The sequence below is a fragment of the Brevundimonas sp. FV1ye28 genome (assembly GCF_058681135.1).
Window position 1 is genome coordinate 2,537,722 of the sequence record NZ_CM178731.1, and the last position, 192,279, is coordinate 2,730,000.

203 protein-coding genes, 2 tRNA genes, 1 other RNA gene, 1 pseudogene and 1 riboswitch (1 of these 208 only partly in view) are annotated in these 192,279 nt (G+C 67.9%); of the genes and pseudogenes, 104 read left to right on the plus strand and 103 right to left on the minus strand.

The genetic code is table 11. The features are described from left to right. On the minus strand, nt 1-310 hold the 5' portion of the coding sequence (locus tag ACW171_RS12405) for an NtrZ family periplasmic regulatory protein (protein ID WP_492093649.1). Its footprint begins 83 nt before the window's first position; the window shows 310 of its 393 coding nt (coding positions 1-310); it begins with the start codon at nt 308-310; its stop codon lies off the left edge, out of view. Between the two features lie 409 nt (nt 311-719). Here ACW171_RS12405 and ACW171_RS12410 point away from each other — a divergent pair, with 409 nt between their 5' ends. The 4 genes from ACW171_RS12410 (at nt 720) to holA (ending at nt 5,448) form a co-directional block, all read left to right on the plus strand. Continuing rightward, nucleotides 720-1,172, plus strand: a complete 453-nt coding sequence (locus ACW171_RS12410) for a DUF3576 domain-containing protein (RefSeq protein ID WP_492093651.1) — start codon at nt 720-722, stop codon at nt 1,170-1,172. Between the two features lie 125 nt (nt 1,173-1,297). Next, nucleotides 1,298-3,898 (plus strand): leucine--tRNA ligase, encoded by a 2,601-nt coding sequence (gene leuS, locus ACW171_RS12415; RefSeq protein WP_492093652.1) that lies wholly within the window; start codon nt 1,298-1,300, stop codon nt 3,896-3,898. A gap of 1 nt (nt 3,899) precedes the next feature. Further along, nucleotides 3,900-4,385 (plus strand): LPS assembly lipoprotein LptE, encoded by a 486-nt coding sequence (lptE, locus tag ACW171_RS12420; protein ID WP_492093653.1) that lies wholly within the window; start codon nt 3,900-3,902, stop codon nt 4,383-4,385. Between the two features lie 10 nt (nt 4,386-4,395). Next, entirely contained in the window at nt 4,396-5,448 is a 1,053-nt protein-coding gene (gene holA, locus ACW171_RS12425; RefSeq protein WP_492093655.1) for a DNA polymerase III subunit delta, read from the plus strand. A gap of 16 nt (nt 5,449-5,464) precedes the next feature. Here holA and ispG read toward each other — a convergent pair whose 3' ends face one another. The 4 genes from ispG to ACW171_RS12445 form a co-directional block, all read right to left on the minus strand. Continuing rightward, complete coding sequence (gene ispG, locus ACW171_RS12430) at nt 5,465-6,592, minus strand: flavodoxin-dependent (E)-4-hydroxy-3-methylbut-2-enyl-diphosphate synthase (protein WP_492093656.1); 1,128 nt, start codon at nt 6,590-6,592, stop codon at nt 5,465-5,467. 195 nt (nt 6,593-6,787) lie between these two features. Beyond that, nucleotides 6,788-7,933 carry a helix-turn-helix domain-containing protein gene (locus ACW171_RS12435; protein ID WP_492093657.1) on the minus strand — a complete coding sequence of 382 codons (1,146 nt, stop codon included), beginning with the start codon at nt 7,931-7,933 and terminating at the stop codon, nt 6,788-6,790. 157 nt (nt 7,934-8,090) lie between these two features. After that, nucleotides 8,091-10,343, minus strand: coding sequence for a phosphoenolpyruvate--protein phosphotransferase (ptsP, locus tag ACW171_RS12440; protein ID WP_492093658.1), 2,253 nt, complete (start codon nt 10,341-10,343; stop codon nt 8,091-8,093). Between the two features lie 67 nt (nt 10,344-10,410). Beyond that, on the minus strand, nt 10,411-11,685 hold the full coding sequence (locus tag ACW171_RS12445; protein ID WP_492093659.1) for an aspartate kinase: 1,275 nt from the start codon (nt 11,683-11,685) through the stop codon (nt 10,411-10,413). A 57-nt stretch (nt 11,686-11,742) separates the two neighbouring features. Here ACW171_RS12445 and ubiG point away from each other — a divergent pair, with 57 nt between their 5' ends. Both ubiG and ACW171_RS12455 read left to right on the plus strand, forming a co-directional pair. Then, nucleotides 11,743-12,558 carry a bifunctional 2-polyprenyl-6-hydroxyphenol methylase/3-demethylubiquinol 3-O-methyltransferase UbiG gene (gene ubiG, locus ACW171_RS12450; RefSeq protein ID WP_492093661.1) on the plus strand — a complete coding sequence of 272 codons (816 nt, stop codon included), beginning with the start codon at nt 11,743-11,745 and terminating at the stop codon, nt 12,556-12,558. A gap of 98 nt (nt 12,559-12,656) precedes the next feature. Further along, on the plus strand, nt 12,657-12,872 hold the full coding sequence (locus ACW171_RS12455) for a hypothetical protein (protein ID WP_492093662.1): 216 nt from the start codon (nt 12,657-12,659) through the stop codon (nt 12,870-12,872). On the opposite strand, the gene ACW171_RS12460 is transcribed toward ACW171_RS12455, so the two are convergent. The 8 genes from ACW171_RS12460 to ACW171_RS12495 form a co-directional block, all read right to left on the minus strand. Next, nucleotides 12,869-13,375: a GNAT family N-acetyltransferase gene (locus ACW171_RS12460; protein WP_492093663.1), complete on the minus strand. Its 507-nt coding sequence runs from the start codon at nt 13,373-13,375 to the stop codon at nt 12,869-12,871. The genes ACW171_RS12455 and ACW171_RS12460 overlap by 4 nt on opposite strands. Continuing rightward, nucleotides 13,360-13,815 (minus strand): DUF6265 family protein, encoded by a 456-nt coding sequence (locus ACW171_RS12465; RefSeq protein WP_492093664.1) that lies wholly within the window; start codon nt 13,813-13,815, stop codon nt 13,360-13,362. Before ACW171_RS12465 ends, ACW171_RS12460 begins: the two co-directional genes overlap by 16 nt. Nucleotides 13,816-13,858: 43 nt before the next feature. Further along, nucleotides 13,859-14,680 carry an AraC family transcriptional regulator gene (locus tag ACW171_RS12470; protein WP_492093665.1) on the minus strand — a complete coding sequence of 274 codons (822 nt, stop codon included), beginning with the start codon at nt 14,678-14,680 and terminating at the stop codon, nt 13,859-13,861. Continuing rightward, nucleotides 14,677-15,045 carry a surface-adhesin E family protein gene (locus tag ACW171_RS12475; protein WP_492093666.1) on the minus strand — a complete coding sequence of 123 codons (369 nt, stop codon included), beginning with the start codon at nt 15,043-15,045 and terminating at the stop codon, nt 14,677-14,679. Before ACW171_RS12475 ends, ACW171_RS12470 begins: the two co-directional genes overlap by 4 nt. A 95-nt stretch (nt 15,046-15,140) precedes the next feature. Continuing rightward, nucleotides 15,141-15,572, minus strand: coding sequence for a DUF1178 family protein (locus tag ACW171_RS12480; protein ID WP_492093667.1), 432 nt, complete (start codon nt 15,570-15,572; stop codon nt 15,141-15,143). Further along, the gene (locus ACW171_RS12485; RefSeq protein WP_492093668.1) at nt 15,569-16,405 is read right to left on the minus strand and encodes a carbon-nitrogen hydrolase family protein; all 837 of its coding nucleotides are present in this window, start codon (nt 16,403-16,405) and stop codon (nt 15,569-15,571) included. Before ACW171_RS12485 ends, ACW171_RS12480 begins: the two co-directional genes overlap by 4 nt. Further along, a complete protein-coding gene (gene grxC / locus ACW171_RS12490; RefSeq protein ID WP_492093670.1) occupies nt 16,405-16,662 on the minus strand; it encodes a glutaredoxin 3 in 258 nt (85 codons plus the stop codon). The genes ACW171_RS12485 and grxC overlap by 1 nt, the downstream gene beginning before the upstream one ends. A 68-nt stretch (nt 16,663-16,730) precedes the next feature. Then, nucleotides 16,731-17,552, minus strand: coding sequence for a ComF family protein (locus ACW171_RS12495; protein ID WP_492093671.1), 822 nt, complete (start codon nt 17,550-17,552; stop codon nt 16,731-16,733). On the opposite strand from ACW171_RS12495, the gene ACW171_RS12500 reads away from it, so the two are divergent. Beyond that, the gene (locus ACW171_RS12500; RefSeq protein WP_492093672.1) at nt 17,551-18,435 is read left to right on the plus strand and encodes a methyltransferase domain-containing protein; all 885 of its coding nucleotides are present in this window, start codon (nt 17,551-17,553) and stop codon (nt 18,433-18,435) included. The two genes, ACW171_RS12495 and ACW171_RS12500, sit on opposite strands and share 2 nt — an antisense overlap. On the opposite strand, the gene ACW171_RS12505 is transcribed toward ACW171_RS12500, so the two are convergent. Together ACW171_RS12505 and ACW171_RS12510 are read right to left on the minus strand one after the other, a co-directional pair. Continuing rightward, on the minus strand, nt 18,432-18,878 hold the full coding sequence (locus ACW171_RS12505) for an OmpA family protein (protein ID WP_492093674.1): 447 nt from the start codon (nt 18,876-18,878) through the stop codon (nt 18,432-18,434). The two genes, ACW171_RS12500 and ACW171_RS12505, sit on opposite strands and share 4 nt — an antisense overlap. An 87-nt stretch (nt 18,879-18,965) precedes the next feature. Next, nucleotides 18,966-19,319, minus strand: coding sequence for a YMGG-like glycine zipper-containing protein (locus ACW171_RS12510; protein WP_492093676.1), 354 nt, complete (start codon nt 19,317-19,319; stop codon nt 18,966-18,968). A gap of 158 nt (nt 19,320-19,477) precedes the next feature. On the opposite strand from ACW171_RS12510, the gene ACW171_RS12515 reads away from it, so the two are divergent. Genes ACW171_RS12515 through ligD form a run of 4 tightly spaced genes read left to right on the plus strand, consistent with a single transcriptional unit; the run spans nt 19,478 to nt 24,289 of the window. After that, complete coding sequence (locus ACW171_RS12515) at nt 19,478-19,834, plus strand: hypothetical protein (RefSeq protein ID WP_492093677.1); 357 nt, start codon at nt 19,478-19,480, stop codon at nt 19,832-19,834. A 45-nt stretch (nt 19,835-19,879) separates the two neighbouring features. Next, entirely contained in the window at nt 19,880-20,836 is a 957-nt protein-coding gene (locus ACW171_RS12520; RefSeq protein ID WP_492093678.1) for a diacylglycerol/lipid kinase family protein, read from the plus strand. 2 nt (nt 20,837-20,838) lie between these two features. Then, a complete protein-coding gene (locus tag ACW171_RS12525) occupies nt 20,839-21,690 on the plus strand; it encodes a metallophosphoesterase family protein (RefSeq protein ID WP_492093680.1) in 852 nt (283 codons plus the stop codon). 52 nt (nt 21,691-21,742) lie between these two features. Next, entirely contained in the window at nt 21,743-24,289 is a 2,547-nt protein-coding gene (ligD, locus tag ACW171_RS12530) for a DNA ligase D (RefSeq protein ID WP_492093682.1), read from the plus strand. Here ligD and ku read toward each other — a convergent pair. The 4 genes from ku to ACW171_RS12550 form a co-directional block, all read right to left on the minus strand. Beyond that, entirely contained in the window at nt 24,286-25,131 is an 846-nt protein-coding gene (ku, locus tag ACW171_RS12535; RefSeq protein ID WP_492093684.1) for a non-homologous end joining protein Ku, read from the minus strand. The genes ligD and ku overlap by 4 nt on opposite strands. Before the next feature lie 140 nt (nt 25,132-25,271). Next, nucleotides 25,272-25,448 (minus strand): DUF1328 domain-containing protein, encoded by a 177-nt coding sequence (locus tag ACW171_RS12540; protein WP_492093686.1) that lies wholly within the window; start codon nt 25,446-25,448, stop codon nt 25,272-25,274. Nucleotides 25,449-25,540: 92 nt separating this feature from the next. Continuing rightward, nucleotides 25,541-25,924: a hypothetical protein gene (locus ACW171_RS12545; RefSeq protein WP_492093688.1), complete on the minus strand. Its 384-nt coding sequence runs from the start codon at nt 25,922-25,924 to the stop codon at nt 25,541-25,543. A gap of 17 nt (nt 25,925-25,941) precedes the next feature. Next, nucleotides 25,942-26,319 carry a glycine zipper domain-containing protein gene (locus ACW171_RS12550; protein ID WP_492093689.1) on the minus strand — a complete coding sequence of 126 codons (378 nt, stop codon included), beginning with the start codon at nt 26,317-26,319 and terminating at the stop codon, nt 25,942-25,944. 208 nt (nt 26,320-26,527) lie between these two features. On the opposite strand from ACW171_RS12550, the gene ACW171_RS12555 reads away from it, so the two are divergent. The 9 genes from ACW171_RS12555 (at nt 26,528) to ACW171_RS12595 (ending at nt 38,111) form a co-directional block, all read left to right on the plus strand. Then, on the plus strand, nt 26,528-27,181 hold the full coding sequence (locus ACW171_RS12555) for a fumarylacetoacetate hydrolase family protein (protein WP_492093690.1): 654 nt from the start codon (nt 26,528-26,530) through the stop codon (nt 27,179-27,181). Then, nucleotides 27,178-27,810 carry a maleylacetoacetate isomerase gene (gene maiA, locus ACW171_RS12560; protein WP_492093691.1) on the plus strand — a complete coding sequence of 211 codons (633 nt, stop codon included), beginning with the start codon at nt 27,178-27,180 and terminating at the stop codon, nt 27,808-27,810. Before ACW171_RS12555 ends, maiA begins: the two co-directional genes overlap by 4 nt. Before the next feature lie 79 nt (nt 27,811-27,889). Beyond that, nucleotides 27,890-28,780, plus strand: coding sequence for an aldo/keto reductase (locus tag ACW171_RS12565; protein ID WP_492093692.1), 891 nt, complete (start codon nt 27,890-27,892; stop codon nt 28,778-28,780). A 50-nt stretch (nt 28,781-28,830) separates the two neighbouring features. Next, complete coding sequence (mutS, locus tag ACW171_RS12570) at nt 28,831-31,542, plus strand: DNA mismatch repair protein MutS (protein WP_492093694.1); 2,712 nt, start codon at nt 28,831-28,833, stop codon at nt 31,540-31,542. Beyond that, entirely contained in the window at nt 31,539-34,208 is a 2,670-nt protein-coding gene (glnD, locus tag ACW171_RS12575; RefSeq protein ID WP_492093695.1) for a [protein-PII] uridylyltransferase, read from the plus strand. Before mutS ends, glnD begins: the two co-directional genes overlap by 4 nt. 38 nt (nt 34,209-34,246) lie before the next feature. Further along, on the plus strand, nt 34,247-35,842 hold the full coding sequence (murJ, locus tag ACW171_RS12580) for a murein biosynthesis integral membrane protein MurJ (protein WP_492093696.1): 1,596 nt from the start codon (nt 34,247-34,249) through the stop codon (nt 35,840-35,842). Further along, on the plus strand, nt 35,842-36,882 hold the full coding sequence (gene trpS, locus ACW171_RS12585; protein ID WP_492093697.1) for a tryptophan--tRNA ligase: 1,041 nt from the start codon (nt 35,842-35,844) through the stop codon (nt 36,880-36,882). The genes murJ and trpS overlap by 1 nt, the downstream gene beginning before the upstream one ends. Nucleotides 36,883-36,948: 66 nt before the next feature. After that, entirely contained in the window at nt 36,949-37,638 is a 690-nt protein-coding gene (locus ACW171_RS12590) for a GNAT family N-acetyltransferase (RefSeq protein ID WP_492093698.1), read from the plus strand. Between the two features lie 11 nt (nt 37,639-37,649). Continuing rightward, nucleotides 37,650-38,111 carry an OsmC family protein gene (locus tag ACW171_RS12595; protein WP_492093699.1) on the plus strand — a complete coding sequence of 154 codons (462 nt, stop codon included), beginning with the start codon at nt 37,650-37,652 and terminating at the stop codon, nt 38,109-38,111. Between the two features lie 146 nt (nt 38,112-38,257). Here the strand turns inward: ACW171_RS12595 and ACW171_RS12600 are convergent, their stop codons facing one another. The 10 genes from ACW171_RS12600 to ACW171_RS12645 all read right to left on the minus strand — a co-directional run bounded on the left by ACW171_RS12600 (nt 38,258) and on the right by ACW171_RS12645 (nt 45,540). Then, the gene (locus ACW171_RS12600) at nt 38,258-38,956 is read right to left on the minus strand and encodes a dienelactone hydrolase family protein (RefSeq protein WP_492093700.1); all 699 of its coding nucleotides are present in this window, start codon (nt 38,954-38,956) and stop codon (nt 38,258-38,260) included. A 47-nt stretch (nt 38,957-39,003) separates the two neighbouring features. Continuing rightward, nucleotides 39,004-39,777, minus strand: coding sequence for a dienelactone hydrolase family protein (locus ACW171_RS12605; RefSeq protein WP_492093701.1), 774 nt, complete (start codon nt 39,775-39,777; stop codon nt 39,004-39,006). A gap of 207 nt (nt 39,778-39,984) precedes the next feature. Beyond that, nucleotides 39,985-41,589: a bifunctional phosphoribosylaminoimidazolecarboxamide formyltransferase/IMP cyclohydrolase gene (gene purH / locus ACW171_RS12610; protein ID WP_492093702.1), complete on the minus strand. Its 1,605-nt coding sequence runs from the start codon at nt 41,587-41,589 to the stop codon at nt 39,985-39,987. An 89-nt stretch (nt 41,590-41,678) separates the two neighbouring features. Next, nucleotides 41,679-41,906 carry a hypothetical protein gene (locus tag ACW171_RS12615; protein WP_492093703.1) on the minus strand — a complete coding sequence of 76 codons (228 nt, stop codon included), beginning with the start codon at nt 41,904-41,906 and terminating at the stop codon, nt 41,679-41,681. 97 nt (nt 41,907-42,003) lie between these two features. After that, nucleotides 42,004-42,603, minus strand: coding sequence for a DsbE family thiol:disulfide interchange protein (locus tag ACW171_RS12620; protein ID WP_492093704.1), 600 nt, complete (start codon nt 42,601-42,603; stop codon nt 42,004-42,006). Further along, nucleotides 42,600-42,752 carry a heme exporter protein CcmD gene (gene ccmD / locus ACW171_RS12625; RefSeq protein ID WP_492093706.1) on the minus strand — a complete coding sequence of 51 codons (153 nt, stop codon included), beginning with the start codon at nt 42,750-42,752 and terminating at the stop codon, nt 42,600-42,602. The genes ACW171_RS12620 and ccmD overlap by 4 nt, the downstream gene beginning before the upstream one ends. Beyond that, nucleotides 42,752-43,471 (minus strand): heme ABC transporter permease, encoded by a 720-nt coding sequence (locus ACW171_RS12630; RefSeq protein WP_492093707.1) that lies wholly within the window; start codon nt 43,469-43,471, stop codon nt 42,752-42,754. The genes ccmD and ACW171_RS12630 overlap by 1 nt, the downstream gene beginning before the upstream one ends. Before the next feature lie 119 nt (nt 43,472-43,590). After that, nucleotides 43,591-43,803, minus strand: a complete 213-nt coding sequence (locus ACW171_RS12635; RefSeq protein ID WP_298158945.1) for a cold-shock protein — start codon at nt 43,801-43,803, stop codon at nt 43,591-43,593. Between the two features lie 182 nt (nt 43,804-43,985). Then, nucleotides 43,986-44,255 (minus strand): hypothetical protein, encoded by a 270-nt coding sequence (locus ACW171_RS12640; protein ID WP_492093709.1) that lies wholly within the window; start codon nt 44,253-44,255, stop codon nt 43,986-43,988. Nucleotides 44,256-44,298: 43 nt separating this feature from the next. Continuing rightward, complete coding sequence (locus tag ACW171_RS12645) at nt 44,299-45,540, minus strand: YihY/virulence factor BrkB family protein (RefSeq protein ID WP_492093710.1); 1,242 nt, start codon at nt 45,538-45,540, stop codon at nt 44,299-44,301. Nucleotides 45,541-45,724: 184 nt separating this feature from the next. On the opposite strand from ACW171_RS12645, the gene prmC reads away from it, so the two are divergent. The 3 genes from prmC (at nt 45,725) to ACW171_RS12660 (ending at nt 49,383) form a co-directional block, all read left to right on the plus strand. Next, nucleotides 45,725-46,609, plus strand: coding sequence for a peptide chain release factor N(5)-glutamine methyltransferase (gene prmC / locus ACW171_RS12650; protein ID WP_492093711.1), 885 nt, complete (start codon nt 45,725-45,727; stop codon nt 46,607-46,609). A 284-nt stretch (nt 46,610-46,893) separates the two neighbouring features. Then, nucleotides 46,894-47,970, plus strand: a complete 1,077-nt coding sequence (locus ACW171_RS12655) for a DUF4167 domain-containing protein (protein ID WP_492093712.1) — start codon at nt 46,894-46,896, stop codon at nt 47,968-47,970. 78 nt (nt 47,971-48,048) lie between these two features. Beyond that, on the plus strand, nt 48,049-49,383 hold the full coding sequence (locus ACW171_RS12660; protein WP_492093713.1) for an ATP-binding response regulator: 1,335 nt from the start codon (nt 48,049-48,051) through the stop codon (nt 49,381-49,383). On the opposite strand, the gene ACW171_RS12665 is transcribed toward ACW171_RS12660, so the two are convergent. Together ACW171_RS12665 and ACW171_RS12670 are read right to left on the minus strand one after the other, a co-directional pair. After that, nucleotides 49,380-50,720, minus strand: coding sequence for an RsmB/NOP family class I SAM-dependent RNA methyltransferase (locus ACW171_RS12665; RefSeq protein WP_492093714.1), 1,341 nt, complete (start codon nt 50,718-50,720; stop codon nt 49,380-49,382). The genes ACW171_RS12660 and ACW171_RS12665 overlap by 4 nt on opposite strands. Before the next feature lie 47 nt (nt 50,721-50,767). Beyond that, nucleotides 50,768-52,726, minus strand: a complete 1,959-nt coding sequence (locus tag ACW171_RS12670) for a potassium transporter Kup (RefSeq protein ID WP_492093716.1) — start codon at nt 52,724-52,726, stop codon at nt 50,768-50,770. 190 nt (nt 52,727-52,916) lie between these two features. Here ACW171_RS12670 and ACW171_RS12675 point away from each other — a divergent pair, with 190 nt between their 5' ends. Beyond that, nucleotides 52,917-53,411 (plus strand): Rrf2 family transcriptional regulator, encoded by a 495-nt coding sequence (locus ACW171_RS12675; RefSeq protein WP_492093718.1) that lies wholly within the window; start codon nt 52,917-52,919, stop codon nt 53,409-53,411. Beyond that, nucleotides 53,412-54,212 carry an SDR family NAD(P)-dependent oxidoreductase gene (locus tag ACW171_RS12680; protein WP_492093719.1) on the plus strand — a complete coding sequence of 267 codons (801 nt, stop codon included), beginning with the start codon at nt 53,412-53,414 and terminating at the stop codon, nt 54,210-54,212. A 69-nt stretch (nt 54,213-54,281) separates the two neighbouring features. Here ACW171_RS12680 and ACW171_RS12685 read toward each other — a convergent pair whose 3' ends face one another. Beyond that, complete coding sequence (locus tag ACW171_RS12685) at nt 54,282-54,980, minus strand: MarC family protein (protein WP_492093720.1); 699 nt, start codon at nt 54,978-54,980, stop codon at nt 54,282-54,284. 86 nt (nt 54,981-55,066) lie between these two features. Between ACW171_RS12685 and pyrF the strand changes: the two genes are divergently transcribed. Next, a complete protein-coding gene (gene pyrF, locus ACW171_RS12690) occupies nt 55,067-55,786 on the plus strand; it encodes an orotidine-5'-phosphate decarboxylase (protein ID WP_492093721.1) in 720 nt (239 codons plus the stop codon). Nucleotides 55,787-55,850: 64 nt separating this feature from the next. On the opposite strand, the gene ACW171_RS12695 is transcribed toward pyrF, so the two are convergent. From ACW171_RS12695 to ACW171_RS12705, 3 genes are all read right to left on the minus strand, one after another. Further along, on the minus strand, nt 55,851-56,969 hold the full coding sequence (locus ACW171_RS12695) for a hypothetical protein (RefSeq protein WP_492093722.1): 1,119 nt from the start codon (nt 56,967-56,969) through the stop codon (nt 55,851-55,853). A 128-nt stretch (nt 56,970-57,097) separates the two neighbouring features. Beyond that, the gene (locus ACW171_RS12700; RefSeq protein ID WP_492093723.1) at nt 57,098-57,538 is read right to left on the minus strand and encodes a hypothetical protein; all 441 of its coding nucleotides are present in this window, start codon (nt 57,536-57,538) and stop codon (nt 57,098-57,100) included. Between the two features lie 82 nt (nt 57,539-57,620). Beyond that, nucleotides 57,621-57,824 (minus strand): DUF1674 domain-containing protein, encoded by a 204-nt coding sequence (locus tag ACW171_RS12705; RefSeq protein ID WP_492093724.1) that lies wholly within the window; start codon nt 57,822-57,824, stop codon nt 57,621-57,623. 134 nt (nt 57,825-57,958) lie between these two features. Here ACW171_RS12705 and ACW171_RS12710 point away from each other — a divergent pair, with 134 nt between their 5' ends. From ACW171_RS12710 to ACW171_RS12720, 3 genes are all read left to right on the plus strand, one after another. Beyond that, entirely contained in the window at nt 57,959-59,194 is a 1,236-nt protein-coding gene (locus tag ACW171_RS12710; protein ID WP_492093725.1) for an argininosuccinate synthase, read from the plus strand. 82 nt (nt 59,195-59,276) lie between these two features. Further along, nucleotides 59,277-59,732, plus strand: coding sequence for a hypothetical protein (locus ACW171_RS12715; RefSeq protein WP_492093726.1), 456 nt, complete (start codon nt 59,277-59,279; stop codon nt 59,730-59,732). Nucleotides 59,733-59,809: 77 nt separating this feature from the next. Beyond that, the gene (locus ACW171_RS12720; RefSeq protein ID WP_492093727.1) at nt 59,810-60,352 is read left to right on the plus strand and encodes a hypothetical protein; all 543 of its coding nucleotides are present in this window, start codon (nt 59,810-59,812) and stop codon (nt 60,350-60,352) included. A gap of 173 nt (nt 60,353-60,525) precedes the next feature. On the opposite strand, the gene ACW171_RS12725 is transcribed toward ACW171_RS12720, so the two are convergent. Together ACW171_RS12725 and ACW171_RS12730 are read right to left on the minus strand one after the other, a co-directional pair. Then, entirely contained in the window at nt 60,526-63,351 is a 2,826-nt protein-coding gene (locus ACW171_RS12725) for a M16 family metallopeptidase (protein ID WP_492093728.1), read from the minus strand. A gap of 244 nt (nt 63,352-63,595) precedes the next feature. Continuing rightward, nucleotides 63,596-64,480, minus strand: a complete 885-nt coding sequence (locus ACW171_RS12730) for an isoaspartyl peptidase/L-asparaginase family protein (protein WP_492093729.1) — start codon at nt 64,478-64,480, stop codon at nt 63,596-63,598. 134 nt (nt 64,481-64,614) lie between these two features. Between ACW171_RS12730 and ACW171_RS12735 the strand changes: the two genes are divergently transcribed. Then, nucleotides 64,615-65,343 (plus strand): 2OG-Fe(II) oxygenase, encoded by a 729-nt coding sequence (locus ACW171_RS12735; RefSeq protein WP_492093730.1) that lies wholly within the window; start codon nt 64,615-64,617, stop codon nt 65,341-65,343. A 28-nt stretch (nt 65,344-65,371) separates the two neighbouring features. Beyond that, nucleotides 65,372-66,373: an NADPH:quinone oxidoreductase family protein gene (locus ACW171_RS12740; protein ID WP_492093731.1), complete on the plus strand. Its 1,002-nt coding sequence runs from the start codon at nt 65,372-65,374 to the stop codon at nt 66,371-66,373. A 267-nt stretch (nt 66,374-66,640) separates the two neighbouring features. On the opposite strand, the gene ACW171_RS12745 is transcribed toward ACW171_RS12740, so the two are convergent. Next, entirely contained in the window at nt 66,641-67,045 is a 405-nt protein-coding gene (locus ACW171_RS12745) for a YkvA family protein (protein WP_492093732.1), read from the minus strand. 56 nt (nt 67,046-67,101) lie between these two features. On the opposite strand from ACW171_RS12745, the gene ACW171_RS12750 reads away from it, so the two are divergent. Next, on the plus strand, nt 67,102-67,884 hold the full coding sequence (locus ACW171_RS12750; protein WP_492093733.1) for an SDR family NAD(P)-dependent oxidoreductase: 783 nt from the start codon (nt 67,102-67,104) through the stop codon (nt 67,882-67,884). A 171-nt stretch (nt 67,885-68,055) separates the two neighbouring features. Continuing rightward, nucleotides 68,056-68,130 (plus strand) — tRNA-Gly (locus ACW171_RS12755). A 110-nt stretch (nt 68,131-68,240) separates the two neighbouring features. Here ACW171_RS12755 and ACW171_RS12760 read toward each other — a convergent pair. The 11 genes from ACW171_RS12760 to ACW171_RS12810 are packed head-to-tail and all read right to left on the minus strand — an operon-like array spanning nt 68,241 to nt 79,105. Beyond that, nucleotides 68,241-68,741, minus strand: coding sequence for a tyrosine phosphatase family protein (locus ACW171_RS12760; RefSeq protein ID WP_492093734.1), 501 nt, complete (start codon nt 68,739-68,741; stop codon nt 68,241-68,243). Then, complete coding sequence (gene cobS, locus ACW171_RS12765) at nt 68,738-69,508, minus strand: adenosylcobinamide-GDP ribazoletransferase (protein ID WP_492093735.1); 771 nt, start codon at nt 69,506-69,508, stop codon at nt 68,738-68,740. The genes ACW171_RS12760 and cobS overlap by 4 nt, the downstream gene beginning before the upstream one ends. Nucleotide 69,509: 1 nt before the next feature. Further along, the gene (cobT, locus tag ACW171_RS12770) at nt 69,510-70,508 is read right to left on the minus strand and encodes a nicotinate-nucleotide--dimethylbenzimidazole phosphoribosyltransferase (protein WP_492093736.1); all 999 of its coding nucleotides are present in this window, start codon (nt 70,506-70,508) and stop codon (nt 69,510-69,512) included. Nucleotides 70,509-70,516: 8 nt separating this feature from the next. After that, complete coding sequence (locus ACW171_RS12775; RefSeq protein WP_492093737.1) at nt 70,517-72,004, minus strand: cobyric acid synthase; 1,488 nt, start codon at nt 72,002-72,004, stop codon at nt 70,517-70,519. After that, entirely contained in the window at nt 71,992-72,906 is a 915-nt protein-coding gene (cbiB, locus tag ACW171_RS12780) for an adenosylcobinamide-phosphate synthase CbiB (protein WP_492093738.1), read from the minus strand. Before cbiB ends, ACW171_RS12775 begins: the two co-directional genes overlap by 13 nt. A 4-nt stretch (nt 72,907-72,910) precedes the next feature. Continuing rightward, nucleotides 72,911-73,681 carry an ABC transporter ATP-binding protein gene (locus ACW171_RS12785; protein WP_492093739.1) on the minus strand — a complete coding sequence of 257 codons (771 nt, stop codon included), beginning with the start codon at nt 73,679-73,681 and terminating at the stop codon, nt 72,911-72,913. Next, nucleotides 73,678-74,664, minus strand: a complete 987-nt coding sequence (locus ACW171_RS12790; RefSeq protein ID WP_492093740.1) for a FecCD family ABC transporter permease — start codon at nt 74,662-74,664, stop codon at nt 73,678-73,680. Before ACW171_RS12790 ends, ACW171_RS12785 begins: the two co-directional genes overlap by 4 nt. Beyond that, a complete protein-coding gene (locus ACW171_RS12795; RefSeq protein WP_492093741.1) occupies nt 74,661-75,542 on the minus strand; it encodes an ABC transporter substrate-binding protein in 882 nt (293 codons plus the stop codon). The genes ACW171_RS12790 and ACW171_RS12795 overlap by 4 nt, the downstream gene beginning before the upstream one ends. Beyond that, complete coding sequence (gene cobO / locus ACW171_RS12800) at nt 75,539-76,144, minus strand: cob(I)yrinic acid a,c-diamide adenosyltransferase (RefSeq protein ID WP_492093742.1); 606 nt, start codon at nt 76,142-76,144, stop codon at nt 75,539-75,541. The genes ACW171_RS12795 and cobO overlap by 4 nt, the downstream gene beginning before the upstream one ends. Continuing rightward, nucleotides 76,141-77,121 carry a threonine-phosphate decarboxylase CobD gene (cobD, locus tag ACW171_RS12805; protein ID WP_492093743.1) on the minus strand — a complete coding sequence of 327 codons (981 nt, stop codon included), beginning with the start codon at nt 77,119-77,121 and terminating at the stop codon, nt 76,141-76,143. The genes cobO and cobD overlap by 4 nt, the downstream gene beginning before the upstream one ends. 4 nt (nt 77,122-77,125) lie before the next feature. Further along, nucleotides 77,126-79,105, minus strand: coding sequence for a TonB-dependent receptor plug domain-containing protein (locus ACW171_RS12810; RefSeq protein WP_492093744.1), 1,980 nt, complete (start codon nt 79,103-79,105; stop codon nt 77,126-77,128). Nucleotides 79,106-79,256: 151 nt separating this feature from the next. Continuing rightward, a riboswitch (cobalamin riboswitch) is annotated at nt 79,257-79,462 on the minus strand. A 35-nt stretch (nt 79,463-79,497) separates the two neighbouring features. On the opposite strand from ACW171_RS12810, the gene cobU reads away from it, so the two are divergent. Further along, nucleotides 79,498-80,016 (plus strand): bifunctional adenosylcobinamide kinase/adenosylcobinamide-phosphate guanylyltransferase, encoded by a 519-nt coding sequence (gene cobU / locus ACW171_RS12815; protein WP_492093745.1) that lies wholly within the window; start codon nt 79,498-79,500, stop codon nt 80,014-80,016. 180 nt (nt 80,017-80,196) lie between these two features. Here cobU and ACW171_RS12820 read toward each other — a convergent pair whose 3' ends face one another. Then, nucleotides 80,197-80,622 (minus strand): hypothetical protein, encoded by a 426-nt coding sequence (locus tag ACW171_RS12820; RefSeq protein ID WP_492093746.1) that lies wholly within the window; start codon nt 80,620-80,622, stop codon nt 80,197-80,199. 32 nt (nt 80,623-80,654) lie between these two features. Continuing rightward, nucleotides 80,655-81,755: a phytase gene (locus tag ACW171_RS12825; protein WP_492093747.1), complete on the minus strand. Its 1,101-nt coding sequence runs from the start codon at nt 81,753-81,755 to the stop codon at nt 80,655-80,657. A 254-nt stretch (nt 81,756-82,009) separates the two neighbouring features. Here ACW171_RS12825 and ACW171_RS12830 point away from each other — a divergent pair, with 254 nt between their 5' ends. The 5 genes from ACW171_RS12830 (at nt 82,010) to ACW171_RS12850 (ending at nt 89,283) form a co-directional block, all read left to right on the plus strand. Next, entirely contained in the window at nt 82,010-84,268 is a 2,259-nt protein-coding gene (locus ACW171_RS12830; RefSeq protein WP_492093748.1) for a TonB-dependent receptor plug domain-containing protein, read from the plus strand. A gap of 205 nt (nt 84,269-84,473) precedes the next feature. Next, nucleotides 84,474-86,366: a PAS domain-containing sensor histidine kinase gene (locus ACW171_RS12835; RefSeq protein WP_492093749.1), complete on the plus strand. Its 1,893-nt coding sequence runs from the start codon at nt 84,474-84,476 to the stop codon at nt 86,364-86,366. 67 nt (nt 86,367-86,433) lie between these two features. Continuing rightward, nucleotides 86,434-86,943, plus strand: a complete 510-nt coding sequence (locus tag ACW171_RS12840; RefSeq protein WP_492093750.1) for a hypothetical protein — start codon at nt 86,434-86,436, stop codon at nt 86,941-86,943. Nucleotides 86,944-87,055: 112 nt separating this feature from the next. After that, nucleotides 87,056-88,489, plus strand: a complete 1,434-nt coding sequence (gene lpdA, locus ACW171_RS12845; protein WP_492093751.1) for a dihydrolipoyl dehydrogenase — start codon at nt 87,056-87,058, stop codon at nt 88,487-88,489. A gap of 2 nt (nt 88,490-88,491) precedes the next feature. Then, nucleotides 88,492-89,283, plus strand: a complete 792-nt coding sequence (locus ACW171_RS12850; RefSeq protein WP_492093752.1) for an SDR family oxidoreductase — start codon at nt 88,492-88,494, stop codon at nt 89,281-89,283. 252 nt (nt 89,284-89,535) lie between these two features. On the opposite strand, the gene ACW171_RS12855 is transcribed toward ACW171_RS12850, so the two are convergent. Continuing rightward, complete coding sequence (locus ACW171_RS12855; RefSeq protein WP_492093753.1) at nt 89,536-90,510, minus strand: aspartyl protease family protein; 975 nt, start codon at nt 90,508-90,510, stop codon at nt 89,536-89,538. Nucleotides 90,511-90,643: 133 nt separating this feature from the next. Here ACW171_RS12855 and ACW171_RS12860 point away from each other — a divergent pair, with 133 nt between their 5' ends. Further along, a complete protein-coding gene (locus ACW171_RS12860; RefSeq protein WP_492093754.1) occupies nt 90,644-91,048 on the plus strand; it encodes a hypothetical protein in 405 nt (134 codons plus the stop codon). Here the strand turns inward: ACW171_RS12860 and ACW171_RS12865 are convergent. From ACW171_RS12865 to fsa, 3 genes are all read right to left on the minus strand, one after another. Further along, a complete protein-coding gene (locus ACW171_RS12865; RefSeq protein WP_492093755.1) occupies nt 91,045-91,974 on the minus strand; it encodes a tyrosine recombinase XerC in 930 nt (309 codons plus the stop codon). The two genes, ACW171_RS12860 and ACW171_RS12865, sit on opposite strands and share 4 nt — an antisense overlap. Further along, a complete protein-coding gene (locus ACW171_RS12870; protein WP_492093756.1) occupies nt 91,956-92,666 on the minus strand; it encodes a DUF484 family protein in 711 nt (236 codons plus the stop codon). The genes ACW171_RS12865 and ACW171_RS12870 overlap by 19 nt, the downstream gene beginning before the upstream one ends. A gap of 66 nt (nt 92,667-92,732) precedes the next feature. Further along, the gene (gene fsa, locus ACW171_RS12875; RefSeq protein ID WP_492093757.1) at nt 92,733-93,386 is read right to left on the minus strand and encodes a fructose-6-phosphate aldolase; all 654 of its coding nucleotides are present in this window, start codon (nt 93,384-93,386) and stop codon (nt 92,733-92,735) included. A gap of 30 nt (nt 93,387-93,416) precedes the next feature. Between fsa and ACW171_RS12880 the strand changes: the two genes are divergently transcribed. Further along, on the plus strand, nt 93,417-95,579 hold the full coding sequence (locus tag ACW171_RS12880) for a primosomal protein N' (protein ID WP_492093758.1): 2,163 nt from the start codon (nt 93,417-93,419) through the stop codon (nt 95,577-95,579). Nucleotides 95,580-95,856: 277 nt separating this feature from the next. Here ACW171_RS12880 and ACW171_RS12885 read toward each other — a convergent pair whose 3' ends face one another. Then, entirely contained in the window at nt 95,857-96,690 is an 834-nt protein-coding gene (locus ACW171_RS12885) for a glutaminyl-peptide cyclotransferase (RefSeq protein WP_492093759.1), read from the minus strand. After that, a complete protein-coding gene (locus ACW171_RS12890) occupies nt 96,690-97,520 on the minus strand; it encodes a TerC family protein (RefSeq protein WP_492093760.1) in 831 nt (276 codons plus the stop codon). The genes ACW171_RS12885 and ACW171_RS12890 overlap by 1 nt, the downstream gene beginning before the upstream one ends. A gap of 321 nt (nt 97,521-97,841) precedes the next feature. On the opposite strand from ACW171_RS12890, the gene ACW171_RS12895 reads away from it, so the two are divergent. From ACW171_RS12895 to ACW171_RS12925, 7 genes and pseudogenes are all read left to right on the plus strand, one after another. After that, nucleotides 97,842-98,396: a F0F1 ATP synthase subunit delta gene (locus tag ACW171_RS12895; protein ID WP_492093761.1), complete on the plus strand. Its 555-nt coding sequence runs from the start codon at nt 97,842-97,844 to the stop codon at nt 98,394-98,396. A 93-nt stretch (nt 98,397-98,489) separates the two neighbouring features. After that, on the plus strand, nt 98,490-100,025 hold the full coding sequence (gene atpA, locus ACW171_RS12900) for a F0F1 ATP synthase subunit alpha (RefSeq protein WP_492093762.1): 1,536 nt from the start codon (nt 98,490-98,492) through the stop codon (nt 100,023-100,025). Between the two features lie 34 nt (nt 100,026-100,059). Then, nucleotides 100,060-100,938, plus strand: coding sequence for a F0F1 ATP synthase subunit gamma (locus ACW171_RS12905; protein WP_492093763.1), 879 nt, complete (start codon nt 100,060-100,062; stop codon nt 100,936-100,938). Nucleotides 100,939-100,979: 41 nt separating this feature from the next. After that, complete coding sequence (atpD, locus tag ACW171_RS12910; RefSeq protein WP_492093764.1) at nt 100,980-102,539, plus strand: F0F1 ATP synthase subunit beta; 1,560 nt, start codon at nt 100,980-100,982, stop codon at nt 102,537-102,539. 2 nt (nt 102,540-102,541) lie between these two features. Further along, nucleotides 102,542-102,811 (plus strand): ATP synthase F1 subunit epsilon, encoded by a 270-nt coding sequence (locus tag ACW171_RS12915; protein ID WP_492093765.1) that lies wholly within the window; start codon nt 102,542-102,544, stop codon nt 102,809-102,811. A 20-nt stretch (nt 102,812-102,831) separates the two neighbouring features. Continuing rightward, nucleotides 102,832-103,155, plus strand: a complete 324-nt coding sequence (locus tag ACW171_RS12920) for a YnfA family protein (RefSeq protein ID WP_492093766.1) — start codon at nt 102,832-102,834, stop codon at nt 103,153-103,155. A gap of 258 nt (nt 103,156-103,413) precedes the next feature. Continuing rightward, nucleotides 103,414-103,755, plus strand: a pseudogene (locus tag ACW171_RS12925) (DMT family transporter); the annotation flags it as partial. A 170-nt stretch (nt 103,756-103,925) separates the two neighbouring features. Here the strand turns inward: ACW171_RS12925 and ACW171_RS12930 are convergent. The 9 genes from ACW171_RS12930 to obgE all read right to left on the minus strand — a co-directional run bounded on the left by ACW171_RS12930 (nt 103,926) and on the right by obgE (nt 111,986). Continuing rightward, nucleotides 103,926-104,411, minus strand: coding sequence for an RNA pyrophosphohydrolase (locus ACW171_RS12930; RefSeq protein ID WP_492093767.1), 486 nt, complete (start codon nt 104,409-104,411; stop codon nt 103,926-103,928). Between the two features lie 129 nt (nt 104,412-104,540). Further along, nucleotides 104,541-105,740 (minus strand): divergent polysaccharide deacetylase family protein, encoded by a 1,200-nt coding sequence (locus ACW171_RS12935; RefSeq protein WP_492093768.1) that lies wholly within the window; start codon nt 105,738-105,740, stop codon nt 104,541-104,543. A 286-nt stretch (nt 105,741-106,026) separates the two neighbouring features. Further along, entirely contained in the window at nt 106,027-107,391 is a 1,365-nt protein-coding gene (locus tag ACW171_RS12940; RefSeq protein ID WP_492093769.1) for a S41 family peptidase, read from the minus strand. A gap of 237 nt (nt 107,392-107,628) precedes the next feature. Then, the gene (locus ACW171_RS12945; RefSeq protein WP_492093770.1) at nt 107,629-108,678 is read right to left on the minus strand and encodes a murein hydrolase activator EnvC family protein; all 1,050 of its coding nucleotides are present in this window, start codon (nt 108,676-108,678) and stop codon (nt 107,629-107,631) included. Next, the gene (gene rlmH, locus ACW171_RS12950; protein WP_492093771.1) at nt 108,678-109,142 is read right to left on the minus strand and encodes a 23S rRNA (pseudouridine(1915)-N(3))-methyltransferase RlmH; all 465 of its coding nucleotides are present in this window, start codon (nt 109,140-109,142) and stop codon (nt 108,678-108,680) included. The genes ACW171_RS12945 and rlmH overlap by 1 nt, the downstream gene beginning before the upstream one ends. Nucleotides 109,143-109,300: 158 nt before the next feature. Further along, complete coding sequence (rsfS, locus tag ACW171_RS12955; protein WP_492093772.1) at nt 109,301-109,789, minus strand: ribosome silencing factor; 489 nt, start codon at nt 109,787-109,789, stop codon at nt 109,301-109,303. A gap of 145 nt (nt 109,790-109,934) precedes the next feature. After that, on the minus strand, nt 109,935-110,588 hold the full coding sequence (locus ACW171_RS12960) for a nicotinate-nucleotide adenylyltransferase (RefSeq protein WP_492093773.1): 654 nt from the start codon (nt 110,586-110,588) through the stop codon (nt 109,935-109,937). Nucleotides 110,589-110,668: 80 nt separating this feature from the next. Continuing rightward, entirely contained in the window at nt 110,669-110,851 is a 183-nt protein-coding gene (locus ACW171_RS12965; protein ID WP_492093774.1) for a hypothetical protein, read from the minus strand. Nucleotides 110,852-110,933: 82 nt separating this feature from the next. Continuing rightward, entirely contained in the window at nt 110,934-111,986 is a 1,053-nt protein-coding gene (obgE, locus tag ACW171_RS12970) for a GTPase ObgE (protein ID WP_492093775.1), read from the minus strand. Between the two features lie 158 nt (nt 111,987-112,144). Here obgE and ACW171_RS12975 point away from each other — a divergent pair, with 158 nt between their 5' ends. Beyond that, nucleotides 112,145-112,918, plus strand: coding sequence for a hypothetical protein (locus ACW171_RS12975; RefSeq protein WP_492093776.1), 774 nt, complete (start codon nt 112,145-112,147; stop codon nt 112,916-112,918). A 187-nt stretch (nt 112,919-113,105) separates the two neighbouring features. Here ACW171_RS12975 and ald read toward each other — a convergent pair whose 3' ends face one another. Further along, nucleotides 113,106-114,224 carry an alanine dehydrogenase gene (gene ald, locus ACW171_RS12980; RefSeq protein ID WP_492093777.1) on the minus strand — a complete coding sequence of 373 codons (1,119 nt, stop codon included), beginning with the start codon at nt 114,222-114,224 and terminating at the stop codon, nt 113,106-113,108. A 148-nt stretch (nt 114,225-114,372) separates the two neighbouring features. Between ald and ACW171_RS12985 the strand changes: the two genes are divergently transcribed. Together ACW171_RS12985 and ACW171_RS12990 are read left to right on the plus strand one after the other, a co-directional pair. After that, nucleotides 114,373-114,849: an Lrp/AsnC family transcriptional regulator gene (locus ACW171_RS12985; protein ID WP_492093778.1), complete on the plus strand. Its 477-nt coding sequence runs from the start codon at nt 114,373-114,375 to the stop codon at nt 114,847-114,849. Nucleotides 114,850-114,945: 96 nt separating this feature from the next. Further along, nucleotides 114,946-115,407 (plus strand): hypothetical protein, encoded by a 462-nt coding sequence (locus tag ACW171_RS12990; RefSeq protein ID WP_492093779.1) that lies wholly within the window; start codon nt 114,946-114,948, stop codon nt 115,405-115,407. Here ACW171_RS12990 and ACW171_RS12995 read toward each other — a convergent pair. The 7 genes from ACW171_RS12995 to nepR form a co-directional block, all read right to left on the minus strand. After that, the gene (locus ACW171_RS12995; protein ID WP_492093780.1) at nt 115,382-115,615 is read right to left on the minus strand and encodes a hypothetical protein; all 234 of its coding nucleotides are present in this window, start codon (nt 115,613-115,615) and stop codon (nt 115,382-115,384) included. The two genes, ACW171_RS12990 and ACW171_RS12995, sit on opposite strands and share 26 nt — an antisense overlap. Nucleotides 115,616-115,625: 10 nt before the next feature. Then, nucleotides 115,626-117,080 carry an NAD-dependent succinate-semialdehyde dehydrogenase gene (locus tag ACW171_RS13000; protein ID WP_492093781.1) on the minus strand — a complete coding sequence of 485 codons (1,455 nt, stop codon included), beginning with the start codon at nt 117,078-117,080 and terminating at the stop codon, nt 115,626-115,628. Nucleotides 117,081-117,258: 178 nt separating this feature from the next. Beyond that, nucleotides 117,259-118,938, minus strand: coding sequence for an MFS transporter (locus tag ACW171_RS13005; RefSeq protein WP_492093782.1), 1,680 nt, complete (start codon nt 118,936-118,938; stop codon nt 117,259-117,261). A 138-nt stretch (nt 118,939-119,076) separates the two neighbouring features. Continuing rightward, complete coding sequence (locus ACW171_RS13010) at nt 119,077-119,214, minus strand: entericidin A/B family lipoprotein (RefSeq protein WP_492093783.1); 138 nt, start codon at nt 119,212-119,214, stop codon at nt 119,077-119,079. A gap of 52 nt (nt 119,215-119,266) precedes the next feature. Then, complete coding sequence (gene phyK / locus ACW171_RS13015) at nt 119,267-121,105, minus strand: sensor histidine kinase PhyK (protein WP_492093784.1); 1,839 nt, start codon at nt 121,103-121,105, stop codon at nt 119,267-119,269. A gap of 2 nt (nt 121,106-121,107) precedes the next feature. Further along, on the minus strand, nt 121,108-121,722 hold the full coding sequence (locus ACW171_RS13020) for a sigma-70 family RNA polymerase sigma factor (protein ID WP_492093785.1): 615 nt from the start codon (nt 121,720-121,722) through the stop codon (nt 121,108-121,110). Next, on the minus strand, nt 121,719-121,922 hold the full coding sequence (nepR, locus tag ACW171_RS13025) for an anti-sigma T factor NepR (RefSeq protein ID WP_492093786.1): 204 nt from the start codon (nt 121,920-121,922) through the stop codon (nt 121,719-121,721). Before nepR ends, ACW171_RS13020 begins: the two co-directional genes overlap by 4 nt. A 233-nt stretch (nt 121,923-122,155) precedes the next feature. On the opposite strand from nepR, the gene phyR reads away from it, so the two are divergent. After that, a complete protein-coding gene (gene phyR / locus ACW171_RS13030; protein ID WP_492093787.1) occupies nt 122,156-122,950 on the plus strand; it encodes an anti-anti sigma factor/receiver protein PhyR in 795 nt (264 codons plus the stop codon). A 79-nt stretch (nt 122,951-123,029) separates the two neighbouring features. Here the strand turns inward: phyR and ACW171_RS13035 are convergent, their stop codons facing one another. Then, nucleotides 123,030-123,362 (minus strand): hypothetical protein, encoded by a 333-nt coding sequence (locus ACW171_RS13035; RefSeq protein WP_492093788.1) that lies wholly within the window; start codon nt 123,360-123,362, stop codon nt 123,030-123,032. 323 nt (nt 123,363-123,685) lie between these two features. On the opposite strand from ACW171_RS13035, the gene ACW171_RS13040 reads away from it, so the two are divergent. After that, nucleotides 123,686-124,705, plus strand: a complete 1,020-nt coding sequence (locus ACW171_RS13040) for an NADP-dependent oxidoreductase (protein ID WP_492093789.1) — start codon at nt 123,686-123,688, stop codon at nt 124,703-124,705. 17 nt (nt 124,706-124,722) lie between these two features. Next, entirely contained in the window at nt 124,723-125,130 is a 408-nt protein-coding gene (locus tag ACW171_RS13045; protein ID WP_492093790.1) for a MaoC family dehydratase, read from the plus strand. A 91-nt stretch (nt 125,131-125,221) separates the two neighbouring features. On the opposite strand, the gene ACW171_RS13050 is transcribed toward ACW171_RS13045, so the two are convergent. Further along, nucleotides 125,222-126,022 (minus strand): SapC family protein, encoded by an 801-nt coding sequence (locus ACW171_RS13050; RefSeq protein WP_492093791.1) that lies wholly within the window; start codon nt 126,020-126,022, stop codon nt 125,222-125,224. 166 nt (nt 126,023-126,188) lie between these two features. Here ACW171_RS13050 and ACW171_RS13055 point away from each other — a divergent pair, with 166 nt between their 5' ends. Both ACW171_RS13055 and ACW171_RS13060 read left to right on the plus strand, forming a co-directional pair. Then, a complete protein-coding gene (locus ACW171_RS13055; protein WP_492093792.1) occupies nt 126,189-126,674 on the plus strand; it encodes a Fur family transcriptional regulator in 486 nt (161 codons plus the stop codon). A gap of 71 nt (nt 126,675-126,745) precedes the next feature. Continuing rightward, nucleotides 126,746-127,636, plus strand: coding sequence for an alpha/beta fold hydrolase (locus ACW171_RS13060; protein WP_492093793.1), 891 nt, complete (start codon nt 126,746-126,748; stop codon nt 127,634-127,636). A gap of 1 nt (nt 127,637) precedes the next feature. On the opposite strand, the gene ACW171_RS13065 is transcribed toward ACW171_RS13060, so the two are convergent. Further along, the gene (locus tag ACW171_RS13065) at nt 127,638-127,979 is read right to left on the minus strand and encodes a hypothetical protein (protein WP_492093794.1); all 342 of its coding nucleotides are present in this window, start codon (nt 127,977-127,979) and stop codon (nt 127,638-127,640) included. A 127-nt stretch (nt 127,980-128,106) separates the two neighbouring features. Here ACW171_RS13065 and ACW171_RS13070 point away from each other — a divergent pair, with 127 nt between their 5' ends. Both ACW171_RS13070 and ACW171_RS13075 read left to right on the plus strand, forming a co-directional pair. Then, a complete protein-coding gene (locus ACW171_RS13070; protein ID WP_492093795.1) occupies nt 128,107-128,871 on the plus strand; it encodes an electron transfer flavoprotein subunit beta/FixA family protein in 765 nt (254 codons plus the stop codon). Further along, complete coding sequence (locus tag ACW171_RS13075) at nt 128,872-129,801, plus strand: electron transfer flavoprotein subunit alpha/FixB family protein (RefSeq protein WP_492093796.1); 930 nt, start codon at nt 128,872-128,874, stop codon at nt 129,799-129,801. Between the two features lie 79 nt (nt 129,802-129,880). Here the strand turns inward: ACW171_RS13075 and ACW171_RS13080 are convergent, their stop codons facing one another. After that, nucleotides 129,881-130,513, minus strand: coding sequence for a hypothetical protein (locus ACW171_RS13080; RefSeq protein ID WP_492093797.1), 633 nt, complete (start codon nt 130,511-130,513; stop codon nt 129,881-129,883). A gap of 1 nt (nt 130,514) precedes the next feature. After that, nucleotides 130,515-130,721: a helix-turn-helix transcriptional regulator gene (locus ACW171_RS13085; RefSeq protein ID WP_492093798.1), complete on the minus strand. Its 207-nt coding sequence runs from the start codon at nt 130,719-130,721 to the stop codon at nt 130,515-130,517. A 211-nt stretch (nt 130,722-130,932) separates the two neighbouring features. Between ACW171_RS13085 and ACW171_RS13090 the strand changes: the two genes are divergently transcribed. From ACW171_RS13090 to arfB, 4 genes are all read left to right on the plus strand, one after another. Further along, nucleotides 130,933-132,423 carry an amidohydrolase gene (locus tag ACW171_RS13090; RefSeq protein ID WP_492093799.1) on the plus strand — a complete coding sequence of 497 codons (1,491 nt, stop codon included), beginning with the start codon at nt 130,933-130,935 and terminating at the stop codon, nt 132,421-132,423. 1 nt (nt 132,424) lies between these two features. Then, nucleotides 132,425-133,777, plus strand: a complete 1,353-nt coding sequence (locus tag ACW171_RS13095) for an amidohydrolase family protein (protein ID WP_492093800.1) — start codon at nt 132,425-132,427, stop codon at nt 133,775-133,777. A gap of 170 nt (nt 133,778-133,947) precedes the next feature. Then, on the plus strand, nt 133,948-134,427 hold the full coding sequence (locus tag ACW171_RS13100; RefSeq protein WP_492093801.1) for a YaiI/YqxD family protein: 480 nt from the start codon (nt 133,948-133,950) through the stop codon (nt 134,425-134,427). Then, the gene (gene arfB, locus ACW171_RS13105; RefSeq protein ID WP_492093802.1) at nt 134,424-134,825 is read left to right on the plus strand and encodes an alternative ribosome rescue aminoacyl-tRNA hydrolase ArfB; all 402 of its coding nucleotides are present in this window, start codon (nt 134,424-134,426) and stop codon (nt 134,823-134,825) included. Before ACW171_RS13100 ends, arfB begins: the two co-directional genes overlap by 4 nt. A 48-nt stretch (nt 134,826-134,873) precedes the next feature. Here the strand turns inward: arfB and ACW171_RS13110 are convergent, their stop codons facing one another. The 5 genes from ACW171_RS13110 to ACW171_RS13130 all read right to left on the minus strand — a co-directional run bounded on the left by ACW171_RS13110 (nt 134,874) and on the right by ACW171_RS13130 (nt 139,315). Further along, nucleotides 134,874-135,581, minus strand: coding sequence for a hypothetical protein (locus ACW171_RS13110; RefSeq protein ID WP_492093803.1), 708 nt, complete (start codon nt 135,579-135,581; stop codon nt 134,874-134,876). A gap of 31 nt (nt 135,582-135,612) precedes the next feature. Continuing rightward, nucleotides 135,613-136,143 (minus strand): hypothetical protein, encoded by a 531-nt coding sequence (locus ACW171_RS13115; RefSeq protein WP_492093804.1) that lies wholly within the window; start codon nt 136,141-136,143, stop codon nt 135,613-135,615. A gap of 16 nt (nt 136,144-136,159) precedes the next feature. Beyond that, on the minus strand, nt 136,160-137,701 hold the full coding sequence (ubiB, locus tag ACW171_RS13120; protein ID WP_492093805.1) for a 2-polyprenylphenol 6-hydroxylase: 1,542 nt from the start codon (nt 137,699-137,701) through the stop codon (nt 136,160-136,162). Between the two features lie 44 nt (nt 137,702-137,745). Continuing rightward, on the minus strand, nt 137,746-138,546 hold the full coding sequence (locus tag ACW171_RS13125; RefSeq protein ID WP_492093806.1) for a class I SAM-dependent methyltransferase: 801 nt from the start codon (nt 138,544-138,546) through the stop codon (nt 137,746-137,748). Between the two features lie 61 nt (nt 138,547-138,607). Next, nucleotides 138,608-139,315 carry a Crp/Fnr family transcriptional regulator gene (locus ACW171_RS13130; protein ID WP_492093807.1) on the minus strand — a complete coding sequence of 236 codons (708 nt, stop codon included), beginning with the start codon at nt 139,313-139,315 and terminating at the stop codon, nt 138,608-138,610. A gap of 146 nt (nt 139,316-139,461) precedes the next feature. On the opposite strand from ACW171_RS13130, the gene ACW171_RS13135 reads away from it, so the two are divergent. Beyond that, a complete protein-coding gene (locus ACW171_RS13135; protein WP_492093808.1) occupies nt 139,462-139,764 on the plus strand; it encodes a 4a-hydroxytetrahydrobiopterin dehydratase in 303 nt (100 codons plus the stop codon). Nucleotides 139,765-139,766: 2 nt separating this feature from the next. Continuing rightward, entirely contained in the window at nt 139,767-140,555 is a 789-nt protein-coding gene (locus tag ACW171_RS13140) for an SDR family oxidoreductase (RefSeq protein WP_492093809.1), read from the plus strand. Between the two features lie 538 nt (nt 140,556-141,093). Here ACW171_RS13140 and ACW171_RS13145 read toward each other — a convergent pair. Next, a complete protein-coding gene (locus ACW171_RS13145; RefSeq protein ID WP_492093810.1) occupies nt 141,094-142,386 on the minus strand; it encodes a hypothetical protein in 1,293 nt (430 codons plus the stop codon). Nucleotides 142,387-142,521: 135 nt separating this feature from the next. On the opposite strand from ACW171_RS13145, the gene ACW171_RS13150 reads away from it, so the two are divergent. Next, nucleotides 142,522-142,598: transfer RNA gene (locus tag ACW171_RS13150), tRNA-Arg, on the plus strand. Nucleotides 142,599-142,756: 158 nt separating this feature from the next. Here the strand turns inward: ACW171_RS13150 and ACW171_RS13155 are convergent. After that, complete coding sequence (locus ACW171_RS13155; RefSeq protein ID WP_492093811.1) at nt 142,757-144,616, minus strand: response regulator; 1,860 nt, start codon at nt 144,614-144,616, stop codon at nt 142,757-142,759. A 208-nt stretch (nt 144,617-144,824) separates the two neighbouring features. Here ACW171_RS13155 and ACW171_RS13160 point away from each other — a divergent pair, with 208 nt between their 5' ends. From ACW171_RS13160 to ACW171_RS13195, 8 genes are read left to right on the plus strand one after another with little or no spacing between them, the layout of a single operon-like run. Continuing rightward, nucleotides 144,825-145,121, plus strand: coding sequence for an STAS domain-containing protein (locus ACW171_RS13160; protein WP_492093812.1), 297 nt, complete (start codon nt 144,825-144,827; stop codon nt 145,119-145,121). Beyond that, nucleotides 145,118-145,486, plus strand: coding sequence for a response regulator (locus tag ACW171_RS13165; RefSeq protein WP_492093813.1), 369 nt, complete (start codon nt 145,118-145,120; stop codon nt 145,484-145,486). Before ACW171_RS13160 ends, ACW171_RS13165 begins: the two co-directional genes overlap by 4 nt. Beyond that, nucleotides 145,483-147,483: a chemotaxis protein CheA gene (locus ACW171_RS13170; RefSeq protein WP_492093814.1), complete on the plus strand. Its 2,001-nt coding sequence runs from the start codon at nt 145,483-145,485 to the stop codon at nt 147,481-147,483. Before ACW171_RS13165 ends, ACW171_RS13170 begins: the two co-directional genes overlap by 4 nt. Next, a complete protein-coding gene (locus ACW171_RS13175; protein ID WP_492093815.1) occupies nt 147,480-148,007 on the plus strand; it encodes a chemotaxis protein CheW in 528 nt (175 codons plus the stop codon). The genes ACW171_RS13170 and ACW171_RS13175 overlap by 4 nt, the downstream gene beginning before the upstream one ends. 23 nt (nt 148,008-148,030) lie before the next feature. Next, entirely contained in the window at nt 148,031-149,839 is a 1,809-nt protein-coding gene (locus ACW171_RS13180; RefSeq protein WP_492093816.1) for a methyl-accepting chemotaxis protein, read from the plus strand. Next, entirely contained in the window at nt 149,839-150,330 is a 492-nt protein-coding gene (locus ACW171_RS13185; RefSeq protein ID WP_492093817.1) for a chemotaxis protein CheW, read from the plus strand. The genes ACW171_RS13180 and ACW171_RS13185 overlap by 1 nt, the downstream gene beginning before the upstream one ends. 32 nt (nt 150,331-150,362) lie before the next feature. Beyond that, entirely contained in the window at nt 150,363-151,217 is an 855-nt protein-coding gene (locus tag ACW171_RS13190; RefSeq protein WP_492093818.1) for a CheR family methyltransferase, read from the plus strand. 4 nt (nt 151,218-151,221) lie between these two features. Then, nucleotides 151,222-152,298 (plus strand): protein-glutamate methylesterase/protein-glutamine glutaminase, encoded by a 1,077-nt coding sequence (locus ACW171_RS13195; protein WP_492093819.1) that lies wholly within the window; start codon nt 151,222-151,224, stop codon nt 152,296-152,298. Between the two features lie 95 nt (nt 152,299-152,393). On the opposite strand, the gene ACW171_RS13200 is transcribed toward ACW171_RS13195, so the two are convergent. Both ACW171_RS13200 and ACW171_RS13205 read right to left on the minus strand, forming a co-directional pair. Beyond that, nucleotides 152,394-154,139: a hypothetical protein gene (locus tag ACW171_RS13200; RefSeq protein ID WP_492093820.1), complete on the minus strand. Its 1,746-nt coding sequence runs from the start codon at nt 154,137-154,139 to the stop codon at nt 152,394-152,396. 310 nt (nt 154,140-154,449) lie between these two features. Beyond that, on the minus strand, nt 154,450-154,749 hold the full coding sequence (locus ACW171_RS13205) for a hypothetical protein (RefSeq protein WP_492093821.1): 300 nt from the start codon (nt 154,747-154,749) through the stop codon (nt 154,450-154,452). 117 nt (nt 154,750-154,866) lie between these two features. On the opposite strand from ACW171_RS13205, the gene ACW171_RS13210 reads away from it, so the two are divergent. After that, nucleotides 154,867-155,352, plus strand: a complete 486-nt coding sequence (locus ACW171_RS13210; protein WP_492093822.1) for a hypothetical protein — start codon at nt 154,867-154,869, stop codon at nt 155,350-155,352. On the opposite strand, the gene ACW171_RS13215 is transcribed toward ACW171_RS13210, so the two are convergent. Beyond that, nucleotides 155,349-156,392 carry an oxidoreductase gene (locus ACW171_RS13215; protein ID WP_492093823.1) on the minus strand — a complete coding sequence of 348 codons (1,044 nt, stop codon included), beginning with the start codon at nt 156,390-156,392 and terminating at the stop codon, nt 155,349-155,351. The genes ACW171_RS13210 and ACW171_RS13215 overlap by 4 nt on opposite strands. Nucleotides 156,393-156,467: 75 nt before the next feature. Between ACW171_RS13215 and ACW171_RS13220 the strand changes: the two genes are divergently transcribed. Beyond that, nucleotides 156,468-157,250, plus strand: coding sequence for a cytochrome b/b6 domain-containing protein (locus ACW171_RS13220; protein ID WP_492093824.1), 783 nt, complete (start codon nt 156,468-156,470; stop codon nt 157,248-157,250). Beyond that, nucleotides 157,247-158,002, plus strand: a complete 756-nt coding sequence (locus tag ACW171_RS13225) for a molybdopterin-binding protein (RefSeq protein WP_492093825.1) — start codon at nt 157,247-157,249, stop codon at nt 158,000-158,002. Before ACW171_RS13220 ends, ACW171_RS13225 begins: the two co-directional genes overlap by 4 nt. A gap of 95 nt (nt 158,003-158,097) precedes the next feature. Here the strand turns inward: ACW171_RS13225 and ACW171_RS13230 are convergent, their stop codons facing one another. Together ACW171_RS13230 and ACW171_RS13235 are read right to left on the minus strand one after the other, a co-directional pair. Beyond that, on the minus strand, nt 158,098-159,144 hold the full coding sequence (locus tag ACW171_RS13230; protein WP_492093826.1) for a ribonucleotide-diphosphate reductase subunit beta: 1,047 nt from the start codon (nt 159,142-159,144) through the stop codon (nt 158,098-158,100). Between the two features lie 184 nt (nt 159,145-159,328). Beyond that, nucleotides 159,329-159,937, minus strand: a complete 609-nt coding sequence (locus ACW171_RS13235; protein WP_492093827.1) for a hypothetical protein — start codon at nt 159,935-159,937, stop codon at nt 159,329-159,331. A gap of 227 nt (nt 159,938-160,164) precedes the next feature. Here ACW171_RS13235 and ACW171_RS13240 point away from each other — a divergent pair, with 227 nt between their 5' ends. The 3 genes from ACW171_RS13240 (at nt 160,165) to ACW171_RS13250 (ending at nt 163,056) form a co-directional block, all read left to right on the plus strand. Further along, nucleotides 160,165-160,737, plus strand: coding sequence for a potassium channel family protein (locus tag ACW171_RS13240; protein ID WP_492096631.1), 573 nt, complete (start codon nt 160,165-160,167; stop codon nt 160,735-160,737). Between the two features lie 220 nt (nt 160,738-160,957). Further along, complete coding sequence (locus tag ACW171_RS13245; RefSeq protein ID WP_492093828.1) at nt 160,958-162,577, plus strand: methyl-accepting chemotaxis protein; 1,620 nt, start codon at nt 160,958-160,960, stop codon at nt 162,575-162,577. A gap of 2 nt (nt 162,578-162,579) precedes the next feature. Next, complete coding sequence (locus ACW171_RS13250; protein ID WP_492093829.1) at nt 162,580-163,056, plus strand: chemotaxis protein CheW; 477 nt, start codon at nt 162,580-162,582, stop codon at nt 163,054-163,056. 95 nt (nt 163,057-163,151) lie between these two features. On the opposite strand, the gene map is transcribed toward ACW171_RS13250, so the two are convergent. Then, the gene (gene map, locus ACW171_RS13255) at nt 163,152-163,919 is read right to left on the minus strand and encodes a type I methionyl aminopeptidase (protein ID WP_492093830.1); all 768 of its coding nucleotides are present in this window, start codon (nt 163,917-163,919) and stop codon (nt 163,152-163,154) included. Continuing rightward, entirely contained in the window at nt 163,916-164,119 is a 204-nt protein-coding gene (locus ACW171_RS13260; protein WP_492093831.1) for a ParD-like family protein, read from the minus strand. Before ACW171_RS13260 ends, map begins: the two co-directional genes overlap by 4 nt. A gap of 168 nt (nt 164,120-164,287) precedes the next feature. Here ACW171_RS13260 and ACW171_RS13265 point away from each other — a divergent pair, with 168 nt between their 5' ends. Both ACW171_RS13265 and ACW171_RS13270 read left to right on the plus strand, forming a co-directional pair. Next, nucleotides 164,288-165,067, plus strand: coding sequence for a nucleotidyltransferase family protein (locus ACW171_RS13265; protein ID WP_492093832.1), 780 nt, complete (start codon nt 164,288-164,290; stop codon nt 165,065-165,067). Then, the gene (locus ACW171_RS13270; RefSeq protein WP_492093833.1) at nt 165,051-165,824 is read left to right on the plus strand and encodes a metallophosphoesterase family protein; all 774 of its coding nucleotides are present in this window, start codon (nt 165,051-165,053) and stop codon (nt 165,822-165,824) included. The genes ACW171_RS13265 and ACW171_RS13270 overlap by 17 nt, the downstream gene beginning before the upstream one ends. Before the next feature lie 3 nt (nt 165,825-165,827). Here the strand turns inward: ACW171_RS13270 and ACW171_RS13275 are convergent, their stop codons facing one another. Beyond that, a complete protein-coding gene (locus ACW171_RS13275; protein ID WP_492093834.1) occupies nt 165,828-166,805 on the minus strand; it encodes an alpha/beta fold hydrolase in 978 nt (325 codons plus the stop codon). Between the two features lie 60 nt (nt 166,806-166,865). Here ACW171_RS13275 and ACW171_RS13280 point away from each other — a divergent pair, with 60 nt between their 5' ends. Further along, nucleotides 166,866-167,702 carry an aldo/keto reductase gene (locus tag ACW171_RS13280; protein WP_492093835.1) on the plus strand — a complete coding sequence of 279 codons (837 nt, stop codon included), beginning with the start codon at nt 166,866-166,868 and terminating at the stop codon, nt 167,700-167,702. 110 nt (nt 167,703-167,812) lie between these two features. After that, nucleotides 167,813-168,142, plus strand: a complete 330-nt coding sequence (locus tag ACW171_RS13285) for a hypothetical protein (protein ID WP_492093836.1) — start codon at nt 167,813-167,815, stop codon at nt 168,140-168,142. 76 nt (nt 168,143-168,218) lie between these two features. On the opposite strand, the gene ACW171_RS13290 is transcribed toward ACW171_RS13285, so the two are convergent. Together ACW171_RS13290 and ACW171_RS13295 are read right to left on the minus strand one after the other, a co-directional pair. After that, nucleotides 168,219-170,396, minus strand: a complete 2,178-nt coding sequence (locus ACW171_RS13290) for a 3-hydroxyacyl-CoA dehydrogenase NAD-binding domain-containing protein (RefSeq protein ID WP_492093837.1) — start codon at nt 170,394-170,396, stop codon at nt 168,219-168,221. 11 nt (nt 170,397-170,407) lie between these two features. Beyond that, nucleotides 170,408-171,613 carry an acetyl-CoA C-acetyltransferase gene (locus tag ACW171_RS13295; protein WP_492093838.1) on the minus strand — a complete coding sequence of 402 codons (1,206 nt, stop codon included), beginning with the start codon at nt 171,611-171,613 and terminating at the stop codon, nt 170,408-170,410. 186 nt (nt 171,614-171,799) lie between these two features. Between ACW171_RS13295 and ACW171_RS13300 the strand changes: the two genes are divergently transcribed. Next, nucleotides 171,800-172,408: a CAP family protein gene (locus tag ACW171_RS13300; RefSeq protein WP_492093839.1), complete on the plus strand. Its 609-nt coding sequence runs from the start codon at nt 171,800-171,802 to the stop codon at nt 172,406-172,408. Nucleotides 172,409-172,426: 18 nt separating this feature from the next. Here the strand turns inward: ACW171_RS13300 and ACW171_RS13305 are convergent, their stop codons facing one another. The 3 genes from ACW171_RS13305 to ffs all read right to left on the minus strand — a co-directional run bounded on the left by ACW171_RS13305 (nt 172,427) and on the right by ffs (nt 175,092). Next, nucleotides 172,427-174,259, minus strand: a complete 1,833-nt coding sequence (locus ACW171_RS13305) for a DNA polymerase III subunit gamma/tau (protein ID WP_492093840.1) — start codon at nt 174,257-174,259, stop codon at nt 172,427-172,429. Between the two features lie 49 nt (nt 174,260-174,308). After that, nucleotides 174,309-174,713: a DUF3597 domain-containing protein gene (locus ACW171_RS13310; RefSeq protein WP_492093841.1), complete on the minus strand. Its 405-nt coding sequence runs from the start codon at nt 174,711-174,713 to the stop codon at nt 174,309-174,311. Between the two features lie 283 nt (nt 174,714-174,996). Further along, nucleotides 174,997-175,092, minus strand: an RNA gene (gene ffs / locus ACW171_RS13315) — signal recognition particle sRNA small type. A 73-nt stretch (nt 175,093-175,165) separates the two neighbouring features. On the opposite strand from ffs, the gene nudC reads away from it, so the two are divergent. Continuing rightward, entirely contained in the window at nt 175,166-176,089 is a 924-nt protein-coding gene (gene nudC / locus ACW171_RS13320; protein ID WP_492093842.1) for an NAD(+) diphosphatase, read from the plus strand. A 59-nt stretch (nt 176,090-176,148) separates the two neighbouring features. Here nudC and ACW171_RS13325 read toward each other — a convergent pair whose 3' ends face one another. Then, on the minus strand, nt 176,149-176,886 hold the full coding sequence (locus tag ACW171_RS13325) for a 3-deoxy-manno-octulosonate cytidylyltransferase (RefSeq protein ID WP_492093843.1): 738 nt from the start codon (nt 176,884-176,886) through the stop codon (nt 176,149-176,151). Nucleotides 176,887-177,038: 152 nt separating this feature from the next. Between ACW171_RS13325 and ACW171_RS13330 the strand changes: the two genes are divergently transcribed. Next, entirely contained in the window at nt 177,039-177,779 is a 741-nt protein-coding gene (locus ACW171_RS13330) for a c-type cytochrome (RefSeq protein WP_492093844.1), read from the plus strand. A gap of 67 nt (nt 177,780-177,846) precedes the next feature. Here the strand turns inward: ACW171_RS13330 and ACW171_RS13335 are convergent, their stop codons facing one another. Both ACW171_RS13335 and ACW171_RS13340 read right to left on the minus strand, forming a co-directional pair. Then, nucleotides 177,847-178,623 (minus strand): C40 family peptidase, encoded by a 777-nt coding sequence (locus ACW171_RS13335; protein ID WP_492093845.1) that lies wholly within the window; start codon nt 178,621-178,623, stop codon nt 177,847-177,849. A gap of 72 nt (nt 178,624-178,695) precedes the next feature. Beyond that, nucleotides 178,696-180,090: a leucyl aminopeptidase family protein gene (locus ACW171_RS13340; RefSeq protein ID WP_492093846.1), complete on the minus strand. Its 1,395-nt coding sequence runs from the start codon at nt 180,088-180,090 to the stop codon at nt 178,696-178,698. Nucleotides 180,091-180,179: 89 nt separating this feature from the next. Between ACW171_RS13340 and ACW171_RS13345 the strand changes: the two genes are divergently transcribed. After that, nucleotides 180,180-181,001, plus strand: coding sequence for a tetratricopeptide repeat protein (locus ACW171_RS13345; RefSeq protein ID WP_492093847.1), 822 nt, complete (start codon nt 180,180-180,182; stop codon nt 180,999-181,001). A 4-nt stretch (nt 181,002-181,005) separates the two neighbouring features. On the opposite strand, the gene ACW171_RS13350 is transcribed toward ACW171_RS13345, so the two are convergent. Beyond that, the gene (locus tag ACW171_RS13350; protein ID WP_492093848.1) at nt 181,006-181,581 is read right to left on the minus strand and encodes a DUF4168 domain-containing protein; all 576 of its coding nucleotides are present in this window, start codon (nt 181,579-181,581) and stop codon (nt 181,006-181,008) included. Between the two features lie 146 nt (nt 181,582-181,727). Here ACW171_RS13350 and ACW171_RS13355 point away from each other — a divergent pair, with 146 nt between their 5' ends. From ACW171_RS13355 to ACW171_RS13435, 17 genes are all read left to right on the plus strand, one after another. Further along, nucleotides 181,728-182,183, plus strand: a complete 456-nt coding sequence (locus tag ACW171_RS13355) for an iron-sulfur cluster assembly scaffold protein (RefSeq protein WP_492096632.1) — start codon at nt 181,728-181,730, stop codon at nt 182,181-182,183. Nucleotides 182,184-182,220: 37 nt separating this feature from the next. Then, complete coding sequence (gene yidD / locus ACW171_RS13360) at nt 182,221-182,466, plus strand: membrane protein insertion efficiency factor YidD (protein WP_492093849.1); 246 nt, start codon at nt 182,221-182,223, stop codon at nt 182,464-182,466. A gap of 83 nt (nt 182,467-182,549) precedes the next feature. Further along, nucleotides 182,550-184,481, plus strand: a complete 1,932-nt coding sequence (gene thrS / locus ACW171_RS13365; RefSeq protein ID WP_492093850.1) for a threonine--tRNA ligase — start codon at nt 182,550-182,552, stop codon at nt 184,479-184,481. Continuing rightward, nucleotides 184,481-184,789 (plus strand): type II toxin-antitoxin system RelE/ParE family toxin, encoded by a 309-nt coding sequence (locus ACW171_RS13370; protein WP_492093851.1) that lies wholly within the window; start codon nt 184,481-184,483, stop codon nt 184,787-184,789. The genes thrS and ACW171_RS13370 overlap by 1 nt, the downstream gene beginning before the upstream one ends. Continuing rightward, nucleotides 184,789-185,037 (plus strand): hypothetical protein, encoded by a 249-nt coding sequence (locus tag ACW171_RS13375; RefSeq protein ID WP_492093852.1) that lies wholly within the window; start codon nt 184,789-184,791, stop codon nt 185,035-185,037. The genes ACW171_RS13370 and ACW171_RS13375 overlap by 1 nt, the downstream gene beginning before the upstream one ends. Nucleotides 185,038-185,121: 84 nt before the next feature. Then, the gene (locus ACW171_RS13380) at nt 185,122-185,625 is read left to right on the plus strand and encodes a YciE/YciF ferroxidase family protein (RefSeq protein WP_492093853.1); all 504 of its coding nucleotides are present in this window, start codon (nt 185,122-185,124) and stop codon (nt 185,623-185,625) included. Nucleotides 185,626-185,716: 91 nt separating this feature from the next. After that, nucleotides 185,717-186,097, plus strand: a complete 381-nt coding sequence (locus ACW171_RS13385) for a VOC family protein (protein ID WP_492093854.1) — start codon at nt 185,717-185,719, stop codon at nt 186,095-186,097. Nucleotides 186,098-186,140: 43 nt separating this feature from the next. Beyond that, on the plus strand, nt 186,141-186,470 hold the full coding sequence (locus ACW171_RS13390) for a YbaB/EbfC family nucleoid-associated protein (protein WP_492093855.1): 330 nt from the start codon (nt 186,141-186,143) through the stop codon (nt 186,468-186,470). A gap of 1 nt (nt 186,471) precedes the next feature. Next, the gene (gene recR, locus ACW171_RS13395; RefSeq protein ID WP_492093856.1) at nt 186,472-187,089 is read left to right on the plus strand and encodes a recombination mediator RecR; all 618 of its coding nucleotides are present in this window, start codon (nt 186,472-186,474) and stop codon (nt 187,087-187,089) included. A 175-nt stretch (nt 187,090-187,264) separates the two neighbouring features. Further along, nucleotides 187,265-188,488 (plus strand): DNA recombination protein RmuC, encoded by a 1,224-nt coding sequence (locus ACW171_RS13400; protein ID WP_492093857.1) that lies wholly within the window; start codon nt 187,265-187,267, stop codon nt 188,486-188,488. A gap of 88 nt (nt 188,489-188,576) precedes the next feature. After that, the gene (locus ACW171_RS13405) at nt 188,577-189,023 is read left to right on the plus strand and encodes a hypothetical protein (RefSeq protein ID WP_492093858.1); all 447 of its coding nucleotides are present in this window, start codon (nt 188,577-188,579) and stop codon (nt 189,021-189,023) included. Nucleotides 189,024-189,027: 4 nt separating this feature from the next. Then, the gene (locus ACW171_RS13410) at nt 189,028-189,225 is read left to right on the plus strand and encodes a helix-turn-helix transcriptional regulator (RefSeq protein WP_492093859.1); all 198 of its coding nucleotides are present in this window, start codon (nt 189,028-189,030) and stop codon (nt 189,223-189,225) included. Between the two features lie 2 nt (nt 189,226-189,227). Further along, nucleotides 189,228-190,253, plus strand: a complete 1,026-nt coding sequence (locus tag ACW171_RS13415) for a TraB/GumN family protein (protein WP_492093860.1) — start codon at nt 189,228-189,230, stop codon at nt 190,251-190,253. Between the two features lie 255 nt (nt 190,254-190,508). Then, a complete protein-coding gene (locus ACW171_RS13420) occupies nt 190,509-190,955 on the plus strand; it encodes a helix-turn-helix domain-containing protein (RefSeq protein ID WP_492093861.1) in 447 nt (148 codons plus the stop codon). Then, nucleotides 190,952-191,368 carry a hypothetical protein gene (locus tag ACW171_RS13425; RefSeq protein WP_492093862.1) on the plus strand — a complete coding sequence of 139 codons (417 nt, stop codon included), beginning with the start codon at nt 190,952-190,954 and terminating at the stop codon, nt 191,366-191,368. Before ACW171_RS13420 ends, ACW171_RS13425 begins: the two co-directional genes overlap by 4 nt. Before the next feature lie 26 nt (nt 191,369-191,394). Continuing rightward, entirely contained in the window at nt 191,395-191,823 is a 429-nt protein-coding gene (locus ACW171_RS13430; protein ID WP_492093863.1) for a hypothetical protein, read from the plus strand. After that, complete coding sequence (locus tag ACW171_RS13435; RefSeq protein ID WP_492093864.1) at nt 191,820-192,197, plus strand: hypothetical protein; 378 nt, start codon at nt 191,820-191,822, stop codon at nt 192,195-192,197. The genes ACW171_RS13430 and ACW171_RS13435 overlap by 4 nt, the downstream gene beginning before the upstream one ends. Nucleotides 192,198-192,279: the final 82 nt, after the last annotated feature.

The window sequence follows — 192,279 nt, forward strand, 5'->3', positions numbered from 1 at the left end:
GCGTGGCCAGACCGGCGGCCGCGCCGACGCGCAGGCGCGGCGACAGGCGGTAGTATGCGCCGGCTTCGACATCGCCCCATTCGGCCTCGCGGCCGACGGGCTGGTTCAGGTTGAAATCGAGACCCCAACGGCCGCTTTCATTCCAGCGCAGGCCGCGACGCGGCTGAGCCGGGGCGGCGCGCTGGGCGGTGGAGGCTTCGGCCAGGGTCACGGCCGGAACGCGCGAGCGGGATTGCGCAGACGCTTCGCCCGCGACGCCAACCAGGGCGACGAGACCGAGAGAAACAGCGAGGATCGCCGACAGACGCATTTCCAACCCTTCGACCCGCCGTTTCTCGCCGGACCTTTGTTCCTGAACCCGATCTTGCGACCGTGGACCCGCCGATTAGACACCGGTGGTCCGCCCGGTCAACGCAACGAGGCCCATCCATGCCGGTTCCGCCGACTCTAGCATTCGCCTGTGGCGCTAGCGTCACGGCAGGCCGGACGGAAGGCGTTCTCCGCCCTGGGGAATTGGTGGCGACGGGCGGGCGCCGCAACCGCCACGCCTCATACGGGAAGGTTCGGCCGTGGATTGCCTTGTCATCGCCCCTTTTGGGCGTGTTATAGAGCCGCGCTTGGCGAACGGTCGTGAACCGTCGCGCCGGCGCGACCGCCCCCGGTACGGGATCAGGCGGATCAGCACCCGAGGGAGACGACGTTCGATGGGTTTGGGTTCGATGGGTTTTGTTCGCGGCAAGACGGTCCTGGCGACCACGATGTTGGTCACGAGCGGTCTGCTCCTCTCCGCCTGCGGCGGCCTGCCGTTCTCCGGGAACTCGACGCCCCGCGCATCGACGGTGCAGCAGGGCATCGGCGTCAACGCCTATCTGTGGCGCGCCACCCTCGACACCCTCAGCTTCATGCCGCTGCTGACCGCCGATCCGTGGGGCGGCGTCGTGAACTATGACTGGTACGTCAATCCGCAGACGCCGAACGAGCGTTTCAAGGCGACCGTCTTCATCCTCGATACCCGCCTGCGCGCGGACGCCCTGAACGTCACCGTGACCAAGGAAGTCCGCACCGCCGGTGGCGAATGGACCGCCTCGCCGGTCGCCGCCCAGACCGAGGCCGATCTGGAAAACGCGATCCTGACCAAGGCGCGCCAGCTCAACCTGTCGAACGCAGGCTAACCGGCGAGCCGCCGGCGGCTTAACTTCGCAAGAGGTCGCCGCCAGTCGTTGCCTTTCAGCGCCGGTCCCGCATAAACGGCCCCTCGCCCGGCGTGACCGAGCGAACCCTCATGCCAGGACTGTCCGTGTCTTCGACCCCCACCCGCTACGATCCCAAGACCGCCGAACCGCGCCAGCAGGCGCGCTGGGCCGATGCCGACGCCTTCGTCACCCGGGATACGGGCCGCAAGAAATACTATGTCCTTGAAATGTTTCCCTATCCGTCGGGGAACATCCACATGGGGCACGCCCGCAACTATGTGATGGGCGACGTGGTGGCGCGTCACAAGCGGGCGCAAGGGTACGACGTCCTGCACCCGATGGGTTGGGACGCCTTCGGCATGCCGGCCGAGAACGCGGCCATGGAGCGGGGCATCCACCCCAAGGGCTGGACCTACGACAACATCGCCACCATGCGCGCCCAGCTGAAGCTTCTGGGCCTGTCGCTGGACTGGTCGCGCGAATTCGCCACCTGCGACCCCGAATATTACGGCAAGCAGCAGGCCTGGTTCCTGGAGCTGTATCGGCGCGGACTGGTGTTCCGTCGTGACGGCGTGGTCAACTGGGACCCGGTCGACAACACGGTCCTGGCCAACGAACAGGTCATCGACGGCAAGGGCTGGCGCTCGGGCGCGGTGGTCGAGAAGCGCAAGCTGAACCAGTGGTTCCTGCGCATCACCGACTATGCCGACGACCTGATCGACGGCCTGAAGACGCTGGAAGGTCGCTGGCCCGACAAGGTCCGGCTGATGCAGGAGAACTGGATCGGCAAGTCCAAGGGCGCGACCCTGTGGTGGGACATCGTCGAGGCTCCGGCCTTCCTGCCTGAATCCCCGGCCGGCGAACCGAACCACCCCCGCGACCCGATCGAGGTCTATACGACCCGTCCCGACACCCTGTTCGGCGCCAGCTTCATCGCTTTGGCTCCCGACCATCCCCTGACCAAGGCGATCGCGGAGCATCGGCCGGACGTCGCCGACTTCGTGAAGGCCTGCGCCCAGACGGGCACCAGCGAGGCCGATATCGAAAAGGCGGAGAAGCTGGGCGTCGATCTGGGCGTGCGGGTTCGTCACCCGTTCGACCCGGAAAAGACCCTGCCGGTCTGGGCGGCGAATTTCGTCCTGTCGACCTATGGCTCGGGCGCCATCTTCGGCTGCCCGGCCCACGACCAGCGCGACCTGGATTTCGCCCGCAAATACGATCTGCCGGTGATCCCGGTGGTGAAGCCGGACGATGTCGAGACCATCGAGGTCGGGACCGAGGCCTATACGGGGCCGGGCCGCGCCTTCAACTCGGGCTTCCTGGACGGGCTGGATGTCGAGGAGGCCAAGGCCGCCGCCATCGCGAGGGTCGAGGCCGCCGGACAGGGCAAGGGCGCGACCATCTATCGCCTGCGCGACTGGGGCGTCTCGCGCCAGCGCTACTGGGGCTGCCCGATCCCCATCGTCCACTGCCCGTCATGCGGCGTAGTCGAGGTGCCGGCCGATCAGCTGCCGGTCGTCCTGCCCGACGACGTCACCTTCGACGTGCCCGGCAATCCGCTCGACCGCCATCCGACCTGGAAGCACGTCGAATGCCCGTCCTGCGGCACGGACGCCGTGCGCGAGACCGACACCCTGGATACCTTCGTCGATTCCAGCTGGTATTTCGCCCGCTTCACCGATCCGACGGCGGACGAGCCGATCAACAAGGACGCCGCCGACCGCTGGCTGGCCGTGGATCAATATATCGGCGGGGTCGAACACGCGGTTCTGCACCTGCTCTATGCCCGGTTCATCACCCGCGCCCTGTCGGACGCCGGGATGCTGTCGGTGAAGGAGCCGTTCGCGGGCCTGTTTACGCAGGGGATGGTGGTCCACGAGACCTATCGCCGGGCGGACGGTGCCTGGGTCGAGCCGACCGACGTCGAACTGACCAACGATGCGGGCGTGCGATCGGCCAAGCAGCGGTCGACCGGCGAGACCCTGGTCATCGGCGACATCGAGAAGATGTCCAAGTCCAAGAAGAACGTCGTCGCCCCGGCCGAAATCCTGGAAAGCCACGGCGTGGACGCCGGCCGCCTGTTCGTTCTGTCGGACTCTCCGCCAGAACGGGACGTGCAGTGGACGCCGGGCGGGGTCGAGGGCGCCAGCCGCTTCGTCCAGCGCGTCTGGACCCTGTTCGACAGCCATGATGCCGACGCTGTGGGTGACCCGATCAGGGACGCGGCCCTGCTGAAGGAAACGCACAAGGCCATCAAGGCCGTGTCCGAGGGCGTCGAAGGCTTCCGCTTCAACTCCGCCATCGCCAAGCTCTACGCCCTGGTCGCGACATTGCGTGATTTCGAGGGGGCCTCGGGCGCGGCGAGGAAAGAGGCGCTGTCGGCCCTGGCCCGTCTGGTCGCGCCGTTCACGCCCCACGTCGCCGAGGAGGGCTGGTCGCGTCTGGGGGAGGCCGGAATGGTGCTGGACGCGCCCTGGCCGGTGTTCGATCCGGCCCTGGCCGCCGACGACGAGGTGGTCCTGCCGATCCAGATCAACGGCAAGCGCCGGGGCGAGATCACGATGCCGCGCGGGGCCGATGCCAAGGCCGTGGAGGCCGAGGCGCTCGCCAACGCCGCCGTTCAGGCCTATCTGGAAGCCAACGCCCAATCGATCCGCAAGGTGATCGTCGTGCCCGATCGTATCGTCAACCTGGTGGCCGGCTGAGATGTCGGTCCGCGCTCTGACCGCGCTGTCGGTGGCCGCCCTGCTTCTGGCGGGATGCGGGTTCACGCCGCTGTACGGCGAGGCGGGCGGGTCGCCGGCCCTGACCCGGATCGCGGTGACGACCCAGGACGACCGGCTCGGATACCGGTTGCGCGAACAGCTGGAGGATGCCCTGGGCTGGGATCGGGGCGCGGCGCCCCTGTATCGGCTCGAGACGGTGGCGCAGCAGAACCGGCGTCCCCTGGGTCGCCGGATCGACGATACGGCCACTCGCTATGAGCTGACGGTGCGCGGGACCTGGACCCTGACGCCGGTCTCGGGCGGGGCGCCGCTGACGGGGACGGAGACGGTCACGACCACCTATGCCGCCGCAGACCAGCCCTATGCCGCCATCGCGGCCCAGCAGGACGGCGAGGACCGCGCCGCCGCCGAACTGGCCCGGCTGATCCGCGTCGATCTGATGCGGGCGCTCGCGACCCTCCCATGATCCCCCTCCCATGATCTTGGCCAAGCGGCCCGAGGTGGACCGCTTCCTGGCGAAGCCGGACGCCGGGATCCGCGCGGCCGTCATCCACGGCAAGGACCGCTCCGGCGTCGCCGAACGCGCCGAGATCCTGTGCAAGGCCATCACGCCGGACCTGAACGACCCGTTCAACGTCACCCTGCTGACCGACAGCGACATCGACGGCGACGAGGCACGGCTGGAAGAGGCTCTGACGGCGCTGTCGATGATCGGCGGGCGGCGGCTGGTTCGCGTGCGGTTGGGCGGCGACAAGAGCTCGGTCGACAAGATGCTGGCCGGGGCGCTCAAGACCCATGCCGAGGGGCTGTTCAATCCCGACTGCATGCTGGTGGTCGAGGCCGGGGCGTTGGGCCGCGACTCGGCGCTCCGCAAGGCGGCTGAGGCGGGCAAGGGCTCGGTCGGCATCGCCTGCTACGAGGACGAGGCCGGCGACATCGCCCGCATGACCCGCGAGGCCCTGGCCGTCGATAAGGTGGGCCTGACCACGGACGCCCTGGCCGCCTTCGTCGCCCGTTTGCCCCGCGAACGCGGCCTGATGCGTCAGGAGATCGAGCGGCTGGCCCTCTATGTCGGGCCGGGTTCAGGCCGCACCATCGATGTCGAGGAGCTGGAGGCCCATCTGGGCGTCGAGGCGGACGCGTCGCTGTCGGACGCGGCGCTGCAGGCTTTCGGCGGACGTCCCGCGCCGGCGCAAGGCGGACTGCGCCGCGCTCTGGCCGAGGGAGAGAGCGCGGTCATGGCCGTGCGATCCGCCTCGATCCACCTGGGCAAACTGCGGCGGATCAATGTGCTTCAGGGCAATGGCGCGGGGGCCAAGGAGGCCGCCAAGGCCGCCGGGGTGTTCTGGAAGCAGGAGAACGAGATGCTGCGTCAGGCCCGCGCCTGGCGTCTGGAGGATCTCGATGTCGTGCAGGACAGCGTCAACACCGCCGATGTGGCCACCAAGACGACCGGCATGCCCGAGCATCTGATCGCCGAGCGGCTGCTGCTGGAGATCGCAGCGAGGGCGCGGCGGCTGGGGCTCTGACCGTTCAGGCCGTCGATTATTCGGCGGCTTCGCGGGCGGCGTTCAGTTCCGCCGCCTTGGCCTCGACCAGTTCGACGATCTCGTCGACCATCTTCGCATTGTCGAGTTTGTGGGCGATCTTGCCGTTCAGATAGACCATGCCCGCCCCCTTGCCGCCGCCGGTGAAGCCGACGTCGGTGTAGAGGGCCTCGCCCGGGCCGTTGACGACGCAGCCGATGATGGACAGCGACATCGGAGTGGCGATGTGGGCCAGCTTTTCCTCGAGGATGCCGACCGTCTCGATGACGTTGAACCCCTGACGGGCGCAGGACGGGCAGGCGATGATGTTGACGCCCCGGTGGCGCAGGCCGAGCGATTTCAGGATGTCGAACCCGACCTTGATCTCCTCCACGGGGTCCGCGGCAAGACTGACCCGGATGGTGTCGCCGATCCCGGCCCACAGCATGTTGCCCATGCCGATGGCGGACTTGATCGTGCCGGTGCGAAGCGGGCCGGCCTCGGTGACGCCGAGGTGGAGGGGGCAGTCGATGACCTCGGCCAGTTGCTGATAGGCGGCCACGGTCAGGAAGGGGTCGGACGCCTTCACCGATATCTTGAACTCGTGGAAGTCGTGGTCCTGAAGGATGCGGGCGTGGTTCAGGGCGCTCTCGACCATGGCGTCGGGGCAGGGCTCGCCGTATTTTTCCAGCAGCTCTTTTTCCAGGGAGCCGGCGTTGACGCCGATCCGCATGGAGCAGCCGTGATCCTTGGCGGCCTGGATGACGTCGCGGACGCGTGAGGCGTTGCCGATGTTGCCGGGATTGATGCGCAGACAGGCGGCGCCGGCCTCGGCGGCCTCGATGCCACGCTTGTAGTGGAAGTGGATGTCGGCGACGAGCGGGACCTTGGCGGCGTTCGCGATGGTCCTGAAGGCGGCGGTGGACTCCTCGTCGGGGCAGGAGACGCGGACGATGTCGGCCCCGGCCTCTTCGAGTTCGCGGATCTGTCCGATGGTGGCGTTGGCGTCGGAGGTCAGGGTGTTGGTCATCGACTGGACGGTGATCGGAGCGTCGCCGCCGACCGGCACATTGCCGACCATGATCTGTCGAGACTTGCGGCGCTCGATATGGCGCCAGGGTCGGATGTGGGAGTGGTCGGAGCTCATGACGGGCTCAATATAGGGCCGGTGCGAAGACAAGGCCATGACGCTTCCTGTCTTCCCCTGCGCCGCAGGTGCGGTGGAGTGGCTTGAAGCGGAGCGGAGAGACGGAGGGGTTCTGTGGCGGCAAGAACCGCTCTGTCAGCTCGCGAAGAGCTCGCTGCCACCTCCCCATCGCTGCGCGACAGGCAGGAGACGAGATCAGCGCGGCGTGATCGTCGTGGCGAGCGTCTGCTGCCCCGTCGACACCGTCTGCACCACGGCCGCCTGGGTGGCGGCGGCGGCGCGGGCGGCGGCGGCCTGGGCGGCCTGGGTTTCGGCCTCGATCCGGGCGGCGGTCTCGCGCGCCATCGCTGTCGCACGGGTGTTTAGCTGGTTGAGCGGGGTCAGGACGCCGGCCAGCCCCCCGCCGTGCTCGCCATTGAGATAGACGTCGAAAGCGGTCGGGTCGGACACGTCGATGGTCGCCGAGACGCCGATAGGGGCGCGCCAGGCCTCACCGGCGGCCATCTGGCGAGCGAACAAGACCTGGCCGTCGCCCAGACGCACCACCAGGGCTCCGGCCTTCCTGGCCTGCAACACGACCTGGGAGGCCGTCGCAGCGGCGCCATAGACCGGTCCGCGCGGGTTGAAGGCGGCCTGAACCGGTGCGGTCGGGGCGGCCGCGCCGAGGGCCGCGGCATCCGCCGGGTCGATGCCGGTCAGCTGGGCTTCGAGGCCCGGCGTGATGTAGAGGGCGGGCACCGTCTGATCGGCCGGGGCCGGCTGAGGCGCGCCGACGCGCAGGCCGGTCTGGCCGGGGACATCCCCCAGGCTCCAGCTTTCGGGCACTTCGGCGATGTCGGAGGGTTGGGGTGCGCGGATCAGGCTGACCCGCTGGAACACGTTCCAGCCGATCAGGGCCACCGCGATCAGCGCGATGCCGCCGATGATGCGCGGCGAATAGCGACGGACTTCCTCGAAAGCCACGCCCGTCGGCGCCTGAAGCGGGACCGAACCGTCAGGCGTCTCGCGCTTGTAGCGTTCGACCGCCAGCTGCTCGTCGAGACCCAGGGCGTGGGCGTAGGCCCGGACATAGCCGATGGCGAAGACGCGGGACGGCAGGGCCGATTGGTTGTTCTCTTCGAGGGCCAGAAGATAGCGTGCGTGGACGCGGGTGACGGCGGCCAGCTCGGCCATCGACTTTCCCGAAAGTTCGCGGGCCTTGCGCAGGCCGTCGCCAAGAGTCGCCGCATCGGTGATGGAGGGCACAGGGTCCTTCCAGTCAGGGTGAGCCCGAAACTCGTCGGGGACATTCCCCGTATCCAGCGCCATGACGCCATGCCCCACAATCGGATCGCCCGGCATATCCGCCTGATCCGTACTCAACCAGGGACCGTCTACCACGTTGGTGTGACGGCCCCCGCCTCCCCCCGGAGGAACACGAATATCGTCTTGTGGATAACCCATTATAGCCGCCGGTTCAACGTCTTGTTAACGATGAAACGGTCCCATTCGGGACCCCTCACAGACCGACGTTCAACTTCCGGGCCAGACTTTCGATCTCGCTGCGGATCGATCCGGCGGACGATCCGAGCAGGTTGTTCATGCCGCGCCTCGCCGCCGTCAGGTCGGTCGACAGGATCATGCGTTTGACCGGCCCCACCCCGCCGGCGGGAGCCGACAACCGGGTGAAGCCGAGGCTGAGCAGGGCGAAGGCCTCCAGTGGACGACCCGCCAGCTCGCCGCAGACGGACACCGGGGTGCCGGTCTCGGTGCAGGCCTTCTGGATCGACTGAAGTGCGCGCAATGCCGGTGGCGACAGGGCGTCGTAGCGGTCAGAGACCAGCGGATTGGTCCGGTCGGCGGCGTACATGTACTGAAACAGGTCGTTGGAGCCGATCGAGACGAAGTCGGTCAGCGGCAGCAGGGCGTCGAGGTGCCACAGCAGGCTGGGGCATTCGATCATCGCCCCGACACGCAGGGTGGCGGGCAGAGGCCGCCCGCGCCGCCGCGCCCATTCGCATTCCACGTCGACCAGTTCGCGCGCCGCGCGGAACTCATCCACCGTGGCGATCATGGGGAACATGACCCGCAGCTCGCGCCCGGCGCCCGCGGCCAGCAGGGCGCGCAACTGGAGGCGAAGCAGGGAGGGGCGGTCGAGGCCGAGGCGGATGGCGCGCCGTCCCAGGGCGGGATTCTCCTCCCGCTCGGTGGTCTCCATGTAGGGCAGGACCTTGTCGCCGCCGATGTCGAGGGTGCGGAAGGTCACCGGCCGGTCGCCCGCCGCGTCCAGCACCAGCTTGTAGAGGGCCGTCTGAGAGTTCAGGCGCGGCAGCTCCTCCGACACCATGAACTGGAACTCGGTGCGGAACAGGCCGATGCCCTCGGCGCCGGTCTCGTTCAGATTTTCCAGATCCACCGCCAGGCCGGCGTTCGTCAGCAGGGTGATGCGCGTCCCGTCGGCGGTGACGGCCGGGACGTCGCGCAGCTTGGCGAACTCGGCCTGACGCTGTTCGCGCACGGCCATACGCGACTGGACCGATTCCAGCATGTCGGCGCGGGGCCGCAGGTGAGCCTCGCCGGTCTCGCCGTCGACGATGACGAGGTCGCCCTCGCTCAGCCGGTCGCGAATCCCCTGGAGGCGGCCGACGCAGGGGATCTGCAGCGCGCGAGCGACGATGGCGGCGTGGCTGGCGGCCGAGCCCTCCTCGATCAGCAGGCCCTTCAGCTTGTGACGCGGATACTCCAGCAGGTCGGCGGGGCCCAGATTCCTGGCGACCAGGATGGCGTCGTCGGGCAGTTCGCGCTGGCCCGGATTGTCCCCGGCCAGAACCCGCAGCAAGCGGTTGGCCAGGTCCTCGAAGTCGTGCAGCCGTTCCTTGATATAGGGGTCGCGGGCCTGGGCGAAGCGGGCGCGGTGTTCATTGCGCACGCGGTCGACGGCGGCCTCGGCGGTCAGGCCGCCGCGGACGGCCTCCTCCAGCGACCGGTTCCAGCCCCGATCGTCGGCGAACATCCGATAGGTTTCCAGCACCTCGTAGGACTGGCCCGACAGCTTGCCCTGACCTCCGTCCAGGAGGGCGTCGATCGAGGATTTGAGGACCGTCAGGCCCTCGCGCAGGCGGATTTCCTCGACCTGCTGGTTTTCAGCCAACAGCCGTTCGGGCGCGAGCGGCGCCTCGTGCAGGATGACGTGGCCGAACGCCAATCCTTCCGCGAACCTCTGGCCCTTGATCCGTTCGGGGCGGTGCGGCGCGACCTCGACGTCGCGAAGCTCCTCCAGCGCCATGAGCTCGCCGGAGGCGACGGTCTCGGCCAGGACCATGGCGATGGTCTGGATGTCCTCGACCTCGTCGGGATCGTAGCGGCGCTCGGCCCGGTTCTGGACGACCAGGACGCCGATGGCTCGCCCGCCGCGCAGGAGGGGGGCGCCGAGGAAGGCGTGATAGGGATCTTCGCCTGTCTCAGGCCGGTAGGCGAAGCTGGGGTGGCTGGGCGCGTCCGACAGGCTGATCGGCTGGGCCAGTCGCGCGACTTCGCCGACAAGGCCTTCGCCGGGCTTCAGCCGGGTGTTGTGGACGGCGTCGGGGTTCAGGCCCTGGGTGGCGAACAGCTCAAGCTCGCCGGACGCCCGCCGCAGATAGATGGAGCAGACCTCGGCCACCATCGACTGGGCGATGGTGCGGACCACGACGTCCAGACGACCCTGGGCCGGGCCGCCGTCGGCCATCGCCTCACGGATCTGGCGCAGGAGGACGCGGGGTCCCCTGGTCATCGATCCGCCCGCTATGGCCATCCGGTCTCCCTGTCCGTTCCCCAGATAGGGGCGGGTTCAGTCAATACTATACCGCTTCCAGCCCATAGGCCGAATGAAGCGCCCGCACGGCCAGTTCGGCATAGGCGGCGTCGATCAGGACGCTGATCTTGATTTCCGAGGTCGAGATGGCCTGGAACTTGATTCCCTTGTCCGCCAGGGCCTTGAACATGGTCTGGGCGACACCGGCGTGACTGCGCATGCCGACGCCGACGACCGAGACCTTGGCCACGTCCTCGTCGACGCGCAGCTCATCGAAGCCGATCTCGGCCTTGGCGGCGCTCATCAGATCGGCGGCGCGGGCGGCGTCCCGGCGGCCCGTGGTGAAGGTCAGGTTGACCGCGCCCTCGGTGCGGGCTTGGGACTGGACGATCATGTCGACGTTGACGCTGGCCTCGGCCAGCCGGGTGAAGACGTCGGCGGGGGCGTCGACCCGGTCGGCCAGGCCCAGCAAGGTGATGCGGGCTTCGTCACGGCTCATGGTCACGCCGGACACGATGCGTTTTTCCACGATTTCCTCCTCGTCGCAGATAAGGGTGCCGGACTTGGCGGGCAGCGCGCCGTTTTCGTCAGGTTCGATGAAGCTGGACAGGACCCGGACCGGGACCTGCATTCCCATGGCCAGCTCGACCGAGCGGGTCTGGAGCACCTTGGCGCCCAGGGACGCCATTTCCAGCATCTCCTCGTAGGAGACCTTTTCCAGCCGTCGGGCTTTGGCCACGATGCGGGGGTCGGTCGTGTAGACGCCGTCCACGTCCGTATAGATGTCGCAGGCGCAGCCGAGCGCGGCGGCCACGGCGACGGCCGAGGTGTCCGATCCGCCCCGGCCCAGCGTCGTGATACGGCCCGAGGGCGAGACGCCCTGGAAGCCGGGAATGATGGCGATCTCGCCGGCGTCCAGCGCCGCGCCCAGCTTCTCGCCGGGCACATCGACGATACGGGCGCGGGCGTGATCTTCGTCCGTCAGGATCGGCACCTGCCAGCCCATCCAGCTGCGAGCGTTGAAGCCCATGTTCCTAAGGGTGATGGCCAGGAGGCCCGAGGTCACCTGTTCGCCCGAGGCGACGACGACGTCGTATTCGTCGTCCGACAGGGGCAGGCCGGGCGCGGCGGCGCCGGCGCCGTCGGTCCAGGCCACCAGTTCGTTCGTCTTGCCCGCCATGGCCGAGACGACCACGGCCACCGAATGGCCGGCCTTGACCTCGGCCGCGACGATCCGGGCGGCGCGACGGATGCGCTCGAGGTCGCCCATCGACGTGCCGCCGAACTTCATCACCAGTCGTGTGTGGGTCGGCCGCGTCATCGTGATCGGGGATCCTGTCTTGCCAGAGGGCCGCAAAAGGGGTTCACCCTTGCGATCATGGCCGCTTCTACCGACCCGTCGCCGCTGCGCAAACCCCAAACGGAGCAGGGGTTTTCGGATAGCGTCCCCGAGCGCGCGCAAGGGGCCTCGATCGACCCCGCCGATGTCGCTCGCTTCTCGGCCCAGGCCGCGGAATGGTGGGACGCCAAGGGGCCTTTCGCGCCCCTGCACAGGTTCAATCCGGCACGACTGGCCTTCATCCGCGCCAAGCTGGCCGAACGCTTCGGCCGCGATCCCAAGGCGCGCGACGCCTTCGCGGGCCTCAGCCTGATCGACATCGGCTGCGGCGGGGGGCTGATCGCCGAGCCGATGCGACGGATGGGGTTCGAGGTCACCGCCGTCGACGCCTCGTCCGAGAATATCGGCACCGCCCGGGCCCACGCCGATGAACAGGGCCTCGACATCGCCTACCGGGCCGCGACCGTGGAACAGGTGGAGGCCGAAGGCGCGGGGCCGTTCGACGTTGTCCTGGTGCTGGAGATCATCGAGCATGTCGCCGATCCGGAGGCCTTCCTGCGCGCCTGTTCGCGTCTGGTCGCGCCGGGCGGGATCATGGTCGTCGCCACCCTGAACCGGACCCTCAAGTCCCTGGCCCTGGGCAAGATCGCGGCCGAATACGTCCTGCGCTGGGTGCCGGCCGGGACCCACGACTGGCGTCAGTTCCTGAAGCCCGAGGAGATCCGCGCCATGCTGGCGGGCGAACCCTTCGCGGTCACCGGCCCGTTCGGCCTGAACTACAATCCCCTGTCGGACCGCTGGAGCGAGGGCGCAGAGGCGGACATCAACTTCATGATGCTGGCCACGCGGGACTGAAGCCTCGTCTTACGGCGATTTCATCTAGCTGTCGGACTTGTAACGGGATTGTGGCCGCAAGGGGTGGCACCAAGGCGCATCGCAATGGAGCCTTACCGATGAAACGCCTTCTGATCCTCGCCGCCGCCGCGTCCGCCGCCGTCCTGACCTCGGGCTGCATCATGGTGAATGGCGCAGACATGGATGACGACACCGCCTGGCACGGCAACAACGCCCAGCCGTTCGAAACCGCCCGCGAAGAGTGCGACGAACGCACCGAGAGCCGCGACGCCTTCCGCGTTTGCATGGCCGAAAAGGGCTGGACCCGCAGCTAAGCGGCTCTGGTCATGTAGCGGGCGTCGGAGCCGTAGCTGGCCAGCTTGGCCGCCATCTCAGGCGTCTGCTTCACCTCGAAGCCGTGGCCGCGCCAGAAGTCGACGGCGTCGTTGACGGCGACCAGGGCGATCATCGCCCAGTCGCCGGCCCTAGCCAGATCGACCACCGCCTGCACGGCCGGTTTCGACCAGCCCTGGCCCCGGACTGCCGGGGTCAGGACCAGGTCGTGAAGATAGACGACTTCGGCCTCCGCCGGGATCGCCTCGATCAGGGTATTGAGAGCCGGGGCTGCGTCCGCCCGCCACGGATAGGCGATCAGGTAGCCCTCGAGCCCGCCGGGCGTCTGGAGCACGAAACACCCCGCCGGGTTCAGCTCCAGCCGGTTGGCGAACATCTCCCGAGCCTCGAAATGGTTGGGGAAGCCGATCGTCGCGATCTCGGCCACGCGGTCCAGATCGCCTTCGATCATCGACCGCCAGCCGGTGTTCAGGGGATCGGGCATCTCGTGTTCAGCTCGGCCTTGTCGAAGCGCCAGTCCATCGACTGTTCGCGGTCGCCCATATGGCCCTCGATCCGGGCCGTCAGGACATCTCCGGTCCGCTGATAGATGACCCGCTGGGGAAAGTCGTTGTCCAGATTCTGGAAGACCGCGCGACCATCCGTCGTCTCGATCAGGCCGAAGGCCGTCGGCGGTGCCCCGCCCGGCTGGGCGACATAGGAGATCACCCCGTTGAGCGGCGCGATCCGGGCAAACTCGAAAGATGCGCGTCCGTTGGACACCGTCGTCGCGGCCCCGACCAGAACGCCGCCGCGCGGATCGGTCCAGGTCTCCGATGCCTCCCGCCCGTCCGAACAGTCCAGCCAGTACCCGGCCATCCACGACAGGTCAGCGGTCGTCGGCACGGTCTGCAACAGGCCGGCGGCGATCATGGCGGTCAGCATGGTCTCATCCTCTGAAGCCGCGTCTGGCGGCGATGGGATCAGGCTAGGCCGGATGCGGCGCGTCAGGCTTGTAGGTTTGCGACGCGATGGCCCGTGCCAGTTCGACCTGTTCGCGCGCCCACTCGGTCGCCGTGCAGCCGAGGAAGCGCCGGAAGTCGCGCGCCATCTGGGGCTGGTCGAAATAGCCGGCACCGAGGCCGGCCTGGAGCCAGCCGGAGGATGCCTCGCCCGGCTCCAGCGCTTGATCGAATACCCGGCGGAACCGCATGACCGACCGCAGCATCCGGGGCGAAACCCCGGCCCGGTCGAGGAACCGCCTCTGCAGGGCCCGTTGTTCGGAGGGCGACCGGTCGGGCACGGGTTTGTCCGCCATCATCGCTTCGACCTCGGCGCGGACGGTCGGATCGAGGCTCCAGCCCTGTTCGACCCGCAAGGCCTCCAGCCGGTCGGTCATGGCCTTGGCCTGCGCCTCCGGATCGCCAGCGGGGGCGACGACCCCCTTCAGTCGATCGACCATATCGAGACGCCCATCGGTCGCCATGCCGAGCGCCGCGCCCAGCCAGTCGCGCGCGCCATCGGGATGGAAGCGAACGGCGACCAGTTCGACCGGTCCGACCGGGCGGATGGCGATGGGGCGGGTCATCTGGCCGGCGAACAGGGCCGGGGGCTGTAGCCGCCAGACACCGTCCGGCCCCTGCTCTTCATAAGGGGAGCCGATGTCGAGGATCAGTTCGGGACAGCCGTCGGGGGCGATGCGCTGGATCGTCCGGCTCGGCTCGGGGCAGGCATAGGTCCAGACCACCTTGACCCAGGGGGCCAGAGACGGTGGCGGCGGAAACTCGGCGTAGCGTTCTTCGGTGTTCACTCGCCGGAACAAACGAGTTGGAAGGTCGCGTCAGCAACCGACCCCGGATTGGGATACCTCCACGCCCCACCTTCGGTAGCGATTGATCGGCCTGTCAGATTGGAGCCGGTGAAATCCGTTCCTTGAACGGATCTCGACCGTCCACCGACACAGTCCATCTCGATAAGTGAGACACTGGACAACGTTTGGATCTCATTTGGCTCTCGTAGTTCGTGCCTCGTCCACAAAAGGTTGGGGCGGGGGCCCGGTCGAGTGAACAGGATCATATCCCTATTCGTGGTCAGCCCCCGCCAGGTCCAGCCGTTATCCAACCGATCGTCGGGCCAAACGGCCTGGAGGCTCGCAAGAAGCAAAAGTGCCAGCATTGATCCCCCCTTGGTTGCTCGAGCCTACGACTGAAAACAATCAAAAGAAATCAAACAAGGTACAGCGCGATCTGCGCTCAACCCTACGACCGACCTCAGTTCGCCTTTGCCGGATCGACGGGGGCGGGGGGCAGGGCGGCGCAGGGGACGCCGTCTTCCTTCAGGGCCTTGACCTCGGCGGGGGTGGCCTCGCCGTAGATTTCGCGCTTCTCGGACCTGCCTTCGTGGATGTCGCGAGCCTCGCGGGCGAAGGTGTCGCCGACGTAGTCGAAATTCTGTTCGACGTGGCTGCGGACCTCGCGGGCGGCCTGCATCATCATGGCCTGCACCTTGCCCAGGTCGGGCGTGACGTCGCGCCTCTTGGTGCCAGCGACGGCCGGGGCCATGATCTGTTTCGACACGGCGCGCGAGCCGCAGAAGGGGCATTCGACCAGGCCGCGCTGCGCCTGATCGTCATAGTCGGACGACGAGCTGAACCAGGCCTCGAACGGGTGGGCGTGGTCACAGGCGAGGGCGTAGCGGATCATGGCGCCGTGAACGCCCGGTCGTGACGCAGGGCCGGGACCGAGGCGCGGGCGGTCTCCACGGCCGCGAAATCCAGGCTCGCGTGCAGGACGCCCGGCTCGTCGTGATCGAGCTTGGCGACGATTTCGCCCCAGGGTCCGACCACGGTCGACCGCCCCCAGGTCTTGCGACCATCCTCATGGGTCCCGCCCTGTGCGGGGGCGAGGACATAGGCGCCGGTCTCGATGGCGCGAGCGCGGAGCAGCGTCTCCCAGTGGGCCTCGCCGGTCGGGACCGTGAAGGCGGCGGGGACCGAGATCATCGAGGCCCCCGCCTTGGCCAGTTGGCGGAACAGGTGGGGGAAGCGGATGTCGTAGCAGACCGCAAGCCCCAGCCGGCCCCAGGGCGTATCGGCCACGGCCGCCCCGTCGCCGGGACGGATGGTCGAGCTTTCGCGATAGGTCTCGCCGTTAGGCAGGTCGACGTCGAAGACGTGCAGCTTGTCGTATCGGGCGACGATGCCGCCGCCAGCGTCGATGAGCAGGCTGCGGTTGGCGGCCCGGTCGTCGCCCTGGCGGCCCGACTTGACGATGGCCGAGCCGATCAGCAGCCAGACCCCCAGCTCCGCCGCCAGATGACGCAGGCCGATGACGACCGCGTCCTGTTCCTCGGTGGTGACGGCCAGGCCACGCCGATCCTTCCTCTGTTCCAGCAGGTTCGAAGCCTCCGGGGTGAGGATGAATTTCGCCCCGTCGGCCGCCGCCTGACGGATCAGGGGCTCGACCTGGGCCAGCGCCTGGCCTTGCGTGGCAGGCGTGCGCGTCTGGATCAGGGCGATGGCCAGGCCGGACGACATCAGGCCGCCAGAAGCTCGTCCAGACCGCCGCGTCGGTCCAAGGCGCTCATGTCGTCGGAGCCGCCGATGTGTTTTCCGTCGATGAAGATCTGGGGGAAGGTGGCCTTGCCGCCCGACTTCTGGATCATCTCGGCCTTCTTCTCGGGGTCGTTGGAGGCGACGATCTCGGTGAATTCCACGCCCTTGCGCTTCAGCAGGCCCATGGCCGCGATGCAGTAGGGGCAACCGGGTTTGGTGTAGAGGACGACGTCGGCCAAGGCGGATTCTCCGAAGGTTCGATCTATGGGCCGTGCACGGTGCAAAACCTGCAGGACCAACCAATCCCCTATCTAGGCAGTTCCCGCGCGGTTCGCACCCTCGCGATGACGGCCAGATCGACCGCACGCGCTCCGGCGTCGAGAAGCGCACGCGCGCAGGCCTCGGCCGTGGCTCCCGTGGTCAGGACATCGTCGACCAGAAGGACGCGCCGACCACGCAGGCTGCGGGCGCCCGCCTCGGTGACGGCGAAGGCGGATTTCACATTGAGTTTGCGGCCCCGAAGGCTGCGTCCGCCCTGGGTTTGGGTGGCGCGCGCGCGGATCAGGGCGTCGGGCAGATAGTCGCGGTCGGCATGCCGGGCCAGCGGCCGAGCGATCTCGGCGGCCTGGTTGAACCGCCGCGCCAGGAGGCGGGAGGGATGCAGCGGCACGGGCACGACGGCGTCGCAATCCTCGACCAGGCGCGCGGCGGCGCGACCGAGCCAACGGGCGAATAGACCGGCGAACTGCTGCTGGTCGCCGTGCTTGAACTTCAGGATCAGGCCGCGCGAGGCGTCGTCATAGACGCAGGCCGCGCGGGCGCGGGCGAAGGCGTAAGGCAGGGCGAGACAGGCGGCGCAGCGGTCCGAGGCGAAGTCGCCACCGTCGTATTCGAACGCGGCGCCGCAGCCGTCGCAGACCGGGTCCTCCAGAAAGACCACCCGGCTCCAGGCGTCGGCCGTCAGACCGGCGGCGGCCGTGGCCTCGCGGCTGTCATGGGCCATGGGCGGCAGGATCAGGTCGGCCAGACCCCGGCCGAAAGACCTCAGGCCGCGGCCGATCCGCGACCGGCCGTCTTCCCAACGCGCGTTCCAGCCCCCATCCTGCAGGCCCCCTCTCTGGATTGCCATGACCGAAACCGGCCCTCCCCTGATTTTCGACGCCGCGCGACGGACTGCCCGGTTGGCGCGGTCCGAGCGGCGCATCGCCGACGCCGACTTCCTGCATCGCCGCGCCGCCGAGAACGCCGTTCTCAGTCTGGAAGCGACCTTGCGGGAGTTTCCCGTCGCCGTCGACCTGTCCGCGCATCCCGGGCCGTTCGCCCAGGCCCTCGCGGAAAGCGACGCAGCGGGCCGGGTCGGGACGCCGCGCGCGGTGGGAGGCCGGACGGACCGGTCCGCTCCGGGGGCGCGGCCGTTGGAGGTCGAGGCTGGATCGGTCGACCTGATGGTGTCGCTGATGACGCTTCACTGGGCCAACGACCTGCCGGGTGCGTTGAGCCAGATCCGCAGGGCGCTGAAGCCCGACGGGCTGTTTCTGGGGACGCTTCTGGGCGCGGGGACGCTGAAGGAGCTTCGCGGGGTGCTGACCGAGGCCGAGCTGGCGGAGCGCGGCGGGGCTCAGGCACGCGTGTCGCCCTTTGCCGACGGGTTCGATGGCGCGGGGCTGTTGCAGCGGGCGGGGTTCGCCTTGCCGGTCGCGGACGTCGATCGGCTGACCGTGCGCTACCCGGACCTGTTCGCCCTGATCCGGGACCTGCGCGCCATGGGAGAGACGAATGTGCTGGCGGGCACGATCCGGCCGCTGACCCGGCCGATCATCGCGCTCGCGGCGGCCCTCTATTCAGAACGATACGGCGAGGCGGACGGGCGTATCCCGGCGACGTTCGAGATCGTCAACCTGGCCGGCTGGGCCCCGCACGAAAGCCAGCCCAAGGCCTTGCCGCGCGGCTCGGCCAAGACCCGCCTGTCCGACGCCCTGGGCGTCGTGGAGCATGGCCGCATCCCGAACTAGCGGGGTGCGGCCTCGACCAGAACCTCGGTGCGGCGTCGCAACGGTTCGGCCACGCCGGACGCGGTCGTCGCCCCTTGCGAGCCCGCCGCCTCCAGCTCGAACGCCGGCGTGGGCCATCCGGCGGCCACCAGGGCCTCGGCCACCGCCACGGCGCGCTGTTCGGACAGGGCCATATTGGCGTCGGCGCTGCCTGTGTTGGAGGCCAGTCCCAGAACCCGCACGGTGTCGATCCGGCAGCCCTGAAGCTGGGTCGCCGTCAGGCCGATGGCGGTGCGCGCCGCATCCGTCAGCTGGGCCTGATCCTCGGCGAAATAGATATCGAACCGCTTGGCGGCGCAGGCCGACGGCTCCGTCACCAGCTCGTCCCGGCGCGGTCCGCCCATGGTCGAACAGCCCGCCAGCGCGACGGCGGCCGCACCGGCCGCCAGAATCGTCGATTTCATCGTCATTCGCCGCCTCCCTGAATTCTGTCATGGAAAGGGCGGCCCGCCTTCGACGAGCCGCCCTTGAAAACCTTTCGGTTCAGCGTCTTAGTAGCGACGCTGACCGTTTTCCCAGTAGCACTCTTCCTGGCGGTTGTCGTAGCAGTAGTAGTAATTTCCGCGGTTGTCGCGGTAGCGCTGCTGGTTGTTGCGGTCGGCTTGCGAGCCGCGCACCGCGCCGACGGCGCCGCCGGCGAGGCCGCCGATGAGGGCGCCGGTCGCAGCGTTACCCGAGCCGACGTTGTTGCCGATGATGGCTCCGGCGACAGCGCCGAGGCCGGCGCCGATGGCGCCCTGGCGGACCGTCTGATTGGAGGAGCCGTTGTTGTAGCCGTACGGATCGCTGGCGCAGGCCGAAGCCAGCAGGCCAGCGGCCCCGATCGCGATAATCGCCTTGTTCATGGGATGGTCCTTCGTTCCTGATGTTCGCCCCTTAAGCGACAACGCTGGATTATGGCAGAGGTTCCGCGCCTATGCTCTCGGTTAACGATGACATATGACTCCGGGGCGGACGCGCGAGGGGCGCGGCCCGCATCACGGCAGTCGAGGGGAGTTTCGATATGCGTTTTCCTGAACCCGTCCGGAACGCGGACGACAACGGCACGCCCGTCTGGGCCCGCACCAAGCGCCGGTCGGGCGGCGGAGGCGGCGGGTTCGTCGGCCTGATCGTGACCCTTCTGGCCCTGTTCGGGGTCCTGACCGCCGTGCTGGGCATAAAGGAAAGGTCGCTGGCCGAGGGCGGGGCGATGATGGACGGCTGGATCAGCGTGGGCATCGCCAAAGGGAAGGCCCTGATCGGTCAGGCGCCCGAAGCCGCCGAGGCCGCCGCCGACACGACCGGGGACGCCGCCGAGAAGACCGGCGACGCTCTGGAAGCAGGCGCGGCCACGACGGCCGAAAAGCTTCAGCAGCCATAGTGAAGCTTTGCCGGAACGCCCCGCGAAACGGCGCGTTCGGCCGGGATGACCGAGATATTGCCGCCTGACGTCGCCACACCGACGACCGACACCGCTGCGCCGGAACCGCGTGCGCTAACGACCCGTGTCGAGATCAAGCGGGTGGTGATCCTGGTCAATCCGTTGTCCGGCTCGGTCGGACCGCGCGCGGCCGCCGAGGTCGAGGCGATCATGTCTGAATATCCTTGCGAGGCGGAGGTGGTCGAACTGGTCGGCGAGACGATGGACGCCCAGATCGACCAGGCCCTGGCCTCCAAGCCCGACGTGCTGTTCGTCCTGGCCGGCGACGGCACGGCGCGGGCTGCGGCATCCAAGGCCGGTCCCAAGGGGCCGCTGGTCTCGCCCTTGCCTGGCGGGACGATGAACATGCTGCCCAAGGCGCTGTACGGCACGACCGACTGGAAAGCCGCCCTGCGGGATTCGCTCGAGCACGGATCGGCCCAATGCGTGTCCGGGGGCATGGTCGAGGGCCAGGCCTTCTATTGCGCGGCCATCTTCGGATCGCCCGCCCTGTGGGCGCCGGCGCGCGAGGCGATGCGGACCGGCAAACTGGGTCTGGCCTGGACCTATGGACGCCGCGCCCTGCGACGGGCCTTCTCCGGCAAGATCCGGGTGGAACTGGATCTCGGCAAGCCGCGCCGCAGCGAAGCCCTGGTCCTGATCAGCCCCATGATCTCGCGCGCCCTGGACGAGCCTGTGGGGCTGGAGGCGGCGGCGATGAACCCCGCCGATGCGGCCGAGGCCTTCCGCCTGGCCGCCAACGCCGTGTTCAGCGACTGGCGTCAGGATCCGTCGGTCCAGACCCAGCCCGCACGGCTGATCCGGGTCCGGGGGCGGTCGCGCATCCCTGCGGTCCTGGACGGAGAGCCGGTGCTCCTGCCCAACGACATCACCGTGGCCTTCGTCGCCAAGGCGTTTCAGGCGCTTGTCCCGGATCCGCCGGCGGCAGAGGATTCCGTCTGAGCATGGGTCGCGTTCTTCAGTTCTCCGACGTCCATTTCGGGGTCGAGCACAAGCGCGCCTGCGCCGCCGCCCTTGAGTGGGCGCATGAAAAGCCCTCCGACCTGATCCTGATCACCGGGGACATCACCCAGAAGGGCTATCCCGACGAGTTCGCGGCGGCGGGCGAGTGGATCAAGGCCATGCCGACGCCGCGCTTCGTCATCGTCGGCAATCACGACGTGCCCTACTGGGACGTGGCGGCGCGCCTGTTCTATCCGTGGCGGGCGTTCGAGGAGGCGACCGGCCACCCGGCTCATGATGGGGAGTTCATTTCCGACACGGTGATGGTCCGGGGCGTCGTTACCGCGCGAGGCTGGCAGGCCCGGCCCAACTGGTCGAAGGGCGTCATCGACCTGGATCAGACCCGGCGCGCAGCCGAGGCCTTGCGCGCGGCGCCGGTCGGCGCTCTCAGAATCCTGGCCTGCCATCATCCATTGATCGAGATGATCGGCACGCCGATGACGGGGGATGTGAAGCGTGGCGATGCCGCAGCCGCGATCTTCGCCGAGGCGGGCGTCGATCTGATCACCACCGGCCATGTCCATGTGCCGTTCGCCCTGCCGATCGACCTGTCGGACCGGTGTTCCTACGCCATCGGCTGCGGGACCCTGTCGCACCGGGAGCGGGGCGAGCCGCCGAGCTTCAACGAGATCGTCTGGGACAAGGACCAGATCACGGTCAATGCGATCGCCTGGACCGGGTCACGCCTGGAATGCAGCCGGTCTTGGAAGCTGCCGCGCCGCCAGGACACCCGACACGCGGACACCGCGCCGGACCCCGCCATTCCCGGCGCGAAGGAAGCGGCGGCGGTCTGAAGGATCGTCCGGCTCGTGCGCGACGTTGTCACGATGACGCAAGGACGGAATGATGCGCGGCGAGCTTGAGACCTATCGCAAGAAGCGCCGGTTCGGTGACACGCCGGAACCCAAGGGGCGCAAGACCGCATCGAAAAGCGCCGGTGGTCGCTATCTGATTCAGCGGCATGCGGCGACGCGGCTTCACTACGACTTCCGCATCGAGGCGGACGGGGTGCTGAAATCCTGGGCCGTGACCAAGGCCCCGTCGCGCGACCCGCATGTCAAACGACTGGCGGTCGAGGTCGAGGACCATCCGCTCGACTACGGCGACTTCGAAGGGACCATCCCCGACGGCAACTACGGCGCCGGCACGGTCCAGATGTGGGACGTCGGGACTTGGACTCCGCAGGAACCGGACCTCGCCGCCGCCTTCGCGCGCGGTCAGATCAAGATGGTGCTGGACGGCGAGCGGCTGAAGGGCAAATGGGCCCTGATCCGGCTGAAGTCGGATCGCGGCAAGCCGTCTAAACGCAACAACTGGCTGCTGATCAAGGAGAAGGACGAGTTCGCGGTCGAGGGCGAGGGCGACGCCAACATGGAGATCGACGCCTCGGTCGCGTCCGGCCGGACCCTGGCCGAGATCGCCGAAGGGCGGACGCAGTGGACGTCGTCCAAGCCGACCGGGCGCAAGGCACCGCCCAAGCCAAGGGCAACGAGGGCGCAGGCTTCGCACGCCGCACGCCCTCATGCCTTCGTCCCGATCCAGCTCTGCAAGGCGGTCGATCATCCGCCGAGCAGCGACGGCTGGGCGCATGAGATCAAGTTCGACGGCTATCGGATCCAGATCGCGAGCGGAGGAGGGCGGGCGACGCTGCGGACTCGCAAGGGGCTGGACTGGACGGAGCGGTTTCCGGAACTGGCCGCCGACGCCGCCGGCTGGCCCGATGCGGTGCTGGACGGGGAGGTCTGCGCCCTGGCCGAGGATTCAAGCCCCGACTTCTCGGCCCTGCAAGCGGCCCTGTCCGAGGCCGACACCGGCGAGCTGATCTATTTCGCCTTCGACCTGATGTTCGAAGGGGCCGAAGATCTGCGCGACCTGCCCTTGTCGCATCGCAAGGCGCGGCTTCAAGCCCTGCTCGACCGGCTGCCCAAGGCGGCGTCGAAACGGATCCGCTTCGTCGATCACTTCGCCTCCAGCGGCAAGGCGGTGCTGGAAAGCGCCTGTCGCATGGACCTGGAGGGGGTCATCTCGAAACGGCTGGACGCGCCCTATCGCGAGGGGCGCTCGACCACCTGGGTCAAGTCCAAATGCCGGGGGCGGGACGAGGTCGTCATCGGCGGCTGGACATCCGAGGGGTCGCGGTTCCGGTCGCTGATCGTGGGGGTGCAGGACAAGGGCGGCCTGCGTCATCTCGGGCGGGTCGGGACGGGGTTCGGCGCAGCCCTGGTGAAAACGCTGATGCCCGCTTTGAAGGCGGTCGAGACCGATCGCAGCCCCTTCGTCGGGAAGGATGCACCCCGAAAGACCGCCAGCGGCCAGACGATCCACTGGACCCGACCGGTGCTGGTCGCCGAGATCGAGCACGGCGGCTACACCGACGGCGGGTCGCTGCGTCAGTCCGCCTTCAAGGGATTGCGCGAAGACAAGGCGGCCAAGGAGGTCGACGCCGCGCCCCAGGCGCCGAGCGCGCGGGTCTCGAGCGCCGTGGCCCGCGGCGGCAAGCTGGTCGTCGCCGGGGTCACCATCTCCAACCCGGACAAGGTGCTGTGGCCCGCGCACGAGGGGGCCGATCCGATCACCAAGGCCGACCTGATCCACTACTATGAGGCGGTGGCCGAGCGCATCCTGCCCCACGTCGCCGATCGGCCGCTGTCGATCATCCGGGCACCGGAGGGGATCGGCGGCGAGCAGTTCTTCCAGCGACACGCCATGCCGGGCTCCAATCCTCGGCTGAAGCTGATCGATGTGCATGAGCGCAAACCCTATGTCGCCATCGTCGATGTCGGCGGCCTGGTCGCCGTCGGACAGTCGGGCGGGCTGGAGCTGCATCCCTGGGGCTGCAAGCCGGATGATCCGGAGACGCCCGACCAGATCACCTTCGACCTCGATCCGGACGAGGGCCTGGATTTCGGCGACGTCATCGCGGCCTCGAAGGTGGTGAAGGCCAAATTGGAGACCCTCGGCCTGCATCCCTTCGTCAAGACGACCGGCGGCAAGGGCCTGCATGTGGTCGCTCCGATCAAGGCGGACGCGCGCTCTGCCGTGACCTGGGACCAGAACAAGGCCTTCGCCAAGGCGGTGTCGGAGGCGATCCGGGCCGACGATCCCGACCGGTTCACGACCACCCTGGCCAAGAAGGCGAGGGGCGGAAAAATCTTCCTCGACTATCTGCGCAACGGCCGGATGGCGACTGCGGTCGCGCCGTGGTCCCCGCGCGCCCGGCCGGGAGCGGGAATCGCATTCCCGCTGTCATGGGGCCAGGTGAAGTCGGGGCTGGACCCGAAGGCCTTCACCCTCCGCACCGCCCCGGCCCTGCTGAAGAAGGCCGACCCCTGGGCGGGGTTCCGGGATGCGGCCGTCAGCCTCAAACCGGCGTTGAAGACGCTGGCTCTCTAGGCCGCCTTGTTCTTGGCGGCGGGCTTCTTGGCCGGGGTCTTCTTCGCGGCCGGCTTCCGACCAGAGGCGGAGCCTTTCAGGCTGTTGCGCAGGGCCTCCATCAGATCGACCACATTGGTGTCGTCCGGCTGCTCGACCTCGACCACACCCTTGCCGCCCTTCTGCTTGGACTTGATCATGGCGCGCAGGGCGTCGTCGTAGCGGTCCTTGAAGGTGGTCGGATCGAAGGCCGCCTCCTTTTGGCCGATGATGCGGGTCGCGATCTCGACCATGTCCTTGTCGGGTTTGGCGGTGGGTATGTCGTCGAAATAGTCGTCGGCGTCGCGAACCTCGTCGTGCGCACGCAGCGTATAGGCGATCAGCCCCTTGCCCCGGACCTCCAGCGCCAGCTGACGTTCGCGGCCGCGCAGAACCAGACTGCCGATCGCGACCTTGCCCGCCGCCTTCATGGCGTCGCGGATCACGGCGAAGGCCTCTGCGCCGACGCCCTTTTCCGGCACCACGAAGAAGGGATCGGCCCAGTAGAGGCGGTCGATGTCCGCCTCGTCCACGAAGCTGTCGATCGAGATGGTGTGGGTCGTCTCCAGCTTGACCTTGTCGAAGTCGGCGTCGTCAAACAGGACGTACTCGTCTTTCGAGACCTCATAGCCCTTGACCAGGTCGGACCGTTCGACCGGCCCGGTATCCGGGTCTGTCGGGATCATCCGGATCCGGTTGTTCGTCTTGGGATTGATCAGGTTGAAACTGACGTGGGCGTTCGACGCGGTCGCCGAATGGAGGCCTACAGGGCAGGTCACCAGCGACAGTTTCAGATGTCCGTGCCAGGTGGGACGAGCGACCATGGGGTTTCTCCGCATTTTCGTGAGACAGAACGGCGGCACCCGTTCAACGTTTCCTCGGCGGCCAAGGAATCATCGCACCCACGAAAAAAGCCGCGACCCGAGGGCTGCGGCTTCTGTTCTCAGTCAGCCTGAACGGCTGGCTATATTCTCGTTCCGCGTCCCCGAAGTCCGCCCGCGATCAGCGAGATGACGAACAGGATGATGGCGATGACGGCGACGAATTTCGCGATTTCGAACGAGAAGTTGGCGATCCCGCCAAAGCCGAGAACGGCGGCGACGAGCGCGACAACGAGGAAGATGATGGCCCAGCGAATCATGGAGATCCTCCGTGCTAGAGGGTTGATGACAAGCGCCGCCCAGCTTCGACGCCGCCTGTCAGATCAACGCCCCCGAGGCGTGGCCGTTCCGCCTATCGCCGGTACCGGGTGTGCGATTTCTCGGTGAAGGCGGCGGCGACCATGGTCGCCAGCGCCGGGTTCCTGAGGAAGATCCAGCCGCCGGCGAGGGCCGCGACCGTGCCCAGGATCGGACGCGAGCGGAACAAAGCGTAGGCCCGGCCGCCCAGACCATGCGGTTCGTCTTCGTCGTCGTCCTCATCATCCATCACGCCCGCAGCGTTCAGGTAGATCACGGCCACGATGATGGCGATGACCGCGAACACAGCCGCCGTGATGGCGGCCGCGCCGAGCGCCGGCAGAACCAAAGCAAGCGCATAATAGAGCGTCGCGCCGAGCGCCACGACCGCCACGAAGGCGCTGGCGGCGACCACGAAGGCCGCCGTCAGCTTTTTCACAAGCCCCTTGCCGATCATCAGCGGCGACGACCTGCGAGCAGCAGGCCCAGAACGACGCCGACGCCCAGGGCGATGGCGGTCGACTGGACCGGGCGTTCCTGGACGCGTTCGGTGATGTAGCGCTGGGCTTCATCGAAACGCTCGGACGCGTCGTCGTAATATTCCCGGCCGCGCACGCGAGCCTGGTCGTAGTAGCCGCGAGCCTGTTCGCGGACCTCGTCGGCGCGCTCGCGGATGCGGGCGTCGGCCTCGGCGGCCTTTTCGCGCAGGCGGGCCTCGGTCTCGGCCGCCTTGGCCTTGAGGCGCGCGGTCTCTTCGCGTGCGCCGACCTTGAGGTCCTCCTTGAGGGTGTTCAGGTCGTTCTTGATGTCTTCACGAGCCTTCGAGGTCGCCATGATGCCGCGCTCCAGTTTTTTCAGCTTGGCCGTTGATACAGGCCTCGTGGCGACAACGCCATATTGCGGCGGTTGTTCCTCTGCGGTGCAGCAAGTAGGAGGAGGCAACAGGGAATAGGCAATAGGCAACAGCGCTCTGCGAAGGCTCCGCTGTTGATGTGCCGAACCCTATTGCCTGTTGCCTGTTCCCTGTTGCCTATAGCGGCCCATGACCTCCTACCTCTTCGCGCCCGCCCCGATCCCCTCCCTGCCGATCGTCGGCGATGAGCGCCGCTTCCCGGTGCGGCGCATCCTGTGCGTGGGTCAGAACTATGCGGCCCACGCGCGCGAAATGGGCAATGACCCGACGCGTCAGGAGCCGTTCTTCTTCTCCAAGCCCGCCGATGCGATAGTCACAGACGGCGCGGACCCCGCCTATCCGTCGGCGACGGAGAACCTGCATTTCGAGGTCGAGCTGGTGGCCGCCATCGGCGAGGGCGGCACGATCGCGGGCTGGGCCGTGGGCGTCGATCTGACGCGGCGGGATCTGCAAGCCAAGGCCAAGGAGAAGGGCCGTCCGTGGGATGCGGCCAAGGGGTTCGACCAGTCGGCCCCCATCGGGCCGCTGACGCTGGACGCCCTACCGGATGCTGCGGGGGTCATCAGCCTGAGCGTCAACGGCGAGACGAAACAGTCGTCCACCCTGGCGGAAATGATCTGGAACCCGGCCGAGATCGTCGAGAAGGCCAAGACGCTCTGGGCGCTCCAGCCCGGCGACCTGATCTTCACCGGCACGCCCGAGGGCGTCGGTCCGCTCGTCGCAGGCGACGCGGTCGAAGCCGCCATCGCGGGCCTCGAGACCCTGAGGTTCACTGTAAAATGATCCTGCACGGCTATTTCCGCTCCAGCGCGGCCTATCGCACCCGGATCGCCCTCAATCTGAAGGGCGTCGCCTACGAGCAGCATGCGGTGGACCTTCGTACAGGCGCCCAGCGCTCCGAGGCCTTCCTGAAGCTGAATCCGCAGGGTCTGGTCCCCGCACTGGAAGTGGAGGGCGCGGTCATCACCCAGTCGGCGGCCATCCTCGAATGGCTGGACGAGACCTACCCGGAGCCGGCCTTGATGCCGGACGACGCGCTCGGCCGGGCGCAGGTGCGGGGGATGATCGGGCTGATCGCTTCGGACATTCACCCTCTGAACAATCTGCGGGTGCTCACGGCGCTTCGGGAGACCTTCGGTGCGGATCAGGCGCGAATCGACGCCTGGGCCGGCGGCTGGATGATCCCGGGGTTCGAGGCCCTGACGGCGTTGACGACGAAACAAGGCCGGGGCTGGCTGCACGGCGCCACGCCGACGCTGGCCGACTGTTATCTAATCCCGCAGCTCTATTCGGCGCGCCGCTTCAACGTGGACCTGACGCCCTTCCCGGCGTTGACGGCGATCGAGGATCGGGCGCTGGCCCACCCCGCCTTCGCCGCTGCCCATCCGGACCGCCAGCCGGACGCCGACTGAGCGATTCACGTTCCGCCGGTAAGGAACCGGTAGGGTCTCCCTCAGCATCGCTTAAGCATTGCCGGTGCAGAGTGTCGGGGTGAAATCACGCATTTCCCCTTCCCCGGCCGCAAAGCTGGCCCTCGCGGTCGTGACCGAGCCTGAGCGCGCGCTGCCCGTGCCGGTCGGCGCCCGGGAAGAAGCGATGCGCACCCTGCTTCAGACGGCCGGAGACGCGGGCGTCAGCATCATCGCCACCCGCCCGACCGGCGATGGCGAACGACTTCTGGGTCAGTCCTGGCCCTTCCCCTCGCCCTTCTCCGTGACCGTGCGCACCGTGGCCCTGTCCGAAGGTCTGGACCGGGTCGAAGCCCGCGCCCGGCGTTCGCTGGAACGGATGGGCCTGCCGCGCGGCGATGTCCTGCTGGCGTCCGGCGTCGCCGACCTGGCCGGCGCCGAGGGTCGCGCCCTGTGGGACCGGATGCAGGCGCTGAAAGACAAGGGCCTGTACAAGCGCATCGGCTTCATGGCGACGATGGAGGACGGGCCGGTGCTGCTGGCCCGCCGTTTCCAGCCCGACGTGGTGCAGATGCCCTGCAATATTCTGGACCAGCGTCCGGTGACCGAGGGCGTGCTTTCGGAGGTCGCGGGCCTGGGCGTCGACGTCCATGTCTCTTCGGTGTTCGCGCGCGGCCTGTTGTTCACCAACCAGGAAAATCTGCCGCCGCATCTGGCCGAGCACGGGATCGCCCTGTCGCGGACGCGCCGCCGTCTGGCCGAGGCCCGGATCGATCCGATGCAGGCGGCGCTGGCCTTCTGCCTCGGCCTGCCGCCGGCCGCCGCAGTGGTCGCCAGCGTGGCCTCGGCCGCCGAACTGCGCGCGGTCCTGGCCGCCGCCCACGCCCCGCGGCCCGATCTGGACTGGGATGCCCTGGCCTTCCGAGAACCGGCCGTGCTGACCGCCGGATATCGACAGCAGGTCGCGGCCTAGACTTCTTCGCTTGAGCCGGGGCGGCCGATCCGTCACCCTGACGCGCTCCCATGAACGCCCCCCTCTCCCATCCGCCGAAGACCGACGCGACCGCCCCTGACCCCGGCGTCGTCACGCCCTTCATGGCTCAGTATCTGGCCGCCAAGGCGTCGCAGCCGGATGCGATCCTGTTCTTCCGCATGGGGGATTTCTACGAGCTGTTCTTCAAGGACGCCGAGGTGGTTTCGGCCGCCATCGGCCTGACCCTGACCAAGCGGGGCAAGCATCTGGGCGAGGACATCGCCATGTGCGGCATGCCCCACCACGCGGCCGAGGGCTATATCGCCCGCCTGATCCGCCAGGGGTTCCGCGTCGCCATCTGCGAACAGATGGAGGATCCGGCCGAGGCGAAGAAGCGCGGCTCCAAGTCCATCGTCCGGCGCGACATCGTGCGAGTGGTGACGCCGGGCACCCTGACCGAGGATTCGCTGCTGGATGCGCGGGGCGCCAACCGACTGGCGGCGGTGGCGATCAGGAAGGGCCGCGCGGCCGTGGCCGTGGTCGAGCTGTCGGCGGGGGCCGTGGACTGCGTCGCCTGTGACATCGGCGACCTGGGCGCGACGCTGGCGGCGTTCCGGCCCAGCGAGGTGCTGGTCACCGACAAGCTCTATTCCGATACCGATCTGAAGGGCGCGCTCGACGGGTCGGGCGGGGTGGTTCAGGCGCTGGCGTCCGCGGTCGCGGAGCCGGCGGCGGCGGGGGGGCGGGTGGCGCGCCTGTACGGCGTCGCCTCGCTGGACGGATTCGGGGCGTTCGAAGAGGCGGAGGTCTCCGCTCTGGGCCTCATCGCCGCCTATCTGGAGACGACCCAGGCGGGCAAGGTCCCGGCCCTGGCCCCGCCGCGTCGGTCGGGAGATGCGGGCTTCCTCGCCATCGACCCGGCGACGCGGTTGAGCCTCGAGATCGACCGGACGCAGAGGGGCGAGCGCGAGGGATCCTTGCTCGCCTGCATCGATCGCACGGTGACCTCGGGCGGGGCGCGGGCCCTGGCCGAGCGGATCGCCCGGCCGCTGCGCAATCCGGTCGAGATCAATCATGGACTCGATGCCGTCGAATGGCTTCTGGAGCGGCGCTCGCTGCGGCGGGACCTGCGCGACGGACTGAAGGCCTCAGCCGATGTGGCGCGGGCGGTCTCACGACTGGCGTTGGGACGCGGCGGACCCCGCGATCTGGCCGCCATCCGCGCCGGACTGACCATCGCCGAGGCGATCGCCGGGCTGTTCACCGTCTCGCCCGATCCCCTGACCGGTCCGCCTCAACGCATCATCGGCTGTCTCGACCGTCTGACCCTGTCGCCCGATGTGGCGCGGTTGATGATGGATCTGGCCGAAGGGTTGATCGAGGAGCCGCCGCATCTGGCGCGCGACGGCGGCTTCGTGCGGCCCGGCTTCCGGCCGGAGCTGGATGCGTCCCGCGCCCTGCGCGACGACAGCCGCCGGGTGGTCGCCGATCTGGAGGCCCGCGCGGTGGCCGAGAGCGGCGTGCCGTTCAAGATCAAGCACAATGCCGTCCTGGGCTATTTCCTCGAGACCACGGCCAAGCACGCCGAACCCCTGTTCCGCCCAGGCTCTGGAGGAGTGGCGCCCGAGAGCCCCTTCATCCACCGCCAGACCCTGGCGGCGCAGGTGCGGTTCACGACGGTCGAGCTGTCGGAGCTGGATGCCAAGATCAGCCAGGCCGGGCATCGGTCGCTGGCCATGGAGGGCGAGACCTTCGAACTGTGGCGCCAGACGGTGCAGGCGCTGGCCATGCCGTTGCAGGCCGTGGCCGATGCGCTGGCCGAACTCGACGCCGCCGCCGCTCTGGCAGAATGGGCGGAAGAGGTCGGGGCGGTTCGCCCTGTGGTGGACAGCTCGAAGGTCTTCGCCGTCGAGGCCGGTCGGCATCCGGTGGTCGAGGCGGCGGTCAAGCGTGCGGGCGATCCCTTCACGCCGAACGACTGCCGGCTGGACGGCGACGGGATCGGCTGCGCGCGCCTCAGCATCGTCACCGGGCCGAACATGGCCGGCAAGTCGACCTTCCTTCGCCAGAACGCGCTTCTGGTCGTGCTGGCCCAGGGCGGCTGTTTCGTGCCGGCGAAATCCATGGCGCTGGGCGTGGTCGACCGATTGTTCAGCCGGGTCGGAGCCGGGGACGATCTGGCGCGCGGTCGCTCCACCTTCATGATGGAGATGGTCGAGACGGCCGCCATCCTGACCCAGGCGACGCCGAACAGCTTCATCGTGCTGGACGAGATCGGGCGCGGCACGGCGACGTATGACGGCCTGGCCATCGCCTGGGCCTGCGCCGAGGCCCTGCATGACGTGAACAAGGCCCGGACCCTGTTCGCGACCCACTATCATGAGCTGGCGCGGCTTGAGGAGCGGCTGGACCATGTCTGCAACCTGTCCATGAGGGCCAGGGAGTGGAACGGCGAACTGGTCTTCCTGCACGAAGCGGCGCCCGGGGCGGCGGACCGGTCCTACGGCGTCCAGGTGGCCAAGCTGGCGGGGGTGCCCCCGGCGGTGGTTGCGCGGGCGCGGGCCGTGCTCGACCGACTGGAGACGGAGAAGGCGGCCCAGGGGCGCTTGGACGACCTGCCGCTGTTCGCCATGGCCGAACCGCCCCCGCCGCCGATGAGGTCGGCGATCGACGACGCAGTCGCGGCGCTGGATCCCGACGCCCTGACGCCGCGCGAGGCGCTGGAGGCGCTTTACCGGTTGAAGGGGTTGGCGAAGTCGTGACCCTCGAGGCCCAGCTCGATGCTACCGTTTCGGGCGCGGGCGTCAGGCCGGCCGTCGCCGCCATCCTGAAGGCCCATCACGACGCCGCCCGTGAGAAGATCGCGACGAAACTGGCCAACGGCCTGCCCGGCGTCGAGGTGGCGCGGCTGTACTCCGCGGCGGCCGATGAACTGTTGATCGCGCTCTGGCGGTTCACGACCGAGACCCTCTATCCGTCCCACAATCCGACTGAAGGCGAGAAGCTCAGCCTGATCGCCGTCGGGGGTTACGGCCGGGGCGTGCTGGCACCGTTTTCGGACCTGGATCTCGTCTTCCTGCGCCCGTGGAAGACGACGGCGCGAACCGAGACGGTGGCCGAGTTCATGCTCTACGTCTTGTGGGACCTGGGCTTGAAGGTCGGGTCCTCGGCCCGATCCGTGGACGAGGCGCTGTCGCTGGCCCGATCGGACATGACGATCCGCACGGCGCTTCTCGAGGCGCGACCGCTCGCAGGCGACGAGCAACTGACCGGCGACTTCCTGTGGCGGTTCCGGGGCATGGTGACCAATGCGGACCCGCGCCTCTTCATCGCCGCCAAGATGGAGGAACGCGACAGCCGCCACGCCAGGACCGGCGCGGTCCGCTATCGCGTCGAGCCGAACATCAAGGACGGCAAGGGCGGGCTGCGCGATCTCAACACCCTGTTCTGGATCGCCCGGTCGCTGGCACCCGACAGCCCGCTGGGCGCCCGGGTGCTGGACGAACTGCTCACCGCCCGCGAGCGCCGGACCTTCGAGGAGGCGTTCGACTTCCTGTGGCGGGTCAGGGCGCATCTGCATCTGGCGGCGGGACGGGCCGAAGAGAAGCTGACCTTCGATCTCCAGCCCGAGGTGGCGCGGCGGATGGGCTGGCGTGGACGCGGCGACGAGCCGGCGGTCGAGCGATTCATGCGCCGCTATTTCCTGGTCGCCCGCGACGTCGGCGCCCTGACCCGGGCCATGAGCGCGACGCTGGAAGCCCGCCAGCAGAAGAAGACCATGAGCCTGTCGCGCCTGATCCCTGGCCGGAAGAAGAATCTCGGTGTTGAGGGCTTCATCGAGGACGGCGGCCGGCTGTCGGTCACGGGGCCCGAGGTCTTCGCCGAGGACCCGGTCAAGCTGCTGACCCTTTTCGTCACGGCGGACCAGCATGATCTGGACCTCCATCCCCACGCCTTCTCGGCCGTGACCCGGTCGCTGGCCCTGGTGACACCGAAGCTCAGGCGGGATCCGAGGGCGACGGCGGCGCTGCTGCATGTGCTGGCCCACGGTCAGCGGCCTTACCGCGTCCTGACCATCATGAACGAGGCGGGTCTGCTGGGCCGGTTCCTGCCCGAGTGGGGTCGGATCGTGGGCCAGACCCAGTTCAACATGTACCACGCCTATACGGTCGACGAGCACACGCTCCAGGCCATCGGCATCATCAACGACATCGCCCGCGGCAAGCTGAAGGCCGACCATCCCTTGGCCAGCGAGGTGATCCACCTGATCGCCGACCCGGAAGCCCTCATGCTGGCCATGCTGCTGCACGACGTCGGCAAGGGCGGAGAGCGAGGACAGCTGGAGGACGGCGCCATCGCCGCGCGCCGCGCCTGCGAACGGCTGGGCGTCGATCCCCGGCGGATCGAGATCGTGGTCTGGCTGGTGCGCAACCACCTGGCCTTGTCGGACTATGCCCAGAAGCGTGATGTGTCGGACCCGGCGACCGTGCGCGCCTTCGCCGAGATCGTCGGCGATCCCGAGCGGCTGCGCATGCTGCTGGTCCTGACCGTGGCCGATATCCGCGCCGTGGGGCCGGGGGTGTGGAACAGCTGGAAGGGCCAACTGATGCGCAGCCTCTACGCCGCCGTCGAGGCCCTGTTCCGGGGCGAAGCGCTGGAGGCGACCGACCCTCTGGCCGAGCATGCCGATCTGATCGCTCGCGCCCATACGGGAGGCGCGGCGGTGGAGGCCCGAACCTGCGTCGCCGGTCAGATCGAGGAGACGACGGAGATCGCCCTGGCGACCCGCGACCGGCCCGGCCTGTTCGCCGATCTCGCCGCCGTCCTGGCTGCTGCCGGAGCCGACGTGACCGGCGCTCGGGTCGCCACGGCCGCCGACGGCACGGTCCTGGACGTCTTTCAGGTCCAGGACGGCGCCGACCAGCCCTATGGCCAGGCCGAACCCCGACGGCTCAAATCCCTGCTCTCGGCTCTGAAGGCGGCGGCCAAGGGCAAGACGCCGGTCTCGCCGCCCGCCATGCCCAGGCCCTCGCCCAGAAGGGCCGCCTTCGATGTGCGTCCGGTGGTGATGATCGACAACGCCGCCTCGGCCGACGCCACCGTGATCGAGGTTTCGGGCGCCGACCGTCCGGGCCTGCTGGCCGAACTGTCGCGCACGCTCTCGGACCACGACCTGTCGATCCGCTCCGCCCACGTCGCGGGCTTTGGCGAGCGGGCAGTCGACAGCTTCTACGTCACCGATCGGAAGGGCCGGAAGCTGAAGTCCGACGGGCTGCTGGACGAGGTCCATGCGGCGCTGGAGGCCGTGCTCGACCGCGCGCCCGCCGCGCCCGAGGGTCGCCGGATCACCGCCGCCCGGGCCAGCGCGCGAGACGTCTCCGAGCTGAGGGTCAGGAAGCCCGTTTCGCCTGGCCCGGAAGCAGGCTAAGGCCGATGCCTTCCCGACCCCAGTCATGAGCCCCGATCGTGAGCCTCGCCCGTAACGCCCTCGTGCAGGCGACCCTGACCCTGGGCAGCCGCATCCTGGGGTTCGCTCGCGACCTGTTCCTGTCGGCCCGCTTCGGTCAGGGGCCGATGATGGACGCCTTCACCACGGCGTTGATGCTGCCCAACATGTTCCGGCGCCTGTTCGCCGAGGGCGCCTTCGCCCAGGCCTTCGTGCCCATCTACGGCGGGGTCCGCGCGAGGGAAGGCGAGGAAGCCGCCGCCGTCACGGCGTCGGAGGCCCTGAGCTTCATCTTCGCGGTGGTCGCGGGTTTCTGCATCCTGGCCCAGGTCGCCATGCCCTGGCTGATGCCCTTCCTGCTGTCGGCGTGGAAGGAGGACGCGGGCGTGATGTTCGCGGCGACGACGGCCGCGCAACTGACCATGCCGTATCTGGCCTGCATGACCATCGCGTCGCTCTTGTCCGGCGTGCTGAACACCTCGGGCCGGTTCGCCCTGTCGGCGGGCGTGCCCGTGTTCCTGAACCTGTGCACCCTGGCCCCGCTCGTGGCGCCCAGCGTCATCGACATCGATCAGGCGACACTGCTCTATGCGGTGTCGGCGGCGGTGACGATCTCGGGCGTCATCCAGGCGGGTCTGCTGTGGTGGGGCGTCCGGCGTCTGGGCATCCGCGTAAGCCTCAATCTGCCCCGGATGACGGCGGGCGTGGCGCGGACGCTGAAACTGGCCATCCCGGGCGTGGTGGCCGGCGGGGCGCTTCAGCTGAACTCGGTGGTTTCGCAGCTGCTGACCGGCTCGAACGAGGGCGCCCGGTCGGTGCTCTACAACGCCGATCGGCTGTACCAGCTGCCGCTCGGCCTCGTCGGCGTCGCCATCGGCCTGGCCCTCGTGCCGCGCCTGACCAAGGCCTTCGTGTCGGGCGATCACGAGGGCGGGCGCAAGACGCTGGACGACGGGATCACCCTGTCCATGGCCTTCACCCTGCCGGCGGCGGTGGCCTTGTTCGTCATTCCCTTCTTCATCATCGACGCCACAGTGACGCGCGGCGCCTTCACCAGTATCGACGCGGCCCGGACCGCCGACGTCCTGCGCCAGTTCGCCTGGGGCGTGCCGGCCTTCGTCCTGGCCAAGGTCCTGACCCCGCCCTTCTTCGCGCGCCAGGACACGCGCCGGCCGATGATCTTCTCGATCGCCTCGGTGGCGGTGACCGTGGCGCTCGGTTCGGCCCTGTTCTTCGGGCTTCAGGCCGCCGGCAGGGACGGGGTTCTGGGTCTGGCGGTCGCGACCAGCGTCTCGGCCTGGGTCAATGTCGGGCTTCTGGGGGGAACCCTGCTGCGCGAGAAGGCCTGGATCGTCTCGGGCCGGTTCCTTTCGAAGTTTTCGCGCGTCCTGCTCGCCAGCGCCGTGATGGCCGCCGTTCTCGTTCCGGCCAGTGTCTTCTACCCCGAGCTCAGTCGGCTTTTGTTCGCCAAGGAAATCGCCGTCCTGGTGGTCTGCGGCGTCGGCGCCCTTGTGTATGCCGTCTGCCTCGTGCTTTTCCGCGCGGTGAGCGTCTCCGAACTTAAGGCGACGCTGCGACGTGAACCGGGCGCCTCAAGCCCCGCCGGACTGGATTGATGACTGACGCCTCCCCGACCGAGCCCGCGTACCAGGGCCCCCGCCGTATCCTCAGCGGCATCCAGGCCTCCGGCGCCCTGCATCTGGGCAACTATCTGGGCGCGCTGAAGCGGTTCACGGCTTTGCAGGACGCCGCTCCGACCTTCGTCTTCGTCGCCGACATGCACGCCATCACCGTCTGGCAGGACCCGGCCCTGCTGACCGCCCAGACGCGCGAGATCGCCGCCGCCTACCTGGCCTCGGGCCTGGATCCGAAGAAGACGGTCATCTTCCCCCAGTCGGCCGTGCGCGCCCACGCCGAGCTCGCCTGGATCTTCAACTGCGTCGCCCGCCTCGGCTGGCTCGACCGGATGACCCAGTTCAAGGAGAAGTCGGGCAAGCACAAGGAACGGGCGTCCGTAGGCCTGTACACCTACCCCGTGCTCCAGGCCGCCGACATCCTGCTCTACAAGGCGACCGAGGTGCCCGTCGGCGAGGACCAGAAACAACATCTGGAGCTGACCCGCGACATCGCCGGCAAGTTCAACAACGACTTCGGCGTGCCCGGCTACTTCCCCCTGCCCGAGCCGGTGATCCAGGGTCCGGCGACGCGGATCATGAGCCTGCGTGACGGGGCGGCCAAGATGTCGAAGTCCGACCCGTCGGACCAGTCGCGCATCAACCTGACCGACGACGCCGACACCATCGCCGCCAAGATCAGGAAGTCCAAGACCGACATGGGCGTCATGCCGGAGCCCGGCGAAAGCCTGGACGGTCGGCCCGAGGTCAAGAACCTGATCGCCATCTACGCCGCCCTGTCGAACCAGACGCGCGACGAGGTCACGGCCCAGTTCGCGGGTCAGGGCTTCGGCGCCTTCAAGCCCGCCCTGGCCGATCTAGCCGTCGAGGCCCTGGCTCCCGTCACCGCCGAGATGCGCCGCCTGATGGCCGATCCGACCGAGATCGACCGGGTCCTCCGGGAGGGAGCCGAACGCGCGGCCGAGGTCGCCGACCCGGTGGTGGCAGAGGTCAAGAAGATCGTCGGCTTCTGGCAGGCGTAAGCGCATTTCGGACGCGACGTCGGTGCCGGGGCTGACGTGGATTCCGGCGCGCGCTAAGGCGTGGCCATGAGCCATCCTCTCGACCGCGCCGTGTGGAACGCCCTGACGGGTCGACTGTCTGGGTTCGTCACTGATGAGAGCGACGCCCGCGCGGTGCGGATCGACCCGGAGGTCGGCATCTTCGTCTCCGGCACCGATGCGGAGCCGGAGACGCTTCAGGCCATGGCCGATCTGGCGCTGCGTCATCGGGGCGCGGGGATGGTCGAGCGGACCGGCAGTGCCATGGGAGCGCTCGACCTGCCGGGTGTCGAGGTCGTCAACCGCGTCCCGCTCGTGCAGATGACCTGCGCGGCCCTCACGCCGGGCGGGCCGGACCTCGCCTTCGAAACCCTGACAGAGGCCGATGCGCCGGAGATGCTGGCCCTGGCCATCCTGACCAAGCCCGGGCCGTTCCGGTCGCGCACGCGGGAACTGGGGCCTTTCATCGGGGTCAGGTCGCAGGGCCGGCTGGTGGCCATGGCGGGGCGTCGCATGCGCGTGGATGGCTTCACCGAGCTCAGCGGCGTCTGCACCCATCCCGATCATCGCGGCAAGGGCTATGCGGCAGATCTGTCGCGGGCCGTGGTCGGAGAGATCCTGGCGACCGGCGAGGGGGCCTTCCTGCACGCCTTCGCCGAGCATGACGCGACCATCGCCTTCTACCGCTCGCTGGGCTTCGAGGTCCGCGCACCGATGACCTATACGATCCTCAAATAGCGGAGAGCGGGATGAGCCACGTCGCGACGGTCGAATGGACGCGGGGCGACCAGCCCTTCGTCGACAACCGATACGCCCGCGCCCACGTCTGGCGCTTCGACGGCGGGGCGGTCGTGCCGGGGTCTTCGGCGCCGTCGAACGTGCCGCTGCCCTATTCCGACGCCGCGGCCGTGGACCCGGAGGAGGCGATGGTCGCCTCCCTGTCGAGCTGTCACATGCTGTGGTTCCTGGCGCTCGCGGCCAAGGCGGGCTGGGTCGTCGATCGCTATCTCGACGAGGCGTCCGGCGAGCTGGACCGGATCGACGGCGGCCCCCGTTTTCTGGCCCGGGTGATGCTGCGGCCGGTCACGACCTTCTCAGGGCCCCAGCCGAACCAGGCCGAACTCGACGCCCTGCATCACGCCGCGCATGAACACTGCGAGATGGCGCACACGGTGCGCTCGACGATCACGATCCAGGCCTCGGTCGGCTGACGCTTCCCTTTCAATCCGTGCATCCCGGCGAAGGCCGGGATCCAGATCACAGACACAGGCGGCGGGGATGTCGCACCGTGCTCTCTGATCCAGGCGCTGCGTCGCCATCTGGACCCCGGCCTTCGCCGGGGTGCACGGAGAGAGGGTTAGGTCCGCGCCTTCAGGAAACCCACGAACCGCCTGATCGCCTCCTTGGTCGCCTCGGGATCGTGGCGAATTTTGGGATGGGTCAGGCCCGGCTCGTCGAAGGCGTGGGTGGCGTCGACGACCCATTCCTCGATCTCGGACCCGGCCTCGCGGGCGCGGTTCAGGACGCGTTCGTAGTCGGCGCGCTTGGCCAGATGGTCCCGCGTCGGGATGATGACCAGGGCGTCCAGCGCCCGGCGCCAGCGAAACCAGCGGCTCCGCGCCGGGAAGGCGACGTAGGGATAGGGCATGAAGGCGCCGACGACGCCGGACAGGTCGGCCTTCATCGGGTCGGCGATCATGGCCTCGCCGCGTTTTTCCAGCTTCTCGGTCATCAAATCCATGATGGCCCAGGCGCCGTGGCTCCAGCCGGCCAGGACGATGCGGGTCGGGTCGGCGTCGGGCAGGTCCTCTGCGAAGGTCGCGGCCGCCATCACGTCACCCGCCCGCGTGCCTCCACGCAACAGAAGTCCGGTGCAGACGAAGGTGCGGACGAAGGCGTCGGACCAGCCGCGGGCGATGAAGCTCTCGACCGTCACGCACATCCAGCCGGCCTCGGCGGCCGCCTCGGCATAGCGATGCAGATGCGAGCGCACCCCGCCGCAGCCGGGGAAGATCAGGACGACGGGAAAGGGGCCGGGACCCTCAGGACGGCGCACGACGAGCGATGGCTTCAGCTTCGCCCATCGCCTCGCCAGAGTGTCCATCAGGCGGCGACGTGAGCGGGCCGTGGGGCGACGGCGACGTCGTCCAGCAGGGCCTTGAACCTCCGGATCGCCTCGCCGGTCAGGTCGGGATCGTATTTCATCGGCAGGGCGGTCATCGGCTCGTCGAAACTGTGGGTGCCGGGCGCGATCCAGGTCTCGACCTCGGCGCCGCAGTTCCTGACCATGTCGTGGACCCGCTCGGCGTTGCGGACCGTGGTCAGGTGGTCGCGCTGCGAGATGACGGCCAGGGTCTTCGGGCAATGCCGCCACGGCCGCATCCGGTTCATGGCGGCGACGCCGACATAGGGATAGGCCAGATAGGTCGCCTTGACGCCGGACAGGTCGGCGGTCTCCGCGTCCTTGACGCCGAGCGCCGTCGCCGGGTTGGGGTCGCAACTCATGGCTTCCATGATGCCCCAGCCGCCGTGGCTCCATCCGGCCAGGGCGATGCGGGTCTCATCGACATCAGGGCGGGCCGAGACGCCCTGGATGGAGGCCACGACATCGCCGCCCCTCTGCCAGCCGCGCAGCATCAGGCCGGTGCAGACCGTGGCCATGGCGAACTCGCGCGACCAGCCGCGTGGGGCGTAGCTGTCGACGATCACCGCCCGCCAGCCCGCCTCCCTGGCCGCCTGGGCGTACATCGGCAGATGGCCGCGGAGACCGCCGCAACCATGGAACAGGATCGCCGTGGGCCGCGGCCGGTCGTCGTCGGGCCCGACGACGGTGGCATAGGGCTCGAGCTTCGCCCAGCGGTCGGAGAGGGTGTCCATGGGCGGCATCCTATTCGCTTCACTGGCGGCGGGGGAAGACGTCACACTCGTCTCCTCCCCGTTCGCTGCTTGCGAATGGGGAGGTGGCGGCGAGCTCTTGCGAGCTGACGGAGGGGTTCTGGACGGCGGTAAGAACCCCTCCGTCTCCTCCGCTTCGCTACGGATCCACCTCCCCATCGCTTCGCGACAGGGAGGAGACGATTGGTCCTAGTGCCGGAAGACGCGCACGCCCGTGAAGGCCATGGCGATGCCCTGTTCGTCGGCGGCGGCGATGACTTCGGCGTCGCGCATGGAGCCGCCCGGCTGGATCACCGAGGTTGCGCCAGCGGCGACGGCCTCCAGCAGGCCGTCGGCGAACGGAAAGAAGGCTTCTGACGCACAGGCCGAACCCTCGGCGAGGGAGTGGGCCAGGCCCTTGGCCTCACCGGCCTCGCGGGCGCGGATGGCGGCGATGCGTGCGCTGTCGCGACGGTTCATCTGGCCGGCACCGATGCCGGCCGTCTGGCCGTCCTTGGCGTAGACGATGGCGTTGGACTTGACGTGCTTGGCCACGGTGAAGGCGAACAGCATGTCCTGGATCTCGGTCGGCGTCGGCTGGCGGCGCGTGACGATCTTGAGGTCTGCGGGCTTGATCAGGCTGCGATCGCGCGACTGGACGAGGAAGCCGCCGGCGACGCTGCGGAAGACCTCGCCCGGACCGTGCGGGTCGGGCAGACCGTCGGTGATCAGCAGGCGCAGGTTCTTCTTGGCGGCGAAGACGGCCTTGGCCTCTTCATCCGCGCCGGGGGCGATGACGACCTCGGTGAAGATTTCCGTGATGGCCCGGGCGTCGGCAGCCGTAAGCGGGCGGTTGACGGCGATGACGCCGCCGAAGGCCGAGACGGCGTCGCACTCCAGGGCGCGGGCGTAGGCTTCGGAAAGGGTCGCGCCGACAGCGACGCCGCAGGGATTGGCGTGTTTGACGATGACGCAGGCGGGCACCTCGAACTCGGCGACCAGCTCATAGGCGGCGTCGGCGTCGGCGATGTTGTTGTAGCCCAGCTCCTTGCCCTGGATCTGTTGGGCGTGGGCGACGCCGGGGCGGGCCTCTCCGGTGCGATAGAAGGCACCCGACTGGTGCGGGTTCTCGCCGTAGCGCAGGGTCTGGGCCAGCGAACCGGCGATGGATTTGCGGGCCGGGGCGGCGTCTTCGAGTCGACCGGCGAACCAGCCGGAGACGGCGGCGTCATAGGCGGCGGTGCGGGCGAAGGCGCGGGCGGCGAGCGACTTGCGCAGCGCTAGGGAGGTCGAACCGGAGGCCTTCAGCGCCTCGACGATCATGCCGATGCTCTCGCCGTCCACGGCCACGGCGACATAGCCGTGGTTCTTGGAGCCCGAGCGGATCATGGCCGGGCCGCCGATGTCGATGTTCTCGATCACGGCGTCGAAGCCGGCGCCCGAGGCAACCGTTGATTCGAACGGATAGAGGTCGATCCAGACGATATCGATCGGGTCGATGCCGTGCGCGTCCATGGCCGCCTTGTGCTCGGCGGCGTCCCGCACGCCCAGCAGGCCGCCGTGAACCACGGGGTGCAGGGTCTTGACCCGGCCGTCCATCATCTCGGGGAAGCCGGTCAGATCCGCGACGTCCTTCACAGGCAGGCCGAAGCCGGCGATGGCGGCGCGGGTGCCGCCGGTGGAGACCAGCTCGACGCCCGCCTCGTGCATGGCGCGCGCGGCGTCCTCCAGACCCGTCTTGTCGGACAGGGAGATCAGGGCGCGGACGGGCTTCACCGCGTCGGGGGCGGGCGGAAAGTCGGGAGCGGCGGGCATGAGGCGAATCCTGGGGGAGGGCGGATGCGCGCGCGTCTAGCACCGGAGGGACGCGGGGTCACCTCAAGCCGTCAGGGTTCGGCGGAAATCTAGATCCGGATGTCGAGAAGCTGGCCGAGGCGGGACAGGCGAGGGGAGTCAGCCTGGCTTGTCTGGGCGGTCTGGTTTGGCGCAGCCTGGGGTCTGGCCTGCGTCGCCTGAACCTCGTTGAGCGCCGCGCGGAAAAAGGCCGCCTGGGCCGCCTTGACCTGGGCTGACGGACCCACCGGGCTGGCAGCGGGCAGGTTGGACGGAAGATCGGGCCGGATCACGCTCATGCCGACAAGGTTAACGAAACCTGTCGAGAAAGGGTTAACGGGAAGCCTCCAGATTGACCGTGCACCCCGGCCTTCGCCGGGGTGCACGGATAGAGGATCAGTTAGCCGCGTCCCGTCGCGCCTTGGCCTCTTCCAGCGTGGTGGCCGTCGGCAGGGGCCGCACAGGCGCGTTCAGGGCCGAGGTCATGCGCTCGACATCCGCATCGGTCAGGATTGGCCCCGACGACTTGGCGACGATCCGGCCCATGGCGTCGACGGCGAAGCTCTCGGGCACGCCGGAGACGCCGAGGTCGAGGCCGGCGCGGCCTTCACGGTCGACCAGCACCATGGCGAAGGGGTCGCCCAGTTCGTCGAGGAAGGCCTGGGTCGCCTCGGGCTCGTCCTTGTAGGCGACGCCGACGACCGCGATTCCCCGGGCCTGCAACTCCAGAAGCCTGGGATGCTCGAGGCGGCACGGCGCGCACCAGCTGGCGAAGACGTTCACGATCATCGGCTTGCCGACCCCGGCCGTGCGGATGTCCACGTTCTGGGGGCCTGCGACACCGTTCTGGAGGATGGGCAGGACGGTTTCCGGGACGGTCTGGCCGATCAGGGCGTCCGGCTTGAACTCCGGATCGCGCTTCAGCGACCAGCCGATGAAAAGGGCGGCCAGCGCGACCAGAACCACCAACGGGATGACGGTAAGCCATCTACTCACGAGGCGTCGCCCTCCAGACGCTTGAGCTCGGCCGTCCATTTGCGCGAGGCGGAGACCGCGCGGGTGACGACGGCGCCGAGCACCACTGCGCTGATGCCCCAGGCGGGCCAGACGAAGGCGGCGTAGGGGCTCATGTCGAGGTCGAGCATCACGCCTCCAGCGCCTGTCGGGCGCGTAGGGTCTGGACCCGCCGGCGCGTGATCTCGGTGCGGATCGCGGTCAGCCAGACGGCCAGGAACAGGGCACCGTAGGCCGCCATCATGGTCAGAAGGGGGGCGAGGAAAACGGGATCGAGGCTCGATCCGCCCGCCCGCAGCAGGGAGGCCGGCTGGTGCAGGGTGTTCCACCAGTCGACCGAGAACTTGACGATCGGCAGGTTGATCAGCCCGACGAGACCCAGGACTGCGGCGGCGCGCGCGGCCTTCTGTTCGTCATCGATCGAGGCGCGCAGGGCCATATAGCCGAGGTAGAAGAGAAACAGCACCAGCACGCTGGTCAGCCGCGCGTCCCAGACCCACCAGGTCCCCCACATGGGCTGGCCCCAGAGCGAACCCGTGATCAGGGCCAGGGCCGTGAAGGCCGCGCCGGGCAGGGCGGCGGCGCGCGCGGCGGCGTCGGCCAGGGGGTGGCGGAAGACCAGGGCGAAGAAGCTGGAGACGCCGAGCGCCGCATAGGCGCCGAGGCCCAGGGTCGAGGCGGGCACATGGACGAACATGATCCGCACCGTGTCGCCCTGCTGATAGTCGCCGGGTGCGACGAAGCTCAGCCAGGTCCCGATGGCCAACAACACGGCCGCGATCGCCCACAGCACCGGCGTCAGCGGCCGGGTGAAGCTCATGAAACGGGCGGGATTGGCGAGGCCGAACATCGTCCGCGCGATTACGCGCCGCGCGGGGCGGGAGCAAGCGCACGCCGGGTCGCGGATACGAAAACGGGGCCGAGGCTTTCGCCCCGACCCCGTCAGTCACTTGAAAAATCCGCTAGGGACTATTCAGCGGCCTTCAGCTGACCAGCGGACTCTTTGCCGGTGCGACGGTCGCGTTCGACTTCGTACGAGACCTTCTGGCCTTCGTTCAGGCCGTTCATGCCTGCGCCTTCAACGGCCGAAACGTGCACGAACACGTCCTTGCCGCCGTCCGAGGGCTCGATGAAGCCGTAGCCTTTAGTGGAGTTGTACCATTTGACAGTGCCGGTAGCCATTTTAAGGACCTCCGTTAGCAGTTTGCATCGGGCAAGAGCGCCTGAAGCCTGTCGGGTCTGAATGGGATCGGCCAGAAACTCGGTGCGTTCGCAAAGAGAGAGGGCGTTACGCAGAGAGATCGACGGGCCTCATATGGGCGCAAAACGCCCGGTGCACAACCCGAGTCTCGATTCGTCTTGAATCAGGCTGGGACCGGACCGTCCTCATCTTCCTCTACCAGGTCGGAATCGGCGGACTTCGGCGTGTCTTCTTCGCCTTCCGGCGCGACGTAGTGCTCGACGCAAAGCTTGCGAAGCGCCGAGGTCAGCGAGCCGCCGTAGAGGCGATCCTGGACGCGCTCGTGCCCTTCCTGCTGCAGGCGGCTCTTGATGTCGCCGACGGTGCGGCACTGGCCGCTACGAGCGAGTTCATAGGCGCGTTCGAGGGTCGTGGGTCGAAAGTTATTGCTCATAGACAGAGAGATAGGCGCTCCGCCCCGATTTTGCGACCCCAGCTTAGCCGGTCGGGCGATTGCGGCGCCGCGACAAACGGTCCGCCAAGGCCTCTGCGTGCCTGAGGGTGAAGGTCAGGGCGGCGGGGCTGCCGCGTCTCGGACCGATGCTGTCGGCCATGACCGCGCCGCGATCGCCTATGGCCTCGGGCGCGCCGGTGGTGGTGTCGACTGCGGTCTGGTGTTCGATCTCGGCGTTCAGCTCGGCCCCCATCAGGATGACCTGCACGGAGATCCAGGTCCACAGCAGGAAACCCATCGCCGTGGCGAGCGGACCATAGGAGTCCAGCCGCACGAAGTTCGTGAGATACCAACTGAAGACGAAGGAGACGAGGACGCTGAGGCTGGCCGCGAAGACCGCGCCCGGCGTCAGCCAGCGCCACCGCGCTCTCTGGCGGCACGGACCGAAGCGATAGATCACCGTCAGGGCTCCGATATAGCCCGCGAACAGCAGCGGCCAGCGCAGCGGCGCCAGACGCGCCCACTCGTCCGCGAGGCCGAATACGCCCAGCACGACCGGAACGCCCACGACCAGCACGGCGCTCATCAGCACTGCGGTCAGACCGGTCAGGGTAAAGGCGAAGCACAGCAGGTTGTAGTTGACGATATTGCGCTTCTCGACCTCGTGGTAGGCGACGTTCAGGCCGTAGAACAAGGTCTTGATGCCGTTGTTGGCGGTCCACAGAGACAGGGCGAGGGTCCAGACAAGGGTGAAGGTCAGCTGCCCGGTCGAGTTGGTGGCCAGCCGCGTCAGCTCGGCGTTGATGAACTGGGCCACGTTCGAGGGCAGCACAGAATACAGGAAGGCGATCCGGCTGGCCGCATCGGTCGGGTCTGCGAACAGGCCGTAGACGGTGATGAAGGCCGCCAGCGCCGGGAACAGGGACAAGAGGACGAAAAAGGTCACTCCGCCGGCGACGAACCCCACACGGTCGCCGAAATAGGAGCCTCCCACCCGCCATAGGATGTCCAACCAACCCTTATGCGGAATGTGGTGCGGGCGCTGAGCCATCCGGCCGCGACCGGGTTCTTTGGCCTCATAGTCTTCGGGCGTCGGGGGCTTGGGCGGCGTTGGCCCAGGTCGCTCGGGGCGCAGCTCGACCCCGTACCTGTAACCTTGGGTGTAGAGCAGGTGCGCCGCCCCCGCCCCGGCCGCCAGACCCCCGACGATCGCGCCGAGAAAGGCCCAGGGCGCGGATATCGGGCCAAGGCGGCGGGGTGGTCGTTGCGGGAAGGGGGATTTCATCGCTGGCTGAACGGTCCTCGCGCCGATGACGTTCCGGCCAAGCTCCACCTTGCCTGAACTGTGCGGCTGGGGCACTGACCGACGACGGGAACGCGGGAAGGCGATGCGCTTTCCGCCCTCCATGACCCGGCCGCCTCGCGCGCGCCCCCGACGTGACGCGGCCCGAGCCGCGCGGAGCTGATCGATGACTGAACCCGCCACCCTGGTGTCCGCCTGGAAATCCGCGCAGGGCGAGCTGAAAGCCGCCCGGATCGACAGCCCGGCCATCGACGCCCGCCTGCTGCTGGAGGCGGCGACAGGCGCGACCCGGCTGGAAATCCTGACCGATCCGCACCGGCCGCTGACCGCGGACCAGTCGCAGACCCTGGACGGATATCTGGAGCGCCGCCTGCGGCGCGAGCCGGTGTCGCGCATCCTGGGGCGCAAAGGCTTCTGGAAGATCATGCTGAACGTCACGCCCGACGTGCTCAGCCCCCGCCCGGACACGGAGACCATTCTCGACATCGCCATGCTGGCCTTCGAGCCGGCCCAGACCTTCAACGTCATCGATCTGGGGACGGGCTCGGGCGCCATCCTGCTGGCCGTGCTGGCGGACCGGCCGGGCGCTCACGGAGTCGGGACGGACATCTCGTCGGAAGCCCTCGCTGTGGCCAAGGAGAATGCGGCCAACCTGGGTCTCGACAACCGCGCGACCTTCCTGCGCACCGAATGGGCGGCGGGCTTCGGCGACCACAGCTTCGATCTGGTGGTGTCCAATCCGCCCTATATCCCGTCCGATGACATCGCCGGCCTCGACCCGGAGGTGCGCGAGCATGATCCGCTTCTGGCACTGGACGGCGGCCCGGACGGCTTGCAGGCCTACCGCGACCTCGCGCCCGAGATCGCCCGCATCCTCAAGCCCGGCGGGGTATTTGCTGTCGAGATCGGCTGGGATCAGGGGGATGCGGTCAAGGCGCTGTTCGAGGCGACGGGCCTGACAGACGTCAAGGTGGTCAAGGATCTGGGCGACCGGCACCGTGTGGTGACCAACGGGCCGGACCCCCGCACGACGCCGATCCGACAGAGCTGAACCGAACAAACCCCTTGGAAACCTCCACGGCGCGCGCTAAGTCGTGGATTGTCTCCCTCCCTTCCGCATCTCGTTGAACCGCTCCAGGTCCAGCGACGCTCGGCCGGGACGCGCGTGAAGGTCGGCGGTGTTCATCGCCTGCGGACCACGACGGGCGACGAAGGTCCTTCCGATAACATCGCCGCCGGGGATTGGCCCCCAAGCGAACCGGAACCACAGACAACCGGCCTGACACCCTCGCCACAGTCGCGCAGGGACACGCCAAACCAGCACGGTAAGCCTCGATGCGAGATTTCAAGGGCATGAAGCGTCAGCGCGGCCGCAACCGGAAACCCGGTGGCGGCGGCGGCAACGCGAATGCGGCGAACCCCAACCGTTCCTGGGACTCGCAAGGTCCCGAGAACATCAAGGTCCGCGGCAACGCCCAGACCGTCTACGAGCGCTACCAGCAACTGGCTCGCGACGCCGGGTCGTCGGGCGACCGGGTTCTGGCCGAGAACTATCTCCAGCACGCCGAACACTATTTCCGCGTCCTGCGCGCCCTGCAGCCGCAGCGACCCGTCTCCGAGATCGCCGCGCGCGAACTCTCGAACCAGGGCTATGACATCGATTTCGAGGATGAGACCGGCGCCCAGGCCGCCGCCTTCCTCGCCGCGCAACAGGCCGCCGATCGCATCCAGCATCAGAGTGATGCCCGCGACGCCGAGGCCGCCCAAGGCTCGCAGCAGCCGCGTGAGCAACGCGAGTGGACGCCGCGTCCGCCGCGTGAGGACAGCCAGAACCGTGATGGGCAGAACCGCGACCGCGAGTGGACCCCGCGCCCTCCGCGCGACAATCAGGCCCGCGATAACCAGCCTCGGGACAATCAGGACGGCCAACAGCCCCGCGCCGATGGCGAGCAGGGCGAAGGCGGTCGTCGCGAGACCCGCCGCGAGCGCTGGGAGCGTCGCCGTGAGGAACGCAACCGCCGTTACGAGGCCGAAGGCGGCACGCCTGACACCCGCACCTATGAAGAGGCCGAAGGTGGCCGCTCGGAACGCAACGACCGCAACGAAGGCCGCACCGAAAGCGGTCGTGAGGGCGGCGACTTCATCGCCTCCACCGCGCCGGTGACCTACTCCCCGCCGGCCGAGTCCGCTCCGATCGAAGCGGCTCCGGCTCAGGACGAACGCCCCGCGCGTCGCACCCGCACGCCGCGTGCCGAGGCGCCGGTCGACACGACCCAGAGCCTGCCCGGCTTCCTGACCCGTTCTTCGGCCCCGGCTGCACCGGCTCCGGCGGCGTCCGAGGATGGCGAGGCTCCTGCGCCCAAGCGGCGGGCGCCGCGCAAGAAGGCTGAGGCCCCCGCCGAAGGCGAGTGATCCGCTCGTCGAGCCCGGCGTTCGGTTTACCATTGCACAACCCATAGGTGTGCAATCTTCGGCAACGGAGGTTGTGTCATGGAATTCGTCTTGCTCATCGTCGCCCTGGCCCTGGCGGGCTGTCTCGCGGGCGTGAGGCTGGGCCTTCAAGCCAGAAGCCAGTCCGCACGCCTCAGCGAGCTGAACGATTCACTGGAACATCGCATCGCCGAACGCACGCAGGAGTTGCGTCTCGCGCTCGAAGCCTCCGACGAACAGACCAAGGCCGTCGCCGCCGCCAGCCAGGCCAAGTCCGACTTCCTCGCCGGCATGTCGCACGAACTGCGCACGCCCCTCAACGCCGTCATCGGCTTCGCCGAACTGATGCGGATGAACCAGGCGGCCGAGCCCCTGACGCGGCGCCAGTCTCAGGCGGTCGAACAGATCCTCGGCTCCGGCCAGCATCTTCTCAGCCTGATCGAGGAGGTGCTGGACCTCGCGCGGATCGAGGCCGGCAAGCTGTCGATGTCGGTCGAACGGGTCGATCCCCAGCTGGTCGTCCGTCAGGTCTGCGACAATCTGAGGCCCGCAGCCGAGGCCGCCGGAGTGACCCTGCGCGCACCGGCCCCGACCGCTGGGCTAGGCGTCGTGGCGGATCGGACACGGCTGCGTCAGGTCCTGATCAACCTCGTGTCCAACGCCATCAAATACAATCGCCAGGGCGGGGACGTCCTGCTCGAGGTGCGCCTGACGGCCGACGGCGTCGCCCTGTCGGTCCACGACACCGGCGTCGGCATCCCCCAGGACCGGATGGCCGAACTGTTTCAGCCTTTCAACCGGCTGGGCCGCGAGACCTCCGACGTCGCCGGGACCGGGATAGGGCTGGCCGTCTCGCGCCGCCTGGCCGAGGCGATGAACGGGCGGCTGGAATGCGTCAGCCTGGCGGGGGAGGGTTCGACCTTCACCCTTCACCTGCCGCTCGCCCGCCAGGCCGCCGCGCCGGCCACAGCCTCACCGATCCCGACCGGAACCCTGCCCGCAGCGACCATGCTCTATGTCGAGGACAATCCCTCCAACATCGCCCTGATGCGCCACGTCGTGGCGGCGCTGGGGCCGATCCAGCTGCATGTGGCCGAGAACGGGCACGAGGGGCTGTCGCTGGCGCGTGACCTGCGCCCCGACGTCATCCTGCTGGACATCAATCTGCCCGGCCTATCGGGGTTCGAGCTCAAGGCGCGGCTGGACGCCGATCCCCTGACGCGCGGCCTGCCGGTGCTGGCCCTCAGCGCCAGCGCCATGCCGGGCGACATCAAGCGTGGCCGGGAGGCGGGCTTTCGTGACTATCTGACCAAGCCGCTCGATATCCCGGCCCTGGCCCAGGCGTTGAACCGCGCTCTGGGGTCCGTCGAACAGGCTCGATCGAACGCCGCCTAGATCCGGTCCAGCCGCGCGACGAAGAAGCCGTCGACCGACCCCTGCTCGGCCCACATCGACGGCAGGATGCGCAGCCAGCCCTCGGGCGTCAGGGCCTCGGCCGGAGCGCCCACGGTCGCGGGATCGGCAGGCATGGTCTTGAAGGCCGGGTTGCGGCGCAGGAAGGCGATGACCTGGGTCTCGCCCTCTTCCCGCTCCAGCGAGCAGACGCAGTAGACCAGGCGGCCGCCGGGCGCGACGCGCAGGGCGGCGGCGTCGAGCAGCCTGTGCTGGACATCGGCGAGCTTGGCCACCTCGGCCGGCTTGGTGGCGCGCAGGACCTCCGGGTTTCGGCGCAGGGTGCCGGTCGCGGTGCAGGGGGCGTCCAGCAGGACCGCGTCGAAGGTGCGCGGGTCCGCCCAGTCTTCTGCCGGGGTGACGACGATCTCGGCCTCCAGGCCGGTGCGTTCGAGGTTCTGGCGCAGACGACGCAGGCGCGCCTCCGACCGATCCAGAGCGACCACGGCTGCGCCCGATGCCGCGAGTTGAAGCGTCTTGCCGCCAGGGGCCGCGCACATGTCGAGCGCGGTCTCTCCGGCCCTGAGGGCCAGCAGGCGTGCGGGGACGGCGGCCGCCGCATCCTGAACCCACCAGCCGCCGGTCTCATAGCCCGACCAGGTGGCGACGTCGCCGCGTACGCCCGAACGGACGGTTCCACCGGGCAGGACGGTTCCCTCGATGGCCTCGGCCAGAGCCGCGGCGTCCTCGCCGGGCTTGAGGCTCAGGTCGGTCGGCGGCTCGTCGCGGGCGGCCAGCGCAATGGCGGCCAAGGCAGCCTCGCCATAGGTGTTTTTCCAGCGCGCCGCGATCCAGTCGGGCAGATTGCTCTCGGCCGTCGTCAGGCCGGGGCCCTCACGCTCGATGCCGCGCAGCAGGGCATTGACCAGGGCCTTGTAGGGCCTCGTCTTCGCATCGCGCTCGGCCAGTTTCACGGCCGTGGAGACGGCGGCGAAGGCGGGCGTCTCCAGCACCAGGGTCTGGGCCAGGGACACGCGCAGGATGGTGCGCACGGCCTCGGGCGGCGACTTCTGCAGGCGGCGGTTCAGGATGGTGTCGATCTCGCCCAGCCGACGCAGGGCCGCCATGGCGACGGCGCGGGCGAAGGCCCGGTCCGGGCCGGGCAGAGACTTCAGCTCGGGCAGGGCCATGGCCTCGTCCAGGCCGTTGCGACGCTCAAGCGCGGCGTTCAGCAGGACGCCGGCGGCGATGCGCGCCTCGACCCCGATGTCGGCGGCGCCGTCCGGCTCGGCGGTGCGGACCATCGGCTCGCGACGCGGACCACGTGCCTTGTCGGCCATGCGGCGCCCGCGTGCGGCGGAGCTTTTGCCCTTGGGCGTCCCCCCGCTCATACCGAAACCTGGGTGCCGAGTTCGACCACGCGGCCGGGCGGGATGTGGAAGAAGTCGGTCGGGTTGGCCGCGTTGCGCATCAGGAAGATATACAGCTTGTCCTGCCACAGGGGCATCCCCTGCGACGCCGACGGCACGACCGAGCGGCGACCGAGGAAGAAGCTGGTCGACATGATGTCGAACTTGACCCCCTGCTTGCGGCACTGGCTCAGCGCGCGCGGCACGACGGGGCTTTCCATGAAGCCGTAGCTGAGCGTGATCTTCTTGAAGTCGTCGTTGATCGGCTCGATCAGGACGCGCTCGCTCTCGTGCACGCGCGGACGGTCGGTGGTGCGGACGGTCAGGATGACGTTCTTCTCGTGCAGCACCTTGTTGTGCTTCAGATTGTGCATCAGGGCGACCGGGGCGACGTCGGGGTCCGAGGTCAGGAAGATGGCCGTCCCCGGCGACCGGTGTGGCGGACGCGCGCGCAGCATCTCGATCAGGTCCGTCAACGGCAGGCTGTCCTTCTTCGACTTGGCCGAAAGGATCTGGGACCCCCGCGTCCAGGTCCACATGATCAGCACCAGAACCGCGCCCAGAACCAGCGGCAGCCAGGCGCCATCGGGAATCTTCAACAGGTTGGAGGTCAGGAAGACGCTGTCGATGAAGCCGAACGGAATGAGCGCGCCCAGGGTCGCCCACAGCGGCCATTTCCACTTCTTGGTGATGACCGAATAGGCCATCAGGGTGTTGATCAGCATGACCCCGGTGACGGCGACGCCATAGGCCGCCGTCAGGTTGTGCGAGCTCTGGAACACGAACAGCAGGGTCAGGACCCCCACCATCAGGAAGGTGTTCACCGCCGGCACGAAGATCTGGCCGGCCTGGGTCTCGGAGGTGAAGCGGATGTCGATGCGTGGCAGGAGGCCCAACTGGACGGCCTGTTGCGTCACCGAGAAGGCGCCGGTGATGACGGCCTGGGAGGCGATGACCGTGGCGATGGTGGCCAGACCCAGCATCGGCCAGTAGGCGAACTCGGGCACCATGGACCAGAACGGATTCTCGGCCGCCGAGGGATGCGCCAGGATCAAGGCGCCCTGGCCCAGATAATTCAGCGTCAGGCAGGGCAGGACGAAGCACAGCCAGCCGGCGCGGATCGGTGCCTTTCCGAAATGGCCCATGTCGGCATAGAGGGCCTCGGCGCCCGTTACGGCAAGGAAGACGCTGCCCAGGATGATGAAACCCAGGAAGCCGTCGTTGATCAGCAGCATGACGCCGTAGTGGGGCGACAGCGCCCTCAGGACCGAGATGTCGTCGAAGATGTGATAGAGGCCGAGCCCGCCCAGCGATAGGAACCAGAGCGCCGTCAGCGGGCCGAAATATTTCGACAGGCTGGCCGTGCCGCGCGACTGGACCAGGAACAGGCCGATCAGGATCGCCGCCGAGATCGGCACGATGAAGGCGTCCAGACGCGTCCCCACGCCGGGCGCGTCCTTGACGCCCTCGATCGCCGACAGCACCGAAATCGCAGGCGTGATGATGCCGTCGCCATAGAAGAGCGCGGCGCCGCAGACCCCGAGAATGAAGATCCAGGCCGACCGCCGGCCGATCGCATGGGTCGCCAGGGCCATCAGGGCCAGGGTCCCGCCCTCGCCCTTGTTGTCGGCGCGCATCAGGAAGAGGACGTATTTGAACGTCACCACGATCATCAGGGCCCAGAAGGCCAGGGAGACGACGCCGATGACGGCCAGCTCGCCGCCGACGCCCCGCTGGGCGTGGCCGATGGCTTCGCGCAGGGCGTAAAGGGGGCTGGTGCCGATATCGCCGAACACGACGCCGATGGCGCCGATGGTCAGGGCCCAGAATCCAGCCTTGCCCGGCCCGTGGGACTGAGTCTGGCCGTTCGGCGCGGCGGTGGTCTGAGCAGGCGAGGCGAGGGGAGCGCCGTCACCGGGGGATGCGTCCCCTGCCATGAATATCCTCCGGGCGCCGCGATCGGCGGGCCCATCAAAGCGGAGGGCCTGTAGGCTCATTCCGCGGCCGGTTCAATCGCACGGAAACGGTTTCAGTTGCACCGTGTTCGGCAAGCCCCCCACCTTCGCAAGCGCAGGATTTGTGAATCTCGCCCCGCGTGCCTACCTTGGAGTCTGGAACCGAACGAAAATGTCAGACAGTCAACGCTTTCCCGTCGCCGCCCACGCCCTGGCCTATCTGGCCCACAAGGGGGCGTATGACGCCGCGCGCGCTTGCCCCAGCGCCATTCTGGCGGCTTCGGTGCCGACCAACCCGGTCGTCATCCGCCGAGTGACGGCTCTGTTGTCCAAGGCCGGGCTGATCGCGACCCGTCCGGGCGCGTCCGGCGGCTCCTGGCTGCTGCGCCAGCCGCAGGACATCAAGCTCGATGAGGTCCTGAAGGCAGTGAACGGCTGCGCCCACCTCGGCTCGCCGCCCTTGGGCGCCAAGGGTTGCCCCATCGGCGAACATATCCCGCGTCAGGTGGCCAAGGTCCTGACCCTGGCCGATCAAGCCGCATCTGAGTCGCTGTCGAAGATCACCATCGCCGACCTGCTGGCCGAAAAATCGACGGCGCTCGACGGCCTGCAGGAGCACCCCGCCTGCACCGAGGCCATCCGCGCCGCCGGCGCCGTCGCCGCCTAGGTGACAACGCCCACCATCCTGATCACCGGCGCCTCCGCAGGCATCGGCGCGGCTCTTGCCCGGGTTTATGCCGAGAAGGGTTGGGACCTGATTCTGACCGCCCGACGCGAGACGGCCCTGACCGCTCTGGCCGAGGACATCTGGAAGACCCACGGCCAGACCGCGACCGTGATCACCGCCGATCTCGCCGATCCGCAGGCTCCGGCCGGACTGGTCGAGGCCATCGCTGCGCGGGGTCTTCAGGTCGACGGCCTGATCAACAACGCCGGCTTTTCGCGCACCACGGGCTTCCTCGCCACCGATCCGGCCCAGCATGCGGCCATGGTCCAGGTCATGCTGTCGGCGCCGGTCGCCCTGTCGCGCCTCTTGCTGCCCGGCATGGTCGAGCGCGGCTTCGGGCGGATCATCAATGTCGCCTCGCTCGCCGGCCAGATGCCCGCGACCGGCGGCGACACCCTGTACGGACCGATCAAGTCCTTTCTGATCAAGGCGTCCCAAGGTCTGTGGCTGGAGACGCGCGCCACGGGCGTCCACGTCACGGCCCTGTGCCCCGGCTACACCCTGACCGAGTTCCACGACGTCAACGGCTCGCGCGAACAGGTGTCCTCGGCCTATCCCGCCTGGATGTGGCAGACGGCAGAGCATGTCGCCCGCGTCGCCTATGACGCCTGCGAGGCGGATCGACCCCGGGTCACGCCGGGGGTCATGAACAACCTCATGGCGTCCCTGGCCAAGCTGTTGCCCGACGGACTGGCGCTGAACATGGTCGCGGGCCACGCGCGGCGGCTTAAGCGCATCTGAGCCGCCGGTCGGGACGGTGGGCGGCTCAGGCTTCGGAGCGACCGCCGGAGGGGCGAGCGCCGGCCCGGCTCAGTGCCCGCCCGCCGGATAGGGCGTCGTCACCGATCCAGCGAACATGCCGGGCAGGGCCTCGCCCAGTCCCATGAGGATGAACTGGATCGCCAGGGCGCACAGGATCAGGCCCAGCACCCGCACGATGATGGCCAGGCCCACGTCGCCCAGAACCCGGCTGATCGGCCCCGTCGCGGCGAAGCAGACGAAGGACACCAGGGACGCGGCCGCGATGGCCACCAGCGAGGCGACCGTGCCGGCCGGTCCGATCTTGGCGGCCTCACCCGCCTGGATGATGATGGCCGAGATGGCGCCGGGTCCGATCATCAGGGGAATGGCGAAGGGCACGACCAGCCGCTGGAACCGCCGGCGCGCATAGCCGCGCACGTCCTGCAGATCGAGCGCCGCATCCTTGTCGGCGAAGGCGGCCAGGAAATCTCCGCGCGCCATGTCCAGGCCCAGCAACAGCAGCAGCACCCCGCCCGCGATCCGGAAGGCGGCCAGCGAGATGCCGAAGAACTGCAGCAGTCCCAGGCCGGTGAAGAAGAAGAAGGCCAGGAAGACCGCCGCGAACGCACAGATCAGGGCCGAGACCGAAATCCGCTGCCTCAGGCTCGCGCCCGCCGTGGCCGCCGCGAAGATCGGGATGTTGCCGAGCGGATCCAGCAGGGCGAACAGGGTCACGAACAGGTTGACCCCCAGATCGAGCGCGTCCATTGCCTTGTCCCTAGCCTAAATCATCAAACGCCGGTTCGCCGACGCACCCCTGTGTGTCGGTCTAGCCGGTCACGCGGAGCCCGTCGATGACCTCGCCCCTCCTGTCCGACCCGCGCCTGATCGTCGGGCTGGACCTGCCGTCCATCGAGGCGGCCCGCGCCCTGGTCCAGAGGATCGGAGACGGTGTCGAGAGCTACAAGGTCGGGCTGACCCTTCTGGCGCGTCCCGGCGGCGTCGCCTTCGCCCATGAACTGCGCAGCCTGGGCAAGATGGTCTTCCAGGACTGGAAGCTGCACGACATCGGCGCCCAGGTCGAAGGCGCGGCCCGGTCGGTGGCCGAGGGCGGCTGCGACCTGCTCACCGTCCACGCCGAGCCCCAGGTCATGCGGGCGGCGGTCAAGGGTCGCGGCGGCCACGACACCCGGATCTTGGCCGTCACCGTCATGACCAGCCTGTCGGACGAGGACCTGCAGGAGATCGGTTATTCGGCCAGGGCCGCCGATCTGGTCGAGACGCGGGTGCGTCAGGCGCTGGACTGTGGCGTCGACGGCGTGGTCTCCAGCCCGCTGGAGGCCGCTCGCGTCAAGGAAATCGCCGTCGAGGCGGGCCGTCCGGACTTCCTGATCGTCACGCCGGGCGTGCGCCCGGCCGGCGGTGATCTGGGCGATCAGCAGCGTGTGGCCACCCCCGCCGCCGCCCTTCAGGCCGGAGCCACCCATCTGGTCGTCGCGCGGCCCGTGATCGCGGCCGACGACCCGGTCATGGCCGCCGCCCGGATCGCCGCCGAGATGGACGGCGTCCGCTAGGGCCTGAGCTTGTCGGAAAACCGTCAGCGGTTTTCCGACAAGCTCAGGCCCTGAGAGAAAACGCTCAGCCCCGCTCGCCGGGCTCCTGGCGATAGGGCATGCCCTCGCCGGTGTCTCCCGGAGGCAGGTCGCCGTAGTAGCCCAGCGGCGGCTGCACATGGATCGGCGCCGGCTGATAGACCTGCGGTTCGGCATAGACGGGCTCGGCGTAGGCCGGCTGGGAATACTGCACCGGCGGCGGGGCATAGGGCTGCTCGTAGCCGCCCTGGTCGTAACCCCTCTGCGCGTAAGCCTGGCCATAGGCCTGCTGCTCGTAACCGCGCTGGTCGTAGCCGACCGGCTCCAGCGGCGAGGCCTGATACGGGATTGGCGCATAGCGCGGACCCTGCTCGCGGTGTTCGGCATAGTGGTCGCCGCCGGCAAAGCCGCCCTGGTAACCGCCAGCGTAGCCGTAGCCGCCGCCCTGGCTGGTGCTTTCGCTGTAGCTTTCACGGACGCTGTAGGACGAGCCCGGCCGGCCGGCGGAATAGCTCTGCTGATAGCCGTAGCCGCCGTCGTAGCCGCTGTGTCCATGACCGCCCTGGCAGTTGCAGGGGGTCGGATAGGGCGCGGGAGGCGGCGGAGGCGGCGCGGGCGGATAGCCGCCGCCGCAGTTGTCGTAGCAGGGCGCCGGACGCAGGCCGCAGCAGCGATCGGTGGTCACATAGCGACGGCCGAACCCTTGGGCGACATAGCCGAACGGACGGCTGGGGCCATAGCCGGGGCCGGTCACCACGACCGGGCCGTAGCCGCCCTGATAGCCGTAGCCGCCCAGATCGATGCCGCCGCTGCCGTGCACGATCGTGCCGCCATAGCCGCCCTGACCGCGGATCGCGCCGACGTCATAGCTGCTGGCGTTGATGTAGGAACCGGCGCGCGAATAGGCCGAGGCGCTGGCGTTCACATTGGCGTTGACGTTCACATTGATGTTGCCGCCGTAGTGGCCGCCTCCACCGCCAGGATGACCGCCACCACCGCCGCCAGGGTGACCGCCACCGCCACAACCGCCGCCGCAGCCTCCCCCTCCGTAGCCGCCGCCATGCTGCCCCCCGCCATGCTGCCCGCCGCCGCCGCGTTCGCTGGCGAGCGTCGGAGAGGCACCCAGCAGAAGAAGGGCGGTCAGGATCGATATAAGCGTTTTCACTGGGCAGGCTCCGCGACGTTCGAGGCCACCCTAGGCCTTGTCTCGCAGAAGGGTTCCGGATGCTCTCCTCAAGGGAGCAATCCGTTCAAGACGTGGTTAAATCTCGCTTTTCTGGCGTGAAGCTGGCCCTAGCGATCGTACAGATACGCCCCGACGCCGCAGTAACAGTCCCCATCGCGATAGCGCCCGTGATCCGCCCCACGCGGGGCCCGATCGTCGTTGTAGCCATAGACGTCGTGATAGCCGCGTCCCGGCGGACTGGACCACCGGGTCCACTGGCCGGATGTCTGGGTGCTGTACCCGTACCGCCCGCCCCGGTCACGGCCGTGGCCGTACCGGACCGGCGGCCGATAGGCGCGTGGGTCGCCATAGGACTGGGTCTGATAGCCGTGGTTCGAGTCGTATCCATAGCTCTGGCCGTGGCCGCCGAAGCCATAGGCGACGGGTCCGCCGTACGGCTGGCCATAGGTCGTCGGCGCCGGGCCGTAGTAGGGCTGGCCATAGGTCTGGGCGGCGGCCGCGCTGGGGACAGCGAGGGCGGCGAGGACGATCAAGGCGAGACGACGCATGGGAACCCCCGGAGACGGGAAAAAGCCTAGTCGAAAAGGTTAACACGGAACGCCGTGATTTGTTCGCGTCTGTCGTGGGACGTCAGAAATCGACCGCCAGCCCCTTCTTCTCCCAGTCGCCGTAGCGTGTTGGCTCCGGCCCGGTGGGGCCGCCGTGTTCGATCTCCATCGACAGCGCCTCGGCCTGGGCGCGACGCTCGGCCGCCTCGGCCAAGGCGCGTTTGGCGGCCTCGCTCAGGACCCGTTCGGGCGGGGCGTCGTCAGGCGTTTCGGGCGCGTCGGTCATGGATGGACACATAATCCCGCGACCGCCGCTGCGCCAGCGCGGCGCCCCGCCACAGTCTCGCCCTTGCATCGCAGGCGCTCAGGCCCTTTAAGCGCGGCCAAATCCACTCCCGCCGTTCTGCGAAAGATCCCGCCATGGCCAAAGCGTCAGACAAGCCCGTCAAGAAGGTCGTCCTGGCCTATTCCGGCGGCCTGGACACCTCGATCATCCTGAAGTGGTTGCAGACGGAATATGGCGCCGAGGTCGTGACCTTCACCGCCGACCTGGGTCAGGGCGAGGAGCTGGCCCCCGCGCGTGAGAAGGCCCTGAAGATGGGCATCAAGCCCGAGAACATCTTCATCGACGACCTGCGCGAGGAGTTCGTGCGCGACTTTGTCTTCCCGATGTTCCGCGCCAACGCCCAGTACGAGGGCGACTATCTGCTGGGCACCTCGATCGCCCGCCCGCTGATCGCCAAGCGTCAGATCGAGATCGCCCGTCAGGTCGGCGCCGACGCCGTCTGTCACGGCGCCACCGGCAAGGGCAACGACCAGGTCCGCTTCGAGCTGGGCTACTACGCCCTGGAGCCCGACATCCGCGTCATCGCCCCGTGGCGCGAGTGGGAATACCGCAGCCGCGAGGCCCTGCTCGACTTCGCCGAGAAGAACCAGATCCCGATCGCCAAGGACAAGCGTGGCGAGGCCCCCTTCTCGGTCGACGCCAACCTTCTGCACTCCTCGTCCGAGGGTAAGGTGCTGGAAGACCCGGCGGTCGAGGCCCCCGAGTTCGTGCACCAGCGCACGATCAGCCCTGAGGAAGCGCCCGACAAGGCGACCGTCATCGCCATCGGCTTCGAAAAGGGCGACGCGGTCTCCATCGACGGCGTGGCGATGAGCCCGGCCACGATCCTGACCAAGCTGAATGAGCTCGGCCACGACAACGGCATCGGTCGTCTCGATCTGGTCGAGAACCGCTACGTCGGCATGAAGTCGCGGGGCGTCTACGAGACGCCCGGCGGGACAATCCTGATCGCCGCCCACCGCGGCATCGAGTCGATCACGCTGGACGGGGGCGCCATGCACCTGAAGGACCAGCTGATGCCGAAGTATGCGGAGCTGATCTACAACGGCTTCTGGTTCTCGCCCGAGCGCGAGATGCTGCAGGCCGCGATCGACCTGTCGCAGCAGAAGGTCTCGGGCACGGTCCGCGTGAAGCTCTACAAGGGCAATGTCGCCGTCATCGGCCGCGAAAGCGCCAACAGCCTTTACGACCAGGATCTGGTGACCTTCGAAGAGGGCGTGCAGGCCTATGACCACAATGACGCGGCCGGCTTCATCAAGCTGAACGCGCTCCGTCTGCGGGTCCTAGCCAAGCGTGACCGCAAGGGCTGAGCCGTCAGTCGTCACCCGGCCGGGGCGGCGCCTGGCGTCGATGTCAGCCGCCCCACCCTGTCATGTCTTTCGGAGTAACCCCATGATCCGCGCTCTCGTTCTCGCCGCCGCCCTGTCGTCGGTCTCTTCGCTGGCAGTCGCCCAGAACGCCGGCGTCACCGCGCCTGCGCAGGCCCCTCAGGCCGAGGCGCCCGGCGAAGCCGAGTTCGAAGCCCGCGCCGAAGCCTTCGGCGAGCGGATGCAGGCCATGGCCGAGGAAATGCGCAACGCCGTCAGCGCCGCCGGGGGCGATGCCGCCAAACAGGACGCCGACCTCGACGCCATCGAGCTGCGCTACCAGGCGGATGCCGAGGCCTTCGCCCTCGCGCTGGAAGCCTTCGTCAACCAGCAGGCGGCGGGGGTGCCTGAAGATCAACGCGGCGCGATGACGGCCGGGATGACGGCGGCCCTGCCCCAGATCCGATCCTACCCGCAGCAGGTCCGCGCCCAGGTGGAGGCGGCTGCGGCCGCACCCGCTCCCGACGCCCCGGCCTCCTAAGCCGCCTTACCGCGATTTCACTTGAGCTGAGGGGCCGCCGGGCGGACCTTGAGGGCGACCTCAAGGAGCTTCCCGCCATGATCCGCGTCCTCTCGCTCGCCGCCGCCTTGGCCGTCCTGCCCCTGTCGACCGCACTCGCGGGCGAGCAGAAGACGCCGTCCGAGGCCGCCATCGAAACCGCCTCAGCCGCCTTCGAGGCGCGCATGAAAGACTTCGGCGAACGCGCCGAGGCCATCTCGGACGACGAGAGCCTGTCGGAAGACCAGCGCGAGATGCGCATCGCCGCCCTCTGGACCGAGTACCAGCCCGAGGTCTCGGCCTTCACCGCCGAGATCACCAGCCGCGCCGGCCAGATCGCCGCCGAAGCCCTGGCCAACATCGACGTCGAGGCCCTCGTCGCCGAGGCGATGAACGATCCCGAGGTGAAGCAGGCCTTGGAGAACGCCGAGGTCATGGCCCACGGCGTGGCCAGCAACGGCGCCTGGGCCTCCCAGGACCCCGAGCAGATGGTCACCTACCAGCTGATGGCCCAGTACGCCCTGGACCAGGCCGCCGACGCCGTGGTCGCCGAGGAGGCCGAGGCCGTCGACGCGGGTGACGAAGCCGGCGAGGACGACTGAAAGAGAGTTCTCCCTCCCCCTCGGGGGAGGGTCGTCGCGCAGCGACGGGGTGGGGGCGGCTCGGCGACGAGCCGCCTTTTCTATGTACGGTGACCGGATCGCCCGGCCGCCCCACCCGGTCTCCGCTTCGCTCCGACCACCCTCCCCCGAGGGGGAGGGAGACCGATACGCCTTTACTGCAACGCCGCAGCATCCAGATTCAGCGCCGTGATCGGGATGACCTCGACGTTCGGGTGCTTGGCCCTCAGCGCGTCGATGAACTGGGCCGCATCGCCGACGATCACCAGGCTGGCCCGATCCACCGGAAGATGCTGGGCGAAGGCGTCCTGCACCGCCGCCCCGTCGATGGCCTCGACCTTGCCGACATAGGCGGCCAGTTCGCTCATCGGCAGGTCGTAGAGGGCCAGACCGGCCACCAGCCCGCCCAGGCCATCGACCGTCTCCAGCTGATTGCCGAAGGCGCCCGTCAGAATGGCCTGACGCGTTGTCAGTTCGCTGTCGGTCGGACGTGTGGTCGACAGGCGGTTGATCTCGGCCAGGATCAGGTCGGCGACCTCGACCGCCGCGTCGTTGCGGGTCTGGGCACCGGCGGTGAACAGGCCGTCCTCGCGCCGCACTCCCAGCGCCGACCGCGTGCCATAGCTCAGGCCGCGCTTGATGCGGATCTCCTGGTTCAGGCGCGAGGTGAAGCTGCCGCCCAGAAGGGTGTTGCCGAGCGTCAGCGGGAAGTAGTCGGCGTCGGTCCTCGACACGCCGCGCAGGGCTACCGTCACCGCCGCCTGGCCCGCGCCCGGCTGGTCGATGACCACGATGCGAGGCGGCAGGGGCTGGCCGATCGGTGCGGCGCGCGCGTCGATGGGGCCGGTCTCGCGCCAGTCGCCGAAGGCCGCCTGCGCCAGGCTACGGGCGTCCGCCTCGGTGATGGCTCCGGAGAAGACCAGGGTGGCTTCCGACGGACGATAGCGGCGCTGATGGAAGGCGGCGACGTCCTCGCGGGTGATGGCGGGGATGGTGGTCAGGGTGCCCGATCCCGGCGCGCCATAGGCGGCGTCGCCGTAGATGACGCGGGCGGCGGCCTGGGACGCCACCGGGCCGGGCGTGGCCAGGGCGACGCGCAGGCCGTCCAGGGTCTGGTCACGCTGGCGATCCAGCTCTTCCTGCGCGAAGGCCGGATTGCGGACCAGATCGGCCATCAGGGCCACCGTCTGCGGGAAGACGTTGGCCGGTGCGTTGGCATAGATGTTGGTGAAGTCGGGCCCGGATCCGGCGCCGATGCCGGCGCCCAGCTGCTCGATCTCGGTCGCGATCTGCGGCGCGCTGCGGGTCGCCGTGCCCTGGGTCAGAAGGGCTGCGGTCATGGCGGCGACACCGGCCTTGCCGGCCGCCTCGTCGCCCGAGCCCGCATCGAAGTTCAGGCGGGCGGAGACCAGCGGCAGGCCCTCCTTCTCCACGACCAGGACGCGCAGGCCGTTGTCGAGACGGAAGTCGGCGACCGGCGGGGTGGTCGGTGCGACCGGCTCGGTCGTCGCCGGCATCCGCGCACGCTCGGCCTCGGGCAACAGGGTGAAGACCTGACCCACGGGGGCCAGGTCGGCCAGGGTCACCGGGGCGGTGATCTCGGTCTCCTGCGCCGTCACCGGGTTGGCGTCGTCGGCGTTGAGATAGCGCAGGGTCACCGCGCGCTGGTCGGTCAGATAGCGGCGGGCGACGCGCTGGATATCGGCGGCGGTCACGGCCTGGATCTCGGCGATCTCGCGGTCGGCGACCGAGGCGTCGTTGGTGTTGATCAGGGTCCAGCCCAGGACGCTGGCCCGGTCCTCGACCGTCTCGCGGCCGCGCAGGGCGTCGGCGACCAGTTCGTTCTTGGCCTCGGTCAGTTCGGCCTCGGTGACCGGTTGATCGCGGAACTTCGCGATTTCGGCGTCGATGGCGCTCAGGCCTTCGTCGACCGTATGGCCGCCCGACATGATGACCTGGGCCATCAGATAGCCGGCCTGCTGCGAGAAGTCGGGCGAAGACCCGGCCTGTGCGGCGATCTGCTGCTCATAGACCAGCGAGCGATACATCCGCGAGCTCTCGCCGGTCGACAGCACGCCGTCCAGCACGGTCAGGGCGGCGCGATCGGGATGGCCGTAGGGCACGGTAGGCCAGGCGCGCACGACGGCCGGCAGGGGCACGTTGGGGGCGTGGACGGTCATCTCGCGCGGGCCGGTGGGCTCGGGCTCGGTGGCGTCGGTGACCTCCAGCGGCCGGTCCGGATTGGCGATGGGCGCGAAATACCGGTCGATCCAGCCGTCGAGTTCCGCCTGGTCGAAATTGCCCGCCACCACCAGGAAGGCGTTGTCCGGGCGATAGAAGGTGGCGTGGAACCGGCGCACGTCCTCGATGGTCGCGGCGTCCAGGTCCTCGATCGAGCCGATGGTCGAGCGGCGATAGGGGCTGTCCTGGAAGATCAGCATCGGCAGGAACAGACGCATCCGGCCATAGGGGTTGGCCAGCACGCCCTGGCGGTATTCCTCCTTGACCACGTCGCGCTCGCTCTCGAACACGGTCTCATCGACGACCAGCGAACCCAGACGGCTGGCCTCGGCGAAGATCAGACGCTCCAGGTGATTGGCCGGGATGGTCTCGTGATAGGCGGTGACGTCGTCACTGGTGAAGGCGTTGTTGTTCCCGCCCACGTCCTCGGTCAGGCGGTCGAAGGTCTCATCCGGGAAATCCTTGGTCGCCTTGAACATCAGGTGTTCGAACAGGTGGGCGAAGCCGGAGCGGCTCTGCGGATCGTCCTTGGACCCGACGCGGTACCAGACCTGGACCGTCACGTTCGAGGTGGAGGTATCGCGCGACGTATAGACGTCCATCCCGTTCGGCAGGGTCCGCTTCACGAACCCCAGCGGCGGCACCTGGATGCCGGCGGGCGGCGTCTGGGCCTGGGCCAGGACCGGGGCGCCGGACAGGATGGCGAGGGCCGCGACGGCGGACAGCAGGCGGGATTTCATGGACGGGCTCCTGGGGATTTCGGAGCGACCGTATCAGGCTCGGAGACCGGCGTAAGTTACGGCGCTGTAATGAAGTGATCCCTCTCCCGGCGGGAGAGGGCTTGAGCGCACGACGGCTTGCCGTCGTCCTTGCGCGAAAGGGTGAGGGGCTGGCGCTGACCGGTGAGGGCTGCCCCTCACCCTTTCGGCTTTACGCATCGCTACGCTCTGCGAGCCTCAAGCCCTCTCCCGCCGGGAGAGGGAACTAACCCCCAAACACCTCGACCCCGACCTCGCCCTCCGGCGTCAGCCAGGCCCGCTTCATGCCCTGGCTGTTGAACGGATCGGCCCTGTTGCCCTGCGCATCCAGGGCGATCAGGCCGCCGTCGCCGCCCATCCGTCCGATCCCCGCGATGACCGCCGCGCCGGCCTCCGTGATCGACGCCCCCGCCTCGACCCGCCAGTCCATCTGGGCAGCGGCCGCCGTGCGGATGAAATACTCGCCTTGTCCGGTGCAGGAGACCGCGACCCGGTCCGTCGCCCAGACCCCCGCCGCAGGGATCGGCGTGTCCCCGACCCGGCCCGGCAGCTTCCCGAACACCCCGCCGGTCGATGTCGCCGCCGCCAGCCGCCCTTCGACATCCAGCACGCAGCAGCCCACCGTACCGTGGCTCAACGCCGGCCCCTGGCCCGGCGGATGGTTGTCCTCGCCCTGACCGGCGCGGGTGAACCAGGCCTCGGGATCCTCGATCCGCTCCAGCCCATGCTCGCCCGCGAACCGCGCCGCGCCCGATCCCGCCAGCAACACATGCGGGCTGTGCTCCATCACCGCCCGGGCCGCCTGGATCGGATTTCGATAGCCCTGGAAGGCGGCGACGGCCCCGGCCCGTCGGTCGGATCCGTCCATCAGGCTGGCGTCCAGTTCGTATTCACCGGCCAGATTGGGCGAGGCGCCGCGCCCGGCGACATAGAGGCCGGAATCCTCCAGCAGCACCGTCGTCTCCACCGCCACGTCCAGCGCCGAGGCCCCGGCCTCCAGCCGCACCCGCATGGCCTCGACCACCTCGCGCATGTGGGCGACCTCGGCGGTATAGTCGCGGCTGCGACGCGCGCCGGCGCCCCCGTGCAGGATCAGGGCGGGTCGGGTCATGGCGTCTCTCCTTCGGGCCTCGTCCGCCCTTCCCTGGGGCGGTTCGACTGGCTAGCGTCGTGCCGGGCGATGACACGGGGCCGATCCTGTGACAACCGTCGCCGCGCGACAGGCTGACGACAGGACGACCATTGGTGGCGAAGATCGATCCGGGACTGAAGGGGCGCGACATCCGCCCGGCGTTCAAGGCCTTCAACCGCGTCCATATCCCGGGCTTCCTGACCGCCGACAGCGCGGCCGAGGTCCATCAGGCCCTGGCGCACGAAAATCTGTGGGTTCGCTCGACGATCAGCGGCGGAAAGAACGCCGACATCCCGGTCGAGACGCTGGAGGCCCTGACGCCCGACCAGTACCGGGACTTCATGGCCGTGGCCCATGCGGAGGTCCCTCGGGGTCTCCATTTCATGTTCGACACCGTCCGCATCTCGACCGACATCGAAAACGGCAGGCCGGTCCGGCCGGTCTACCGGGCCCTGCACGACCTGCTGAACTCCGATGCCTTCCTGGGGTTCGTGCGCGAGATGACCGGCGACGATCGGCCTCGCTATGTCGACAGCCAGGCCACGCGGTTTCAACCCGGCCACTATCTGAACCAGCACAACGACGCCCATGACAGGCGCGAGCGGCTCTATGCCTATGTGCTCAGCCTGACGCCGGACTGGCAGGCGGACTGGGGCGGCCTTCTGGCCTTCATCGACGACGACGGCCATGTGCCCGAGGCCTATACGCCGAAGTTCAATGCCCTGAACCTGTTCGCCGTCCCGTTCGAACATGCCGTGACCTATGTGGCTCCGTTTGCCGGCGCCGATCGCCTGTCGGTCACCGGCTGGATCCGCGCCGACCTCCCCGCCTCCGCCGCCTGACCTCTCCGATCAACACGAAAGACATCCCATGCGCGCAGTTCTGTCCAAGACCGTCGGCGGCCCCGACAGCCTCGTCGTCGAAGAGGTTCTGGATCCGACCCCCAAGGCGGGCGAGGTGGTCATCGAGGTCAAGGCCGTCGGCGTGAACTTCCCCGACACCCTGATCATCGAGGACAAATACCAGTTCAAGCCCCAGCGCCCCTTCTCGCCGGGCGGCGAGCTGTCCGGCGTGGTCGAGGCCGTGGGCGAGGGGGTCAAAGGCATCTTCAAGGGCGACCGCGTCATCGCCATGCCCGGCTGGGGCGCCATGGTGGAGCGGATCGCCGTCCCGGCCGCTGGCGTCATCAAGATGCCCGACGCCATGTCGTTCGAGGAGGCCGCCGCCCTCGTCATGACCTACGGCACCTCCTACTACGCCTTGAAGGACCGGGCCCAGCTGAAGGCCGGCGAGAGCCTCCTGGTCCTGGGTGCGGCGGGCGGCGTCGGCGCTGCGGCGGTGGAACTGGGCAAGGCCATGGGGGCCCATGTCATCGCCGCCGCCTCGACAAACGACAAGGTCCAGTTCGCGCTCGAACTCGGGGCCGACAACGGCCTGATCTACCCCTCCGGTCCCATGGACAAGGCGGCCCAGAAGGAGCTGTCGGGCGAACTGAAGCTGGCCTCGGGCCGCGACGGCCCCGATGTCGTGTATGACGGCGTCGGCGGCGACTATGCCGAGCCGGCCCTGCGGTCGATGGACTGGAACGGCCGCTATCTGGTGGTCGGCTTCCCGGCGGGCATCCCGTCCTTCCCGCTGAACCTGACCCTCCTGAAGTCGGTCTCGGTGGTCGGGGTCTTCTGGGGCGCCGCCGCCGCGCGCGATCCCAAGGGTCACATGGCCAACATGGCCGAGCTGATGGCGATGTACGCCGAGGGCAAGATCAAGCCTCGCGTGTCTCAGACCTTCCCCCTGGAGCGCGCCCACGAAGCCATCCAGGCCCTGTCGAACCGCACGGTCATGGGCAAGGTCGTGGTCACGGTCGAAAGCTGAGACGCCGCCGATCCTCTCCCGGCGGGGGAGGATCGGTCTTCCGTGAATTTATTCTTATTCGACCCTTGCGCCGGCCTCGACGCGACCCATGTCTCCGGGTCGGTCTTTGACAATCCAGCACAGCGCGCAACGTCCTTGCGTTTCGCATAACTGGCCCCGCGGACATTTGGGGTGGCGGCAAGTCCTTGATCTTGCTCGAGCCGCCCGCCCTTTTGTCCGTAATGTCACCCAAAAAAATACGTCAGGGTGACAAAACAGGAGCAGCCGTCAGCGCAGCTTGTCGAGCGCCTTCTCGGCCAGTTCGCGGTGTCGCGTCCTGACATTGGCCCCGAGCGTGGCGATCACGGCCGTTATGACCGCCGCGTCGTCGGTGAACCCGATACCCATCAGAACGTCCGGAATGGCGTCGATCGGCATCACGAAATAGGCCAGGGCGCCCAGCATGATCCCCTTGGCCGCCATCGGCGTCTCGGGATCGCGCGCGGCGTAATAGACGGCGACCGCCTGGTTCGCGAACGGGATGCGCGAGGCCACGCGGCCGATCTTGGGCCAGAAGCCCGTGCGGACCTTGACCTCGTTGACCCTCTGGACGGAGGGCACGAGCGCCTTGGACGGATCGATGGCGTCTTCTGGGGTGATGGGCCCCGATGCAGGTTTGGCTTTGGCGGTCATGCCCGCTAAATCCTCAAAAGAAACTCAGGTTCAACGATTACATAGGAACGACAGGGATGAAACTCGACAGCAACATCGCCGCAGTGGTCACCGGAGGCGCCTCGGGCCTCGGTGAAGGCACTGCGCGGGCCCTCGCCGCCACGGGCGCCAAGGTCGCCCTGTTCGATCTCAACGCCGAAAAGGGCGAGGCGATCGCGAAAGAGATCTGCGGGATATTCTGTTCGGTCGACGTCACCGACGATGCCTCGGTCGCGGCGGCTTTTGAAAAGGCTCGCGCTGCCCATGGCCAGGAGCGTCTGACCGTCAACTGCGCCGGGATCGCCACCGGCATGAAGACCGTCTCGAAGAAGAAGGACACAGGCGAGATCAAGGCCCACGACATGGCCCAGTTCGAGCGCACCGTCCGCGTCAACCTGTTCGGCACCTTCCGGGTCCTCAGCCAGTCTGCGGCCGGCATGGTGACCCTGGAGCCCCTGGAGGACGGCGAGCGCGGCCTGATCGTCAACACGGCCTCGGTGGCGGCTCAGGACGGTCAGGTGGGCCAGGCGGCCTATTCGGCGTCGAAGGGCGGCGTCTACGCCATGACCCTGCCGGTGGCCCGCGACCTGGCCCAGGAAGGCATCCGCTGCAACACCATCCTGCCCGGCATCATGTGGACCCCGATGATGGCCGGCATGGACCAGAAGATCCAGGACGCCCTCGCCGCCCAGATCCCCTTCCCCAGCCGCCTGGGCAAGCCCTCGGACTACGCCTCGCTGGTGCTGGAGCTGGCCCGTAACGTCTACATCAACGGCGAATGCATAAGGCTGGACGGGGCCATCCGGATGGCGCCCCGCTGATCGCGAAGGGCGATCAGCGGGTAGGGCGCTAACGCTCGCGACGCGGTCGCTCGCTGCTTGAGCCTAATGTTCAAACTATTTGAACATTGGGACTTGCGGGACGCCGAAAGGGTCCGCTATACGGCCGCCTCTCGACGAGACGCGGCGCCCAGCGGGCCCACGTTACGGAGTGCGGGCGTAGCTCAGTGGTAGAGCACAACCTTGCCAAGGTTGGGGTCGAGAGTTCGAATCTCTTCGCCCGCTCCAGTCGAACAAGAGGCCCGGTCGCGAGACCGGGCTTTTTTGTTTCTACGCCCCGGGCTGCGTGAGTTGCCAAGGTTGGGGTCGAGAGTCAGCCGAGCGTGCAGCGGCGTGACTCAGCCGTCGTCGAGCACGAACGTGACGCCTGAAGAGGTCTCCACGCCCCGTCCGATCGATGCGATCGCACGAGACATGGCGCCGTCGCTCTTCAGACGCGCGTCCGCCAGAGCGACCATGTGGGCGTTGGGCGTCGAAAAGGGGGCTATCTTGCGCAGCCTTTGCGCCAGTATCTGCTCTCGTCCCGGCTCGCCGCGGGCGCAGGCGAGAATATAGGCCGCAGCGGGCGATCGACTGACTCCGGCCCAGCAATGCACCAGGAGCGGGCGGTCGGTCGTCGCGTCGTCGGCGAACGCCAGCAGCGCCGCGATATCCGCATCCGTGGCCATGACGTAAGGGTCTTTGGGCGTCACGATGTCATGGAACGTCAGCCTCAGGGTCTCGACATCCCGAGGCAATATGGCCTGCTCCCCGCCCGGCGAAGACAGGCTGACGACATGAGAGGGACGCCACCGCGTGAGACTGGCCTCGAGTTGGTGGAGGGGGGCGACGACGATCATGACTGGGCCAGAACCCCGGCGACAGCTACCAGTAGCGCCATTTCGACCAGCTGTTCGGTCGCGCCCAATGTATCCCCCACCCATCCCCCGATCAGGCGATCCGCCGCCCGGGCCATGACCGCGGCGGCGATGGCCGCCACCGCCACCCCGGCCACGGCGGCTGGAGGCGACAGGACGCCAAGGGGCGCGAGCGCCGCGATGGAGAAGGCCACGGCGATGCCGGCTTCAGACAGCGTGACCCCGTCGGCGACGGGCTTGACCTTGGTCCAGGCTCGGTCGCCGGCATAGGGCAGGATCCGCATGACAACCACCGCCGTCCCGCGGCCGGCGCCATGGGCCCCGATGATCGCGAGCGCGGCCGCCCAGACCGGCATCCCGGCGATGGCGGCGACCTTGATCGCGGTCGTCAGGCCCAGCCCGAGCACGCCGAAGGTTCCGATACGGCTGTCCTTCATGATCTCCAGGCGCCGGGCCTTGTCGCCGCCGCCCCCCAGCCCGTCGAAGGTGTCGGCGAGACCATCCTCATGAAAGGCGCCGGTGGTCAGTATCCCGGCGGCCACGGCCAGCAACGCCGGCAAGACCCCGCTCCAGACGGCGGAAGCGGCGACCAGCACCCCGGCCGACACTGCGCCCACGCCCAGGCCGACCAAGGGAAAATATCGCGTCGACCGGGCCGTCCAGTCCGGCTGGAAGCCCTTGATCGTGGGCGTCGGGATGCGGGTCAGGAACTGAATCGCGACCAGGAACAGGGTGAGCTGGCGTCCCATGTCAGAGGCGTCCCGCCAGAACGTCGTCCAGACTGGCCACATCCGACAGCAGGGCGGCGGCGGCTCGTAGCAGGGGCGCCGCCAGCAACGCGCCGGTGCCCTCTCCCAGCCTGAGCGACAGATCCAGCAGGGGCTCGGCGGCCAGGGCCGCAAGCATTCGCCCATGCCCGGCCTCGGCCGAACGATGGGCGAACAGACAGGCCTGGCGCGTCTCGGGACGCAGGCGAACTGCGGCCAGGGCCGCCGCGGTGCAGATGAAGCCGTCGATCAGGACCGGGGTCGACCGATCCGCCGCGCTATGGACCGCGCCCGCCATCATGGCGATCTCCAGCCCGCCGAACTGGCGCAGCACTTCGAAGGGCTCCGAGGCGTCGGACCGCTCAGTAGCGCGGGTCAGAACCGCCCGCTTGTTTTCGAGGCCGGCCTCGTCGTGGCCCGCCCCGGCCCCGACGCAGGCCGCCAGGGGCGCCGGCAGCAACCGATGCATCAACAGGGCCGCGGAGGCGCTGTTGCCGATGCCCATCTCGCCCAGGGCCACGACCTCGGCCCCCCGGTCGATGGCCGCAACGGCCTCGTCGTAGCCCCGCCGCAGAGCCAGATCCAGTTCGACCCTTGTCATGGCGGGTTCGCGCGCGGCGTTGCGGGCGCCCTTACGGATCTTGGCGTTCACCAGACCCGGATGAGGGGCCAGATCGGCGTTCACCCCGGCATCGACGACCACGAGCTCGGCGCCGACGGCGCGCGCGAAGGCGTTGGCAGTGGCCCTGCCTGCCAGCAGGGTGGCGACCATCGCCCGGGTCACGTCGGCCGGATAGCGCGATACGCCGTCCTCGGTCAGGCCGTGATCGCCGGCGAACAGCAGCAGGGTGATCCGGTCGGCCCGGGGCGGAATCCTCTGTTGGATCAGCGCCAGCTGCACGGCCAGGTCCTCGATCCGGCCCAGCGAGCCGGGCGGTCGCGCCTGGGCGTTCAACCGATCGCGCACGGCGGCGTCTGTCACGGGCGTCGTCAAAGCGGTCTGTCCCTCAATCCTGCGATCTGTGCGAGCGCGGCGATGTCGAGATGGGCCTCGAGCGCGGCGGCCACCTCGTCCAGCGCCGCATCGACGGCGAGCCGGTGATCCGTGGACCGGGCGACGACGCTCAGCTGTCCCAGCAGTGCGGCGCGCGCGGACGCGGCGTCGAACAGACGATGAATATAGCAACCCGCCACCCGGCCGTCGGCCGATACCGCCCCTTCGGCGCCCCCGCCCGCATGCCGTAGAAGCGGCCGGTCCAGGCCCGCGCCGGAGGTCCGACCCATATGCATCTCGAAACCCTCCCACAGCCCTGCGCCGGCCACTGTGCGGCCGGCGCAGGGCTTCAGCACCTTGTCGCCCTGCAGGACGGTGTCGACCTCCAACAGACCCAGGCCCTCCACCGTGCCGGCCGGTCCCTCGATCCCTTCGGGGTCCGAAACCGTGCGGCCCAGCATCTGGAAGCCGCCGCAGACGCCGAGCACGCGACCGCCGCGTCGGACGTGCGCCCTCAGGTCGATGTCCCATCCCTGATCGCGCAGAAAGGCCAGGTCCGACAGCGTCGCCTTGGAACCCGGCAGAATGACGAGGTCGGCGTCGCCAGGCAGCGGCGACCCAGGCGGGACATAGACCAGATCGACGGATGGCTCGGCCTGCAGAGGATCGAAATCGTCGAAATTGGCGATGTGGCGCAGGATCGGCACGACGATTCTGACACGGCCAGGGCCCGTCTCTCCGACCTGTCCCAGCACGACCGCATCCTCGGCGGGCAGACGGCGCGCCGCCGACAACCACGGGACCAGGCCCAGGTCCGGCCAACCGGTGCGCGCCATGATCTCGCGCCGACCGTCGTCGAACAGCTCGGGGTCGCCCCGGAATTTGTTGATGATGAAGCCCTGGATCGCCGCGCCGTCAGCCGGATTCAGCACCTCCTTGGCCCCGACCAGGGCGGCGATCACATGACCCCGGTCGATGTCGCCCACCAAAACGACCGGCGTCTTGGTCGCGAGGGCGAAGCCCATGTTGGCGATGTCGCCCGCGCGCAGGTTGATCTCGGCGGGACTGCCCGCCCCCTCGACGATGACGAGGTCCGCCTCGGCTTCCAGGCGACGGAAGCTGTCCAGAACCACATCCAGCAGCGCGGCCTTCCGCGTCTGCCAGCCCATAGCCTGATAACTGGCCTCGACTTGGCCGCGCACCACCAGCTGGGCCCCGACATCGCTTTGCGGCTTGAGCAGCACCGGGTTCATGTGCACCGTCAGGGGCGTACGGCAGGCGATGGCCTGCAGCGCCTGCGCCCGGCCGACCTCGCCACGCCGGCCGGTCTCGTCCGGCTCGGTGACGGCGGCGTTGTTGCTCATGTTCTGGGGCTTGAACGGACGGACGCGGTAGCCTCGGTCGGCGAACAGCCGGCACAGCCCCGCAACCAGCACCGATTTGCCGACGTCGGACCCGCACCCCTGGATCATCAGCGCCGCCATGGCTGCGTCCCCACGGCGACTATCGCCCACAGCAGGCCGCAGGCCCGAACATAGAGGGTCAGGGCCCGACGCAGATCGGCGGTCGTCGGCGCCGGTCCCTCGCCGAAGACGGGGCGGTCCGTCAGCACGCCGTCATAGGCCACGGGACCGCCCAGGCGCACCCCCAGGGCCCCCGCCATGGCGGCCTCTGGCCAGCCGGCGTTCGGTGACGCATGACGATGAGCGTCCCTCAGCATCACGCGCCAGCCTCCGCCTGCGGTCGCGGCGATCAGGGCGCCGGCGAGCCGGGCGGGCGCCAGGTTCATGATGTCGTCGGTTCTCGCCGCCGCCCATCCGAACTCCAGCCAGCGCGCCTCCCTGTGGCCGATCAGACTGTCGGCGGTATTGACCGCCTTGTAGGCGTAGAGGCCGGGCAAGCCGCCGAGCACCAGCCAGAAGGCGGGCGCGACCACGCCGTCGTTGAAACTCTCGGCCAGGCTCTCGATCGCGGCCGCCGCAACCCCGGAGGCGTCCAGGTTCGCGGTGTCGCGGCCCACGATCTTGCCGACGGCCAGGCGAGCGGCCGGCAGATCGTCCGTCTCAAGCGCCCTCGCGACGGCCGCCACGTGATCGTGCAGACTTTTCTGGGCCAGGCCGAGCGTGGCCGCCAGAATGCGACCTGGTTCTGGCAGGCGCGACGCCGCGAGACCGGCCGCCACGGCAGTCCCGACCGTCGCGACCAGAGTGACGACGCCGCCGATCCGTCTGCGGCCCGGCGATCGATCAGGCCTGTTCAGCCGCCGCTCGCCCGCGTCGATCAGGGCCCCGAGCCCCGCGACCGGGTGAGGCAAGCGTCGATGCAACCGGTCCGGATAGCCGACCAGCGCCTCGGTCGCCAAGGTCGCCAGGGCGAGACGGGCCATCGACCTACGCACGCCGAACGACGTCGATCAGGGGGCCGCCCTTTCCCCGGGTCAGGGTCGCCTCCACACCATAGGCCTGCCTCAGCACCTCCGGCGTCAGGGCGGTCTGGGGCGGATCGTCGGCGAGGACGCCGCCGTCGGCCAGGACGATGATCCGGTCGGCCAGACGCAGGGCCATCGATAGGTCGTGCAGGGTCAGGACGACACCGACGCCTTCGTCCGCCATCCGCCGGAACAGGGCCGCGACGTCCAGCTGGTGCGCGGGGTCGAGACCGGTCAGAGGCTCATCCGCCAGGAGCCATTCGGGCTCTCCGGCCAGGGCCCGTGCGATCAGCACCCGTGCGCGTTCCCCGCCCGACAGAGTATCGACGATCCTGTGGCCGAAGGCGGTGACATTGGCCGCCGCCATCGCCCGATCCACCGCCGCGCGGTCCTCCCTCGCCTGCCCACGGGCGCCGATGAAGGGGGTCCGCCCCAGTTCCACGAGGGTTCGCGCCTCGACCGACCAGGCGATCTCCGGGGTCTGGGGCAGGAAGGCGAGCCGGCGGGCTCGGGCGCGCGGCGGCGTGGAGGTCAGGGACACGCCGTCCAGGGCCACGTTTCCGGCGGTGGGATCGCGCAGACCCGCGAGGCAGCTCAGCAGGGTCGATTTCCCCGCGCCGTTCGGTCCCACGATGGCGGTGACCGTCCCCGCCTCAATCGACAGGGTGACGGCTGCCAGGATGGTCTTTTCAGCGATACGGACGCCCAGACCGGTACAGGACAAGAGGCTCATGCGATCTTCCTTCGCAGGCGCAGCAGCAGAACGAGGAAGAACGGGGCGCCGAGCGCCGCCATGGCGACACCCAGCTTCACTTCTCCGGCCGCGGGCGTGAGCCGCACCAGGATGTCTCCGGCCAGCACGATCACCGCCCCGCCGAGGATGCTGGGCACAAGCAGGGCGCCGGGCCTAGCGCCGACCAGCGGCCTCAACAGATGCGGGGTCACCAGCCCCACGAAGCCGATCACCCCGGTGACGGCCACGCTGGCCCCGGCGGCGAGCGCGACGCCCAGCGCCAGAGTCCATCGCATGCGGGGCATCGAAATGCCCAGCGATCGGGCCCCGACCTCGCCCAGGGTCAGGGCGTCCAGCGCACGTCCCGTGGTCAGCAGCAGGGCGCAGCCGAGTGCGATCAGCGGGAGAGCCATCCGGACCTCCTCGAAGCTGCGGTCGGCCAGCGACCCCATCAGCCAGTCGACGATCTCATTCACCGCCCACGGATTGGGGGCCAGCGACAGCGCCAGGGACACCCCGGCGCTCGACAGGATGTTGAGGATCGCGCCCGCCAGGATGAAGGTGACAAGGCTGGACGCCGAACCGGACAGCAGCATCAGGACGGCGACCCCGACCAGGGCCCCGCTGATCGCCGCGACCGGGAGGGCCCAGGGCGCGACGGCCGTCACGCCGTAATAGAGGGTCAGCACCGCCCCCAGCGCCGCCATGGCCGAGACGCCCAGCACGCCGGGATCGGCCAGGGGGTTGCGGGTGTAGCCCTGCAGCACCGCGCCCGAGAGGCCCAGCGCGGCCCCGACAGTCAGGCCGAGGATGGTGCGCGGCAGGCGCAGCTCGAACACGATGGCCCAGCGCGGATCGACGTCGGGCGACGTCCAGGCGCTCCAGGGCACCCAGACCTTGCCGGCGACCAGGCTGACGCCGGACAGCAGGATCAGCAGGGCGATGAGCCCGGCAAAGAGCCACGGTCGACTGACGGGTCTCATACCGGCATCCCTCCGACCGAATCGCGGGCACGCGATAGCGCCGCCGCAGTCTGGATCAGGACAGGCCCGCCGCAGAACAGCAGCCGTTCGGGAAAGACCGCGCGTCGCATGCCGCCGGAGACCCGGGTCAGCGCCGGGTGCTCCATCACCCGCTCGGCCCAGCTCGGCGCCCCGGGATAAGGCTCACCAGCCAGCAGGATGTCGGGCGGATCGGCGACGAGCCGCTCCAGCGGCACATTCATCGACCGCCGCAGGCCATAGCGGTCGGCGGCGTTGATGAGCCCCACCCGTCTCATCATCTCGTCCATCAGCGTGCCCGGGCCGGAGGCGAATCCGCCGGGCATGAAGACCAGCGCCGACAGCGGTCGCGCGCCGGGCGGCGGCGCGGCTGCGGCCAGGGCGGCTTCGATCCGTCCGACCAGGGCCTCGCCGCGCTCCGGATATCCGACCAGCCGGGCGATTTCGCCCACCTGATCCAGGCTCTCGGCGACGGTGTCGGGCACCCCGAAGAGGGCCGTCGGGATATCGAGCCGGTCCAGGGCGTTCCGCGTGGCCAGTGACGAATGCCGTCCCGTCACGACCAGGTCGGGCCTGAGGGCCAGGACCTCCTCGGCGGTCTCGTAGGTGAAGGGCAGTGTCCGGGCGACGTCGGCGATGGTCGAGCCGTAGGCCTCGCGCGCATAGTGGCTGAGCGCCGCGATCTGGGACCGATCCGCGACATGGACCAGAATGACGTCAAGACACGGATTTAGGGAAACGATCCGCTGCGGCCCGACGCCTGCGGTCGCTCCGGGTCGGAGGGCCGGCGAGGCCCCGCATCCGGAGGTCAGCGCAAGACCGCCCGCCAGCAGCAGACGCCGATCGACGCCCCGGCTCAAAAGTCGATCCCCCGCTGGGCCTTCACGCCCTGTTCGAAGGGATGTTTGACCAGGGTCATTTCGGTGACCAGGTCCGCGACCGCCAGGAGCTCCGGCTTGGCGTTCCGGCCAGTGACGCAGACATGCTTGCCCTCCGGTCGCGCAACCAGGCCGGCGACCACGGCGTGGACGTCCAGATAGTCGTAGCGCAGGGCGATATTGAGCTCATCGAGCAGGACCAGATCGAGTTCCGGGTCGGCGATCATCTCCAGCGAAACCGCCCAGGCCGCCTCCGCAGCCGCGATGTCCCTGGCCCGGTCCTGGGTGTCCCAGGTGAAGCCTTCGCCCATCACCTCGTATCGCACCTGATCGGGGAATTTCCGGAAGAACTGACGTTCGCCGGTGATCCACTTGCCCTTGATGTACTGAACCACCCCGACCTTCTGGCCCCAGCCCAGGGCGCGCGCCACCATGCCGAAGCCGGCCGTCGACTTGCCCTTGCCGTCGCCCGTGTTGACGATCAGCAGACCCCGTTCCTCGGTCTTGGAGCGCATCAGCGCGCGACGCTCGGCCTGGAGGGTCTTCATCGCCTCGGCGTGTTCGGCGTCCTTAGGGTCGGTCATCGTGTTCGCTCCAGCGCGCGTCGAAGGCGGGGCCAGTGTCTCCGACCCGGCAGGCCGAAGCGAATCAGGCCGGGATCGTGATCGAAGGTCCGCACCAGCACGCCCTGCTCGCCCAGCCGCCAGGCGCGCGCCGCCGCATCCTCGCATCGCGTCAGGCGAAACAGACTGGTCCCGCCCAGAACATCAAAGCCGTTTCGGGTCAGAAGAGCGTCCAGTCGGCCGGCGTCCGCGTCAAGGCGACGGCGGGTCCGGTCCGCCCAGCTTGCATCGTCATAGGCCGCCCGGCCCATGGCGATGGCGTCGGCTCCGACGGCCCAGTCACCGATCAGGCCCCTCAACCGTGCGGCCACGGCCGGCGGAGCGATCACGAAGCCGAGGCGCACTCCGGGCAGGCCATAGAATTTGCCGAACGACCGCAGCAGGATGGTGCGGTCGTCCGCCACCGACGCGGCGCTGTGGTCGGGCTGGACGTCGATGAAGGACTCGTCGATCAGCAGCCACCGGTCCCCGGCCCTCGCGACCAGGTCCCGGCCGTCGGTCAGCGCCCCGTCGGGGTTGTTCGGATTGACGATGACGCGTAGCTCGCTGTCGCTTTCGAACAGGGCGCTGCGCGTCACCTCCACGACCTCGACATCCGCCCGCCGCCAGGCGTCGGCGTGGCTGCCGTAGGTCGGCGAGGCGATCGCCACCCGGCGTACTTCGAGGCACATCGGCAGCAGGCGCAGGCCGGCCTCCGCCCCGGCCACGGCGACGACCCGCTCGGCTGGGATCCCGAACATGCCTGCCGCCTGCGCCTCCAGCGCGGCGAGATCTGCGGGATCCGGCAGTCTCGACAGGGCCTGGGTGGGTGCGCGACCGCCGCGCCAGCCGTGGGGATTGATCCCGGTCGACAGATCGAGCCACGGCTCCGGCGCGAGGGGATGGTCCCCCCGCGCCTTCGAGAGCCGTCCGCCATGCGGGATGCCGGCGACTGTCATTGTCCTAGAACCGCGCCCGCACGCCGACGAAGGTTCCGCGGCCGGCCACGCCGTAGTTGCGGGTCGTCTCGTAGAATTCGTCGCCCTCGTTCTCGACCCGGCCATAGATCTCGACGGTGTCGTTCAACGGATAGGAGGCGCGGAGATCGACCAGGGTGTAACCCTCCAGCCGGGTGCTGTTGGACGCATTGTCGAAACTGTCGCCCGCGTGCAGGACCGCCACCGTGGTCGACAGGCCGAAGGGCCAGACATAGCCGACCGTCAGATTGGCGGTCTCCTGAGGCCGGCGCGCCAGTTGGCGGCCCAGATTGGCGCCTGGCGTGCGGTTCTCGGTGTTCGTCCGGGTATAGTTGGCCTGGGCCGAGAAGCCGCCGAGCGCATAGCCGGCCGCCAGTTCGATCCCGTCCGCCTCGGTCAGGGCGGTGTTGCTGTAATAGCCGAACCGGCGCGCGCCATCGACGAAACACAGGGGCGCGGTCGTCGAGGTCACGGCGCCGGAGCACGACACATAGTCGATCTGGTTGGTCGTCTCGCGTGCGAACCAGGTCGCCGACAGGACCAGGGATTGGTCGAACAACCGTTGCTCGACCCCGGCGTCCCAGCCATCGGCCTCTTCCGGCATCAGGGCCGTGTTCCCGTATTCGCTGTAGAGCTGGTACAGGCTCGGGGCCTTGAAACCCTGGCCGAAACTGGCGCGCAGGACCGTCGCGCCGCTGTTCAGCGACCAGGCCGCCGCCGCCTGGCCCAGGGTCTTGCCGCCGAAGGTGTCGTGTTCGTCGCGACGAACCCCGCCCGTCAATGTCACCCCGTTCAGGACCTCGGCCTGAAGCTGGCCATAGACGCCGTCGATGCCGACCTCGGCCGTCGACGGCACGGGGTTGGGTGCGAAGGAGGACGGCGAGGCGGAGCTGAACTCCGACTCTTCGCGCTCGGCGCCGAAGGTGGCGGTCCAGCCCGGGCGGATGTCCAGAACGCCCTGATACTCATAGCGTCTGTTGAGGCCTTCTGCGTCGAAGGTCACGGGCGTGACGGTCTGGTCCGGGTTCTCGCTGCGCCGGTCCGTGCGGGTGTAGGCGTAGGCGATACGGTTGCTGAGGCGGCCATCGAGCAGGTCGAAATTCAGGCCGGTATAGGTCACCAGCTCTCGGGTGCTCGACCTCTCGCGCGTATCGCCGAAGGCGAAAGCCGGGGCCGGGAAGCCGTCGATGTCCACCGTGCCGTCGGAATAGACGGCGCGCAGGTCCAGCGAGACGTCCTGCGCGATGCGGACGTTCGCGCGCCCGCTCAGTCCGAAATTCTCGTAGCCATCGTCCTCGGTTCCACGCGCGAAGCTGGAAAATCCGTCAGTCTGATAGCGGGAGGCGGCCAGGTGCCAGGCCGCGCGCTCGGTCATGCCGCCGATCCCGCCGCGCAGCCAGGTCGTGCCGCGCGAGCCGGCCTCGGCGTCCAGGCTGGCCTGGAACGGGCGGGTCGGCTCGGCGGTCACGATGTTGACGACGCCGCCGATGGCCTGTGAGCCCCACAGCGTCGATTGCGCGCCGCGCAGCACCTCGATGCGGGCGATGTCGCCGACCAGAAGATTGCCGAAGTTGAAGCCGCCCCCGGTGCCCGACGGGTCATTCAGCTTCACACCGTCGATGACGACGACGGTCTGGTCACTTTCGGCCCCGCGAATGCGCAGGGACGTCGTCGAGCCGACGCCTCCGTTGCGCGACAGGCTGACGCCCGGCGTGCGGACCAGCAGGTCGGCGACGGCGACGGTCTGGCTGGCTTTGATGGTTTCGGTCGTCAGGACGGTGACCGACTGGCCGACGCGGTCGGCGGCCTGGGCCGAGCGATTGGCGGTCACGACGACATCTTCCAGCAGGCTGGAGTCCGTCAACGAGGCCGCGGTCGGTCTGGCGGTCGCGGATTGCGCCGCCACATCGGTGGCGGTCAGGAGGAGGGCGGCGGTCGCCGCGCCAAGAAGGAGGTCGTGTCTCATTTGGGTCCAATCCCTGTGCTCGACAAAGCACCGGTCCCAGGAGACCGCGATCGAACACGCAGACGCGCCCGGTCGCGGCCGCGCGGAACGCGGCGCAACAGACGTCGTCATTCGGGTAGATCCCGTTCCGCTCGGCACACCACGTCCGCGCGAAGGACGACCACGACGGGCAGGTCTCCTGGCTCACGGGTCAATGCCGGTGCGCGCCGCCTTCCCAGGTCGTTCGGCCGAAACCGTTGGACCCAGTGGCTAGTGGCGCGCGGGCTCGCCGCTTACAGTTGCGTGGGCAGCCCAGGTTTCACACCTGAGTTCCCTATTAATCCCCATCGCTGGGGAACCTGTCGCAGGGTCGCCATAGGCCAATGCCCCGGGAGCGGCAAGAGAGGACGGACATGACCAAGACGCTTGTGCTCGGGGGCGCACGATCCGGCAAAAGCGCCTTCGCGCAAAAGAGGGCGGAGACCGCCGTCTCGCCCGGTCGCCCGCTCACGATGATCGCCACCGCCCAGGCCTTCGACGACGAGATGCGCGACCGGATCAGCCTTCACCGCGCGGATCGCGACGCGCGGTGGACCACGGTCGAAGCGCCGCTTGATCTGGCGGCGGCGATCGCCGCCCTTGGTCCCCAGGATGTCGCGGTCGTCGACTGTCTGACGCTCTGGCTCAGCAATGTCATGGCGGAGGAAAGCGACGTCGACGCCGCATGTCAGGCCCTGGTCCACGCCGTCGGCGACTGTCCGGCCACCGTCCTGCTGGTCTCGAACGAGGTCGGCTGGGGGATCGTGCCGGACAATCCCCTCGCGCGGCGCTTTCGGGACCAGGCCGGGCGACTGCACCAGGCCCTTGCCCGTGTGGCCGATGAAAGCGTGCTGATCGTCGCGGGCCTCGTCCTCCCCTTGGGTCACGGCTAGATCCGATCAGGCCCCAGGTATAGCGAGCGCCTGATTCACGCTTCCGTTTGGACCCACGCAGTGGGGCCACCTCACTCGACGAGTCGATGAATAGGGTCCAGGCCGGCCTGCGGGTCAGGCCCCGGCCTCGCCAACCCGCTCTCTCCGGTCTTTGACAATCGCGACGTCGCTGCGCGCCGTTCAGTCTTCGTCCGCCGCGTTCGGATCGATCGCTTCATCCACCAGCCTGCGCCAGTGTGGATCCGTGTCGTCGACCAGATCGACGTCGTCCAGCAGGGCCACCACGGCGTCGCCGTCCGGCAGGATCAGGCCGAGAACCTCCATGGGTTCGCCGAACGCGCCGGGATGAACCTCGGCCTGGACCGCGACCGCGCCCTGCTCGCCGTCGTCGTCCCACCAGATGACCGGCTGGGGCAGGTCCATGTCGATGACCTGAGGATCCTCAGAATCGCCCATGGCGAAGACCGCCCGGCGCGCCTGGACGTCATCGAGGGTGGCCACGCGCCCGGTGAACGGCTTCAGCCGCGACCAGTCGTCGGCGTCGAAGCCGCCGCCATCCTCGCCAAGGCCTTCGGTCGATTCGTCGGGGTTCACATCGTCGGTCATGCGGCCAGACTAGAGCCGGGCCGCCTGTCGGATCAATCGATCCCGAGCGCGGCCTTGATGACCCGCCAGTCGATGTATTTGAAGTTCTGGGTTCCGACGTCGTTGACGTCGTCCTGAACCACCACCACGCCTTCAGGGAAGGCCTCGGAGACGCGACCGCCCATGGCCGCCAGACCGTCGGTGCCGGTGACCCCGTCCACAACCCCGTCCTCGACCACGAATCGCCCCTTGTACTCGGGCGCCGCGCCGTCGATGCGCCAGACCGGGAAGGCGCTATCGCCCTGGCTGGAGCCGATCAGGTAGCGGGCCTCCCCGTCGGCCAGGATGGTCAGGCCCTCGGCGTCGGCGACCAGCTTGTCGGTCTCGATGCCCTGGATCAGGGTGCGGGCGTCGCCCGATGCCGGATCGAGACCATAGTGCCAGACGCCGACGTTCTCTTCCGCCAGATAGAGGGCGTTGGTGGCCTCGTCGGCGGCGCAGCCTTCTGAGATCGTGCCGATGTCGAAGCGACGGACCTCGCGCGAGACGGGCTGGCCCGCTGCGTCGGCGCTCAGGACGAACTGGCGCACCTCGCCCTCGTGCCCGACGAGGATGGCGTGGATCTCGGCGCCCCGGCGGGCGAAGCAGAAGCCGTAGGGCTCGACCACGTCGGTGCGGATCGCGCCCCATGGCCGGACGCCGTTCTGGCCCGTCCCGGCGGGATCGAACAGATAGAGGGAGACGCCCGTCTTCTCCGGCGTCCGGTCGCTGGCGCCCAGGACGACCTGCGGCCTGCCGGAGACATCCAGATCGACCGCGTCGACGTTGTTCAGCAGGCCTTCGGGCATGAATTGAAGCACCGCTCCGTCGAAGCCGTAGATGTACAGACCGGCCTTCTTGTCGGTGCCGGCGACGAAGCCGGGGGTGGTCGTTCCCATGACTATGACCGAGCGCTCGCCGATCCAGATGGCCGGATCGTCGGCCGCATCCTCGCCGCCGCCGGTACCGACCGAGGGGGTCTCCAGAACGGCCTGAACCCGGACGCCGGCGCCGATCACGCCTTCACCCTCGCCCTGATAATCGACCTCGTGGGTCGCACAGCCCGCGATCAGCAGGGCGGCGACGGCGGCGGTGCAAAGGGCGATCTGGCGCATGGCGGATCCTTGGATGGAAGGGCTTGGCCGGCCGCGCAGACCATGCGCCGAACAAGGGGTCAACCCCGGGGCGGTGCGACGTTTGGTTCGGACGGCCCACCCTTTCGGACGTCTACGGACGAACTGTCACGACCACGTTCCCGAACTGCCGATTTGTCTTCGCGCAAGCGTCGCGGTGCCGTCTTCGCCCAGGCTTAGCAGCGGCGTCCAGAACCGGCGGCGGGGGCGTCGACCGGGCCATCGGGATGCTTAGAATGAAACTCGCACTTCTGCTCGGGGCCGCCGTCGCGCCTCTGCTCATCGGCGGCGCCGCCGTCGCCCAGACGCAAGAGGCTCCGGCCACGGCGCTGGAAGAGGTCATCGTCACCGGTCGCCCGGTCCTGCGCAACCGCACCGACGACGTCGTCCCGACCCTGTCCTACGACCTGGAGTATTTCCAGCGCTTCGAACCCCTGACCGTCGGCGACGCCCTGAAGCGCGTGCCCAGCGTCACCTTCCTGTCGGACGTTCTGGAATCGGACGGCGTGCGTCTGCGCGGTCTGGATCCGGGCTACACCCAGGTCCTGATCAACGGCGAACGCGTCCCGGGCGCCGGCGTCGACCGCTCCTTCTTCGTCGACCGTATCCCCGCCGAGCTGATCGAGCGCGTCGAGGTCGTCCGTTCGTCCTCGGCCAACCGCTCGGGCGACGCGGTGGCCGGCGCGATCAACATCGTCCTGCGCGACGCCCTGTCTCTGGACGGCGGCTACGTGCGCGCCGGCCTGATCATGTTCCCGGACAATGAGCTGGGCGAGACCTTCGGTGCCGTCTATGGCGGCCAGGTCGGCCCGGGCCGGCTGCTCGTCGGCGCCAGCATCCAGGACCGGATCAACCCCAAGAACAAATTCAGCGCTCGCTATACCCAGCCGGGCGGTCCGCTGGACAACACCGAGGTCCAGACCGACGTGCGCGACGGCACCGACTATTCGTTCAACGTGGCCTATGAGGTCGATGTCGCGGGCGGCACGCTCGACCTGTCTGGACTGTTCGTGCGCACGGAGCGTCTACAGGACGAAGATTCGATCGAGTATCGTGGCGGTCGCCAGTCGAACGCGGACCTGTCGACGATCAACGACAACAACGTCGACATCGAAACCGACAACCTGCAACTGCGTGCCCGCTATGAGCGCGAGATGTTCGGCGGCGAGACCCGCTTCAAGCTGGGCTTCGCCTCGCTGACCGACGACCAGTACGAGTTCGAGAACGAAGCGGAATACCTGCGCGACGCGGTCATCTTCCCCGACGAGGACCGTTTCACCGCCGACGAAACCTATACCGACCTGGAAGACCGGGAGGTCTCGGCCGCGCTTGAACATACTCGCGCCTTGGGCGACGCCTTGGAGCTGGAGTTCGGCGTCCAGTATGTCGGCAAGGATCGCGACACCGACATCTCGGCCCCCGACCGCGTGCGCTTCAACATTCCGAACGCACCGTCGCCCCGCCCGGCCCAGCCCGCCTTCGGCGCCCGCAATCCGGTTCCAGGCGGCCTGTCGACCATCGAAGAGACCCGTATCGATCCCTACATCATGGTGTCGGGCGACAACGGCAATCTGAAGTGGGAAGCCGGCCTGCGTTACGAGACGACCGATACCTCGATCGAGGATCTGACGGCCCCGGCCGGCCTGCGCTCGGTCGACAACGACTATGCCGAGCTGCTGCCTTCGGCCAGCCTGCGCTATCAGTTGAATGAAAACGACCGGATCATCCTGTCGGCCGCCCGCACGGTTCGCCGTCCGAACTTCGACCAGCTGTCGCCGGTGACGCTGGAAGAAGAGCGCGGGGACAGTGACTTCATCGGCAACCCGAACCTGGAGCCGGAAACGGCCTGGGGCGTGGACGCCGGCATCGAGCACCGCATCGGCGCCCGCGGCGTGATCGGCCTGAACGCCTTCTACCGCTCGATCTCCGACCTGATCGAAGACACCAATACGGGCCGTACCGGTTCCGCCGGCGCAGGCACCTTCGTCTACACCGTCGACAACGTCGGCGACGGCGAGGTCTATGGCGTCGAGTTCGACCTCTCCACGCCGCTGGACTTCATCGGCATGGACACGACGGGCGTCTTCTTCAACGCCTCGTGGCTGGACTCGTCGATCGACGACTTCCTGGGCGACCGTCGCTTCAACTCGCAGTCGGACTATGTGCTGAACTTCGGCTTCACCCAGGACATCCCGAGCTGGAACGCCGCCTTCGGCGCGACCTACCGCAAGCAGGGCGAAGCCTACGAGCGCGTCATCGCCGAGGAAGTCACGACCCGCTACGGCGCCGATCTGGAAGTTTTCGTCGAGAAGCAGCTGTGGTCCAACACCGTCCTGCGTTTGACGGGCTCCAACCTGCTGAACTCGGCCAAGGAGGAGGACTTCAACAAGTTCGCCGACCTGAACGACCAGATCAGCCGCGATTTCGACGAATACGAGCTGGAGCGGGAGACAGCCGGCCCGGTCTATCAGGCCGTCCTGCGCGTCGCCTTCTAGGCGACGAGGTCGCCTCCAAACGGGAAGGGCCGGACAGGGATGTCCGGCCCTTTGTCGTTGTTCACACGGCCTTCAACAGGGATCGCGCGAATGCGACTGGACCCGCGCGGGGTCTGGGCCTACCGCCTGTGCCCGTATCGCGGCGCGGGGCTTGCAACGGCGGCGGAAAGGCGGGTCAACCGCGTGCCAAGACGGGAAGTTTGCGATGTTCATGGAGGGCGAGGTCAACTGGGTTCTGATCCTCGGCGTGCTCGCCGTGGCGGGACACGTCGTGGCCCTGATCGCCATCTGGTTTGCCGTGACCAACCGGGGACGCCACGTCACGACCTCGGATGAGCTGGACGCCGTGTCGAAAGCCCGGGAGGCCGCCGAAACCCGCCTGCATGAGACCCTGAACGCCATCCCCGTCGCCCTCGTGCAGACCGACATGGGTGGCAAATTCGTCTTCGCCAACCGCGCGGCGCACCAGCTGATGGGGCGTCGGGACGCTGAGCTGCTGGGCCTGCGTTTCCACTCGGCGACCTGGGGCATCACATACCCCGACGGTCGACCCGTGCCGCCAGACCTGCTGCCCAGCGCGCGTGCCCTGCGCGGCCAGACGGTCAAGGGCTTCCAGCACATCATCGCCAACCCGCAGACCCGCAGGAAGATGCTGGTCTCGGTCACGGCCATGCCGATCGAGGACGCCCACGGCCGGATCATCGGCTCGACCGCCGCCATCGTCGAGACCGAAGGCCTGATGACGCCCGAAGTCGTGACGGCTGAACCCGCGCCGACCCAGGCGGACGACCTGACCCGCCGGGTGTTCGAGGCGGCCTCCAGCGCCCTGGTCGTGGTCTCGACCCACGGGATCGTCCGCGAGGCCAATACCACGGCGCTGAACCTGTTCGGCCACACCCACGAAGTCATCGGCGTCGATTTCGCCGACCAGTTCCTGGGCGAGGCGGAGAGGGTCGAGGGTCGCCAGACGCTGCGCGCGGCGCTCAACGCCCAACCCGGAGAGGCCGATCCGATCGTGTCTGGTTTGGGCGGAGATCACGGCGTGGCCTGGCGCATCCTGCCGCTCGGCGCGCCGGGCGAGGCCGTCGAGGCCCTTCTGCTGGCGGGCGATCCGGTCGCTGCGCCGGCCGAGGAAGCCCCTGTCGAGATCGCCCCGGTCGCCGAAGCTGTCGCGGAGCCCGAGCCGGTCGAGGCCGCTGGCGTTCCGGCGCCGGTCGACCCGACCCCCGAACTGGAGGCCGCCAGAGAACGCGAGGCCGCGCTGACGGCCGAACTGGTGGCTGCGCGCAGCCAGTCCGAGGCCGCTCGCGCGGGTATCGTGCATGCGGTTGAGGCTGAACGGCTGCGTGGCCTCAAGGCCGCCGAAGAGGCGCGGGCCCAGGTCCTGGCCAAGATCGAGACGGGCAGCGACGCGTCGCGGCGGCTGGAAAGCGTCGGCCGCCTCACCGGCGGCGTGGCCCAGGATTTCAATGCGCTTCTGGCCGTCATGACCAGCGCGCTCGACATGATGCTGAAGACCGCCGACGACCCGGCGCGGGTCCGGCGTCTCGGTCAGGCCGCCTTGGCCGCCGGACAGCGCGGCGAGGCGTTGACCCGGCGGCTCTCGGCCTTCTCTCAGGGCGAGGACGCTCATGCCCAGGTGTTGGACGCGGGCGTCCTCCTGCGGGCGATGGAAACGCGCCTGCGCGGGATGGCCGGCCCAGACGTGGATCTGATGATCGAAGGGCCGTCCCGCGAAGCCTTCGTCCGGGTGGATCCGGTCGGCTTCGAAGGCGCGGTCCAGGCCCTGGTCCGCAACGCGGTCGAGGCCTTGGGGGGCGCAGGATCGGTCGCCGTCCGTCTCGAGGCGCTCGACGATGACGGGGTTCGGCTGACGGTGCGCGACACCGGGCCGGGACTGGACGCGGCGACAGCTGCCCGCGCGATGGAGCCCTTCTTCACGACTCGCGACGGTGCGGCCGGTCTGGGTCTGGCCCAGGTCCATGCCTTCGCCCGCCAGTCCGGCGGCGCCGTCACCCTGACCGGTGCCGAGGGCGAGGGCGCGGAGGCGACCCTCACCCTGCCGGCGGCCCCGTCGAGATCCGAAAGCGCCGCCTGACCGCTTGGTTTGGCGCGAGGCCGTGATAGGTTAACGAACGTCGTTCATCGCGTCGGGAGCCTCGGCCATGAAGATCCTCCGGTTCGTTCTGGTGCTGGCCGTGATCGGCTATGCGGCCTGGCTGGCCTGGCCCTTTATGTCGCCTTTCTTCGAGGGCGCCGCGCCCACGGTGGCGACCGAGCGTGCCTCCGCCATGGTCGAGGCGGGCGGCGGCATTCCCCAGGCGGTGTTCTGGATCGGTGCGGTCGTCCTCTATCTGATCGCGGCCGTCATGCTGGGGGCGGGAAACCCGCGCGCGGCGGTGGCCTATTTCCTCGGCTTTCTCGCCGACGCCGCCCTGCGTCTGGCCATCGACCGGTCGAGCGGCGGCGGACCGGCCAGCGCCTCGATCCAGGCCGACACCTACGCCGGGGGCGGTGAGATCGCCCAGCGGTCCGCCGAGGCCGTCGCGCCGGTGGGCCTGCCCGTCGATCCGACCTGGCTGATCCTCGGCGTCCTGCTCGTCGTGGGCCTGATCATCGTGGCCGTCTCGCGACGGAGGCGTCGACAACGACAGTCCGCTCATCTCACGGCCTGACCCCTCGCCGGACGGCTTCGCGCTTCCCATATCCGCCACAGTGGTTGACCCGAACGGGTCAGGCGCTAGGACAGCGGCCGACTCCCCGTCCGCGCCCGATACAGAGGTTTCCATGGCCACCGCTTCTGACCAGCCCGCCCCCGCCACCGCATCCTACGACGTCGTGATCATCGGCGGCGGCCCCGGCGGCTACAACGCCGCGATCCGGGCCGGGCAGCTCGGACTGAAGGTCGCCGTCGTCGAGAAGAACGCGACCCTGGGCGGCACCTGCCTCAACGTCGGCTGCATGCCTTCCAAGGCCCTGCTGCACGCCTCGGAGCTGTTCGAGATCGCCAACAAGGAGTTCGGCACGCTCGGCATCGATGTGGGCACGCCCAAGGTCAACCTGCCCCAGATGATGAAGCAGAAGGCCGAAAGCGTCACCGCCCTGACCAAGGGCATCGAGTTCCTGTTCAAGAAGAACAAGGCCGACTGGATCAAGGGCAGGGGCAAGATCGTCGCAACCGGAAAGGTGGAGGTCACCGCGGCCGACGGAGCCGTCACCACCCTGACGGCCAAGGACATCGTCATCGCCACCGGTTCTGAGCCGACCCCGCTTCCGGGCGTGGACTTCGTCGAAGGCAAGATCGTCGATTCCACCGGTGCCCTGTCTCTGCCGGCCATCCCGAAGAAGATGGTCGTCATCGGCGCGGGCGTTATCGGGCTTGAGCTCGGCTCGGTCTGGCGTCGTCTGGGCGCCGAAGTCACCGTGGTCGAGTTCCTCGACAAGGTCGGCGCCGGCATGGACGCCGAGGTCGCCACCGCCTTCCAGCGCGGCCTGACCAAACAGGGCATGACCTTCAAGATGGGCACGAAAGTCACCTCGGCGAAGGCGGCCAAGGACGGCGTCGTCCTGACGCTGGAGCCTGCCGCCGGAGGCACGGCCGAGACCCTGACGGCCGACGTGGTGCTGGTGGCTATCGGCCGTCGGCCCTACACGGCGGGCCTCGGTCTGGAGAGCGTCGGCATCGAGACCGACAAGCGCGGCTTCCTGGTCAACGACCACCTGAAGACCGGCAAGGACGGGATCTGGGTCATCGGCGACGTGACCCATGGCCCCATGCTGGCCCACAAGGCCGAAGAAGAGGCCGTCGCCGTCATCGAATACATCGCCGGCAAGGCGGGCCACGTCGACTACGACCTGGTCCCCAGCGTCATCTATACCGGTCCCGAAGTCGCCTGGGTCGGCAAGACCGAGGAACAGCTGAAGGCCGACGGCGTGGCCTTCAAGAAGGGCAAGTTCCCCTTCACCGCCAACTCGCGGGCCAAGATCAACCACGAGACCGAGGGCTTCGTGAAGGTCCTGGCCGATGCCACGACCGACAAGGTTCTGGGCGTCCACATCTTCGGCCCGTCGGCGGGCGAACTGATCGGCGAGGCCTGTATCGCCATGGCCTTCGGCGGCTCTTCGGAAGACATCGCCCGCACCTGCCACGCCCACCCGACCCGCTCCGAAGCCGTCAAACAGGCGGCCATGGGCGTCGAAGGCTGGACGATGCAGGCGTAAGGGTGGACCTCCACCTCACCGGCAAGCGCGCCCTGATCTGCGGCGGCTCCAGCGGCCTGGGCCGTGCGGTCGCCGAGGCCCTGGCGGCGGAGGGGGTGCACGTCGCCCTCCTGTCGCGCGACGCGGCCAGGCTCCAGGTCGTGGCCGACGGCATCAATGCGACCGCCATCGGCCGGGCCGTGTTCGTCACCGCCGATCTCGCCGACCACGACAGCCTGCTGAAGGCCGTCGACACGGCTGAAAGCCTGCTGGGCGGGCCGATCGAGATTCTGCTGAACAACACCGGCGGTCCGCCGCCGTCGGGCGTGGCGGGGCTGGACCCCGACCTGTGGCGGGCTCAGTTCGAATCCATGGTGCTGTCGGTCTTCCGCCTGACCGACCGGGTCCTGCCGGCCATGAGGGCGGCGGGCTGGGGTCGGATCCTGAACGTCGCCTCGGTGTCCCTGATCGAACCGATCGGGACGCTGGGCGTCTCCAACACCCTGCGGGCCTCCATCGCCGCCTGGGCCAAGACCCTGGCGACGGAGGTCGCCGCCGACGGGGTCACCGTCAACACCCTGCTACCCGGCCGGATCGACACGCCGCGCATCGAGAGGCTCGACAGGGCCGCCGCCGAACGCACCGGCAAGACGCCGGAACAGGCACGAGCGGACTCGGTCGTCTCCATCCCCGTCGGCCGCGTCGGTACGACCGAAGAGTTCGGCGCCGTGGCGGCCTTCCTGGCCAGTCCTCTGGCCGCCTATGTCACTGGATCCCTGGTGCGGCTGGACGGCGGATCGGTGCGGGCGATCTAGAGCCTTTCGTCGACCCACGTCGAATTGAATTTATTCCTCGATCTGCCTTGCGACCGCCGATCTGCGCATCCATCTGCCGCACGGGTCTTTGAAACCGTCAGTCAGCCCCGATCGTGGCGGCGCGGGATCGCACGGTCGGCCGGGGCGCATTCAACCGTTCGATCGGCGGCCGCCATCCGGACGGAGTGTACGCTTCGGACGCTTCGGACGGTGTTTTGGCGTCCACTCTTCGGCGTTTGCCGGGGTCGGATCCTAGCCGGGCCTCACCCCGCCGAAGCCCATGCGACGCGTGGCGTAGTCCAGCTCGATCCGGTTGAAGCGGTAGAGGATGTCCGCTCCCAGCAGCAGGGCCGGCTGATCCCCCAGCCCCAGGGTGCGGAAGGCATGAAGGTCCGCGAACAGCACGGGCGTCGGGCCCAGGTGGTGCCTGGCGATCTGCAGCGACCTCAGCTGTCCGGCATAGGCGTCGATGGTCTGGCCGGTGACGCCATAGACAGGGATGGGGCGTGAGCCGACCTGACCGCCGATGGCCCGCAACAGGGCGGTGTTGCCGATCGAATACTGGGCGCCGCTGTCGACGAACGACTGGACCGGGACGCCGTCGACCACGGCGTTGGTCAGAATCAGTTGGCCGGAGGCGTCGGCCCGCGTTCGCGCTCCACCCGGCAGGCGGGTCGGGATGTAGGAGGCCGAGCCGCGCGCATAGAAGGCCGGGCCCGAGGGCGTCATGCTGACGGTCCGCTCCGCAAGGTTCATGGACAGACGGAACTGCGACAGTATGTCCAGGCCCAGAAGGCCGTCGGCGGCCAGCAGCGACCGCTCGAACACCGGCATGATGACGTGGTTGAAGCGTCGCCGCCCGAACGTCACCCGGCTGACCAGGACCGTCGGCGTCGCCTGGGCGGCGGTGACCCCGTGAACGGTGACGGTCGGGCCGGGCGGCAGGCCCAGGGTCTCGGCCAGATCGCGGGCGATGGAGGTCCGCTCCGCTCCGGTGTCCAGCACGAACAGTCGCGGACTGCGGCCGTTCAGGCGCACCGCGGCGGCCATCCGGGTCAGCAGGTTCGCCGACAGGGACAGGGCGTCGGGCGGCGGGCCGGCCGGGGTTTCGGTCTGTTGCGCGAACCCGCCGAGGCCGGTCAGCAGCAGGGCGCCGCCGCCAAGCATCCGCCTGCGGTCGAGGCCCTCTCGCCCAGGTTCGTCCCTGGTCTGCGTCGTCTCTTCCATGGGCCGCCTCCCCGCGGCATTTGCCGAAGCCTAGGACGCCGACGGCGGCGCGCCTAGTCCAGGCGGCCTGATCGTTTCGTCATACCGGGATGCATCCTTTGGGTGTATGGTGGTCGCCTGACTGGAGGTTCCGATGCTCTCGATCTTGCTCCTTCTCGCCGTTGCGCCCCAGCTGTCCCAGGCACCAGAGCGCGATCTACGTCCCGCTACGCTTGAGGAAATGACGGCAGCCGGTGTGCCGCCACCGCCTGGAGATCGCTCTGGGCCCGGCGTCATCGGCATGACGCCGGCTCACTGCCGTAGCGATGTCACACTGACCATCGGTCCAACTCCGCTGGGCAATGGCTTGTTGTGGCGGGAAGGCCAGGACCCCGTCGCCCACTACCTGTTGCTGGAGCGCCGGATAGGTGGCTGCCCCGCCCCGTTGATCGTCAACTATCGTGTGCCGGGCTCCAACGCTGTGGGTCGCGAGGCGATCGCACCTGGTACCGGCGATCGTCTGCCCTCAGCCTCGCCGGTGACCACAGGCGGCCGCTAAGGCCTCGGATGAGCCGCAGCGTAGGCCCCCAGCAGGTGGGCGGCGTCGACGGCGGTGTATTTCTGGGTCGTCGACAGGCTGGCGTGGCCCAGCAGTTCCTGGATGCTGCGCAGATCCGCGCCCGCGCCCAGCAGGTGGGTCGCGAAACTGTGCCGCAGGGCATGGGGCGTGGCGCTGGCGGGCAGGCCGAGACGACCGCGCAGCTTCTGCACCGTCGCCTGCACATGGCGGGCGCTGAGCGGGCCGCCGCGACGGGCGCGGAACAGGGCGTCCGAAGGCTGCAGCGGGAAAGGCTGGGCGGCCAAGGCGGCATCGACCGCTGAGCGGACGGCGGCCAGGACCGGCACGATCCGGGTCTTTCCGCCCTTGCCGGTGATGCGCAGGCTCTCGGGGATCGGGGCGTCGGCGCGGGTCAGGCCCAGCGCTTCCGAGATCCGCAGGCCGCAGCCGTAGAGCAGGGACAGGACGGCGGCGTCGCGCAGCGCCTCCCACGGCTCGGCGTCGGGGTCGAGGGCGGGTTCGGCCAGCATGCCGCGCGCCTGATCTGCGCTGACCGGACGGGGCAGGGAGGGCTTCACGCGTGGACCGCGCACGAGGGCCAGCAGGGGCGCCGGGGTATCGCAGCGGCGGTCGAGGAAGACGTGGAAGGTGCGGATCGCCGACAGGGTCTGGCTCAGCGAGCGGGCGTTCAGAGGGTGGTCGCCGCTCCGGCGCTCTGCCAGGTGGGCGCGCAGCTCGGCGGCGGTGACCGTGCCGAGGTCGGTCAGGCTCTGGGACTCGCCACGATGACGGTCGAGGAAGGCGAGGTAGAGCCGGCCGATGTGACCGTAGGCCTCCAAGGTCCGGGGCGACAGGCGGCGCTCGTGCGCCAGATGCTCCAGCCACGCCGAGAGGGCTTCGGAGGCGGTCAGTTGAGGATCGGCCATCGTTCGGCCGTGCGTTCGACGACCCGGGCGATGAAGGCCACCAGTTCGCAGCCCATGCCGGGGGTGAAGCCCTCGTCCTCGGCCGAGGCGAAGGCGCAGATCGCCGGGCGGGCCTCCTCGGGGCGTTCGCCGCCGAGGTGGGGGGCCATGCGGATCAGGGCGATGGACTTGGCCTGTTCGCCGCTCGGGCCGAACAGGTCGAGACCGTCGAACATCGGGCCAAGCCAGGTCAGGCCGTGGTCGCCCAGCAAGGCGTTGACGCCGCCGGCCTCCAGCCCGCGCCAGCCGAAGGGGACGCCGCCGGGCTTCTCGATGGCGATGCCGGCGCCGGCGAGACCGAACCGGCCCTGGGCTACGGCATCGAGCCGGCGGGCGAGGTCGGAGTGGCTGCGGGATTCCATCAGGTCGAGGGCCGCGACATGGGTCTGGGTCTGGGCGGCGAAGTTCGCACGGGCGACCGATTCGATGCGCTTGCGTGCATCGGCCTCCCGCTCGGCGGCTTCCTCGAGCTTGGTCAGGGCGGCGCGGCCGAACTCGATGACGTTCCTGCCGTGGGGCTTCAGACCGATCTCTTCCAGCAGGGAGCGGTCGTCGGCGAGGGTCTGGGGGTTGGCCTGCAACCAGGCGCGCACGTCCGGCCAGTGGAGCTCACTGGAGGCGAACAGGTCTGCGGTCTGGTCCTTGGACTTCACGGCGGCGCTCCTCCCGGAACGCCGGGTCGTAAACTACAGGATGGAGCTTTCCTGTTGGTCGATCCGCTAGAGGATCGACTGGCCGGTCTTGCCCCAGTCCGCCAGGAAGGCATCAAGCCCTTTGTCGGTTAACGGGTGCTTGATCAGGGCCTTGAAAGTGTCGGCCGGCAGGGTGGCGGCGTCCGAACCGGCCAGCGCGGCGGCCGTCACGTGGGCCGGGTGGCGCAGGCTGGCGGCCAGGATCTGGGTCTCGAAGCCGTGGATGTCGTAGAGGGCCCGGATCTCTTCCAGCAGCTCCGAACCCACCGCGCCGTGGTCGTCGAGGCGGCCGACGAACGGCGAGACATAGGTGGCGCCGGCCTTGGCGGCGAGCAGGGCCTGGGCGGCGGAGAAGCAAAGGGTGACGTTGGTCTTGATCCCCTTGTCGGCAAAATTGCGGGCGGCGCGCAGGCCGTCCCAGGTGAGGGGCAGCTTCACGACGACGTTCGGGGCGATGGCGGCGAGCTTGTCGCCTTCCTTGACCATGGTCTCGAAATCGGTGGCGACGGCCTCGGCGGAGATCGGGCCCTCGACCAGCGCGCAGATTTCGGCGATGACCTCGGCGATGTTGCGACCGGATTTGGCGATCAGCGAGGGATTGGTGGTCACGCCGTCCACCATCCCGGTGGGCAGCATGTCCTTGATGACGGCGACGTCGGCGGTGTCGAGGAAGAGTTTCATGGTGCTGGTTCTAGCTGAGCGGGCCTGCCGGTGAAAGTCGCCTCGGTTCTCATTCCCCTGCCGGTGCACGGGGCCTTCGATTACGAGGTGGCAGAGGGCATGGACCTCGCGCGGGGCGATCAGGTGGCGGTGCCGCTCGGGCCGCGCCTGATGCGGGGCATCGTCACCGAGGTGCGGGCGACGACGGGGTCGAACCGAAGACTGAAAGCGGTCGAGGCCCTGCTGGACGATCCGAGGTTGCCGGCAGGCACAGTCGACTTCGTGGAATGGGCCGCGCGCTGGACACTGAGCCCGCCGGGCGAGATGGCGGCGACGGCGCTGAAGGGCTTGCGGGCGCCCCGGCCTCGGCCGGAGCGGCGGCTGCGGCGGGTCGGGGATCGAAGCCCGAACCGGCCGACGGCCGGGCGCGCGGCGGTGCTGGAGGCTCTGGGCGAACGGGCCATGGCGGGGCCGGACTTGGCGCGGGCGGCGGGGGTCTCGTCGGCGGTCGTGAAGGGGCTGGTCGACGAGGGGGTGCTGGAGGCGTTCGAGGTCGAGGCCGTGGCGGCCTTCGACGCGCCCGATCCGGATCACAGGCCGGCCAGTCTGAACGCGGCTCAGGCGGCGGCGGCGGACGCCCTATCGGCGGCGACCGAGGCTGGCGGGTTCAGGCCCTTCCTGCTGGACGGGGTCACGGGGTCCGGCAAGACCGAGGCCTATCTGGAGGCCGTGGCGCGGACGCTGAAACGGGATCCTGAGGCGCAGGTGCTGATCCTGCTGCCCGAGATCGCCCTGACCCAGGCGCTGATCGAGCGGATCACCAAGCGGTTCGGGGCGGCGCCGGCGGAGTGGCACTCCGGGGTGGCCCCGCCCCGTCGGCGAACGGTGTGGGAGGCGGTGGTCGCCGGCCGCTGCAACATCGTGGTGGGCGCGCGCTCGGCCCTGTTCCTGCCCTTCCCGAACCTGAAGCTGATCGTCGTCGACGAGGAGCACGACGGGTCGTTCAAGCAGGAGGACGGGCTGGTCTATCATGGCCGGGACCTGGCCGTGGCGCGGGCGCGGATCGAGGGGGCGGTGGTCGTCCTGGCATCGGCGACGCCGTCGCTGGAGACGCTGTGGAATGCGCATCACGGGCGATACGGCTGGCTGAAGCTGTCGAGCCGGCATGGGGCGGCGGTGCTGCCGCAGATCAGCCTGCTGGACCTGAGGCAGAACCCGCCCGATCCCCAGACCTGGCTGTCGCAGCCGCTGCGCGAGGCGATCGGGGAGACCCTTCTGGCGGGGGAGCAGACCCTGCTGTTCCTCAATCGGCGGGGCTATGCGCCGGTGGTGCTCTGCCGGTCTTGCGGGCACCGGATGACCTCGCCGGACACCGACTCCTGGCTGGTCGAGCATCGCTATACCGGGCGGCTGGTCTGTCACCTGACCGGGTTTTCGATGGTGCGGCCGAAGCTGTGTCCGTCGTGCGGGGCCGAGGATAGCCTCGTGTCGGTCGGTCCCGGGGTGGAGCGGGTCGAGGAGGAGGTGCGCCAACTTTTCCCCGAGGCGCGGACGGCGGTGTTCAGTTCCGACACGATTCCCGATCCCAGGGCGATGCGGGCTCTGATCCAGCGGATGACCGACGGCGAGATCGACATCCTGGTGGCGACCCAGGCGGCGGCCAAGGGGCATAACTTCCCGCATCTGACCCTGGTCGGGGTGGTGGATGCGGACCTGGGGCTGCGCGGCGGGGACCTGAGGGCGGCGGAGCGGACCTTCCAGCTATTGACCCAGGCGACGGGCCGGGCCGGGCGGGCGGACAAGCCGGGTCGGGCGATCCTGCAGACCTGGACGCCCGAGCATCCGGTGCTGATGGCGCTGGCGGCGGGCGACCGGGACGCCTTCGTCGAGGCCGAGATGGCCGAGCGGGAGGCGGCGTCTTTGCCACCCTACGGGCGGCTGGCGGCGATCATCCTGTCGGGCATCGATGCGATGGCGGTTGAGAAGGCCGCCAACGATCTGGCTGCGGCGATCCCGAACGCGGAGCGGCTGGAGGTCTATGGCCCGGCCGATGCGCCGTTGGGGCTCATAAGGGGGCGTCGGCGGAAAAGGCTTCTCGTGCGGGCGGACCGCGATGTGGACCTTCAAGGCTTCCTGCGGTCGTGGTTGAGCCGGGTGAAGGCGCCGGGATCGGTCAGGCTGACTGTGGACGTGGATCCCTACAGCTTCCTGTGAGCGCCGATGTCAGGGTCCGAAAACACCCTGACATTTCGGACAATGCAACCAGTCGATTGAGGAAAATCAATGACTTGGAAGATCCGAAATGTCCGATATGACAGGGTTATCGGAATTCTGCGGCGGCGTGCGAGGCTCGCTGGTGGCGATGTCAAAGACGTGACGGAGATGTGGGAACGGCGTCATGACAGCACAAGTCCGGTCTAGGATAAAACTCCTACCTCGACCCATCCCTCGTGCACCCGAGCGAAGGCTGGGGTGCACGGATGGGGAGGAATCAGCGCGCCTCGGTCAGGCGGATTTCGAACAGTTTCGGCCAGTTCTTGCCGGTGACGAACAGGCGTTTGTTGGCGGCGTCCCAGGCGATGCCGTTGAGGACGTCGTCGGCCGGGTTGTCGACCGGATCGGGCAGGAGGCCGGTCAGGTCGATCACGCCGGTGACCGCGCCTGTGGCCGGGTCGATGCGGACGATGAAGTCGGTCTGCCAGACGTTGGCCCAGACCTCGCCTTCGATGAACTCCAGCTCGTTCAGCCGGTCCAGCGGGCGACCCATGTAGGTGACGGGGACCGAGCCGGTCTGTTGCAGGGTATTGGGGTCGAGGAAGCGCAGCGAGGCCGTCCCGTCCGACAGGATGACCCGCGTGTCGTCGTGCGTCAGGCCCCAGCCTTCGCCGGAGTATGAGAAGGTTCCGGCGGGCTCGAGGTCGTCGATGTCCCAGACGAAGCCGTGGCCGCCCTGCCAGGTCAGGCTCAGGATCCGATCGCCGACGGCGGTCAGGCCTTCGCCGAAGAACTGCATGTCCAGCTCACGCCTGGCCAGAACCTCGCCGTCCTCGAGCCGCACGCGGCGGATCGTCGAGGGATGGCGGCCGGTGCTTTCCAGCAGAATGCCGTCGTGGAACTCCAGACCCTGGGTGAAGGCGGCCGGGTCGTGCGGATAGATGTTCACGACCTCATAGCCGTAGCGGGGCGGCCGGGCCGGCTGGGTCGCCGGAGCGACCGGGGCCGGGGCGGCGGCGGGCGTCGCCGTCTGTGCATAGGTGGTCGGGGCGAAGGCGAGGCTGGTCAGCCCCGCGAACGCCGCGACCCAGGACGACGCCCGCGCGCGCATCAGTGCGTCGGATCGGCGGCGGCTTCCGCCTCCGCCGCCTTGGCCCGCACCTCCGCCTGATCGGCGGCGTTCCGGGCGAGCTTGGCCTTCTCCTGCTTGGATGTCGCGGATCGTCCCAGCATGTTCAGCGCCTCCACCCCGGCCGAGAAGGCCATGGCGGCGTAGATATAGCCCTTGGGAACGTGGAAGCCGAAGCCGTCGGCGATCAGGACCAGGCCGATCATCAACAGGAAGCCCAGGGCCAGCATGACCACGGTGGGGTTCTTGGCGATGAAGTTGGCCAGGGGATCGGCGGCCAGCAGCATGACGGTGACGGCGGCCAGAACGGCCACGACCATGATCGGCAGGTGCTCGGTCATGCCGACGGCGGTCAGGATTGAGTCGATCGAGAAGACCAGGTCCAGGATGATGATCTGGACGATGGCCGAACCGGCGTTGGAGATGACGGCGTCCTTCTTGTCCAGCACGTCATGCGAGGGCGTCGGATCGACGGTGTGGTGGATTTCCTTGGTCGCCTTCCAGATCAGGAACAGTCCGCCGGCGATCAGGATCAGGTCCTTCCACGAGAATTCGTTGCCCATGACGGTGAAGACCGGCTGGATGAGGCCGACCAGCCAGGCGATGATCGACAGCAGGGCCAGACGCATGACCAGAGCCAGGCCGATACCGATGCGGCGGACCCGCTGGCGGTGCTCCGGCGGCAGCTTGTTCGACAGGATCGAGATGAAGATGAGGTTGTCGATGCCGAGCACGACCTCCATCACCACCAGGGTGACGAGCGCCGCCCAGGCAGCGGGGTCGCTAAGCAATGGGATAATGCTATCGAACATCGGGTATCAGTGTCTCTCGCAAAGGATGGATTCGCCCTCTAGCGCACAGGTGGCTCTGCAGTTCAATCGGACGCTATGGCGCAGGACGAGGCGAGGCAAGTTCGCGAACCTGACGAAGCCCTTGGAGGGGTGCGACTGTATCGTCCGTGCAGCCTCGGTTGCGACAGCCAAAAGCCCATGCTATCAGGCGCCCGGCTTCCAGAGGGCGTTTCAACCGAGACGGCCTTTTGTGTGCTTTCCTTAAGCATTTCAAGCCTTTGACCGGCGCGAGGTTCGCGACCGGTCTATTTGAACAGATACGCTACAGCGGACGGACAGGCCTTGGCTGACGATTTCAGAACGACGGAAGTCGGTGGGCGCTACGCACAGGCGCTGTTCGACCTGGCCCTGGAGACGGGTCGCCTGGAGGCCGTTCGCGCCGACCTGAAGTCGCTGAAGGCCGCCTGGATCGAAAGCGCCGACCTGCGCCGCCTGGCCCATTCTCCGATCATCACCGCCGAAGATCAGCAGAAGGGCCTTGTCGCCATCGCCACGAAGGCAAAGTTCGACGCGACGACGAAGAATTTCCTCGGCCTGCTGGCCCAGAACGGTCGCGCCAAGGACCTGGGCGCGGTGATCACCGGCTTCGAGACCCTGTATTCGGCCCACACCGGCGTCGTCGCCGCCGAGGTCGTCTCGGCCGTGGCCCTGTCGACCGTCCAGACCACCCATATCCGTTCGGCCCTGTCACAGGCGCTGGGCAAGGTTCCCGAAATGACCGCCCGCGTCGATCCGTCGATCCTGGGCGGACTGAAGGTCAAGGTCGGCTCGAAACTGTTCGACGCCTCGCTGAAGACCAAGCTCGACCAGATGAAGTTCGCCCTGAAGCGCGCTTGACGCGCTTCAGAACCAAGATGCAGCGGGCCTAGGCCCACCCGATTGACCTCGCGGTTCTGACCGCGACACGAAGACCAAGACAGAGAGATCCAAATGGACATCCGCGCCGCCGAGATTTCGGCCATCCTCAAGTCCCAGATCGCCAACTTCGGCGTGGAAGCCGACGTCTCGGACGTCGGTCAGGTCCTGTCGGTCGGCGACGGCATCGCCCGCATCCACGGTCTGGACAACGTCCAGGCCGGCGAGATGATCGAGTTCCCCAAGGCCGGCGTCAAAGGCATGGCCCTGAACCTGGAGCGCGACAACGTCGGCGCCGTGATCTTCGGCGCCGATGCCCAGATCGCCGAGGGCGACGAAGTCCGTCGTCTGGGCGAGATCGTGGACGTTCCGGTCGGCAAGGGCCTCTTGGGCCGCGTCGTCAACCCGCTGGGCGAGCCGATCGACGGCAAGGGCCCGATCCAGTTCACCGAGCGTCGCCGCGTGGACGTGAAGGCGCCGGGCATCATCCCCAGGAAGTCGGTTCACGAGCCGATGCAGACCGGCCTGAAGGCCATCGACACCCTGATCCCCGTCGGCCGCGGCCAGCGCGAACTGATCATCGGCGACCGTCAGGTCGGCAAGACCGCCGTCGCGATCGACACCATCCTGAACCAGAAGTCGATCAACGTCGAAGGCGCGTCGGAAGGCGATAAGCTCTACTGCATCTACGTCGCCATCGGCCAGAAGCGCTCGACCGTGGCCCAGATCGTCAAGACGCTCGAAGAGCGCGGCGCCCTGGAATACACCATCGTCGTCGCCGCAACGGCCTCGGAGCCGGCGCCGCTGCAGTTCCTGGCGCCCTTCTCGGGCACGGCCATGGGCGAGTTCTTCCGCGACAACGGCATGCATGCCCTGATCGTGTACGATGACCTGTCCAAGCAGGCCGTCGCCTATCGTCAGATGTCCCTGCTGCTGCGCCGTCCGCCGGGCCGTGAAGCCTATCCGGGCGACGTCTTCTACCTGCACAGCCGCCTGCTGGAGCGTTCGGCCAAGCTGAACGAGGACAACGGTTCGGGTTCGATGACCGCCCTGCCGCTGATCGAGACCCAGGCCAACGACGTTTCGGCCTATATCCCGACCAATGTGATCTCGATCACCGACGGCCAGATCTTCCTGGAATCCGACCTGTTCTACCAGGGCATCCGCCCGGCCGTGAACGTCGGCATCTCGGTGTCGCGCGTGGGCTCCTCGGCCCAGATCAAGGCGATGAAACAGGTCGCCGGTTCGATCAAGGGCGAGCTGGCCCAGTATCGCGAGATGGCCGCCTTCGCCAAGTTCGGTTCGGACCTGGACGTCTCGACCCAGAACCTGCTGGCCCGCGGCGCGCGCCTGACGGAACTGCTGAAGCAGCCGCAATACTCGCCGCTGACCGTCGAAGAGCAGGTCGTGTCGATCTATGCCGGCACGCGCGGCTTCCTCGACAAGATCGCGGTGGCCGACATCGGCCGCTTCGAGAGCGAACTGCTGGCCCGGATGCACTCGGCGCACCAGCCGATCCTCGACTCGATCAAGTCGACCAAGGCTCTGTCGAAAGAGCTGGAAGCCGAGCTGAAGGCCGCGATCGACGCCTTCACCAAGACCTTCGCCTAAGTCTGACCCCCGGAAGCTGAAAGAGTAGCGCCCGATGGCCAGCCTCAAGGAAATGCGCAATCGGATCGACAGCGTGAAGTCCACGCAGAAGATCACGAAAGCCCTGAACATGGTCGCCGCGGCCAAGCTGAAACGCGCCCAGGATCAGGCCGAAAGCGCGCGGCCCTACGCCAAGAAGATGGCTGCGGTCATCGCAAACCTGGCGGCGGGCGTCTCCGGCGACGGCGCGCCCAAGCTGCTGGCCGGCACGGGCTCTGACAAGAAGCACCTCGTCGTCGTGGCGACCGGCGACAAGGGTCTGGCGGGTGGTTTCAACACCAACGTCATCCGCGCCGCCCGCGACCGGATCAACACCCTGACCGCCAACGGCAAGGACGTCCGCGTCATCGCCGTGGGCCGCAAGGTCCGCGACGGCCTGAACCGCCTGTTCGGCGACAAGATCATCCAGACGTTCGAGCTCAGCGACCACAAGGTGATGAGCATGGCCGTGGCCGAGCCGATCGCCGACCTGATCGCCAGTGAGTTCGAAAGCGGCAACGCCGACGTCGTCACCCTGATCTACAGCCGCTTCCAGTCGGTCATCTCGCAGGTGGCGACGCCCCGGCAGCTGATCCCGGCGGTCGTCGACGGCGACGCGGCTCCCATCGACCTGAACGGCGCCGTCTACGAGTACGAACCCTCGGAAGAGGAAATCCTCGAGACCCTGCTGCCGCGCAACATCAAGACCCAGATCCTGGCCGCCCTGCTCGAGAACCAGGCCAGCTTCTTCGCGGCCCAGATGGGCGCCATGGACAACGCGACGCGCAACGCGGGCGACCTCATCAATGCCTTGACGCTGCAGTACAACCGCAAGCGCCAGGCCCAGATCACCACCGAACTGATCGAGATCATCGCCGGCGCGGAAGCGCTCTGATCCTCCGATCCTGACAGAACATACGAAACGGACGTAACCCGATGACCGACACCGTCGCCAAGAAACCCGCCGCCCGGAAGCCCGCCGCTCCGAAGGCTCCCAAGGCTCCTGCCGCCTCCGCGACCGGCAATGCCGTGATCACGGCCGGCACCGGCGTGGGCAAGATCGCCCAGGTCATCGGCGCCGTCGTCGACGTCGAGTTCGTCGGCCAGCTGCCGGCGATCCTCAACGCCCTGCACACCCAGAACGTCGACCAGAAGACGGGCGAGCCCTTCACCCTGGTCCTGGAAGTCGCCCAGCACCTGGGTGAGAACATGGTCCGCACCATCTCGATGGACACGACCGAAGGCCTGACGCGCGGCCAGGCCGTGACGGACACGGGTTCGTCGATCCAGGCGCCGGTCGGACCGGGCACGCTTGGCCGCATCATGAACGTCGTCGGCGCGCCGATCGACGAACAGGGCCCCATCAAGACCACGATGTACCGCCCGATCCACCGCGAGGCGCCGTCGTTCGAAGAGCAGTCGACCTCGTCGGAAATCCTGGTCACGGGCATCAAGGTCATCGACCTGATGTGCCCCTACACCAAGGGCGGCAAGACCGGCCTGTTCGGCGGCGCCGGCGTCGGCAAGACCGTCACCATGCAGGAACTGATCAACAACATCGCGAAGGCCTACGGCGGCTATTCGGTGCTGGCCGGCGTGGGTGAGCGCACCCGCGAGGGCAACGACCTGTACCACGAGATGATCGAGTCCAACGTGAACGTGGACCCGGCCAAGAACGGCGGCTCGACCGAAGGCTCCAAGTGCGCCCTCGTCTACGGCCAGATGAACGAGCCTCCCGGCGCCCGCGCCCGCGTCGCCCTGACGGGTCTCGCCCAGGCCGAGTATTTCCGCGACGAAGAAGGCAAGGACGTCCTGCTGTTCGTCGACAACATCTTCCGCTTCACGCAAGCCGGTTCGGAAATGTCGGCGCTTCTGGGCCGCATCCCGTCGGCCGTGGGCTATCAGCCGACCCTGGCCACCGAGATGGGCAACCTGCAGGAGCGCATCACGTCGACGAAGAAGGGCTCGATCACCTCGATCCAGGCCATCTATGTTCCCGCCGACGACCTGACCGACCCGGCCCCGGCCGCCTCGTTCGCCCACCTGGACGCCCGTACCGTTCTGTCGCGCGACATCGCCGCCCAGGCCATCTTCCCGGCCGTGGACCCGCTGGACTCGTCCTCGCGGATCATGGACCCCCTGGTCATCGGCGACGAACACTACCAGGTCGCCCGTTCGGTCCAGGAAGTCCTGCAGCAGTACAAGGCCCTGAAGGACATCATCGCCATCCTGGGCATGGACGAGCTGTCGGAAGACGACAAGCTGATCGTGTCGCGCGCCCGCAAGATCTCGCGCTTCCTGTCCCAGCCCTTCTTCGTGGCCGAGCAGTTCACCAACGCGCCGGGCAAGTTCGTCTCGCTGGAAGACACGATCCGCTCGTTCAAGGGCATCGTGGCTGGTGAATACGATCACCTGCCGGAAGCCGCTTTCTACATGGTCGGCCCGATCGAAGAGGCCGTCGAGAAGGCCGCCAAGCTCGCCGCGGACGCTGCGTAAGCATGGCCGGGAAGCTTTCATTCTCGCTGGTGTCGCCTGAGCGCGAGGTCTTCAATGGCCTCGTGGATCAGGTCGACGCGCCGGGCGTCGAGGGCGACTTCGGCGTCCTGGCCGCCCACGCGCCCTTCATGACCGCCCTGCGCGAAGGCACGGTCACGGTCTATGACGGCGCCGCGCGTCGTGTGTTCAACGTCCACGGCGGTTTCGCCGACGTGACCCCCGCCGGCCTGACCATCCTGGCCGAGGCGGCGACGGAAGTCGCGGCGGCCTAAAGCCAAACGAAGGGCGATCGATGACCGCCCTGATCTATCTGCTGGCAGCCGGCGCGGAAATCGCCGGCTGTTTCGCGTTCTGGACCGTCCTGCGGCTTGACCGGTCGCCGCTGTGGCTGGCTCCCGGCGTGGCATGCCTGATACTGTTCGCTTGGCTGCTGACGCGCGTCGAGGCGGAGGCGGCGGGTCGGGCCTATGCGGCCTATGGCGGGGTCTATATCGCCGCCTCCCTGCTGTGGTTGTGGCTGGCCGAGCACCGGGCGCCGGACCGGTGGGACATGATCGGGGCGGCGATCTGTCTGGTCGGGGCGGCGGTGATCCTGTTCGGGCCGAGGGCGGGGTAGCCTCCTCTCTCCGTGCACCCCGGCGAAGGCCGGGGTCCAGAGGGAGCGCGAGGTCCAAAAGGAAGACTCCGGTGCGCCGTCCTGGCCGCTTGGGTACTTGTTCTGGACCCTGGCCTTCGCCGGGGTGGACGGATGGGGAAGAGGCCACGGTTGAAGCGCCGATCGGCCTGTCCTAAATAAGCCCGGCAAGACGAGGCCACGTCCTCGCTCCGGCTTTTTGCCGGACCATGCCCGGGACGGCCCGGCCTTTCGCAAGGAGGGCCGTCGACAATGGCCTGGGTCTATCTTCTCATCGCTGGCCTGCTCGAGATCGTCTGGGCCTATTTCATGAAGCAGTCCGAGGGATTCACCCGGCTGTGGCCCAGCGTACTGACGCTCGGCTTCATGGCCGTCAGCTTCGCCCTGCTGTCCCTGGCGATGAAGTCGCTGCCCATGGGCACGGCCTATGTGATCTGGACGGGGATCGGGGCGGTCGGGGCGTTCCTGGTCGGGGTGGTGCTGCTGGGCGAGAGCCTGACTGTGATGCGCGTCGTGGCGGCCCTGCTCGTCGTCGCGGGGCTGGTGCTGTTCCGCCTGGCGCCAGGTGGGTCGTCGCACTGACACGACGCGGGTCGCGCGCGACACCTGTCTCTAATTTTCTCCGTGCACCCCGGCGAAGGCCGGGGTCCAGATGGAAAGCTCCGGCCGATCGCGCGACGCACGGTGCGAAATCCCGGCCGCCTGCATGGGTGATCTGGACCCCGGCCTTCGCCGGGGTGCACGGATGGGGGTCAGGCCGCGTACTTCGAAAAGGCCGCGACGACCTGTTCATAGGCCTGGCGCTTGAACGGCACGATCAGGTCGCAGGCTTCCGACAGGTCGCCCCAGCGCCAGGCGTCGAACTCGATGTCCTTGTGCTCGTCGAGGCGGATCTCGGTTTCGTCGCCGGTGAACCGGAAGGCGAACCAGACCTGTTTCTGGCCGTTCCAGGGCTTCTTGCCCTTGAGTTTGTGCTGGGCCTTCAGGCTTTCAGGAAAATCGTAGGCGATCCAGCCCTCGGTGCGGCCGATCAGGTCGGCGGAGGTGACCCCGGTCTCTTCCTCGAGCTCGCGCCGGGCGGCGGCCTCGATGTCCTCGCCCTTGTCCACGCCGCCTTGCGGGAACTGCCAGGCGTGGTCGCCCTGCTGGCCCGCGCGGTGGCCGAACCAGACCTTGCCCTCGCTGTTGAACAGGACGACGCCGACGTTGGGGCGGTGCTTGGGGAGATGGTCAGCCATGGAGGCAGTAGGCAGTAGGCAGTAGGCAGTAGGAAGCAAGGGAAAACGGGTGGCCATTCATCCGGGCCTGGCCACGGCAGGCTGGGCTTAGACTCTACTGCCTACTGCCTACTGCCTACTGCCCGCGCGTCAGCGCCCCGGCCGCTGCGTCATCGCCGACGCCGGCGCCAGTTGCAGGCCGCGCGCGTCGAGACCGGCGGTCCAGCGGGCGGCGGCCTCGACGGTGACTGGATAGGCGAAGCCGGTCCCCAGGGCCGCGCCACGGGTCTTGGCGGCGGCTTCCAGCGCATTCAGGCGGCCTATGATGGCGGCGGGGGTCTGGGTCTCGTCGATGACCGTATCGGCCGTGGCGCGGGCCCAGGCGCCGGGACGCCTGCGGGCGAGGCCGTCGTCCATGAAGGCGACGCCGCGCTGGCGCAGGATGCCGAGGAAGGCGGCCATGCCGGTGTCGGAGGTCACGAACCGGTCGCCCAGATAGTTGGTGACGCCGAAATACCCGGTGGCGCGACCCAGCAGCCAGTTCATCTTGGCCTCGACGTCGTCGGGCGTGGCGTTGGCCAGGAGCGTGTAGGGGCCGGGATCGTTGTTGGGATAGCCGGTCGGCTCCATCGGGATCTCGATCATGACCTCGTGGCCCTGAGCGCGGGCGAGGTCGATCCAGCCTTGAAGACCCTGGGCATAGGGCACGAAGCTGAGGGTCACATCGGCCGGCAGGCGCTCGATGGCGGCGCGGGTCGTGACGGCGTTGAGGCCGAGACCGCCGACGATCAGCGCGACGCGCGGCTTGCCGTTGGACTGGAAGGGCCGGGCATAGGCCTGGGCCGGGACGCGGCCGTCGGTGGCGATGACCGGCAGGGCGCCTTGCGGACCCGGCTGGCTGAGACCGGCGATGGGGGCCGCCGTCAGAGGCGAGGCGGGCAGGGCAGGCGCGGCGATGGCTGCGCCGCCGGCGACGGTGGCGCCGTCGGGCAGGGTGATCAGGGCGTCGCCACCGGCCGCGCCGGTCGGATCGCCCATGGGATCGGCACCCAGGCCCTGCCAGGCGGCGAACCCGCCCATGGAGAAGGCTTCGAGGCCCGTGGGGGCGGGGGCCGCGACCGGGGCTTCGCGATGCAGGGCGACGCGGGCGGTCGGGGTTCCGGCGCGCGGATCGCCGAGGACGGTCAGGAACAGGGCGACCGTGCCGAGCAGCAGCAGGCCCGCCGCGCCGACGGCGACGGGGGGCTTCCTGAACACAGCCAGCGCCGACTTCAGGTCGAACTTCGGCATCCGGCCCGAGGGGGCGGTTCCGGCCGTGGCGGCGAGGGCGGACTGACGCTTGGCGAACATGGACGAGGGACGCTCTGCAATCTGGCGACCGGACGGATTCCGGACGACGATCTACGCAGGCGACTATGAAGGGACGGCGGTTAAGAAAGCCTAACGGGGCGTTAGGCATGTTCGGAGTCACGACGCGTCTCCTCCCCATCGTAGATGGGGAGGTGGCTCGAAGCGAAGCGTAGAGACGGAGGGGTTCTTTCTGCGTGCACGAAGAACCCCTCCGTCAGCTCGCGAAGAGCTCGCCGCCACCTCCCCATTCGCCAAGTGGCGAACAGGGAGGAGACTTTGGGGCGCGCTACTCTTCTTCGGTGGTGTCGGCGATCTCGACCGGCGGAACAGTCCCGTCGCTGATGACGATGCCTTCGGGCGCAGCGGCCAGGCGGCTCAGGTCGCCGCCGGCGCGGAGCACGTCGAGCGCGCGCTGAAGCTGATAGTCGGCGTCCTCGTCATAGTCCTCGCCCGGCGCCTCACGCGGGGTATGGGCACCCTTGCGCTCGGCGCCGATGGAGGCGTCCAGGGCGGTGGCATAGGCGGCCTCGGAATAGATGAAGCTGGAGCGGGACACGATCCGCGCCTCGGCCTCGGTGCGGGCGACCTCCAGGTCGGGCTCGATGCCGATCTTCTGGATCGAGGCGCCGGACGGCGTGTAGTAGCGCGCCGTCGTGATCGACAGCGCCCCGTCGCGACCGCCGCCCAGCGGGATGACCGTCTGGACCGAGCCCTTGCCGAAGGAGGTGAGGCCCACCAGCGTCGCCCGTTCCTGATCCTTCAGGGCACCGGCGACGATCTCGGAGGCCGAGGCCGAGCCGTAGTTGATCAGCACCACCAGAGGCAGGCCGCCCGTCAGGTCGCCCGGACGGGCCGCATAGCGTTCGATCTGGTCGGGCTTCCGGCCCCGCTGGCTGACGATCTCGCCGCGCTCGAGGAAGGCGTCGGACACATCGATCGCCGCCGTCAGAAGCCCGCCGCCGTTGTTGCGCAGGTCGAGGACGAAGCCCTTCACGGCCGGGTTCTCGGTCTTGATCTTCTCGATGGCGGCGCTCAGTTCGCGGCCCGTGTTCTCGTTGAAGGTCGAGACGCGCAGATAGCCGAACTCGCCCTCCACGCGACCGGTGACGGATTCGACCTTGATGACCTCGCGGGTCAGGACGACTTCGCGCGGCTCCTCGCCGTCCCGCAGGAAGGTGACGGAGACCGAGGTGCCCATGGCGCCGCGCAGCTTCTCCGAGACCTGGGTGACGGTCAGGCCCGAGGCGTTCTGGCCCTCGATGGCCGAGATGACGTCGCCGGCCTGAACGCCCGCGCGGGCGGCTGGGCTGTCGTCCATGGGCGAGATGACCTTCACCAGACCGCCCTCGGCCGTGATGGTCAGGCCGACGCCCGAGTATTCGCCGCTTGTGCGCTCCTGCAGGTCCTCGAACCCTTCGGGCGGCAGGTAGTTGGAGTGGGGATCCAGCGCGGTCATCATGCCCGCCAGCGCCGCCTCGATCAGCTTCTTGTTGTCGACCGGAACGACATAGGCCTGTTCGATCACCGCCAGGACGTCGCCGAACAGCTGCAGCATGCGGAAGGTTTCGTTGCGCGGCGTCTGGGACGCCACCGTCATGCCGCTGAGACCAAGGGCCGCGACGGCGGCGCCGGCGATGAGCAGTTTACGCATTCGGTCTCTTTCGGGGCCGTCTGGAGGGACGGCAGGGCTTAGTGAGTAGGTCTTAGGGCTTAGGCTCAGGACCACACGATGAAATCGTGGCGGCTCCGCGTTCACAGGATAAAATCAGCGTCATGTCGGCTTGGGAAGCGGTTTCGCTTTCGGCAGGGCCACTAAGCCCTAAGCCCTAAGCCCTAAGCCCTAAGCCCTAAGCCCTAAGCCCTAAGCCCTAAGCCCTAAGCCCTCACTTCAAAGATACGGCGTCGGATCCACGGCGCGATCATCGCGGCGCAGTTCGAAATAGATCTCGCCGCCGCGCGCGGCCGAGCCGAGCGCCTGGCCGTCGGCGACGCGTTCGCCGGTTCCGACCGACACCTCGTCCAGGCCCGCGATGACGGCGCGCCAGCCGCCGCCGAGATCGAGGATGACCACCTCGCCCCAACCGCTGAGCGGGCCGGCGTGATCGACGCGGGCGCCGGCGGGCGAGGCGACCGGACCGGCCGGGGCGGCCCAGCGGACGCCCTGGCCCGATTTCGCCGAGGCGCCGGCGACCGGCGCGGTCAGGCGAGCGCGGCCGGCGGGCAGGCGGGTGGAAGGGGTTGGGGCGTCGGTGACAGAGGCGGGGCGGCCGCCCAGGTTGCGGATGCGGGTCTCCAGGGCCGCCGCAGCGCGCTCGGCGCGGGCGGCGTCGGCGCGGAGCACGGCCAGCAGGGCGGTGCGGCGGACGGACAGGTCCTCGATCTCGGCGCGGCGGTCGCCTTGCGCGCTTTCGGTCGTCAGCAGGCGCTCCGAGGACAGGACGGCGAGGCGGCGGATGCGGACCACCTCGGCCTGACGCGCGGCGAAGGTCGCGGCGCGGCGCTGCATCCCGGGCGCCATGGCCTTCATCAGGATGGCGGCGCGGACGGTGTCGACGGCCTCGTCGGCGGGGATCAGCAGCGGCGGCGGGGGTTTGCGGCTCATCATCTGCAGGGCGGACAGGAGCCGGCCCTGACCGTCGCGGGCGCGGGCGAGCTCGGCGACGATGGCGGCCTCGCGCCGGCCGAGGTCACGCAGGCGCTGGCGTTGGGCCCGCATCTGCATGTCGTCGGCGGTTTGGTCGGTGCGCAGGGTCGCCAGTTCACGGTCCAGGGCCGTGATCTCGATCTGGGCGTCGCGGGCGTCGGCACGCAGGCGCCGCGCCCGGACCTGTTCGTCGCGATACTGGGCCTGAAGCGACTGGAGGTCGTCCTGAACCGAGGCGGCGGCGGGAAGGCCGGCGAAGACGATCAGGAGGGAGAGGACGGCGGCGCGGTTCATCAGTCCCGATGATAGGGTGATCCGTTGAGGATCGTCACCGCGCGATAGATCTGTTCGGCCAGCATCGCTCTGGCCAGGGCGTGGGGCCAGGTCTGGGGGCCGAAGGCCAGGGTCGATCCGGCGGCGGCCAGAACCGAGGCATCGAGGCCATCGGCCCCGCCGATGACGAAGACTAGCCGCCGCTCGCCCCGGTCGCGCAGGGTGGCGATATGGTCGGCGAAGGCGCGGCTGGAGTAGGTCTTGCCGCGCTCGTCGCAGGCGATCAGATGCGCCCCCTCGGCGGCCGCCAGCAGCAGTTCGGCCTCCGGCGCCTTGCCGGCCTTGCGGGGTTCGAGATCGATCAGGTCGAGGGGGCCGAGACCCAGGGCGCGACCGGCGGCCGTGGCGCGCTTGGCATAGTCATCGGCCAGCATGGCTTCCGGGCCGCGTCCGGGTTTGCCGATGGCGGCGATGGCGAGTTTCAATTTATTCCCCGCTCATCCCCGCGAAAGCGGGGACCCAGTGCTTTGGGCGATCGGTTCATGAGCGGGGCAATGTCTTCGACCAGCGCACGTTCGACCGAACGACCGTGCCTCACGAAAGAACTGGGTCCCCGCTTTCGCGGGGATGAGCGGAGGTGATTTTACGCCTGCGCCGTGCGGTGGGCGCTGTCGACGGCCCAGATCTTCTCGATGTTGTAGAAGACGCGAACTTCGGGGCGGAACAGGTGGATGATCACGTCGCCGGCGTCGATCAGGACCCAGTCGCAGTGCGGCAGGCCCTCGACCTTGGAACGGCCCAGACCATTGTCCTTCAGCGTGCGCAGCAGGTGGTCGGCGAGAGCGCCGACGTGGCGATGCGAACGGCCCGAGGCCACGATCATGCTGTCGGCCATCGGGGATTTGCCCTTCAGGTCGATCAGGACGATGTCCTGAGCCTTGTCGTCGTCCAGCTTGGCCAGTAGGGCGATTTCGAGCGGGGTCGTGCCGGTCGGGACGACGCCCTGGCGGTCGAAATTCTGATCGTCGTCATCACCGTCATCCGCGCTGAACAGCGGGAAGTCTTCGGCGGAATCGTCCGAGAGGTCTTCATCCTGACCGTCTTCCGAATGGATCGGTTCGATCGGGTCCATCTCATGGGCCGTGTTCGAAACGGCGCTCTCTTTGATGGGGACGTCTTGCGCGTCGTGCGCGGGCGAGGGGGTCAGCGGAGGGCTCCGGGAGGGTTCACTAAAGACGTCCTCTACCATGGATAGGCCGAAAGGTCGACTTGCGGCCTCAAGGCCTTTTCTGGGCGCGAATCGCGGTCGACGAACTCGGGTTCAGCGGGGCCGTCAGATAGGTCCAGGCCGGGGCCGCCATGGTCGGCAACAGACGTGCTTCGTTTGACGAGACCCGATAGCCGGAAAAGCGGCGGGCGGCCGGCGCGGCGCGGCTTTCCAGCAGGCTTCCCGGTCGGGCGATGACGGCGACCGGCATCATCCGCATGATGTCCGTCCAGCCGCGCCAGCGGTGAAAACTCTCCAGATTGTCCGACCCCATCAGCCAGACGAAATGAACTCCTGGATGCCGCCGCTTCAGGGCGCGGAGGGTGTCGACGGTCCATGTCGTGCCGATGCGGGTCTCGAAGTCCGAGACGACCATGTGCGGCCCCCTGGCAAGGGTCCCGGCCGAGGCCATGCGCTCGGCCAGGGGCGCGGTCTGGAGGCTGTCCTTGAGCGGGTTCTGGGGCGAGACCAGCCAGACGACGCGGTCCAGATCCAGCCGCTGCACGGCGGTCTCGGCGACGTGGGCATGCCCGTCGTGCGCCGGATTGAAGGAGCCTCCGAACAGTCCGACCTTCATGCCCGCAGCCAGGCCGAGGCCGTCCCTCAGCGCCCCGGAACGGGGGCCGCTCGCCTTGGGCGCGGGACCGGCGTGGAAGAAGGACAAGGCGGGGCGCGCTCGGACTTATGCTCACGGTTGAGCAAACGAAGCCGCAGCTAACACGTCCGTGGACGGCTTGTCGCCTGTCAGCCGCCGGTCTTCTTGAACGTCTCTCCCACCTCGGAGGCGTCCGGGCCGTCGGGACCCGCCGATGTCCTCCCGCGTTCGCCGGTTTTCTTCACCTCGTCGGTGGAGGTCGATTGATCAGGTTTGCCGCCGGGCGCGGCGCCGTTCTTCTCCCGGCCTTCGGTCTGGTCACGATCGGTCATGGCTGCATCCTGAGTTTCAAGATCAGCGAGCGAAATCGGACGGGGTTCCGTCTCCCTCCCCCCGAGGGGGAGGGAAAGAGAACTAAGGCACCCAGCCGTCGGCGAAGGTTTCGATTTCGTCGCCCTCTTCGTCGATCTCGCCGCGCGTCTTCCTGACCTCGGCCCAGGCGGCGCGGAGCAGTTCGGGCACGCCCTCGCCGGAAACGCCGGAAACCAGCATCGGGCGACGACCGGCGACGGCCTCCAGTTCGGCGGCCTTCTCCTCGCGCGCCTCGGGCGTCAGGGCATCGATCTTGTTCAGCGCCAGGATTTCCTGCTTGTCGCCCAGGCCTTCGCCATAGGCGTCGAGTTCGCCCCTGATGATGCGATAGGCTTCGACGACGTCGTCCTGGGTCCCGTCGATCAGGTGGATCAGGGAGGCCGAACGCTCGACATGGCCCAGGAAGCGCGTGCCGAGACCGGCACCCTCCGATGCGCCTTCGATCAGGCCGGGGATGTCGGCGATGACGAAACGTTCCCCGGGACTGAGGTCGACCATGCCGAGGTTGGGCGCGAGCGTCGTGAAGGGATAGTCGGCGATCTTGGGCCGCGCAGCCGAGGCGGCGGCGAGGAAGGTCGATTTGCCGGCATTGGGCAGGCCCGCCAGGCCGATGTCGGCGATCAGTTTCAGCCGCAGCCAGATCCAGCGCTCCTGACCGTCCTGGCCGGGGTTGGCGTGGCGAGGCGCCTGGTTCTGAGGCCCCTTGAAGCGGACATTGCCCCAGCCGCCGTTGCCGCCCGAAAGCAGCAGTTCGCGCTGACCGACCTCGACCATGTCGAGGACGACCGTTTCCTTGTCTTCGTCCAGCACCTGGGTGCCGACGGGGACCTTCAGCACCACGTCCTCGCCCTTGCCGCCGTGCATCTGGCGGCCCATGCCGTGGGTCCCGGTCGCGGCCTTGAAATGCTGCTGGTAGCGGTAGTCGATCAGGGTGTTCAGCCCCTCGACCGCCTCGACCCAGACATTGCCGCCGTGCCCGCCGTCGCCGCCGTCCGGCCCGCCGTTCGGGATGAATTTCTCGCGCCGGAACGAGACGGAGCCCGCGCCGCCGTTGCCGGAACGGATGTAGATCTTGGCCTGGTCGAGGAATTTCATAGGATTTCTTAGGGGCGCTACGGCTCGCGACGCGGTCGCGCGGGACTTGAGCGCCGGGCCTATAGCCCAAGAGAGCGGCGATTTACAGGCAGGCCGCTTAAGCGGATCGAAAGCGGACCCGGGGCAGGGTGGATCCGAACATCCATGGAGAGATCAGAATGATCTCGCTGACGACCGCCTCGCCCCAGCCCCTGCCGTTCTGGCGCACCCCTTTGCAGGGCAAGTCCGCGTCCGCCGAGGAGACGTCGCCGGGCTTCGGCCTGCCGTCCCTCTCGGAGATGCGCGACGCGCAGAAGTCGATGAAGAAGGAGATGGCGGCCAAGAGGGTCCAGGCCGTCCGCGAGCGCCGCGACGCCCTGATGCTGATGGTCAGGATCGATCCCAAGGCGGCGCTGAAGATGACCGTCGAGATGGCGAAAGAGCTGAAAGCGGCGGTCGAGGACTTCGTCGAGGCCGGGGGCAAGAACCCCACCGAGGGTGAACTGGCCATGATGCGTCGGGGTTCGAAGGACGCGCGCGAGGCCTCCGACGGCGCGCTTGAGGCCCTGCCGGCGGAACCGAAAGACGTCGACGACGCCGAGGCTCCGACCGCCGAGACGGCGAAGGTCGATGCCGAGGTGAAGCGAGCGCAGGCCGCCTATGCCGCCGCCTTCGCGGTCGCCGACACTCGCGACGAAAAGGCCGACCGGGCGGAAGCCGTCGAGAATGCGGCCAACGCCGACAGAGGTTTCTTCATGCAGGTGAAGCTGGCGCTCGGCGAGTTGAAAAAAGTCCGGGACAAGATCAAGGCCGACTGGGCCCATCTGAAATCGCCGGACAAGGACGACTGGAAGGTCGCCAACGAGGCCATGGCCGAGCTGGAGAGGGCCATCGACTTTGCACCGACGGGGACGCCGGAGATTTCGGATGCACCGAGGGCCGTGACGGCCTGAAATCAAAAAACCCTCTCCCGGCGGGAGAGGGCTTGAGGCTCGCAGAGCGGAGCGATGCGGCGTGGCCGAAAGGGTGGGGGGCAGCTCTCACCGGTCAGCGCCAACCCCTCGCCCTTTCGCGCAAGTCTGATCGCCTGATGGCTCTCAGGCGCTCAATCCCTCTCCCGCCGGGAGAGGGATAGAAACCTCAGCCCTTCGCCCAGACGCCGAAGGGATCGCTCCAGCTCAGGCCCATGGCTTCCGCGACGGCCGGATAGGTGATCTCGCCCTTCAGGACGTTGAGGCCGCGCGCCAGATGCGGGTCCTTCTTCAGCGCTTCCAGACCGTGGTCGGCCAGGGCCAGGCCGAACGGAAGCGTGGCGTTGTTCAGGGCTTCGGACGAGGTACGCGGCGCGGCGCCGGGCATGTTGGCGACGCAGTAGTGGACGACGCCGTCGACGGTGTAGGTCGGGTCCTCGTGGGTCGTGGCGTGGCTGGTCTCGAAACAGCCGCCCTGGTCAATGGCGACGTCGACCAGGACCGAGCCGGGCTTCATCTTCGACAGGTGGGACTTCTTGACCAGCTTGGGCGCCTCGGCGCCCGGGACCAGGACGGCGCCGATGACCACATCGGCCTTGACGATCTCTTCCTCGATCGCGCCGATCGAGGAATAGCGGGTGATGACGCGGCCGTTGGTGACTTCGTCGATATAGGCCATGCGCGGGATCGAGCGTTCGAGCACCACGACCTCTGCGCCCAGGCCCATGGCCATGCGGGCCGCGTTCAGGCCGACGACCCCGCCGCCCAGCACCAGCACGCGGGCCGGAGCCACGCCGGGCACGCCGCAGAACAGCAGGCCCATGCCGCCGTTGTGCTTGAGCAGGGTCTCGGCGGCCGAGAAGACGGCGATCCGGCCGGCGACCTCGGACATCGGCGCCAGCAGCGGCAGGCCCCCGCGTGCGTCGGTGACGGTCTCATAGGCGATGGCGGCGCATTTGGAGGCCAGCAGGCCCTTGGTCTGCTCGGGATCGGGGGCCAGGTGCAGGTAGGTGTAGAGGATCTGGTCCTCTCGCAGCATCTTCCACTCGACTTCTTGCGGCTCCTTCACCTTCACGATCATGTCGGCGTTGGCGAAGATGGTCGGGGCGTCGGCGACGATTTCGGCGCCCGCGCGGGTGTAGTCGTCGTCGGTGAAGCCGGCGCCGAGGCCTGCGCCCGTCTGGACGCTGACCGTATGGCCGTGGGCGACGTATTCGCGCACCGCCGTGGGGGTCAGGCCGACCCGGTGTTCGTTCTTCTTGATTTCCTTGGGAACGCCGACGCGCATCAGATCTCTCCGGTTCAGACGAGCCCCGCGAGGCCAACGGGCGGCGCGGGCGATGGCTGCATCTTCTAGCGACGACGCCCGTGCAGGTTCCTGTTCTTTTCAGCAGGTGATCGGCGTAAAGTCGCAGAAACTTGCGTTGGATGTCGCCATGAAGACTGTTTCCGCCGTCGCCTTGGATGCGACCGACAGAAAGATGCTCCGTGCGCTGCAGGCGGACGGGCGGATGACCAACACCGATCTGGCCAAGGCGGTGGCGCTGTCCGAAAGCGCCTGCCTGCGTCGCCTGCGGGCGCTGGAGGGGGCGGGGGTGATCAGCCGCTACGCCGCCGTCATCAACGAACGGGCGGTCGGCCTGCCGATCAGCGTGTTCGTGACGGTCACCCTGTCGTCCCAGGCCGAGAGCGCCCTGACCGCCTTCGAGACGGCGATCACCGGCGTGCCGGAGGTGGTCGAATGCTATCTGATGACCGGTGGATCGGACTATCTGTTGCGTCTGGTGGTGCGGGACGTGGACGATCTGGAGCGTGTCCACGCCAAGGCGCTGACGACCATCCCTGGCGTGACGCGGGTGTCGTCGAGCGTGGCGATGCGGACTGTGGTCAAGCGCGGGGCCTTGCCGGTTTGACTGACTTATACCCCACGCCTGGCTAGCAACCTTGGCGTGTACGTCTCTCCCCGGCCCTGAGAAACGAACCCTACCGGTCGACAATTCTCTCTATGATTGTGTCTCGTCTTGACTCACAGTCCTGAGCGCGCGTTTATCCGCGCCATGGGAGTTAGCGACAACCTCGCCGTCTGGATCGATCGCGAGCCCACGCTCGACGAAGAGATCAATGGGCTCGACGACGAGGACATCTTCGACATGGCCAACCTCGGGGAGAGCGAGACGGGTGTTCCGGGCGTGATCATGATCTCCACGATCATGGGCAAGCACGGACCGAGGGTGAAGTATTTCGTCAAGCCGGGCCGCCACCAGCCCAGCTTCTCGGTAACGATCGCATCGGAGCCGCGGGTCGTCGGGCGGTCAGACGAGTTCGACGCGAAGACCTTTACGAGAACTGCTCCGCTCGTGATGGAGTGGGTTGCGCTCAATCAGGAAGCGTTGAGCCGCTTCTGGTGGACAGGCAACGAACTCATGAACGATCAGGTTCAAGCTTTCATCGCTGACCTGAAGAAGGTCTAGCCTTCCCCGGCCTGACGACGCGGAACAGGACGCCGACCAGCCATACGACCGCGATCAGAAGCACCAGATCGCTGACCAGCTTGATCAACCCGTAGAGGGTGACCGTCTCGACCGACCGCGCCGTCGCATCGGCCAGCAGGGCCGTCAGGCCGCCCGCGATCAGCAGGGCGAGCGGCCAGACCAGCGGCTTGAGGCGGCTGAGTTTCACTTCAGCGCCCCTACTTCAGCGCCAGCGTCACCTGTTTGATGTCGACATATTCCTCGATGCCGTGGATCGAGCCTTCGCGGCCGTAGCCGGACTGCTTGACCCCGCCGAATGGGGCGACGGCGGTGGAGATCAGGCCGGTGTTGATGCCGATCATGCCGGCCTCGATATGACGGCCGATGCGCATGGCGCGGTCGAGATCACGGGTGAACAGGTAGGAGGCGAGGCCGAACTCTGAGTCGTTCGCCTTGGTCAGGGCCTCTTCCTCGGTGTCGAACGGGAAGACGGGGATCAGGGGGCCGAAGGTCTCCTCGTGGCGGAACAGTTCGTCGTCGCCGCCGAGGGTCACGGTGGGCTGGAAGAAACGGCCGCCGAGTTCATGGCGCGCGCCTCCGGTCAGAACCCTGCCGCCCGAGGCCTGGACCCGCTTCAGGTGATCCTCGACCTTGTCGATGGCCTTGCCCTCGATCAGGGGGCCAACCTTGACGCCGTCCTCGAAGGCCGCGCCGACGGGGATTTTCGCGACCTCGGCGGCGAGCTTGGCCGCATAGGCTTCGGCGACCGAGGCCTGGACATAGACGCGGTTGGGACAGACGCAGGTCTGGCCCGAGTTGCGGAACTTGCCCTTGATGGTCTCGGACACGGCGAGGTCGAGATCGGCGTCCTCGAACACCATCAGGGGAGCGGCGCCGCCCAACTCCATCGACACCCGTTTCAAGGTCGGGGCGGACTGCTCGGCCAGCTTGCGACCCACGGGGGTCGAGCCGGTGAAGGACAGTTTGCGGATCATGGGCGAGGCGGTCAGGACGCCGCCGATGGTCGCCGCATCGCCGGTGATGACGCTGAGTGCCCCCTTGGGCAGACCGGCTTGATAGGCGAGCTCGGCCAGGGCGATGGCGGTGAAGGGGGTCTGGCTGGCCGGCTTGACCACGGCGGTGCAGCCGGCGGCGAAGGCCGGGCCGAGCTTCCTCGTCAGCATGGCGGCCGGGAAGTTCCACGGGGTGATCAGGGCGCAGGGGCCGACCGCCTCGCGGAAGGTCAGGATCACGTGACCAAGTGGGCTGTCCTGGGTCTCGCCGATCAGCCGTTCGGCCTCGCCCGCGAACCATTTGATGAAGCCGTTGGCATAGGTCACCTCGCCCTTGGCCTCCTCGAACGGCTTGCCGTTTTCGAGGGCCATCAGGGCGCCGAGGCCCTCGACGTTCTCGTCGATCAACCGGGCCCATTCGCGCAGGAAGGCCGCCCGTTTGTGTGGGTCGGACCGCGACCAGTCGGGGAAGGCGTCGTGGGCGGCCTGGATCGCTGCTTCCGTCTCGGCGACGCCGAGGTCGGGGATATGGCCGATGATCTCGCCCGTGGCCGGGTCGTCGACGGCGATGCCGTTCGCGCCGGCGGGGACGGCTTCCCCGGCGATGAAGGCGTGCTCGCGCAGGAGCTTCAGTCCGGCGTTACGGGCGGCGGTGTTCATGGCGATCCTCGAACGTCTCCCTCCCCCTGCGGGGGAGGGTGGTCGCGCAGCGACCGGGTGGGGAGGGCAAGGCGATGGGAGACGACATATAGGTGCGTTTTTGCCTTGCCGCCCCCACCCGACTTCGCCTTCGGCTCAGCCTCCCTCCCCGCAGGGAGAGGGAGAAGTCGCTAACGCCTCAGTCGCCGATCGTATGCAGATCGCGACCCTTGGTCTCCGGCAGGAACAGCAACGCGACCAAGGCGGCCACGGCCGTGAACGCCACCGAATACCAGAGGCCGAAATAGATGTTCCCCGACCAGGCCACGAGGGCGAAGCTGGCGGCGGGAAGCAACCCTCCGACCCAGCCGGTGCCGATGTTGTAGGGCAGGCTCATGGCCGTATAGCGCACCCGCGTCGGAAACAGCTCGACCAGGGCCGCCGCCTGCGGGCCGTAGACGGCGGTGGCGGCGACCATGAAGATCATCAGGATGCCGAACACGGCGAACAGGTTGGTCCGCTCCGGATCGGCGACAGTCGGGTAGCCCGCCTCGACGAGAGCGGACTTGACGCGCGTCTCGACGTCGGTGCGAGCGGCCTTGAGTGCGGCGGCGTCGAGGCCCGCACCCTCGACAGAGGCGATCTCGACCGTGCCGATGCGGACGGCGGCGAGCGAACCGGGCTCGGCGGCGAGGTTGTCGTAGCTGACGCCCGCGTTCGACAGGACGTTCTTGGCGAGGTCGCAGGACGAGGCGAAGGCGGTCTTGCCGACCGGATCGAACTGGACCGCGCAGGTGGCGGGATCGGCGATGACGGTGACGGGCGCCGAGGCCTGGGCTTGGGCCAGGGCCGGATTGGCCGCCTGGGTCAGGGCGTGGAAGCCGGGGAAGACGGCCAGCAGGAACAGGACCATGCCGCCGATCATCACGGGTTTCCGTCCGATGCGGTCCGACAGCCAGCCGAAGAAGACATAGAGGAAGGCGGAAGCCACCGTGACCGCCAGGATCAGGCCGTCGACGGTCGAGACCTCGACCTTCAGCACCCGCTCCATGAAGAACCGGGTGTAGAAATAGCCGCAGTACCAGACGGCACCTTGGGCGAACATGATGCCGACCAGGGCGATCAGGACGGAGCGGCCGTTCTTCCAGGTCAGGAAGCTTTCCTTGAAGGGCGCCTGACGGACCTTGCTCTCCGCCGCCATCTTCACGAAGGCGGGGCTTTCGTGAAGACGCACGCGGATCCACAGCGAGATGCCCAGCAGCAGGGCCGAGAGCCAGAACGGGATACGCCAGCCCCAGTCGTCGAAAGCCTCGGTCCCGACGATGGCGCGGGTGGCCAGAATGACGACCAGCGCGCCGATCAGGCCCAGGGCGGCGGTGGTGTTGATGTAGCTGGTCAGCAGGCCGCGCTTCTTGGGCGGGGCGTGTTCGGCGACGTAGATGGCCGCGCCGCCATATTCGCCGCCCAGGGCGAAACCCTGAATGATGCGCATCAGGATCAGCAGGATCGGGGCGATGATCCCGGCCTGGGAATAGTCGGGCAACAGGCCGATGGCGACAGTTGCCACGCCCATCAGGGTGATGGTCACCAGGAAGGTCGTCTTGCGCCCGGTCCGATCGCCGAACCAGCCGAAGGCCAATGCGCCGAGCGGCCGCACCACGAAGCCGACACCGAAGGTCAGAAGGGCCAGGATGTAGGCGGTCGCCTCGCCCACGTCGGCGTAGAAATGCCGCGCGATGATGGTCGCGAGCGAGCCGAAGATGAAGAAGTCGTACCACTCGAACGCGGTGCCGGCGGCCGAGGCCCCGACGACGGTGTTGAGGCCCGGGCCCCCACCGCTGGGACCCTTGTCGTCGTGTTCGGCGGTCGCGTCGGTCATGGTCATTCCCTGATGCGGGCGTCGTCTGCGGACACCTCGATCTCAGCCTAACCGTGTCGTCGCGGAGGGCAAGCAGACAAGCGAAAGCCCCGCCGGCGGGCCGGCGGGGCTCACATCGGGATCGAAGGCGATGAGGCCTTAGTTCTTGGCTTCTTCTGCGGCACCGGTGACGGCGTTGCCGGCGGCCGAGGTGTCACGACCCACGCCCGAAATGGTGTTGCAGGCGGCCGTGGTGAGGGCGGCGGTGGCGGCGATCAGAACGAAAATCTTGCGCATGGGAAACTCCTGAAAATCTTGGGGCGACGGGCAAGCGTCGCCGTCTTTCAGATCAACGCGACGAGCGGCTCAGGGTTCCCGGGCGGACCTTCTCGTCACTGGGTTTCAGATCGTCGGGATTGATGGGGGCGACAGCCTCGGGCGTCGCGAAGACCATGCGGGCGATCGTGCCGCCGCCGGGCGCGGCGACCAGCTCGGCGGAGCCGCGCAGTTGCTTGGCGAAGGCACCCATCAGGGTTCGGCCCACGCCGCCGACTTCGGCGTCGGTCGAGCCGGGGCCGTCGTCCTGAACTTCCAGTGTGCTCGTGTCGCCATCGACGCGGAAGCGAACCTGCAAGGCGCCGCCTCGTCCGGCGAAGGCGTGTTTCTGAGCGTTGGTGATGGCCTCGACCAGCCACAGGGCCAGGGGCGCCAGCTTGTCCGGATCGACCACCAGGCTGTCGGCGTCGATCGAGGAGGTGACGGCGTAGCCGCGCCCGGATTCCGAGGCCACCATCTGGCCCACCAGTTCGGTCAGGAACTCGCGGGCATCGGCGTGGCGAATGTCGTCGGACTGGTAGAGGGTGCGATAGATCAGGGCGAGGGCCGAGATGCGCTGACGCGTGTCGCCCAGGGCGGCCTTGGCGGGCTCGTCCTTCAAGGCCCTCTGCTGCATCGACAGCAGGGACGAGATGATCTGCAGATTGTTCTTCACCCGGTGATGGATCTCGCGCATCAGCGCGTCCTTCTCCGACAGGCTTTCGTTCAGGGACTTGTCGCGGGCGGCGATGGCCTCGGCCAGCTCGTCGAGCGTCTGGGCCAGCAGGCGGATTTCGGCGGGGGCGTGGGCGGCCTGGACGGGACGGACGGAGTAGCGACCGCGCGCATAGAGGGCGGCGATCCGCTCCAGATAGTCGAGCCAGCGCACGACGATCCGCTCCGACACCAGCATGACGGCTGCGAAGGCGGTGACCCAGGCGGCGAGCGGCAGCAGCAGGACGCCGATGGGATTGATCCGCGCCCAGGACAGCAGTCCGGGCGACGGCGCCGAGACCACGACATAGACATCACGTCCGGCCAGGGCGGCGCCGGCATAGTCGCGGTGCTCGCCTGTCGCGTCATCGGCCTCGAACACGGCCGACTGTCCCTGACGCGCCCGCTCGACCCAGCCTAGCAGGCCGGGGCCTTCCGGGAAGGTGAAGGCGCGGATGTCGGTCGAGACCAGGACGCGGCCTTCGGCGTCGGTCAGGGCCGCCTCGGCGTCCTCGGGCAATGACGGGTCCGTGACGTCGGGCTGGAGTTCCGACAGCGGCAGGATCGCCGCCATGGCGCCGGCGAACACGCCGCGCGGCCGTTCCCAGCGGGCGCCGATCACCAGGGCGGGCTCGCCGGTCACTTGCGGGGAGGCGCGGGCCAGGGCGACATCCTCGCCGTTCCTGAGCCGCTGGAACCAGGGACGGTCGGCAAAGGTGGGACCGCCCTCGACCAGGGGGGCGGGTCGGGAATCGCAGACCGTCTGTCCACCCGAACCGATCCGGTAGAGGGCGTCATAGCCTTCCAGTCGCTGCACCAGCGAGGCCAGACGCGGGCCGCAGATCGGGCCGGAGGCCTCGGGCGCCAGGGCGCTGAGCAGGATGCTGGCGGAATCCAGCCGGGCCTTGGCGGCCTGGGCCGTGCGCTCGGCGGCGAACTGCAGGTCGGCGCGGCGGTCCTCGGCCTGATCCCGGAACTCGGCCTGGGCCTGGAAGGCGCCGAGCAGCAGGATCGGCAGCAGGGCGATGGCCATGGCCAGGCCCAGCCGGAAGCGGATGCCCTGGACGCGGGGCGCGGAGACGCTGCGCGCCCAGAACCGGCCCAAGGATGAGGCTGCGCGCCGGGTGATGCGGCCCCGCGCGGGGCCTGCGGACTCCATGATCAGCCTTGTTGTCGCGCGCCGCTCAGGCGGTCCGCGTCGGCGAGGATGGAGCGCATGGCGTCCCCTGCGGCCCGTCCGTCACGGCTGTAGCCGCCCCGTTCCAGCGTGGCCTGAAGCGCCTTGCGGGCCCGGCTGACGCGGCTCTTCACCGTGCCGACCGCGCACTGGCAGATTTCGGCGGCTTCTTCGTAGGCGAATCCGCCCGCCCCGACCAGGATCAGGGCTTCGCGCTGTTCCTCGGGCAGGGTGTTGAGTGCCTGACGCAGTTCGTCCAGGGCGACGGGTGCCTCGGGATCGTCGACGGCGACCAGGGTCCGCTCGGCGGCTTCTTGATCCAGCTGCGACGACCGCCACGAGCGGCGCTTCTCGGAATAGAACTGGTTGCGCAGGATCATGAAGGTCCAGGCCTTCATGTTGGTGCCCATCTGATAGGAGGCGCGCGCGTCCCAGGCCTTCATCATGGCGTCCTGCGCCAGATCGTCGGCGGCGGTCGGGTCGCCCGTCAGGGTGCGGGCGAAGGCGCGCAGATGCGGAATCAGCTGGACCAGTTCGCGCTTGAAGCCTTCGTCATCGGCGGAGGGCGGCTTGGGCGCGGTCGAACGGGCGCCGCTCACGCCTTGTTCTCGTCGGTCTTGCGCTGGTCGGCCCGGCGCAGGATGTCGAGGAACTCGTCCGGAACGGGCTCGTTCACGACCTCGTCGAACATGTGGCGCAGTTTCACGCCGATGGCCTGCTGGCGCAGGCGGGCTTCTTCCAGCGGCGGCTCGCCGCCGGCGGGTTTGGACTTACGCCCGGAGTCCGAGGAATCGATCATTAAGTTTGCGCCGCCAATCGTTGATCTCATTCACGCGAACGCGCCGGCTTTTACTGGCCGGGCTCGTTGTTCAGCCGGTCAACGTCGTCCACCCACGGGGGTTCCACGACCCGTCCATTTTATGGTGAAGCTAAATAGTAGACCTATGGAACCGTGGCCATAGTGCTACGTTCAGCCTGCGAAGCCGCTCCATTCAAAGGAGCAGCCACGTCGATTTGTCGGGGAATACCAAGATGAGCCTATTGGCCAGACTCGCGCCGCACCTGCCCTATGTCCGTCGTTACGCGCGGGCGCTGACCGGGGACCAGGCGACGGGCGACAACTACGTCCGCGTCGCGCTGGAGGCCCTGGCCGCCGGCGAACGCCAACTGTCCCCCGACATGACGCCCCGCGTGGCCCTGTATCACGTCTTCCACACCATCTGGTCCACGACCGGAGCCCAGCTTGAGGACGCCAGCGGCATCGAGGCCCAGACCGACGCGTCGAGCCGCCTGATGAAGATCGCCCCGCGTTCGCGCCAGGCCTTCCTGCTGACCGCGCTGGAGGGCTTCACCCCTTCGGAAGCGGCGCAGATCCTGTCGGCCGACGCCCATTCGGTCGAACGCCTGATCGGCGACGCCCAGGCCGAGATCGACGCCGAACTGGCGACCGACGTCCTGATCATCGAGGACGAGGCCATCATCTCGGCCGATATCGAAAGCCTGGTGAAGGAACTGGGCCACAACGTCACCGCCACGGCGACCACGCATGACGAGGCCGTGGATGCGGTCGCCCGTCACCGTCCGGGTCTGGTTCTGGCCGATATCCAGCTGGCCGACGGCTCGTCGGGCATCGACGCGGTCAAGGACATCCTCAAGAAGTTCGACGTGCCGGTGATCTTCATCACCGCCTTCCCCGAGCGCCTGCTGACCGGCGAGCGCCCGGAGCCGACGTTCCTGATCACCAAGCCCTTCCAGCCGGAGACGGTGAAGGCGGCGATCTCGCAGGCCTTGTTCTTCCACCCGACCCGCCAGAAGGAAGCCGCCTGATCCCAGGCGGCGTCTTCGACGGCCAACAAAAAGCCCCGCCGGAGCGATCCGGCGGGGCTTTCCGTTTCAGCCGTCCGGGTCAGGCGGGCGGATTGACGTTCGGGGTCGTTCCGGCGGGGACTGGCGCGGGCTCGCCCGTCGAATTGGTGGGCGCGTCCGACGCGGGCGGCCCGGAGTTGTCGAATGCGGCGGCGTCAACGGCCTGATTGCCGACATTGGCGTTCTGGGATTCGAAGCCGCCGTTCGACAGGAACCACATGCCCAGCAGCAGGATCGCGGCTGCGCCTGCCGATACGATCAGCAGCACAAGGATGCGTTTGCCGGGCCGGGCACCGCGCACATACTGGGCATCGACCGGGCGGCCTTCGTGCACGGCGTCGGCGGCTTCTGAGTGGGGATCGTGGTGGGTCATGGGGGCCTTCCGACTATGAAAACATCTGGTCCGACAACGCTTCGTCCAGCGTGGCTGTTCCGTCCCCGCCCCCTCGGCGAGAAAAAGCGCATGATTTCGCCGAACCGGGGAACGCTTATCGGATGACGCCGTTCTCAGTCTGCGGAGGCGGCGACGCCCCCCCGACTTGGACCGGCCACAGCTGGTCCTGCCGCCCCCGCGCCTCATTCTCGATGATGCCACTTCAAGCCGGTCCCTCAGGGGCCGGCTTTTTTCTTTGCGCCTTGACCGTCCGGCGCGTCATGATGCGGGTCTGCAAAAGAAACCAACTGGAGACGACGACCATGGCCCTCATGAACCGCCAATGGGTGCTGCGCCAGCGGCCGCAGGGCCTGATCCAGGACGGCGATCTGGAACTGGTCGAGAACGTCGTGCCGGAGCTGAAGGACAACGAGGTCCTGGTCCGCACCATCTATCTGTCGCTCGATCCGACCAACCGCACCTGGATGAACGACGCGGTCGGCTATCTGCCGCCGGTGGGTCTGGGCGACGTCATGCGCGGCCTGACGTTGGGCGTGATCGAACAGTCGAAGTCCGAAAAGTTCAAGGAAGGCGACCTCGTCACCACGGCCATGGGCGGCTGGTCGGACTATGGGGTCGTGCCGGACAGCGGCGTGTCGCGCGTCCATCAGTTCCCCGGCATGCCGCTGACGGCCAATATGTCGGTGCTGGGCATGACGGGCCTGACCGCCTGGGCCGGGGTGACCGACGTCCTGCGTCCCGAGCCCGGTCAGGTCATGGTCATCTCTGCCGCCGCCGGCGCCGTCGGCTCGATCGCCGGCCAGATCGCCAAGCAGAAGGGCGCCCACGTCATCGGCATCGCCGGCGGGCCGGACAAATGCCGCTGGCTGACCGAGGATCTCGGGTTCGACGCCGCCATCGACTACAAGAACGAGGATGTCGGCGATGCGCTGGACCGCCTGGCCCCCAATGGGATCGACCTGAACTTCGAGAACGTCGGCGGCGACATCATGGTGGCGGTCTGGAACAGGCTGAACATCCACGCCCGCATGGCCGTCTGCGGCATGGTCTCGGCCTATAACGCCACCAAGCGCCCGCCCTCGCCGGACCTCAGCCGCCTGATCACCCATCGCATGACCATGCGGGGCTTCCTCGTCATGGACTATTCGCCGCGCGCCAAGGAGTTCGTGGCCGAGGTCGGGCCCTGGCTGGCGTCCGGCAAGGTCCAGTGGAAGGTCCATGTCGACAATGGCCTGGAAGGCGCGGTCACCTCGCTGAATCGACTGTTCACGGGCGACCACGACGGCAAGCTTCTGGTACGGGTGTCCGAAGAACCCGCCTGATCGCACAAGGACTGACCATGGCCGATCCGCTTCACGTCCATTTCGAGGATCTCGAGACCGGTCAGGTCCTGCAGCTGGGCGCCTGCGCGGTGGACGAGGCGGCGATCGAACTGTTCGTCCAGCATTTCGCGCCGGGCTGGGACGCGTCTTACGGCGCGCCCGACGCCCTGGTCTATGCGCTGTGGAGCCGGCTGGCGACCGACAAGGCCGCCGGCTGGGCCCAGTCCAAGCTGCTGGCCGTCGACGGCCTGCGCTTCATGCGCAATCCGCCCGCAGGAGAACTGCTGCGCGGGCGGATGACGGTGATGGGCAAGGACCCCGTGGGCGACGACAAGGGCATCGTCATCGCCCAGCACGACCTGCTCGACGAAGGCGGCCGGCTGGTCTTTTCCTGCCTGACGCGGGGCGTGTTCGTCAGAAGGTAGGCAGTAGGCAGTAGGCAGTGTCGCACGGGCCTCGAGCCCATCAAGAACCCTACTGCGTAACTCCTACTGCCTACTGCCTACTGCCTCGCTCTTAGGCGTTACCCACGACGACTTCGCCGGTTTCCTGGGCGCGCTGGAAGGCCAGGGCGATCAGGCGGTCCCAGCCCAGCAGCGACACCAGATGGGCGTAGATCTGGCCCAGGGCGCCGTTGTCGCGCAACTCGGCCAGCTTCTCGACCGGCAGGGCCTTCAGCTTGTCTTCCGAGACGGCGAAATAGTCGGCCAGCTTCTGGGGTTGGCCCGGCTCGCCCTTTTCGTTGCGGGGCGTGAAGACGGCCTCGCGCACGTCGAACAGGTCCAGGTCCGTCAACAGCTTGACGAAGCTTTCGGTGCGCTGGCGCTCCTGTTCGAAGTTGTTGCAGAACTCCATCGCCTGATTGACGTAGTCCGAGGGCTTGCCGTCGGTGAACAGCGGCGACTGGCCGCCCTCGACGATGAACGGCGCGGCTCGGTCGATGCACAGGATCATCCGCTGGCCCTCGGCGTCGTTGGCGAAGACGAACGGATAGCGACGGACATAGGCCGGGATATAGGCCTCGGGGCGGAAGTCGCCCTTGGTCGAGACGTAGAGGTTTTCCGACTGACGCAGGCCCATCACGGCCACGGGTTGCTTGGAATCACCCAGGAAGACGACCGGATAGGACAGGGCCGCCGGGGCGAACTCGGTCACCGTCAGAGGCACGACGTGCGACTGGCCGACGAAGGCATAGGGCTTGTCGACCGGATTGACGCCCAGCTTGCCGTGCAGGTCGTGCGAGAGCGGCTCCGGCTTGCCGTAGAACAGGACGTTGCCGTCCAGGCCGGAGTCTTGGGGTGCGGTTGTGTCGGTCATGGACGCGAGAGCTCTGGGAATGACGGAAAGGCGGGCCTTCTAGCGGAACCGGCCCGCCGCCGCAAACCGATGCATCCGATAGGACTGGGCCGCCAGGTGACGCCGACGCGCGGCCCGTCCGTCCGCCGAGGTTGCGGGACGGCCCTGGGCGGCTTAGCTCTGGGGCATGGGTTCCCCTTGCGATCACGACCATCCTGAAGACGGCCTGAGCGCCGCCGACATCGATCGCGCCCTCGCCGCGGCCGAGGCGCGTTGCGTCGACCAGGGCGAACGGATGACCGCGCCGCGCCGCAGGGTCCTGGAACTGCTGCTGCAATCCGGCGAGGCTGTGAAGGCCTACGACCTGATCGCCCGCTATGGCGCGGACGGTGTCGCGGCCAAGCCGCCGACCGTCTATCGCGCCCTGGAGTTCCTGGAGAAGACGGGGATGGCGCACCGGATCGCGTCGATCAGCGCCTATGTCGCCTGTTCGGTCGGCGACCGCGCCCATGCCGCCGCCTTCCTGATCTGCGACTGCTGCGGCGCGACCGAGGAGGTCACTCCGCCGGAGAGCGAGGCCCTGCACCAGGCCGCCGTGGCCGCCGGCTACGCGCTGGAGCGGACAACGATCGAGGGTCATGGCCGGTGTCCGGCCTGCCGCGTCGCGGCTTGAAAGGCTCGCCGGCCCACCGCATCGGCCTTTCAGCGCTGGCGTCGGGGCCTCCGGCTCCCTAGGTTCGTGGCATGGACGCCGCCCGGCTTACCCCGCCCCGCCGCATGACCGTGCCGATCGACAATCGATGGGGCGCGGGCGAGATGTCCGTTCTCGATTTCGGCGATCCCAAACGGCCGGTCGACTTGGTCTTCTGTCACGCCAACGGTTTCAACGCCCAGACCTACCGCTCGATCCTGGCGCCCCTGGCCTCCTCGCTGCGCATCCTCGCGCCCGATCTGCGCGGCCACGGGGCGACCGTCCTGCCGACCAACAGCCAGGGTCGAAGGGGCTGGCAGGATCATCGCGACGATCTGGTCGCCCTGCTGGACGCGATCGACGGGCCGCCGGTGGTGATCTCGGGCCATTCGATGGGAGCCACCAGCGCCATCCTCGCCACCGCCGAACGGCCCGCCAGGGTTTCACAGGTCGTTGCGTTCGAGCCTGTCATCTGGAAGCGCTGGATGACGACTGCGTTCAACCTGCCTCTGCTCGACGGCCTCGCGACCCATTTCCCGCTGGTGAAGTCGGCACTGCGCCGCCGCGCCCGTTTCGACAGCCGCGAACAGGCTCTGGCGGCTTATCGCGGTCGAGGCGCGTTCAAGGGCTGGTCCGACATCATGCTGATCGACTACCTCGCCTCGGGCCTGGTCGAGGACGGAGACGGATTCGCCCTGGCCTCGCCCCCGGCCTGGGAAGCGTCGAACTATTCATCCCAGGGCCACGATCCGTGGAAGGCGATGAAGACGTCGGGCCGGCCGATTCGGATTCTGAAGGGCGATCAGGGATCGACCTGTCTGGTGGATCCCTCGCCGCGCGGCCTGCCGCTGGTGACGGTCGAGGTCGTCGAAGGGGCGACCCATTTCCTGCCGATGCTGCGTCCGGACATCGCCCGCGACGCCCTGTTCGACGCCGCCGTCTGACCTATTGCCCGGTCTTGTCGCGATAGTCGGCGCGGTCCCGCTCGGTCGCGGCGGTGCGCGCGGCCTTTTCGGCGGCCAAACGATCCTCGATCGCCAGAAGCTCACGGTTGCGTTCGTTCGAGGCCTCGGCGCGGGTCACGCCCGCCGGACGCCCGGTGATGTCGGGCAGATAGATGGGCTGGACGCATTCACGCCCCTCTTCGTACCACCAGCGCCCGGTCTGGGTGCAGGCCTCCTCAGGCGCGACATAGAAGCGCTGGAAGGCGAAGGCCCCGGCCACGAGGACGGTGAAAATCCCGAGGAACAGTATGGTCAGGCGACGCATGGTCAGGAAGCGGTTCATCGATTTTCCACTCGCGGCGACGCTTCAAGTTCACGTCGCGTTACGTTGACAGGCTTCTTCGCCCGTTCCATTCCCTGCCGCAACATTCCGGCATTCTTGGGCCGGCGATCCTGAAGGACTGGCGCACATGAAGGTACTCGTCCCCGTCAAACGGGTGATCGACTATAACGTCAAGGCCCGCGTGAAGGCGGACCAGACCGGCGTCGATCTGGCCAACGTCAAGATGAGCATGAATCCGTTCGACGAAATCGCCGTCGAAGAGGCCGTTCGTCTGAAAGAGGGCAAGGAACACCACGCCGCAGGCACCGCGACGGAGATCGTGGTCGTCTCCATCGGCGTTACCCAGGCCCAGGAAACCATCCGCACGGCCTTGGCCATGGGCGCCGACCGCGGCATCCTGATCCAGTCCGACGCCGACCTGGAGCCCCTGGCCGTCGCCAAGCTGCTGAAGGCCGTGGTCGACGAAGAGAAGCCGGACCTGGTCGTGATGGGCAAACAGTCCATCGACGGCGACAACAATGCGGTCGGCCAGATGCTGGCCGCCCTGCTCGACTGGCCCCAGGCCACCTTCGCCGCCAAGATCGAGATCGCCGACGGCGCGGCCAAGGTCACTCGCGAAGTGGACGGCGGCGCCCAGACCCTGTCGGCGCCCCTGCCGGCCGTGGTCACTGTGGACCTGCGCCTCAACACACCGCGCTATGCGTCTCTGCCCAACATCATGAAGGCCAAGAAGAAGGAGATCGCCATGAAGGCGGTCGCCGACTACGGCGTCGATACGGCCAACCGCCTGACGGTGGTCAAGGTCACGGCCCCGCCGACCCGCTCGGCCGGGATCAAGGTGGCCGACGCCGCCGAACTCGTCTCCAAACTCAAGACCGCGGGAGCCCTGTAGATGGCCGTCCTCGTCATTGCCGATCACGACGGTTCGACCGTCCGCGACAGCACCCACAAGACCGTGACCGCCGCCTTGGCCCTGGGCTCGGACGTGGATGTCCTGGTCGTCGGTCAGGGCGCACAGGCTGCCGCCGACAGCGCGGCCAAGATCGCCGGGGTCCGCAAGGTCCTGCTCGCCGAAAGCGGCGAACTGGGTCACCAGCTGGCCGAGGCCGTCACCGCCACGGTCGTCGGTCTGGCCGCTGCTTACGACGCCATCCTGTCGCCCGCCTCGATGGACGGCAAGAATTTCATGCCGCGCATCGCCGCCAAGCTGGACGTCGCGCCCATCTCCGACATCGTCGAGGTCGTCTCGGCCGACACCTTCGTGCGTCCGATCTACGCCGGCAACGCCCTGGAGACGATCCAGTCCTCGGACGCCAAGAAGGTCATCACGGTCCGCCCGACCGCCTTCGCCCCGGCCGCTGAAGGCGGTTCGGCCTCGGTGGAGACCGTCACCGGTTCGGACGCCGGCAAGGCATCCTTCGTCGGCGAGGAGATGGTCAAGTCGGACCGCCCCGAACTGGGCGCCGCCAAGATCGTCGTCTCGGGCGGTCGCGCCCTGGGCTCGGCCGAGGAGTTTCATGCCGTCATGGATCCGCTGGCCGACAAGCTGGGCGCCGCCGTCGGCGCCTCGCGCGCTGCGGTGGACGCCGGCTACGCGCCCAACGACTATCAGGTCGGCCAGACCGGCAAGGTCGTCGCCCCGGGCCTCTACATCGCCATCGGCATCTCGGGCGCCATCCAGCACTTGGCCGGGATGAAGGACTCCAAGATCATCGTCGCCATCAACAAGGACGCCGACGCCCCGATCTTCCAGGTCGCGGACTACGGCATCGTCGGCGACTACAAGACCGTCGTTCCGGAGCTGATGGCCGCTCTGGGCTGATCTCAGGTTTCGAGATGATTGGAGGGCGCGGGCCGCAGGGTCCGCGCCCTTCTTCATGTCTGAGGTTTCGGCCGTCGGGTCACTTCAGCGCCAATAGTCCCCTGCGGCCGGTCGCGATCACGGCGCCGACCAGAATGGCCGCGGACAGCCATGCGATGACACCCAGCGGGTCCATGGACGCGAGGTAGCCCAGATGAACGGCTGCCGCCCACAGGATCAGCACCGGCAGGATCAAGGCCATGCCGAAGGCCGAGCTTTCCCATGATAACTGGCGCCAGAGCTCGTCATAGAGCCGCCACTGGCGCAGGGTGACGACGGTCGAGACGACGATAGCCAGGGCGACCGCACCGACGGCGACGTCATTGCGCACGAACCCGTCGTCGCCGGCGCCTGCCAGACACAACAACATGATGCCGAACGCGATGACCGTCACGGCGCTGCCCATCAGCATCACCCGCTGATCGACCAGTTCCTCGACATCAGACACGTTCAGGACCTTGGCCCCAAGCTGGGGCAGGGCGGCACCCAACAGGGTGAACAGACCGGTCGCCAGATAGACGATCCCGACCGCCGTGGCGGCCGCTCGGCCCCCGTCCCAGTCCAGATCGCCCCCGAGGGCGTAGAAGCCCAGGACGCCCGCGACGCCCGAGATGAAGCCCAATCCGCCGCCCAACAGCGCCTTCATGGTCTTGTTCTGCTTGGTCACACTCATTTCATTCCTCCGGTCGCCAGTCGTCGATGAAAAGGTTTGGTACGGGCACCTCGAACAGCAAGGCCATGCGCAGGGCGAGCGGCAGGCTGGGATCGTACTTGTCTGTCTCGACCGCGTTGATGGTCTGACGCGAGACCCCGAGGCGGCGAGCGAGTTCGCCCTGGCTCCAGCCCTTCTGTTCCCGCAGTTCACGCACGATATTGCGCATCCAACCCTGTCCAACCTGTCAAGAACTCTTTACAGGGCTTGGTCGGCCTGTCAAGAACTCTTGACAGACTGGAGCTCGGGCGGGGTGACCGGTCCGCGACGCCAGCTCATCCTTACAAATCTGTAATGTTTCCGCCTTTGACGGACGGGTTGCGACGCTTTTGTAATCCGCCTCGTTCCGCGCGGTCGGCGCGACAGGGGAGCGTTCATAGATGATCCGTCACGCCTTGCGGGGGCCAAGCCTCGCCGTCGTCGCCTGCGCGCTCGCGCTATCGGCCTGCGCCACCACGGATGGAGACGGCGCGCCGTCGGCGGACGGCTCGAACAGCGGTGGAACCGAAACCGAACGCACCCTGGCGCGCGGCCTCGACTATGCCGCCAACCCCGATCCCTATCCCTCGACCTATCAGCCCCTGCCGCGCGACAATATCGCCATCGTCGGCGGCACCGTCCTGACCGGGACGGATCAGCGGATCGAGAACGGCGTGGTCCTGATGAGCGACGGCAAGGTCCAGGCCGTAGGCCCGGCCTCGACGCCCGTCCCTGGCGGCTACCGGGTCGTGGATGCGCGCGGCCGCTACGTAACCCCCGGCATCATCGACGTCCACTCCCACCTCGGCGTCTATCCCTCGCCCGGCGTGCAGGGCATGTCGGACGGCAACGAGGCGACCAGCCCGAACACGGCTCAGGTCTGGGCCGAACATTCGATCTGGCCCCAGGACCCCGGCTTCAACACCGCGCGCGCGGGCGGCGTGACCACGCTTCAGATCCTGCCCGGCTCGGCCAACCTGTTCGGCGGCCGTTCGGTGACCGTCCGCAACATCCCGTCGATCACCATGCAGGGGATGAAGTTCCCCGACGCTCCCTATGGCGTGAAGATGGCCTGTGGCGAAAACCCGTCGCGCGTCTATGGCTCGCGCAACCAGTCGCCTGCCACCGGCATGGGCAATGTCGCCGGCTATCGCGCCGCCTTCATCGCCGCCCAGGACTATCGCGACAAATGGGACAAGTGGCGCGACAGCGGAGAGGGATCGCCCCCAACCCGCAATCTCCAGAACGAGACCCTGGCCGGGGTGCTGGACGGCTCCATCATGGTCCAGAACCACTGCTACCGCGCCGACGAGATGGCCGTGATGATGGACATCGCCGATGAGTTCGGCTTCCGCATCACCGCCTTCCATCATGCCATCGAGGCCTACAAGCTGGCCCCGCAACTGGCCGCCTCCGGCGTCTGCGCCGACATGTGGACCGGCTGGTGGGGCTTCAAGATGGAGGCTCTGGACGCGATCGAGGAGAACGCGGCCCTGGTCGACGCGCCCGAAGGCTCCTGCGCCGTCATCCACTCCGACGACGCCCAACTGACCCAGCGCCTGAACCAGGAGGCCGCCGCCGCCCTGGCCGCCGGTCGCCGCGCCGGACTGAACATCTCGGAAGAGCGCGCGATCAGCTGGATCACTTCCAATGCCGCCCGCTCGCTCGGCATCGGCGACGAGACCGGTTCGCTCGAAGCCGGCAAACGCGGCGACGTCGTCATCTGGAGCGCCAATCCCTTCTCGGTCTACGCCCGCGCCGATCAGGTCTTCATCGACGGCGCCCTGACCTTCGACCGCTTCGACCCGCGTTATCAGCCCGTCTCCGACTTCGAGCTGGGCCAGCCCGGCTTCGGCATCGCCGCCGCCAACATCGCTCCGGGAGCCCGCTGATATGCGTCGTTTCGCACTCATCTCCCTGACGGCGCTCGCGCTGTCGGCCATGCCCGCCCTCGCTCAGGTCACGGCTATCACCGGCGGGCGCGTCCTGACCGGAACCTCCGTCATCGAAAACGGCACGGTCGTCATCGACGGCGGCCGGATCGTCTCGGTCGGAACCGGCGCGGCCCCGGCCGGCGCCCGCGTCATCGACGCGACCGGCAAGGTCGTCACCCCCGGCTTCGTCGCGGTGGACTCGGGCCTCGGCCTGACCGAGATCTCCTCGGTCGGCGGCTCGGAAGACCAGTCCAACGACGCCAACACCATCTCGGCCTCCTTCGACGTCAGCTACGGCCTCGACCCTTGGTCGATCGCCATTCCGGTGGCGCGTCTGGGCGGCATCACGCGCGCCATCGTCGTGCCCAACCATCCGGGCGGTTCGGGCGGCCACCAGCATCAGGACGACTCAGACTTCGCCGGCGCCGGCGACGGCGGCTTCCAGTCGCCGGGCCTGTTCGCGGGCACGGCCTCGGTCATCCATCTGGCGGCCGGGACCGACATCCTGGTCAAGCCGCGTGTGGCCATGATCGCCCCGTTCGGCGAGGCCGGCGCCGGCGTGGCGGGCGGCGCACGCGGCGCCCAGTTCACCCAGTTCAAGGAGACCCTGCACGAGGTCCGCCTCTATGCCCGCAACCGCGCCGCCTATGACCGCGCCGCGCTGCGCGATCTCTCCCTGTCGCGTGCCGACCTGGAGGCCCTGATCCCCGTCGTGAACGGCGAGATGCCTCTGATCGTCACGGTCCACCGCGCCGCCGACATCCAGCAGGTCCTGCGTCTGGCGCGGGAAGAAGGCATCAAGCTGATCCTCGACGGCGCCGAGGAGGGCTGGCTGGTCGCCGCCGAGATCGCCGCCGCCGATACGCCGGTCCTGCTGAACCCCATCTCCAACCTGCCGGGCAATCTCGAGACCCGGGCGGCGCGGATGGAGAATGCGGCGGCCCTGAATGCGGCGGGCGTCGTCATCGCCATCAAGGGCAACGAAGGCTCGGTCCACCGCGCCCGCGAGGCCCGCTACAACGCCGGCAACGCTGTCTCTCACGGCCTGCCGTTCGAGGCGGCCATCGCGGCCCTGACGGTCAATCCGGCGCGCATCTTCGGCATGGCCGGCCAGTTCGGCGAGCTTCGCGCAGGCGCGGCGGCCGATGTGGTCGTCTGGTCCGGCGACCCCCTGGAGCCGATGTCCTCGGTCACGGCCGAGTTCATCAACGGCCAGGAACAGTCCCTGACCAGCCGCCAGCACCTTCTCCGCGACCGCTACCGCAACGGCGGCCGTGTCGGCGGCGGCATGCCGGTGGCTTACGGCAACTAGGGTCAACGCCTTCTGCCTCCCCCTCGGGGGAGGGTGGCTGAGCGCAGCGAAGCCGGGTGGGGACGGCAAGGCGACATGGCGAGGGCAGTGTCTGGATCGCCTCGCCGCCCCCACCCCGTCGCTTCGCGACGACCCTCCCCCGCGGGGGGAGGGAGAGGTATAGGGACGTCATGCCCACCGCCCCCCGCATCTTCATCGACGCCGACGCCTGTCCGGTGAAGGACGAGGTCTATCGCGTCGCCGAACGCTACGGCCTCAAGGTCTTCGTGGTCTCCAACTCCTGGATCAACACCCGCCGCGAACCATGGATCGAACAGGTCGTCGTCGATGCCGGCCCCGACATCGCCGACGACTGGATCGCCGAGCGCACCGGTCCCGGCGACATCGTCGTCACCGCAGACATCCCGCTCGCCGACCGCTGCCTGAAGTCCGGCGCCCAGGCGCTGAAGTCCAATGGCCAGCCCTTCACCGAAGATTCGATCGGCTCGGCCCTGGCCGGACGGCTGGTGGGCGAGCATCTGCGCTCCATGGGCGTGGCCACCTCCGGTCCGCCGCCGTTCGGACCCAAGGACCGCTCGTCCTTCCTCCAGGCGCTCGACCGTGCCGTGGTCGTGGCCAAGCGCGCCATTCCAGTGGAGAGGGGCCCATGACCACCATCCCGGAGAATGAACTGGAGTTCCGCTTCTTCCGCTCGGGCGGACCGGGCGGCCAGAACGTCAACAAGGTCTCGACCGCCGTCCAGATGCGGTTCGACGCCAGGAACTCACCCTCCCTGCGGGATCCGGTCCGCGAGCGGTTGATGAAACTGGCGGGCAGCCGGCTGACCCTGGACGGGGTCATCGTCATCACCGCCGTCCGTTTCCGAACCCAGGAGCGCAACCGCGCCGACGCCATGGAGCGGCTTCAGGAACTGGTCGACAAGGCCTCGATCGCTCCGACCTATCGCGTGCCGACGAGGCCCACGCGCGCCTCCAAGGAGCGCCGCCTCCAAGCCAAGTCGGGTCGCGCCACGATCAAGAGCGGGCGGGGCAAGCCGTCGCTGGACTGATCCTCCCCGCCGCCTTGCCGGATCAGACGGCGATGGGGCGTGGCCGCTTCAGCGCGGGGCTCGGTCCATCATCTGCTGCAACGGGGTGCGGGGCAGGGTCTCCATCGTCAGCAAGCCGTCGCGGTCGCTGTCGAGCAAGATGAACCAGCGCTCGGTCGCCTGGGTCCATTCCTCCCGCGTCACCGTCTGGTTGGTGTCGAGGTCGGCGGCCTTCACCGGCTGCGGATAGTTGAAGAAGCCCGCCGCCGCGATCGGTCCATAGGCCAGGGGACCTGTCGGCGCCGTCTGGCGCCGGCCGCCCCGGCGACGCTGTTGCTGTGGCGCCGGCTCGGCGAGGTTCTGTCGGTCGCCGCTGAAGCCTTCCAGCCGCCGACCGGGCGCACGCTGGCCGCCTTCCATGCCGGGCAGGCGGGACCGCGCCTCGGCCAGGTCCTGTTCGTAGGCGGCGATCTCGTCGGGCGTCAGGCGGTCGTCGCGGCGGACATCCAGAGCCTGGAACTGGCGGGCGCCGTCGGCGGCGAACTCATCGAAGGTCATCCGGCCGTCGCTGTCGGCATCCGCGCCGGCGAACCAGTCTGCGACCGGCCAGGGCTGGCCGGGTTCGGAGAAGACCAGTTCGCCGAACGGGCTGACGAACAGGCCGGGACGCGGTCCGGCAGGCCCGCCGGGTCCGCCGGGCCCCATCGGTCGGCCCGGATCGGACGCGCAGGCCGAGAGGGCGACCAGGCCGAGGGCGACGAATGCCAGATGCTTCATGGGGACTTCCAGGGGAGGAGACGAAAGGGCGTCAGGCGCCGGGCGCGACCGGCTCGGACGATTCCGGCGGGGCTTCCCGGAAGCGCACGGCGGCGATCAGGCCCGTGTCGTCCAGACCGACCTGCCACTGGGTCACGGCGTTCTCGAAGGTCACCAGGAACTGGCCGGCGTCGTCCGCCGCTCCTTGGGCCTCGATGGTCTGGACCGCACCGTAGTCGCGGATACGCCGGGAATAGTCCGCCAGCTGGCCGTTCAGCCGCGTGGCGACGCCCGGCGTGAACAGGCGCTCGTCGATGTCGGCGGCGCGGAACTGCTCGATCACGGCCCGCAGGGTCTCCTCCGCCATCTGGGTGTTGGAGACCGCAGGCGCGGCGGCCGCCGCGGCCGGGGCCGTGGTGACGGGAGCGTCGAAGGTGTTGGGCAGGGTGGCGGCAGCCCCGCTGGACGGCGCGAAGGACCGGCTCTGGTTCAGCGCCTGCGTCGAGGGCGTCGCCTGGGCGAGGACCGGCCCGGCCAGGGCGGCGACGAGAAGGCCAGCGGCGAGGGTCTTGATCGAGGTCATGCGAACTCCGGGACTGTCAGCCCAGCATCCGGGGCCAAAGCGACACAATGAGGGCGGCCGCCGAAAGGCTTGTCGCGGCGACGACGCAGACCGCCAGCCAGACGGGCGTCTTCACCCGCTCCACGACAACGGTCTGGGACGCAGGCGGATCCTGCACCAGTCGCGACAGGGCCCGCGCCCCGCCCAGAATCTCGCGCAGGCCGTCGCGCACCTGGGCCTTGGGGCCCAGCTCCCGCGTGATCCACCGCTCCACGACCGGCTGGGCCGCCGCCCACAGGTCGTGATCCGGGTTCAGACGCCGCGCCACACCCTCGACCGAGACCATGGTCTTCTGCAGCAGGATCAGCTCGGGCCGCAGATGCATGTCGAACAGGGCGGTGATCTCGAACAACTGGCCCAGAAGCCGTCCCATCGACACCTGCGAGGCCGCCCGGCCGATCACGGGCTCGCCCACCGCACGCAGGGCCTGGGCGAAGGCCTCGACCGAATGGTGCGGCGGCACATAGCCGGCCTCGAAATGCACGCGGGCGATGCGCGGGTAGTCCCGCGTCAGGAAGCCCCACAGGATCTCCGCCAGATAGCGTCGCTCACCCGCGTTCAGCCGTCCGATGATGCCGAAATCGACAGCCATCAGTTCGGCCGGCGCCGAGGCGAACAGGTTGCCCTCGTGCAGATCGGCGTGGAAGGTCCCGTGGTCCAGCGCCTGCACGAGGAAGGCCCGCACGACGTTGTCGGCCAGGGCATTGATGTCCATGCCCGGCTGTTCGACGGCCAGCGGATCGGTCATGGGCAAACCTTCGGCCCACTCCAACGTCAGCACCCGCTTGCCGACCCCGTCCCAGACCACCTTGGGCGCGGTCATGTGCGCGCCGTCGGCCCTGGCCTTCTCCATGATGTCGTGCAGCTCGGACGCGGCGGCCGCTTCCAGCCGCATGTCCAACTCGAGGTACATCGACCGCGCCACCGTCTCGACGAAGGCTTCGGGCTCCAGCCGCCGGGCGGCGGGGACCAGCCGGTGCACCATCCCGGCTGCCAGTCGCATGGCGTCCAGCCCCTGAACCACGCGCCGTTCGACGCCGGGCCGCAGCACCTTGACCGCCACCTTGCGCCCGTCCGCCAGCCAGGCCGGATGCGCCTGGGCCAGGGACGCCGCCCCGATCGGATCGCCGAAATCGGTGAACAGGCTCTCGACCGGACGTCCTAGCGACCGCTCGATCTCGCGCCGCGCCTCCTCGGTCGGGAAGGCCGGCAGCTTGTCCTTCAGCCGGCCCAGGTCGCGCGCGAATTCGATGCCGAAGATGTCGGCGCGGGTGGCCATGACCTGACCCAGCTTGATCGCCACCGGCCCCAGGGTCTCGAACGCCCGGCCCAGCCTCTGGCCCGGCCGTCCGTCCCGACCCTCGCGCCCCGCGAACAGATGCACGAACCCCGCGATCGGCCGCGCCCAGCCGGGCAGCATCGGCGTGATCTCGCGCGGCATCAGGGCGTCGTGCTTGGCCAGGGCCCCGCCCCAGCGGATCAGCCGCCAGGTCGCGCCGACGGGATCGCGCACGGGCACGGTCGGCGGGGCTGCGGGCGCGACCCGGTATGCGGCGGGAAAGCTCAGACCGCCCACCCGAAGTGGATCGCGGCGACCCCGCCCGACAGGTTGGTCACGGCCACCCGGCTGAAGCCGGCCTCCTCGATCAACCCCTTGAAGGTCGACTGGTCGGGGAAGCGCCGGATGCTCTCGACCAGGTACTGGTAGCTGTCGCGATCCTTGGCGACCCATTCGCCGATGCGCGGAATGGCGTGGAAGGACCATGCGTCATAGGCCTTGCGCACCGCCTCGGCCGTGGGGCGCGAGAACTCCAGGCACAGGAACCGTCCGCCGGGCTTCAGCACCCGCCGCGCCTCCTTGAGCGCCACGGCGATGTCCGACACGTTCCGGATGCCGAAACTGATCGAATAGGCGTCGACCGAGGCGTCGGGGATCGGCAGGGCCATGGCGTCGCCGACGGTCCAGATCATCTCGGGCTCGCCGCCCTTCTCGACCCCGGCCAGGATCATCTCGGCATTGTAGTCCAGCACGATGACCGAGGCGTCGTCGCCGCCACGCCGTTCCTGGGCTCGCCGCGCCATCTTCGAATAGCGCCGCGCCATGTCGCCGGTGCCGCCCGCGACATCCAGGATGGTCTCGCCCGGCCGCGGGTTCAGCTTGGCCGCCGCCGCGTCCTTCCACAGCCGGTGGACGCCCCCGCTCATCAGGTCGTTCATCAGGTCGTAGCTGGAGGCCACGCTGTCGAACACGCCTCGCACCATCCGCACCTTCTCGCGCGCATCCACGTCGCGAAAGCCGAAGGAGGAGGTGTCGCCCGAGGAGTGCGGCCCGTGGGGCTGGGAACTGTGCTGGGAAGCGGTCATGGAAGGCGGTCTAGCGCGCCGCGATGGCCACGTCACCGGGCCTCGCCGTCGCGCCCGACGTTCATGCGTTCGGCGCGCGCGGCCTCGGCACGCCCAGATCCTTCATCACGTTCCGCATGGCGCCGTAACAGCCGCAGGCGGCCTCCTCCAGCGCCGGTCGGTTCAGCACCTCGACCCAGCCGCGACCGCGCCGGATCAGCTTATGCCCCTCCAGCTCGGCCCCGACCTCGGACACCGTCGCGCGACGCACGCCCAGCATGCCGGCGATGTCGGACTGGGTCAGATCGAACCGGTCCGAACTGGCCCGGTCGTGCAGGGTCAACAACCAGCGCGCCAGCCGCTCGTCCAGCCTGTGCTGCGCGTTGCAGGCGGCCGTCTGCTGCACCTGGGCGAACAGGCTCTCGGTGAATTTCGACAGGGCCGTCCTCATGCGCTCGCTCTTGCCCAGGGCGTCCGAGAAGACGTCGCCGGGACAGCAGGCGGCCGATCCCTCGATCTGGGCGATGGCGCGGCTGGAGGCGCGGGCGTTCATCGGTCCGCAGGTGACCCCGACCAGACCCTCCCGGCCGATGGCGGCCGTCTCGACCATCTTGTCCTCGGGCAGGACGGTCATCAGGGAGACGACGCCGCTCAACGGGAACCAGACTTCGTCCACCGCCTCTCCGGCGTCGTACAGCATCTGGCCCTGGGCGAAGACGCGTTCGGACAGGTGGGGCTCCAGCCGTTTACGGTCGGCGGCGTCCAGGGAGGCGATCCAGAGATTGTCCATGTCGAGGGTCCCGATCCATATGGCGACGCTTGCAAACGCCCCAGCTCATATGCGCGTTCCCGTACCCAGCGAGTGTCCGGTAGGTGACGTAGCGGCGCCTTGCGGGCGCGCGGGGAGACGGTTACGCCCGACGCCAGGAGATCCGCATGACCCGACCGACCCTCGCCCCCGCCGATGCGCTCAAGGACCTGAGCGGCTGGTCCGTCCACGACGGCGACCGGCCCGCCATCGAACGCGTGCTGAGGTTCGCCGACTTCAACACCGCCTTCGCCTTCATGACGCGGGTCGCCTTGAAGGCCGAGACCATGGATCATCATCCGGAATGGTCGAACGTCTACAATCGGGTCACGGTGCTTCTGACGACCCACGACGCGGGCGGCGTCACCGACCTCGACACAACGATGGCGCGCTTCATTGACGACGCCGCGAAATCCCTGGGAGGGGAATGAGAATGACGACGACGGGACGCGTCGCGGGCAAGACCGCGCTGATCACGGGCGGCGCCCAGGGACTGGGCGAGGCCATCGCCTGGATGCTGGCGCGCGAGGGCTCGAAGGTCGCGATCACCGACATCAACGGCAAGGGCGCCAAGGATCTGGCCGAACGGATCAACGCGGAAATCCCCGGCGCCGCCTTCGGCTATGCCCACGACGTCGCCCGTGAAGACCAGTGGATCGAGGTCGTCGCGCGGGCGACCGCCGACATGGGCGGCCTGTCGATCCTGGTGAACAATGCCGGCGTCGGCGACGTCCTCCTGTTCGCCGAGCAGGACACGGCCGAGAACTGGCAGCGCCAGTACGAGATCAACCTGCGCTCGGTCATGTTCGGCTGCAAACACGCCATGCCGCACCTGCGGGCCTCTGGCTCGGCGGCCATCGTCAACATCTCGTCGATCGCGGGTCTGGCCGGGGCCCCGGGCATGGGCGCCTACAACGCCACCAAGGCGGCCGTCTGGATGTACACCAAGACCGTCGCCCTCGAGGCCGCCAAGATGGACTGGAACGTGCGCGTCAACTCGGTCCACCCGGTCTTCATCAAGACCGCGATCCTGGATCCCTTCGTCGCCATGGCCGGCGGCGACGAGGCCAAGGCCCACGAACGCCTCGCGCGCGGCATCCCGCTCAAGCGGATCGGCGAACCTAACGACGTCGCCTACTGCGTCCTCTACCTGGCCTCCGACGAAGCCAAGTTCGTCACCGGCGCCGAGTTCAAGATCGACGGCGGCATGACGGCGCAATGAAGAGAGTCCCTCTCCCGGTGGGAGAGGGAAGTTTGGCCAAGCATCGTCCGAATCCTCCAACGATTCCAACGCCCCGAACGTTTAAGACCCCTCCGAACCGGCGCCCCCTCCAACATCCCTTATAATGGAGCCATCCCGTCGTCGGGGAAGGCGTCCTGGGCCCAGGACCCGGACGTGCGGCGGGACCGATCGTAGCGGGGTTGTTCGAGGGGCGTGAAACCTCGAAGTCCGGCGGGCCTGAGCCTGCCGCCCGTCGCGGGCCTATCGCCTAAGGGTCCAAAGGACTCGGGACTTGTGGCCGGTCTTCGCCAAGGCGGGGATGCAGGCCCCCCCGGGGTGTCCGTAAACCCGCTGGGCGACGCTCGCGGACCCGGTCGGGGACGGAGCCTCGGCGCGAGCCGAAAACACAATCAATCGGTCCCCGTAACGCGAAAGCAGGGGGCCACTCCGGTTCCGGGCGAACGCCCAGGCTCCGTCGACTTCCCCATACCCGTTCGCAGCGGAAGGACGATGACGCGTGTCCGTACTGTCCTTTCGGTCAGAGAATATCCACCGGCAGGATCTGGCTGGCCAGAAGCGTCTCCATACCCTTCCAGCGATCGGGGCCTTGCGCCTCGACCCAGGCCTGAACCGTGTCCCGGCCCAGGCCGTAGTTGATGATATAGCTGCGATAGGTCTCGATGAACCGCACGCGCTGCGCCGCCCGCTCCCGGGTCGTCAGCATGTATTTCGACAGCCGGGCGATCGTCTCCTCGCGGTCCACCCGGCCGGCCAGATAGTCGTCGGCGATCGTGTATTCGGCTCGTGTCAGTTCCCGCACCAGGGCGTTGAGCGCGTCCTTTTCGTGAACCGGGGCGCCGGCCAACCCCGCCAGCGGCAACAGAACCTCGCGCTCGAAAGCCTCGGCCTCATCGCCCGGGAAGGCCAGGTCGATGCCGTAGTTGGCGCTGCCTTCGGCCACGAAGGACATCGGCGAATACAGCGGATAGACGCTCATCTCGACCCAGCCGCGATCCACGACGAAGGTCTTCTCAAGCAGGGCGTTGTAGACGTGGTGGCCCGGATAGCCTTCGTGGCAGCCCAGATCGATGGCTCGGTCGGTGAAGATCGGCTGGTCGGTGTTGATCTCGATCTTCGAGGCCGCCCCGCCCTGGAAATAGTTGTAGCCCGACCACGGCTTGTCGGTGACGAAGGCCAGGGTGAAGGTCTCGTTCGCCGGCAGCGAAATGTGCCTCAGCGTCCGCGTCCGGCACTCGGCGATGGCCGCATCCATCACGGCCTGCAGCCGGTCGGTCGGAATGACGAACTGGTTCCGGAAGGTCGCGACCCTTTCGGCCAGGGGGCCGGTCCCCGGAACCAGGGCGTCGATCCGGGCCAGGATCGGATCATAGGCGCTCAGCGGCTTCAGCTCCGGCCTGACCCCGAACAGGGCATAGGCCTCGTCGGCGAAGCCCATCCGCTCGCCGCCGATCATCCGCAGACGGGCCGAGGCGGCCGAGACATGGGCCAGCAGATAGGCCTTCCGCTGCACCACGGCCGGCTCCGCGCCCCGCGTCGACAGGGCGTTCAGCCGCTGGGTCAGGGAGGCTGCGCCCTGGATCAGGGCCGGAACTTCGCGCGGGTTCGCCTTGGCGGCCTCGGCCCAAGCCGCAGGCCCGTAGTAGGCGTCCACATAGCCGGGCTCCCGCTCGCCGATCTCCAGGATCAGATGAACATAGTCCTCCGCGACGGCGTCCAGACTGTCGCCGGACGGATCCGCCGCCGGGGCTGTGGCGCAGGCGGCGACCAGCATCAGGGGCAGGGCGAGGGCGGCGAGAAACAGGCGGCGCATCGAGGCTCTCCGAAGGATCGGCGGCACGCTAGTCCGGTCGCGGTCTTTCGCCAACGCCTTCCCGGCTCAACTCCGGGATTGAGACCCGCCGCGACCTGCTGTAAGGCCCTTCGTCCGGTCGTCAGGCCGCGCGATGCACCCGTAGCTCAGCTGGATAGAGTGCTGCCCTCCGAAGGCAGAGGTCACAGGTTCGAATCCTGTCGGGTGCGCCATCTCGCTTTGAAGCCGAGAACTCCGCCACTGGCGGCGGAATCCTCACCCTCACCGAACGCCGGAGCCTGCATCAAGGCGGCGCGTGAGCCGGGTCGATCTCTCGGGAGTGATCGTCGGCGCCAGGTCGCCCGCTTCGACCATCTCCTGCCTGGCTTGATCAGGCGGTCAGCACCGCCTGAATTTCGCTCAGCAAAAGGGAGGAGGTGAAGGGTTTGCCGACATGGCGATCCGCGCCCGCCTGGCGACTTGCGGCGACATGTTCAGGTTCAGTGTTCGCCGTCAGCATGATGACCGGAGTCGGGGCCCGGCCGGCCGCGCGCTCGGCCTCGCGGATGCGCGACACTGCGGTGATGCCGTCCATGCGGGGCATCTGGATATCCATCAGGATGACGTCGAAAGGCTCGCGGCATGCCGCATCCAGTGCTTCGATGCCGTCTTCGGCCAAGGTGACGTCTGCAACACTATGCAGCATCAATTCCACGATCCGGCGATTGGTCGGATGGTCGTCGGCCACAAGTATGCGCGGACGCGCGTTCGCATCTGTCGGAGTGTCGAGCGGCGCAGGCGTCAGCGGGATTTCCAGCCAGAAAACAGAGCCTCCGCCTGCGCGCGGGGCGGCGTCGATGCTTCCGCCGAGCACCAGGGCGCTCTGTCTGGCGAGCGCCAGACCGAGGCCCAAGCCGCCGAAACGGCGGGTCAGGCCGTCGTCCTGCTGACGGAATGCGATAAAGAGGGCGGCTTTCGCGGCCGGATCGAAGCCGATCCCTGTATCGGAACAGGTGAACCGGATCCTGCCGTCGGCGCAGGGTTCGACATCAAGTCGCACCTCTCCCCGTTCGGTAAATTTCACGGCATTGTCGAGCACCGGCGACAGCGCCCGCTCAAGCCCGGCGGGATCGCCAACGAAAACTTCGGGCAACGATGCCGCAAATTCTACAGAGAGGTGCAATCCCTTCGCCTCGGCGACCGGGCGATGCGGCTCGACCAGTCGGACGACGGTCTCCTTGAGATCAAAGGCCTCGACCTGCGGCGCGCTCTGGACTGCGTCGAGCTGCGAGACGGCCAGCAACTGTTGAAAACGTTGCTGGAGATCTGTCGCGGACGCGCGGATCATCCCGACGATCTCGTCCACCCCGCTCGGTCCCGGTCGGCGGTACAGGAGATCGACGCCGGCCATTACGCCGTTCAGTGGCGTGCGGATCTCATGGCTCACGTTGCTCACGAAGTCGCTTCGGGCCCGGCTGATCTGTTCGGCTTGATCCAGCGCTTGGCGAAGCGCGTCGGCATCGCGATGTTCCTGGGTGACGTCCTGCGTCAGACCGATCAGATGCCGCACGCCCTCATCGTCATGGGTCGCGACCCTGGTCGCCGACAGATAGCGAATTCCGTCGGGGGTGCGGTCCTCGTGCACTGTCGACTGCAATCCCATTCCGGGCGTGGGATCCGCCGCCCACTCAGCGAAGGCGACGGGCAGCACATCGGCAGCCCTCTGACCGGTCAGCCCATCAGCCTTGCCGAACAGGGTTTCGGCCGCTCGATTGGCAAGTATGTAGCGGCCGCTGCGCGCGTCCTTGACCGTCAGGGCCAGCGGCAAGACGTCGATGACCGTATTCAGGAAGGCGGCCGACTCTGTTTCTTCAGTCACGTCTTCGGCCTTGACCAGCAGCCTTATAACTTCCCCATCCTGGTCGCGAACCGAGCTTACAATAGTGTTCAGATAGACGCCGACGCCACGGCGGTCCGGGACCCGGCTGCGAAACGCGAAGTGCCGACCTGCCTGGGCTTCCCGCAGTCCGCGATCGATCGAGAAACGGCAGTCCGCAGGCCAGGCGTCGCGCCAGTCCATGGCGTGGGCGACGGGGGCGACGGGCTGAAAGCGGCCAGCGGCGACGTTGACGTGCACGATGCGCCCATAAGGATTCAAGAGCCAGATATAGGCTGGTGATGCGTCCGCGATCTGGGCGTGGAATGGATCGCCCTCATAGAATCGCTCTCCGCGCAAGCCGACTTCGGTCAATGCGGTCTCCCAACCAGCGGTTCTGCTGATGAGTGTAAGCGTAGCGAGAGGACATGAAGTCGAGGTGAATCGCTACGACCCCAGGCTCTTTCGTCGGATAGGTATTTTCCCCTAAGCGGCCGTTCGTGCGAGCTTAACCGTAGTCGTCAACCCTAAGTAGGTTGGCGCAGCGGGGGCTGGGCCGGGAGGGTGTGGCATGGCGAAACGAGTGCTGATCGACGCTGCGTGCGTGGTCAAGAATGTCGGCGTCTTGCGTCAGACGATCCTCGACGCCTTCGAGGAAGACGACACGATCAGCCTTGATCTGGTCGACGAACAATCGGTCGACCTTTGCGGCCTGCAGTTGATTGAATCGGCGCGTCGTCAGGCCGCCAGCTCCGGCAAGACTCTGGTGCTGGAGCGGCCCGGCACCGAGTTCCGCCCCGTGCTGGACGCGGCTGGCTTTTTGACCGCCGCCTCACCCGCCGACCTCGATTTCTGGCTTCACGAAGGAACGGCCCAATGACGGCTTCTATTCTCACCGTCGATGACTCGGCCAGCATCCGCGTCGCGCTGAAGATCGCGCTGACCAATGCGGGCTACTCGGTTGCCGAGGCTGGAAATGGCCTCGAAGGCATCGAGAAGGCCAAGGCCAGCGCCTTCGATCTGATCATCACCGACCTGAACATGCCCGTCATGGACGGCCTGACCATGATCGAGGAGATGCGCCGGATGCCCGACCAGATGGGCGTGCCGATCGTCTTCCTGACCACGGAATCCGACGAGGGCATGAAGGCGCGCGCCAAGGCTGCGGGCGCCACGGGCTGGCTCACGAAACCTTTCGATCCCGATCAGCTGGTTCGGATCGCCAAAAAGGTGCTGGGCCGATGAGTGATGAAGCCATCGCCGTATTCCAGGTCGAGGCCCGGGAGAACTTGGAGATCATCGAACAAGGTCTGCTCGACCTCCTGGAGCGGCCCGAGGATCGCGATCTGGTCGATGCCGTGTTCAGGGGACTGCACACCTTGAAGGGGTCGGGCTCGATGTTCGGCTTCGACGCCTTGGCGGGCTTCACTCACCACTGCGAAACCGCTTTCGATCGCGTCCGCAAGGGCGAGGTGGCGGCGACAACTGATCTGGTCTCAGCCGTGCTGGCCGCGCGCGACCACATGCGCCGCTTGATGGAAGATCCGTCCGGCGATCACGGCGCCGCCGGCGACGTGTTGCTGGCCGACCTGGAACGGGCTGTGCGCGATGCGGATGGAACGGCTCCACCGGCCGTCGCGGCCCCGGCCATGACGACCTGGCGGATCCGCTTCGACCTGCCGTCCAATGCTTTCAAGAACGGCACCAATCCGTTGGCATTGCTGGCCGAAATCCGGGACCTGGGTGAAGCGAGGGTCATTTGCGATACCTCTCGCGTGCCGCCTCTCAGCCAGATCGAACCGCCCGATCTCTATCTGACCTGGGATGTGACGCTGACCACCGATCGGGGGCGCGGGGCCATCGAAGACGTCTTCATCTTCGTGATGGACGACATGAACCTGCAACTGGAGGCGATGGACGTCGACGCGCCTGCCGTAGCGGCCGCCGAGATGGTGGTTGCGGCGCAGATCGAGGCTGACCCTGCTCCGGCTCATGCAGTCTCGCCGTCCGCACCCGTCATCAATGCCGGTGATCCCGCCGATCCCGCCTCCGTGAAAGCGGCCAAGACGTCTGAAAGCGTTCGCGTCCCCGCCGAACGGCTGGACGAGCTGATGGATCGCGTCGGCGAACTGGTCATCGCCCAGTCGCGTTTGAGCCAGATCGCCCATTCCGGAACCGACACCGCCCTTCGCGCCGTTTCCGAGGAGATCGAGCGTCTATCGGGCGAGCTGCGCGACACCATGATGGTGCTTCGCATGGTTCCGGTCGCGACCCTGTTCGGCCGCTTCCGCCGCCTGGTCCATGACTTGGCGCGTGATACCGGCAAGGCCATCGAACTGTCGACCGATGGCGAGACGACCGAGATCGACAAGACCGTCATAGAGCGTCTGGCGGACCCTCTCGTGCATCTGATCCGCAACGCCGCGGATCACGGGCTTGAGACCGCGGAGGATCGCGCCGCCGCAGGCAAGCCTTTGGTAGGCCGCATTCGCCTGTCGGCCCATCAATCAGGCGGCGAGGTTGTCATCACCATTCGCGACGATGGCCGCGGCATCGATCGTGAGCGCGTCCGGGCCAAGGCTGAAGCCCAAGGCCTGATCGAACCCGGCGCCGTCCTCAGCGACCATGACCTGCTGCAGATGATCTTCGCCCCCGGTTTCTCCACGGCAGCGGCGGTGACCAACCTCTCGGGGCGCGGTGTCGGCATGGACGTGGTCAAACGCACCATCGAGAGCCTGCGCGGATCGATAGACATCACCAGCCGTCCTGGTGAAGGCTCGGAGGTCTCGCTGCGCATCCCTCTGACCCTGGCCATCATCGATGGTCTCCTGGTTCGGGTGGGGCATGGGCGTTACGTCATCCCGCTTGGCGCCGTCGAGGAATGCCTGGAGCTGTCGCTGGACGAGGATCTGCGGTCGCGCGGACGCAGCTTCATCTCGCTGCGCAATAGTCTGGTGCCCTTCCTGCGCCTGCGCGAGATGTTCGACACCGGCACCCAGCCCGAACTGCACCAGAAGGTGGTCGTCGTCTCGACCGGCGCCGAACGCATCGGCCTGGTCGTCGACCAGATCATCGGCGACCACCAGACCGTCATCAAGTCGATGTCCAAATTGCACGCAAGCCTGCCGACTTTCTCCGGCGCCACCATTCTGGGTGACGGCAGCGTCGCCCTGATCCTGGACGTCGGCAACCTTGTCGCTCTGGGCCAGCACCAGGAGGCGCAGATGCGAACCGCCGTATGACCGCCTCGACCGAGAACGTCCTCGCCCAGGGTGCGACCTGGACCGGCGACGACGAGATCGAGGTCCTGACCTTTGAACTCAACGGCGAACTTTTCGCCCTCGGGGCCGTACTGGTCCAAGAGATTACCGACCTGGTGGCCGAGACCGCCGTGCCCGGCGCAGGCGCCTTCGCCGGCAGCGTCATCAACTTCCGCGGCAAGGTCATTCCGCTGGCTGATCTTCGCGTGGCCTTCGGCCTGGAGGCGCGCGCGACCACGATCGACAGCCGCATCGTGGTGATCGAGATCGCGCTCGGCGGTGAGCAAACCCTGGTGGGTCTGCGCACCGACAAGGTTCACGAGGTCACGACCCTGGCTCGCGCTGACAGCGAGGCTCCGCCGAGCGTCGGCATGCGCTGGCGTCCGGAGTTCATCCAATGCCTGGTGAAACGGGAAGGCGAGTTCATCGTCGTCCCCGACCTTCACACCATCGTCAACCAGCAACAGGACGCCCGCCAGCCGGTCGCGTCCAACACCCGTCATTGACCGGCTTATCGGGGGATCAGCCCATGCGTTTCACAATCAAAGCTAAACTGGCCGCGGGCTTCGGGATGATGATCATCCTGCTCATCGGCGTCGCGGGCCTGGGCATCTACAGCCTGGGCAACCTCAACCAGGCGATCACCGACGTGATCGCCGGACCGGCCAAGCGGCTTGAAAACTCACAGCAGGCGAACATTCGAATGCTGGAGGCGATCCGGGCCGAGAAGAACCTCATACTGTCGACGACTTCAGAAGAACTGGACCGCCACGTCGCGACCGGCGAGGAAGCTCGCCAGGCGCTGGCCGAATTGCTGGCCCAGGGCGAACAGCGCGCCTCGGCCGAGGGTAAGGCCGACTGGGCGCGATTGACCGCTCTGCTGGCTCAGCAGACCGTTTTAGAAGAGCGGATGGCCGTCATGGTCCGCGCGGGACAGACGGCCGAGGCCGCTAACCTTTCATCGACCCAGGGTCGTGAAGTGGCCGTCTCTATGACCGAGCTGTTCGACAAGATCGTCGGGCGCAACCAGCAGGCAATGGTCAAGGCGGATCAGGATACCAACGCTCAGTACGCCGATACGCGGAATCTGGTGATCGGTATCACCCTGGGCGCGCTCGCCATCGCCATCGCGTCCGCCCTCTGGATCGCTATGGGCATCAGCGCCGGCCTTAGCCGCCTGATGACGGTCGCCAATGCCGTCGCCATTGGCGACCTCGACCAACGCGTCGAGATCAAGTCGAACGACGAAATCAAGGACCTGGTCACGGTGTTCAACAGCATGACCGACAACCTCAAGGCCACGGCCGCTCTGGCGGACGAAGTGGCCAACGGCGACCTGACCGTCCAGCCCCGGCCGCTGTCGGACAAGGACACCCTGGGTCTGGCCTTGCAGTCCATGGTGGAGCGCCTGCGCGGCGTCGTCGCCGACGCCCTGTCCGCCGCCGACAACGTCTCGGCCGGGAGCCAGGAACTGTCGGCCACGTCGGAACAGATGAGCCAGGGCGCGACCGAACAGGCCGCCGCCGCCGAACAGGCCTCGGCCTCGATGGAAGAGATGGCCGCCAACATCAAGCAGAACGCCGACAACGCCGCCCAGACCGAGAAGATCTCGCGTCAGTCGTCCAAGGACGCCGAGGCCAGCGGTGAGGCTGTCAGCCGCGCCGTCGATGCCATGCGCACCATCGCCGACAAGATCGGCATCGTGCAGGAGATCGCTCGCCAGACCGACCTGCTGGCCCTGAACGCCGCAGTCGAGGCCGCCCGTGCCGGCGAACACGGCAAGGGCTTCGCCGTCGTCGCCTCGGAAGTCCGCAAGCTGGCCGAACGCAGCCAGACGGCCGCCGCCGAAATCGGCGCCGTCTCGGGCGATACCGTCAAGGCGGCTCAGGAAGCCGGCGATATGCTGCAACGCCTGGTGCCGGACATCCGCAAGACCGCCGAGCTGATTTCGGAAATCAGCGCCGCCTGCCGCGAACAGGACGTCGGTGCTAGCCAGATCAACGAGGCCATCCAGCAACTGGACAAGGTCACCCAACAGAACGCCGGCGCGTCCGAGCAGATGTCGGCCACCTCCGAGGAACTGGCCGCCCAGGCCGAGGAACTGCAGACCTCGATCGCCTTCTTCCGGACGGACACGGCCGGTGGTCGTACCTCGGCCCGTGCTCCGGCGCGCGTCTCGACCTTCAAGCCCGCCAAGCCGACCGCGCGCCCGGTCGCCAAGGCGGCACCGGCCAAGCCCGCCGTCCACGCCCAGCAGGCCCGCGCCAAGGGCTTTGCCCTGGACATGGCGACCGGCGGCGCGGACGCCGAGGACATGGACTTCCGGGAGAGCGCTTGATGCCCGGCATAGCTGAGGGCCAGTACGTCACCTTCGGCCTCGGCGATGAAGTCTTCGCCGCCCCAGTCGGTCTGGTCAGGGAAATCCTGACTTACCAGACGCCCTCGCGCATCCCCAACGGCCCCGCCTATCTACTGGGGCTGACGGATGTGCGGGGCCGGGGCGTGCCGACGGCGGATCTTCGGATCCGCCTCGGTATGGCTCCGGTCGAGCCGACGCTGAACACCCGTATCCTGGTGCTGGACATCCCGCTCGAGGACCGCGTGCTCAGCCTGGGCCTGGTCGCCGACCGGGTGTTCGAAGTCGCGGTCTTCGCCGCCGACCAGATCGAACCTTCGCCCGATATCGGGGTGAGCTGGCGTTCGGACTACATCTCCGGCGTCGTGCGTCGGTCGGACGGCTTCGTCGTCCTGATCGACCTGGCTCGCCTGCTCTCCACAACGGACACCGCCTCGCTGGCAGACCTGTCGGACGTCGACCGCGCGGCCTGAAGGTCGTCCGCTTCTCCAGAAAGGAGATCGCCTTGTCACAAGCGGCGCTGGCTCAGTCTGCCCCGACCGTCGACCAGATCAACGCCCGTAATTTCGAGCGTCTGGCCCGCTATATCTACGACTACAGCGGCATCAAGATGCCCTCGTCCAAGCGGACGATGTTGGAAGGTCGGCTGCGTCGCCGCCTGCGCCAGACGGGTCATGCCACCTTCGATGCCTACTGCGATTACCTGTTCAAGGACGATGGGCTCGAAACCGAGTCCGTCTTCCTCATCGACGCCGTCACGACGAACAAGACCGATTTCTATCGGGAGCCGCGCCACTTCGAATACATGACCAGCCACGTGCTGCCCGAGCTCAAGTCCGCCGGCCTGCGTCGCGTGCGCGCCTGGAGCGCTGCCTGTTCGACCGGCGCCGAGCCCTACACCATGGCCATGGTTATGCAGGGGTTCGCCGATCGGCATGGCGGCCCAGACTATCAGATCCTCGGTACGGACCTGTCGACCGACGTGCTGGAGGCCGCGCTGCGCGGTGTCTACCCGGACGAGATGCTCAGCCCCGTTCCGGCAGAGGCTAGGCGCTGGGTCATGCCTTCGAGAGACACCGCTCGTCGCGAATCCCGCATCCATCCATCACTGCGCGCGAAACTGTCGCTCGCGCGGCTGAACCTAATGGACGAATCCTATTCCGCCGGCGATCCGTTCGACATGATCATGTGTCGCAATGTGATGATCTATTTCGACAAACAGACCCAGGCCAAGGTGCTCAAACGGTTGTGTGACCGCCTGAAGCGCGGCGGCTATCTCTTCATCGGCCATTCGGAAAGCATCACCGGCATCGAACTGCCTCTGGTCACCGTCGCCAACACCGTATTCCGAAAGACCTGATTGCATGCGCAAGGTTCGGGTGCTGATCGTCGACGATTCAGCCAGCGTTCGCCAGACCATGGTCGATATCCTGTCGGCCGATCCCGGGATCGAGGTGATCGGCGTCGCTCCCGACCCCTTCGTCGCCGCCCGCCGCATCGCGGAGGATCTGCCCGACGTCATCACCCTGGACGTCGAGATGCCGCGCATGGACGGGATCACATTCTTGCGCAAGATCATGACGCAGCGGCCGATTCCGGTGGTCATGTGTTCCTCCTTGACCGAGGCGGGGTCCGAGACCCTGATGCAGGCGCTGGAAGCCGGTGCTGTCGACATCATCCTGAAGCCGCGCATCGGAGCGGCGGACCATCTGGCCGAGAGTGCCGATCGTATCCGCGACGTGGTCAAGGCCGCCGCCAAGGCGCGGGTGGGCGCGCGCCACCTCGAGACGCGAACCTTGGAATCCAGCGCAAAGCTGACAGCCGACGCGATGCTGCCTCCGCCGACGGGCGCCGCGATGGCTCGCACAACCGAGATGGTTGCCTGCCTGGGCGCTTCGACCGGCGGGACTGAAGCCCTGCGCGAGGTCTTGCAGGCCCTGCCGGCCAACGCGCCGGGCATGGTGATCGTTCAGCATATGCCTGCGGGTTTCACCGCCGCCTTCGCCAAACGCCTGAACAGCCTGTGCGAGGTGGAGGTTAAGGAGGCGCAACACGGTGATCCGGTGCTGCGCGGCCACATCCTGATCGCTCCGGGCGACAAGCATATGATGCTTGAACGCCAGGGTGCCCGCTATCAAGTGGCGGTCAAGGATGGCCCGCCCGTCTCGCGCCACAGGCCCTCGGTCGATGTCCTTTTCAGATCAGCGGCCCGCGTCGCCGGTCGGAACGCCATGGGGGTCATCATGACCGGCATGGGCGATGACGGCGCGCGCGGCCTGCTGGAAATGAAGGAGGCCGGAGCCGTAACCCTGGCGCAGGATGAGGCGACCTCGATCGTCTTCGGTATGCCGCGCGAAGCGATAGCGCGCGGTGCGGCCCAGAAGGTCACGGCCCTGGAGCACATCGCTCGCGAAATCATGGCCGTCGATCGCTCGCGCTAGAGCAAAATCGGTGGAGTTGGACGCGCTCCAACTCGGTTCAGGCTGTATAAACTGCGCCGGCGGGTGATCCGGCTGATCGCAAACAGTCGTCTGGGTCAGAACAGAATGTCGTCGAACTCTTCGGCGTCGGCCACGATGCCCGGGGTCGCTTCGGCGGGTGCGGCATCGTCTCCGACGCAGCGGGTTATCGCATGCAGGGCGTGGATTTCGCGTTCGCGGCCCATTGTATAGCAGCGAGCGATCTCGCCCATGGCTGCATCGACGACTTCGGCGATGTCGCTCAAGTCATCGACGACCGGACCGGCGGCCTCCGCCAGGGCGATGGCGGCGGTGTGCAACACGTCGGCCAAATCCTCCTTCAATCCCAACTGACTCGAGGCGAGGGCGAGGGAATGGGCGGTCGCATGCCCCTGGCTGCCGAGACCGGCGAGGTCATGTTCAACGACATTGGCGGCACGGCGCAGGCTGTCCCGCACCTGTTCGAGCCGAGCGGCATCGACTCTGCCGTCGTTCGACAGAGCGGCGTTCATCCCACTCGCGAGATCCGCCAAGGCCTTCAGCGAGCCCAGTGTCTGGTCAGCGGACCCTTCGAGCAAACTGGCGTGGCTGCCCAGCTCCGAGGCGATGACACTGAGAGGTTTACCGATGTCGCCAAGACGGTTGCAACGGAGGCTGCTGTTGATGGCCAACTGCTGGATGTCGCGTTTGACCCGGTGGATGGTATCCACCCGCCGGGAAAGGGCATCAACGGCCGAGACCGTCTCGCTGCTGATGCGATCCGCATTGGCCATGGCGGCGCTCACGTCGCCGACGAGTATGCCCACCCTGCCGAGGCTACTCTCCAGGTCCCGCAATCCACCTTCATCACCGGCGTTCGACAGACTGTTCATGGACAGCATGTCGGTCGTGTCTCTGGCCATTCCCGAGAGGCTCTGGGTCACCTTCATCGCCTCGGTCTCAAAGGAGGAAGCGGTGTCGGCCATCTGATCGGCGACCATGTGCAGCAGTCGGCGTTCGGCTCGATCGCGAGCTTCGGACGACAGATCCGCATTGCGCACCTGGGCTTCTGTAACCTCGATGGCGAGTTGGACGTGTTCGATCCGTTGTCGGGTGATGTCGCCGATCTGCAGGGCGACCAGCGCCTTGCCGACCTTGGTCTGGATATTGCGAGCGATGGCGGCGACGGAGCCGGCGACCTCCGCGATGCGGCTGTGCTGAAGGCCGATCGCTTGGGCGTCGATGGCGAGCCTTTCCGGCACGGCAGGGATCAGGACCTGGTATTTGCCTCCAAGGCCCTGTTCGAAGGCCTCCGCTCCTTGAAGGCGCTTGATCAAATGGGTGAGCTGGTCGGCGAGTTCGTCCAACTGGGTGACGCCGAGATCGAGCTGATCGCACATGCTTTCGGCGAAGCCGGCGAACTCGGCAGAGGCCCGGATCGTGGAGCCTGCGGTGATCTTCACGTTCAGAGCGAAAGCCCGGAGATAGCGCAGGGTCGTGCGCATCTCGTCGATATGGATTTCCAGCGCAGCGCCGGCGCTTTTCAACCGGTTCAGAAAGGACAGCCTGCCCCGCTGGGCCTCCGGCAGGGCATTCAGTTCTGCGGCGGTCGATAGAAGTTCATCGGTGGTTTGAGCGACGGATTGGGCGTTCAGCGCCACGCCGAGCCGATCGAGCGAATCGATCAGCGATCCAACCATGTCGAGCGAGCCGGCGATGCGTTCCCCGGCATCGGAAAAGCGGGTCTCTATCAGCGCGCGGGCGTCTTCTAGTTGACCACGAATGTTCGGCGTGTCGAACGCCATCGGCGGCGGCGCTTCGAATTCTTGCGGATATGTCTGCACAAACCATCTCATTCTGAGGGTCAACGCAGACACCATAACGGCGAGAAGACAATCTGCGGTAAACGCCGGAGACTGCGTTGGGGCGGACGTCTCTGGCGATCCTAGTTCCCCGCACTAAGCGTAGGCGGCGCTTGGCTGGAACCGGTCGAAGAGATCGTGGCTGGGCGGCTTCCGTGGCCCCCATACGCTAGGATTCTCTCGCCGCCGACGCCCAGCGTCAATCCAGCGAACGCCCTTTTCTCTACTGCCAGTGCGAAGCCAACGAATCGGTCTCGGTCTCATCATCGGCGGAGCGCCCTCTCACGGAAAATCAGTCCAGGCCGTCCTCGGTGACGACGAAGGCGCGGCCTTCGGCCTTGGCCGCGGCGGCCAGTTCGTTCTGGACCAGATGCCACCGGCGCAGGCGTTCGAAGTCGATCGTGTGCTGAGGCGCGGCGTCCAGCCAGTCGGTGAAGGCGCGCTTGGCCTTCTTGTATTGCGGGGCCGTGGGGTCCGGCACGGGCGGAACCTGCGGCAGCCGGCTGGCGACCTCGGGCGGGATCGGGAAGTCGCCGGAACTCGTCGTGAGGATCATGGGCTGGCGCTCGCTGGGGAGGAGGGTCATTTCCATTTAGACCGCCCTCTGCCTCCGGCGCCACCTTTCGTCACGAACGACGTTCCGGGAGAAGCGTCGCCCTGATATGGCCAAGCTCATCGGGCTGATGGGGCGCGAGAGGGAGACGAGACCATGACCAGGACCCAGACCTTGGCGGCCTGCGCCGCCGCCGTGACCTTCGCCTTGGCCGCCGGCGCGGCCCAGGCCCAGGTCCCGACCGCTCAAGCCGGATCTGCGGACCAGGCCGACCAGCTGCTCGGGCAGGCCCGGACCACCGCCACGCCCGTCAACGACGGCGAGGCCTACCACCGGGCCGAAGACGCCGAACAGTCCCCGGAGGAGCTGCGCGTCACCCGGGCGCTGAACGACGAGATCGCCTCGCGCAACCAACTGGCCGAAAACCAGGAACGGTCCGACCGGGAGAAGCACGAGGCCACGGTCGCCGCCGCGACCCAGGCCCAACTGGCCTACGAGGAGGATGTCCGCCGCTCCCAGGCCGCGCAGAGCGAATGGGAGGCCGAACAGGCGCGCTGGCAGGCCGAACGCACCCGCTGGGAAGCCGATGTCCGCGCCTGCGAGGCCGGCGACCGCACCCGCTGTTCGACACGCGTCCGCTAGGGTTCGATCGCGACCTCGCGACGCGAGGCGTTGCTGCGAAGCCCGGCGTCGAGAACTTGCATGACCGCCAAGGCCTGTCGCGCGGTGACCGGCGGCGGTCCATCGCCTCGCAAGGCCGAAGCGACGCCGGCATAGAATCGGCGGTAATCCCCGGCCGGGCCGGGAGCGGAAGAGCCTTCGCCGGTCTCGCCGTCGACGAAGGTTCCGGGGTTCGGGTCGACGCCCCAGCCGGGCGCACCCACGGCCATGCCGGCCTTGGACTGCTCCTCCTGGACGTCGAGGTCGGACTTGAGCCAGCTGCCCTTCGTGCCGTGGACGGCGAAGCGGATGTCGGGCGCGGCGCAAACCATCGAGGCGTTCAGCACCACCCGCTTGTCGGGATAGCGCAGGACGGCGTGGGCCCAGTCGGGTGTCTGGCCGCCGGCCCGCTGGACGGCGAGGTCGCAGGCAATGGCTTCGGGCATTCCGAAAAGGGTCAAAATCTGATCGACCAGATGTGGCCCCAGGTCCATCCAGACGCCGTCGCCATCGTTCTCTCGCCAGCGGTCGCGGACCAGGGGGCGGTGACGGTCGAGGCGGCTCTCGACCGTCACGACTTGCCCCAACCGGCCCGAGGCGAGCTCGGCCTGAAGCGCGAGGAAGTCGGCGTCCCAGCGGCGGTTCTGGAAGACCGACAGCAGCAGGCCCGTGGCTTCCGAGAGGTCGACCAAGCGCCGGGCATCGGCGAGGGTGAGCGCGAAGGGCTTGTCGACGACCACGGCCTTGCCGGCGTTCAGCGATGCCTCTGCCTGTTCGGCATGTAAGGCGTCGGGGGTGGCCAGGACGACGAGGTCGATCGCCGGATCGGAGAGGACGGCGGCAAGATCGGGGGCGACGCGCGCTTCGGGCCAGTCGGCGTGAAGGGCGTCGGGTCGGCTTGTGACCACCGAATGTAACCTCAGGTCCGCACACGCCGTAACCAGCGGGGCGTGGAAGGTCTTGCCGGCGTTGCCGTAGCCTACGAGGGCGACGTTCAGGGGCGCGTCAGATCGAGTGGACATGGCGTAGGTCTAGCATGTCGGTTGCGGCGATGGAGGCTGCGTGGGAAGGTCGGAATCGACGCGGGGGGCGAGCGAATGACGGATGAGGCAGTCGAGGTCCCCGTCGCCGAGGTCGCAGAGCCCCGTCGCGATCGTCACGCGGATCGTCCCCTGGTCGGCGGGCGGATCGACACATGGCGGCATCCGCTGACGGTGCGGCTGACCCACTGGCTCAACGTCTTGGCGATGACGATCCTGGTCATGAGCGGGATCAATATCCTGATGGCGCACCCGCACCTGTACTGGGGCATCCGCTCGACCTTCGCCGATCCATGGATGAGCTTTCCCATGGCGCCCGACTGGCTGATGGTTCCGATGCGGCGTGACCTGGGCGCGGCGCGGGGCTGGCACTTCCTGTTCGCCTGGATCTTCGTCATCAACGGGCTGATCTACCTGGCCTTCATCACGATCAGTGGGCGGCTGCGGCGGATGATGGAGCCGACCAGGGCGGATCTCGCCGACATCCCGCACAGTATCGTCGAGCACGCCCAGCTGAAGTTCCCCAAGGGTGAGGAGGCCCGACGCTATAATGTGCTGCAGAAGCTGACCTACCTCCTCGTGCTGCTGGTCCTGCTGCCGATGATGCTGGCGACGGGGCTGGCGATGTCGCCGACGATGAACGCGGTCCTGCCCGAGCTGCTATGGCTGCTGGGCGGGAGGCAGTCGGCGAGGACGCTGCATTTCCTTGCGGCGACCGGGCTGGTGGGCTTCGTCGTCGTCCACGTGGTCCTGGTCTTCGTGGCCGGCTTCACCAACAACATGCGCTCTATGATCACCGGCTGGTTCGTGATCGAGCCCGAGAAGGAAGACGCGCAATGATCCCTCATCGACGCGGGCTGATCCTGGGCGCGGGGGCGACCCTGGGGCTGGGCGGCTGCGACCGCGTGGCGCGCACATCCGGCTTCCAGTGCTCGGTCAAGAAGGCCGAGCAGCTCAGCCAGCGGGCGCAGCGGGCGCTGGCGCGGGACCGCCTGGCGCCCGAGTATTCCGAGAAGGACATATCTCCCGACTTCAGGGCCAACGGCTCGGTCGATCCGCAGGCTGCGGAGTATCTGGCCCTGAAGGCGAACGGGTTCCGGGACTACCGGCTGATCATCGACGGCCTGGTGGAGAACCCGTTGTCGCTGTCCATGGCCGAGATCCGGGCTCGGCCCTCGCGCACCCAGATCACCAAGCACGACTGCGTCGAGGGCTGGTCGGCGATCGCCAAATGGAAGGGGGCGCGGTTCTCGCGCATCCTCGACGAGGCGAGGGTCAAGCCGGAGGCCCGGTTCGTGGTCTTCTACTGCTTCGACGCCCTGGATCAGACCGAGGACGGCGACCGCTACTATGAGAGCATCGACATCCCCGAGGCCCGGCACGAACAGACCATCCTGGCCTATGAGATGAACGACCAGACCCTGCCCATCGCCAACGGAGCCCCGCTGAGGCTGCGGCTGGAACGCCAGCTGGGATACAAGATGGCGAAATATATCAAGCGGATAGAGCTCGTCGAAAGCTTCGGCCACATCGCCGGCGGCAAGGGCGGCTATTGGGAAGACCGCGGCTATTCCTGGTACGCCGGGATCTGATTTTCAAAGACCGAAGACCCCCTCCGTCACGGCCCTGAAGAGGGGCCGCGCCATCTCCCCATTCGCCAAGCGTCGAACGGGGAGGAGACGTTGGATCAGCCCGCGACCATGCTCATGTCGCGGCGAGCCATCATCTTGTCGAACTCGCCCCAGACGCCGTCGGCGCCGTGCCAGGCGCCGGTGGTGGCGGCCTTGGAATACTCCGTGGCGCGGGCCTCGAAGAAGTTGGCGTGCTCCACGCCCGACAGCAGGGACTGCAGCCAGGGCAGGGGGTTTTCCTTGATGCCGTAGAGTTCCGGCAGCTTGAGCTGACGCAGGCGCCAGTCGGCGATGAAGCGGATGTACTGTTTGATGTCCTCGGGCGTCATGCCCTGGACGTCGCCGGCCTCGAAGGCCAGGTCGATGAACTTGTCTTCAAGGCCGACCACGGTGCGGCAGCATTCGACGATGTCGTCGGCGACGGAGGGGGTGACGCAGCCCGTCTCCTTGTTGAAGGCGTGGTAGAGCTTGATGATGCCGTCGCAGTGCAGGCTCTCGTCGCGCACCGACCACGACACGATCTGGCCCATGCCCTTCATCTTGTTCTGGCGCGGGAAGTTCATCAGCATCGCGAACGAGGCGAACAGCTGCAGCCCCTCGGTGAAGCCGCCGAACATGGCCAGGGTCCGGGCGATGTCGGCGTCACTATCGACCCCGAACTGGCCCATGTAGTCGTGCTTGTCCCGCATGGCCTCGTATTCCATGAAGGCGCCGAACTCGCTCTCGGGCATGCCGATGGTCTCGAGCAGCAGGGCGTAGGCCGCGATGTGGATCGTCTCCATGTTGGCGAAGGACGACAGCATCATCTTGACCTCGGTCGGTTTGAACACCCGACCGTATTTTTCCATGTAGTTGTCGGCGACCTCGATGTCGGACTGGGTGAAGAAGCGGAAGATCTGCGTCAGCAGGTTGCGCTCCTTGTCGTTCAGGTTCGCCGCCCAGTCCTTGCAGTCCTCGCCCAGCGGCACCTCTTCGGGCATCCAGTGGACCTGCTGCTGCTTCTTCCACATGTCGAAGGCCCACGGATAGCGGAACGGCTTGTAGGCGGCCGAGGGGGTCAGCAGGCCGGCCTTGGCGGGGGTGATGATCGTGTGGGCGTTCATGGGAGGAGACCGGACTGCTGGCGGTGAAAAAGACTGGGGCCAGTGAACCCCAGAATCGCCCCGAAAGCTACCTGTTGATGGTTAACGATCCCCAGCATCAACATCTTGTGTCGAACGGGGGATGGTTTTGTCACCCTGACGCAAAACACCCTGACATTTCGGACATTGCGGACATTGGCTCCGGTCAGGACGTCGCTGTCTGCGCGGCCTCTGCGGCCTGCGCGGTCTGCACGGTCTCGAGTTCAGCCTCGGCGTCTTCGGCGAGCGTCTCATCGCGTCCGGCGGCCACCGCCTCATTGAGTCGGTGCAGATAGGCGGCGCGGACATAGTCGACGTCGCGGAAGGCTGCGGCGTCGCCGTCCAGGCCGTCGCCGCAACGATCCACGAGCTGGCACAGTCGCATCCAGGCGACGGCCTGCTGCGGCCGATCAATGGCGGCGTTCTCGGCCGCCTGACGGAAGGCGAAGCGGCGCAGGGTCCGGGGCTTGGGGTTGAACAGCAGACCGAAGCGGGACGTCGATTCAGCCGCGTCCACCTCTTCCAGCGCCGGGTCGATCTCCATTTCCTCATCCTTGGTGCGCGGCCCGGCCATCCAGGGCGGAGGAGGGCCGAGGCGCGACGGCAGGAAATCGGGGCGCTCCCAGCCCTCGATGGCCGCGCGGCGGCGGATCGTGCGCTCGGTCACGCCATAGCGTTCGGCGATGACGGCGCAGCTGGTGCCGGCGATGAAGTCTTCCCGGGCGCAGGCCCAGGCCTTGGGGGTGAGGCGGGGTTTGGGATCGGTATGGGTCATGCCCCCAGTGTCGCCCGGTTTCGGGGTTGGGCAGGGACAAGGGCTTTCGTCAGGCCGGGCCGTTGAATTCAAAGGCGTCCTGGGGCGATCCTTTGCCAACCTAAGAGCGATGTTTGACGTCGGCGAGGACCGAAGGCCGACGATGTGCGGCATCGCGCCGTATCAAGATCGTCTCCGGCAGCCGGATATGGCCTCCGGCGCAGGCCCCGGCTAACGACGTCGAGGCGTTGGCCGAGGCCGAGCCAGCGGCTGGTCGAAGGAGTCCGAACATGAAGCGCACCATCGTCCGCGCGACGAACACGATCCGCGAGGTTCTCGCTGTCTACGCCGTGGTCCTGATCCTCGGCGCCGTCGGCTTCGCGCTGTTTGAACAGAAAAGCTTCTGGGACGCCCTGTGGTGGGCAGGTGTCACCGCGACCTCGACCGGCTACGGCGACTTCTTCCCGGTGACCGTGGGCGGGCGGGTCATCGGCTGGGTGCTGATGCACCTGTCCATCCTCGTCATCCTGCCGCTCCTGATCGGGCACGTCATCAACACCCTGATAGAGAACCAGGACCGGTTCAGTCACGACGAGCAGGTCGTCATCATGGACACGCTGGCGGAGCTGAAGGCGGCGGCGGTGAAGCCCTGGGTCATTACCGACGGCGAGCGATATGTGGGCTTCGAGGATCTCGGGGCCGTGCTTCTCGCAGACCCCCGGAACGCCGCCCGGTTCTACGACCAAGCCTCGGCACGGTCGGTGATGGCGGCGCACGATTACACCGAGACGCGGTGGGCGACCGTTCAGGTGACGCCATGACGCCGCAACGAACGATGCGAAGCCGAGGTGCCCCAAAGCCGACATTCGACGTCCGGCCAGCCATAGGACCTGGTGACGGTCTGAGATGGGGGGAAGCGGATATCAGACTTGGAACATCAAGGTATGGCGAGAAATCCGGTCGTCTACGGGAGACTACGTAGCGGGTCGGTAAATTGGCGTTATCCACATCCTCAGTAGGGCTTTAAGCGAAGGACGAGCGATGGCCGCCCTGAACCGAGGAGGGTATCAAGCCGTGTCCAATCAAGCCGTCGAGAGCCGGATCAAGTTCATGAAATTGGATGAGGCCGCGCGCTCGCGGATCAAATCCATCAAGCCCCTTATCATGGCGGAGATGCCGGCGGCTCTGGACGGGTTTTACGAACAAGTCCGCGCGACACCCGAGACCAAGGCCTTTTTCAAGAACGACGGCCATATCGACGCTGCGCACAAGAAGCAGATGGCGCACTGGGACATCATCTCGAGCGGGCTTTACGACGACCGCTATGCGGACGGCGTGAACAAGGTGGGCGAAGTCCATGCTCGCATCGGCCTGGAGCCTCGTTGGTACATCGGCGGCTATGCTTTGGTTCTGGACGCCATGGTGACCAAGGTCATCGAGGCGCGCTGGCCCAAGCATGCCTTGCATGCCCGTGGCGTGACAGCCGGGTCCACAGCGGGTGAACTGGGCGCCCTGGTCAAGGCGACCCTGCTGGACATGGACCTCGCGGTCTCCGTCTACCTCGACGCTCTGGAGACCAAGCGGAAGATCGCCGAGACAGAGCGGCAGGAGGCCGAGGACCAGCAGAACCGTGTCGTGGCTGCGCTCGCCGAAGGCCTGAAAAGCCTGGCGGCCGGAGACTTCACGACACGGCTGGATATCGAGGTCGAACCACGCTTTCAGGGGGTGAAGGACGATTTCAACAAGACCGTCGAAACCCTGGCGGCGACAGTCCGATCAATCTCAGGATCCGCCAGCGCCGTCCTGCATGGATCGCAGGATATCGCTTCAGCTTCGGAAGAACTTTCCAGACGCACCGAGCAACAGGCCGCCAGCCTGGAAGAGACCGCCGCCGCCCTTGACGAGATCACCGCCACGGTGAACCGCACCGCCTCGGGCGCCAAACAGGCGTCGGAGACGGTTCAGGCCGCCAAGGGCGACGCCGAGACCTCGGGCGTCGTGGTTCGTGACGCTGTCGGCGCCATGGGCGCGATCGAGAAGTCGGCCCAGGAGATCAGCCAGATCATCGGCGTCATCGATGAGATCGCCTTCCAGACCAACCTGCTGGCCCTGAACGCCGGCGTCGAGGCCGCGCGTGCCGGTGACGCAGGCCGCGGCTTCGCGGTCGTCGCCTCCGAAGTCCGGGCCCTTGCCCAGCGTTCGGCCGAGGCCGCCAAGGAGATCAAGACGCTGATCTCGGCCTCGACCACCCAGGTCAACGCCGGTGTCGCCCTGGTCGGTCAGACGGGCGAAGCGCTGCAACGCATCGTCGGCCGCGTCGCCGAGATCGACGGCCTGGTGTCCGAGATCGCCGCCTCCGCCCAGGAACAGGCGACCGGCCTCCAGCAGGTCAACACCGCCATCAATCAGATGGACCAGGTGACCCAGCAGAATGCCGCCATGGTCGAGGAATCCACCGCAGCCAGCCACTCGCTGAAGAACGAGGCAGGAGAACTGGACGGGCTGGTGTCCAGGTTCAAGGTAAGCGCGTCCTCCGCCGCCCCGCAGTCGAACCCGGTGCATGCTGCTCAAGCCCGCGTCGAAGCCTTCGCGCGCCCGCGCACACCGTCCCGCACTCTCGGTAACACGGCTCTGAAGACCACCGAGTGGGAGGAATTCTGAGCATGACCTCGGCTGAGATCCAGGCCGCCGACACCGGCGACAGGCTTGAGCTGATCTCGTTCGAGATCGGGGGTCAGGAGTACTGCATCGACGTTCGTTCGGTGCGCGAGATCCGGGGCTGGACGCCGACGACCCCGATGCCTCAGACGCCGGACTATATCCTCGGAGTGATCAACCTGCGCGGGGCGGTGATGCCGGTCCTCGATCTGCGCTGCCGCCTGGGTCTGGGCAAGACCGACCCCTCCAGCAGGCACGTCATCGTCGTCATCCAACACGGCAACCGTCTGGCCGGGGTTCTGGTCGACAAAGTGCAGGAGACCTTCGAACTCGCCGCGTCCCTGCTTCAGATGCCGCCCGATGTGGGGTCAGACGCCAACGATCAGTTCGTCGACGCCATCATCCCTCTGGAAGGCCGCATGCTTTCGCGGCTCATCGTCGGATCGCTCCTGCCGTTCGTATCAGTTGGGGAGGCCGCATAGGCCAGACCGCATTTGATCATGGGTGCGGCGACCTCAGTTCCCGGGGTGGTACCAGATCAATGCCCTGATACGCCGATCAGACCTTAGTAGGACATCTACGCCGCCCGGGCCTCGTCCGAGCGAAGCGTCAGCACCCGCACCCCGTCCCGGGTGACCGCGACCGTGTGTTCGAACTGGGCCGACAGCTTGCGGTCGGCGGTGACGACCGTCCAGCCGTCGTCCAGGGTGGCGACAGAGCGGACGCCCTGGTTCAGCATGGGTTCGATGGTGAAGACCATGCCTTCGCGCAGCGTCAGCCCCGTGCCCGCCTTGCCGAAATGTAGGACCTGGGGTTCCTCGTGCATCTCTCGCCCGATGCCGTGGCCGCAGTAGTCGCGCACGACCGAATAGCCGGCGCGCTTGGCGTGCTGTTCGATGGCGTGACCGATGTCGCCGAGTTTCGCGCCAGGGCGGACGGCGCGGATGCCCTTCCACAGGGCCTCGTAGGTGGTGCGGACCAGCTTCTTCGCGGCCGGACCGACCGAGCCGATCAGATAGGTCTTGGATGAGTCGGCGATGAAGCCGTGTTTCTCGAGCGTGATGTCGAGGTTGACGAGGTCGCCGTCCTTCAGGACCTCGTCGGCGGACGGGACGCCGTGGCAGACGACCTCGTTGATCGAGGCGTTGAGCACGAAGCCGTAGCCGTACTGGCCCTTGGAGGCCGGGCGCGCCTTCAGGTCCTCGACGATGAAGGCCTCGACCCGGTCGTTGACCTCCAGCGTCGTCATGCCCGCGAGCGTCAACCCGTCCAGATGGGTGAAGACCGAGGCCAGGAGGCGGCCGGCCTCGGCCATCAGTTCGATCTCTCCGGGGGTCTTGGTCATGCGGCGATCGGGGGCGTTTCGACGCCGGCGGCCTTGAGTTCGCGCGCCATCAGCTCCTGGAAGGAGAGGCCCGGGTTGAGCTCGCACAGCATGCCCAGCCTGATCCAGAAGGCGGCCTGGGCATTGATCGAACGGCACGAGGCCTTGGAGGCGCGACGCAGCTGTTCGTGCAGCGCGTCCTCGATGTTGACGATGCCCATGAGGCGTCTCCCAGTATGCGTTTCGTATGCGCCATGTATATTTCTGCCGGCTGGGCTGCAAGACGTCAGGCCGGACAGAGAGTCAATGAGGGAGCGGCCTTTCCGGCGGCGCGGAACCGTGCGGCGAGGGCGACCGTTCTCAGGCCCTTGTTCCAGGGTACCGTCCGCATGTCCGACACCGTCATCGATCCGACCTATCATCCGCCGGCGGACGCCGTGGCCTTCTATGACGAAAGCCTTCGGCTGCTGAAGGAGAGCGGGATCCCCTTCCTGCTGTCCGGCACCTATGCGGTCACGGCCTATACGGGGATCCGGCGGCCGACCAAGGACCTGGATGTCTTCTGCAAGCCCGGCGACTATCCGCGTATCCTCGCCTTCTTCCAGGCGCGCGGATACCGGACCGACGTCGAGGACGAGCGCTGGATCGCCAAGGTGTGGAAGGACGAGAAGCATTTCTTCGACGTGATCTTCGCCATGTCGAACGGCACCATCGCGGTGTCGGACAGCTGGTTCGGATCGGATACGATCGAGGTCTATGGCCACGAGGTGACCATCACCCCGCCGACGGCCCTGATCTTGTCGAAGGTCTTCATTCAGGACCGCTATCGCTACGACGGCGCGGACGTGAATCACATCATCCTGAAGCAGGCGGGGGCCATCGACTGGAAGAGCCTGCTGGACCAGATGGACCTGTATTGGGAGGTCCTGATGGCGCACCTGCTGAACTTCCGGTTCGCCTACCCGACCGAGCGGGACAACATCCCGGCCTGGCTGATGACCGAACTGGCGCAGCGGCTGGAGGCGCAGGTCAACCTGCCGGCGCCGCGCGTGAAGGTGTGCCGGGGCCGTCTGTTCAGCGCGCGGGACTATGTGTCCGACATCTCCGAATGGGGCTTCGGCGACGTCGTCGGCAAGGGGCTGGAGGAGCGACATGACCCCGTCCACTGATCCTCAGACCCCGCAACCGGGTCTGGACGCGGGGCCGAAGACGAAGCTGCGCGTCGCGGCGGTCGGTGACCTCCATGTCGGCGAGGCGTCGGAGAAGCCGTACCGCGACCTGTTCGAACAGGTGCACCAGGATGCCGACGTCCTGTGCTTGTGCGGGGACATGGTCAACTTCGGCAAGACGCGTGAGGTCGAGATCCTGATCGAGGATCTGAAGCTGTGCCAGATCCCCATCGTCGGGGTCATGGGAAACCACGAACATGAGTGCGGCCAGCCGGAGCATGTGCTGGAGATGCTGTCCGACGCGGGCGTCCAGATGATTTCGGACGGGCGCAGCTACGAGATCGGAGGGGTCGGCTTCGCGGGCGGCAAGGGGTTTGTCGGCGGCTTCGGTCGCTACATGCTGAGCTCCTTCGGCGAGAGCGCGATCAAGACGTTCGTGCAGGAAGCGGTCGAGGATGCCAACCAGATCGAGACCTCGATCCGGTCTTTGAGGACCGAGCGGTCGGTGGTCCTGCTGCACTATTCGCCGGTGGTTGATACGGTGGTCGGAGAGCCGCCGGAGATCCACGCCTTCCTCGGCTCGTCGCGCCTGGCCGAGACGATCGACCGCTACGACAACGTGAAACTGGTGGTGCACGGCCATGCGCATCGCGGCGCGCCCGAAGGGGCCACCCATCGCGGGGTGCCGGTGTTCAACGTCGCCCTGCCGGTGCTGAGAACGCTCGGCGACACCCCCTATCGGGTGTTCGAGGTCTAGGCTTCAGGCGATCTTCCCGAGGAACCCGATCAGTGCCGCGTTGACCTCGTCGGGACGCTCCTGCTGAAGCCAGTGCCCCGCGCCGGGCAGGACCGTCTGGGTGCGCAGGTCGGTCAGCCAGTCCTTCAGCGTCGCCTCGTGCTGACCTGCGTAATGACGGACCGGATCGCGCTCGCCGACCATGAACATCGACGGCTGGCGGATCCGTCTGTCCTGCAGGAAGGCGGTCAGGGCCCAGTTGCGGTCGATGTTGCGATACCAGTCCAGCGGCCCCTTGAAGCCCCCGGCGGTGAATGCGGCGACGTATTCGGCGTGGTGCGCCTCGCTCATCCAGGGCGGCAGGGTCGCGTCGTCGGCGACCTCGGACAGGAAGTCCTGGCCCGGCGCGATGAAGCCGGTCGACTGGCGCTCTGACGGGGTCGAACCGTCGTAGGCGTAGAATCCCTTGCGCAGCCCGTTCGCCACGTCGGCCTCGAAGATCCGGTGATGATCCGGGGCCTGGAACTGATTGATGTAGAGTTCGCCCAGACCTGCCCGCTTCGACATGGCCGCCATGATCGGCGTCGGAGCGCCGCCCGGACGGCGCGGCTGGAACGGCACCGACAGTCCGGCGACGGCGGTGAACATGTCAGGCCGCATGAGGGCGCAATGCCAGGCGACCGGGGCGCCCCAGTCGTGACCGACGACGGTGCAGGTCGGTTCCTTCCCCGCGTCACTGGAAAGAGCCCGGACCAGATCGACCATATCCCCGACCAGATGCAGGATCGAATAGGCCTCAGTCTCGGCGGGCTTGTCGGTCCCGCCATAGCCGCGCATGTCGGGCGCGACAGCGTGATAGCCGGCCTCGGCGAGGGCCTGGACCTGCGCGCGCCAGCTGATGCCCAGTTCGGGAAAGCCGTGGATCAGGATAACGAGGCGCCCCTGCCCGGCTTCGAGAATCTGTTGCTTGAGGCCGTCGGTCGCGATGATCCGGGTCTTCATGGGGCGGCTTCTCCGACGAGGGCTTTGGCGCCGAACGCGAGGTCGTGCATTGAAGCTCCCATGACCCGCATGACCAGCTTCTCCGACGGTACGATCGTTCCGGTCCTCGGCCAAGGGACGTGGATGATCGGCGATGATCCCAAGACCCGCGACGCCGAACAGGCGGCCCTGTCGCGCGGCATCGATCTGGGGCTGACCCTGATCGACACGGCGGAACTGTACGGCGACGGCCGCTCAGAACGGTTGGTGGGCGAAGTCATCGCCGGTCGTCGCGACGAGGTCTTCCTGGTCTCCAAGATCAAGCCCGAGAACGCGGGCGAGATGACCATGATGCTGCATGCCGAGAAGTCGCTGGAGCGGCTCGGCGTCGACCGGCTCGACCTCTATCTGTTGCACTGGCAGAGCCGGCATCCGCTGGAGGAGATCGTCGCCGGGTTCGAGGAACTGATCGACGAGGGGATGATCGCGCGCTGGGGCGTGTCCAACCTCGACATCCGGACGATGAACAGGCTGCAAGAGGTTGAGGGCGGCGAGCACTGCGCGACCAATCAACTGCTCTACAATCTCGGCTCGCGAGGGATCGAGTTCGACCTCTTGCCCTGGCAGCAGGAACATCTGCAGCCGGTCATGGCCTATTCGCCTCTGGGGCGGGGCGGGCTGCTGGAGGATCCGGCGCTGCTGGCCGTGGCCGACCGGCACGACGCCACCCCGGCCCAGATCGCGCTGGCGGCGGTCCTGCGTCATGACGGCGTCATCGCCATCCCCAAGGCCTCGACCGTCGCCCACGTCGAGGCCAATGCGGCGGCGCTGGAGATTGAGCTGGACCACGAGGACATCGAGGTTCTGGACCGCGCTTTCCCGCCGCCGACGACGGCCCGACCGCTGGACATCATCTGAGGTCGGCTGACGGGATATGACGTGACGCCTGCGCGCGTTGTCGCGACGATCGCCGTCCGGATATAGCGCTTCATCAGGCTCGCACGGGGCGGGCGCTGGGGAGTCATTCAATGCGTGATCTGTTCCTGACCGTCGCGGCCATCGCCGCCCTCGCCGTTCCGGCCGCCGCCCAGACCGGCGCCGTGTCCTTCACCATCCATAACAACTCCGACAAGACCGTCGAGTCGATCCTGTACGGGCAATCGTCTTCGGACGAGTGGAGCGACAATATCTTGGACTACCAGGTCGAGCCGGGCGACTCGGTCGAGGTCACCGTCGACGACGACCTCGAAGACTGCATGTATGACTTCTATTACACCTTCGATGACGGCACAGACTACGTCGAGCGTGTCGACATGTGCGAGATCAACGGCGAAACCTTCGAGTTCACCGGCGGCTGATCCGTCCACGGATGGTCCAAGAAAAACGGCCCCGGGAGTGATCCCGGGGCCGTTGTCTTTCAGGCTCCGAAGGCGATCAGGCCGCGGCCTTGGTCCCCGTGAACCGGCCGTAGAAGGTCTCGTCCCTGGCCGCCATGTCGCGCAGCAGCTGCGGGACCTTGAAGCGGTCGCCGTAACGGGCGGCGTAGTCGTCCGCCTGGGCCACGAAGGCCTTCAGGCCGATCTGGTCGATGTAGGTGATCGGGCCGCCGGTCCAGGGCGCGAAGCCCCAGGCCAGGATGGCGCCGACATCGGCCTCGCGCGGGTCGTCGATGACGCCCTCTTCCCAGCAACGGGCCACTTCCACCGCCTGGCGATAGAGCAGGCGCTGCTTCTGGTCCTCGACCAGCTCGGGCGTCGAGTCGTTGATCGTGACCGGCGCCAGTTCGGCGAGGCCGGACCACAGTTTCTTGGGCTTCACATCGTAGTCGTAGAAGCCCTTGCCGTTCTTCCTGCCATAGCGACCCAGATCCTCGACCATGGTGCGGATGATCTCGGCGCCGGCCAGCGGCACGTATTTGTCGCCGAGGTCGAGGGCGGTCTGTTTCGACACCTTCATCGACAGATCGAGCGCGACGTCGTCGTGCATTTCCAGCGGGCCGCGCGGCATGCCGGTCATGCGACCGATGTTGTCGATCAGGGCGGGGGCGTAACCCTCCTCCAGCATGGCCAGGCCCTCGGCCACATAGGTGCCGAAGCAGCGCGAGGTGTAGAAGCCGCGACCGTCGTTGACGATGATCGGGGTCTTCTTGATCTTCATGACGTAGTCGAGCGTCTTGGCGATCGCCGCCTGACCCGTCTTCTCGCCCAGGATGATCTCGACCAGCATCATCTTGTCGACGGGCGAGAAGAAGTGGATGCCGATGAAGTCCTCGGGCCGCACGCTCGCCTCGGCCAGGCCGGTGATCGGCAGCGTCGAGGTGTTGGAGCCGAACACGGCGCCGGGTGCGAGCTGGGCCTCGGCCCGCTTGGTGACGTCGGCCTTGATCTCGCGGTTCTCGAACACGGCCTCGATGACCAGGTCCGAATCCTTGATCTGGTCGTAGTCGGTGGTGGCGACGACGGAGGCCAGCAGGGCGTCATACTTGTCCTGCGTCAGCTGACCGCGCGACAGGCGCTTTTTCAGTAGCGCCTCGACGTGGGCCTTGCCCTTGTCGGCATCTTCCTGGGTGCGGTCGATCAGGATGGTCTGGATGCCGGCCAGCGCCTGAACATAGGCGATGCCCGCGCCCATCATGCCGGCGCCGATCACGGTGACCTTCTTGGCGTCCGAGGCGGGGATGCCGGCCGGACGCACGGCGCCCTTGTCCAGTTCCTGCTTCGACAGGAACAGCGACCGGATCATGCCCTGGGCCTGGGGCGTCATCAGGGTCTTGATGAAGTAGCGGGTCTCGATCCGCAGGGCCGCGTCCATGGGCACCTGAATGCCCTCATAGACGGCCTTCATCAGGTTCACGACGGCGGGATAGTTGCCGTAGGACTGTTTCCGCAGCATCGCGTTGCCGACGAGGAAGTTCTGGATCCCGGCCGGGTGATAGGGGCCGCCACCGGGCTGTTTGAAGGACTTGTCGTCCCAGGGCTGGACGGCTTTTCCGCCGCCCTTGATCCAGGCCTTGGCGGCCTCGACCGAGCCGCCTTTGGCGACCACTTCGTGAACCACGCCCGCGCCCTTGGCGTCGTTCGGACGCCAGGACGAACCGGCGCTCATGGCCGTCATCGCCGCCTGCACCCCGATCAGGCGCGTCAGGCGCTGGGTGCCGCCGCCGCCGGGGAAGAGGCCGACTTTGATCTCGGGCAGGCCCAGCTGGATCTTGTTGTCGTCCTCGACCACCCGATAATGGCAGGCGAGAGTCAGCTCGAGACCGCCGCCCAGCGCCAGACCGTTGATGGCCGCCGCGATCGGCTTGCCGCAGGTCTCCAGTGCGCGGAGCGAGCCGTTCATCTTCCAGCCGGCGTCGAACGTGGCCTGAAGGTCGCCGCCGCCGGCCAGCGAACCGCCGGCCATGTCGCCCAGATCGGCGCCGGCGCAGAAGCCGGACGCCTTGCCCGATGTGATGACGGCGCCCTTGATGGCGTCATCGGTCTTGATGCGTTCGACGAGCTGCGGCAGCTCATCCATGACCTTGCCGGTCAGGGTGTTCATCGAACGGCCCGGCACGTCGAAGCTGACCAGGGCGATGCCGTCGGCGTCGACGTCGATCTTGAAGTTTTCCATCAGTGTGATCCTCAGACGCGTTCGATGACGGTGGCGGTGCCCATGCCGCCGCCGATGCACAGGGTGATCAGGGCGGTTTCCTTGTTCGAGCGCTCGAGCTCGTCCAGGGCGATGCCGGTGATCATGGCGCCCGTGGCGCCCAGCGGGTGACCCATGGAGATGCCGCCGCCGTTCACGTTCATCTTGTCATGCGGGATGTTCAGCGCCTGCATGTAGCGCAGGACGACGGCAGCGAAGGCCTCGTTCAGCTCCCAGACGTCGATGTCGGCGACCGTCATGCCCAGCTTGCCGAGCAGCTTGTTGGTCACGAACTCCGGACCCGTCAGCATGATCGACGGCTCCGAGCCGATCGAGGCGGCGCCCTTGATGCGGGCGCGGGGCGTGAGGCCCAGGGCCTTGCCGGCTTCCAGCGTGCCGATCAGGACGCCGGCCGAACCGTCGACGATGCCGGACGAGTTGCCGGGGGTGTGGACGTGGTTGACGCGCTCGACCTCGGGGTAGCGCTGGTTGATCACGGCGTCGAAGGCCATTTCGCCCATCATGGCGAAGGAGGGGTTCAGGGAGCCCAGGGTCTGCATGTCCGTGTTCGGACGAATGGTCTCGTCACGATCCAGGATGGTCAGGCCCAGCTGGTCCTTGACCGGCACGACCGATTTCGAGAAGCGGCCGTCGGCCCAGGCGGCGGCGGCGCGCCTGTGGCTCTCCATCGAATAGGCGTCCACGTCGTCGCGTGAGAATCCGTATTTCGACGCGATCATGTCGGCCGAGACGCCCTGGGGCACGAAATAGGTCGAGATGGCGCTGGACGGGTCGACCGGCCAGGCGCCGCCGTCCGAGCCCATCGGCACGCGGCTCATGGCCTCGATGCCGCCGCCGACGGCGAAATCGGCCTCGCCGGACTTCACTTTCGCAGCGGCCATGTTCACGGCTTCCAGGCCCGAGGCGCAGAAACGGTTGATCTGGACGCCGGCGACGCTCTGGGCCCAGCCTGCGTTGAGCACGGCGGTGCGGGCGATGTCGGCACCCTGTTCGCCCACGGGGGTGACGCAGCCCAGGATGACGTCGTCGACCTTGGAGGTGTCCAGGCCGTTGCGGTCGCGCAGGGCTTCCAGCACCTGGGTCGCCAGGCTCAGCCCGGTGATCTCGTGCAGGGATCCGTCCTTCTTGCCCTTGCCGCGCGGTGTGCGCACGGCGTCGTAGATATAGGCCTCGGTCATGGGGTCAGCGTTCCTTTTTTGGTCCCTAACGCTTGGCGCGCCCCGTTTGGATTTTGGGCGCCTCGCTTCTTGAGGGACGGAGGACGTATTCAAGCGTGGGCGACACAAAGCCTACGTTTACGTCAACGTCAAGATAAGACTTGTCTCGCCTTGGAACAGCCCCCGTCGCGTGGGATTGTGACGGCGATGAACACCCGCACCCTTCTCGCCGCAATCGTGGCCGTGATCACAATACCGGTCGCCGCCTGCGCCCAGTCGACTCCCCAGGCTACGGCCGTGGCCGATCGCGTCTGGATCGAACCCGCCTCCGAACAGGCCCGGACCCTGCGTTCGATCATCCCCGCCGACGACGCCCGGCCGTCCGATGAGCTGGAAGCCCGCCTTCTGATCGCCCACAATCGCGAACGGGCGACCGCCAACGCCGGGCCCCTGACCTGGAGCGACAACCTGGAAGCCGAGGCGCGGGAGTGGGCCGGTACCCTCCTGGACGAGGATCGCTTCGCCCACGATCCGCGTCCGCACGGACATGGGGAGAACCTGTGGATGGGCTGGGGCGGGCGCGAATTCACGCCCGAGGACATGGTGGGGGACTGGATCGCGGAGCGACGTCTCTATCGATCGGGCGTCTTTCCGAACGTCAGCCGCACTGGCGACTGGGTCGCGGTCGGACACTATACCCAGCTGATCTGGCGCGGCACGACCCATGTCGGCTGCGCGGTGGCGACGCGGGGCGATCGCTCGATCCTGGCCTGCCGCTACTCCCCGCCCGGCAATATCGACGGGCAGAGGCCGTAGACGCCAGGACGCCGCCGCCTAATCCTCGTCGTCGCTCTCGTCCGGGATCGCCGGCATCTCGACCGAGGGTGCGATGGTCTTGATCTCGCCGACGACGGCGCCGGGGAAGGCTTCGAGCACGGCCTTGACGAAGGGGTCGGCCTCGACCTCGGCGCGTTCCTGGGCCTTTTCTCGGCGGTTGATCTCTATGACGGTCTCGCCGCCGCCCTCGCCGTTGGCAATGACGAACCACTGGCGGCCGGTCCAGTCCTTGAGCCGCGAGGCCAGTTTGGTCGCCAGGTTGGCGGGCATGCCGGCGACCGGCTCGAACGTCAGGCGGCCGGGCGAGAAGGCGACCGGGCGGACATAGCGCTCGATCTCCATCTGCAGGGCGATCTCGCGCTTCTGGCCGACCAGCGAGACGACGTCCTCGAACGACTGCGGATCGGGCAGGGTGGGGATGGGCGCCGGGCGGATCGACAGCTGGGCCGATGCCCCGCCCCCGCCGCCGCCGCCACGAGGCCCGCCCGAACCGCCGCCGCCCGGGACCTCGCCGTTCTGCAGCTTCTTCAGCGCCTCTTCCGGACCGGGCAGGTCGGCGGCGTAGGCGAGGCGGACGATGGCCATCTCGACCGCATCGGCAGGGGACGGCGCACGGCGCACCTCGTCCAGCGCTCTCAGCAGCATCGACCAGGTCCGCGACAGGGTGCCGGCCGAGACGGCTGCGCCCATCGCCGCCAGACGCTGGGCCTGATCGTTGGGCAGGCGGGTGGCGTTCGGACCCAGCATCTTGGCGACCGAGGCGGCGTGGCAGTGTTCCAGGAGGTCGTTGGTCACCTGAACCGGGTCGGCGCCATAGCCATAGAGGGTGCGGAAGCTCTCGATGGCCTCGGGCGTGCGGCCGGCCATGACCTGTTCGAACAGGGCGATGGTCTGGGACCGGTCGGCCAGGCCCAGCATGTCGCGGACCGTGTCGGTGGCGACGGGTTCGCCGCGTTCGCCCTGGACCAGGGCTTGATCCAGCAGGCTGAGGCCGTCACGGACCGAGCCCTCGGCGGCGCGGGCGATCAGGGCCAGGGCGTCGTCCTCGACCTTCATGCCTTCCTTCGTCGCGATCCGGCCGAGGTGTTCGACGAGGATTTCCGGCTCGACGCGGCGCAGATCGAAACGCTGGCAGCGCGACAGGATGGTCACCGGGACCTTGCGGATCTCGGTGGTCGCGAAGATGAATTTGGCGTGGGGCGGCGGCTCTTCCAGCGTCTTCAGCAGGGCGTTGAAGGCCTGGTTCGACAGCATGTGGACTTCGTCGAGGACGTAGACCTTGTAGCGGGCCTCGACGGGGGCGTAGCGGACGCTTTCCAGGATATCGCGGATGTCGTTGACGCCGGTGTGGGAGGCCGCGTCCATCTCCATGACGTCCATGTGCTGGCCGGCCATGATCGCCGCGTCGTGGCGGCCGTGGGCGGTCAGGGTCAGCGAGGGCCGGTCGATGACGTCGGTCTCATTGTTCAGGGCGCGGGCCAGAAGGCGGGCCGTGGTCGTCTTGCCGACGCCGCGCACACCGGTCAGCATGAAGGCGTGGGCGATGCGGCCGGTGGCGAAGGCGTTGGTCAGGGTGCGGACCATCGCCTCCTGGCCGATCAGGTCCTCGAAGGTCTTGGGCCGGTATTTGCGGGCCAGGACGGTGTAGGCCTCGCCATCGCCCTCGACGGGTGTCGGCGGGGAGACGGGGATCGGTTCGACCGTTTTCACCTCGGCGGCGGGCGCAGCAGCGGGCGCACCGAACATGTCGTCGGTGTTCTCGTCACGCTCGGGCGCGTCGTCGTCTTCCGCCCAAGGCGGATCGCCGGAATCAAGGTCGACGTCGGTCATGGGGGCGAACCTACAGCGAACGCCCCCGCCGACGCGAGACCTCTCGAACTCAGTCGGTCAGATCGCGCGGCAACTGGCCGCCGTTGTCCACGATCTTCTGGATAACCTGCTTGTGCAGCCAGATGTTCATCGTCGCCGAGTCCGACTTGTCGCCAGTGTAGCCGAGCTCATCGGCCAGTTCCTTGCGCTCGGCCAGCGAGCTTTCCATGCCCAAGAGCTTCATCAGATCGACGATGGAGGTCCGCCAGTTCAGCTTCTGGTCCCTCTGGTCGTTCATGAAGTCCAGGATGCCGGCGACATCCACCGGCTGGGCCGGCTGAGGCACCATGGCCGCGGCCGTCGTGATCGGCGGCTGGACGGGGGTAGGCGTCGGCGCGGGCTGGGTCGGAGCGCTGGGGGCCTTGTCCTTGTCGCGGTTGAAGATCTTGCCGAGGATATTGCCGAGAATGCTCATGCGGTCGCTCCGGTTGGACTGGCCAATGGAGCGGGTGGGAACGGTCTAGGTTCCAATCCTCCCCCGTCGGGGGAGGTGGCTCGAAGCGAACCGTAGAGACGGAGGGGGCCCAGCGGCGAACTCCGTGTCTGGGGCGAGCCCCCTCCACCACTTCGCGGTCCCCCTCCCCCAACGGGGGAGGAATGCGCTCAAGCAGCCAGACGCCGCGCGTCGAGCAGTAGCGCGCTAAAGATGCGCTCAAGCAGCGAGACGCCGCGCGTCGAGCGTTAGCGCACAAAAAAGGAGAGAGTGGAGACCGCGACCCGAAGGGGAATTCGTTGTGGCTGCTGCCTTCCGGCCCTGACCAGGTTGGCGAAGCCTTCGCCCGCGATCTCCAAGGCCGATATCGCCCATGAGGCCGGCGAGATCAAGGCGCCCCTCCCCGACCGCGCGGAACGGCGGTAGAGAGCGGCATGGCCCTCACCCTTCTCAACACCTTCGCCGGCAATCCCCTGGATCGCGCCGGAGACCTGCGCAACACGCCCGAGTGGCTGGCCGAGCAGGGCGAGAGCCCCGACGCTCTGGCCATGGTCTTCTGGGACGGTCAGCCGCTGCTGGAGGATCACCCGGACGGACCGCGTCTGGCGTGGCTGGCCTTGACCCATGCCCGCGATCTTGCGCCCGTGCCCGATCAGGAACTGTTCCTCGGCCTGTGGAAGTCGGCGCCGGTGTTCGCTGTCGAACTCGAGGGATCGGTCGATCCGGCCGAGGGGCCGGTCAAGGGACTGGGCGTCTTCACCGGCCTGCGGGAGGCGGCGGCGGTGCTGTCGGGGACGGACGCGGCCATCGCGGGCGGGGCCAAGTCGCTGTTCGACTGGCGCAGGCGGCACGGATTCTGCGCCAACTGCGGACATGAGACGAGATCTACGGCGGGCGGCTGGCGGCGGGTCTGTCCGTCCTGCGAGGCGGAGCATTTCCCGCGCGTCGATCCCGTGACCATCATGCTGCCGGTGTTCGAGGGGCGGTGCCTGCTGGGGCGTCAGGCGGCCTGGCCCGCAGGGCGGATGTCGGCCCTGGCCGGATTCCTCGAGCCGGGCGAGACGATCGAGGAGGCCTGCGCCCGCGAGATCAAGGAGGAGGCCGGGCTGACGGTGACGGCGGTGCGCTATCACTCCAGCCAGCCCTGGCCCTTTCCGTCCCAACTGATGATCGGCCTGATCGCCGAGGTGTCGGATGCGAACGCGACGCCCGATCAGACCGAGCTGGAAGCGGTGGCCTGGCTGACGAAGGATGAGGCGAGGGCGGTTCTGGCCGGAACGCACGCGATCAAGGCCCCACCGAAATTCGCCATAGCCAGGACGCTGATCCAGGCGTGGGTGGACGGGTTCGAGGTTTGAGGCCAGGGCTTAGGGCTTAGGGGTTAGCAGGCTTCTTCTACTGCCTAAGCCCTACCCCTCTAACCCCTAACTGCGCTCGCCAGAGCCCGCGCCGCCTCCAGATCCGCCGGATTGTCCACCGAGATCGGCGCCTCGTCGATCACGGCCGCCCAGATCGACAGGCCCAGCTCCAGCGCGCGCAGCTGTTCCAGCTTCTCGCGCTGCTCCAGTGGCGAGGGCGGGGCGGCGCAGAAGCGTTTCAGGGCCTCGCGGCGGTAGCCGTAGACGCCGATGTGCCGCCAGACCGGCGCATCGCCGTAAAGCGTCGACCGGGTGAAATAGAGGGCGCGGCCGTGTCTGTGGCCCTCCGCGAGGGCAAGGACCGCCTTGACCACGTCGACGTTGGTGCGGTCGGAAATATCCGCCTCGGGTGCGACCAGGGTGGCGATGTCGCAGCCTGGCTCGCCATGCAGAAGGGCGGCGCAGGCGGTGGCGATGCCGGGATCGGCCAGGGGCATGTCGCCCTGAAGATTGATCACCGAATCATATTCGCCATCGGGGTCCAGCGTCTCCAGGGCGGCCAGCACCCGATCCGACCCCGACGGAAGGGCGGGATCGGTCAGGACGGCGCGACCCCCGGCCGCCTCGATCACATCGACGATCACCTGATCCCCCGCCGCCACCGCGACGGGCAGGCCCGACAGCATGGCCTGCTCCCAGGCCCGGATCACCATGGGTTTGCCGCCGATATCGGCCAGAGGCTTGCCCGGCAGACGGGTGGCGGACATGCGAGTGGGTATCAGTATCAGGGGCGTCATCGGCGGCCTTCCGGTCATGCGACGCCCCGACGCTCAAACTGAGGTCCGGGGCCGGTTGCGAAGGCGGCGCTAGCGTGTAAGAGACCGCCAATCAAGATTTCGCCCGGTTTGCCGAGCCGGCCGGGCCTCTAACGACGGGATGCGACGACGCGATGAGCGGCGATCTGAAGTGGAACAAGATTTTCGGCGCGGGCCTGGGGACGGCGTTCGTCATCCTGATGGTCCAGCAGGTCTCGGGCGCGGTCTATTCGACCCATTCGCCGGAGAAGATGGGCTATTTCGTCGACGCCCCTGAGGAGGCCGCAGGCGGCGCTGCAGAAGTCGAGCTGGCTCCGGACTGGGGCACGGTCCTGCCGGTCGCCGACCTGGCCGCCGGTGAAGCCGCCTTCGCCCGCTGCCAGGCCTGCCACAACATCGCCTCCGGCGGCGCCGACGGCATCGGCCCGAACCTGTACGGCGTCGTGGGCGGTCCGGTCATGCACCGCGCCGGCTTCGCCTATTCGGACGCCATGGCCGCGCACAAGGCCGAGGCGCCCAACTGGGGCTATGACGAGCTGGATCAGTTCATCACCGCCCCGAACCGCTATGTATCGGGCACCAAGATGTCGTTCGCCGGCCTGCGCGACACCCCGACCCGCATCAACCTGATCGCCTATCTGCGCAGCCAGGGTTCGTCCGGTTACGCTATTCCGGCGCCGGATCCCGCGCGTCAGCCGGGCGCCGCCGCTCCGGCCGAAGGCGAAGTCCCCACCGAGGGCACCCCTGCGGACGCTGCGACGGCGGGCGTGGAATCGGGCGCGGCTCCGGCCGAGGCCGCCACCGGTGCCCCCACGACCCAGACCGGCGACGTCGCGCCTCCGGCCGCGACCAGCCCGACCCCGCCGAACACCTGATCGGCGATCCGTTCGAGACGAGACGCAGGCGGTCCTCACGGGCCGCCTGTTTTCGTTTATGGGGGTGTCAGAGGCGGCGGAAGACGGCGGGCTCGAAGCCGTCGGCCAGATAGCGGGCGTCTGCCTCGGCGAAGGCTTCCGTCACGACCGCGCCGTGGAAGCCGGTGGCGTGGATGACGTGGGTCTCGTCCAGCATCAGGGCCGAATGGCCGGTCCAACTGCGATCGCCGCGGCTCAGCCAGACGACGATGTCGCCGCGCTGGGCCTTATCGCCCGGGACGGCGACGCCGAGCTCGGCCTGCTCATGCGAACGGCGCGGTCCGGCCAGACCACAGGCGAACAGGGCCTGTTGCACCAGGCCGGAGCAGTCGGTCGCGACCGAGGAGCGGGCGCCCAGGCTGTGCGGCACGCCCAGCAGGCTTTCCGCGACCGCCACGGGATCGGCCTCGAACGCGCCGATCGGTGTCGTGTCGGCAAGCTCGTCGGTGAGCGCATTCAGGGGCAGGGCGGACGCGACCGAGGCGACCCGGCGGGTCGGCAGGGCACGATGGGGGACGAGGGTCGAAGCCTCCATCCAGCCCACGGTCCCGTCGCGACGCGCCTGGCCCCAGACGCGCGCGCCGCGCCGGTCCAGAACATCGAAAATCTCGCCGTGCAGAAGCTGGTCGATCCGCTCGGAGGCCTGATCGGCGTCGGCGTGAATGTCGGCGACGGGGACGGCCCCGCGCATGGCCTCGGTCGCGCGGAAGGTCTCGGCCCGGACACGCCCCTCCAGCGCCTGCGCGGCCAGATCGGGCCGGGCGAGCGTCGTGCGAGGATCGAAGGCGGTCGAGAGGTCGGTCAAACGCAGGCCCTGACGAGTGGACGATCCTTGTGACAGGCGAAGGCGAAAGTCCCGTTAATGGCGGGACCGGATTCAGCGGCTTTCGTACCGCGCCTTCAGCATGGCGTAGGCGGCGCGCAGGCTCTGGGCCTCTCCGCCCTCGGGGTGACCGGGGCGGCCCCGGCTGTTCCAGGCGAAGACGTCCAGATGCGCCCAGGCGCCGGTGGTCGGCGCGAACTTCTGCAGAAACAGAGCGGCCGTGATTGATCCCCCTTGCGCCCACGCCGCCGAATCGTTGCGGACATCGGCGATGTCGCTGTCGATCGCGGCGCGATAGCCGGGCCACAACGGCATTCGCCAAAGGGGATCGCGAACCGCGGTTGCCGCTGTCAGCAGGTCGGCGGCCAGGGCCTCATCGTCGGTGTAGAGCGGCGGCAGCTCGGGTCCGAGAGCGACCCGCGCCGCTCCGGTCAGGGTTGCGAAATCCAGCGTCAGGTCCGGCTCATGCTCGCCTGCGCGCGCCAGGGCGTCGGCCAGGATCACCCGGCCCTCGGCATCGGTATTGCCGATCTCGATGGTCAGGCCCTTGCGGCTCGACAGCACGTCGCCGGGGCGGAAGGCGTCGGCGGAAATGGCGTTCTCCACCGCAGCGACCAGGACGACCAGACGGATGTCCAGGCCTGCCTGCATGACCAGGCGGCCCAGAGCCAGGGCGTGGGCGGCACCACCCATGTCCTTCTTCATGTTGCGCATCCCGGCGGCGGACTTGATGTCCAGCCCCCCGGTGTCGAAGGCCACCCCCTTGCCGACTAAGGCGATCAGGGGCCGATCGGTCTGGTCCAGGTTCCAGCCGATCTCGATGATCCGGGGCGCGCGGTTCGGCGCGGCGGCGCGGCCCACGGCATGGATAGCCGGGTAGTTCTCTTCCAGCAGGTCGTCGCCGATGATCACCGAGAGGGTCGCGCCGTGGGCCTCTGCGATCTCGCGGGCGATGGTCTCCATCTGCAGCGGCCCCATGTCGGCGGCCGGGGTGTCGACCATCTCGCGGGCCAGGGCGCAGGCGGAGGCGATGCGCAGGGCCTCGGCGGTGTCGAAACCTTCGGGCGCGACCAGCCGGACATCAGGCCGGTCCTTGGCCTTGTAGCGATCGAAGGCATAGCGGCCGAGAAGGAAGGCAAGGGCCGCGATCTTGGCGTCCTCCGGTTCGGCCTCCAGCCGATAGCTGCCGGCGGGCAGTCTGGCCGATAGCGCGCGGGCGCTCGTCGGGTCGAAGGTCTTGCCGGTCCCGACCAGCACATGGTCGATGACGCCGTCGGCGCCGGGAACGACCAGCACCTCGCCCGGCTTGCCCCTGAACCCCATTCGATCGGCCCAGACCCTGGCCGCGCCGGCCAAGACGGCGCCAGGGCCGGCCAAGCGGATCGGCGTCGCGTTCGAGGCCTCCGTACTGTCGGCGGCAAGGATCGGTTCGGGAGAAATCACGGACATGGAATGGTTATAGCGGCGCCGGGTCGTTAACCAATGCTTGACGGGAAGGGCCGAGTCTCGATGGGCGGAAAACCCGTCGGAACAGTTTTATGTCGCGCTCCCGGATCTCGAACACCCTCCCTCTGATCGCTGTGGCGCTCATCGGCGGCCTCGGTGTCGCCACGCCCTCCCTGGCCCAGAGCGGACAGGCGCGGGTTCCGGCCACCGCGCAGGAACGTGCGTCCTACGACCGTCTCGATCCCCTGGCGCGGTCGGTCTTCTGGTCGCGAGAGTTCGAGGTCAATCCGTCCGATCCCGTGGCCGGCGTGAAGCTGGCCGAGGCGCTGCGCCAGATGGGTCAGCACGATCAGGCCGCAACGACGGCGCAACAGGTTCTGGTGACCCAGCCGCAGAACGTCGATGCGATGCTGGAGATCGGCCGCGCCCACATCGCGCGGGGCCAGGCCTTCTACGGCATTGCGGCGCTGGAACAGGCCAAGTCCCTGGCGCCCGGAGATTGGCGACCGCTGTCCCTGCTGGGCGTGGCCTATCAGCAGGTGCGCCGTCCCGACGATGCCCGCGCCGTCTGGAACGAGGCGCTTCGCCTATCGCCTGACAATGCCGAGGTGATGAACAACGCCGCCATGGCCCAGATGACCGGCGGCGATCCATCCGGCGCCGAGACCCTGCTGCGCCGCGCGGTGGTGCAGCCGAACGCCTCGATGCAGATGCGGCTCAATCTGGCCATGGCTCTGGGGCTGCAAGGCAAGATCGGCGAGGCCGAACAGATCATCCGTCGCGACCTGCCGCCCGACGCGGCCGATCGCAATCTGGAATGGCTGAGGAACCAGGCCCCCCGCACGGCGCCGACGGCGACCGACGCCGCGTCTCCGGCGCTTGCCCGGACCTGGTCCTCGCTACAGGGTCAATGACCGCTTAGGCCGCTTTGGCGTCGGCCAGTTGCAGACGGGCGCGCAGGCGTTCGTCGGTCGAGACGGCACCCGAAATCGCATTGAACCGGTCCAGGGCCAGGCCCGAGGACGAGACGGCCGCGGCCATGGCCGCCTGCTGTTCCGTCGTCGGGGTCGTGCCGTCGGTCGGACCGGCGGCGCGCACAGCGGTCATGGCGGCGGCGAACTGTGCGACTTCGGCATCGGTCACAGAGGCGGCGACCGAACCGGCCGGCGATTCCGGGGTGGCGAACACGGCGAGACGCGCCTGAAGCACCGGGTCGGTCGAGACGGCGGTGGCCAGGGCGTTGAAGGCGGTGATCTCCATGCCGGCCGCATCGATGGCGGCGGCCATGGCGGCTTGCTGCTCGGCGGTCGGGGTCGCGCCGTCGGTCGGCGAGGCGGCGCGGACGGCGACCATGGCCGTGCTGAAAGCCTCAAGCTGGGCATCTGAGTATTCGGTCGCCTGAACGGCGCTGGTCAGGGGAGTGGCGGCGGCGGCCTGGGCGGCTCCACCCAGCAGGGCGACGGCGGAAACGGCGGCGATCAGGGTCAGGCGCATGGAAAATCCTTGGCAGTTTGAAGACATTTGCGTCGGGGAAGGAGAGGACGCTAACCCGGCTAAGGTTCCGCCAGCAAATCACCCCGTCTGACGGTGACGTGATCGCCCGCCTTCTCGACCGCGTCCGCAGCGCCTATATCGGGGCCATGATCGACGACCTCTACAGCGCTCGCATCCTCACGTTGGCGGCCAATCTTCCGCACAGCGGACGCCTGCCGGATCCCGAGGGCACGGGCGAGAGGGTCGCCAAGCTGTGCGGGTCGAAAGCGACGGTCGATGTCGTTCTGGACGCCGACGGCCGCATCGCCGACTTCGCCCAGGACGTGAAGGCCTGCGCCCTCGGCCAGGCGGCAGCGGGTGTGGTCGGCGAGGTCGTCATCGGCGCCACGACCGAGGAACTGCATTCCGCCCGCGACGCGATGCTGGCCATGCTGAAGTCGGGCGGTGATGGCCCTGACGGCCGGTTCGAAGGGCTGCGCGCCCTGAAGCAGGTCGCCGACTACCCGGCGCGTCACGCCTCCACCATGGTGGCGATCGAGGCGACGCTGGATGCGGTCTCACAAGCCTTCACCGCCCGAACTAGGCTCGCCGGCGCCGCCTAGTTGCCCCCTCGCACTACGCGAGGGATAAGCCCGCACCATGGCCAGCCCCGGCAAGTCCTTCTACGAACGCGGCGTCCGCGCGGCCCATCGGGGCTACAAGGTGACGCTCAGCCCCTTTTTCGGCCAGTCGTGCCGGTTCCTGCCCACCTGTTCGGACTATGGCCGCGACGCCCTGATCCAGCATGGTTTGCGAAAAGGAGGATGGCTCACCGTGCGCCGCCTCTGTAAATGCCATCCGTTCGGCGGGTCGGGATTTGATCCCGTGCCCCCGCCGACGCCCTAGAATGCGCGGTTCGGGATACGACCCGGTGCCGCCACGCATCGTCGCTCAGTCGACGCGCGAAAGCGAGAAGTGACCAAGACGCCATGATCGAACTGAAATTCCCCGACGGCGCGGTGCGCGAATATCCGGCCGGATCGACCGCCCGCGACGTGGCCCACGCCATCTCGCCCTCCCTGGCCAAGAAGGCCGTGCTGGCCGAACTGAACGGCGAGCAGCGCGACCTGAACCGCGTGCTGGAAACCGGCGGCGACTTCCGCCTGATCATGCGGGACGACCCCGAGGCGCTCTATACGATCCGCCACGACACGGCCCACGTCCTGGCCGAGGCGGTTCAGAAACTGTTCCCCGGCACCCAGGTCACCATCGGCCCGGCCATCGAGGACGGCTTCTATTACGATTTCTACCGCGAGACGCCCTTCTCGACCGACGACTTCGCCGCCATCGAAAAAGAGATGGGGCGGATCGTGGATCGCGACGCGAAGTTCGAGCGCGAGGTCTGGGACCGCGACGAGGCCATTCTGTTCTTCGAAGCGCGCGGCGAGAAGTTCAAGGCCGAGCTGATCCGCGACCTGCCGGGCACGGACACCATCACCCTGTACAAGCAGGGCGATTGGATCGACCTGTGCCGGGGCCCGCACTTCCCCTCGGCCAAGTCGGTCGGCAAAGCGTTCAAGCTGACCAAGCTCGCCGGCGCCTATTGGCGCGGCGATTCCAACCGCGAGCAGTTGCAGCGCATCTACGGCACCGCCTGGGCGACCAAGGAGGATCTCGACGCCTATCTGCTGCGCCTCGAGGAGGCCGAGAAGCGCGACCACCGCAAGGTCGGCAAGGCGATGGAGCTCTTCCACATGCAGGAAGAGGGCCGAGGCATGGTCTTCTGGCACCCCAAGGGCTGGGTCCTGTGGCGGGTGCTGGAGGCCTATATGCGCCGCCGCCTGGACGCCGCCGGCTATGTCGAGGTCAAGACGCCCCAGGTCCTGGACCGGAAGTTCTGGGAACAGAGCGGTCACTGGGACAAGTACCGCCCAAACATGTTCGTCTGCGAGACGGTCGAGGGCGAGGAACTCAGCCTCAAGCCGATGAACTGCCCGGGCCACGTGCAGATTTTCGACCAGGGCCAGCGCTCGTACCGCGAGTTGCCGCTGCGCATGGCCGAGTTCGGCGCCTGCCACCGCTATGAGCCGTCGGGTTCGCTGCACGGCCTGATGCGGGTGCGCGGCTTCACCCAGGACGACGCCCACATCTTCTGCCGCGAGGACCAGATCGTCGAGGAGACGGCCGAGTTCATCAATCTGGCCCGTTCGGTCCACGCCGACCTGGGCATGGAGACGGCCTATATCAGCCTGGGCACCCGGCCCGAGAACCGCGCCGGGTCGGACGAATTCTGGGACAAGGCCGAGGCCCTGATGGCCGAGGCCGCCCGCGCCGCCGGCACCGAGCCGGTCGTAACGCCCGGCGACGGCGCCTTCTACGCGCCCAAGCTCGACTTCATCGTCAAGGACGCCATCGGCCGCGAATGGACCTGCGGCACGATCCAGCTGGACTATGTCCTGCCGGAGCGTCTGAATGCGACCTATATCGCCGAGGACGGCCAGAAGCACCGGCCGGTCATGCTGCACCGGGCGATCCTGGGATCGTTCGAGCGCTTCATCGGCATCATGATCGAGAACTACGCCGGGGCCTTCCCGCTGTGGCTCGCGCCGGTTCAGGCGGTGGTGGCGACGATCACCTCCGATGCAGACGGCTATGCCGAGGATGTCGCCGCCAGGTTCAAGGCGGCGGGCCTGCGCGTCGAGACCGACCTGCGCAACGAGAAGGTCGGCTACAAGGTGCGCGAGCACTCGGTCGGCAAGGTCCCGGTCATCGCCGTCGTCGGCCGCAACGAGGCCGAGAAGGGCGAGGTCGCAATCCGCCGTCTGGGCTCCCAGGCCCAGGAGGTCGTCTCCGTCGAGGAAGCCATCCGCATCCTGACCGAAGAGGCCACACCGCCGGACCTGAAGCGGCTCAAGGTCTGATGACCAGCGCCAGGCTGGAGGTCCGGTTCACGGCGGAAGCCAGGCGCTGGATCGACGGCCTGCGCGACCGCATCGCGCGCGACAAGGTGGTGACCCGGCTGGACGCGTTGTCAGCGGGTCGGTTCGGGGATTGGAAAACCGTCGGAGACGGCGTGAGCGAGCTGCGGATTCACTACGGGCCGGGATATCGACTATACTTCACTCGCCGAGGTGACATCGTGGTCGTTGTCCTTCTCGGTGGCGACAAGGATGGTCAGTCGCGCGATATCGCGCGCGCCAAGGCCATCGCGGCGGGATTGGATGTGTAATGGCGCTCGAAACCTACCCCTTCGACGTTCTCGATTTCCTTCGGGACGATGAGGACGTCGCCGGATACCTCCGTGAGATGCTGGAGGCAGACGACATCGTATTGACGCGGCAGGCGGTTGAGACGGTCGAACGCGCCAAGGCCCTTCCCGCTGACCCTTCGCTCGACCTTGCCGGACGTCTCTATCGAGCAGCGCACTGCGTTGGGCTGAGGGTAATCGCTGCGCCGGCGGAGCCCAAGGCCGCCTAGAGTCGTGCCTGCGACACAGCAACCAAGGTGATCCGATCGGCTTGATGATGCGCGCGCTGGGCGCACCATCAAAGGACCTGCACCATGGCCGAGAAGACACTCGACACCCTGTTCCACGACACGCTCAAGGACATCTATTACGCCGAGCGGAAGATCCTGAAGTCCCTGCCGAAGATGGCGCGGGCCGCGCAGTCGCCCGAACTCAAGGCGGCATTCGAGAAGCACAAGGATCAGACCGAAGGCCAGATCGAACGCCTGCAGCAGGTCTTCGAGATCATCGGTAAGGCCCCGCGCGGCAAGACCTGCGACGCCATCGAAGGCATCCTGGCCGAGGGCGAAGAGATCATGGAAGAGTACAAGGACACGGCCGCGCTCGACGCCGGTCTGCTGGCCGCGGCCCAGGCCGTCGAACACTATGAGATCACCCGCTACGGCACGCTGAAGCGCTGGGCCCTGGTGCTCGGCATGGACGATGCCGCCGCCCTGCTGGACGAGACCCTCCAGGAAGAAAGCCAGACCGACGAAGACCTCACCGGCATCGCCGACGCCGCCGTCAACGCCGACGCCATGCAGCCCAAGGCCGCCTGAACGTCTTCAATGCCCGAAGACCACGAGGGAGCCGGCGGGAGCGATCCTGCCGGCTTTCGCGTTTCCGGATCGAACTTCACGGAGATCCGCCATGCTCGACCATATCGGCATCGACGTCAGCGATATCGTCAGGTCACGCACGTTCTACGAGGCGGCGCTTGAACCGCTCGGCTACACGGTGATCGAGGACCTGACCGGACAGCCGGGTGCCGACCCCATCGTCATGTTCGGTATCGAGGGGCCCGAGTTTGTGATCGCCGAGGACAAGGCGCCAGGGCTCGGCAACCATTTCGCCTTTCGTGCCGAGACCCGCGCGGCGGTGGATGCCTTCCATGCTGCGGCGCTGAAGGCCGGAGGGCGCGATAACGGCGGGCCGGGCCTGCGCCCCAACTACGGACCGACCTACTACGCCGCCTTTGTCCTGGATCCGGACGGGTTCAACATCGAGGCGGTCTGTCACGCGCCCGAATGATCGACGGATGGAAAACCTCGCCGCGTGAGCCTATCTAGGGCCCATGAAAGATCTCAACGCCCTGATGCAGCAGGCCCAGGCGATGCAGCAAAAGCTGCAGGACGCCCAGGCCAAGATGGCCGAAACCACCGCCGAGGGAACCTCGGGCGGCGGCCTTGTCACCGTAGGCCTCAAAGGCCCCGGCGAAGTGACCTCGGTGAAGATCGACGACAGTCTGATGGTCCCGGGCGACACCGAAATTCTCGCCGATCTGATCGTCGCCGCCCACGCCGACGCCAAGAGGAAGCTGGACGCCGTCAACGCCGAGCTGATGCGCGAGGCCGCCGGGCCGATGGCGGGGATGAACATCCCGGGCATGCCGAAACTCTTCTGACTTGGCCGCTTCCGCCGGACCTGAGATCGAGCGGCTGATTTCGCTCCTGGCCAAGCTGCCGGGGCTGGGTCCGCGTTCGGCGCGACGCGCGGCCCTGGCGCTGTTGAAGAAGCGCGAGCAGTTGCTCGAACCGTTGGCGGCGTCCCTGGCGGAGACGGCGGCCAAGGTGGTGTCCTGCTCGGTCTGCGGCACGCCCGACACTCGCGACCCCTGCTCGATCTGCTCGGACCCTTCCCGCGACAATGGCCTGATCTGCGTCGTCGAGGAGGCGGGCTCGCTGTGGGCCATGGAGCGGTCCGGTGCCTTTCGCGGCAAGTATCATGTGCTGGGCGGGCTGCTGTCAGCGCTCGACGGCGTCGGTCCTGACGCCCTGCGCGTCTCCGAACTGGTCGGCCGGGTGAAGGGCGGAGAGGTGCGCGAGGTCGTCCTGGCGCTTCCCGCCACCGTCGACGGCCAGACGACCGCCCACTATCTCGCCGACCGCATTTCAGCGACGACGGGGGCCGGAAACGCGGTCGAGATCACCTCACTGGCCAGAGGCGTCCCGGTCGGCGGCGATCTGGACTGGCTGGACGACGGCACCATCGTCCAGGCGCTGCGAGCGCGCCGTCCGGCCTGAAGCCTGCGTCCGCTTCTGACGCACTCATATGCTACGCGCGAACTCATGACCCGCGCGCCATGCCGACACTCTCCAGACTATCCGACCGCTTCGCACTCTTCGGACGCTTCGGACGGTGTTTTGGAATCCACATCGGCCGTGGCCCGGTCCGGCGACTCTCGCTAAGGAACGGAGCATGAACACGCTCTCGATCGCCCTCGCCGTCGTTTCGCTGGTCCTTGCGGCCGGTTTCCTTTGGGCCTTCCTCGGCTGGCAGAAGGCATCTGGCGCCCTGTCGTCTGCGCTTGAGAAGGTCGCCCTGGTGGAGGAGAGCCGCACCACAATGAGCGACCTGCTGCGGGCCCAGGCGGCGCAGTCGGCCCAGGTCATCGCCGACCAGATGGTCACCCGCGCGACGGAAACCTTCCAGGCCCAGGACCGTGTCGCCCGCGAGCGGATGGAGGCCCAGCTGAAGCCCGTGGCCGAAACCCTGGCCAAGTTCGAGACCCAGGTGGCCGCACTCGAGAAGGCGAGGGCGGAAGAGACCGGCACGCTCAAGGAACAGCTTTCGGCCCTGATGATAGCCTCGACCGCCACACGGGACGAGGCCAAACGGCTGACCGAGGTCCTGCGCGGCAACACCGGTCGTCGCGGCCGTTGGGGCGAACAGACCTGCCGCAACGTGCTGGAGGCCGCGGGCATGGCCGGCCGGTTCGACTTCACCGAACAGACCTCCAGCGCCAATGAAGAGGGCCGCCAGATGCGGCCGGACTTCCTGGTCAAACTGCCGGGCGGCGGCCTGTTCGTCATCGACGCCAAGGCACCGCTCGCCTTCCCCGATGCGAACGAGCCGGACGAGGAGGCGCGCCACGACGCCCTGGCCGCCCGCAACCTCGCCGCCATCAAGAGCCATGTGCGCGATCTCTCGGCCAAGGCCTATCAGGACCAGTTCAAACCCAGCCCCGACTTCGTCGCCCTGTTCGTGCCCTCGGACGCGGTCTTGTCGGCCGCGCTGGACCGGGAGCCGGAGCTGATGACCGACGCGATGGCCCGCCGCGTCATCATCGTCACCCCCTCGACCCTGTTCGCCCTGTGCAAGGCCGTCGCCTACGGCTGGCGGGCCGAGGAACAGTCGCGCAACGCCGACGAGGTCGCGAAGCTGGGCAAGGAGCTATACAAGCGTCTCTCGGTGATGGGCGGCCACGCGATCAAGCTGGGCGAATCCCTCGGTGCCGCCGTCGGTCGCTACAATCAGTTCGTCGGCTCACTGGAGAGCCAGGTCATGGTCTCGGCGCGCCGGTTCGAGGATCTGCAGGTCGACCACGAAGGCAAGCAACTGCCCGAACTTTCTGTCGTCGATCAGGCGACCCGGCCTGTCACACGCGCCGAACTGACCTTCGAGCGCGCCACAGAGAGCTGAGAGAGGAAACCCGCGTTTCTGACAAGCTCGCTTGACACTCGTGGCTCGTGATGTAAAAGACGCTTGTCTAGTTGTCAGAGGTCTGTCCGTGCCGAGTCTCCAGAAGCCGAAACGACCGGTGGCCTTGGGCGGTTATCTGTTGGCCTTGCTGGCAACGGCGGTGGTCGGCGGCGTGTCGGGCGGTCTCGCCGCCTTTCTGGCGGAGTTCGACGTCAGCGGCATGGTCGGTGCCGCCGTCAGCGCATCGCTGGGCCTGGCGCTGATGTTCGTGATCTGCGTCGCCTGGTGGAACCGGGTCGATGAGGCGGCGCGCGAGGCCCACAAATGGGCATGGTGGTGGGGCGGAACCGCCGGCACGGCCATCGGCGGCGTCTTCCTGGTCGTGGCCGTGGCGGCCGCCCGGGGCGAGGCGTCCGCCATGGTAGCCACCGCCCGGCCCGCCGACCTGATCTACGCAGGCGCCTTCGCCATCATGACGTGCCAGGTGGTCGGCTATGGCATCGCCTGGGCCGCCTGGTGGCTGCGGCGGCGGTGACCCGATGAACAACAGCCTCAGGACGTTGCGCGCCGAGCGAAGCTGGAGCCAGGCCGATCTGGCCGCGGCCCTCGGCGTCTCGCGCCAGACCGTCAACGCGCTGGAGACGGGTCGTTACGACCCCTCCCTGCCGCTCGCCTTCAAGATCGCGCGCGTTTTCGAGCGGTCCATCGAATCCATCTTCTCCGACGAAGGGGCCTGACCATGTCCGTCGACACCTCGCCCGATCGTTTCGATCGCATCCAGGGTCCAGTTCGCATGACGCTCGCCAGCCGCCTCAAATCGTCCACGGCTTCCGCAGGTCGTGTCGTGGTCGGGGTCGTCCTGGGTGTCAGCCTGGCCGTCGGCCTGCTGGCCGGCGCACCGAACGCCTTCGCCCAGACGGCTGTTCAGGACCACGACCATGCCGCCATCGTTCCGGCGACGGGCGACGGCCCTGCGCTGTGGTCGATCGCCGACGCGGATTCGACAATCTATCTGTTCGGCACAGTCCATGTGCTGCGCCCGGCCACCCCGTGGGGCTCGGCCAAGGTGGATGCGGCCTTCGACGCCAGCGACAACGTTATCTTCGAGATTGCCAATCCCGACGATCAGGCGGCACTTTTGCCGCTGATCCAGCAACACGGGGTCTCGCCACAGACGCCCCTGTCCAGCCTGCTGACTCCTGAGGAATTCGCCGATCTCGACACCGCCGCAAGGACGATCGGCGGAACCGGCGCCGGGTTCGACGCCATGCGGCCGTGGCTCGCGGGTCTGATGCTGTCCGTCGCGCCCCTGGCCAAGGCCGGATACGATCCCAAATCGGGCGTCGAGATCATTCTCAAGCACCGGGCCGAAGACGCGGGCAAGCCGGTCACCGGCCTGGAGAGCCTGGCGACCCAGGTCGAGATCCTGGCCAATATGTCCGAGACCACCCAGTTGGCCTTCCTGCGCGCCACTCTGGAGGATTTCGACGAGGCCACGACCGAGCTCGACACCCTGGTCGAGGCCTGGGCGGCGGGCGATATCGCGACCATCGACCGTGTCGGCGTCCAGGAGATGCGGGCCGCCTCGCAGGAGATCTACGACGCCATGCTGGTTCGCCGGAACACCGACTGGGCGGATCAGATCCAGACCATCCTGGCCGGTTCGGGCACCACCTTCATCGCCGTCGGCAGCGCCCACCTGGCGGGTGACGACAGCGTTCAGGCCATCCTCGAGGCGCGCGGCGTCGAGGTCACACGCCGCTAGAAGATTCGCCGCCGCCGTGCACGGCTGCAGGCGGAGGTCTCCGACGGTCTGGCCCTGACGCGGGGCCCGGGCGGAGCGTTGATCGAGATCCTTCGGCGGGCATAGACGCGACATCCGAACGCCCGTCTCTTGATTATCAGCACGAGAGGGGCCCAGGAGGGGGCCGATCGCGGCTGTCGGGCCGCCGCTCCCTGTCGACTTCAGCTAGACGCCTCTGCAAAATGCGCCCTATCGTGGGCCCACGGGGGACCCTGGATGCCGACGAAGAACCTCTCAGACCGTCAGCGGCAGTGCCTGCTTCTCAGCGCCACCATGACCGACAAGGAGATCGGCCGAGAGCTGGGCGTCAGTCCGGGCACGGTGAACAAGCACATCCAGGAAGCCATGGAGCGTCTCGGCGTCAACACGCGCAAGGCCGCGTTGCGCGCCCTGGGGTCTGTCGCCCCACCCCCTTCGAACCCCGTATCGTCGCTCGCCACTTCCGGGCCGAATGGAGGGGCTGAAGCGGACGACATCGCGACCTCGGAGAGGACGGAACAGACGGTCTGGAGCTACTCACCCCCGCCAAGGGAAATGAGGGTCCGCCTGGCCATCGTGTTCGGGTTCTTCCTCGTGGGATCGATCGTCGCCATCGGGGGCGCCGCCGTTCTGAATGCAGGTCTCGACCTGACCCAGCGGGCGGCTCCATCCGGCGTCCGGTGAAGCGCGACATTCACACGCCGCCGTTGCGCGGGGGGAGCTATATGATGACGAACAGTGTTCACCGCCTCGCATCCGAAGAGCGAGGGCGCAGAGCCCTCGGGGTGAGGGCCGCCCGTCAGTTGCGGGAGGCCGAGCATAATCTCGACCGCGCGCTCGCGGACAAACTCGCCTTGGGACAGATGCTGCTCTCGGGTCGGATCGAGGCACGGATGGGCGTCGCGATCGGCCAGTCCGTCATCTCCGATCTGGCCCGCGCCTTTTCTCTGGCGGTCGAAGCGCGCGAAGCGCTCGGGTCCGCGCACACCGGACTGGCCGAGGTGGCCGCAGATCAAGGTATCGTCTGGAGCTTCGACGGTCCGGGCGAGACCAAGCCTGGCGAGCGGCCGTTCCTGTCTGAAACAGCGGCCGCCTAACCCAGCCCCTCAGGTCCGAATCGCCCATGTCGCCGATGCAAGTGATCCTCTGGTCGCTGACCGTGCCCGCGCTCGGCCTGCTGGCCTTGAAAGGACGGACGCTGGAGCGATGGAGCTCCGCCGCCATTCTGCTGGTGGTCCTGGCGCCGTTCCTTCTCCAGGACTTCGAGGCCGGCAATGTGCGGTGGGTCATGGCCCTGACCTCCGTCGGTCTCGCGGTCCTGCTCTTGTTGCAGGGATTGGTCTGGGAACGGTGGTGGCTCCTGGCTGCGGCTGCCGTTCAAGGCGCGGCCGCCTCCACCTACGGACTGGCCGCCCTCCAACCCGACATCATGATCTGGACGGGGGTGGTGCTGCGCCGCCTCTTCTGGATTGAACTGATGCTCGTTGTCCTGTTCGGCGCCTGGGAGGCGCAACAGGTCACGCGCTATCGCCTCAAGGAAGCCCGACCATGACTTCTACCTCGCCGACTGCACAAGCCCATTCCAGGATCGGCTTCCTGGAAAGCACATCGCGCCTGACATCGGACTGGGGGCCCGACCGCATCGCGGACCTGTCCTCGGCCCACGCGAGCCGTAAGGCGCTGCTGGCCGCCCTCCACGAGTTTCCTGACGCGAATCCGGAGGATACGGCGGCGGCGCAGGCGCAGGGCCTGGTTTGGGATATGGTCGATGAAGCGGAATGCTTCATCCTGGACCAGACGCCCGTGACCGCGCGCGAAGCCGTGGCGATTCTTGACGTCCTGCTGGATGGTGAGCCGCAGCGCTCAGACGGGCGTGATCATGACGCGCTGCGGCGCGTGCGGAGCCTGCTGCTGACGGTCGGTTGAGGGCTCGTGTCCTGATCGTCGAACGGCACGCGCCCTGAATCTTCGTCTGCCCTGAAAAAGCCGCTTGCGGACGAAGAAGGGG

What these genes read in the sequence shown, in the direction of transcription:
- ACW171_RS12410 (WP_492093651.1), top strand. Translation starts at nt 720, where the DNA reads ATGGGTTTTGTTCGCGGCAAGACGGTCCTGGCGACCACGATGTTGGTC.
- lptE (WP_492093653.1), top strand. Translation starts at nt 3,900, where the DNA reads ATGTCGGTCCGCGCTCTGACCGCGCTGTCGGTGGCCGCCCTGCTTCTG.
- holA (WP_492093655.1), top strand. Translation starts at nt 4,396, where the DNA reads ATGATCTTGGCCAAGCGGCCCGAGGTGGACCGCTTCCTGGCGAAGCCG.
- ispG (WP_492093656.1), bottom strand. Translation starts at nt 6,592, where the DNA reads ATGAGCTCCGACCACTCCCACATCCGACCCTGGCGCCATATCGAGCGC.
- ACW171_RS12435 (WP_492093657.1), bottom strand. Translation starts at nt 7,933, where the DNA reads ATGCCGGGCGATCCGATTGTGGGGCATGGCGTCATGGCGCTGGATACG.
- ptsP (WP_492093658.1), bottom strand. Translation starts at nt 10,343, where the DNA reads ATGACCAGGGGACCCCGCGTCCTCCTGCGCCAGATCCGTGAGGCGATG.
- ACW171_RS12445 (WP_492093659.1), bottom strand. Translation starts at nt 11,685, where the DNA reads ATGACGCGGCCGACCCACACACGACTGGTGATGAAGTTCGGCGGCACG.
- ubiG (WP_492093661.1), top strand. Translation starts at nt 11,743, where the DNA reads ATGGCCGCTTCTACCGACCCGTCGCCGCTGCGCAAACCCCAAACGGAG.
- ACW171_RS12455 (WP_492093662.1), top strand. Translation starts at nt 12,657, where the DNA reads ATGAAACGCCTTCTGATCCTCGCCGCCGCCGCGTCCGCCGCCGTCCTG.
- ACW171_RS12460 (WP_492093663.1), bottom strand. Translation starts at nt 13,375, where the DNA reads ATGCCCGATCCCCTGAACACCGGCTGGCGGTCGATGATCGAAGGCGAT.
- ACW171_RS12465 (WP_492093664.1), bottom strand. Translation starts at nt 13,815, where the DNA reads ATGCTGACCGCCATGATCGCCGCCGGCCTGTTGCAGACCGTGCCGACG.
- ACW171_RS12475 (WP_492093666.1), bottom strand. Translation starts at nt 15,045, where the DNA reads ATGCTGGCACTTTTGCTTCTTGCGAGCCTCCAGGCCGTTTGGCCCGAC.
- ACW171_RS12480 (WP_492093667.1), bottom strand. Translation starts at nt 15,572, where the DNA reads ATGATCCGCTACGCCCTCGCCTGTGACCACGCCCACCCGTTCGAGGCC.
- ACW171_RS12485 (WP_492093668.1), bottom strand. Translation starts at nt 16,405, where the DNA reads ATGTCGTCCGGCCTGGCCATCGCCCTGATCCAGACGCGCACGCCTGCC.
- ACW171_RS12500 (WP_492093672.1), top strand. Translation starts at nt 17,551, where the DNA reads ATGACCGAAACCGGCCCTCCCCTGATTTTCGACGCCGCGCGACGGACT.
- ACW171_RS12495 (WP_492093671.1), bottom strand. Translation starts at nt 17,552, where the DNA reads ATGGCAATCCAGAGAGGGGGCCTGCAGGATGGGGGCTGGAACGCGCGT.
- ACW171_RS12505 (WP_492093674.1), bottom strand. Translation starts at nt 18,878, where the DNA reads ATGAAATCGACGATTCTGGCGGCCGGTGCGGCCGCCGTCGCGCTGGCG.
- ACW171_RS12510 (WP_492093676.1), bottom strand. Translation starts at nt 19,319, where the DNA reads ATGAACAAGGCGATTATCGCGATCGGGGCCGCTGGCCTGCTGGCTTCG.
- ACW171_RS12515 (WP_492093677.1), top strand. Translation starts at nt 19,478, where the DNA reads ATGCGTTTTCCTGAACCCGTCCGGAACGCGGACGACAACGGCACGCCC.
- ACW171_RS12520 (WP_492093678.1), top strand. Translation starts at nt 19,880, where the DNA reads ATGACCGAGATATTGCCGCCTGACGTCGCCACACCGACGACCGACACC.
- ACW171_RS12525 (WP_492093680.1), top strand. Translation starts at nt 20,839, where the DNA reads ATGGGTCGCGTTCTTCAGTTCTCCGACGTCCATTTCGGGGTCGAGCAC.
- ligD (WP_492093682.1), top strand. Translation starts at nt 21,743, where the DNA reads ATGCGCGGCGAGCTTGAGACCTATCGCAAGAAGCGCCGGTTCGGTGAC.
- ku (WP_492093684.1), bottom strand. Translation starts at nt 25,131, where the DNA reads ATGGTCGCTCGTCCCACCTGGCACGGACATCTGAAACTGTCGCTGGTG.
- ACW171_RS12540 (WP_492093686.1), bottom strand. Translation starts at nt 25,448, where the DNA reads ATGATTCGCTGGGCCATCATCTTCCTCGTTGTCGCGCTCGTCGCCGCC.
- ACW171_RS12550 (WP_492093689.1), bottom strand. Translation starts at nt 26,319, where the DNA reads ATGGCGACCTCGAAGGCTCGTGAAGACATCAAGAACGACCTGAACACC.
- ACW171_RS12555 (WP_492093690.1), top strand. Translation starts at nt 26,528, where the DNA reads ATGACCTCCTACCTCTTCGCGCCCGCCCCGATCCCCTCCCTGCCGATC.
- maiA (WP_492093691.1), top strand. Translation starts at nt 27,178, where the DNA reads ATGATCCTGCACGGCTATTTCCGCTCCAGCGCGGCCTATCGCACCCGG.
- mutS (WP_492093694.1), top strand. Translation starts at nt 28,831, where the DNA reads ATGAACGCCCCCCTCTCCCATCCGCCGAAGACCGACGCGACCGCCCCT.
- trpS (WP_492093697.1), top strand. Translation starts at nt 35,842, where the DNA reads ATGACTGACGCCTCCCCGACCGAGCCCGCGTACCAGGGCCCCCGCCGT.
- ACW171_RS12590 (WP_492093698.1), top strand. Translation starts at nt 36,949, where the DNA reads ATGAGCCATCCTCTCGACCGCGCCGTGTGGAACGCCCTGACGGGTCGA.
- ACW171_RS12595 (WP_492093699.1), top strand. Translation starts at nt 37,650, where the DNA reads ATGAGCCACGTCGCGACGGTCGAATGGACGCGGGGCGACCAGCCCTTC.
- ACW171_RS12605 (WP_492093701.1), bottom strand. Translation starts at nt 39,777, where the DNA reads ATGGACACCCTCTCCGACCGCTGGGCGAAGCTCGAGCCCTATGCCACC.
- purH (WP_492093702.1), bottom strand. Translation starts at nt 41,589, where the DNA reads ATGCCCGCCGCTCCCGACTTTCCGCCCGCCCCCGACGCGGTGAAGCCC.
- ACW171_RS12615 (WP_492093703.1), bottom strand. Translation starts at nt 41,906, where the DNA reads ATGAGCGTGATCCGGCCCGATCTTCCGTCCAACCTGCCCGCTGCCAGC.
- ccmD (WP_492093706.1), bottom strand. Translation starts at nt 42,752, where the DNA reads ATGCTCGACCTCGACATGAGCCCCTACGCCGCCTTCGTCTGGCCCGCC.
- ACW171_RS12630 (WP_492093707.1), bottom strand. Translation starts at nt 43,471, where the DNA reads ATGTTCGGCCTCGCCAATCCCGCCCGTTTCATGAGCTTCACCCGGCCG.
- ACW171_RS12635 (WP_298158945.1), bottom strand. Translation starts at nt 43,803, where the DNA reads ATGGCTACCGGCACTGTCAAATGGTACAACTCCACTAAAGGCTACGGC.
- ACW171_RS12640 (WP_492093709.1), bottom strand. Translation starts at nt 44,255, where the DNA reads ATGAGCAATAACTTTCGACCCACGACCCTCGAACGCGCCTATGAACTC.
- ACW171_RS12645 (WP_492093710.1), bottom strand. Translation starts at nt 45,540, where the DNA reads ATGAAATCCCCCTTCCCGCAACGACCACCCCGCCGCCTTGGCCCGATA.
- prmC (WP_492093711.1), top strand. Translation starts at nt 45,725, where the DNA reads ATGACTGAACCCGCCACCCTGGTGTCCGCCTGGAAATCCGCGCAGGGC.
- ACW171_RS12655 (WP_492093712.1), top strand. Translation starts at nt 46,894, where the DNA reads ATGCGAGATTTCAAGGGCATGAAGCGTCAGCGCGGCCGCAACCGGAAA.
- ACW171_RS12660 (WP_492093713.1), top strand. Translation starts at nt 48,049, where the DNA reads ATGGAATTCGTCTTGCTCATCGTCGCCCTGGCCCTGGCGGGCTGTCTC.
- ACW171_RS12665 (WP_492093714.1), bottom strand. Translation starts at nt 50,720, where the DNA reads ATGGCCGACAAGGCACGTGGTCCGCGTCGCGAGCCGATGGTCCGCACC.
- ACW171_RS12670 (WP_492093716.1), bottom strand. Translation starts at nt 52,726, where the DNA reads ATGGCAGGGGACGCATCCCCCGGTGACGGCGCTCCCCTCGCCTCGCCT.
- ACW171_RS12675 (WP_492093718.1), top strand. Translation starts at nt 52,917, where the DNA reads ATGTCAGACAGTCAACGCTTTCCCGTCGCCGCCCACGCCCTGGCCTAT.
- ACW171_RS12685 (WP_492093720.1), bottom strand. Translation starts at nt 54,980, where the DNA reads ATGGACGCGCTCGATCTGGGGGTCAACCTGTTCGTGACCCTGTTCGCC.
- pyrF (WP_492093721.1), top strand. Translation starts at nt 55,067, where the DNA reads ATGACCTCGCCCCTCCTGTCCGACCCGCGCCTGATCGTCGGGCTGGAC.
- ACW171_RS12700 (WP_492093723.1), bottom strand. Translation starts at nt 57,538, where the DNA reads ATGCGTCGTCTCGCCTTGATCGTCCTCGCCGCCCTCGCTGTCCCCAGC.
- ACW171_RS12705 (WP_492093724.1), bottom strand. Translation starts at nt 57,824, where the DNA reads ATGACCGACGCGCCCGAAACGCCTGACGACGCCCCGCCCGAACGGGTC.
- ACW171_RS12710 (WP_492093725.1), top strand. Translation starts at nt 57,959, where the DNA reads ATGGCCAAAGCGTCAGACAAGCCCGTCAAGAAGGTCGTCCTGGCCTAT.
- ACW171_RS12715 (WP_492093726.1), top strand. Translation starts at nt 59,277, where the DNA reads ATGATCCGCGCTCTCGTTCTCGCCGCCGCCCTGTCGTCGGTCTCTTCG.
- ACW171_RS12720 (WP_492093727.1), top strand. Translation starts at nt 59,810, where the DNA reads ATGATCCGCGTCCTCTCGCTCGCCGCCGCCTTGGCCGTCCTGCCCCTG.
- ACW171_RS12725 (WP_492093728.1), bottom strand. Translation starts at nt 63,351, where the DNA reads ATGAAATCCCGCCTGCTGTCCGCCGTCGCGGCCCTCGCCATCCTGTCC.
- ACW171_RS12730 (WP_492093729.1), bottom strand. Translation starts at nt 64,480, where the DNA reads ATGACCCGACCCGCCCTGATCCTGCACGGGGGCGCCGGCGCGCGTCGC.
- ACW171_RS12740 (WP_492093731.1), top strand. Translation starts at nt 65,372, where the DNA reads ATGCGCGCAGTTCTGTCCAAGACCGTCGGCGGCCCCGACAGCCTCGTC.
- ACW171_RS12745 (WP_492093732.1), bottom strand. Translation starts at nt 67,045, where the DNA reads ATGACCGCCAAAGCCAAACCTGCATCGGGGCCCATCACCCCAGAAGAC.
- ACW171_RS12750 (WP_492093733.1), top strand. Translation starts at nt 67,102, where the DNA reads ATGAAACTCGACAGCAACATCGCCGCAGTGGTCACCGGAGGCGCCTCG.
- ACW171_RS12760 (WP_492093734.1), bottom strand. Translation starts at nt 68,741, where the DNA reads ATGATCGTCGTCGCCCCCCTCCACCAACTCGAGGCCAGTCTCACGCGG.
- cobS (WP_492093735.1), bottom strand. Translation starts at nt 69,508, where the DNA reads ATGGGACGCCAGCTCACCCTGTTCCTGGTCGCGATTCAGTTCCTGACC.
- ACW171_RS12775 (WP_492093737.1), bottom strand. Translation starts at nt 72,004, where the DNA reads ATGGCGGCGCTGATGATCCAGGGGTGCGGGTCCGACGTCGGCAAATCG.
- cbiB (WP_492093738.1), bottom strand. Translation starts at nt 72,906, where the DNA reads ATGGCCCGTCTCGCCCTGGCGACCTTGGCGACCGAGGCGCTGGTCGGC.
- ACW171_RS12785 (WP_492093739.1), bottom strand. Translation starts at nt 73,681, where the DNA reads ATGAGCCTCTTGTCCTGTACCGGTCTGGGCGTCCGTATCGCTGAAAAG.
- ACW171_RS12790 (WP_492093740.1), bottom strand. Translation starts at nt 74,664, where the DNA reads ATGAGACCCGTCAGTCGACCGTGGCTCTTTGCCGGGCTCATCGCCCTG.
- cobO (WP_492093742.1), bottom strand. Translation starts at nt 76,144, where the DNA reads ATGACCGACCCTAAGGACGCCGAACACGCCGAGGCGATGAAGACCCTC.
- cobD (WP_492093743.1), bottom strand. Translation starts at nt 77,121, where the DNA reads ATGACAGTCGCCGGCATCCCGCATGGCGGACGGCTCTCGAAGGCGCGG.
- ACW171_RS12810 (WP_492093744.1), bottom strand. Translation starts at nt 79,105, where the DNA reads ATGAGACACGACCTCCTTCTTGGCGCGGCGACCGCCGCCCTCCTCCTG.
- cobU (WP_492093745.1), top strand. Translation starts at nt 79,498, where the DNA reads ATGACCAAGACGCTTGTGCTCGGGGGCGCACGATCCGGCAAAAGCGCC.
- ACW171_RS12820 (WP_492093746.1), bottom strand. Translation starts at nt 80,622, where the DNA reads ATGACCGACGATGTGAACCCCGACGAATCGACCGAAGGCCTTGGCGAG.
- ACW171_RS12825 (WP_492093747.1), bottom strand. Translation starts at nt 81,755, where the DNA reads ATGCGCCAGATCGCCCTTTGCACCGCCGCCGTCGCCGCCCTGCTGATC.
- ACW171_RS12830 (WP_492093748.1), top strand. Translation starts at nt 82,010, where the DNA reads ATGAAACTCGCACTTCTGCTCGGGGCCGCCGTCGCGCCTCTGCTCATC.
- ACW171_RS12835 (WP_492093749.1), top strand. Translation starts at nt 84,474, where the DNA reads ATGTTCATGGAGGGCGAGGTCAACTGGGTTCTGATCCTCGGCGTGCTC.
- ACW171_RS12840 (WP_492093750.1), top strand. Translation starts at nt 86,434, where the DNA reads ATGAAGATCCTCCGGTTCGTTCTGGTGCTGGCCGTGATCGGCTATGCG.
- lpdA (WP_492093751.1), top strand. Translation starts at nt 87,056, where the DNA reads ATGGCCACCGCTTCTGACCAGCCCGCCCCCGCCACCGCATCCTACGAC.
- ACW171_RS12855 (WP_492093753.1), bottom strand. Translation starts at nt 90,510, where the DNA reads ATGGAAGAGACGACGCAGACCAGGGACGAACCTGGGCGAGAGGGCCTC.
- ACW171_RS12860 (WP_492093754.1), top strand. Translation starts at nt 90,644, where the DNA reads ATGCTCTCGATCTTGCTCCTTCTCGCCGTTGCGCCCCAGCTGTCCCAG.
- ACW171_RS12865 (WP_492093755.1), bottom strand. Translation starts at nt 91,974, where the DNA reads ATGGCCGATCCTCAACTGACCGCCTCCGAAGCCCTCTCGGCGTGGCTG.
- fsa (WP_492093757.1), bottom strand. Translation starts at nt 93,386, where the DNA reads ATGAAACTCTTCCTCGACACCGCCGACGTCGCCGTCATCAAGGACATG.
- ACW171_RS12885 (WP_492093759.1), bottom strand. Translation starts at nt 96,690, where the DNA reads ATGCGCGCGCGGGCGTCGTCCTGGGTCGCGGCGTTCGCGGGGCTGACC.
- ACW171_RS12890 (WP_492093760.1), bottom strand. Translation starts at nt 97,520, where the DNA reads ATGTTCGATAGCATTATCCCATTGCTTAGCGACCCCGCTGCCTGGGCG.
- atpA (WP_492093762.1), top strand. Translation starts at nt 98,490, where the DNA reads ATGGACATCCGCGCCGCCGAGATTTCGGCCATCCTCAAGTCCCAGATC.
- ACW171_RS12905 (WP_492093763.1), top strand. Translation starts at nt 100,060, where the DNA reads ATGGCCAGCCTCAAGGAAATGCGCAATCGGATCGACAGCGTGAAGTCC.
- atpD (WP_492093764.1), top strand. Translation starts at nt 100,980, where the DNA reads ATGACCGACACCGTCGCCAAGAAACCCGCCGCCCGGAAGCCCGCCGCT.
- ACW171_RS12915 (WP_492093765.1), top strand. Translation starts at nt 102,542, where the DNA reads ATGGCCGGGAAGCTTTCATTCTCGCTGGTGTCGCCTGAGCGCGAGGTC.
- ACW171_RS12920 (WP_492093766.1), top strand. Translation starts at nt 102,832, where the DNA reads ATGACCGCCCTGATCTATCTGCTGGCAGCCGGCGCGGAAATCGCCGGC.
- ACW171_RS12930 (WP_492093767.1), bottom strand. Translation starts at nt 104,411, where the DNA reads ATGGCTGACCATCTCCCCAAGCACCGCCCCAACGTCGGCGTCGTCCTG.
- ACW171_RS12935 (WP_492093768.1), bottom strand. Translation starts at nt 105,740, where the DNA reads ATGTTCGCCAAGCGTCAGTCCGCCCTCGCCGCCACGGCCGGAACCGCC.
- ACW171_RS12940 (WP_492093769.1), bottom strand. Translation starts at nt 107,391, where the DNA reads ATGCGTAAACTGCTCATCGCCGGCGCCGCCGTCGCGGCCCTTGGTCTC.
- ACW171_RS12945 (WP_492093770.1), bottom strand. Translation starts at nt 108,678, where the DNA reads ATGAACCGCGCCGCCGTCCTCTCCCTCCTGATCGTCTTCGCCGGCCTT.
- rsfS (WP_492093772.1), bottom strand. Translation starts at nt 109,789, where the DNA reads ATGGACCCGATCGAACCGATCCATTCGGAAGACGGTCAGGATGAAGAC.
- ACW171_RS12965 (WP_492093774.1), bottom strand. Translation starts at nt 110,851, where the DNA reads ATGACCGATCGTGACCAGACCGAAGGCCGGGAGAAGAACGGCGCCGCG.
- obgE (WP_492093775.1), bottom strand. Translation starts at nt 111,986, where the DNA reads ATGAAATTCCTCGACCAGGCCAAGATCTACATCCGTTCCGGCAACGGC.
- ACW171_RS12975 (WP_492093776.1), top strand. Translation starts at nt 112,145, where the DNA reads ATGATCTCGCTGACGACCGCCTCGCCCCAGCCCCTGCCGTTCTGGCGC.
- ald (WP_492093777.1), bottom strand. Translation starts at nt 114,224, where the DNA reads ATGCGCGTCGGCGTTCCCAAGGAAATCAAGAAGAACGAACACCGGGTC.
- ACW171_RS12985 (WP_492093778.1), top strand. Translation starts at nt 114,373, where the DNA reads ATGAAGACTGTTTCCGCCGTCGCCTTGGATGCGACCGACAGAAAGATG.
- ACW171_RS13000 (WP_492093781.1), bottom strand. Translation starts at nt 117,080, where the DNA reads ATGAACACCGCCGCCCGTAACGCCGGACTGAAGCTCCTGCGCGAGCAC.
- ACW171_RS13005 (WP_492093782.1), bottom strand. Translation starts at nt 118,938, where the DNA reads ATGACCGACGCGACCGCCGAACACGACGACAAGGGTCCCAGCGGTGGG.
- ACW171_RS13010 (WP_492093783.1), bottom strand. Translation starts at nt 119,214, where the DNA reads ATGCGCAAGATTTTCGTTCTGATCGCCGCCACCGCCGCCCTCACCACG.
- phyK (WP_492093784.1), bottom strand. Translation starts at nt 121,105, where the DNA reads ATGGAGTCCGCAGGCCCCGCGCGGGGCCGCATCACCCGGCGCGCAGCC.
- nepR (WP_492093786.1), bottom strand. Translation starts at nt 121,922, where the DNA reads ATGATCGATTCCTCGGACTCCGGGCGTAAGTCCAAACCCGCCGGCGGC.
- phyR (WP_492093787.1), top strand. Translation starts at nt 122,156, where the DNA reads ATGAGCCTATTGGCCAGACTCGCGCCGCACCTGCCCTATGTCCGTCGT.
- ACW171_RS13035 (WP_492093788.1), bottom strand. Translation starts at nt 123,362, where the DNA reads ATGACCCACCACGATCCCCACTCAGAAGCCGCCGACGCCGTGCACGAA.
- ACW171_RS13040 (WP_492093789.1), top strand. Translation starts at nt 123,686, where the DNA reads ATGGCCCTCATGAACCGCCAATGGGTGCTGCGCCAGCGGCCGCAGGGC.
- ACW171_RS13045 (WP_492093790.1), top strand. Translation starts at nt 124,723, where the DNA reads ATGGCCGATCCGCTTCACGTCCATTTCGAGGATCTCGAGACCGGTCAG.
- ACW171_RS13050 (WP_492093791.1), bottom strand. Translation starts at nt 126,022, where the DNA reads ATGACCGACACAACCGCACCCCAAGACTCCGGCCTGGACGGCAACGTC.
- ACW171_RS13055 (WP_492093792.1), top strand. Translation starts at nt 126,189, where the DNA reads ATGGGTTCCCCTTGCGATCACGACCATCCTGAAGACGGCCTGAGCGCC.
- ACW171_RS13060 (WP_492093793.1), top strand. Translation starts at nt 126,746, where the DNA reads ATGGACGCCGCCCGGCTTACCCCGCCCCGCCGCATGACCGTGCCGATC.
- ACW171_RS13065 (WP_492093794.1), bottom strand. Translation starts at nt 127,979, where the DNA reads ATGAACCGCTTCCTGACCATGCGTCGCCTGACCATACTGTTCCTCGGG.
- ACW171_RS13070 (WP_492093795.1), top strand. Translation starts at nt 128,107, where the DNA reads ATGAAGGTACTCGTCCCCGTCAAACGGGTGATCGACTATAACGTCAAG.
- ACW171_RS13075 (WP_492093796.1), top strand. Translation starts at nt 128,872, where the DNA reads ATGGCCGTCCTCGTCATTGCCGATCACGACGGTTCGACCGTCCGCGAC.
- ACW171_RS13080 (WP_492093797.1), bottom strand. Translation starts at nt 130,513, where the DNA reads ATGAGTGTGACCAAGCAGAACAAGACCATGAAGGCGCTGTTGGGCGGC.
- ACW171_RS13085 (WP_492093798.1), bottom strand. Translation starts at nt 130,721, where the DNA reads ATGCGCAATATCGTGCGTGAACTGCGGGAACAGAAGGGCTGGAGCCAG.
- ACW171_RS13090 (WP_492093799.1), top strand. Translation starts at nt 130,933, where the DNA reads ATGATCCGTCACGCCTTGCGGGGGCCAAGCCTCGCCGTCGTCGCCTGC.
- ACW171_RS13095 (WP_492093800.1), top strand. Translation starts at nt 132,425, where the DNA reads ATGCGTCGTTTCGCACTCATCTCCCTGACGGCGCTCGCGCTGTCGGCC.
- ACW171_RS13100 (WP_492093801.1), top strand. Translation starts at nt 133,948, where the DNA reads ATGCCCACCGCCCCCCGCATCTTCATCGACGCCGACGCCTGTCCGGTG.
- arfB (WP_492093802.1), top strand. Translation starts at nt 134,424, where the DNA reads ATGACCACCATCCCGGAGAATGAACTGGAGTTCCGCTTCTTCCGCTCG.
- ACW171_RS13110 (WP_492093803.1), bottom strand. Translation starts at nt 135,581, where the DNA reads ATGAAGCATCTGGCATTCGTCGCCCTCGGCCTGGTCGCCCTCTCGGCC.
- ACW171_RS13115 (WP_492093804.1), bottom strand. Translation starts at nt 136,143, where the DNA reads ATGACCTCGATCAAGACCCTCGCCGCTGGCCTTCTCGTCGCCGCCCTG.
- ACW171_RS13125 (WP_492093806.1), bottom strand. Translation starts at nt 138,546, where the DNA reads ATGACCGCTTCCCAGCACAGTTCCCAGCCCCACGGGCCGCACTCCTCG.
- ACW171_RS13130 (WP_492093807.1), bottom strand. Translation starts at nt 139,315, where the DNA reads ATGGACAATCTCTGGATCGCCTCCCTGGACGCCGCCGACCGTAAACGG.
- ACW171_RS13135 (WP_492093808.1), top strand. Translation starts at nt 139,462, where the DNA reads ATGACCCGACCGACCCTCGCCCCCGCCGATGCGCTCAAGGACCTGAGC.
- ACW171_RS13140 (WP_492093809.1), top strand. Translation starts at nt 139,767, where the DNA reads ATGACGACGACGGGACGCGTCGCGGGCAAGACCGCGCTGATCACGGGC.
- ACW171_RS13145 (WP_492093810.1), bottom strand. Translation starts at nt 142,386, where the DNA reads ATGCGCCGCCTGTTTCTCGCCGCCCTCGCCCTGCCCCTGATGCTGGTC.
- ACW171_RS13165 (WP_492093813.1), top strand. Translation starts at nt 145,118, where the DNA reads ATGACGGCTTCTATTCTCACCGTCGATGACTCGGCCAGCATCCGCGTC.
- ACW171_RS13170 (WP_492093814.1), top strand. Translation starts at nt 145,483, where the DNA reads ATGAGTGATGAAGCCATCGCCGTATTCCAGGTCGAGGCCCGGGAGAAC.
- ACW171_RS13175 (WP_492093815.1), top strand. Translation starts at nt 147,480, where the DNA reads ATGACCGCCTCGACCGAGAACGTCCTCGCCCAGGGTGCGACCTGGACC.
- ACW171_RS13180 (WP_492093816.1), top strand. Translation starts at nt 148,031, where the DNA reads ATGCGTTTCACAATCAAAGCTAAACTGGCCGCGGGCTTCGGGATGATG.
- ACW171_RS13185 (WP_492093817.1), top strand. Translation starts at nt 149,839, where the DNA reads ATGCCCGGCATAGCTGAGGGCCAGTACGTCACCTTCGGCCTCGGCGAT.
- ACW171_RS13195 (WP_492093819.1), top strand. Translation starts at nt 151,222, where the DNA reads ATGCGCAAGGTTCGGGTGCTGATCGTCGACGATTCAGCCAGCGTTCGC.
- ACW171_RS13205 (WP_492093821.1), bottom strand. Translation starts at nt 154,749, where the DNA reads ATGGAAATGACCCTCCTCCCCAGCGAGCGCCAGCCCATGATCCTCACG.
- ACW171_RS13210 (WP_492093822.1), top strand. Translation starts at nt 154,867, where the DNA reads ATGACCAGGACCCAGACCTTGGCGGCCTGCGCCGCCGCCGTGACCTTC.
- ACW171_RS13215 (WP_492093823.1), bottom strand. Translation starts at nt 156,392, where the DNA reads ATGTCCACTCGATCTGACGCGCCCCTGAACGTCGCCCTCGTAGGCTAC.
- ACW171_RS13220 (WP_492093824.1), top strand. Translation starts at nt 156,468, where the DNA reads ATGACGGATGAGGCAGTCGAGGTCCCCGTCGCCGAGGTCGCAGAGCCC.
- ACW171_RS13225 (WP_492093825.1), top strand. Translation starts at nt 157,247, where the DNA reads ATGATCCCTCATCGACGCGGGCTGATCCTGGGCGCGGGGGCGACCCTG.
- ACW171_RS13230 (WP_492093826.1), bottom strand. Translation starts at nt 159,144, where the DNA reads ATGAACGCCCACACGATCATCACCCCCGCCAAGGCCGGCCTGCTGACC.
- ACW171_RS13235 (WP_492093827.1), bottom strand. Translation starts at nt 159,937, where the DNA reads ATGACCCATACCGATCCCAAACCCCGCCTCACCCCCAAGGCCTGGGCC.
- ACW171_RS13245 (WP_492093828.1), top strand. Translation starts at nt 160,958, where the DNA reads ATGGCCGCCCTGAACCGAGGAGGGTATCAAGCCGTGTCCAATCAAGCC.
- ACW171_RS13250 (WP_492093829.1), top strand. Translation starts at nt 162,580, where the DNA reads ATGACCTCGGCTGAGATCCAGGCCGCCGACACCGGCGACAGGCTTGAG.
- map (WP_492093830.1), bottom strand. Translation starts at nt 163,919, where the DNA reads ATGACCAAGACCCCCGGAGAGATCGAACTGATGGCCGAGGCCGGCCGC.
- ACW171_RS13260 (WP_492093831.1), bottom strand. Translation starts at nt 164,119, where the DNA reads ATGGGCATCGTCAACATCGAGGACGCGCTGCACGAACAGCTGCGTCGC.
- ACW171_RS13265 (WP_492093832.1), top strand. Translation starts at nt 164,288, where the DNA reads ATGTCCGACACCGTCATCGATCCGACCTATCATCCGCCGGCGGACGCC.
- ACW171_RS13270 (WP_492093833.1), top strand. Translation starts at nt 165,051, where the DNA reads ATGACCCCGTCCACTGATCCTCAGACCCCGCAACCGGGTCTGGACGCG.
- ACW171_RS13275 (WP_492093834.1), bottom strand. Translation starts at nt 166,805, where the DNA reads ATGAAGACCCGGATCATCGCGACCGACGGCCTCAAGCAACAGATTCTC.
- ACW171_RS13280 (WP_492093835.1), top strand. Translation starts at nt 166,866, where the DNA reads ATGACCCGCATGACCAGCTTCTCCGACGGTACGATCGTTCCGGTCCTC.
- ACW171_RS13285 (WP_492093836.1), top strand. Translation starts at nt 167,813, where the DNA reads ATGCGTGATCTGTTCCTGACCGTCGCGGCCATCGCCGCCCTCGCCGTT.
- ACW171_RS13290 (WP_492093837.1), bottom strand. Translation starts at nt 170,396, where the DNA reads ATGGAAAACTTCAAGATCGACGTCGACGCCGACGGCATCGCCCTGGTC.
- ACW171_RS13295 (WP_492093838.1), bottom strand. Translation starts at nt 171,613, where the DNA reads ATGACCGAGGCCTATATCTACGACGCCGTGCGCACACCGCGCGGCAAG.
- ACW171_RS13300 (WP_492093839.1), top strand. Translation starts at nt 171,800, where the DNA reads ATGAACACCCGCACCCTTCTCGCCGCAATCGTGGCCGTGATCACAATA.
- ACW171_RS13305 (WP_492093840.1), bottom strand. Translation starts at nt 174,259, where the DNA reads ATGACCGACGTCGACCTTGATTCCGGCGATCCGCCTTGGGCGGAAGAC.
- ACW171_RS13310 (WP_492093841.1), bottom strand. Translation starts at nt 174,713, where the DNA reads ATGAGCATTCTCGGCAATATCCTCGGCAAGATCTTCAACCGCGACAAG.
- nudC (WP_492093842.1), top strand. Translation starts at nt 175,166, where the DNA reads ATGGCCCTCACCCTTCTCAACACCTTCGCCGGCAATCCCCTGGATCGC.
- ACW171_RS13325 (WP_492093843.1), bottom strand. Translation starts at nt 176,886, where the DNA reads ATGACGCCCCTGATACTGATACCCACTCGCATGTCCGCCACCCGTCTG.
- ACW171_RS13330 (WP_492093844.1), top strand. Translation starts at nt 177,039, where the DNA reads ATGAGCGGCGATCTGAAGTGGAACAAGATTTTCGGCGCGGGCCTGGGG.
- ACW171_RS13340 (WP_492093846.1), bottom strand. Translation starts at nt 180,090, where the DNA reads ATGTCCGTGATTTCTCCCGAACCGATCCTTGCCGCCGACAGTACGGAG.
- ACW171_RS13345 (WP_492093847.1), top strand. Translation starts at nt 180,180, where the DNA reads ATGTCGCGCTCCCGGATCTCGAACACCCTCCCTCTGATCGCTGTGGCG.
- ACW171_RS13350 (WP_492093848.1), bottom strand. Translation starts at nt 181,581, where the DNA reads ATGCGCCTGACCCTGATCGCCGCCGTTTCCGCCGTCGCCCTGCTGGGT.
- ACW171_RS13355 (WP_492096632.1), top strand. Translation starts at nt 181,728, where the DNA reads ATGATCGACGACCTCTACAGCGCTCGCATCCTCACGTTGGCGGCCAAT.
- yidD (WP_492093849.1), top strand. Translation starts at nt 182,221, where the DNA reads ATGGCCAGCCCCGGCAAGTCCTTCTACGAACGCGGCGTCCGCGCGGCC.
- thrS (WP_492093850.1), top strand. Translation starts at nt 182,550, where the DNA reads ATGATCGAACTGAAATTCCCCGACGGCGCGGTGCGCGAATATCCGGCC.
- ACW171_RS13370 (WP_492093851.1), top strand. Translation starts at nt 184,481, where the DNA reads ATGACCAGCGCCAGGCTGGAGGTCCGGTTCACGGCGGAAGCCAGGCGC.
- ACW171_RS13375 (WP_492093852.1), top strand. Translation starts at nt 184,789, where the DNA reads ATGGCGCTCGAAACCTACCCCTTCGACGTTCTCGATTTCCTTCGGGAC.
- ACW171_RS13380 (WP_492093853.1), top strand. Translation starts at nt 185,122, where the DNA reads ATGGCCGAGAAGACACTCGACACCCTGTTCCACGACACGCTCAAGGAC.
- ACW171_RS13385 (WP_492093854.1), top strand. Translation starts at nt 185,717, where the DNA reads ATGCTCGACCATATCGGCATCGACGTCAGCGATATCGTCAGGTCACGC.
- ACW171_RS13390 (WP_492093855.1), top strand. Translation starts at nt 186,141, where the DNA reads ATGAAAGATCTCAACGCCCTGATGCAGCAGGCCCAGGCGATGCAGCAA.
- ACW171_RS13400 (WP_492093857.1), top strand. Translation starts at nt 187,265, where the DNA reads ATGAACACGCTCTCGATCGCCCTCGCCGTCGTTTCGCTGGTCCTTGCG.
- ACW171_RS13410 (WP_492093859.1), top strand. Translation starts at nt 189,028, where the DNA reads ATGAACAACAGCCTCAGGACGTTGCGCGCCGAGCGAAGCTGGAGCCAG.
- ACW171_RS13415 (WP_492093860.1), top strand. Translation starts at nt 189,228, where the DNA reads ATGTCCGTCGACACCTCGCCCGATCGTTTCGATCGCATCCAGGGTCCA.
- ACW171_RS13420 (WP_492093861.1), top strand. Translation starts at nt 190,509, where the DNA reads ATGCCGACGAAGAACCTCTCAGACCGTCAGCGGCAGTGCCTGCTTCTC.
- ACW171_RS13430 (WP_492093863.1), top strand. Translation starts at nt 191,395, where the DNA reads ATGTCGCCGATGCAAGTGATCCTCTGGTCGCTGACCGTGCCCGCGCTC.
- ACW171_RS13435 (WP_492093864.1), top strand. Translation starts at nt 191,820, where the DNA reads ATGACTTCTACCTCGCCGACTGCACAAGCCCATTCCAGGATCGGCTTC.